Genomic DNA, 230,686 nt, shown 5'->3' with positions numbered 1-230,686 from the left:
GCTTCGCGACGAGGTAACTTCAGCGGCGAACTGCTTAAGCGCACGCCCCTGACCTTTGAGCAGAGCTACTTCCAGGCAACTGTCATGATTGATATGCACGTGCAGGGTCGAAAGCGTGAGTTCATGATGGTCATGGGAATGACGGGTCAAGCGCTTAGATAGCTCGCGAGCGGCATGGTCGTAAACATACACCAGCGCGCCCATGCAGGGCGAATCCGGTGCAGCCTCTTCTCTCACTTGTTTTAAGCCACTGCGGGTTAAATCACGAATCGCTTCTGAGCGGTTTTGGTAGCCGCGCTCGTGCATCAACGCATCTACTTCTGCCACCAGTTCCTCATCAAGCGTTACCGTTACACGCTGCATTCACGCCTCCTCTTATAAGGCCTGCTTTCCATGTGCTGCCGCCACCGTTAGTATGATGTTATTGTAAAAACATCATACCAAATAGCGTAAAGGATAAAGCGATGGCTCCACCAACTCGGCCTATCTTACTGGGTATTGCGCTAAGTTGTTTAGCTGCCATCAGCACCGCCGAGGCAAAAGAGCAGTTAATTCTGGCCATTGGTGGCGAACCCGAACAGGGCTTCGATCCACTTTTGGGCTGGGGGCAGTACGGTACTCCACTGTTTCAGTCGACGCTGCTTTCACGAGGCAGAGACCTTTCACCCCAGCCAGAATTAGCCACCGAGTGGTCGCTCTCTGAAGATCGCCTCACCTGGACGCTAACGCTACGTGAAGACGCCCGCTTTGCCGACGGCACCTCGTTGACCGCCGAAGACGTGGCCTACACCTTTAATACCGCGGCAGAGGCAGGTGGGCGGGCAGACTTAAGCGCGCTCGAAGAGGCCAATGCCGTCGATGATCAGACCGTTACCCTTCGCCTTCACACACCTCGAATTACCTTTATAGACCAACTGATGACGCTGGGCATTGTGCCCCACGCCAAGCGGGATAATGGCTATAGCGAGCAATACGGCCGACATCCCTTGGGCTCTGGCCCCTATCAACTGGTGGAGTGGCAGGAAGGCGAACAGCTGATAGTTGAACGCAATCCCTATTTTTACGGCCCTGCCCCCGCCTTTGATCGCCTGATATTTCTGTTTACCAATGAAGATGCCACGCTCAGTGCGGCCCATGCAGGCCAGGTCGATATCGCATCAATTCCACCGGCATTGGCAGCCAATGTGCCTGGGCATATGCAACGGGTCACCATGGAGAGCGTCGATAATCGCGGCATTCTGTTCCCCATGCAGCCAGCCACCGGCGAGCATGCCGCTTCCGGCGCACCGATTGGCAACGACGTGACCGCGGATCTTGCGATTCGTCAGGCGATTAACCTCGCCGCGGACAGACCGACATTGGTAGAGGTAGCGTTGCATGGCTACGGCCGCCCCGCCTACGGCCCAGCCGATGGGTTGCCTTGGAGCAGTGAAGAAGAGCGAATTGAAGCACCAGATATTACCCGCGCTGAGGAGCTTCTCGACGCAGCAGGCTGGCAGCTAGGCGACGATGGCCTGCGCTATAAAGATGGCCTACCCGCTCGCTTTCGGCTTACCTACTCTGCTGGCGATACCACCCGACAACTGCTTGCAGAAGTGAGTGCCGAGATGGTTCGCCCATTGGGCATCGAGATGCAGCCAACAGGCCGCCACTGGGATGAAATCCAGCGTGAAGCAATTCATCAGGATGCCATCCTATTCGGTTTTGGCAGTCACAGCCCCCAGGAGGTCTACTACCTTTTTCACAGTCAGCATGCCGGTAACGGGTTTTATAACAGCGGCTTCTACGCCAACGCTGAAGTGGATACACACTTAGATGCCGCCCAGGCCTCGGATAGTGTCGAAACAGCTAACCAGTACTGGCGCGCTGCCCAATGGGACGGCACCACTGGCTATGGCGTACGCGGCGATAGCAGCTGGGCGTGGCTGGTTAACCTTGAACACGTGTACTTCGCCAACACCTGTTTAGACGTTGGCGAGCTTGGCGTTGCTCCCCATGGTCACGGCTGGCCCATCACCGCTAATCTGCTTGAGTGGCGCTGGACATGCAATTAATCCCGCGTATCGCAAGGCGTCTTGGCCGCCTGACGCTAGTGCTGCTGTGCGTAGCCCTGGTGTCATTTGGTCTGATGATGGTCTCGCCCGTCGACCCCGTGGATGCCTACCTTGGGCCACAGATGGCCCAAGTCAGCCCGGAACAGCGTGCCCTGATTGCCGAACGCTGGGGATTCGATGCGCCACCCGCCGTTCCATTTGGGCATTGGTTGCGCCAGTTGGTAAGCGGTGATTTAGGCTGGAGTCATGTTTATAACCAGCCAGTCAGCGAGGTTATCGGCCAGCGATTTCAACGCTCAATCATGCTGCTGGGCAGCGCATGGCTACTCGCAGCGCTGCTGGGGTTTAGTCTCGGCGTTGCGGCAGGCGCTAAAGAGGGCTCCACGCTGGATAACCTCATTAGTAGCTACGCCTATATTACCGCCTCCACGCCTGCTTTTTGGCTGGCAATAGTCGCCGTGCTGCTATTTTCGGTGACCCTGGGTTGGACACCCCCCTGCTGCGCAGGCCCCACTGGAGTTTTGAATCAAGATGTCACCCTTGCCTCCCGATTGCATCATCTGCTGCTGCCGGCCATCACGCTGGCACTGCTGGGCATCGCCAATATTACCCTGCATACCCGCACACGCATGCTGGAGTTAATGCGCTCTGAGGTAGCGACCCACGCCTTCGCCCAGGGCGCTAGCCGGTTTGATATCGCTTGGCGGCACGGCGTCCGTCACGCCAGCTTACCGGCGATTACGCTTGCATTTGCTTCGCTGGGGGAGCTCTTTGGAGGCTCGATTCTAATCGAGCAAGTCTTTGCTTACCCCGGTTTAGGGCAAGCCACCGTAGCAGCGGGCTTGCGTAGCGACGTTCCCCTACTGCTGGGTATTGCGCTCTTTACCGCGCTATTTGTTAGTGTCGGTAATATGATCGCCGATAGCCTGTATAGCGCTATCGACCCGCGCATGACGTCAGGTGGCCTATGAACTCAGGCCAACCACCCAGCTATCCACCACCCAATCTCTATTCACAGCCACGACTTCGTGCCGCACTCAGCCTGGTCGTTACCACCCTGCTGGTGTTGGGGTTAATCGCTAGCCAGTGGCTGCTGGGCGATTCGCCGCAGCAGATGCAGTTTGATGCTCGACTAGCGCCGCCCAGCGTTGATCACTGGCTCGGCACTGACGCGTTGGGCCGGGAGCTCTGGGCGCGCACGCTGGCGGGGCTGGCACTTAGCTTTTGGGTGGGCTGCCTGGCCGCTCTACTGAGTACGCTGATTGCGCTGAGCTTGGCCGCCCTAGCCACGCTTTCGTCTCGGCTGGATACACTGGTAAGTTTGCTGATTGATACGCTGCTTAGCGTACCGCATCTCATTTTATTAATACTAATTGCCTTTGCGCTGGGCGGCGGCACCCAGGCGGTGATTATTGCCGTGGCGGTGACCCACTGGCCAAGCCTTGCCCGAGTGCTGCGCGCGGAGCTTTGGCAATTGCGCCAGGCCCCCTATGTGCGAATCTCCCGGGCGCTAGGTAAATCACGCTGGTTTGTGCTCCACGGCCACCTGTTACCCCACCTGATTCCCCACTGTTTGGTCGGCGCCCTGCTGCTGTTCCCTCATGCCATTCTCCACGAAGCGGCATTGACCTTTTTGGGCTTTGGCTTGAGCCCCAGCCAGCCCGCTATTGGCGTACTGCTGGCCGATGCCATGCGCTATTTAAGCGGCGGTTACTGGTGGCTGGGGGTATTTCCGGGCCTGGGGCTGCTGTTGATGGTGCTGGGATTCGAGCGTCTTTCCACTCATCTACGCCACTCCCTTTAGCGCTTTTAAGGAGATTTCTGATGGAGACTTACCGTGTTAACGATTGATCGGCTGTCGCTACAGCTACCGTTATATGTCTCCTGGTGGAAGCGTGAATGGGCCACCTGCCTGAATGAATTTTCGCTAACGTTTTCCCCTGGCGAGGTACATGCCGTGGTGGGCGCCTCCGGCGCCGGAAAAAGTCTGTTGGCCTATGCGATTATGGGCCTACTACCCTCATCTGCGCGCTTGAATGGGCAGCTTGCCTACCAAGGAACACCACTTGATGAAGCTCGCCAACGCCAGCTTCGCGGTCGGGAGCTGGCGCTTATTCCTCAGTCGCTTAATGCACTAGACCCACTGGCGCGCACCAAACGCCAAGTGGCCTGGGCGGCCCAGCGCGCCGGACAATCTTCACGTCATGCCCTGCAATCCGCCCAACGAGCCCTAGACCACTACCAGCTAGATGCTCGCGCCCAGCAGGCCTACGCCCACGAGCTTTCCGGCGGCATGGCCCGCCGCGTGTTGACGGCCATGGCCCATGTCAGCCATGCCCGACTGGTGATTGCCGATGAGCCCACCGTGGGCCTTGACCCTCTTCAGCGCCAGCGTGTTTTGGATGCGCTGCGCGGACTGGCCGACCAAGGAAAAACGGTGATATTAATTACCCACGACCTGCGACACGCCCTGCCGATTGCTGATCGCGTTACCATTATGCGTAACGGCCAGCAGGTCGAAACAGCCTCCGCCTGCGCCTTTCAAGGCAGCGGCGCTTCGCTTGCCAGTGCTTATGCCCGGGCATTGTGGTTAGCACTGCCCGACAATGGCTTTTTGAGCCACGCGGTTAGCCAAGCTCAACCGACGGAACAGGAGATCACCGTTGCTTGAAGCGCGCCAGCTCAGCTTTCATTTCTCACCCGATGCGCCTTTGTTTGATTCCATCTCACTCACGCTGAACGCGGGCCAGTGGGTAGGATTGAGCGGTGACTCGGGGGCAGGCAAATCGACGTTGGGCAAACTACTGGCAGGCTACTTAGCTCCGTTTGAAGGAGAGGTAAGCTTAGATGGTAAGGCTCTGCCGAAAAGCGGTATACAGCCCGTTCAATGGCTGCCGCAATCGCCGGAGCTGGCGGTAAACCCCCGATGGCGAGTCGGCAAGATTTTACGCGAAGCGTGGACGCCTACTGAAACCCAGTGCCAGGCGTTTGGCGTGCAGCCAAGCTGGCTATCTCGCTTTCCACAATCGTTATCAGGGGGAGAGCTACAGCGGGTATGTGTATTGCGCGCCCTTGCACCAGAGGTACGCTTTCTAATCGCCGATGAAATCTCAACGATGCTCGACCCCATCACTCAACTTGAACTGTGGCAGGCGCTAAAACAGGAAGCGGAACAACGCCAGCTTGGCGTGCTGGTGATTAGCCACGACAGCGCACTACTGGAACGGCTTTGCCCACAGCGCTTGCACCTAAGCGGTGGTCAATTGAACCCATGGTAGTTGATGACAGTTAGCTAACCGCTTGGCGACGTTCAAAGCGCCAGAGGCCGAAAGCGATCATTAGCGTAATGCTTAGCAGTAGCCACGAACCAATACTCACCCCAGCCCAGCCGGCCCAGCGCCAGAACGGCTCCAGCCAGAAGCCACCCAAACTGGCCCCCACGTAGTAGAACACCAGATAGAGCGCCGAGGCGCTGCCCCGAGCGCCCTGGGCATAACGCCCTACCCAACTGGAAGCCAATGAGTGCGTTAGGAAAAAGCCGAAGGCATTGACGGTTAAGCCGACAATAATCAACACTAGCGACTCTGATAAGGTGATGGCCGTGCCCAGCATTAAAATCAGCACCCCCATCATCATGCATGCCGCTGGCGACAAACGCCCTGCTAACCGCCCGGAAATCATCGAGCCAAAAGTACCGCCTAGATAGGTTAAGAAAATCAGCCCCAAACCGCTGGCCGCCAGTTGATAGGGGGCCGCCGCTAACCGGAAAGTGATGTAACTGTATTGGTTGATAAAGATCAGGAAATTAATGCCACCCAAGCAGTACGCGGCAAGCAGCACCGGGTTGCGCAGATGACTGACTAAATCGCTTGCCGCTTTACGCAGCTCAAAGCGCTGGGGAGTAAAGGCGCGACTATTGGGCAACAATCGCCAAAAGACGATGCAGCCGATTAGCGTCATGATACCTACCGCTAAAAATGCCGCGGTGGGGCCTCCTATTTCGGCAGCGGCCCCACCGACAATACGCCCACTGATCCCGCCGAGCGAATTCGCGCCAATATAGAGCCCTACTGCACTTAATAGCGCTGGCTTCTCAAACTCATCGCCCATCCAGGCGATCGCCACTGCTGGCAACCCACCCAACACGAAGCCCTGCACCAGTCGAAGCAGTAACAAGCTTTCAAAGGTGGGCGCGAAGGCCAAAGCAATGGAGCAGCCCCCTGCCAGCAGCAAGGTTATACGCATGATACCTTCGCGACCGATGGCATCCGAAAGGGGACCGAATACCAGCAGTGCCAAGGCGAGAGAGAGGGTCGATACGGACATGAGCAGGCTGACGCCCAGGGTCGAGACATCGTACGTCTCCTTTAACCCTGGCAGCAGCGGCTGCGGTGCATACAGATTGATAAAAACAAGAAAAGAGCCGAGGCAAAGCGCCAAGGTGGCGCGCCACCAGGCGCGCGTTTTGGCTTCAATCATGCCGTTCCTAACTAAAAAATGAGAGGCCTGACGGCTAGAAAACACTTCCGCTTAGCTGGGCCAAATGCGTTGGCTCCAGGGCACGACGCGCCTGCCAGTAGTAACGTCGCCAGTAACTATTATCCAAGCTGGAAATAATCACCCCTTTCGAGGTCGAGGCATGCAGAAAATAGCCATTACCTACATAAATGCCGACGTGGTTATATCGACCTGGGGGGCTGAAGAACACCAGATCGCCCGCCTGCAGCTCTTGGCGGTCGATCGGGCGTCCCTCGTGTATTTGCCCCCCAGTGGAGCGTGGTAACTCTAAATTAAAGGTGTCACGGTAAACATTGCGAACCAGGGCCGAGCAGTCAATCCCTCTTTCTGTCGTGCCGCCAATCCGGTAAGGCGTTCCTGCCCAGCGCTGATGCTGGGCCAGCAGCGCCTCGCGCACCACTGTTGGCGGCGGGACTTGCATACTGCGCAATTGCGCATCAATGGGATCAACCGGTGACATTTGCGGGTTAGCGCCCATTCCCGGCAGCGTCATCGAAAAGTAGTTCTCTGGGGCCTGCATATTGCTCTGTCGTGTCGAGCCTGCGCAGCCAGCCACCAATGTCACTATAAAACAAACACTTACAACACGTACTGCGGTCACAGCGGGGCGTGGCAACGCAACCATGCGATTAACCTCGACACATAGAATAAAGGGATGGTATGACAAAACTCATTTTTTCCTCGCACGACTATAAGCTAGTTATCCTATGCTTGGCGAGCCTCAATGTAAGGTGCGCTGATCACCAGGCAATGTATCTATGTGCAGCGGCGCAAAATGGCGCGGTTTATTGCCGGGAAAATCCAGGCTCACCCATGGCCCAGCTAGCACCGGCGCACCGCATACCCAGGCCACCAACGCCTGACGAAAACCGGCTAAAAAGCTCTCTCGCTCTGGGGTTTCGCCCATAAAGAACGAGAAGCCAGCGTACATGCCCATGGCATACTCTTGCCACCCGGCATAGTGATCCGCCGCCAGCTCATAAGCGCGATCCAATACGCTGGCAAACGCAGTGCTATCAAGCCAGCCAAGCTGCCGTGCAGCAATCGCCAGATCGACCAGTTGGGCAATATCCCAGGCCGCCATATCGACTTCATTACAGCCATCTTCGTTATCACGTACCCGACGTAAACGAAGCAGATGGTGGCGCTCATCTTCAGCACAGTCGCCAGATTCAAGAATGGCGATTTCAGCGCTTAAACGTTCGGTATTGAGGGTGTAAGGAGCGTAGTTAATCTGATACTCCTGGCGATCCCCCGCCTCGAGCATATAGGTCAAAAACTCCTGCATATCCCCCGCGCTGCTCAAGTGGTAATGGCTCTCTACCCACTCGCGGATTTCAGCGCACTCGCGGGCGCTTTCGAGCTGCGGTTCACTCCATACGGCACTGTTTAAAGGCCCGACCAGGGACATGGCGGTGAAGTGATTCAAGGTGGGACGGCTGCCCGGCTCACACCAGGCGTCGTGGCGCCAATCGAGCCAGTGGAACAGGCTACCGGGGTCTTCGATATGCCAAATAATTTCGTTAATTAGCGATGCATGCTCGGGCTCAGGCAGGCAACTCTCCCACGCAAACCAGGCGTCTAACAAGCGCTTGGCATTGGGATAAAATCGGCATAGGCAGCTGCGCAGCGCGCTGGCGTACTCCATTAATGGCCCGCGATCCAATAAGCCGCTATCAAGGGACATATGCAGATAGAAGGCGAACTTCTCGGCCATATGGATAGTGGCCGCGTGACGGCTCACACCCTTGACGGCATTACGCTGCTTAAGCTCTTCCGGGGTCGGCTGGCCGAACCAACTTTGCGAGGGTGGAAAAACGCCATGCACCGCGTCGGCTGCCAGTTGATTAAGATGATGCGCCTGAGCGGGTAGCCAGTAGCGCGCCAGTGCGTGAGCACCTTCATCGGCGTGCAGGCCCAACGACTCCTGCAAATAGAGCGCCGCATCGGCACGCTGCTCTTCTGGAAGCGCAGCTGACGGGTCTATTTGACGCAGCATTACATCCGGTTCACGCACGCTGGCCAGCGCCAGCAGCCAGTGGTGGGGTGTATTACGCCATTGACGAATGCGCGCTTGAGAGGCCTTCCGCGTGGGCTCATCCAATAGCTCCCCCGGTGAACGTTTCCAGGGGCTATAAGCGCTGTGCAGCAGTAGCTGATGCCGCTCGCTGGGTGTTTTCCCGCGCCGATCAATGCCATCAAACAGGCTTTGCCCCCGCCCGTAGGCGTTAAGGACAGCGTACCAGTCATGGTAGCGGCGGCTGATCAAATCAGCAGCGTGCCCTGCCAAGTCATCGGCTTCCTCTTGGCTAAGCCAGCCACAGCAGGCTCCTGCCCAGGCGAGCTCGACAAGCCGTAGCCAATCCCAGGCAGCCCACTCCAGCGGCTCACCCTGGCTAACAAATTTATTCAACACAGGCGCATAGGGCGACTCCTCCACCACGCTGCGCTGCCACTCCATACGCTGAGCGCCGTCCATACTCAATAGTTCGCGGGCTTCTATATCCCAGCGCTGGCGCTCGCCTTGGGCGCCTAGCCACAACATTACCCCCAGCAGCGCATCGCGGTCATGGACATCCCACACGTGGGCCAGCCACTCAGCGGCGTCGGGCCAGTCGGTTTGGCTTGCAGGATAGACGATGATCGGCCGAAACAGCGCGCATAGTCGCCAGCTCTGAGCCGCTGGCTGTTGCGGCCATAGAGAAGCAGGGGCAGGCAGTTTCGTCAGGGCATGTTCAAGTGTTTCCCAAGTAACACCTTCGCCATCGGTTTCGAGATTGGCCAGCGCCTGGCAGGCATCGATAAAGCGGTCATCAGCGCCACCTTCCCAACCTCTTACGCCCAGGGCGCGACGCAGATCGGCGAGCCATGCGCGCAGATCGCTGTAATCGCGGGTAATACGCCGCGTTAAATGGTGCGCCCAGGCGCGTGACTGATCTGCTTCTAACCAGCCCGCCGCGCCAGCAAGCGCAGCCCACTCGAGCGCGCCCAATAGCCGATCGGCACGACCTGCAGGGGCACCCAGGCCGTGGAACAGTTGCTCGGCCAGCTCCCCCCGATCGGTAATTCCCAGTTGCAGCAAACGCTGCTCAGCAGCACCTGCATCGACCGCCAGCGGATGAGGAGTAAACGCCCAATCACACAGCACAAGCTGTTGGGCCCACCAGGCATTTAACGCGTCGATCAAGAGGCACCTCGAAAAAGCATAGTATCACCACCAACTAACACAGGGTCGCTACCAGCAAAGCGCCGGAATAAAGCCGCCTAGTGTAACGGAAAGTGGCCCGAACACCGATAGCATCTGTATAAACGACACCGCCCGGCACAAGGCCGGGCGGTCGTCAAACGGGTCACAGCTAAACAGCTACGCTTTTTTGACCTTACTAATCACCCACAAGAGCACCACGGCCCCTACCGTTGCAGTGACCAGCGAACCGATAAAACCACCGGAAGAGAGGCCTAAAAGGCTGAACAAGAAACCACCCACAAGCGCACCAACGATGCCCACACCAATATTACCCAGGATGCCGAAACCGCCACCGCGCATGATGTTGCCAGCAATCCAACCAGCCAGGCCACCAATGATTAACCATGCAATAAAGCCCATATAGTCTCCTTACTATTTCATTTACGGGATTTCATTTACGGGTTTTAGCTACGTACATTAGTTACGTATGTTAGTACGCGTTTTACCTATCAGTCGTGCTTGTTCTACCATAGCACACAGCGTTACTGTTCGGCGTCTATCGGTGTAGATGCTTGGCAACTCTTAAAGGAAAATTCATGATCCCCGACTCGCTCAAACAACTGCTTAAAAGCACAGATGGTCAGCAAACGGCCAACTGGGAAGGCCGCGACGTAGTGCTTTTCAACATGCCTTGGGGAGAGTTAGCGATTAGCCTACAGGGTGCTCAGGTGCTGCATTTCTGCCCACAGGGCGACACCGATTGGCTATGGCTGACACCGACCCCACAAGCGCTGCCAGGGGCTATCCGCGGCGGTATTCCGCTCTGCTGGCCGTGGTTTGCTGACGAGCGCTATGCCGATGAGAGCCCCAATCGCGACGGCCCGTTTCATGGCCTCGCCCGTCACGCGGCCTGGCGTCTGGATGCTGTCGATGAGCATGCCGAAGGCATTGAAGTCCATCTCTCTCCCGAGCAGCGCCTGCATACTCAGCTCACGGCACGTTTGGTGGTGCAAGCCAATGCACAGCGGCTTAACGTTGAGTTGATCAGCGAAAACATCGGCGAGACGCCCGTTAAAACCAGCGGCGCACTGCACACCTACCTCGCCGTTGCCGATATTCATCAGTGCCGCCTGGAAGGTCTTTCCGGCGCCCGCTATCTCGACAAACTGCGCGACTTTGCCGAAAGTGAACAGCAAGGTACGCTGGCCGTTCAAGGTGCCATTGACCGCATTTACCATACCAATGAAGCCGTGCTGCTCAACGATGGCGAGCGCAGCCTGCGCATCGGCAAGCAGTCCAGCGACTCCACCGTGGTGTGGCACCCCAACAACGACCTTCCTGGCGATACACCCGCTGACGCGGCACGCCATTTTATCTGCGTTGAAGCTGCCAATACGCGCCTAGACCCGGTTTGGTTGGTACCCGGTGCGCAACACTTATTAGGTACTACCCTAAGCCGCGGTTAACCTTCGGTTCATCAATATTTTGCTATCATGCGCTCACTTTCATTTGAGCTAGGGAGATCCGATGGATCCGCAGCAATGGCTTGAGGCCGCTACGCTAGCCTTTAATTTAATCGGCATGGTGGTGTGTTTAGTGGGTCTTACCTTGGCGCAAAAAATGACTCGCCGCTGGCCGGGCTACACGCTGGCGGGGGTCGGCTTTTTGATTGCCACCCTACCGATGCTTTCACAGCTACTATTAATGTTTCGCCAGTAATGGTCATGCAGTCCGGCTTGTTTTAAAGAGAGCCGGGATAGCGTTAAGTTGGCAAGAGCCATAAAGGGATCGAAAGGATGCGTCAGCCGTTAAGTCGCGAACTGAGCAATTTGTTAGAGCGAGGCCGGGATCGCCAGTTGCGCTTAGCGGTAACGGGCCTCTCGCAAGCAGGCAAAACCGCTTTTTTGACCTCGCTGGTCAATCAACTGCGCCATGCCGGCGTAGAAGCGCGTCTCGATTTACTGCCCGCTGCCCGTGAAGGCCGCCTGCTGGGTGCCCAGCGGCTCAACCAGCCCGATTTGGGCGTCCCACGCTTTCCTTACGACCCGGGCATGGCTGCCCTACGCGATACACCGCCCCGCTGGCCGGAGCCCACACGCGGGATCAGTGAACTGCGCTTGCAACTGCGTTACCGCCCTGCCCGCAGCGGCTGGCTAACCCCTGAAATTGCCCACCTTACCCTGGATCTATTCGACTACCCCGGCGAGTGGTTGCTCGATTTACCGCTGTTGCAGCATGACTTTTACAGCTGGAGCCAGGCTCAGGCGCTATACGCAGGCGAACAGCGCCGAGGCCTTTTCAGTGAGTGGCTGGCAGCGGTCGAACAGCTCGACCCGGCAAGCGAGGCGGATGAGGCTCAGCTTGCCGCTCTGGCCGAAGAGTACGCCCAGGGCCTGCGCCGTGCCAAAAAGGCCGGTTTCTCCGACCTGCAGCCAGGGCGTTTTTTGCTGCCGGGTGAGCTGCAAGGGGCGCCTGTACTGCAGTTTTTCCCGCTACCGCAGCTTAATTCAACTCAACTCAATACCTCCAGAGAAGCGCTGGAAGCACTGCCCGCCAACAGCCTTTACGCTACCCTGGCGGCGCGCTTTCGCTACTACCAGCAGCAGGTGGTGAAACCCTTTTATCGCGATCACTTCCGCCGCTTTGACCGCCAGATCGTACTGGTGGATGTGCTTGGCGCGCTCAATGCCGGGCCTGAACGGTTTGAAGATCTTTCCCGCGCCCTGCGCCAGTTAATGCACAGCTTCGACTACGGCAAGCGCAGCCTGCTCACGCGCCTGTTCGCGCCTAAAATTGACCGGCTGGCGATTGCGGCCACCAAGGCCGACCATGTCACTCCCGACCAACACGGCCATGTGGTACAGCTGCTAGAGGCCTTGCTGGCGGAACCATTGAAAGACCTGCGCTTTGCCAATGTCCCGGTCAAAGCGTTTTCTCTGGCCTCCATTCGCGCCACCGAGGCCCGCGAAGTCACCCACGAAGGTAAGCGCTCACCAGCTCTACGCGGCACGACCCTGGAGGGGGAGGACGTACTGGTTTACCCCGGCGATGTGCCCGCCCGGCTTCCCACTGCCGATTTTTGGCAGCAGCAGGGCTTCGACTTTCCCGGCTTTCGCCCGATGCAAAACACCTCGGAAGCGCTGGATCATATTCGCATGGACGCCGCCATTGACTGGCTGATTGGAGACAAACTGACATGACCACCCCACAGCCACGGCGTCACTTTACGCTGGATGACATGCCAGAAGAGGCTGCCGAAGCGGCTTCGAGTTTGCGCCAGCGTGAAGCCTTTGCTGGCACCAGCGAGCACCATCCCTTGGCGCCCCTTCCAGAAGATAAAGCCTTACCTGCAGCCAGTTTAGGTGCGCCGCGCAAACGCCGCTGGGGACTGCTATTCGCTCTAGTGGGTGGTGCCGGGCTAGGTACTGCAGAGCTGGTTACCGGTATCCCCGACGCCCTGGCTCAATCCCAGTGGCTCGCCATCGCTTGGCAACTGTTCGGCATCAGCTTGATTGGATTAGGCGCGATGTCTCTGCTCAAAGAGCTGGGCCGTTTACGGCGCCTTAAGCGCCACGACAAACTGCGCGTTGATTTAGCCGAGCTGCCGCTGCGCTCACCCAAACAGGCGCGGGCCATGGCCGAGCAGTTGAGACGTCAGCTTAAACTTGCCGATGACGATCCGCATTGGCTGGCGTTTCAACGCGCCAGTCAGCCGCACCATAGCGGGGAAGAGATCCAAACGCTGCTGCGCTACCACCTGCTGGCACCACGCGACCGTGAAGCCCAGCGCCTGATTACCCGAATGTCCGGGGAAACCGCGATTATGGTGGCCATCAGCCCGCTAACGCTGGTGGATATGGCGCTGGTGGCCTGGCGGAGTTTGGCGATGGTAGACAGGCTCTGCCGCCTGTATGGCCTTGAGCTGGGCTACGCCAGCCGCCTGCGGCTATTTCGTAACGTGCTGCACAACATGGCCTTTGCTGGGGCTAGCGAACTGGCCACCGACGCCAGCATGGATATGCTCTCGCTGGATTTAGCCAGCCGCCTTTCCGCTCGCGCCGGTCAGGGCCTGGCCACCGGGCTTCTAAGCGCAAGGCTGGGATTGCGTGCCCAGCGCCTCTGCCGCCCTGTGCCTTTCACCCCCGATGAGCAACCCAAGATCGCCGACCTTCGCCAAGACCTTTGGCGGCAGATCAAACGGCTGGATAAAGAAACGGTTCCGCAGAGCAGCCAATGAAGTAACCACAACACCCATGTTTTTGGCCACAAAATGGGAATCAACGCTATTTATCCTCATGATGGATGTTTAACATAGCATCCTCCAATGAGGAGACGTAGTTCATGAACAATCCCAACAATCCTGAGTCGCCTTCAGAAGCGAGCGACATGCAAACCGACTATGTCGTCGGGCAGGATAATATAAAGGGGCAGCTTGGCCCCATCGGTTTCGACATCCACAACCGCGTGTTTGTGGTATCCGCGATTGCTTCGGCCATTTTCATCGTCCTCACCCTGCTGTTTCCAGAGCGTGCGGAAAGCGTCTTCCAGTCCATTGTCGCCTTCTCTACGGGAACGCTGGACTGGTATTTCATGATCCTGGTCGATTTCTTCATTCTGTTCTGCTTAGCACTGGTTGTTCTGCCTTATGGCTCCGTCAGGCTGGGCGGGGCCGATGCCCGACCAGATCACAGCTACCTCTCCTGGTTCGCCATGCTGTTCACCGCAGGCATCGGCATCGGCCTGCTGTTCTTCGGCGTACTCGAGCCGGTTTACCACGCCAATGTCTCGCTGCCCTTGGGCGTCGAGTCCCCGTTTGGTGCTGATGGTGAGCTAAACCCAGCGGCGATTGCTGACGCCAGTGCCTTAGGGCTTGCCGGCACCTATCTCCACTGGGGTATCCATGGCTGGGCGGTGTATATCGTCATGGCGCTAGCGCTTGGCCTGTTTACCTATAACAAGGGCCTACCGTTCTCGATTCGCTCGGCGTTCTTTCCTATCCTCGGTGAGCGTGTCTGGGGCTGGTGGGGCCATGTGATCGATATCCTGGCGGTGTTTTCCACCCTCTTCGGGCTGGCAACGTCCCTCGGGCTCGGCGCCCAGCAGGCCAATGCGGGGATGAACTTTGTCTTCGGTCTGGAAGTCAGCACCTTAACCCAGGTCATCGTCATCATTCTGGTAACGGCGGTGGCGCTGGTGTCGGTTTGGCGCGGCCTTGAGGGTGGTTTGAAGAAGCTCTCCGAGATCAACATGATCCTGGCCGTTCTGTTCTTCTTTTTCGTGCTCTTCGCTGGCCCCACGCTTTTGGCACTAAGCGGCTTCTGGTCGGGGCTTACTACCTATGTGACGGACTTTATTCCCCTCTCCGCGCCCTTCGGTCGTGAAGACGATGCCTACCGCCAGTCCTGGACGATTTTCTACTGGGCGTGGTGGATTAGCTGGGCACCTTTCGTGGGGATGTTTATTGCTCGTGTTTCCCGGGGGCGCACGGTGCGTGAGTTTATCCTCTGCGTTTTGCTCGTTCCCAGTATGTTTATCTTTATCTGGATGGGCGTCTTTGGCTCGACCGCCCTTGAACAGCTCTACGCTGACCCGGCGGGCAGCCTGGTGAAAGAGTATGTCATCGACAACTACAGACCCGAGCTTTCGCTGTTCGGCATGCTGAACGAGCTACCGTTGACGGGCCTAATGTCGACCCTGGGTATCGTCCTGGCGCTGATCTTCTTTGTCACCTCCTCGGATTCCGGCTCCCTGGTTATCGATACCATCACCGCCGGTGGTAAAATCGACGCTCCGCGGCCACAGCGTATGTTCTGGGCAGTCATCGAAGGCCTCATCGCGATTGTGCTGCTTATCGGTGGTGGTCTGACCGCGCTTCAGGCAGGGGTCACCGCCACCGCTATTCCGTTCTCGATTGTGATGTTGCTATTGTGCTACTCGATCATCAAGGCGCTCAATGGCGAGTTGCGGCTTATCCGAAAGTGATAACTGCAGCTAAAACCTTTAGGCAACTGTAAAAAAGGCCCTCTGCTGGTTACAGCAGAGGGCCTTACTATTTCACAACAGGTTCGAACCACGTCGTTTACGCAATACGCTGCTCGGTCTCGGCATCAAATAGAATCGCCCGCCCCATATCGACACGCAGCGACAAGCGCTCCCCGGCGGCTACCGCACATTTAGGCCCAACACGAGCCGTCACTTCCTGCTCGCCCAGCGGTAAACGCAGCAGGATATCTGCCCCGGTAGGCTCTACCACCGCCACATTGGCACTCAATAGTGTTCCCTCAGCTTGGGACGTTAACCGCTCGTCCTCTTCGCTGAAGTGCTCCGGCCGCAGGCCCAGGATGACCGGCTCATTAAGCCGTTCAGCCATGTCTGCGCCGATACGCGCTTCCGGCCATGGCAGAACCAACTCCGCCTCCCCCGGTGTGGCAATGCGCAGTTGATAGCCACCGTTGCCATCCTCCAGCGTGGCGCGGATGAAGTTCATCGACGGCGAGCCCATAAAGCCCGCCACGAACATATCCACCGGGTTGTTGTAGACCTCGTCCGGCGTGCCGAGCTGCAGGATATGCCCGTCGCGCATCACCGCAATGCAGTCCGCCAGGGTCATGGCTTCGACCTGGTCATGGGTGACGTAAACAATGGTGGTGCCCAGGCGCTGGTGGAGCTTTTTGATCTCGGTGCGCATATCCACGCGCAGCTTGGCATCCAGATTAGAGAGCGGCTCGTCAAACAGGTAGACCTTGGGCTCCCGGGCCAGGGCTCGCCCCATTGCCACCCGCTGACGCTGCCCGCCAGAGAGCTGTGCAGGCTTGCGATCCAGCAGATGGGTGATCTGCAGTAGATCGGCCACCCGCTCCACGGCGGCTTCCCGCTCAGGTTTGGGCACCTTGCGCATTTCCAGCCCGAAGCTGATGTTCTGGCGTACGGTCATGCTGGGGTAAAGCGCGTAGGACTGAAACACCATGGCGATGTCCCGATCCGCGGGGGTGCGCCAGGTGACGTCTTCGCCATCGATATAGATATTGCCGGACGTCACCGGCTCTAGCCCCGCAATGGCGTTCATCAGCGTGGACTTGCCGCAGCCCGAGGGGCCAACCAGAATCAGGAACTCGCCAGAATCGATCGAAATGCTGACATCTTTGAGCACCCGCTCGCTGCCGAACTCTTTGCGTACATTGTGGATTTCTAACGCTGCCATAATGAAAATCCTATTGTAAAGCGACTGACAAACTCTATTCATCTGGGTTGGTCAGAAGCAGCCCTACGCGGGGGCGCTGTGAACCCATCCCTGGGCGCTACTTTCGCCATCCCTGGCGAAAGACCCCCGCTACGGGCTGCTTCTGACCTTCTAGATATGTTTGCCACTCACCTAGTTGTTATTAGCCTTTAACGGAACCGGCTGTCAGCCCGCGCACGAAGTATTTTCCCGCCAGCACGTACACCACCAGGGTGGGCAATGCGGCAATCATGGCCGCTGCCATATCCACGTTGTACTCGCGCACGCCGGTGGAGGTATTCACCAGATTGTTTAGCGCCACGGTAACGGGCTGGGTGTTGTGGGCTGAAAACGCCACGCCAAACAGGAAGTCATTCCAGATTTGGGTGAACTGCCAGATCACCGACACCACGATAATCGGTGCAGAAACCGGCAGTAGAATGCGCCAGAAGATGCGGAAAAAGCCCGCGCCATCCAACTTCGCCGCCGATACCAGCTCGTTAGGGATACCCACGTAGAAATTGCGGAAAAACAGCGTGGTGAAGGCGATGCCAAATACCACGTGAACCAGAATCAAACCGGCGCGGGAGCTGGAGATACCCAGCCAGCCGAGGGTTTGTGCCATGGGTAACAGCACCACCTGGAAGGGAATAAAACAGCCAAACAGCATTAGCGCGAAGACTAATTCAGAGCCTTTGAAGCGCCACTTAGTTAGCGCGTAGCCGTTGAGAGCGCCAATGGTGGTTGAGATCAGCACCGCTGGAATCACAATCGCAAAGGAGTTCCAGAAGTAGCCGCCGACGCCATCACAGCGCATGCCGGTACAGGCTTCGCCCCAGGCTTTCGTCCATGGCGCCAGGGTCGGATTTTGCGGAAACGAGAGCAGCGACCCGGCGGTGATTTCGCTCAGCGGCTTCACCGAGGTCATCAGCATGACTACCAGTGGCAAGATATAGAACAGCGCGGCGAGTATCAGCACGCCGTAAAGCAGACCACGGGCCAGCCGCGCAGCGGGCGTCTGACGACGAATCACATTAGCCATGCTTGCGACTCCTTAATTCGGAGTAGAGATAAGGAATCAAAATCGCCAACACACCGCCCAACATCAGCATGGCGCTGGCAGAGCCCAAACCTATCTGTGCCCGGGTAAAGGCGTGGGCGTACATAAAGGTGGCGGGTAAGTCGGTTGCGTAGCCAGGCCCGCCGCCGGTCAGCGCGACGACCAGGTCAAAACTCTTGATAGCAATATGGGCCAGTATCATCACTGCGCTGAACACCACGGGGCGCAGGCAAGGCATCACTACGCGCCAATAAATCCTCGGCAGGCTGGCACCGTCCAACTGGGCTGCTTTCACAATACTGTCGTCGATGCCCCGCAGCCCGGCTAAAAAGAGCGCCATCACAAAGCCTGACGCCTGCCATACGGCAGCAATCACCAGGGTATAAATCGCCATATCCGGGTCAGTGATCCAATCAAAGCGAAACGATTCAAAACCCCAACTCTGGACCATGGCCTGGATACCCAACTGCGGGTTGAGTAACCACTTCCACACCACCCCGGTCACGATAAACGACAGCGCCATGGGATAGAGGTAGATCGTGCGCAGCGCACCCTCTTGGCGAATTTTCTGGTCGAGCAGAATGGCCAGCAGCGAACCAATCACCAGGCATATCACCACGAACAGCACGCCAAAAATCATTAGATTGGTCGAGGCGACCCACCAGCGCTCATTGGCCATCAGGCGCGAATACTGGCCAAAGCCGACAAAGTCGTAGCTGGGCAGCATGCGCGAGCTGGTTAGCGAGAGCACGAACGTCCACAGCATGAAGCCGTAAACAAAGAACAGCGAAATCGCCACCGACGGTGCCAGCACCAAGCGCGGCAGCCACGCCTGCAAACCACCGGAGGGCGTCGACCGCTTAGCGCCAGCCCCTAAAGGCGTCGCAGAGGTATTTTTCATGGGGAGGGAATCTCTCATCGGAGAAGTGTCCTTGCCAAGCAGAATAGACGCCGCCGTTGCGGCGGCGTCTGGAGAACGCAAGCGCTAGAAAATCTAGAAAGAGGCCGCTTCGGCGGCGCTCACCATACGTTCTGCTGCTTCTTCAGCGGGCATATCGGCGTCGTTGAAGTAGTTAGTGACCACATCGAAAATGGCGCCCTGTACATCCGCACGCACGGCCATGCCGTGAGCCATGCTGGGCACTAGGCCACCCTCTTCGGCGGTGCGCTGAAAATCAGCCAACGACTGCTGGGCACAGCTATCGAATTCGCTCATGTCCAGGTCAGGCCGCGCCGGAATCGAGCCCTTGGCAAGGTTAAACGCTTCCTGGAAAGTAGGTTCAAGCACCAAGCGGGCAAGCGCCTGTTGTGCTTCCAGCTCTTCGTCGTCGGTGACCCGGAACATGGCCAGGCTGTCGATATTGAAGGTGAACGCATCTTCGGTGCCCGGTGCTGCTGCACACAGGTAATCTTCCCCGGCGGTCAGCCCTGCCGCGGTGAATTCGCCTTTCGCCCAATCGCCCATCAGCTGAAAGCCTGCCACTCCATCGATCACCATGGCCGTGGCAATGTTCCAGTCGCGCCCTGGCATGCCCTCATCCATCAGCTCGCGGGTACGCTTGAAGTCTTCAAGGGCATCGATCATCTGTTCGCCGCCCAAGGCTTCTGGGTCTAGCTCTACCAATGCCTGCTGATAAAACTCGCTGCCCTGGCCACCTAGCAATACGCTTTCGAATACCGTTGCGTCCTGCCAAGCCTGGCCGCCATGAGCCAGCGGTACGAAGCCCGCTTCACGAATCGCTTCGCCTGCCTCGAACAACTCATCCAGCGTGGTGGGCATCTCCACCCCTGCCGCTTCCAGCACTTCTGGGTTGGCCCACAGCCAGTTGACCCGGTGCACGTTGACGGGCACCGCCACGTATTGGCCGTCGTAACGCATGATGTCGGCCACAACTTCCGGCAGCAGTTCATCCCAGCCTTCGGCGTCGGCAACGCCGTTCAAGTCACCCAGCAGGCCCAACTCGCCCCACTCCTGAATCTCGGGGCCTTTAATTTGGGCCGCTGAAGGCGGGTTGCCCGACATGGCGCGGGACTTGAGCACCGTCATGGCGGTTTCACCACCGCCACCGGCCACGGCAAAGTCCTGCCAACCGTAGCCTTCGGCTTCCATTAACTCTTTAAGCACATTGGCGGCGCGAGCTTCACCACCGGAAGTCCACCAGTGCAGCACTTCGACTTCATTCGCTTGAGCGGTGGTGACGAGCGTAGCACCTGCCAGAGCAAGCGCGAGGGTCGTCTTCTGAAACGTCGACATGGAGTCACTCCTTATATTGTTATTGTCCTCTCGGACATGCGACCTCCATGAGATTACGCCAAGGGCTGCGTCAACGGGAGTTACCGAGTACTGCAAAGTATTGGCGGTTTATTACAAACCTGTAATAGTTTTCTGGCGGGGTAGCGTGAGCGTTACCACCAGCCCACCCTCGGCATGGTTAGCAAGGGTGATATCGCCGCCGTGGGCGCGGGCAATGTGCCTAGCGATTCCTAGCCCCAGGCCACTTCCGCCAGTATGTCGGCTGCGCGAGGGTTCCAGGCGCACAAAGGGCGAAAACACCCGCCCCAACTGCTCTTCTGGGATGCCGGGGCCGTGATCGCGAATGTGCAGATTGACAACGTTACCGTGATCAACCAGTTCTACCTCGGCCTGCTTACCATAGAACACGGCATTCTCAAGCAGATTCGCTAGGCAGCGCTTAAGCGCCAACGGCTTGGCAATCAGCGGTGCAATAGGGTGGCCGCTTTTAATCTCGATTGTGACCTTACCGCCCTGCAGGCTAAGCTCTTCGGCTAGCTCTTCGACCATGTGCGTAAGATCAACCGATGCGGGCTCTTCGTGCAGGTCCAAGCCTTTTACCGAGGCCAAAGCGCCTTTAACGAGGCTATCCAGCTCATCCAATGAAGCGCAAAAGCGCTCTCGCTGGTAATCATCCTCGAGCATTTCGGCGCGCAGGCGCATCCGGGTTAACGGCGTTTTTAAATCATGGGAAATCGCCGAGAAGAGCCGCTCACGCTCCTCAATCTGCTCGCGGATGCGCCGCTGCATCCGGTTGAACGCCACGGCGGTGGCAGCGACTTCTTTGGGGCCGCTCTCTTTGAGCGGCGGCATATCCAAATCATCCCCCAACTGATTGGCTGCCCGCGAAAGTCGCGCAAGGGGGCGGGTCACGCTGGTGATGCCCAATAGCGAGAGCGCCAGCACACTCAGTAGTACCAGTAGCCCGACCAGCAAACGCTCTTTAGAGAGCCAGCGATAGCCGCTGAAAATATCTGGCACCCCAAGCAGCGTGGCGACATACAGCCAGGTGTCCGGGGCAAGCTCCAATTGAACGACCAGAATCGGCGGCGAGAGTGGTTCCATCAGCAGGCTGTGCTGCCCCCAGCGCGGCGGCAGATCATAGAGCAGCACTTCATTATTCAGCACCCGCAGGTTTTCCGGGCGGGAGAACTCGACAATCACATCATCGATATTGAGCTGCTGGGTGAGCACCGAGCGCACGTTGTTCACCACTACCTCTTTCTCCGGGCCGGAACCGATATCGTCGATGGTGAGCCTGCGCTCGTTAACGCTAACAAAAAAACGCGTGCCGCCCATATTACGCAGTTGATCGAGCACGATATGGCGGTAGTCCACGGGCAGCGAGCGGAAAAACTTCATGGTGGAGGCGATGCTAAACGCCATGTTGGTGGACAGTTCATCCAACTGTGCCAAATGGCTGGAGCGCACCTGGGAAGTCCAGATCGCGTAGCTGGCCCCTTGGGCGGCCAGCACGCCGGCGATCATGATGATCACAAAGCGCCCGCGCAGCGACGCCGGCAGCCAGCGGGCCACTCGTCTGGATAAACGCCGCCTAGTCTCGGCCCACCCCACTTGTTTCACGTTAATGCGTCTACCTGGGCAGTTAACACATAGCCCGCGCCACGCACCGTGCGAATCAACTGCGAGTGCTGAGCATCTTCACCCAGCCGTTGGCGCAGGCGACAAACGTGAACATCAATAGAGCGGTCTAGCGGCGGCGCATCCCGCCCCCGGGTAAGCGCATAGAGATCATCCCGTGTCAGCACCTTGGCCGGGTGCTCTAAAAACACCTGCAGTAGTTGAAAATCAGCCCCTGAAAGCGCGGCGCGCTCGCCCTGCAGATCAATCAGCTCGCGGGTCATACGGTCGAGCTGCCAACTGCCAAAACTGACCCAGCGCGCCTGCCCTGCTGGCAACGCTGGCGGAACGCTGCGAGTGCGGCGCAGTACCGCTTTGATGCGCGCCAGCAATTCGCGAGGGTTAAATGGCTTGCCCAAATAGTCATCCGCGCCCAGTTCCAGACCAAGAATACGGTCGGTCTCATCGGCACTGGCGGTCAGCATGATAATCGGCACATCGCTGTGCTTTCGAACGTCCCGGCAGATAGTAAAGCCATCATCACCGGGGAGCATTAGATCAACAATCAGCAAGTCAGGGACGTGTTCAGCGCGCAGCGAATGCAGCGCTTGGGCACCGTCCGCCGTAAATACCCGGTAACCGTGCCGCCCCAGGTAGTCCGCGAGCAGTTCACAAATTTCCGGGTCATCGTCGACCACAATCAAAGTAGCAGGGGTTGTCGTCATATCGCAGCGGGTTCAGCCCTACGTTGTTGTCATTATATCGGGGCCTGATGATGGTCGAGGGGGTACGCAGTAGCAATACCGTTACGACCAAGGTTGCATTAGTGTTTACCAGTATCAGTTAAAGCTCAAAGCGCTTTTTTAACCATTCGGCAACAGCCGCTTCACCATGGTGGCCGATACGCTCGGCGCCTTCTATACGGCCAAAGAGATCAAGGTGGGCGTTGGCCATTACCTGGGCTTCCCCGGCTAACACAAGCATTTCGGTGTCGTTGAGGTTGTCACCAAACGCCATACATTCGGCTGGAGTTAATGCTAAGCGTTCAAGCAGTGAGGCTAACGCAACGCCTTTGTTAACGCCGCCCGCCATGATTTCCAGGGAATCAATCGTCGAGTAGGTGATATGAAGTGAATCTCCATGGGCTTCATGAGCCTGCTCTTCCAGCTGTTTCAGCGCCTCCGGGTCGCCTAGATAGAGCACTTTACCCACGCCGTTAATGTCCATCTGATCAGTCGGCACGACCTCATAACCAAACCCGGTAGAGGCGTGAAGAGATAATAGATGTGGGGCTTCGGCATCAATATGCCAGCCGCTTTCACGGTAGAGGTTCAAACGCACCTGAGGCGGACGCGGGAGATTAATCAACGTTTGTGCATGCTCAGGGTCGACATGGGTAGCGGCCAGCAAGGTGCCTTGTGGGTCGTGCACATAGGCGCCGTTGGTACTGATCAAGTGCGCTGGTATATCCAACTGATCGCGAAATACCTTCATATCGTGATAGTGGCGCCCCGAAGCAAGCGCGACATGGTGGCCTTGCTTCACCAGCGCCCGCAGCACTTCAACGGTGCTTTCGTGCAGGGTGTGGTCGCTTCCTAAAAGGGTTCCATCCAGGTCAGAAACAATCAGGCGGGGTGTCATAACGCGCTCCATCGGCATGGGCATTTAGCTTAACCGATTCTTTTGAGCGCATGTAAGCCTTTGACGCGCCGTCACCCAAGCGAACATCCGGGCCGACTTCACTCGGCGGCAATTGGCGTGGCAAGCGGGAATCCGTATAGTGGCACCCTAACTCTCGCCAACTGATTGAGCTCATGCTTCAGAATAACGCCATGCTTGCCCAGCTCAAGCAACAGATTCGTCAAACCACCCCCCGTGCTGAAGGGGTGATCAAAGCCACCGACAAAGGTTTCGGTTTTCTCGAAACCGACGACGGTGAATCCTATTTCGTGCCGCCACCCGCCATGAAGCAAGTGCTGCACGGTGACCGTGTGGAAGCGGTTATCCACGAGAACGGTGACAAAAAATCCGTTGAACCCGAAAAGCTGATTGAAGCTGGGCTGGATCGGTTTGTGGCCCGCGTGCAGAAGCGCGAAGGCCGCCTGGCCGTGGTTCCCGACCATCCGTCGATTAAAAATGTTATCAAGGCGCGGATTAAGAACAACCTTGATGAAGAGAGCATTGCTGACGGCGATTGGGTCGTTGCCCGCTTGGTGCGTCATCCGCTAAAAACCGATGACCGCGCTTTCTTTGCCCAGATTGATGAGCTGGTCGCCAAAAGCGATGATCCGGCAGTGCCGTGGCGCGTCACACTTGCCCGCCATGCGCTGGAGCAAGAGTGCCCCGATGCAGGTACCGATTGGCCGCTGATGGATGAAGGCCTGACGCGCGAAGACTTAACCGCCACGCCCTTCTTCACCATCGATGGTGAGAAGACCCGCGATATGGATGATGCGCTGCACATCGCACCTCGCGCTGAAGGCGGCTGGCAGTTGAGTGTCGCGATTGCCGACCCCACCGCCTATGTGGAAGAGGGCCATGCGGCTGATTTAGAAGCCCGCACCCGCGCTTTCACCGTTTACCTGCCCGGCCAGAACGTCACGATGCTGCCAGAGCAGCTAGCGGATGACCTCTGCTCATTGTGGGAAGATAAAGAGCGCCCCGCGCTGGCCTGCACGCTGGATATCAATGCCGACGGCAGCCTGGGCGAGTACCGCTTTTTTGCGGCGAACGTTAAGTCTCACGCCAAGCTCGTTTACGACAACGTCTCCGACTGGATCGAAGGCCAAGGCGATTGGGCCCCGGCGGATGATATTGCCGAGCAGCTCACCGCGCTGCGTGATTTGACCGAGGCACGTACCGCTTGGCGCAACGAACACGCGCTGGTGTTTAAAGACCGCCCCGACTACGTGTTTGATCTCGATCCTGCTGGCAACGTATTGGCCGTGCGCACCGAAGAGCGCCGCATTGCCAACCGCATGATCGAAGAGTCGATGATTGTGGCTAACGCCTGCTGCGCGGACTTCCTGGCCCAGCATATCGGCCACGGTATCTTTAACGTGCACCGTGCGTTCGAACCCGAGAAAGCCGAGGCCGCTCAGGAATTCCTGGCAGGGCAAGAGATCGTGGTCGAACGCGAAGCGCTGACTGAGCTTGCCCGCTACACTGAGCTGAAGCGTGCACTGGAAAGTCGCGACGACGCTTGGCTGGATGCGCGCCTGCGCCGCTTCCAGGGCTTCACCATGATGTCCGCACAGCCCGGCCCGCACTTTGGCCTCGGCCTGGCCGCCTACGCGACCTGGACCTCGCCGATTCGTAAGTATGGCGATATGGTCAACCACCGCCTGATCAAGCGCGTGCTGAAAGGTGAGCAGGCGCCCGCCGAAGCTACCCAGCAGCTCACCGAGCAGTTGACGGAGCGTCGCCGCCTGAACCGTATGGCCGAGCGCGACGTGAAAGACTGGCTCTACGTGCGCTACCTAACGCCTGCCGCACAGAACCAGATTACGTTTGAGGCCGAAATCATGGCCATCAACCGTGGCGGTATGCGCGTTCGCCTGCTGGAAAATGGCGCGACTGCCTTTGTTCCAGCCCCTTTAATGCACAGTGACCGCAGCAAAGTGGTGATTGATGATAAAGAGGGACGTATCCAGATCGAAGGCGAAGAGCGCTACAAGCTTGGCGACCCGCTTCGCGTCATCTTGACCGAAGCCCGCGAAGAGACCCGCTCGTTGGTAGCTAAACCCGCTGCATAAACCGTATTTGTTTACTCTCAATAACCGACAACGGCGCCCTAGGGCGCCGTTGTTGTTTCGATCGTTCTGGCAGTATTTTGAATAGCTTGTAGATTTACTTCCCACAGGAATACGCAAACGCATTAGCTTATTAAAACGCTGCCTGTGTGGCTCTCGAAGGTAAAGCCATGGCAGGCGTGCGTGCTGATAGTTTGTTCAGCTTCGCATCGTCAATTTGAAACGCCGCTACTAGCTCGCGAAGCCGCCCAGCCTGTTCCTCCAGAGAAAATGCTGCTGTCGTCGACTGTTGGACCAGCGCACTATTTTGCTGAGTCGTTGAGTCCATTTCAGTGATCGCTGTATTAATCTGCTCGATACCACTACTTTGCTCACGCGTAGCAGAGGACACCTCAGCCATCAGCAGGGCAAGACGCTGGATCATCGTTTCCGTTTCTCCTATAGTCGTTGCTCCTCGCTCCGCTTGATCAGAACACAGCTTTATTTTGTTGCGTGTATCATCCAGCATGCCGCGAATTTCGCTGGCTGACGCGGCACTGCGGCTTGCCAGCGAACGAACTTCGGTAGCCACTACCGCAAACCCACGGCCTTTCTCACCAGCACGCGCCGCTTCCACGGAGGCGTTCAGGGCCAGAATATTGGTTTGAAAGGCAATCGCATCGATGGCTTCGACGATCTTGTTCATACTGAGTGAGGCCGCCGTCACTTCACGCATCAACTCCACGCTGCGTGTCACTTCTTCACCGCCATTGTGCATCTGCTGTGACGAAGCATGGGCCAGCGTATCAGCCTCTTTGGTTGAATCGCTGTTCTGGCGAACCGTTGCCGTCATTTCTTCCATGCTAGAAGCCGTTTCCTGCAAGGCTGCGGCTTGCTGCTCAGTACGAGATGCAAGCTCCTGCCCGCCTTGGGCAATCTCATTGGCACCGTGCAAGACATTTTCGCTGGAGTCACGTAGTGAGGCGACAAGCGACGTAAGCTCTTTGCTCATGTGAGCCATCGAGCTCAATAGCTGTGCTGTTTCATCACGTCCGGTAAATACAATATCGTGGCGTAAGTCTCCTTCTGCTACACGCTGGGCAACCTCAACGGCCCGCCGCAAAGGCAGTACGATGCTGCGCGTAATAGCAATGGCCAGCGCCAGCGCCATCAATAACGCCGCCCCCGCGAAGATACAAAGCTGCCAAATAGCTAAACGATACTCGGCATCTATTGCCTCATTAGCAACCTTTACTCCCGCGTCAGCCACTAGGCTAATTTCATCAGCCAATTCCTCAAGCTGGTAGATACTATCTTTATGCTCACCGAAAGCTAGATTGGCTTGAGAGGTTTCGGTAATAGCGCTCTGTTCAATTTGACGATAGACCGTCATAAACCCTTCTTCATACCCCTGGAGGGCGCTTTCTGCCTGCTGGTACAGCACATTGAGGCTATCTTTATCGGCAATTTGGCTTCCCGCTTGGAAGGCAGCCTGAATTTTCTCGATGGTCGCCACCCAACGCTGCTGATAGTTCGCTACCCGCTCGGGACTGTTGATGTTGATAAAGATATCTTTTTCAAAGCGTCGCGCTTGCAGCGAAAGGCGCTGAATTTCCGCTGCATTGCTTGCTAGCGCGACATCCGTGTCCAAGGTTTTTTGGGCAGTATCCTTGGTAAAGGTGATACCCATAACTCCCGCTATTAAAGTGCCCAAAAGAAATAGCGATACCAGGCCAAAAGCCAGTGCGAGCCGTGTACCGATCTTGAACCGTGAAAGCATGGAAACTTCCTAATTAGAAAGAGAAGAATAATTGTCGGCATAAAGACCTTAAACTTTAGTTCTATATATACAAATATCACTAATATATATTTAACTAGCTTGTGCTAATTTCCAGGACGACTCTCATACAGCGTTAGGACTTACGATAGGCCGAGCATAGCTTCTGCTCCTGCTTTCCCTTTCTAAGAGCCAGCCTGCTGATGCTGAAAGAAGAAACGCAGCATTTCCTTGGTAGCATCGGGGCCTTTCGGGTCGGTATAGCTGCCTTGGGTGCTGCCTCCTGACCAGGCGTGGCCAGCTCCATGAATGCGCCATTGTTCCATGTGTGGCTCGCCCTTCGCATTGTGGTGTGTGGTACGCGTATAGGCATGACCATTAGCCACTTTCCCCTGCTCCACCGTCGCCCCCGCTTGGCGCGATGTGTCGTACTGGGCGGCCACGCGATCCGCATTGCTGGGGTGCACGGTAGTGTCACGATCGCCATGGAAGATAATCGCGGGCACTTCCGATGCCCAACCGGCCCCTTTCGCTTTACCACCGCCAAGAGGCCCCGTGCCACCCTGCATTGCGCCCAAGGCATCGGGAAGACTCTGAGCCACACCGTGGGGTAACCCGGAGTGCACGCCCACCGCCGCAAACAGATCCGGGTAGGTCATCGCCAGGGTGGTTGCCATGGCGGCACCTGCTGAAAGGCCTGCGACATAGACGCGGGAACCATCAAGGCCATGGGTCTCAATGATCTGGCGCGTCATGCCCGCAATAATCGCGGGTTCACCGCCCTCGCGCTGCTGGTCTTCGGCTTTAAACCAGTTCCAGCATTTCGAGCTATTGGCGGTCATCGGCTGAGCCGGATAGAGCACGCAACACAGCTGCTCTTCGGCCAGCCGGTTCATCTCGGTTCCGGCAGCGAAGTCATCAGGGTTCTGCGTACAGCCATGCAGCATCACCACCAGCGGCAGTGCCTGACCGGTATAGCCGCTGGGGATATACAGTTTGTAATCACGCGAGCCCACGTGGCTGGTATAACGACCGGCAGTGAACGTCCCAGGCTGTGGCTCCTCGCTCCGTGCATACTCAGGCGAGGCTTGCTCGGGTTGTGCCATGCCAGCACGAAACTTCATCCACTTGTCGCGCCATGCAGCAGGCACCTTAATATCGCCGGGCGTAAATGCGTCGGCTGGCGACTCAGTAGGCTCTGGCTTAGATTCAGTGGCTTCTTCGTCGATGACCTCGCAGGTCCCGTCGAAGGTATTGCCTTCCCGGTAAGAGGTATTCGGCGTTTCAGCGCCTCTCGATTCGGGTGCACTGCCCTGGAGAATAGCCATCGCCTCTTGCAGTTTTCCCGCACGGGTTAGCCGCGTCGCTTCTTCCATTCGCTTCGTCATCGTGGCATCGATCATTTTCAATATCCTTATTCAATGATTGCTTAGTCAGTGTTTATTGAGTGAGCCTGAGCTCTTCAGTGGATGCGATCTGCCAGAGCAGCCTTAACCGCTTTACTGGCGTTCAAGGCGCCCAGGACCACGACGGATTCAATGGTGGCGAGGGCAAGCTCAGGCGTTACGTCGTCGGCAATGCTGGCCATGCCCAGCACCTGGATCTGGAGTTTCTCCCCGGCTCCCTGCAGGGCCTCTAAATCCGCACGGCTGTAATGCTCAAGACCCAATACAAACGCCTTACGGGTCACGGTTTCCTTAACGACCTCGGCATGGGTCAACAACTGGTTACGGATAGCGGTGCGAATCAGATCGGTCCGGTTGGAGTAAAAACCTTCCTGAACCAACAGATCGATCTGCCCCAGGTCGACCACCCCAAGGTTGATAGTGATTTTCTCACTTGAATCACCGCCCTTGCGGCGCATTTCATGCACGCTCATGTGTCGTTCCTCGTTGTGCTTAGTAGCCAGACACCTTTCGCTTGGCTTAAAACATCTATATAACACTCAAACAACATCCAAATGGATTCCATTCACCATCCATATGGATGGTATATTAGTCTAGCCCTGCTAAGAGTCAACAAATAATCCAAATAAAACGATTCCTCATTACCAAGCCATCAGATGGAATAGGTGTGATGGCAAGAGGCGTTGAAAGGGATTAACAGGAAATAAAAGCCTCGGCTCAACTGTCGCTGAACTGACTTATTTCTCCTTTATGGTGAAACGATGACAATCTTTATGGTTGGAGGTTAGCTTGCACATTGCCGATGTGACGATGTTCCATGCACCCGCCAGCGGTGGTGTGCGTACCTATTTACAGGCCAAACACCGTGTTTTTTCGCGCATCCCCCAACTGCGCACCAGCCTGCTGGTGCCGGGCGCGGAGCGCGATAGTTTGGGCGATCACCACACCTTACCAGCGCTACACCTGCCTTTAGGCCAGGGCTATCGTTTTCCATTACGCTCCTCCCCCTGGCGGGATGCCCTGGTTGATCTAAAGCCTGACCTCATCGAGGCTGGCGACCCGTACGTAACGGCATGGGCGGCGTTAGCCGCGGGGCAGCGACTCGGCGTGCCGGTGGTGGGCTTCTATCACTCTGATCTGCCACGTTTGATGGGTGATCGCTTGGGGCGCTACGTTGAGCAGCGCTTAACCCGCTATGTAGCGGACCTTTATAGTCGGTTCGATAGCGTATTGGCGCCCTGTAACGCGATGGCAGATCGGCTGCGCGACTGGGGCGTCGATAATGTTCGCGTTCAGCCGTTGGGGGTCGATTTAGCGCAATTTAATCCCCAGCAGCGTGACCCCACCTTCCGACAGACCATGGGCATACCCAGCGATAAAAAGCTGCTGATCTTTGTGGGACGTAACTCACGCGAGAAAAATATTGATGTACTGCTTTCAACGATGCGTCAGCTAGGCAGCGATTACCATTTGCTGCTGATGGGTCCAGGCATGCCGCATCACGTACCCAGCAACGTCACCATTGTGGATCGCTGTTGTGGTGCCCACGAGGTAGCCAAAGCACTGGCCAGTAGTGATGCTCTGCTGCACGCAGGCACCCGCGAAACTTTCGGCTTAGTTGCTCAGGAAGCCATGGCCTGCGGCATTCCAGTGGTGGCAGCCAGGGCCGGGGCGCTGGCCGAAAACGTGCCGCTGGGTGCGGGTATTTTATGCAAGCCGCTCGACCCCACTGCCATGGCTGAGGCCTGTCTAGCGCTGTTTAGTAATGATGTCGCTGCTAGCGGGCGCTATGCGCGTCGCCATGTCGAGCGTCATTTCAACTGGGATGGCGTTATGCACTCTCTGCTTGAGCACTATCAGCAGCTTTGCCACGGCAGCCAACCCTATGCACTCCACCAACACCACTAGCCGTCGCCAGCTACTGAAGTGGCGGCCTATCCACGGCGTGATGATTGCCTTGGCGCTGATTGCGCCACTGGTGCTCACCGCCTGGCTGGGTGGAGCCGAGGCGCTTCAGCGCGTCAAACACTTTCCGCTTGGGTTGCTGCTACTGATGCTGGTAATGGCCTTTCTGTGCTGGAACCTAAATGCAGCAAGGCTTCGACTGATGCTGGGCGGCCGTGCCGGCAGGCTCGGCCAGCGCGGTGCGCTAGGGATTGAATTGGCGTCTAAGTTTGCGCTGTGCGCCACACCAGGTGGCAGCGGTGGCCCGGCGACCCTGCTGTTGTTGCTTGCACGGCGCGGCTTTCCACCGGCCAAAGGCGCGGCAGTGTTTCTGATTGATCAAGGCTGTGACTTACTGTTCTTCCTGGCCATGTTGAGCGGCCTGGTGCTCTTTTCGGTGTTCAGCGACGCCCAGTGGCCACACCAATCGCTCGTTCAGTGGGCGCTGGTGGGGTTAGCGTTCATGGCGACGCTGGTGAGTGTGGTCATGCGCTATCTACCAAGCCTACTGCGCTCCCCTAGCGTGAATACACCGTGGCCAAGCCAGTATCAGCGACGCTGGCTTGCACGGCGCCTACTGCGCTGTCGACATGCGCTCAAGGTGACGCTAGAGCTGCCGCGTACGACGCTTCTCGCTATGATGCTGTTGACCACCGCCCATTGGCTAATGCGCTATAGCTTGCTTTATCTGGCGGTACTGGGAGTAGGCGGTCATGCAGATTGGATTTGGACCTTCCTGACTCAAATGCTGGCGATGGCCGCGAGTCAACTTAGCTTTCTACCTGGCGGGGCGGGTGCTGCGGAGGTGGGTGTGGGTGGTCTGTTGCTGCCGCTAATGGAACGCGAACAGGCCGCCGCAGCGGTATTGGTGTGGCGGCTGGTCAGCTACCATCTTTACTTGGCGGCAGGCGCACCGCTGTTTGTGCTGTATAGCTATCGCATGCTGCGTCGCTCACCGACACCCTAGCAGTATTATTAAATAGCACGCAGAAATAAATAAGGGCGCCCCTCGGGGCGCCCTTATAGCGTGCAGCTAAACGTTCATGGCTTACCAGCCAGTCACTTCTTTTAGCGCATCACCGATTTCAGCCAAAGAGCGTACGGTTTTAACACCGGCGTCTTCTAGCGCAGCAAACTTCTCGTCAGCGGTGCCTTTACCGCCAGAGATGATTGCGCCCGCGTGGCCCATACGCTTGCCAGGAGGTGCAGTCACACCGGCAATGTAGGAAACCACTGGCTTGGAAACGTTGGCTTTGATGTAAGCCGCGGCTTCTTCTTCCGCCGTGCCGCCGATTTCACCGATCATAACGATGGCTTCGGTTTTCGGGTCTTTCTCGAACATCTCAAGGATGTCGATGAAGTTAGAGCCCGGAATCGGGTCGCCGCCGATACCCACACAGGTAGACTGACCAAAACCGTGATCAGTAGTCTGCTTAACGGCTTCATAGGTCAAGGTACCAGAACGAGATACGATACCGACGCGGCCCGGCTGGTGAATGTGACCCGGCATGATGCCGATTTTGCATTCGCCTGGGGTGATAACACCGGGGCAGTTCGGACCGATCAGGCGTACGCCCAGCTCGTCACACTTCACTTTCGCTTCGAGCATGTCGAGCGTAGCGATGCCTTCAGTGATGCACACAATCAGCTTGATACCGGAGTTGGCCGCTTCAAGGATTGAGTCTTTACAGAACGGCGCCGGTACGTAGATGACGCTGGCTTCCGCGCCGGTTTTCGCTACCGCTTCTTTCACGGTATTGAAAACGGGCAGACCGAGGTGCTCTTGGCCGCCTTTGCCCGGCGTAACACCACCGACCATCTTCGTGCCATAGGCAATCGCCTGCTCGGAGTGGAACGTGCCCTGGCCACCGGTAAAGCCCTGGCAGATGACCTTGGTGTTCTTATCGATCAGGATGCTCATTACTTGCCCTCCGCCGCTTTAACGACCTGCTGAGCCGCGTCGGTCAGACTAGTAGCCGCGATAATGTTCAGACCGCTAGATGCCAGTTTTTCAGCACCCAGTTCGGCGTTGTTACCTTCCAGACGTACGACTACCGGTACATTGACACCCACTTGCTCAACGGCACCGATAATGCCTTCAGCAATCATGTCGCAACGTACGATACCGCCGAAAATGTTAACCAGTACGGCTTTAACATTGTCATCCGACAGGATGATTTTGAACGCTTCTGCCACGCGCTCCTTGGTGGCGCCGCCGCCAACGTCCAAGAAGTTAGCGGGCTTGCCGCCGCTCAGGTTGACGATGTCCATGGTACCCATGGCCAAACCTGCGCCGTTAACCATGCAGCCGATGTTGCCATCAAGCGCGACATAGTTAAGTTCCCACTTCGCCGCATCGGCTTCACGCTGATCTTCTTGCGAAGGATCACGCATGGCCTGCAGGTCAGGGTGACGGTATAGCGCGTTGCTATCCAGACCCAGTTTGGCGTCGAGGCAGTGCAGATTGCCTTCTTCAGTGACGACCAGCGGGTTAATTTCCAGCAGGGCCAGGTCTTTGTCGTGGAACAACTGAGACAGACCTAAGAAAATCTTGGTGAACTGTTTGATCTGGTCGCCTTTCAGGCCCAGCGCAAAGGCTAGCTCACGCGCTTGGTACGGCTGTGCGCCGACCAGCGGATCGATTTCAGCTTTGAGAATCTTTTCCGGCGTCTCTTCTGCAACCGTCTCGATCTCTACACCACCTTCGGTAGAGGCCATGAAGACCACACGACGGGTAGTACGGTCGACAACGGCACCGAGATAGAGCTCATCGGCGATGTCAGTGCAGGTTTCAACCAAAATCTTGGCAACCGGCTGACCTTTTTCGTCAGTCTGGAAGGTCACCAGGTTTTTGCCTAGCCACTTTTCAGCAAATGCTTTGGCTTCAGCAGGATCTTTGATCAGCTTAACGCCACCCGCTTTACCACGGCCACCGGCGTGCACCTGGGCTTTAACCACCCACATGTCACCACCGATTTTTTTGCAAGCCTCTTCCGCTTCTTCGGGAGTGTCGACTGCAAAGCCTTTAGACACTGGTAGACCATAATCGGCAAACAGCTGTTTACCTTGATACTCGTGAAGATTCATCGATTCATGCCATTGGTTGCATGTGACTCGAACGATGACCCGTTTCCTTTTAAGAGCAGCCTTACAAGAACGGTCTTAAAAGAACGGGCCATCCCCGTTCTTTCGATCTTTGCGGATTAAGACAAAGCCGAAAGTTTGCGCCACCCATAATAAGGTGGCGCTTCGTTGTTGCTTACTGAATTACTTACGCTTCTTGCGATTGGCCATATGAATTGCGTGGCCTTCCACCGCAAGCGCTGCTTCGTGAACAGCTTCCGACATGGTCGGGTGCGCGTAGCAGGTCAGAGCCAGATCTTCGGCGCTAGAACCGAATTCCATGGCAATCACGCCCTGGGCGATCATCTCGCCAGCGTGTTGACCCACGATGTGCATACCGAGAATACGGTCAGTTTCCGCATCGGCGATAATTTTGGCGCTGCCTTCGGTGGCATTGTTAGCCATCGCGCGGCCGCTTGCCGCGAACGGGAAGGTACCGGTTTTGACTTCGATACCTTTCGCTTTGGCGTCTTGCTCAGTCATACCTACCCATGCAACTTCTGGGTAGGTGTAGATAACGCTAGGAATGGTGTCGTAGTTCATCTCGGCTTTATGGCCAGCGATGATATCCGCCACCATAATGCCCTCTTCAGAGGCTTTGTGCGCCAGCATTGGGCCGCGTACACAGTCACCAATGGCGTAAACGCCCGGGACGTTGGTACGGCACTGGTCGTCAACAAAGATAAAGCCACGCTCATCCAGCTCAACGCTAACACCGTCGGCAATTACGCCTTTGGTGTACGGACGACGGCCGACACAAACGATGAGTTTATCAAACGTCATCTCTTGTTCGCCGTTGCCATCGCTGTACTTCACAACGACTTCGTCGCCTTTGACCTCAGAACCGGTCACGCGAGCGCCCAGTTTGATATCCAGACCCTGCTTCTTAAGCAGCTTCTGAGTCTCTTTGGCAACGGTGGCATCCACCATCGGCAGGAAAGAGTCCATGGCTTCAAGCACGGTGACTTCTGAGCCCAAACGGTTCCATACACTGCCCAGCTCAAGCCCGATGATACCGGCACCAATCACACCCAAACGCTTGGGTGTTTCAGTGAACTCAAGCGCGCCGGTTGAATCAACAATCAGACCTTCGGTCAGCGGCGTCGGCGGAATTTCTACCGGCACTGAACCCGCTGCGATAACAATATTATCGGCATCGTAAGTGGTGGTCTTGCCATCGGTATCAGTGACTTCAACCTGCTTACCGGAAACCACTTTACCGGTACCTTCGATCGCCGTTACGCCGTTGGCTTTGAACAAGCCAGAGATGCCGCCGGTCAAGTTCTTAACGATCTTGTCCTTGCGCGCCATCATTTTGGTAACGTCCATCGAAACGTCGCCAGCCTGAATACCCATGTCATCGAAATCGTGCTTGGCTTCGACGAACTTGTGCGACGCTTCAAGCAATGCTTTAGACGGGATGCAGCCTACGTTCAAGCAGGTGCCGCCGTGAACAACATTGCCTTCTTTACCAACCCATTTTTCAACACAGGCCGCTTTCAGGCCCATCTGTGCGGCACGAATGGCGGCAACGTAACCGCCAGGGCCGGCACCAATAACGATCACATCAAACTTATCAGCCATGTTGGCTCCTTTAGCTTGCTGGCCTCTCCCCCCGCTTAAATTCGAAGCGGGGAGCAGGCTGTGTACGATTGCAGATAAATCCTGGTTAAGCAGTAGCGTAATTAATGAATATGACGCTTATGCTCTTTTTAGACGTCCAGCAGCAAACGTGCTGGGTCTTCCAGCAATTCTTTTAAAGTAACCAAGAATTGAACGGCGTCTTTGCCGTCGATCATGCGGTGGTCATAGGAGAGCGCCAGATACATCATCGGACGAATCTCGACCTTGCCGTTGACTGCCATCGGACGATCTTGGATCTTGTGCATGCCCAAAATGGCGGTTTGCGGCGGGTTGATGATCGGAGTCGACATCAGCGAGCCAAAGGTACCGCCGTTGGTGATGGTAAAGGTGCCGCCGATCATGTCGTCCATGCCCAGCTTACCGTCACGACCACGCTTGCCGAAATCGACAATTTTGCGCTCGACGTCAGCAATTTTCATGCTGTCAGTGTCACGCAGTACCGGCACAACCAAGCCACGGTCGGTGGAGACCGCAACGCCGATATCCTGATAACCGTGATAAACGATATCGGTACCGTCGATAGAGGCGTTAACGTCCGGGAATCGCTTGAGCGCTTCAGAAGCTGCTTTTACAAAGAAGCCCATAAAGCCCAACTTAATGTCGTGAGCTTTTAAGAACGTCTCTTTGTACTGCGCACGCAGGGCCATGATCTCGGTCATGTCCACTTCGTTATAAGTAGTCAGCATCGCCGCAGTTTGCTGCGCCTGAACCAAGCGCTTGGCGATGGTTTGACGCAGGCGGCTCATCGGCACGCGCTTCTCGATGCGCTCACCTTCAGCAGCCGGTGCAGCAGCAGCCGATTTCGCCGGTGCAGCCGATTTGGCTGCTTTCTTGGCGGAACCGTCTTTGACCGCTTTCTGTACGTCTTCTTTCAGAATGCGGCCACCTTTTCCGGTGCCCTTAAGCTTGGCAACGTCGAGGTCGTGCTCAGCCACCATTTTACGGGCAGCCGGAGCGAGGATCTTGTCACCGACTTTCTCATCGGCGCCATCGTCGTCGCTGCTGGTGTCAGCTTTAGCAGGCGCTGAATCGCCGCCGCTTTCGCTGCCACTGCTGTCGCCACCGGCGCCTTCGGTGAAGGTCGCGAGAATCGCTTCGGATTCGACCTGGCTGCCCTCTTCGGCTTTAATTTCAGCCAGAGCGCCATCGGCCGGAGCAACCACTTCCAGTACGACTTTATCGGTTTCGATGTCGGCCAGCACCTCATCGCGCTTGACCGCTTCGCCGACTTTTTTGTGCCAAGTGGCCACGGTGCCTTCCTGAATAGACTCAGGGAAGCTCGGGGCTTTTACGTCGTGCTGCTTGCCGCCACCGCTACCGCCACTGGCAGGCTTTTCTTGCTTCTCTTCCGACGCCTTAGCGTCGGACTTCTCTTCGGATTTTTCAGCGCTATCATCGCTAGAAGATTTCTCTTCTTTGCTGCCTGACGCACTGCCTTCACCGATTTTGCCCAGCACCTGCTCTGACTGAACGGTATCGCCCTCTTCGGCCATCACGTCGGTCAGGGTACCCGCTTCCGGTGCGACGACTTCCAGCACCACTTTGTCGGTTTCAATCTCAACAATCAGCTCGTCACGCTCAACGCTGTCACCCGGCTTTTTATGCCACGCCGCCACTGTGCCTTCGGCAACGGATTCCGGAAAGGTTGGCGCTTTGATCTCAGTAGCCATGTCGTTTCCCTTATGTGTTCTCTAAATCCGGTGGCCGCTTATAAATTAAAAGCGTCTTCCACCAGCTGGCGCTGCTGTTCAGTATGGACGGACATATAGCCAGCTGCTGGTGCAGCAGAGGCAGGACGTCCTGCAAATTTCAACTCGCGTCCGAAGCCATCTTTCAGCATATCGGCCACTGCACGCATATTGTGCTGACTGGAGTACCAAGCGCCCTGATTAAGCGGCTCTTCCTGGCACCACACAATGTCTTCTACGTTGGTATAGCCTTGCAGCGCTTCCAGAAGTTCTTCTTTCGGGAAGGGATAAAGCTGTTCAAGACGTAAGATTGCCGTGTCATGACGCTCATTCTCGGCGCGCCAAGCGGCTAAGTCGTAGTAGACCTTGCCAGCACAAAGCACAACGCGAGTGACCTTCTCAGGCGCAAGATCGGCTTGATCAGCGAGCACCATATGGAACTTGCCGTGGGCCAGATCTTCAAGGCTCGACGTCGCTTCTTTATGACGCAGTAGTGATTTAGGCGTCATTACGATGAGCGGCTTACGCAGCGGACGAATCACCTGACGACGCAATAGATGATAAATCTGTGCGGGAGTCGTCGGTACGCACACCTGCATATTGTGCTCAGCACACATTTGCAGGAAGCGCTCCAAGCGCGCCGAAGAGTGCTCGGGACCCTGGCCTTCATACCCGTGTGGCAGCAGCATGGTTAAACCACACACGCGGCCCCACTTCGTTTCACCTGAAGAGATGAACTGGTCAACGACCACCTGGGCGCCGTTAAAGAAGTCACCAAACTGGGCTTCCCAGATCACCAAATCATTCGGCGCTGTGGTTGAGTAGCCATACTCAAATGCCAGCACCGCTTCTTCCGAAAGGAAGGAGTCATGAATGGTGAAACGCGGCTGACCATCGGCCATGTTCTGCAGCGGCACATAGGTGGAACCGTCTTTCTGGTTATGCACCACCGCATGACGGTGGGAGAACGTACCGCGCCCGACGTCTTGCCCGGTAATCCGAATCGGATGCCCCTGATCGAGCAGCGTGGCGTAGGCCAGCGTTTCAGCAAAGCCCCAGTTAAGCCCCAGCCCACCGGCCTGCATTTTACGGCGGTCTTCATAAATCTTGGCCACTTGACGCTGCACGTCGACGCCATCCGGCACCTCGCACATACGGGCAGCCAACTGCTGCAGACGCTTCATATCAATCGTTGTGTCTGCATCGCCGGTCCACTCGTGGCCCAGGTAAGGCGCCCAGTCAACGAATAGAGAGGCATTGGGCTCTTGCACCAACGCATTGGCTACGTGGTTGCCCGCCACCAGGTCATCACGATAGGTTTCAACCATCGCTTTGGCAGACTCTTCAGAGAGCACACCCTGATCAACCAGGCGCTTGGCATAAAGCGAGCGCGCAGAGGGGTGATCTTTGATCTTGGCATACATCATCGGCTGCGTGCCTGACGGCTCGTCAGCTTCGTTGTGGCCACGACGACGGTAGCAAACAAGATCAATCACCACGTCTTTCTTGAACTGCTGGCGATAGTCAAGAGCAACTTGGGTAGCGTGCAGCACTGCATCAGGATCATCGCCATTGACATGAAAAATAGGCGCTTGAACCATCTTGGCAATATCAGTGCAGTATTCGGTAGAGCGAGCATCCAGTGGGTGTGATGTGGTGAAGCCCACCTGGTTGTTGATCACAATATGAATCGTGCCACCGGTTTTATAAGCACGGGTCTGGGACATCTGGAATGTCTCCATCACCACGCCTTGACCGGCAAACGCCGCATCGCCGTGGACGTTGATCGGCAGCACTTTGCTACCCTCTTCGTCGTTACGACGGTCCTGACGTGCACGTACCGAACCTTCCACTACGGGTGCGACGATTTCCAGGTGCGATGGGTTAAACGACATCGCCAAATGGACTTCGCCGCCCGGGGACATGACGTTCGAACTGAAGCCCTGGTGGTACTTCACGTCACCTGAGCCACGCTCAATAACCTTCTTGCCATCAAACTCATCGATCAAGTCAGCTGGGTTTTTACCCAAAATATTGACCAACAGATTGAGTCGCCCACGGTGTGCCATGCCGATAACCACTTCCTTGGTGCCATAACCGCCGGCACGCTGGATGAGTTCATCCATCATTGGCACAAACGTTTCACCGCCTTCAAGACCAAAGCGCTTGGTACCTGGATATTTGGATGCCAGGTAATTCTCCAAACCTTCAGCGGCCGTCAAACGCTCCAGTACGTGCTTACGCACATCAGCACTGAAATCAGGCGCACTGCGTACCGACTCGAAACGTCGCTGTAACCAACGTTTCTCTTCCGTATCGACGATATGCATGATCTCGCAGCCGATGGAGCGGCAATACGTGCGCTCCAACGCATCAACGATGTCACGCAATGGCGCTTTGTCGATACCTAAAAAGAAAGAACCGGTTTGGAACTCGGTGTCCAAATCAGCTTTTGAGAGCTGATGAAAGGACAGATCGAGATCGGGGACGGGGGTGGGATTACGCAGTCCTAGCGGGTCGATATTGGCCTTTTGATGACCACGGAAGCGGTAAGCGTTAATCAGCTGCAGGACTTTTACCTGCTTTTTGTTTTCACCGCTATCGGCAGCGGCGACTACACGGCCCGGACGACTTTCGCGCCCCAGCTGGTAGAACTGATCACGGACTGGGCTTAGTGGAACATCGTGGGAGGCACTGCCCTCGGGACGCGGCAACTCATCAAAATAGCTGCGCCATTCGTCAGGGACAGACTCAGGATCGGCGAGGTACTGCTCGTAAAGCGCTTCCACGTAGTGAACATTGCCGCCACTAACGTGAGAGGAACGCCACATCAACTCCATTATGCCTTGTTGCATCTCTCGGTCACCCTGCACTGATGGGGTGGTATCGGTATCGTCGCAAACGTGCGGCGACATCGCTATTGCCCTGCCGGCGGGGCGGGACATTTGCCGGCGGCGCCGGCCAACGGCCGGAAACCCTGTTCATCTAGCTATACATCATCAAGCTATTCATCATCTAACGCGTCATACGGTGTTTCGTCTTCAGTTCATGCTCGAAAGCCGGTACCCAAGGCACCGGCTTTCAAACTTGTCTGACCAGCGGTGCGACGTGACGCCGCACCACGTGACAAACCCTATGATAACAAGCGAAGCGCCATGATTTAAGTGGCATTATTACCCAACTTAAGTGGCACACGCTTTTTTACTCAAATGTCATAGACTTAGGTAGCATCTGCAAGAAGCATTTCGCGGATTTTACCGATCGCCCGAGTGGGATTAAGGCCTTTTGGGCAAACCGCCACACAGTTCATGATGCCACGGCAACGGAACACCGAGAATGGATCTTCCAGATTGCTCAACCGCTCGCTGGTAGCCGTATCACGCGAATCGGCCAGGAAACGGTAAGATTGCAGCAAACCGGCTGGGCCAACGAACTTCTCTGGGTTCCACCAAAATGACGGGCAAGCCGTTGAGCAGCAGGCGCATAGAATACACTCATACAAGCCATCTAGCTTGTCGCGCTCTTCCGGCGACTGCAGGCGCTCAATGGCAGGCGGCGGCGTGTCGTTTTGCAGATACGGCTGAATACGCTCGTACTGCTTATAGAACAAGCCCATATCGACGACCATATCGCGAATAACCGGCAAGCCTGGCAGCGGACGCAGCACCAGCTTGTTGTTCTTCACAACGTCTGACAAAGGCGTAATACACGCCAAGCCATTTTTGCCGTTCATGTTCATGCCGTCAGAACCGCACACACCTTCGCGGCAGCTGCGGCGAAACGCCAAACCGCTGTCTTGTTCTTTCATGATATGAAGAACATCCAGCACCATCACATCGCGGCCTTTGGTATCGACCTGAAACTCCTGCATGTAAGGTGCGGAGTCGGTTTCCGGATTGTAGCGGTATACGGATACCTGAAGATTGGACATAGTGACTCCCTCTCGTCTATGCGGCGTTTAGTAGGTACGAACCTTAGGCTCGAACGTATCAACGGTTTTCGGCTTGAAGTTAACGTCGCGTTTTTTCAGCTCTTTCGTCGCTGGGAAGAAGAGCGAATGCTTCAGCCAGTTGACGTCATCACGGTCTGGATAGTCGTAGCGCGAGTGGGCGCCGCGGCTCTCTTTACGCTCAAGGGCAGCGATCGCCGTCGCTTCTGCCACTTCCATCAAGTTATCAAGCTCTAACGCTTCGACACGCGCGGTGTTAAAAGCGTTGGACTTGTCAGGCAGGTGGGCATTAGCAATACGCCCACGCAGTTGCGCTAGCTTATCGACGCCTTCCAGCATGTTTTTCTCTTCGCGGAATACGCCGAAGGAAGTCTGCATGATGTCCTGAAGCTCAGCTTTCAGCTCAGGAATGCTTTCGCCGCCTTCAGACTCGTTCCAGCGCGTGATCCGCTTCATGGCGAATTCAATATCAGACTCGGAAGCGTCCAGGTACTCAATGCCTGCGTTCAGCGCGCCTTCGATAAACATGCCAGCGGCACGGCCGAAGACCACGAGATCCAGCAGTGAGTTACCGCCCAAGCGGTTAGCACCGTGAACAGATACACACGCCGCTTCACCACAGGCAAACAGACCGTTAACGATATGATCGTTACCGCTCTCATCCTGGGTAATCGCCTGACCATGAATATTGGTCGGAATACCGCCCATCATATAGTGGCAAGTCGGCACGACCGGGATCGGGTCTTTGGCCGGATCGACGTGAGCAAAGGTCTTAGAAAGCTCAACGATACCGGGTAGGCGCTTGCCAAGTACTTCTTCACCCAGATGATCGAGCTTCAAGAAGACGTGATCACCCTTCTCGCCGCAGCCACGACCTTCGAGGATTTCCATAACCATCGAACGAGCCACAACGTCACGACCGGCCAAATCTTTGGCGTTCGGCGCGTAGCGCTCCATGAACCGCTCGCCGTCTTTATTGATCAGGTAGCCACCTTCACCACGGCAACCTTCTGTGACCAGCGTGCCCGCACCGTAAATACCGGTCGGGTGGAACTGCCACATTTCCATGTCCTGCATCGGGAAGCCAGCACGCAGCGCCATGCCGATACCGTCACCGGTATTGATCAAGGCGTTAGTAGTAGAAGCATAAATACGGCCTGCACCACCGGTCGCGAGTACCGTGGCCTTGGATTTAACGTGAACCACTTCACCCGTCTCGATGCACATGGCGATACAGCCAACCACATCACCGCTGGCGTTCTTGACCAGATCCACCGCGTACCACTCGTTGAGGAACACGGTGTCGTTCTTCAAGTTATTCTGATAAAGCGTGTGCAACAGTGCGTGGCCGGTACGGTCGGCGGCTGCACAGGTACGTGCCGCCTGACCGCCTTCACCAAAGTTCTTCGACTGACCACCGAACGGACGCTGATAAATACGACCGTTATCTAAACGCGAGAACGGCAACCCCATGTGCTCGAGCTCAAATACCGCTTTCGGGCCTTCAGAACACATGTACTCGGCCGCGTCCTGGTCAGCGATATAATCGCCGCCTTTAACGGTGTCGTACATGTGCCAGCGCCAGTCATCATTCGGGTCATCGGACGCGATCGCACAGGTAATGCCACCCTGGGCAGATACGGTGTGAGAGCGGGTCGGGAAAACTTTCGATAACACGGCCGTCTTTTTACCAGACTTCGCCAGTTCCAAAGCGGCTCGCAGGCCAGAGCCACCACCACCAATGATAATGGCGTCAAACGTCAGGCTACGCAGATTAGACATGTAATCAAGCTCCCCACAGAATTTGAATGCCCCACACCAAGTACACGAAAATGCCCAGGATGATGACAGCTTGGGCACCCACGCGCAGGCGAGTGGACTTGAGATAGTCGGTGGTGACGGTCCACAGGCCGATCCAGGCGTGTGCAGCTAAGGCGACAAAGGCCAATAGCGAGAAAATCCGCATCCACGTTTGGTTGAACAGGCCGCTCCACGCGTAGTAATCGAGATCGGGATTAAACAGCAGAAAGGCAACGATAAAGACCGTGTAGACGGCCAGAATCACCGCAGAAACGCGCTGCATCAGCCAGTCAGAAAGCCCACTACGGCCAAAACTTGTGATGTTAGTTACCATACCCAAACTCCTGCCAGAATAATCAGAACGGCACTGACCACGACGGTGATCTGCGCTTTTTGTACGCCACCTTCAAGGGTCACACCAATGTCGACATCCATCAGCAGGTGCTTAATGCCTGCGACAAAGTGGAATGCCAGGGCGGACAACAGCCCCCAAGCAATGAACTTAGCCAAGAAATTATTGGCCAGTACATCGCTAACGGCGTCAAAACCCGCCGGAGATGACAAGGATTTACCCAGCGCCCAAAAAGCGAAAATCAGGCCAACGAACAGGATGACACCCGTAATACGGTGTGCGATCGACGTCAGGGCCGGCAGTGGGAAATGGATCGTAGTAAGGTCTAGGTTTACGGGTCGTTTGCTATTCACGGCTTTGTACACACTCTCTTGGCCCGCTCTGCGACAGGTCGGGCATGGCCCGAGCGGGCGGTGGTTGCTGGAAGGGGCTCGGCCGTTGCCAAGTCGGGCACGACCACCTACCTGCCGGTCGCGCGCCGTGGATTATAAGAACCTTCGCCCTCGCTTACAAACCGAACTCAAGCTTAACTCGACTATGGTGCAAGAAAATTGCCATCATTCGGATTCGATTTTGCGCTGCAGCATCGCTATAGTGACAATAGAGTAGCAATTTGATAAGCCTGTTAACATCTCATGTTAAACTATTGTTAAAATATCGTCGGACTTTTAACGCTTTGTCATATTGTAGACTTTTAATTCTTATACAAACCTCATCATAATAACAATTTTCGTACAATACGCAGCTAGCGCTTAGGCTAATTGACAAAATGTCGCACACTTCTATAGTGGGCAGGCCTTTTCGCCGGCGCGGTATGCGCAGCAATGACTTTACGTCCCAACCCGAATTCGAAAGGAGGCCAGCATGGCTGACAGGAAAGCGACATTGACGGTAGACGGTCTTGATAAACCGATCGAGCTACCCATGTATTCCGGCACACTTGGCCCCGACGTCATCGACGTACGCGGTTTAGGCGCTGAAGGCCTGTTCACCTACGATCCCGGCTTCATGGCCACCTCTTCCTGCCAGTCTGCCATCACCTATATTGATGGCGGCAAGGGCGTACTGCTTCACCGCGGCTACCCCATCGACCAGCTGGCCAAAGAGTCTAATTTCGTAGAAGTGTGCTACACCCTGCTGTTTGGTGAGCTACCTAACGATGAGCAGTACGCTGATTTTGAATCGCGCATTCGTAACCACACCATGGTTCACGATCAGATCAACAACTTCTTTAAAGGGTTCCGCCGCGACGCGCACCCGATGTCTATCCTTTGTGGCGTAGTTGGTGGCCTAGCCGCTTTCTATCATGACCATATGGACATCACTCAAGAAGAAGACCGTATCATCAGCGCTATCCGTCTGATTGCTAAAATGCCGACGCTGGCGGCCATGTCGCACAAGTATAATGTGGGTCAGCCGTTCAACTATCCGCGCAACGACCTGAGCTATGCAGAGAACTTCCTCTACATGATGTTCAGCAACCCGTGCGAAGAGTACAAAATCAACCCGGTATACGCGAAAGCCATGGACCGCATCTTTATGCTGCATGCGGACCACGAGCAGAACGCTTCTACTTCTACGGTACGCCTGGCAGGTTCCACGGGCGCTAACCCGTTCGCCTGTATCAGCGCAGGTATTGCGGCACTTTGGGGCCCCGCTCACGGCGGTGCTAACGAAGCCGTACTGGCCATGCTTGACGAAATCGGCGAAGACTCCGAAGAGAACATCCAGCGCTTTGTTGATAAAGCCAAGGATAAAGACGACTCGTTCAAGCTAATGGGCTTCGGCCACCGTGTTTATCGCAACTTTGATCCGCGCGCCAAGGTAATGAAAGAGACCTGCGACGAAGTACTCGCAGAGCTCGGCATGGCCGACGACCCGCAGCTCAAAATTGCCAAGCGTCTTGAGCAGATCGCCCTTGAAGATGAATACTTCATCGAGCGTAAGCTGTATCCGAACGTTGATTTCTATTCAGGCATCATTTTGAAAGCAATGGGCATCCCCACCAATATGTTCACCGTGATTTTTGCAGTATCGCGTACCATTGGCTGGATTTCCCATTGGAACGAAATGCTCAGCGAAAGCTACAAAATCGGCCGTCCGCGTCAGCTCTACATTGGCCACGACCAGCGCGACTACCCGAAAAAATAAATCAGCACCCCGCTTGATCAAAGGCCACCTTCGGGTGGCCTTTTGCGTATGACCCCTTCCACGCTGGCATTACATCAAGCTATCTACCAGCGACGTGAGCCAACAACGTCTTCTACACGGTTTATAGCTTGCGCCGCTACACCAACGAGCATGAGCAAGATCATCGCCTGACGACCTACTATGATGCCCGCGGTAATCACCACCAGTGGACTTCGCTGGATACCATCATAAATTAGTCAATTTTGAATCAGTCATTGCGCTAAATCACCACCATTAAAACGCCTGAGCGCCTCCTAATATCGCTTGACTTTTTTACTTTCCGGCCTTGCTCAGGGTTTTCCACACTATCTGTGGATAACCCTGTTCACAACCACTTCAAAACGTCCCGCAATCGCCATGGGCAGTGGGCCAGCCTTAAATTGGTCATTTTTTGACCTAATATAAGTTGCTGTTTTTAAACGATTTAAGTTCTGTTGAAGTTTTTTTGCGTCAACAACAAAGGGTTGTGCACAACCTTGAAACCAGAATCGCAAAAGTGGACAAGTCAAGCATAAAATCGCCCAAAAAAGTGACGATTTATAGCTTTTTTGTGAACGGCGGGAACGCAAAAATCCAGCAGATGAGAAGACTCATTGCCAGGAAAATAACATTAGAAAGGGAGTAGTAAGTAGTGGCGTCCCATAGGGGGTTCGAACCCCTGTTACCGCCGTGAAAGGGCGGTGTCCTAGACCACTAGACGAATGGGACGTATAACACTAGACATATAACGCTAAAAGCGTATCTTCCCGAGCAACTATTCACATGCTGCCGAATTGGTGGAGCCTAGCGGGATCGAACCGCTGACCTCAACACTGCCAGTGTTGCGCTCTCCCAGCTGAGCTAAGGCCCCACATGTCGCGAAGACGGAGCGTATAATACTGATTCCCCTGGCCTTCGTCAACATGAAAAACGCCAATTCCTTAAAGATAAGAAATTGGCGCTAGCACTATCTCAATTGCGGTTAGCTGATGTTACTAAGCTCTTTCACAGAGCTATTTCACGAAACTCTTTTTCAAAGCGCTTCGCCTGTTTCTTGGAAACGCCACCCAACACCTCTATCGCGCTGCGCAGGCGAGCCCGGGTAACGTCGGAGCCAAGAATCGCCATGGCGTCCATAACCGAGGTGCTGGACGTACTGCCGGTAATCGCAATAAACACCGGCGCCAGGAACGCTTTCATTTTCAAATCAAAATGCTCGGACAGCAGCTTAACTTCGCTCAGTAGCGCCTCTTTATTCCAAGCGGAGACGCCTTCAAACCGCCAAACAAGGAACTGGAGCAGTTTTACCAGCTCCTCTTCCTCAAGCTTTACACTCTCAAACGACTCTTTAGTCAGTGCTGGCAAGCCCGAGAAGAAGTGCCCTGCCAACGGCATGACCTGGGAGAGCGTTTCTACCCGCGGCCGTACCTGCGGCAGAATCTGCTTAATATAGGCTTCATTGAAGGCCCACTCACGCAGCGCGCTTAACAGCGCATCATCGTCCAGGTCTTCACGAATATACACACCGTTCAGCCAGGTCAGCTTCTCCAAGTCGAATACGGGGCCGCCTAACGAGACACGCTGCACATCAAATTCTGCCATCATTTCTGACAGACTGAATTTCTCGCGCTCATCGGGCATTGACCAGCCCATCCGCCCCAAATAGTTGGTCACGGCCTGGGGTAAAAAACCCATTCGACGGTAATAGTTGATCGACGTTGGGTTCTTGCGCTTGGAGAGTTTGGATTTATCCGGGTTGCGCAGCAGCGGCATATGGCAAAGTTGCGGCATTTCCCAACCAAAATACTCATACAGCAACTGGTGCTTTGGTGCGGAGTTAATCCACTCCTCCCCACGCAACACATGAGTGATTGCCATTAAATGGTCGTCGACCACGTTGGCTAAATGGTAGGTAGGCATGCCATCTGATTTGAGCAAAATTTGCGCGTCTACCTGCGCCCACTCCACCTCGATCGTGCCACGCAGCATGTCCTTAACAACGCACACGCCTTCGGCGGGCACATTCATGCGCACTACATAAGGCCAGCCCTCTTGCTCACGGCGCGCTTGCTCTTGTGCATCCAGCGCTAAATCTGCAGGTTTTAAGGCCAGCTGCAATCCTGCGGCTTTGCGTGTCTCACGCAGCTCATCCAGCTCTTCACTGGTGCGGTAACACTTAAACGCATGACCGGCATCCAAAAGTTGTTGAGCGTGTTGAGCATAAATGTCGCCACGCTCGCTTTGCCGATAGGGGCCATAGGGGCCACCCACATCAGGGCCTTCATCCCACTCAAGACCCAGCCAGCTCAATGAATCGAGAATCATCTGCTCTGATTCAGGCGTAGAACGCACCCGATCAGTGTCTTCAATACGAAGGATAAATTGGCCGCCATGCTGACGAGCAAAACATAGATTAAAAAGCGCGATGTAAGCCGTACCAACGTGGGGGTCCCCTGTCGGAGAAGGCGCGATGCGAGTACGTACGGTCATGAAAACGTCCTATTGGCAAAAATGCATGGCGTTATTATACGCACCTTAGGCGCAACCAACAGCGGCACCCAGGGAACAACTCGCGCAAGAAAGCGTCAGAGAAATTAACTCAACGTTATTTGTCCACTAATGCGCGCTAAAGCACAATCGCTTAGTATGGCACTGTAGCAACCCCTTGAGCGCATACCTCAAGACTGAAGCAGAGCAATAACGTATGTTCGTAGCGCCACTATTTATATTTTATATTGAAAAAGACGACTATAGTGGAAGACATTCACGAGCTTTTCAGCTCAACATCAGGAAAACGAAATGGAATCGCTAGGCTCACGTATCAAGCAACTGCGGCTTAGGGCCAAGCTCAATAAAGCTGCCCTTGCACGCAAAGTTGGCGTGTCAGATGTCACCATTTCTTATTGGGAATCCGGGGCGATCAAACAGATCGGTCACGAACGCTTAGTTGCGCTCGCTGACGCCCTCGACTGTTCCCTGGCAACACTATTGGAAGGTGATAGCGCACCCGAGCTATTAACGTTGACCCATACTGGTCCCCTCCCCTGGGAACAGGTACAGGCAACCACCATTAAAGTGCCCAGTCATTTGCCGTTGAACATCGACTGGAAAGCACCATGTGTGATGGCAACTCCTGGCCAAGGTACAGATTTTTCGCCCGTTAACGCTGGCGACTTACTGCTGCTTGGGCCTACGCATGTGTTTCATAAGGCGGGCCACTACGTGGTGCAACGCGACGATCGTTTCGTCATTGAGCACTTCGCCAAAGCCCCCAGCGACACATCGATTCATGCAGTACTATTAGCCCATTGGCATCCTGCCTAAAGCGTCTACCTCCCCGGACTCTCTAGCACCTCCACCTGGTCACGCGTTTGCCTAGGCTCACTCCCCACCAGGAAACGCTGTGAGTAGGTGGCCACTTGGCCCAGCCCGTGGCGGGATTGGCTAACAAGCTCTCCCGCCAGGTGCTGGCCCTCGTGGCCAATACGCGCCTGCACGGCGACTGGCTGCACGCTGCCTTCCGAGACTTCCACACGGACATCGTAGCTTCCATCGGGCAGCCCACTGCCAGAGCCAAACGGACCGGCTGCAAATTGACCATTCTCGATTTGCGTTCTTGCCTGCCAACGCACCCGGCTGATCTCACGTTCGACTACAATGCGTACCTGGGTGCCATCCGGTAAGTTGCTTTTGCCTTCCACCATTAAGCGTCGATCGCTACGTAAGGCGACCTGCGTCGATATTTCGACAACAAGCGGCTCTACTTCTACCTCAGCAATTTCCGACTCAGTCACCGGGGCTTCAGGGGTGGCCTCAGGTTGCGCGGAGGAAACCGTTTCAGTTGATGGCTCCTCCATGTCGCTACAGCCTGCCAATAGCGCAACTACCACTACCAAAATGCCAACATTGCCTATTACCTTGCGCATACGAACTCCGAAACATTACTTGTCCTGCAGCTTACCACTGCATCGCCGCTACCACAGTCGAATACTCGACTTTGGCCCCGCTACAAGCGCCGCTTCCGGTACAATGTGCTTATCGTGCTAACAAGACACTTTTAGGAGCAGCGGATTTGGACATCATCTGGTGGTTGGCATATGTAGCACTCGGCAGCTTTGTTGGCTTGATGGCAGGGTTATTAGGGATTGGCGGCGGTGGCATTATGGTGCCGATTTTAACGTCGCTATTTGTACTTCAAGGTGTGCCCCATGAACATCTCGCCCACTTGGCGTTAGGCACTGCCATGGCGTCTATAATCCCTGCGTCTACCGCCAGTCTGCTTTCCCACCATCGGCACAAGGCGGTACGCTGGGACATCGTACGGTTCATTACCCCCGGTATTTTAGTCGGCACGTTTTTAGCTACCTTTATCGCCGCACTGATCCCCACCCGTAGCCTAGCCATCTTTTTCGCCTGTTTTATGGTGCTAATGTCACTCCAGATGTTGGCAAACATCAAGCCCAAACCGAACCGCGGCCTACCTAGCCCAATGGGAGTAAGCGGTGTGGGCCTGGGCATCGGTGGTATTTCAGCGCTCGTGGCGATTGGTGGCGGCTCACTAACCGTGCCCTTCCTCACCTGGTGCAATGTTAAACTCCCCCGCGCGATTGGCACCTCGGCAGCCGTGGGACTGCCCATCGCCGTTGCCGGGGCGCTGGGTTACATCATTAATGGTTGGAGTACAGCCGGGCTGCCTAGTGCCGCGCTAGGCTATGTTTATCTTCCCGCGTTTCTACTAATGGCGCCGTTCAGCATCCTCACCGCTCCGATTGGTGCCAAGCTCGCCCACAAGCTACCCGTCGCGCTACTCAAGCGCGTGTTCGCGTTTATGTTGATGGGGCTGGCGCTGCAGATGGTGTATGCGGTGTTTACGGCGTGAGGGAGAGCGGATAGCGCTAAACTCAAGCGCGCCCTTTGGGGCTGCGCGGAGTAACCTAAAAAATAATGCCCCGACCGTCTTTTATGGCCAGGGCATTTTGCATCTATCGAGCGCTAACCTGAACGCTGCCTGCGATCAGTCAATTACAGGCGTTGATCAAGCCACTTTTTCACGTCCAGCTGCTCGCGCATATCACTCGGCAACTCATCACGAATCATCTCTTCACCCTTGTGAAGCGCCGTAATGGGGGCGGAAGCGGACAGCACCGTGTTCAGCATATAAAGCACTTCATAACCCTGCTGGCGGTTAAATAGCGTGCTGTCAGGCTCACCCGTTACGCGTGGATCATCGCTAGGTGCTGCGTCCCAATCGTAGTGATCCAGGCTCATGTTCGTTTGTGTAAAATTAGCCATTTAGCACCTCTTTCATCCAATGAAATTGCCCCTAAAACTTGGGGCCGTAGCCGCCTCCTTCATGGCGACACCCCCAGCGTAGCAAAGAATTTCATTTATGCTCGTTCAATCAAGGCTACAAGAAAGCGGGCGTGATGATGATTGGCCTTATTGATGAAAATCGGCAGTAGCGCAGCCAAAAGTTAATGGCCACCATGGACGCACTGAATGAGAAAATGGGCAAGTGTACGTACGCCCTGGCCTTCCGTAAAAGAACGCCCCCTGGCACCTACACTGTGCGAACCGAAGCCCGCGCTATACGACAAATTGGGATGAGTTGTTGGTGGCTTATACGGATGAGGGGGCGGCTAGGAAAGCTAAGAATAATGTCACGCCTGACAACAGCTCTCTACAACCTCAAAATTGCTCCTCGATGCCGGGCAAAAAACCATATAGAATGGCGGCACGCTAGAAGGAGTGTTGGATGATTGAAGCAGTGGATTTGTTCTGTGGTGCGGGAGGCCTCACGGCAGGCTTACGCCAGACGGGTATTGCTGTGCGCGCTGGGTACGATATCGAAGAAAGCTGCCGGTTTGCTTATGAGCATAACAATCATGCCCAATTTATAAGGCAGGACGTTGGTGAGCTTACAGGTGACGACATCAATGGGTGGTACCAAGACTCTGACGCAATACGCCTACTAGCAGGCTGTGCGCCCTGTCAGCCGTTCTCTACTTATAACCAGGGCAAAGACACCACCAAAGACAAAAAGTGGCCCTTACTGGGCGCTTTCACGCGACTAATAAAAGAAGCTCAACCCGAGCTGGTCACCATGGAAAATGTACCCTCGGTTACCAAGCACAAAATCTATCATGACTTTGTGGGATCTCTAAAAGATGAGGGATATCACGTCTGGGCGGATACCGTAAAATGCATTGAGTACGGCCTTCCCCAAAACCGACGTCGACATGTGCTATTAGCCTCTAAACTAGGGCCGATTGAGTTAATAGCTGCTACTCACCCTACTCCCGTTACCGTAAAAGACACGATTGGCGACCTAGAACCTGTAGAAGCAGGTGCTGAAAATCATAACGATCCCTTGCATAAAGCATCAAAGCTATCAAAAATTAATATGGAAAGAATCCGCCATTCGCGACCTGGAGGGACATGGCGAGATTGGCCAGAGCAGCTTAGAGCCGATTGTCACGTGAGAAACAGTGGAAAATCTTACCCTGCAGTTTATGGGCGCATGGAGTGGAATAAGCCAAGCCCCACAATGACAACTTTATGTTTTGGTTTCGGGAATGGCCGATTTGGTCACCCAGAACAAGATAGAGGAATCACATTAAGAGAGGCGGCATTACTACAGTCGTTCCCTCGTGACTATAAATTTGTTCCTGACACACAGCCTGCTCTTTTAAAACCAGTTGGAAAAATGATAGGCAATGCTGTCCCCGTTCGATTAGCAGAAATAATCGGGTATAGTTTTAATGCCCATCTTGAATCGCTTTAAAATAATAAGAGCAGGCACTCTAGTGCTTGCTCTTAAAACTAAGCTTCGATAGAAAATTTCTGATATCGAATAAAATAAGAAACTGAACGCAGCACTGCTCTCAAATAAACTACAGTCTGATCTGCTACTGTAACTAGGTGCTCAGGAGCCGTTTCTCTCCCACACAACTCAAAAGAAATAGAACCGTGCGCCAAATCATTTCTTTTTGTTTTAACCTCTAAAACCATATCTCCAATATTCCGCCCTTTTAAGATTGGACTAGGCACACTAAATCCGTATCGTTTAGCAATTTCTCTTATTTCTCTACAATCTATATTACCTGAAAAAAGGCTATTTTTTTCATAGCCCATTTTAATCATTGCAAACTGAATTGGATGAGTAGTTGAAAAATCAACACCTCTACTAGTTATAGCCTTTTTAAAATGCTTCAAGGTCACTTCTTTCATATTATCGTTAAGTTGATTAAACTCATAGCCATGAACATCTATTGCCTGATGAATGGAATCGATGGCGTTAGATAATGTTGATTCCACAAGGTTATATAACAGCAAATACCCACTTGCTCGTATAGTTTTGACTAGATCTCTATCCAAATCGAAACCGGCGATAGGTACTAACTCTCCATCAGCACTTTTGGATAACCCAGCAGCCTTCTCAGCCGCCATAATTTGTATAAATTGAGTATAGCGCTTAACCTCCTTTGAGCGCTCCCTAAAATCTTTATATAAGTCCCGAATAATAGCATCGATATCCTGTTCCATAATTAAAAATCCAACAACTTATCTTTAACATATTCAATTCTTGCATGAAGCTTAGGACGTGAATTACTAGCATCAGATGTAGTTAGCTCGACGAAATGATCTTCAGGGTCGTATATCCAATCAGATGAGGTTAGCTCTAAATCAGGCTTTTCACGAAGAGCCTCTAAAGCACCTACTGATAATGCTTCAAACCTAATTCTTGGTACAGATTTATTTCGTTCATTCTTTCTGAAGCCATAGTCAAAATTATCTCTAACGAATGTCATAACGCTCATAAATTGCTCTTCATACTCATCAGAATCAAATTTTGACTCATTCATCATATCAAGATATTCATCTAAAAATTCTTCAACATTATGGACAAAGCCTTCTCGATTATTAGCATAAGCAAAAAATCTTAAAACGAGCTCGTCATACTCACGCCGCACAGATTTGCTTTTACTGAGAGGGCAAAGCTCATGAAACAATGGATCACTTGCCAACTTTTTAACCAGTTCAAAAAAACGCCCATCACGGATACCATAACGTTTTTCAGAGTCCGAAAGTTTCAATCCACCTGTATTTAGCCTATTAAATAAATCTCGCCTAGACTCCTCATCCATTGACAAAAGCTCAATTGTGCGTAACGTTTTTCTTAAAAAACGTCGCTGTGAAGGTTTTGAAAAATCGCTAAAAGTAAAACCCTCTAACCTAAAAAGGGTCTTCATATTTGACAACTTTAACTCACTTTTAATAAACCGAATTATTGTCCTAACCCTTTGGCTTCCATCTACAATTTCTATAAGACTTTCTTCTCCAGTGTCACTTACGTAGAGATAGGGTATTGGCAAATTCAAAAGCAAAGATTCAATGAACTGGCTTTGCTGCTTGTCAGGCCAAACGTGCTTCCGCTGGTAACTTGGAACAAACCACTCAGTAATATCTTCTTCAATTAACTCAGTACACTTATTAAAAATCACTTCAATAGGAAACTCTCTTATATCGTAATCATATCTCCTATAGAACTCTTCAATTTGATTTTCTGCGGCTACTAGTTGTTCTTCTGAGATAGGCTCATCAACTGTTTTTCTAGCCATTATTCAGGCTCCAAAATTAAGTTTTAAATCTATATAGAGGCAAAGCAACAAAAAAATAATGGGGAATAAACCTCATAACAATCAATCATTGATGAGAGATATTTTCAGCCATTTTTTTTAAGCAGCCTCAAAACCACCGTTATGTTTTTACAGTCAAACCACCCGCCCAATCCGAAACTCACACCGCCCCAGAATCTCCACATCATGCATATCCTGCGGCTTGATCATTTCCGGCTGGTAGTGATCGTTGTCACTAATCAGGCACAGCGCGCCGCCCGCCAGGCGCTGCACCCGTTTAATCCTTCGTTCGCCACTCACCAGCATCAAGAAAACGCCTTCCTGTTTGGGATAGCTTTTGGTGCGATCTACCAATCTTCCTTGCCTTATAGCGAATTTGTACCAACCGTTTACTAACCTTAAGAAAGCCTAACCCATCGATGTGGCTAGCACCATTCTCCTAAGGCACATTTACAGCGCTATTTCATAGCATTGCTGGGTGATACCCAACCTAATCTGCGGCGTAAACGTTGTGGCAACTACCCTGCTATGTGCTGCGCGCCCTTTCTTACGTACAATGGCGCGCATACAAAACGCTACCTGTGAGAAAGCTCTAAAGGTGTACCCGGATTTTTGAGGCTTCAGTCACTACCGCTGCTGGGCACATCAGGTGCGTTAATTACGGTTTTAAGAGGCAATATGGCTGCCTTCAGTGCAGCCAACAGTGTTATTAAATGACTAATTTACTTAAAGAAAATAGTGCAGATCGTGGGCGGCGTTTTTCTGTAGCCCCCATGATGGATTGGACTACTCGTGACTACAGAGCGCTCGCACGCACCTTAACCAAGCGGACGCTGCTGTATACCGAGATGGTCACGACCGGTGCGATTTTGCACGGGACGCCCCGTGATCGCTTTCTGGGCTACAGCGAAGTGGAGCATCCGCTGGCGCTGCAGTTGGGCGGTAGCGATGCCGGTGAGCTGGCGGAGTGTGCGGCGATTGCTGAGGCATGGGGCTATGACGAGGTGAACCTGAACGTGGGTTGCCCGAGCGACCGCGTGCAGAACAATATGATTGGCGCGTGCTTGATGGGTTACCCCGAAAAAGTGGCCGATGCAGTGCGGGCGATGCAGGCAGCGGTGTCTATTCCAGTCACGGTGAAGTGCCGTATTGGCATCGATGATCAAGATGAAGACGCTGACCTTGAGCGGTTTATCGCTATCGTCGCGGACGCAGGCTGCGAAGTATTTACCGTTCACGCCCGCAAGGCGTGGCTGCAGGGCTTGTCACCCAAGCAGAACCGCGATGTGCCGCCGCTCAATTACCCCCGCGTTCATCGTTTAAAGCAGAGCCGACCTGAATTGCATATCGGCATTAACGGCGGCATTAAAACGCTTGCCGAGTGCCGTGAACAGCTTACCCATGTGGATAGCGTGATGGTGGGGCGCGAGGCGTATCAAAACCCTTGGCTGCTCGCCGGCGTCGATGAACAGCTATTTGGTGAACAAGGCCCGGCGGCGAGCCGCTTGGATGCCGCGAACGCTTTCCGGCCTTATATTCAGCAGCGCTTGGATGAAGGCGCAAAGCTGAATCACATTACCCGTCACCTGCTGGGCTTGTTCCAGGGTTGCCCCGGCGGCAGGCGTTTTCGGCGTCATTTGTCGGAACACGCCCATAAAGAAGGCGCCGGTTTGCGCCTATTTGATGACGCGCTTAGCTTGGTGAATGAACCCGAGTGCGTGGCATAAAAAACCCGCTACGCAAGCGTAGCGGGTTCGTCTTCCTAGTAGCGTAGGCTTATTAACCGTTTTCGCGGCGGTTCGCCATTACGCCCTGCTCGACACGCTCACCGATCGTTTGGTCGACGTTTTTCCAGTACTCAAATACCCGTGATAGCACCGGCTCTTCAACGCCATCGGAAACGTGGCCCACAATGTTGTTGACCAATCGGTCGCGGGCAGCGTCATCCATTACCTTATTGACCAAGTCATTGGCTTGGTTAAAATCGCCATCGCCTGGGCGCAGCGTGTAGGCGGCGCGAACCAGTTCGCCGTCCGTCTCCCATACCGCATCTTCTGGGTACCTTTCTGGGTTGGCGTGCGCGCCCCCTTTGCTATTAGGTGCGTACACTGGGTCGGTGGAGTGGTTAATACGCATCTTGCCACCCTGGCTGTAGCTGTTCACCGGAACCTTGGGCGCGTTAACAGGGATATGTTGGTAGTTCACCCCTAAACGCGCACGGTGCGCATCAGCGTAGGAGATTACCCGCGCCAACAGCATTTTATCCGGTGAGAAACCGGTGCCCGGTACGGCATTGCTGGGCTGAAACGCTGCCTGCTCGATTTGCGAGTGGAAATCGACGGGGTTGCGATCCAACGTCATCTTGCCTACTTCTTGCAGCGGGTAGTCGCCGTGCGGCCACACCTTGGTCAAATCGAAGGGGTTGATGTGGTAGGTCTTGGCATCTTCAAACGGCATAATCTGAACTTGCAGCGTCCAGGTGGGATAATCGCCGCGTTTGATGGCATCAAACAGGTCGCGGCGATGATAGTCGGCATCCGCACCCGCCATCTGATCGGCCTGTTCCTGGGTCATGCACTTAATGCCCTGGTCCGTCTTGAAGTGGTACTTCACCCAAAAGCGCTCGCCTTCAGCGTTCACCCACATATAAGTGTGGCTGGAATAGCCGTTCATGTGGCGCCAGCTAGCGGGAATACCCCGATCACCCATTAGCCAGGTTACCTGGTGGGCAGATTGCGGCGAAAGCGTCCAGAAGTCCCACTGCATATCGTGATCACGCAAGCCATTATCCGCGCGACGCTTTTGTGAGTGGATAAAGTGCTGGAATTTGAGCGGATCGCGAACGAAGAACACAGGGGTATTATTACCCACCATGTCGAAGTTGCCCTCTTCGGTGTAGAACTTTAGCGAGAAGCCACGAGGATCACGCCAAGTGTCCGGGCTACCCGCCTCGCCGGCCACCGTCGAGAAACGCGCCAACATCTCGGTTTTCTTGCCCGGCTGGAGAAAATCCGCCTTGGTGTATTGGCTAACGTCGTGAGTTACTTGGAAGTGACCAAAGGCGCCGCTGCCTTTTGCATGGGGCTGACGATTCGGAATCATTTCCCGGTTGAACGCCGCCATCTGCTCCATCAAGTAGTGATCATGTAGAACGATCGGCCCATCGGGGCCTACTGAAAGGGAGTGCTCATCACTGCTGACCGGTATGCCCGCATCCGTTGTGGTGTGTTTAGGTGTATCGCTCGTCATCGCTTTTCCTCCATGTCACGGTAGACGTGGCGTGTAAACGCCACTCGGTCGAGTACGATGAAAGCTTGGCTATTTATTTATCATAGTTATCATCTTAGTAGCCGCTAACAAAGCCCACTCATAGGTATAGTCAAGCAGCTAACAAGTTGCCATTCATCACGGCTATTGATTACCTATTATTTTGATAGTTTTTATTGATGATGGATCCTTAGTAAAAAGAATCGGGCGGTGGCACCAAGCTTGAGTTGAAGCTCTCAACAGCGGTTTCGGCCTCTTCAATTTCATCAAAACGGGCAATATGGAACAGCGCTTCGCCTTCATTAGCCAACGGTAAACGGCTCATCCCAATCACGATGCCATCCGCAACGGAACGCACTTCGCCCTCGTCATTGCCAAAGGGGTCGGCCACTTTTCCCAGCACTTCGCCTTTGGCAACGCGAGCGCCTAAGCGCACCTTGGGGCGCAAAATGCCGTCGATAGGCGCCCGCGCCCAGCTTGACCCATTGGCCAATTCGGCGGGTGCTGGCGTGCGGCGGCGCTGCTCGCCGGTCAGCATGCCTAGGCGCCGCATTACCCGCAGTACACCGCGCACGCCGGGAGCAATCGCCCACTCGTCAAAACGCAACGCTTCGCCTGCTTCATAGGTCAATACCGGAATGCCGCGAGTCTGGGCGTAATGGCGAAGGCTGCCTTCACGCAGTTCCGCATTGAGTACCACGGGCGCTCCGAAAGCATCGGCCATACGCTCGGTTTCACTGCCTGGGCTCAATTGAGCGCGGATCTGGGGCAGGTTAGTGCGATGAATGGCGCCTGTGTGGAGATCAATAATGTGGGTGGCGTGATCGACGATTTGTTCACGGAACAGCGCGGCAATCCGCCCGCCTAACGAACCCGATTCGCTGCCTGGAAAGCAGCGATTGAGATCGCGCCGATCGGGTAAGTAGCGCGTTTGCTGTAAGAAGCCAAAGACATTGACCACCGGTACGGCGATCAGGGTGCCGCGAATGCTGTTGATCGCTTTCGCGCGCAGCACACGGCGAACAATTTCCACCCCGTTGATCTCATCGCCGTGAATGCCACCACACACCAGCATCACCGGGCCATCTTTACGGCCATGCACCACTTCGACTGGAATATGCAGCGGCGTGTGGGTGTATAAGCGCGCCACGGGCACATCCACTTGTAAGCGTTGGCCGGGCATAATGGTATGTTCGCCCAGTTGAAAGGGAGCTCGCGCCATGGGTTATGTCCTGTATTTTAATCGGTTATTTCCGCGACGTTAGTGCGATCTATGCTTAGTGTCATTGCCTGTTTATACGCTGTCACTCTCCAAATGACGAATTTGTTAATGCACGTTATGGGCTTCGTCTCTTATCCATACAGTTTTGAATGTAAATAATCTTTCGCTTAGGTTAAAATGTGACCATACAGAGTCGATTATGAGGTTGCGTTTCCATGGCAAGAAAGACCAAAGCTGAAGCGGCTGCTACTCGCGAAGCGCTGCTTGAAGCTGCAGAAGAGGTATTTTTTGCCAAGGGCGTGGCACGCACATCGCTTGAGCAAATTGCTCGCCATGCGGGCCTCACCCGCGGTGCCGTCTACTGGCATTTCAAGAACAAAGGCGATCTGTTCATGGCCCTGGTCGAACAGGTGCGCATGCCCTTTCAATCCTTGATGGATGAAGTGGATAAAGTTGACGCCGAGTTATCCCCGCTAGAGTCAATCCGGCTTGCCTGCCATGCAGGCTTGGTGCGCCTTGAACAACCGTCGTACCAGCGCATATTGTCGATCTTGCTGCACCGTTGTGAGTTTTTTAGCGACATTAACCCGCTGGATATGCAGGAAGAAATTGGCAATGAGTGTTTCCAGGAAATGCTGGCAGTATTTGTATTGGCGAAAGAGCAGCAACTGCTGCGCGATGACTTAAGCCCAGAAGTCGCCACTCGGTTAATGCAATCCATGCTAGGAGGGCTTTTCCACGATTGGCTGCGTAATCCTGAAGCTTTTTCCATTCGAGCGTGTGGTGGTGAGTTAATCGATACCTCTATTCGTATGATGCAACGTTAAACCTCCCTCTCCACTCTCGCTGCAATGCAGCAAGTATGCTACTACTGGGCTATAGCTAGCCAAATAGAGCACACTATGGATGTCCTGGAGTTTGTCCGCGTACGCGAATTAGAAGTCGCCGTTCGCATCTGGAACCCTTCCGCCACTCGCACGCTTGTCGCCTGGCACGGGCTTGCTCGTCACGGCGGGGACTTTGATGCGTTGGCCCAGGAACTCGGCAGTGAATGGCGCATTCTTGCCCCGGATACGCCAGGCCGCGGGTTATCGAGCTGGTCGCTATTTCCGGCACACGACTACCTCTATAGCCACTATGTCACGGTTGCCATCGCGCTTCTGGACCACTTTCAACTCGAACGGGTGGATTGGCTGGGCACTTCGATGGGCGGCCTGCTGGGCATGTTGATCGCGGCCGACCCACAGCATAGCGGGCGAATTTCGCGTTTAATCCTGAACGATGTTGGGCCAGAGCTAAACAAGCAGGGGCTGATTGCCCTTTCCAGCTACTTTGGTGTTACCCACCGTTTCTCGACGTTTAGTGAACTCCAGCAAGAACTGACCCAGCACTATGCGAGCTTTGGGATCACGAAGGCGTCAGCTTGGCGTGAATTAGCGCTCAACAGTGCCCGTCGGCTGCCCGACGGGCGTTGGACGTATCACTTCGACCCACGCATCGGCGAGCAATTCGTACATGACACGCCGCGGGACACCTGGGCCGACTGGGCGAGCATACGCTGCCCTATAATGGTCATCCGCGGCGAAACGTCAACACTGTTAGATGCCGAAACATTGCCGCGCATGGCCGAAGCACAGCCAACGCTGGTCACCCTAACCGTGCCTCATTGCGGCCACGCACCAATGCTCGATAAACCTGCCCAGGTGGACCCTATTCGCCATTTTTTAAAGCGTTCTGCACCACCCCCGGACATGGCTGGTGGCACAGCGCAAACCGCCACTGGCGGGCAGCACATGGGGAAAAGCATGTTGCAATGGCTAGCCCAGCTGTGGCGGCGATGGTGGAAGTAGCCCTTAGTGAGAGGTTGAGTAGTGGTTGGAATGGCGTTTTTTCTGGCTTAAGCGTAGTTTATTCAAACGAACTCGCGTCTCAAGGTACTCTTGTTCGCTGACACTGCGATAAGCCCCTTCTTCAGGCAAGTACTTCACCAAGACCCGACGCTCGCCCTGCACCGGCAATGCATCGCGCTTACTGAGCAGTTTTACGCTGCTGTTCGGCTCATTATCGATCATCGCGAAGGCCTGTTCGCCCTGCCCTTGGCGCTCTCTCACTACCACCGTTTGCCCCAGCAAACACCGCCGTGTAAAAGGACGATAACGGTGCAGCCCACGATGTAGTGCATGGCAAAGCGCTGCCGCCACGGGCGAAGCAATGACCAAGCTGCCCCATAGCACCAGCACCCCCACCGGGATGCGTATCAAGCCAAGTGGCAACCAACGCAGCACGAGCATTTCAATGGCCAGTGCCAGTACCGCGGCAATGGCCAAGATCACCGTTAAGGCCAGCGTCGTCGGCACCCCTGCGAAGCCAAGAGAGACCAGCGTGCTTGCCAAATGATCCTCTTTCAAACTGTCGCGCTCGAACAGCTCCAAAGGCGCCAAACGAATGATGACCAATAGCCAGTAGAGCGCTAAAAGACCGAGTAAAAACGTAAACACAATGCTCGGAAATAACGTGGCGGCGTGCAGTAGTTCATTCATGGCGTCCTCCTCACCCGGTACTTAGCCGGCAATGTATTATATTTGTCAGCTTAGTCTAGGTTAGCTTTAGGGCGCCAGTGCTGTATTGCCCCGGTCATGGGGATAAAAAAACGGGTACCTCCCAAAGGAGATACCCGTCTGTTGTCACTCTTTATTATCGCTAACGATTAGTGCTGATCCTGCTCTAGCGCCGGTTGCGAGGAGTGTCGCTTATCCCCTTTCATCTTACGCCCCAGCCAGTCAGAGGCCGTTGCAATCATGGCGTAGAAGCTGGGTATAAACAGGCTCCCCAAGGTCGCTACCGAGAACATCCCCATGGCGACTGTCGTACCGATGTGATGGCTGCTCACATCGCTGGCGCCGGTCGCCAGGGCCAACGGTAACGTACCAAAGATAAAGGCCAGCGAAGTCATGACGATGGGGCGAAAACGCAGTTCAGCAGCAATAATAGCCGCTTCACGTATCGACTTACCCTGCTCTTTACGCTGAAGCTCGGCGAATTCGACAATCAGGATAGCGTTCTTCGCAGCCAGCCCAACCACCACCAACATACCGATTTGCACATACACACTGGTGTCCAGCCCACGCAGCACGATCCCACCAATACCGCCCAGGAAGGCAAAGGGCGTCGCGGTCAGAACCGCCAGCGGTAACGACCAACTTTCATACTGAGCCGCTAGAATCAGGAATACCATCAACATCCCAAAGACGATGGCAAGGGTCGCGGCATTACCCAGGTTTGCTTCTTGGTAAGCCGTACCGGTCCAGCCCATTCCCCAGTTAGTTCCTAGTGTTTCTTGGACCACCTGCTCCATCGCTTCAATAGCCTGAGCGGAACTATAGCCCTCAGCCGGGTTACCCTGGAACTGTGCACCGGCATAAACACCGAAGCGCGATACCACGGCTGGTCCCGTTTGACGCTCAAGCTCGACAAACTCCGAAAGCGGAATACGCTCGCCATTACCGCCGCGAACATAAACGCGGCTCACGTCCTCCGGCGTTTTACGGAATTCATCCTCGTTTTGCAGGTACACCTGGAAGTTACGATTTTGATAGCTAAAGTAGTTCACAAAGCCGTTACCAAACGTATTGGCCAGGGCTGAGTTAATGTTTTCAAGCCCAACGCCGTAACTCAGCGCTTTCTGCTGGTCGATGTTAGCCCGGTAAGAGGGTACATTGACATTGAAGGTGGTGAAAACCCGACTTAACGCAGGGTGCTGGTTAGCCTGCTGCATAATTTGCAGCGACGCTTCGTACAGCTCCCGCGGCGTTGCCCCTTCAAAAGACTGCAAATAACCGGTAAAACCGCCCGTCGTCGAAAGCCCCATAATGGGCGGCACGTTAAAGGCCATTGCGGAGCCACCATCAATACTCGCGCCCAAACCCATAATTTGGCCTACGAGATCGCTAGCCGTCAGATCACGCTCTGCCCAGGGATGCATATTGACGAACATAATCCCGCGCGCAGTATTAACAGCGCCTGAGAGAATATCGTAACCGGCAATAGCCGAGGAGTATTCCACACCGGGAATTGCTTCAACCTCAGCACTGAGTTTTTCCATATAGCGCTGGGTACGGTCAAGTGAGGCCGCATCCGGCAGCGAAACGCTCACTAACACGATGCCCTGATCAGTCTCGGGTACCAGCGTTGAAGGCGTATTGGCATATAACCAGAAAGAGCCCGCCCCTGTAGCTATCGTTAACGCTAACGCTAACACCCAAAAACGCACTAAGCCCTTTACTACCCACATATAGGCCGCAGTAATACCTGCAAACATGCGGTCAAACAGGCGTAGCGGGGTATGCAAGGCACGCTTGAACTTAGACTGTCCGGCGCCGGCAATTTTATGCTTGATAAAAATCGCTGACAGAGCAGGCGTAAAGGTCAACGCCATTACCGCCGAGAGGGCTACCGATATCGCCACGGTAATCGCAAACTGCTGATAAATCTGCCCCGTGAAGCCACCCAAGAAAGCCACTGGAACAAACACCGCCGCCATAATCAGTGAGGTCGCAATAACCGGCCCACCGACTTCTTTCATCGCTCGGATGGTGGCATCCATTACGCTGATGTCATCCTCTTCACTCAGCACGCGTTCGACGTTTTCCACCACTAGTATGGCATCATCGACCACTATCCCTATCGAGAGCACCAAGGCAAACAGCGTTAGCAGGTTGATCGAAAACCCAAACAGGTAAAAGCCGGCAAACGTCCCCACCACCGCAACGGGCACGACCGACATGGCGATCACCGTAAAGCGCCAGTTCTGCAGGAAGATAAACAGAATGACGATAACGATCAGGAAGGCTTCAATAAACGTCTTAATCACCGTCTCTACCGAAGCATCAATAAACAGCGTGGTGTCGTAAGGGGAGACATATTCAAGCCCTGGAGGGAAGCGGCTTTCCAGATCATCCATCGTCGCGCGCACAGCATTAGCCGTTGCTAAGGCATTAGCCCCAGGCTGTTGATTGATAATAATCGGCGTCATGGTGGAACCGTTCAACCGCGCGTCGATACCGTAAAAAGATGCCCCCAGTTCGATACGTGCAACGTCTTCCAAACGTAGTGATGAACCGTCGCTATTGGTACGTAAGTAAATCTCACGGAAGTCATCGACATCATTCAGTCGACCGCCTGCGGTCATGGTATAGGTGTAGGCGCGCGGTTCACTCTGAGGCGTAGAAGCAAGGCTACCCGCCGGAATCTCGGTATTTTGCGCCCTGATCGCACTGGCCACTTCGCTGGGCGTCAGGTCGTACTGTGCCAACTTATCCGGATCCATCCAGATACGCATGGCAAACTCGCCGCCGCCTAGTACTTCGGCGTTACCTACCCCGGGCACTTGGCGCAGTGCGTCAAGCACGTTCAGGGTGGCGTAGTTCTGCATATAGACGTTGTTGTAGTCGCCGTCCGGTGAGGTCAACGCTAATAACATCAAAATAGAGTCAGAACGTAGCGAAACAGTAACACCTTGGGACTGGACGGCTTCAGGCAACTGCGACAGCGCCCCTTGCACCCGGTTGTTGACGTTGATGGTATTGATATCGCCATCGGTACCGATATTGAAAGCAACACTCAGGCTCATACTGCCGTTATCAGCGCTGTTAGAGGTCATGTACAGCATATCCTCAACGCCGTTGATGGCCTCCGCGATTGGGGCCGCCACCGTTTGTGCGACGGTTTCCGCATCCGCTCCAGGGAACGTCGCCTGAACCGACACGGTGGGCGGCACTACGCTGGGATACTGCTCAATAGGCAGAATGCGCATCGACATCACGCCCACTAGCGTCACGATAATCGCCAACACTGTGGCAAATATCGGGCGGCTGATGAAAAAATTAGAGAAGTTCATTATGGTGCACCCTCTTCTCCTTCAGCGGGCTGGCCATCGGCAGCCCCCTCTTCCATTGCTTGAGCCGCCTCGGCCTGTTCTTCCGCCTCTTCTTGCTCGACACCTTCGTTAACAGCCTCCGCGTTGCCATCAAACGACTGTGGATCAATCGTCATGCCTGGCTCTAAACCGGCTGGATCACCGACAATTACCCGGTCACCCGGCTCCAGGCCGTCACGAATGATCTGCCACGGCCCCGCTATCTCACCCAGTGAGATAGTTTTCTCACGAGCCTTATTCTCTTCATCCAGGACAAACACCTGGGGGCCCATTAGGCCTTGCGTCACCGCTATCTCTGGCACCGCCATTACGTCAAAACGCTTCAAGCCGTCAAGACGTACGCGCACAAATTGGCCCGGCAGTACGGTAGCGTCAGGGTTTTCAAACGTCGCAGCGGCTTGCACGGTGCTGGTGTCTCGATCAACGCTAGAGCCCAGAAAGTCTAAGTACCCTTCTAGCTCAGAATCGCCACCTCCGCTGACACCAGGTATGCTCAAACGAGCACGAATATCCGATGGTTCAGTGCCATTGCTCAGTTGGCGACGCAGCTCAAAGGCATCGCGCTGAGGCAGTTGAAAACGCACCTCTAACGGATCTAGTGGTGTAATCGTGGCCAGCTCGGTACCGGAAGTGACCAAATTTTCCACATTAATTTGGCTTAAACCGATCATTCCAGAGACAGGTGCAGTAACTTGTGAATACCCCAAGTCCAGGTTAGCGCTAGTTAATGCCGCCTCTGCCTGCGCTACGCTTGCCTGGGCGACGCGCTGGTCAGCCAGCGCTTGGTCGTACTGCTGGCGGCTCACCGAGTTTTGGCTGAGTAGTTGCTCGAAACGTTGCGCATCACGCTGGGCGCGGGAAAGCTCAGCCCGTGCGCTTTGCAGGTCAGCTTCACGCTGGTTAACGGTTGCTTGGTAAAGATCCGGTTCGATGGTATAGAGGCGATCGCCCTCTTCGACCATTTGGCCGGGCTCGAAGTGGCGCTCTTCCAGAAAGCCATTCACACGCGCCACCAAGGTGACTTCATCATCACTGCGCAGCAAGGAGGGGTACGATTTATCCAGCGGTATATCCTGACGTGCCATTTCAGTCACTTCGACCTTATGGGGCGGGGGTTCTTGCTCGGAGCCCGGCTGAGGCGCTTCGGCCTGTTCTTGACCACACGCCGCGAGTGCCAGCGCGGCTACCAGCGTCACCAGACTCGCTCGGCGTGAGTGAATCATCTTCTTCATACGTTAAGTTCCCATGTATCTTTTTAAGAGTCGACTAGTAGCACTTGCTGCACCTGTGTCATTTCCAATCGGCGTTAATTACATGCCCGGCTGGGGCTGTGGTGGCGCTCCGATGTCAAGCGCGCTCTCATAGCGGTCGTTGCCGCCATTCTCGGGTAAGATAAAGTTCACCTCATCACCGGTTAACCACGCGTTGACTTCCTCGATGGCTTCGACGTCCAAACGCCCGGCCTGCTGGCGCAGCGAAAGCAAATTCACCACATAGTCATAACGCGCTTCGGCGTAGTTGGCGATCGCGTTGTAAAGGTTTTGCTCCGCGTTCAACACGTCCACGATGTTACGGGTGCCCACCTCATACCCTGCACGGGTGGCTTCTAAAGCGCTGCGATTGGAAACGATGGCCTGCTGGCGCGCCTCGACGGTTTCCACGTCATTGCTCACTTGGGTGTACAGCGAGCGAACCTGCTGGATGGAGGAGCGACGCTGGGACTCGAAATCGTACTGGCTACTTTCCAGTTGATAGGTCCCTTGGCGGATGCTTGCGCTGGTGCGGCCACCGGTGTAAATGGGCAGGTTAGCGCTCAAGCCCACCTGGCTCGAGGAGTATTCACCGGCGGTGTTATCGATATCACTGTCACCGTATTGATAATTACCAAACGCTTGAAGTGTCGGCAGGCCGCCTGCACGGGCGATTTCCACACCGGTGCGCGCTACTTCGATACCGGCCTGTTGAGCCAATACCTGCGGGTTGAGCTCAAGAGCCTGTTCCACCCAGTAGTCGCGGCTGCTGGGTTCGGGAAGGCCAACGGGCATGCTGTCGCCAAGTGCTTCAATGCTGGCATAGCGTTGGCCGGTCAGCTGCTCCAATGCCTCGAAAGCCACTTGAAGGTTACTTTCTGCGGCAATGCGATCAGCTCGTGATTGGTCGAAGGTCGCGCGCGCTTCCTCGACTTCTGTAATCGCAATCAAGCCGACCTCAAACTGCTCGCCCGCTTGTTCGAGCTGGCGCCCAATCGCCCGCTCTTGAGCAAGACGGGCCTCTAGGATTTCGTGAGCGCGCAGAATATCGAAATAAGCGCTGGCAGTGTCGATCAGCAGTTGCTGTTCGGTGGCCGCAAGCAGATACACCTGCTGGTCAATTTGGCGTTCGGTTTGAGTGACCTCCCGACGCGTTACTTCATCGTAGAGCGCTTGAGTGGCTTCTAAAGAGAGCGATACGGTGTTGTAGCGGTCATCGCTTGCGCTACTAAAATCTCCGTTAACCCTTCCTGCACCAGTGCCCACTCGCGAGGATGTCTGACTTTCGTACTGCTGGTTGTGGGCAACATTACCGGTGGCGTTGATTTGGGGAAGCAACCCACTGCGTGCCACATCTCGGCTAGCCTCAACGCTTAAATACTCAGCGCGTGCCGACGCTAACGCCGCGTTATTGTCTAATGCGTCACGGGTAATCGTGAGGAGGTCAGCCGCTTGAGCAGGCAACACAAATGAAGCTGTGAATACCGCTATCAGTAAGGGTCGTAAAGGGGCATTGACTGCCCAGTGTGCCAGTCGCATGGGATTGCCTCTAGGTATCAGCGTCAGGATGGCGAACGAACTAAGCTTCTCTGTCGACTAAGTCGATCAACTTACAAAGTCTCTCAGCTTACAAAGACACTTGGTGCATTGAGCCACTCAGAAAGATGAGCATTATAGTTACATTCATGTATGTATGCTAGCCTTGAACAATCTAAAAATGTGTGTACAACCTATTGTCAAGCCGCTTCCAGCTTACCTTAGTCCAATGTAGGGAGGGACGACTATCCACACGGCTTACTTTTACGAAATTCCCGTGGCTCAATCCCCCACTTTGTTAGCCGTGACGCTAACGTCGTTGGTTTGATACCCAGTAGCTCCGCGGCGCCGCCCGCCCCCGACACTTTGCCGCCCGCCTGGGAGAGCGCGGCTAGCGTACTTTCTCGTTGGCGCTGGCTAAGCGCATGCTCGGTCAGCAGCGTGGTTTCATGATGTTGCCCGAGGTCACGACCCGCCGTGGGCTCGTTGCTTGTGCGGCTTAACGAGCGGGGCGGCTCCCCCAACAGGAGATCATCGAATACCAGACGCCGATCCTGGGTGACGATTACCTGACGTTCAATGACGTTTTCAAGCTCACGGATATTGCCGGGCCAGGGGTAACGCTGGAGGATTTCTAATTGCGCGGGAGGGATACGCACTCCGGGCTTATTGAATTTGAGGCAGGCTCGGTGCAAAAAATGCCGCGCCAGCAGTGGCACATCCTCAATCCGTTTGCGCAAGGGCACCGAATCGATGGGGAAAACGTTAAGGCGAAAATAGAGGTCTTCACGAAAATGCCCCACCTCAATCATGTCGCGCAGTTCACGGTTGGTCGCGGCAATGACCCGCACGTCGACTTCCCGTGTGCGGTTGTCGCCCACCCGTTCGAACTGTTGATCCTGCAATACACGCAGCAGCTTACTCTGTAACTCGAGAGGAATTTCACCCACTTCATCCAAAAACAGCGTCCCGCCATGGGCGAGCTCAAAACGCCCTGGGCGGTCCTGTACCGCCCCGGTGAAGGCGCCTTTGACATGGCCGAAAAACTCGCTTTCAAACAGGTCACGCGGAATAGCCGCACAGTTTACCCGGATCAGTGGCCGGTCACTGCGCGAACTGCCCGCGTGGATAGCGCGGGCGATCAGCTCTTTACCGGTGCCCGACTCACCACTTATCAGCACATTGGCACTGGTAGGCGCCACCATCTCGATCTGTTTAATCAGCTTTGCCACGGCCGGGCTATTGCCAACAATATCGCGATGGTTGAGCTCTGCTTTTATCTCTTCTTGAAGGTACTCATTTTCCAGTTCCAGGCGCTGCTTGAGCGTCTCCACTTCGGCGAGCGCATCCCGAAGTTGCTGCTCGGCACGCTTACGCTCACGAATATCGCGAAACAACACCACGGCGCCCACTAAACGACCCATCTCAAAAATCGGCGTACTGGTGTACTCGACCGGAATCGCTTCACCATTTTTGTGCCAAAACACCTCGTTATCGACATGGTGCACCTGACCGTCGCTGAACGAGGCGTGAATCGGGCACTGCTGCACCGGAAAGTGGCTGCCGTCGGCATGGGTGTGGTGAAACATGAGATGCGCGTCGTGGCCAACCATATCGTCGGTACTCCAGCCCAAAATGCGCTCGGCGGCTGGGTTCACAAACGTCGTTTTGCCCTCCGCATCCAAGCCATAGATGCCCTCGCCCGCCGCGCCAAGAATTAGTTGATTCTGCTTTTCGATACGCTCGAATACCTGCTCGACCCGCTGCCAGCCCACTTCCCCCTGGCGGTGCTGGCGCCCCAATTCTGCCTTTGCGCGCCGCTGCTCGGCCTTGTTGCGGTCAATCAGGGTCAATAACAGCTGTTGAGACTCGTCGATGCGCTGGGCATACACCTCGACTCGATACGGCTGGCGCAACATGTCCAGCACGACCAAATCATCCGACCAGGCGGCTTTTTGCTCCAGCGCCTCACCGGTAAAGCTAACCCACAGTGGTAGTGAAGCACTCAAGCGGTGGCTAAACGGCGAGAATAGGGGCAACCCTTGTTCCAAGCTGTTTTGCTCGTCACTTTTATGCTCTTCACTTTCTGGACCGATACGGCTTTGCGGAATACGCAGCAGTTCGCAGGCAGCCCGATTGGCAGCCAGCAATTGATCGCTAAACGGGTCGATAACCATCATGGCGAGCGGTGAATAACCGCCCATCAATGCGGAGGCTTGGCTGTTGATGAGGACTCGCTCGACCATGGGTGGGTATCTCAAGGTGCAGAAGTGGATGGTGTCTTTACCATTCAATTCCCACGCCACTTACGAAGTTTCGTCAATAAAACAACGAAATATCGTTATTTACGATTTTTCGTTGTTGATAAAGGGCATCAAGAGCGTTAATCAAAAAACATTCTAACCATTTAAAAACAGCAACTTAAAAACAATAAACCCAAGTTGGCATATAAATCGCAATAAAAGGGTTAGCGCCGAACGCCTTCCCCTTTTTTGCACCAAAACAGCGCAAGCCACTGTTTTATTGCTCCGTAAGGGAAAACTAAAAACACATAGGCGAGGTGTTAACCAATCGAAACAACACAGGAAACCTGCTTATGTCTTATCTAATGCCTAGTGAATTCGTCACTAAGTTGGTGGATCAGGGTGAAGCAAAAGTCTATATGGGCACCCGGGATACGCTTATCCGCGCCTTTATGGCAGGCGCCACCCTTGCATTGGCGGTTATTTTTGCCATCACTATTGCGACCCAAACTGGCCAGTTTTTGATTGGGGCGCTGCTGTTCCCCGTCGGCTTTGTCATGCTCTATTTGATGGGCTACGACCTACTCACCGGGGTGTTTATGCTGGTGCCGATTGCCTGGCTCGATAAACGGCCCGGCGTCACCCTGCCGCGTATGCTGAAATGCTGGGCCCTGGTAGGGCTGGGTAATTTGGGGGGCGCGCTGTTCATTGCCACCTTCGGCTACCTGAATTTCACCATGGGCGGCACCGAGGAAATCAACGCGGTTGGCCAAACGATGATGGCCGTTGGCGAAAGCCGCACAGTGGGCTACCAGGAAGCGGGGCTTGCTGGTTGGATTGTGCTCTTCCTGCGCGGCATGTTCTGCAACTGGATGGTTTCCATGGGCGTGGTGGGTGCTGCTATTTCCACCACGGTTTCCGGAAAGATTATGGCCATGTGGATGCCGATTATCGTGTTCTTCTATCTCGGTTTTGAGCACTCCGTCGTTAACATGTTCTTGTTCCCGATCGGCCTGATGATGGGCGCCGACTTTACTCTTTACCAATACATTATGTGGAACGAGATCCCTACCGTTCTAGGCAACTTGGTGGGCGGCCTGACCCTGGTGGGCTTGGTTCTCTACACCACCCACGTACGTACCCAAGCTAAAAAAGTTTTATCTTAATCAACACATTACACCACCAAGGGCGCTAGCCGCCCTTCATGTTCAAGGAGAGTCCCCATGGATAAGCTCGAAATGCGTCACACCCTGCTCGCCGCCAAAGCGCGTAAAAAAATGAGCTGGGACGATATTGGTAAAGCGGTTGGCATGTCACCGGTCTGGGTCGCTTCCGCCTGCTACGGCATGAATAGCGCGAGTAGCGAGATTGCGCATCAACTCTGCGAGACACTGGGCGTGGAAAGCGATGTCGCCGACGCGTTAGTGGCGTTCCCCACCAAAGCCTGGGACGAAGCCATCCCTCAGGATCCCTTCATCTACCGCCTCTACGAAGTGGTCGGCGTTTATGGAGAAACCCTGAAGGATGTCGTACAAGAGAAATTCGGCGACGGCATTATGAGCGCCATCGACTTCACCATGGAAGTAGACAAGATCGAAGATCCTAAAGGCGACCGGGTATTACTCACCTTGAATGGCAAGTTCTTGCCTTATAAATCTTGGTAAACGTCCTGGTAAGCATTAACTGAAGGATTCGACCTTCGCCACGCTGCGTTCAACCGCTGAGCGATAACCGGCCCCGAATAGCAGCAGGTGATTCAATAGCGGATAAAGCTGAAACAGCGCTTCACGCCTCGGCCAATCGGCCGGGGCGTTGCCGTTCCAGTAGGCATCGAAAAACGCCTCACCCGGCGAGCCAAACAAAGTCAGCATCGCGACATCCACTTCCGGGTAGTGGCGATACACGGCAGGGTCAATCAGAGCTGGCCCCTTAGTGGTAAAGAGCACATTCCCCGACCAACAGTCGCCATGCACTAAACTCGGTGTCGTATCGGGCAGCCAGCCCTCTAAACCATGGGCTAAGCGTTCGATACGCCCGCGCAGCCCACTCTCCAGGAGCCCTTGCTGATAGCACGCCTCGCTAAGCGGCAACAGGCGCCGCTCCCGCTGAAAAGCCCGCCCATCGTTAAGCGGCGCATTAGGCTGGGGAGTGAGCCCACAGGCATTATCCTGATGCCAGCCGTGGGCGTCGCCAATCACTTCGTGCAAACCGCGCAGTCCTTCGCCAAGCGCTATCGTGCTTTGCGGCCCGGCAGGCACGGTATCCAACGACTTAATGACCAGCCAGCCCTGTGCCAGACCCAGCACCTCTGGCACTGCAAGCGCCTCGCCGGCATTGCGCAGCGTGCGCAAGCCTTCCGCTTCCCCACGTAGTCGAGCCGCATCGTCGTGCTTGATCACCACCTGCCCCTGGCGCGTCTCAAGACGATACACCGCGGCAATATCGCCCCCACTGAGCGGCTGCAAATCGCCCGTCGGGGTTAACTCGATGGATCTCAACAACTGGCTGAGGGTGGCATCCATAAGGCTCTCTCCCTGTGCCTGTAGCATGACGGCGTCGTCATCAGAGCAACCCGAAAACCGACGCACTCAAACCGTGCGCTAACGTAACTCTCAGCCTAACCGCTTATCGACTAGGCTTTCTAACTCAAGCTGGTCGTCGTGGAAGCGACGGATACCTTCAGCTAGCTTGTCGTTGGCCATGGCATCCTGGTTGTGCCCCCAGCGAAAAGCGGCTTCATTAAGCGGCGCGGCGGGTTTACCTGCCCCCTTCCCAGCTTGAATTTGTGCAGTGACGCTGCCCTCTGTCGCTTCCAGTTCTTCAAGTAACGCGGGCGAAATGGTCAGCCGTGGGCAGCCAGCCAACGCCAGCACTTGGCCGGTGGTACGAAAACTCGCGCCCATTACCACCGTCTCATAGCCGCTCTGATTAGCTCGCTCGCAAACACCCTGAACGAACTGCACGCCTGGGTCGTTTTCTGGGGTGTACTCACTGCCGGTCTCTTTTTTATACCAATCGGTCACCCGGCCCACGAACGGGGAAATCAGAAACACGCCCGCGTCAAAACACGCCTGAGCCTGGGCATCGCTAAACAGTAGCGTCAGGTTGCACTGGATGCCCTCGCGCTCGAGCACTTCGGCGGCACGAATGCCTTCCCAAGTGGAGGCCAGCTTGATCAGCACGCGATCGCGTGAGACGCCACGGGCATCGTACAGCTCGATGAGTTCATGGGCCTTGGCAATGCTGGCCTGGGTATCAAACGAGAGCCGAGCCGCCACTTCGGTGGAAACACGGCCCGGTACGACAGCTGAAATTTCACTCCCCATGGCAACCGCGAGGCGATCAACCGCGTGCTTGACTTGCTCTTCACGGCTGCCGCCCGACGCTTTTACACTGCTTAGCTCTTCATCGATCAGCGCTTGATAACCCGACAAACTAAACGCCTTGAGCAGCAGCGAGGGGTTGGTGGTGGCATCCTGAGGCTGATAGCGACGAATGGCTTCAAGATCACCGGTATCGGCGACGACGAGCGAGTGTTGCTTCAACTGTTGCAGCTGACTGGTCATAAAATCTCCTTGATATGCTTTTAAGCGCCGCCATGGCGTTGTTCAAGTGCTGCGCAATAACGTGCATAGATGGGTTGGTACGCGGCCACACGCTCTGGATCGGGCTCAGCCAGTGACTGCGCGTCCAGATGGACTAATTTTTCACACAGCGCTTCCAGCGTAACGCCTTCTTGACGCCGGTCGCACCACGCGGCCTGTATCGCCGCACCCAGGGCAGCTGCGTCGGTAATCTCAGGGCAAATCACCTGGGTACCGGTAATATCAGCCACCATCTGCCGCCACACGGGGCTGTTGGCGCCGCCACCGATTAGTCGAATCTGGCTGGCGCCAGCGGTTAAATCACCCAGCAATTCCAGTCCATAGCGTAGCCCGAAAGTGGCTCCTTCCACCACGGCACGGCACAAATTAGCCTGCGTGGTGTTCAAGCTGGTCAGGCCAAGAAAATCCGCCGAGGCGTCGGGCAGCATGGGTACCCGCTCGCCGTTGAAAAAAGGCAGCACCGTAACGCCCTCTGCCCCTACCGGAGCGCTAGCGACCCGCTCGCTGAACGCCGCGAGGTCCAGGCCGAACAGCTCGCGAACTCGAGTGGTCGCTGAGGTAACGTTCATGGTGCAGATCAGCGGCAGCCAGCCACCGGTACTCGAGCAGAAGTTGGCGACCATGGCATTGTCGCACTCCACGGGGGTGGCCGAGTAGGCGCAAACGGTACCCGATGTGCCCAAACTCAGGGTAATAAGCCCTGGGGTAATATTGCCGGTGCCGATAGCACCTAACATGTTATCGCCGCCGCCCGAAGAGACCACAACCTGATCACTCAAGCCCAGCTCGCGGGCGACGACCGGGCGCACCACGCCAACCGGTTCATGGGCTTCCAATAATCGGGGCAGTACGCGCTCAGGGTCGAGTTCGGGCGCTATTTCCGCAAATACCTGCAACTGCCAGCAACGCTTGCGAGTGTCGAAGTACCCCGTGCCCGAGGCATCGCCGGCTTCGGTAGCCCGCTCCCCGGTGAGCCAGAAGTTAAGGTAATCATGGGGCAGTAACAGGCTTTCGATGCGGTGGTAGGCATTGGGGTGATGCTGCCGCAGCCAAGCCACCTTGGAGGCGGTATAACCGGTTTGCAGCACCAGCCCCAGTTTTTCCAGGCAGCCCGCCTCACCGCCCAGGCGGGCGACCAAATCGGCATTCTGGGCGCTGGTTTCGGTATCGCACCACAGCTTAGCGGGGTAGACCGGCGCACCATCGGCATCGAGCGCCACCATTCCGTGCTGCTGACCGGAAACACCGATGCCGCGGACTTGGCTGGCCAAAACGCCGGCTTTCTCGAGTGCAGCAGAGAACGCCCCTTTCAGGGCCGCCAGCCACTCAGCGGGCGCCTGCTCACGGCGGCCATTTTCAGCTTCATCCAGGCGATGGGCACGGCTTGCTTCCGCGAGAATCATCCCTCGCTCAATGTCGACTACTACTACCTTGGTGCTTTGAGTACCGCAATCTACCCCGATATACATCACAACGTTCCTTTGGATGCCGCCAGACCCTCTAGCGTAGCGCGTGCGCCATGTTCGTGCAGTGATTCGAGCGCGCTCAAGTAGGCCTCAAAAAAGCGGGTGTTGTCGACCAAGTCACCAAACAGCTCGCGATTTTCGATAAAGGCCGTAGGTCGCTTGCGATTCTCAGCCGCAATGGCCATTAACGGGGCTTTCAAACGATCGACAATTTCGATCGGCTCCCCTTGCTCGTCTACGCCCTCAGCATAGCGCGCCCAGCTGGCCACCACGGCGGCACTGCGTTCTATCTCGCCACCCTGGGCCAACTGTTGGCGAATTACCGGTACGAGCCACTTCGGAATGCGATCCGAACTCTCGGCGCAGAGCCGTGCCAGGGTATCCTTGATTTGCGGGTTGGCAAACCGCTCGATCAGCGTTAAGCGGTAAGTTTCGAGATCGACCCCCGGCACCGGCGCCAGGGTGGGGGTGCCCTCTTCACGCATATAGCCCAAGACAAAATCCACGAACAGCGGGTCCTGGCACACCTCGTGGGCGTAGCGATACCCGGCTAAATAACCAAAATAGGTCAGCGCCTGGTGGCTGGCGTTGAGGAGGCGCAGCTTCATCAGTTCGTAGGGTTCGACATCCTCAACGACTTGAACACCGACCTTATCGAACGCCGGACGGCCCAAGGGGAAGTGATCTTCGAGCACCCACTGGGTGAACGGTTCGCATACCACCGGCCAGGCGTCTTCGACCCCAAAGCGCTGATTGAGCTCATCGATATCCGTCGGGGAAGTCACCGGCGTAATGCGATCCACCATAGCATTGGGGAACGCCACCTCGGCTTCCAGCCAGGCGCCTAACTCGGCGTCCCGCGCGTGGGCATAGGCGCCGAACATACGCTTGGCCACGTCACCGTTGCCTTGAATATTATCGCAAGACATCACGGTAAACGGGGCAATGCCGCGTGCCCGGCGGCGGGCCAGCGCTTCCACCACTAGCCCGAAGCTGGTCGTCGGCTGGGTGGGGTTGGCCAAGTCGGCACGTACCTGAGGATTATCCAGGTCGAATTCGCCGCTCACCGGATGAAAATTGTAGCCACCTTCGGTGACGGTCAGCGAAACAATGCGGATCGCCGGATCGGCCATCTGTTCGATGACGGCCTCGGTGTCTTCCGGTGCAAACAGGTAATTCATCATACTACCAATGACCCGCGGCTCGTACTGGCCGTCAGGGTGTTTCACCACCAGGGTATAAAGGTGGTCCTGCGCCGCTAAGGCCTGCTGCATGCGTTTGTCGCCAGGCATCACGCCCACGCCAACGATGCCCCAATCCAGCGCCTCACCCTGGTTCATCAGCGCATCCAGGTACATGGCTTGGTGGGCACGGTGAAAGCCGCCCACCCCAATGTGCACGATGCCTGGCGTTAGCGCGTTACGGTCATAGTGAGGCACGGCAACATCGGCGGTCAGATTGCCCAGGTTGTGATGGTTAAGTCGGGTCATGGGTGCTCTCCAGCCAAGGCCACCTTGGCACGATGGGAATAATAAAAGTGACGTAAAGGGGTCAGCGCCAGCGCTGGTCGGGCGGCAAGCAGCAGCGTTTTACCAATTGCGCGTTGAGCATGTCTTTATGGTGGGTACGCTCGAGCGCCCCGGCGCGATCCTGGCCCATTTCGAGCCATCGCCTGATCAGCCGATCCACCAGAACGACGTTGTCGACCTCTAGAAACAGGGTCCAATCGAATAGCGGGCGCAGTTCACGCCAGGGCGAGCGATCAAGTAGCAGGTAGTTACCTTCGACAATCACAATGCGCTGTTCTAGGCCAATCACCCGCCCGCCCGCGCGGGCCAAATCCAGCGGGCGATCGAACACCGGCACAGCCACTGGCTGATTGGCTTGGTGAATGCGCTCAAGGTCACAGCGCAGCCCTTCTACATCGAAGGTGTGGGGCGCGCCTTTGAGCGGCAATTGCTGTTCACCCAGGACAGCGTTATCGAAATGGTAACCATCCATGGGCACCAGCCCGGCCTGCCCCGGCAGGCGCTGATTGATCGCGTCACAGAGCAGGACGCTCCGGTAAGATTTACCCGCGCCCGGCGGGCCTGCCAACGCCACTAAATAACGGGAAGCGCCTTCGGCGGCGCAAATAAGTTGCTCGGCTAACGTATCAAGATCAGGCGACATGGCGACCTCAGCTCATCCAGTTCCCGCCATCGACATTCAGGGTCTGAGCGACCACGTAGTCGCTGTCCTGGCTCGCCAAGAATACCGCCGCGCCAGTATGGTCTTCCGGCAGCCCCATGCGTCCGAACGGCACCGCCTCACCTACCAAGCGTTTCTTTTCACCGAGCGGACGATTCTCAAAACGGGCAAAAAGTGCATCGACCTCTTCCCACATTGGCGTATCGACCACACCCGGGGCGATGCCGTTGACGTTGATACCGTGTTTAATGAGACCCAACCCGCAGGATTGGGTCAGGCTGATAACTGCGGCCTTACTAGCGCAGTAAACACTAACTAACGCTTCGCCACGGCGCCCCGCTTGAGAAGCCATATTGATGATTTTGCCGCCCCGGCCACGGGCGACCATCGAGCGGGCAACTGTCTGCAGCGTAAAGAACATGCCTTTGGTGTTGACCGCGAACTGTTTATCAAAACTCGCCGCAGTCACCTCGAGCACCGGCGCCATATCGAACACTGCAGCGTTATTGACCAGGATATCGATGCCGCCGAAGCGTTGCGTTACCGCGTCTACCATGGCGTCGATCGAGCCTTGATCGCAGACATCCAGCACCACGCCCATCACCTGCTCGGCGAGCCCTTGCTTCTGCAATGTCGCCTGCAATGTCGCCACGGCCTCATCGATGGCGCCCTGGTCGATATCGGCTACCACGACGCTGGCGCCTTCTGACAAGTAACGCTGGGCAATGGCCAAGCCGATACCCCGAGCGCCACCGGTAATCACTGCGATTTTGTTGGTTAGTTTCATGGTCGAGCTCTCATTAGGGCAACGCGTTATTGGCACTGGACTGCCACTCATTCACCAAGGCTTCCAAGCCATGCATGTGTTCTAGAATCCGCCAGGCGCCCGCCTGGGTAAGGCGCGCCGGCTGTTCAGCATCCACGTGGCTTGCACCGACAAACCCTATGACGCACATCCCCGCGGCGTGGGCGGCCGTCACCCCAGCAACACTGTCTTCCACGACCAGGCAGTCTCGCGGCACTTGGCCTAATTGAGAGGCTGCCAACCGGTAGAGTGCGGGGTCAGGCTTGGGATGGGTCACCTGGTCAGCCGTGAAAATAGGCACCTCACCAAAGGCTTCTGCCAAGCGCGTACTCGCCAGCGACGCCAGCACGCGACTGCGCCGACTGTTCGAGACCACCGCCTTTCCCAAGCTGATCCCGCGAACCGCCATGTCGGCTCCGTCTATGGCTTTAAGCTCCCGCGCCAAGCGCGCCTCTATAGCGGTATCCACCTGTTCAGTGGCGTCCGGAGGCAACGAGTGGGCACTCAACGCTTCCAGATGGCGCAGGATATCCTCAGTAGTCATCCCTAAGGCTTGGCCAAGCGCTTGGTCGATATTCAGATCGGGCAGCCAATGGGAGAGGTACTTCACCAGCGTACCTTCCGCGATCGCTTCGCTATCGACCAGCACACCATCACAGTCAAAAATGAGGGTCCTCATGCAGGCTCCTCAGCAGGCGAACCGGGCGCGCGGTTATCCTGGCGAGTAAGCCCCGCCAGCGGATGCTGCTGCAGGCTTGGCAGGGCTAGGCCGTCCACATCAAATAAATGCGCGCGCTCGGGGGCAAAGCCGAAGTGCACGGTGTCGTTTACACGGTAAGCCACGTCGCCATCGGCCATGATAGTGATCAGCTCATTGTCCATTTGAACGTAGAGCGAAGTTTGTCCACCAAGACGTTCCAGCACTTTGATTTGACCACTCAACGGCCCTTGATCCTCAAGTACCAAGTGCTCAGGGCGAACGCCCAACTCAAGCGCCGCGTTGGTATCCAGGCGATGCCCTTCAACCGGTACGCTACGCTCACCGCCACCCGGCAAGCGAATCGTCACGCCTTCAGGCGATACGCTGGCCAGTGTCACGGGTAGAAAGTTCATCTTGGGGGAACCAATAAACCCTGCCACGAAGCGATTGCGTGGGTGGTGATAGAGCGCCATGGGCGACCCCACCTGTTCGACCACACCGTCATGAAGGACGACAATTTTATCCGCCATGGTCATCGCTTCGATCTGGTCGTGGGTCACGTAGATCATGGTGGCATCCAGCTCATCATGAAGACGCGCCAATTCGATGCGCATCTGCACACGCAGCGCGGCATCCAGATTGGAGAGCGGCTCATCGAATAGGAAGATGCTGGGGTTACGCACAATCGCACGGCCAATCGCCACCCGTTGGCGTTGACCGCCGGAAAGCGCCTTGGGTTTGCGGTCTAACAGTGGCTCTAGCTGCAGAATTTTGGCGGCTTCCAATACCTTGGCGCGGCGCTCCTCTTTCGACACCCCGGCCAGGCGCATACTGAAGCCCATGTTGCCCTCGACCGTCATGTGCGGGTAAAGCGCGTAGCTTTGAAACACCATCGCCAGGCCGCGATCGGCGGGCCCTACGTCGTTAATCCGCTGGCCATCGATCAAGATATCGCCATCCGTCGCGCTTTCCAACCCGGCGATCATGCGCATTAGGGTCGATTTACCGCAACCGGAGGGGCCAACGAAGACCACGAATTCACGGTCATTCACTTCAAGGTCGATGCCCTTGATCACCTCGGTGTCGCCAAAACGCTTGGTAATATTGTGCAGTTGTAGTGTTGCCATGAGGAAGATCCTTTACTTGACGGCGCCAAAGGTCAGGCCACGTACCATTTGTTTTTGCGTCATCCAACCGAGTATCAAAATGGGCGCAATGGCCATGGTGGATGCGGCGGACAGCTTGGCCCAGAACAGCCCCTCAGGGCTCGAGAATGAGGCGATGTAAGCCGTTAACGGCGCGGCATTTGAGGTGGTCAGATTGAGACTCCAGAACGCCTCGTTCCAGCTCAAGATGACCGAAAGCAAGCCTGTCGAGGCGATGCCTGGCAGCGTTAGCGGCAGCAGCAGAAAGAGCACTTCTTGCAGGGTCGAGGCACCGTCCATGCGGCCTGCTTCGAGGATGTCCTTGGGCATATCCTTGAAGAAGGTATAAAGCATCCATACCACTATCGGCAGGTTCATCAGCGTGTAGACGATGATCAACCCCGTGCGGGTATCCAGTAGCCCCACATCACGAAAAATCAGGTAAATCGGCACCAGCACACCGACCGAAGGCAGCATTTTGGTGGAAAGCATCCACAGCAGCGTGCCTTTGGTGCGCTTAGTAGGTAAAAAGGCCATGGCATACGCCGCGGGGATCGCAATCAGTAGCGCTAGCAAGGTTGAGCCAAACGCCACCGCGACACTGTTGAGTGCAAAGCGTGCATAACCCGAGCGATCATGCACCGCCTGATAGCTTTCCAGAGTGGGTGAAAAAATCAGTGAAGGATCGGCAATGGCTGCCGTTTCAGTTTTGAAACCGGTCAGAATCATCCAGAAAATCGGAAAGAAAATGACCACCGCCACCGACCAGCCCAATACCGTTAGCAAGATGCGCTTGCTTCGTGCCGAACGCCACCCCGATACCGAACGTGGCGCCGCCGTTTTGGAACTTAATGTTGTCATCGAATTACTCCCAATTGCCGGTCTAGCAAGTGCCGGTCTAGTCTTCCAGGTTTTTGGCCACCATGCGGACCAGGAAGATCGCCACGATATTCGCCAGGATGATGGCAATCACCCCACCGGCGGACGCCACACCTACGTCAAAATCCAGCAGTGCACGAATGTAAATCAGATAGGCTAAATTGGTGGTCGCCAAACCAGGCCCACCAGAGGTGGTCACAAAAATCTCGGCGAAAATGGTCAGCAAGAAGATCATTTCAATCATGATCACCACGCTGATCGCGCGCTTTAAGTGCGGCAGCGTAATAAAGAAGAAAATCGCCACTGGCCCGGCACCATCCATACGCGCCGCTTCTACTTGATCTTCATCCAGCGACTGCATCGCGGTGAGTAGAATTAGCAGCGCAAAGGGTAGCCATTGCCACGCGACGATGATCACAATCGAGGTGAGCGGAAGCGCTGAAAACCAATCAAGTGCGGGCAGGCCAATGGACTCAGCCAACCACGCCAACACCCCGTTGGAGGGGTGCATCATCATATTCTTCCACACCAGTGCACTCACGGTGGGCATGACAAAGAACGGTGAAATGGCCAGTACGCGGGCGATACCACGCCCTGCAAACTCCTGCTGGAACAGCACTGCCAGCAAGGTACCGCCCACTACGGTAATCACGAGCACCCAGCCTACCAGCAGCAGCGTATTGCCCATGGCTGCCCACAAGGCTGGGTCGGTGAGTAAGTATTGGTAGTTCTCCACCCCAGCGAAGCCGGTCATGCCGGGCATTAGCAGGTTGTAGTATTGAAAAGAAAACCATAGCGTCATGCCTAACGGCACAATCATCCAAAGCAGCAGCAATATCACTGCGGGCGCTTGAAGCGAAAGCGTTCTCAGCCCGCCGACGGTACGGCCGGAAGCACGGGGTTTAGTCATGGGAATACCTGCGGAAAACTGACTTGCTATAAAACATCGATAAAACGCCTACCGTCACTACCACTAGCCGAGTGAACCGGCAGGCGTTCGTTACTTTTTACCTTTCGATGTAGCCAGCCCGTTGCATCGTACGTTCAGTGGCACGCTGCGCGTTGTCTAGGGCCTGCTCGACCGTCGTGTCACCCGTTAAGGCGGCAGCAATGGATTGGCCCACTTGCGTACCAATTGACTGAAACTCGGGGATGTTGACCGTCTGTACGCCAACGTAGGGGTTTGGTTCGAGCGTCGAGTCGTTGGGGTCAGTCTCTTGAATGGCCTTCAGCACGAAATCAGCAAAAGGTGCCGCTTCGGTGTACTGCTCGTTCGCGTAAGTAGACTCACGCGTGCCGGGGGGAACGCTGGTCCAGCCTTCGGTTTCACCCACCAGCTCGATGTACTCTTGTGAGGTCGCCCAGGTAATAAACTCACGTGCGGCTTCCTGTTTTTCGGAAGAGGCTGGAATCGCGAGCGCCCAGGACCATAACCAGTGTGAGCCTTTCGGGGTTTCTGCGATAGGCGCTGGCGCAAAGCCTAAGCGGTCCGCCACATCGGATTCGTTGGGGTCATAAAGCTTGCCCGCCGCTGAAGTGGCGTCTACCCACATGGCGCAGTTGCCACGTGCGAACAGGGCCAGATTTTCGTTAAAGCCGTTGGAGCTAGCTCCTGGTGGGCCATAATCATTGAGCAGGTCGACATAGAACTGGACAGCGTTCGTCCATGGCTCAGAGTTAAGCTCTGGATTCCACTCCTCATCGAACCAGCGCCCCCCGTAGGTGTTCACGAGCGTGGTGATGAAGGCCATGTTCTCGCCCCAGCCCGGCTTGCCGCGCAGGCAGATGCCCGCCAGCCCTTCTTCGCTGCCATGCAGTTCGCCTGCCCACTCGCGCACCTCTTCCCAGGTGGGCTGTTCGGTCATCTCGATACCCGCTTTATCAAACAGATCCTGGCGGTAGTACATCATCGAGCTTTCGGCGTAAAACGGCAGTGCATGAAGGGTGCCATCCAGGCTCAAGCCATCGCGCACGGATGCCAGCAGGTCATCTTCGTTGTAATCCTCGGGCAGGTCGTCCAGCGGAGAAAGCCAGCCACGCTCTGCCCAAATGGGCACTTCGTAAGTCCCGATAGTCATCACGTCAAATTGGCCACCGCCGGTGGCAATATCGGTCGTCATGCGTTGACGCAGCACGTTCTCCTCGAGCACTACCCAATCCAGGGTAATGTCGGGGTGCGCTTCTTCAAAAGCCTCGGTAAGGCTCTGCATGATCACCATGTCGTTATTGTTAACCGTCGCCACGGTGATTTCGGTTTGCGCCTGGGCATGGCTAGATAGGGCAATGGCAGCCGCTAGCGCGGTGACGGGCAAGTGACGTGCGAGTCGCATAAAGCACTCCTATGGGCATGTATTGGCATTGTTGTTGCCTTGATCTTATTGATCATCAACCGAACAAATGATCGTACGTTAGCCAAAAAAAAGCAAAGCCGATCAGCTTAGACTTTACGCTAACGTATCGCCCTTTGCGCATGTTGCAGCGCACACGGCAAACCCCTATAACGCCTCGACAATTTGCCGAGCAGCCACCTCATCGGTCACCAGCCCTTTTAGCCAGCCGCCGCGCAGCGCAGCATGTATTGCCGGGGCTTTCTCTCTGCCGCCCGCGATCGCCACCATGTGGTGCTTGCCAAAGCGCTCCAGGGGCAGACTGGTGACCCGACGGGTAATGGAGCAGTCGATCACTTCACCGTCGCTGTTCAGCGGCCAGCCAAGCAACTCCCCTACCGCGGCCAAGCCCAGCAAATCATTCAGCTCAACTTCGCTGATAAAATGATCCTGGAACAGGGTTGCCTGTCGGTCGATACGCCCAACGCCAATGAAGGCGGCCTCGGACTCACGCGCCACATCGGCAATTTTTTTAAATAAGCGCTGCGTCAGCATCGCCTCTTTTTCGGTCAGTGTCTCCGCCACTACCGGCGCGGGCAGTAAAAAACGCTCACCGCCGGTTTTATCCGCCATCACCATCACCGCATCGTAACGGTTAGCCGAGCCGTCGCGGGCCACATTACCCACCAACGATACAAAGCGGTGCTGGGGCCTTTCGACACGGCTGAGCGCTTCTACCGCCGCGCGCACCGAACGGCCGGTGCCCAACGAAAGCGTCAATGGTTCGCTGCGCTCGACCAACTGTGCCACCCGCTCGGCGGCGGCCACGGCCAAATAGGACGCGGCGCTTTCGGCGGCGTGGTTATCGGCAGGAACCACGTCGCAGTAAGTCAACCCAAAGTGATCACGCAACGCACTGCCCAGCGCCATACAGTGAGAGATCGGATGGTCAATATGCACTTTCACCAACCCCTCTTGGCGAGCCAAGGCTAATAAGCGCTGAACGCCTGGCCGCGACACGCCCAACTGACTGGCAATCTCATCCTGGGTCATTCCACCCACGTAAGACATCCAAGCAGCTCTGGCCGCCTGATCCAGCTTTACTTCAAATTTATCCATAAGATGACTCACTAAACGGGTACCAAAACATCATCATACAAAGCCAAGCCCGCGACCAATAGTCGTCTATCCGCTAACATAGTAGTAGTCCGGCGTTTGATGATGAACCGATGGCAGGGAGACATAGCATGTACAAACTGGCCTTTTTTGTTCCCGTTGAGGATGCCGACAGCGTTAAGCAAGCTGTGTTCGAGGCGGGCGCTGGGCGTATAGGGGTGTATGAGAGTGTCTGTTTTCAAACACGCGGCACGGGGCAATTTCGCCCAATGGAAGGTGCCAACCCTCATATCGGTTCGGTTGGCAGCCTGGAACAGGTGGAAGAGTATAAAGTTGAAATGGTATGCGACGAAGCGCATGTTCACGGTGCCATTGCTGCTTTAAAACTTGCCCACCCCTATGAAGAAGTCGCTTATGATGTGTGGCAATTAGCCGATCTATAGCGCGTTGATCGAACGGCGATACGGCTTAGGCACTGCCAAAATAGCGCTCCCGATCCTCAGGCGTCACCATGCTGATATGCAGCGGAAACGCATTGTGGGGGCGGTCAGCGTAGAAGTGGCGTAGCGTGCGCTCAATCGTAGTGAAGGCGAGTTCGTCCCAGGGGATTTCGTGCTCCTCAAATAGCGCCACTTCCAAGCTTTCCGGGCCGGCGCTGAAGCCACCGACCAGCTCGGCAAGAAAAATCATATACACCTGATTGATATGCGGTAAGTCGATCAAGGTGTAAAGATTGGCCAGTTCTACCTCGGCGCAGGCCTCTTCACGCGTCTCTCTGGCGGCGGCCTGCTGGGTGGATTCAGCGTTTTCCATATAGCCTGCTGGCAGTGTCCAGTACCCTTTGCGTGGTGAGATGGCCCGCTTACAGAGCAATACCTTGCTGCCACTCACCGGCAAGGTGCCGGCCACAATGCGCGGGTTCTGGTAATGAATCGTACCGCAGGCATCGCACAGGTAGCGCGGGCGATCATCGCCTTCAGGTAGAGCAAAACGTACCTTATCACCACAGTGGCTACAAAAGTTCATCGCGTATTCTCAACGGCTAGTGAATAGAAGCCTCGACGCGCTTGACGTCAATGACCGCTGCTGGGTAAAAGAGAACAAAGTAATTGGATGCCCTATGTTAGAGAAACTGCGCAACCAGCTGCAACAGCTGACGCCTCAACGCTTGGATCATGTGGTAATGCCCGAGGCGGCGGTACTGATGCCGATTGTCGAGCGGCCGGCCCCTACCCTTTTGTTTACCCGTCGTGCTAGCCACTTGAGTACCCATAGCGGTCAAGTGGCGTTTCCCGGTGGCAAGCGCGAGCCCTTCGATGCCGACCTGTATGCCACAGCACTGCGTGAAGCAGAGGAAGAGATTGCCCTCGACCCCGCGCTGGTGCAACCGTTAGGGCGGCTCTCGGACGTTATTTCGCTGCACGGCATTCGCGTTACCCCGTGGGTCGGTATCATTCCGCCTGATCTACCGCTGGTGGCCGACCCCGGGGAGCTAGACGCTATTTTTGAAGTCCCGCTCAGCCATTTTTTAGATGACCACCGTACCCATACCGATGTCATTACGGTCGACGGCGTGGCGCACTACGTGCCTAGCTACCATGTCGACGGCCATGTCATCTGGGGGCTTTCAGCGATGATGCTGGTCGAGCTATTGGCCGAAGGCTTTGGTATGCCCATTGATTTGCATCAGCGCCCCCTGGGGCCGCTGCGCCACTATCCCGAACGTACCACGCGCCTTTCTACTTCCGCGACGAGAGATTCTCGCCCAGCCCCCTCGAGACCCAAACAATGACCCCCAGTGTTGCCCCCTTCACGCCAGCGCTTCAGCCAGCGACGCAGGTAGCCCTTGTCGATGCGCTGGTTGAGCAAGGCTGGTACGTTGGCCGTGAGGTGATCGACCTTGAACTGTGTGCCGCACTGAATCAGGAACTGCTGCATCGAGCGGCTTACCAAGGCTTGGACGAGGCGGGCATTGGCCGAGGCCAGCAGCACCTGCTGCGTAAGGATATTCGCGGTGATGCGATCCACTGGCTCGATCGCGAGAGTGCTGCCCAGCGGCGTTATTTAGACGCCATGAGCGAATTACAGCAGGCCCTTAATCATGCGCTGTTTTTAGGCCTGTTCGAGTATGAGGCACACTTCGCCCACTACCCGCCGGGAGCCTTTTACCAGCGCCATGTGGATAGCTTTCGCGGCCGCGCCAATCGGGTTATCTCTACAGTGGGTTATTTAACGCCCGAGTGGCCAGCCGATGGTGGCGGCGAAATGGTTATCTACCACCCTGATGACCCAAGCACAGAGGTCGCCCGCGTCATACCGGAAGCAGGCACCTTCGCCTGTTTCCTGTCGGAAACCATTCCCCATGAGGTGCTGCCGACACGCTGCCCGCGCACGAGTATTGCAGGCTGGTATCGGCGTAACGCTTCACTGGGCGGTGTGCTCGACCCTGCGCGTTAAACTTGGCGGCGTGATCAGGTTAACGGCACGATTTGCCCATTGGCCCGCTCCAACACTTCACGTACCTGCTCGTAGTCTGCGCTATTGGGGCCACCCTCGTGGTGTTCAATAATGCCGACAACATTCAGCAGCGTGTCCATGCCATAAGCGGTTTCATCCGTCGCGATAAACGCCTGAATATGCCCTTGCCCGTCGCCATTCCAGCCTACTTTGATCGGCGAATCGATGATATTGACCTGAGTACCTACCGGTACGCGCCAAAATACCGACTCGATATCTTCCGGATGCATGCGAATACAGCCACGGCTAGCACGCATACCAATGCCATCCGGCTGATTGGTGCCATGTATCAGATAACCGGGGATATCCAGCAAAATGGCGTACTGACCCAACGGGTTATCGGCACCAGGAGGCACCACCGCTGGTGCGGGATCGCCACGTTGAGCGGCTTCACGGCGAATAGACTCAGGCGGGTACCAGGCAGGGTTTTCAAGCCGCATGGTGGTTTCGGTAATGCCCAACGGAGTGTTGTAGGCATCTCGCCCAATCCCAATGGGGTACGTCTCCACCCGCGGCGTTTCGCCTTCTTCTACGTCGGGATAGTAGTATAGGCGCAGCTCCGCCACATTGATGACAATCCCCGTGCGAGCTTCGTCAGGCAAAATAAACTGCCCTGGGATCGTCACCTCGGTACCTTCCCCCGGCACCCAAAGGCTGGTGTCAGGATTGGCCATACGAATTTCTTCGTAGCCGACATTGTGTGCCCGGGCAATATCCATCAGCGTATCTTCTTCGCTGGCGGTAACGGTATACACCTCCCCCACCATATTGCCTTGTTCTGGAAGCGGGAAATGACCTTTGGGTAGTTCACTGCTATCAGCGACGGCCGTCGATGCTAATAGCCATGCTCCCAACGCGACACTGCTTACGCAGAGCTGCTTGATACGCCGCAATGGGTGCAAGGGGTGATACAGGGGAATCATCGTCAGGGTGTCTCCTTTTTTAAATAGGAATATGACGACTGGGGCAGAGCAGGTCAACTCGACAGCGTGTGACACAGCGACGCTGGGCTAGCGGTTAATGAGACACTGCATACGCGTAGTCGGCTAAAAGTTTGAGTTAATTAGTTGTATTTCTGATCACAGCGACTAACCTGTTAATTGTCTTAGCGCAGTGACGCGCAGAACGGCGTTAATTACCCAAATGTAATTAACATCCCCAGGAGTAATAGCACTGGAGTTGTGCTTTTTTTAGTACACAGCCATCTGCTATTGATTTGTTTGGGCCATAACGCGGAGTCGTTAAGCCTGAATGAAATCGCAAGGAGCAAGTAAAATGAAAATGATCAAACCCGCTTTTCTAGGTACGCTCATGGTTCCGGCTGTTATGTTTGCTGCAGGCACAGTCAACGCCGAAGAAAACACCACCACCATGGAAGCAACCTATCTAACGGAAACGCCAGAAGGTACTTTCCACGCTGATGCCCTAACCGGCAATCAAGTTAAAAGCTCTGTCGAAGATGATGAAGATATCGGCACCATTACCGATCTCGTTATCGATGAAGATGGCCAAATCAATGCCGTCGTCGTCGGTGTCGGTGGTTTCCTCGGTATGGGTGAGAAAAACGTCGCCATCGAATGGGACTCACTCGAACTGACCAAAGACGAAGACGGTGAAGATTACGTGATTACCGTTAATGCGTCACAAGACGCACTTGAGTCTGCCGAAGAGTATCACCGTAACGGTGACTTAGAAGACGAATAAGATCACTACAATCTTATAAGTCAGTCATACAAAAAGCCTTGGCAATTGCCAAGGCTTTTTTTATTGCGCTTAACGCATCCGCACTGATTTAATTGATCGAAACGACTAAAAGCTACTTAATTACTTAATAGCCATTACGACCATCAGCATTAACGCCCACACTTTTAATGCGTGTGAACGTTAAGTCGCGAACCTTTAGCCTTTTAATTTCGCCGTCATACTGATATCGGCTTTAAGCACTTTAGACACGGGGCAATTAGCTTTTGCCTTTTCCGCCGCTTCCTGGAATGCAGCTTCATCGGCACCGCTAATGGCTGCCACGACATCCAGATGAATTTTTGAAATATCAAACCCGGCATCGCTTTGCGAAAGGGTCACTTTAGCGCTGGTTTCAATGGAGTCAGCGGTATAGCCCTGCTCACCCAGAATCATTGAGAGCGCCATTGAAAAACAGCTGGCGTGTGCTGCGCCAATGAGTTCTTCAGGGTTGGTGCCTTTTTCATCTTCAAAGCGCTTGCTGAAGGAGTAATTGGCATCCAAAACGCCACTTTCGGTTGAAACGGAGCCTTTACCATCCTTAAGACCACCTTCCCAACGTGCGCTAGCTTTACGATCCATAACAACTCCTTGTGTGTGCCAATCATGCATTAACGTGTTGTCGATCAGGGTTAAGCGGCAGCTGCCGTTTAACCACCTAACCAGCGTAGCTGATTTTTTGTTTCTCTGCTGTACCGATAGTTCCATCTTCCATCGGCCCTCGTTCAGCCGTAAGCTAGTTAGCTACCTAACCGCTTTACTGCTAAGGACTCACCATGTCGTCGGCTGATGCGCTGCGTCTGATACTGCTCTCTTCGCTATGGGGCCTTTCGTTTATCTTTATGCGCGTCGCTGCTCCCGAGTTCGGGGCAGTACCGTTAGTGCTCGTACGGATGGGGGTTGGCGCTCTGCTGTTGATGCCATTACTGCTCAGCCTGCACTATTTGCGCCTTATCTGGCAGCATAAAGGGCCCTTGCTGTTTTTAGGCGTGGTCAATCACGTGCTGCCCTTTTCGCTATTGGCACTGGCAACCACTCGCCTCGAGGCGGGTTTTACCTCGTTAATCAACGCCACGACACCAATTTTTACCGCCCTGATTGGCGCGCTGTTTTTCGCCACCGCGATACAGCGCCAGCAGTATGTAGGCCTCGCTTTGGCGCTGCTCGGGGTTTATGTGCTTTCAGCGGATCGGCTTGATTTCGCCCTGGGCGGCGACGGCTGGTTTATTTTGGCCGTGCTGGGCGCTACGTTTTGCTACGGCATTGCAGGCAACTATTCCAAAACGCGCCTTGGCCACCTACCCACGCGGGTACTGGCTGCTGGCAGTAGCGCCATGTCGGCCTTGGTGCTACTAATTCCCGGCCTTTTGCTCTGGCCAAGCGAGCCCGTCAGCCCGCTGGCGTGGGGCAATGCGCTGGCACTGGCCGCATTGAGTACGACGCTGGCTTTCCTGCTCTACTTTGGCTTACTCGCCAGCGCCGGTGCCACCGCTACATCGACCGTCACCTTTTTAGTCCCGGTGAGCGCGCTGATATGGGGCTATCTACTGCTCGATGAAACGCTCAATCTGCAGATTATTGCTGGGATGGTGATTACCCTGATCGGCACGGCCATCGCGACAAAGCTTCTGCGCGTCAGGCGTCGCGGGGTTCAGCCACCAGCGTATCCCCCACACGAATAATGCGACCAGCACCACTTAGCAGCGTGGCATTTTGGCCAAAGTGGGCGCCTTTCAAGGTGGGCTGAGTATTCAGTTCGATCAAGGTTTTGAGCGGCTCAGCGGGGACAGGCACCGCCGCCGTCTGCTGGTCGATAGCGGTGATTTTGCAGCGTTTGCAAGGTTTACGCAGCGCTAGCTGAAAGCCCCCGGTTTGCTCAGAAACCGTCGCCCAGCGATCTTCAGACCACGCCTCGTCGCTGGCTATCACGATGTTCGGCCGAAAACGGTTCATGGGTATGGGGGCATTTCCCCCTGCCATTAACGCTTGATTCAGTGCATCCAATGATCCCGTCGTGGTGATCAAAAACGGGTAGCCGTCGGAAAAATAGGTGTGCGCTGCACCTCCCTCAAGAAAATCCTCTTCGACTGCGCGGGTAAATTCCGTCGCAAAACGCACCAGGCTAAGCCCTTGTGCCTGTTCGCCCAAGGCAGCGACCAGCCAGTGAGTGACGGACTCGCCTTCCGGCAGCGCTTTACAGTGATCGTCCCACACGCTGACCAGGCGCAAATTTCCTTCAGGCTGAGCCAACGGAATATGCAGTGATTCGACGTCTGGGTGGGAAAGCACCAAATGTTCATCGGTGAGGGCGACCTCGATGGTCGCAAGCGCTGGCAACTGGCGCTGAGTAATGAATCGCTGATGCGTATCGACCAGCATCCAGCGACGGTCCCAGGCCAGCCCATGCTCCTGCAGCTCGCTATGATCAACGTTGATGCCTTTGAGCGACTTGACGGGATAGATAGTGAGTTGTGTGATCTGCACGGCGGCCTCGCAACCAAAGTAAAAGGCTACTTTAGTCATTTACGCCGTTAACGGCTACACGCTAACAAGCGCTATAGCGTCATGCCTGTTTCTATGCGGTAGCCTAAATCGACGATTTTCTGGGTCAGTGTCTCACCCCGAATACGCGCCAGCAGCTCACCGGCAGCGGCCTCGCCGATCGCCTGGCGCGGTGTCACTACGCTGGCAAGGCGTGGCGTCATCACATGGCCCACATCGTGACCATGAAAGCCCGCTAAGGCCATGCGTGCGGGCACCTCGATACCGCGCCGCTGGCATTCGAAATAGGCACCGACGGCAACGTCGTCATTGGTGCAAAATAGGCCATCCGCCGTTGGGTAATCGACTAACACTTGCTTGAGCAGCGCGGCCCCCACGCTATAAGAGGAGCGCTGGGTGCTCTGCAGTGTCACCGGGGGCAAGCCATGCTCTTCCATGGCGCGGCGATAGCCGAGCTCACGCTGCCGGGTACGTTCATCCAACCGCACCGCCAGATAAATCACTTGGCGACGACCGCGGCGGATCATCTCACTCACCATGTCATAGGCGGCTTGTACGTTGTCGTAGCCCACGGTCTGTTGTAGCGGAGGGCGATGGGTGTCCATGATTTCGACAATCGGGATACCGGCGGTTTCCAGCATACGCAGGCTACGCGGCGTGTGATCGCGGTCAGAAAGGATAACGCCATCGACGTTATAGGAGAGCAATGACGCCAGGCTGCGCTCTTCAAGCTCAGGGCTATAGCCATAGTGAGAGAGCATTAAGTGATAGCCCGCGGGTTCCGTTAACGCCTCAATGCCGACAATGATATCGGCGAACACTTGGTTGGTCAGCGACGGCACCAGCACGCCAATCGAATGACTGGTGGCCCTGGAAAGTAAATCGGGCGCACGGTTGGGAATATAGCCAATCTGTTCGGCAATCGAGAAAATGCGCTCACGCAGCCCTTCCGAAACCGTTTCAGGTTCACGCAGGCAGCGGCTGACCGTCATTTTGGTAGCCCCTACGTGGTCGGCAATGTCCTGGAGGGTGGGGCGTTTTTTCTTCAAGGGGGTAACTGCCTTATGCAGTGAGGGAGCATTGAGGTCGCCCCTTCAATCGGCGGCCTCAATACCTATTAACTCTTTTGCCTAGTGAGCGTTAGCCTAGTTGTGCGTTAGCTTAGTGTGCGGCTGGGCAGTGGCAGCGTGGCAGCAAATTGATCGACGATTTGCATGGGCGACAGGGCAATGGAGGCGTTAAACGCCTCCTCTTCATCAGGCGGTTCTAAATCAGCCAATTGACTGGCCAACATGGTATCGCCTTTGAAGAAGTGCCCTGCCCGTGTTTCTAGCCGCTCAAGCAGCAGCTCTTGCGTGCCCTCTAAGTAGAGAATCTGCAGCGCTGAGTCACCTTGGCGCAGTCGGTCACGGTAGCGCCTTTTCAACCCTGAGCAGGCAATCACCAGCGACGCATCTCTGGCCCGATACTCGGCGAATAGCGCCGCCAACGTATCGAGCCACTCGCTCCGGTCATCGTCATTGAGCGGTGTGCCGCTGGCCATTTTGGCTACATTGGCGGGCGAATGGTAATCGTCGCCGTCAATGAACGTCGCCCCTACGGTTTGGGCCAACTGGCGGCCAATGTGCGATTTTCCAGAGCCAGACACACCCATCACTAAAATACGATGCGAGAGGGTCTTCACAGAAGCTCTCCTATTCATTACCAAGAACCTCAGTTGCCGCGCACAGCGGTAAGATCAGGCAACCAGGTAACGATACCCGGGAAGGCGATCAGGATCACCAGCACGACGAGGAGCGCTGCGTAGTAAGGCAGCATCGCTTTGACCAAAGACTCCATGGAGACTTTACCCACACCACAACCGACGTAAAGGCAGGTGCCAACCGGCGGGGTTAGCAGCCCGATGCCCAATACAAAGGCCATTAGTACGCCAAAGTAAGCAGCATCAACACCTACCGAGGTCACAATGGGCGCAAGCATAGGCGCCATGATGACCATGGCCGGGGTTAAGTCCATGACAAAGCCCACCAACAGCAGCAACGTTGCCACGATCAGGAGGAGTAGGAACGGGTCTTGGGTAATCGCCTGCACTTGGCTAACCAGGGTTTGCGGCACCATATTGATGGTCAGGAACCAAGCAATAACCGTCGCAAACGCTAGCAGCATCATCACCATGCCGGTCAAACGAGCAGTACGAATCAGCATACCGCCGAGCTCTTTGATCTTGAACTCACGATAAACCACCAGCGAAATAGCCAGCGCATAAAGCAGTGCCGCTACGGCCGCTTCGGTCGCGGTAAAGACACCGCCAATAATACCGCCAATCACGATGACCGGGAGTACCAGCGCAAGCCAAGCATCTTTGAAAGCTTTCCAGAGGCGATCCCAGCGGAATTTCTGCACACCGCCGCCATCCTTTTTGGCAAGAATATAGGTGGTCACCATCAGCGCAAAGCCAATCAACAGACCCGGAATGATACCGGCAATAAACAGGCGGCTAATCGAGGTTTCAGTGACGATGCCGTACAGAATCAGCGGGATGGAGGGCGGAATAATGATCCCGATCACCGAGGACACGGTGTTGATTGCGGTAGCATTCGCCGCGGTGTAGCCCTGCTCTTTCATGGAGGGAATCATCATCGCGCCGGTAGCGGCCGTATCGGCCACCGCTGAACCACTGATGCCACCAAAGAACATCGAACCGGTAATGGCAACCTGCCCTAGCCCACCGCGCATAAAGCCGACCATAGCGCCAGCCAGTTCCATCAAGCGACGAGCGATGCCACCATTACTCATCACCTCACCGACTAAAATAAAGAACGGAATGGCGAGCAGCGGAAAGCTGTTCACCCCACGAATCGACTGTTCGATCATAATCGACAGCGGAATATCTGAAAGTACCGCCATGACCAGCGCCGCCACGCCTAAACCAAAGGCAATGGGCAGCCCAATAACGATAGAGACCAATAAAATGGCCAGGAAAATCCATAGCATGATTAGCGCTCCCGCTCAGAGTGGCGAATAACGTTAAGGCTGACCCACATCCGCCACACCGCTACCACCGCAATAAAGATGACACACAGCACCAGCGAAAGGCTGATAAAACTCAATGGCACATCCATGATCGCCGAACGCCCGCTTGAACGCGACAGCACTTGGTAGCCACCCCAAATCATTACCACCATTAGGCCGGTAATAATCAGGTGCTGCAGTAAATAGAGCATGTGCGCCAAGCGCAGCGGCAAGCGCCGCACCAAGGCATCAACGGCAATGTGCTCGTAACGGGAAAACGCCGCGGCGGCCCCGATAAACACCAGCCATATAAACAGCATACGCGCCAGCTCATCCGCCCACGGCAGTGAGTAATTAAACAGCGCGCGCCCTACCACGTTGCAAGAAACGGACACAATCAACGCCACTAAAATAGCGCCGATAAGATACTCCATACCTAAGGTAAGCCAGCGGAACAGCGCCGGGCCTTGGCGGGCATCGGTATCGATTTCCAGAAGCTTGCGGTTGGGGTCGTCTAGATACACCGAAGGATCTTCAATCGGCGTAGGAGAGTTAGGGGGTGTAGAGGAGAGTGACATAGGAACTCCAGGGGCACTAACACATCGGGCAGGCACGTTGCCTGCCCGATGGCGCGCTAAACGTAAGGTTTAGTTGCTGCTCTCTTCAACGATCTTTTGGATGTCGGCGATCAGTTCTTCACCAATGCGCGGCGCCCACTCTGCATATACAGGCTGAACGGCATCTTGGAAAGCGGCTAACTGCTCGTCGTCCAGGCGGGTAATTTCCATACCACGCTCTGCCAACTGATCACGTGACCAGTCATCGTACTCAGCTGACAGCTGAATTTCATAGTTGGCTGACTGACGCGCTGCTTCCAGTACCAGTTCCTGATATTCGGGTGCCATGCGCTCCCAAGTACGCTCAGAAAGCATCATGATAAAGGGAGTATAGACGTGGCGTGTTTCGGTGCCATAATCCTGAACTTCATTAAAATTCGAGGTAAGGATGGTGCTCCAAGGATTTTCCTGGCCATCTACCACGCCCTGCTCCATCGCAGAGAAAAGCTCACCAAAAGCCATCGGCGTTGGGTTAGCGCCTAAGGCTTCCCAAATTGCTAGATGCACCGGGTTTTCCATGGTGCGAACGCTTAAACCGCGCACATCAAGACCTGCTACGTCGTCAGGACTTGCCACCGGGCGAGCACTGTTAGAGAGCTGGCGATAGCCATTCTCAGAAAACGCGAGTGCTTTCAGGCCGGTGCCATCAAAGGCGTCCAGCATGCCTTGGGCCACATCGCTCTGCATGACGGCAACCGCGGCTTCACGGCTAGGCAGCAGGAACGGCAGGTCAAAAGCAGAAAGCTGTTCAACGTAGCCAGTAGTGGCGGAGCTAGAGGGGTAAGTCATATCCAGCGTACCGGTTTGCAGCATTTCCAACATCTGAACGTCGTCACCTAACTGGCTGTTAGGGAAAACGTTAACCTTAATGCGACCGTCGGTACGCTGCTCCAAAATCTCACCAAAATATTGGCTAGACAAGAACTGTGGCGAGCTTTCCGCAAGGCCGATGCCCATACGTAGTGTGTGCGAACCATGATCGCCGACTACCTCGCCCTCGATCTCAGGCGGATCAGAGAGTTCTGGGCTCTGAGCATGCGCCATACCAAACGTCAGTGTAGTCGCACCGACCAGGGTTAGCGTGCTGCGCCAAATAGTTGTCATCGCGTGATCTCCAAATATTCGTTGTTGTTAACGGTGAATGGGTAAGAATTGAGTTGTTACTGGCTAATTTAATGAGCGCCAAATTGTTACCGGTAACATTAATGATGCGAAGGCTAGCTAGCTGCCAAGTGCGTGTCAAAACAAAACTGCCAACTTACGACCAACGTCTAGGGATAGCCACTCACCGCTTCGCGCGCTACATTACCCTACATATTTCGGATCGGAACCCATACTTGTGCAACCATCTTGTAGCGACTTAGAACTCGATCATCAGCTCTGCTTTGCGCTCTACTCAACTTCATTGATGATGACCAAGGTATATAAGCCACTGCTCAAAGAGTTAGGACTTACCTACCCGCAGTACCTTGCCATGCTGGTCTTGTGGCAAAACGACGGTATGACAGTAGGTGCGATGAGTAAGCGGCTTCTAACCGATCCTGGTTCGCTTACGCCGCTGCTCAAGCGCCTTGAAGCCGACCAGCTATTGAACCGCAAGCGCAGTCACCAAGACGAACGCGTGGTGGAGCTTTACCTTACCGATAAAGGCAAAGCGCTGCGTGAACAGGCCTACCACATCCCTAGCTGTGTAGTGCATGCCAGCGATCAGTCAATCGAAGCGTTGACCACATTAAAAGAAGATCTGGTGCGATTGCGCGATAGCTTGCAGAAAAATCAGTAGCCCTTCGTTCTCTCACAAAGGATCTCGACTCTTTTTCATTATTTATATTGCGCGCAAAATAAAGCTTCGCTAAATTAAATCCGCAAGTCCATTCCGCAAAACCAATAATTAATAGAACCATGATGAACGTGTTAACAGGAGATTCAGAATGACGACCACTATCGAGAAAGTTGTTTATCGCGCCCATGCTACCGCTACGGGTGGCCGTGAAGGTCATGCCAAATCATCCGACGGCGCATTGGACGTAAAACTCAGCACGCCGAAAGAGTTGGGCGGCGCTGGCGGTGACGGCACCAACCCCGAGCAGCTCTTCGCAGCTGGCTACTCGGCCTGTTTTTTAGGTGCGCTAAAGCACGTGGCGAGCCAGGAAAAAGTAAAGCTGCCCCAAGAAACCAAAATTGATGGGCATGTGGGTATCGGTGCAATCCCAACCGGCTTTGGCATTGAAGTCGAGCTAAAAATCAGCCTCCCAGGCCTGGAGCAGGACGTCGCTCAGCAGTTGGTCGATAAAGCGCATATCGTATGCCCCTACTCAAACGCCACCCGTGGCAATATTAACGTCACTCTGACGGTGGTCTAAGCGGCGTTACTTCGTTTAATTCATCATGTTAGTGCCCACGCCACCGCTCTCTGCACATGCAGGGCGGTGGTGTCATAAAGCGGCACTGCGGTATCTTGCTGGCTGACGAGCATAGCGATTTCAGTACAGCCTAGAATCACCGCCTGAGCGCCTTGCGCATAAAGTGAATCGATAATGGCTAGATAGCGTTGGCGGGAGACATCTTCTATACGGCCTTGGCAGAGCTCATCAAAGATCACCTGATGAATAGTGTCGCGCTCAGATTGCTCCGGCACCACGACCTTGATGCCGAACTGCTCTTCTAATCGGCCAATATAAAAGTCCTGCTCCATGGTAAATCGGGTGCCTAATAGGCCCACCCGATTAATCCCGTCGGCTTGTAGCTGTAAAGCAGTGGCATCGGCAATATGCAGCAGAGGAATGGTAATCGCCTGTTCAATCGCGGGCGCCACTTTATGCATGGTATTCGTGGCAATCAATAAACAGTCAGCACCTGCGCGTTCGACGCCTTGAGCAGCGTTGGCGAGTAGCTCGCCTGCCGCGTCCCAATCGCCCCGCTGCTGCATGGCTTCTATCTCTGCAAAATCGACACTGACCATCACGATCTTGGCCGAATGAAAGCCGCCTAGCGCCGCTTTAACGCCTTCATTTAAGGCCCGGTAGTAGCTTTGACTCGACTCCCAACTCATGCCGCCCAGTACGCCAATGACACGCATCCATAACCTCCCAGAGAACTTGGACTACTTTATTAACAGGCTAATCACCAGCCGACCCTTGTAGCGGCTTTTCATCACCCCCATAACCTTAGAATAGTCGCGCAGAGAAGAGGTTCATCCCTGTACCCAGCAGTTACCGATAACCGGTTAATAGCGAGGAAATAATGAGCGATAACACTTATACCCCACCGAGCGTTTGGAAATGGGAACCTGGCAATGGCGGTAAATTTGCCAATATCAATCGCCCCATTGCGGGCCCCACCCATGACAAAGCACTGCCGGTAGGTAAACACCCTCTGCAACTTTACTCCTTAGCCACCCCCAACGGTGTCAAAGTCACCGTGATGCTTGAAGAGCTGTTAGAAAAAGGTGTGACTGGTGCTGAGTACGACGCTTATCTGATTCAAATTGGCGAAGGCGACCAGTTCAGCAGTGGTTTTGTCGAGGTGAATCCCAACTCTAAAATCCCCGCGCTGATGGATCACTCCACTCAACCGCCCCAGCGGGTGTTTGAGTCTGGTGCCATCCTGCTTTATCTGGCTGAAAAATTTGATGCTTTCCTACCCAGCGATCCGGCGAAGCGCACCGAGTGCCTCTCCTGGCTATTCTGGCAAATGGGCAGTGCTCCAATGCTGGGTGGCGGTTTTGGCCATTTCTATGCCTACGCACCTGAAAAGTATCAGTACCCGATTGACCGCTACACCATGGAAGTGAAACGCCAGTTGGATGTGCTGGATCGCCACTTGGCGGAAAACCGCTTTATGGCAGGCGATGAGTACACCATTGCCGATATGGCGATTCACCCCTGGTACGGCGCGCTGGTAAAAAACCGCGTTTACGAAGCGGCGGAGTTTTTGGAGGCGCACACTTACAAAAACGTTCTACGCTGGACCGAAGAGATCGATGAGCGCCCCGCCGTTAAACGTGGCCGCATGGTCAACCGCACCTGGGGCGAACCTCACGAGCAGTTGCATGAGCGCCACGACGCCAGTGACTTTGAGCTTCGCACACAAGATAAGCTGACTGACGACAAGTAACTAGTTGCTCATAACAGCCAAAAGGGCCTACGCGAATTATTCAACGTAGGCCCTAATCGATTTCAAATGCTAATAACTGATTTGCCCTCTATAACGCTATTCAATCCGCGAGTTATTCAAAGCGTAATTCCAAACCCGATAGAAGTAGAAAATATACCCTAAGCCGAAAGTAACGAGAGAAATCAGCATCCATAGGATGATATGGCCGACATTGCTGAACAGATTGATATCGCAGACCATTTTGCGCTCCACACCAGTATCGCCATCAACTACCGACGTGCGATTAATGACAAACCTAGCAAACGAATAAGGGAAGAAAAATAGCGCTATACCAAACGTGATTATACTCAGCACCACCCAAATAATTAGATGACCGATAATATCGAGAATCGATAGGTCTGCTTTGATTTTCACAGGTTACCCTTATTTGTATGCACGAAAAGCGGCATAGAGTAACACTGTCGACCTCGGACGCGCATGTTTGGAATGTGCGTATGGATCAAAGAACAAATACCAGAGTCTCATCATGTCATATCAAAAACTAGGAAGCGGCTTCAATGGATCCACGAACACCCTTCAAGCTGGATTGGCCGCTCTCTGCATGACGCTTAACAACGCTTAACGAGCCGTCTGTTTCTAACACCACGGCTTCTACGGCGTTTACATCACTAAGACCACTACTCCGTATGGCAGCAAGCACTTCGTCTTGGGTTACCCGTGCTTTTCGCAGTGACGTTAATAGAAACTCACCCTGATAGAGCAGCATTAGTGGCTCGCCGGTCACTAATCGACGTACCCACCGAAACCGCACACTGGTCCAGGTAATGATAAATTGAAGTGAAATCAGCAGCGCTAACGCGACAGCTCCATCCGCCAAGGCCACATCTTTAGACAGCAATACGGTCGCCAGCGTGGAACCCAGCGCGACCGTTACGATTAAGTCGAAGGCATTCATTTTCGAAAGCGTGCGATTGCCCGAAAGGCGCAGGAAGAGCACCAGCGTTGCGTACGCCAATAACCCGATAATCAAAATCCGTAACAGGCTGCCCCAGCCATTAAAAAATACCATTTCCATATGCACTTCCTCCTTAGACACTCAACGATAGGCAACGAGCTGCTCACCATGCTGACTAGGCTAACAGCCATAGGCCTAATGTGTACGCTAGGAAGGTATATACGTTAGGAAGGTTTTAGTGCTGGCTCTCCCACCATTTGGCATAAGAACTGTTGTGGGGCGCAAAGCCGCCTTCATCAGGGGCATTATCATCCCACCATACAGGACCACGCTCACCCAAGGCCTCTTTCGCAGCTTGAACCGCTTTACGCGCTTGGCGAAGTGCATCGTCATCTTCTTGCTTTTGGGCAGTTCTGACGGCCCGGCGGGCTTTCATCAACTCTTTGATATGAATTCGCTTTTGCTCTTCGCCTAAGCGCGGGTCAGTGCAGCGCCAGAGTCGATTTTTAGCAACAAAATAACGCCCGTCGGGCGTATGAGGATATTTATTTGCCATTCTTAAACCCCTAGGTAGACGTATTTAAACGGCGTATCACCTGACAGGGATTACCTGCCGCAAATACATCTGCGGGTATATCCTTGGTTACGACACTACCAGCCCCGATCACACTACGCTCGCCAATGGTGATACCAGGATTAACAATCACGCTACCGCCAATCCAGCAGTCATTGCCAATAGTGATAGGATAACCAGCCTCTAAACCGCTGCGACGCTGTTGCGCATCCAACGGATGCGTGGCGGTATACAGCTGAACGTTAGGGCCGAACAACACATTATCGCCGATCGTTACCCAGGCAACATCGAGTACCACACAGTTAAAATTGAAGAAAACATTGTTACCTAAGGCGATGTGCTCACCATAATCGCAGTAGAAAGGTGGCTCTATCCATAGCGCTTTTCCCGCATTAGGTAACAGCTGCTGTAGGAGTGCAGCACGTTCGGCAGTAGCGTTATCAAGGGTTGTGTTAAGCGCTTGCATGGTCAGCCGCGCCTTTCGGCGCAGCGTTAGTAGCTCTTCGTCCTGGGCGTTGTACCTCTCCCCCGCTAGCATTTTTTCCCGCTCAGTCATGATCGAGCCTTTTTATAACCGTGCTTAAAAACGCCGGGATAGCGTGATGGCACCAAACTTGTCCTGATCTTCCTGGCCATCGAATTCACGTGAGCGCTGCACGGCAGCGTAGGTCACCTGCCAGTCTTCCCAAGCTAGCGCCAGGCCTGCAGAGACATCGCCTACCCACTCTTTTCGGTCAACCGAGTGACTATCTCTGAACGTATTGCCATCCAGCGTCAGATTTTGTGCCATGTAATAGCCATCTACGCTCGCAAACAAGTACCACTGCCAACCATCATTGCCCGTCATATGGTGACGACTGCCGGGGTTTGGCGTCAATGTAGGAATACCCGAGGCTTCATCACCCCAGCGCACGCTATAGCCAGCGCTGGCGTAGGTGTAAAGGTTACCTAAGGCAGCCCCGACGCTAGGCCCATGAGCAAATTGCTTACCAATAAACGGGGAGCTATGCCACCACTGGCGGCGCATAGCGACGTTCACAATGGCTTCATCGCCAAGCTGATTATTCCAGCCGTTAGGACGATCACTATCGGTGATGCGGTGTACTTCTCGTTGGATACTATCGGCAAGCGAGGACGGCCCCACCAAGCCAATATCCAGATGCAGATCGGTTGCTTGGCGCCAATTACCCATTGGCACATCTTCATAAAGCGAAATCCCACCATAAACGAGACCAGCATAGGGGCGATCATCTTCAATCAAACGACGCTCTTCGATGTTATCCGGCGTATAGATCTGATGCACCAATCGATAAGCGGCCATATCAGCGCTGCCGATCAAGCTATCGGGGAGTGCTGTCGCTAAGCGCTGCATCCAACTTTCATCACTAGGCTCAAAGGTCCAGTTAAGCTCAAAGCCGCTGGTAAAATGGCCATCATCACTGCTGGCCATACCATCATTTTCATGCTTAACCGAGAGCACACTACCTTCTGCTTGGGCCAGCGTGGGCAGCAAACTAATGGCTGCGACTAGCGGGAGCAGTTTCCATCGTAAAACGGAATTTAGTTTCATTGCTCGTTCCTTGAGATTGACCTTGAGGCTGCTTTTTTAGACTGCTAGTGAAAGCAGTAACAAACATTGTTGATTGTATGTAATTGTGCAAAAAGATAGCAAGCATACTTTTAAAAAATAAAGGATGACCCATTGGCCATCCCTTTATCTGTCTATCGCTTAAGCCTCTAGCATAAAAGGATAGACGAACGTCTGATGATTTCTAGCGCTCGCGCAACAACCATTGCGGCGTTATCTCGTGTTGACCGTTTTCGTCGGTAATAAACAACGAGCCTTCGCTGATCATAACGGCCCAATTAATCGCCCGTGGTAGATCCTTAGCAATGGTCGCTAGGGCTTCTTGTGGCAATACAGCCACATGCACATTTTTCAGCGATGCAACACCGGGTAGCACTTTACTCTCCCAAATATCTACCCGGCCGTAAGCCAACAGTGACACCCGCTCCGCCCGGCGTGAACACCACGTAATGCGCTCGGCGTCTGGCAACCCCACTTCAATCCAGTGCAGCAAGCGCCCGTCTAAGCTTTTTTCCCACAGCGCTGGCTCATCGACATCAGAGAGCCCTCGCCCAAAGGCCAACGATTCGCTGTACCACAGTACATAGGCAAGTAAGCGCGCGGTCATGCGTTCTTCGGTTTCTGACGGATGACGCGCCACGGTAAAGCGCAGCGTTTCATAAACACCGCGATCCAGATCGGTGAGGTTAATATCAACTTTGTAGGGCGTTGCGCTAAGAGCCATGAACGTGTCCAAACGAAAATTTGCGCCAGTGTACCCGATGCCGGTTATCCCTGGTGAGTTGTCACAAGGTTAAGACGTGCGGTAATCAACTTCCAGCGTGCCATTCTTTAGCGTTTCAGCTTCGTGCATAGGCTCGCGCCACGTTTCTTCCAGCGCGGCTTGATACCAGGCCTGCATGGCAGGCAGCGCTAACAGGCGTTCGACATAGGCCTGGGATTTCTCACTCACCGGCAGCTTGAATGTCTGTACGCGAAACGCCACAGGGGCATAAAACGCGTCTACCGCGGAGAAGTGCTCACCCGCTAAAAACGGCCCGCCAAAGCGCTCAATTCCCTGTTGCCACAACGCATCTAAGCGGTTCACATCGGCCTTGAGATTGGCCGATAAGCCATTCAATGCCACCCGCACACCGCAGTTCATTGAACACTCGTCACGCAGGGCGCCAAAGCCGCTGTGCATTTCAGCCGTGGCAGAGCGCGCCCAGGCGCGGGCGGTTTTATCACTCGGCCAGACGTTAGCGTGTTGCTCGGCTAAATATTCAACAATCGCCAGCGAATCCCACACCGCCAGATCACTCTCCCTATCCACTAAACAAGGCACTAAGCCCGATGGCGAAAAGCGGGTGTAAACGTCATGGCTAGCGCCAAAGCCGCCTTCAAAAGGCATGAGATGTTCGTTGAACGGAATCTCCATTACTTTCATCAACACCCAGGGGCGCAGCGACCAAGAGGAATAGTTCTTGTTAGCGATATAGAGATCAAACATACAGCGCTCCTTGTATGTGAAATTTGAAGTAGCCGATCAATCTTTAACGTGCCGCCTGAGCGAGGGTATTGCCCCCTAATCCCATTAATACGCCACCGCCAATGCGCTGGATGAGCCGAGAGGAGCCGTGGGATTTTTGTAGCCATTGGCGTAGAGGACTCGCAAGTAGCACCACCATGACATCCGCAGATGAAAACAGCACATTGGTGGCGATACCTAGCCAGAGCAGTTGCCATGCTACCGGCATCGCGCTCTCGGGCTGCACAAACTGGGGCAGAAACGCGACAAAGAAAAGCGCGGTTTTAGGGTTGAGCATCTCCACCAGAAAGCTGTCGCGAAGCACACGTTTCGTGGTTGCCAGCGGCATCTCTTCGCCGTGGGTGCGAATGCCCTGCTGCCATAGCCGCAGTCCCATCCAGAGCAGGTAGAGCCCACCGATTATTTTCATGGCGATGTAGGCAGGGGGAATCGCCGCAAACAGCAGCGCTAATCCTAGCGCGGCGGCCACCACATGCACATAACACCCCATATGCACACCGATGACCGCTAACCACCCTGCCCGTCGGCCGCGCCCCAACGTTTGCGCTGCGGTATATAGCATTGCAGGCCCAGGTAAATAAGCGAAACCAAGCGCGGCGAGAATAAATGCGGCCCATTGCATAGTGGCGGCTCTCTTGAAAGGAACAGTTAGCTTTCGAGAATAAAACGGGGGTGGCGCAAGCGCCACCCCCTAAATAAGTAAAACTGTAATTAATCAAACCTTAGAAGTTCGGTTTGCGCTTCTCGACAAATGCCGCCATGCCTTCTTTCTGCTCGTCACCGGCAAAGCAGAAGGCGAACAGGCTGGTTTCCAGCGCTAGTGCGCTATCAAGGTCTTGATCCATGCCGTCGTGAACTGCCTGCTTGGCGCCGCGCACTGACTGTGGGCCGTTGCCTTTGAGTTGCTTGGTGAGTTCTTCAACGTAGCTCTCCAGCTCCGCTTGCGGCATCACACGGTTCACTAAGCCGATACGCAGCGCTTCTTGGGCATCGATTTTGCGCCCGGTAGTGACCAGGTCAATCGCCATGGCAGGGCCAACACGGCGTGGCAGACGCTGGGTGCCGCCAAAGCCGGGGATGACGCCCAGGAGCACTTCCGGCTGGCCGAATACCGCGTTATCGCTGGCTACGGCCCAGTCGCAGGCCAGTGCCAGTTCGCAGCCGCCGCCAAGGCAAAACCCGTTCACCAACGCGACCACCGGCACGGGGAGTGTCTCTAGGCGTTTAATGGTACGCAGCGCTTGGCTGGCAAAGGCCCGCGCTTCTTCAGGTGTTTTTTCACGCATTTCAGTGATATCTGCACCCGCCACAAAGGACTTCTCGCCCGCACCGGTAATTAGCACGGCACGTAGGTTCGGGTGGGCTTCAAGCTCAACCAAATGTGCTTCCAGCGCGGCAAGCACTTCGCTGTTAAGGGCATTCAGCGCTTTAGGACGATTGATGGTCAGTCGCACCATCCCATCGTTATCAACCTTCTCGATCACTGCTTCGCTCATGGCGGACTCCTTATTCGATTTATTATTGAACATGAAAGTGAATACTACTCAACCCTAGCGAACGCTTGGTTGAGTGGCAATGACTTCTTATCGGGTTCTTACAATTGACAATCTATACCTCTAGGCATCAAGGGCAGGTTTCCACGAGGGCGCTGTAAACCCATCCCTGGGCGCTACTTTTGTCATCCATGACAAAAGACCCTCGTTTCAACCTACCCTCGCAGCTAATTAGCGACCACTGACAACTCAATCTGATAAATCATTGTTTCAAATTATTATTAAGTTAGCCGTAGTGATAGAAACCGCGACCACTTTTACGGCCTAGATAGCCCGCGGCGACCATGCGTTTAAGCAGTGGGCAGGGACGGTATTTCGGGTCGCCAAAGCCCTCTTGAAGCACTTCCATGATCGCCAAGCAAACATCCAGCCCAATCAAATCCGCCAGCGCTAGCGGCCCCATGGGGTGAGCCGCGCCTAGCTTCATGGCGTTATCAACCGCTTCCGGCGTTGCGGTGCCCTCCTGCACGATAAACGCTGCCTCATTGATCATGGGCACCAGCAGGCGATTCACAGCAAAGCCCGGCGCATCACCTACCGGCACGGCGGTTTTGCCCAGCGCCTTTGCAAGCGTTTCAATCTCGGTCACGGTAGCGTCCGAGGTTTGCTCGGCGCGAATCACTTCCACCAGTTTGAGCACCGGCACCGGATTGAAGAAGTGCATGCCCACCACGCGCTCAGGGTGCTCGCATACCGCCGCGAGGCGGGTGAGTGACAGCGACGAGGTGTTGGAGGCTAAAATAGCCGTGCTGCTCATTTGGCTAAGATCGCGAAACAGCTTCTCTTTGAGTTCGGGCTGTTCGGGGGCCGCCTCGATAATGATCGCGCAGTCGCTAAGAGCATTGAGTGTGGTAGTGGTCGATAGACGGGCGAGAGCGGCACTTTTATCCGCCTCGCTGATTTTCTCTTTAGTGACCAATTTACCCAAGCCTTTATCGATATTCGCCTTGGCGCGGCCAAGCTGCTCTTCGGCCACATCGTAAAGGCGCACGTTAAAGCCACTGGCAGCCACTACCTGGGCAATCCCCTGCCCCATGGTACCGGCGCCCACTACGCCAATTTGTTGGTCACTCATGCACGCTCTCCTCTATTGATTATCAATACTAGCGGCTATCACTACTGGCGGTTATCACCGCTAGTGCTTATTACTATTAAGGATGGTTAATGATTTTTAGCTTCTTCACGCAAGACGAATTTTTGTATCTTGCCCGTTGATGTTTTCGGTAGCTCGCTGAAAATGACTGTTTTAGGGACTTTGTAGCCCGCCAAATGTTCACGGCAGTGGGCGATAATATCCGCCTCTGTGACTTCGCCGTAGCCCACCTTGAGCTTCACAAACGCACAGGGCGTTTCGCCCCACTTCTCGTCAGGCTTGGCGACCACGGCTGCCTCTTCAACGGCGGGATGGCCGTAAATGGCGTCTTCCACTTCGATGGTCGAGATGTTCTCTCCACCGGAAATAATGATGTCTTTCGAGCGGTCTTTGATTTCGATATAGCCATCCGGATGCCAAACCGCCAAATCGCCGGTGTGGTACCAGCCACCGTCCAGCGCTTGCTCGGTGGCCTCCGGGTTCTTTAAATAGCCCTTCATGACATTGTTGCCACGCATCAGTATTTCACCCATGGTCTGGCCATCCTTGGGTACTGGCTCCATGGTGAGCGGGTCAGCCACGCACAGCGCTTCGAGCATGTGGTAACGCACGCCCTGGCGGGCTTTTATTTTGGCCCGTGCTTCCAGCGGCAGTTCATCCCACGCTTCCCGCCAGGCACAGACGGTCACCGGACCATACACTTCGGTTAGGCCATACACGTGGGTCACTTCAATGCCTAGCTTCTCGACCCCGGAAATCACCGAGGCGGGTGGCGCAGCACCAGCAGTGGTGACTTTGACGGGGTGATCGAACTGGCGCTTATCTTCCGCGGGCAGGTTCACTAAGCCATTAAGAATAATAGGCGCCCCGCTGAAGTGAGTGACCTTCTCTTCGGCAATGAGCTGCATGATCTTTTTCGGGTCGACGCGGCGCAGGCACACGTTGACCCCGGCGTTGGCGGCAATCGTCCACGGGAAGCACCAGCCGTTGCAGTGGAACATCGGCAGCGTCCACAGGTAGATCGGGTGGTGGGGCATTGCCCACTCCATAATATTGCTCACCGCATTGAGGTAAGCGCCGCGGTGGTGATAAACCACGCCCTTGGGCTTACCGGTGGTGCCAGAGGTGTAGTTAAGCGAGATCGCATCCCACTCATCCGCAGGCAGTTGATAGGCAAAATTGGCGTCGCCCTCGTTAAGCAGCGCCTCATACTCGATCTCACCAATGCCTTGCGTGTCGCCGAGAAACTCTACATCGGCAACATCAATGATCAGCGGCTTGTGGATTAGCTGGGCAACGGCTTGCTGGATGACCTCAGCAAACTCGGGATCGACCAGAATGGCTTTGGCTTCGCCGTGCTCCAGCATATAGCTGATCGCCTCTGCATCCAGACGAATATTCAGGGTGTTCAATACGCAACCCGCCAGCGGCACGCCAAAGTGCGCCTCGAACATTGCTGGGATATTAGGCAGCATCGCCGCCACCGTTTGACCTGGCTGGATGCCCCGCTGTTGCAAGGCGGAAGCAAGCTGGCGGCAGCGCGCCCAGGATTGGCCCCACGTACGTCGCGTACTGCCATGAACCACCGCCGGGTAGTCGGGATAGATCGACGCGGAGCGTTCAATAAAGGTCAGCGGTGAAAGCGGTACGTGGTTAGCGGTGGTTTTGGGCAAGCCTTGCTCGAAAATGGTGTTCATGGTCGGCTCCTGATTTTGTTGATGTTATTAAAAGCGTTCGTTTTAAATGTTTGTTTTGATGGACTGAAAACAGCACCGCCGCCTCTAGGGCGGCGGTGCTGGCTAATACATTAGCGTCAATAAACCTCAAACTCGCTTAAACACTGCATACCCGCCTCAATTACCGCACGCTGGGCGCGACCTACTGGTAACCACTGGGTGATGGCAAACTCGGCGCTGCGCATCTTGGCAGTATAGAAGGGATCGTTGTTGCCGCTGTTAATTGCCGCCTGGGCGCTTAATGCCGACTGCCCCATCTGCCACGCGCACAGTACATGCCCTGCCAAGTTAAGGAACGGCGTAGCGTAAGCCTGCACCGCATCTGCGCCTTTTTCAGGGTCAGAGCCTTGTTCCAACACAATGGCCTGGGCGGCTTTTAAGTCTTCCAAACCTGCCGCCAAGCCACGGCCCAATGTTCCAAGTGCAGGGTCGGCGTTGAGTTGCTCCACGGTTGCAGCAGCGTCGTGAAGGAGCGCGGTAAGCGCTTCGCCGTTGTCACGCTGAAGCTTTCGGCCTGCTAAATCGAGCGCCTGAATACCGTTGGTGCCTTCGTAAATGGGAGCAATCCGGGCATCGCGCAGTAGCTGGGCGGCACCGGTCTCTTCCACGTAGCCCATCCCGCCGTGCACCTGAATGCCCATGGAGGCAATATCCACGGCTTGATCAGTTGAGAAGCTTTTGATCACCGGAATTAGGATATCAGCGCGAGCCTGAGCGGCGTGGCGGGCTTCATTACTTTCCGCGTGGCGGGCGGTATCAAGCTCAGCGGCACAGTACAGTGCCAGCGCGCGCAGCGCATCGGTACGCGCACGCATCGAAAGCAGCATACGGCGTACGTCCAAGTGATCACTGATGCTGCACTCGGCGCCGCCACGCGTTTTCGGAGAACGCCCCTGGCGACGCTCGAGGGCATAGGCAAAGGCGTGCTGACAGGCACGTTCGGCCACGCCGATGCCCTGTATACCGACTTTATGGCGCGCCTCGTTCATCATGGTGAACATGTGATTAAGACCACGCCCCTCTTCACCGACCAAGTAGCCAATCGCGCCGCCATTTTCGCCAAAGCTCAGGGTGCAGGTGGGCGAGCCGTGAATGCCCAGTTTGTGCTCAATAGAGGCACAGGTGACATCGTTGCGCTCGCCCAGTGAGCCATCTTCGTTAACCAGGAACTTGGGCACTAAAAAGAGTGAGATGCCTTTATTGCCTTCCGGGGCATCGGGCTTACGGGCCAGCACCAGGTGGATAATATTCTCGGCGGCGTCGTGTTCGCCCCAGGTGATATAGATCTTCTGGCCGCTGATTCGGTAGTGGTCGTTTTCAGGCAGCGCACGGGTGCGCACTTGGGAGAGATCCGACCCGGCTTGGGATTCGGTGAGATTCATGGTGCCCGTCCAGGTGCCTTCCACCAGTTTGGGCAAGTAGGTCGCTTTGAGCGCATCGCTGCCGTGATGCGCCAGTGCTTCGATAGCGCCAGCGGTCAACATCGGGCAGAGCCCCAGCGCCATATTGGCACCGTGAAGCATCTCCTGCACTGCACTGGCAACCACTTCGGGCAGGTTCTGACCGCCTAGCGCTTCTGATACACCGATACCGTTCCAGCCCCCCTCGACATAAGCTTGATACGCCGCTGCGAAGCCTTCCGGGGTCGTTACACTGCCGTCGGCATGGCGTTTGGCCCCCTGCTGATCGCCAATCTTGTTAAGTGGCCCCCAGACATCACCGGCCAGTTTTGCGGCCTCTTCAAGTACCGCCTCGACCAAGTCTGGCGTGGCTTCTTCAAAGCCCGGTAGACTAAGCGAGCGGTGCGCTAGTAGCTCTTCGAGCACAAAGCGAAAATCGCGTACCGGCGCGGCGTAAACATTCATAGCGAACCTCGGGCTGGAGTTAAACAATTGTTTGAAAGTTTGCCTACGATAGTAGTAACACTCTCCCGCCTACACCATTAGCCCAAGGTATCAGCCGCTACCGATAACGTCCCCTCTTGGTTTTATTTTCGCTCACTTACTTGCTCTACATCATCATAGTAGGTGATATGACTCTCATCTTCTGCGGGCGGCCCGACTACCGGCTCGGCGGCATCGACATCCCAAACGGCTTCAGAAAGGTCTTCTAGGTGTTCGTGCTCCAGTGCCCCCTGCATTAGCTCCTCGGTAACCACCAGTTCGGCACCGGCAGCGGTCATTGGCGTAGTCGGTGTAAACGGAGCTACGGGCACCGGTGCTGGGCGTACATGACGACGCCAGGAGAAGAACATCACAAAGAACAGGCTTAGCGAACCGAAGGCCCAGAACAGACCCGCGTCTCCCATTGCCGTCATCACCGGGGAAATCATCAGTGGGCTGATGGTAGCGCCAATCGAGTTGATCAACAGCAAGCCTTGACTCATCCGCACCAGGGCCCCAGCAGGCGCACGGTCGGCAGCGTGGCTTACGGCCACTGGATAAAGGGCAAAGACGCCACCGCCGAGCAGGAACAGCAGCACTGCCAATAGGGGTGTCGAAAGAGGTAACCAGAGCATCGCCGCGGAGATAAGCACACAGAAACCGCTAATGGCGATCAGCACCATTTGTCGGTCATGGCGATCCGACCAGCGGCCAATCGGGTATTGCAGCAACATGGCCCCCATGATGAGTACCGCCATCATCTGGCCCACCTGACTCACGCTCATACCATTACGCTGCAGGTAGAGTGGCAACAGCGTGTAGGCCGCGGCGACGACCATACCCGAGCCTAAACTACCCATCACGCCGGTGGGCGTCAGGGTAATCAAGCGGTGCGGGGGAAGCGGCTCGGCGTGCTCGATAATTGGCGATACGCGGGGAATCATCGCCATGGGCAGTACAGAGAGCGAAGCCAGTAGGCCAATCACCATAAAGGGCGCAGTAACACCCATGGCATTCGTCACGCCTAGCAGCAACTGACCCAGCACCCCCGCGGCGTAAAGCGAAATCATATACAGCGCCAACAGGCGACCGCGGACTCTTTGATCGCCAGCCGTCAGTAGCCAGCTCTCAATGACCAGATACACCCCGACGGTCGCCCAGCCACCGATTAAACGCAGCGCAAACCAGGCCCAGGGGTCGAAGAACAAGCCTTGTAGTAATACCGTCACGGCCACTAACGAGGCAAAACTGCCGTAAGCGCGAATATGGCCAATACGCAGCAACAGGCGATCATTTACCATTGCGCCCAACGCCAAACCGATGAAATAAGCCGACGAGACAATACCGATCACCGTCGCCGATTCACCGGCGGCATCGAGGCGCACGGTAATTAAGGTGGCAAGAAAACCGTTGCCTATCCCGAGAATGAATAGCCCTAATAGGGGCGCCAGCGCCATGGCTAGCAGTTGCCGCGACATGAAAACCTCGTCTTGACTAAAAGTGGTGAAAAACAGGCGTGAAAAACGCGACTGAGCGATTTCACAACGACCGTTATCTCACCTGGCACATCGAGTCAGGCAGGGATAGCGGCGCGCAATTATTGCCCTCAAGGGTGCAAAGTCAATGCTTTTCTAAGGTTACAATTATTCACCTTAGCGTTTTATGTAGAATAACCGTGTCTGGCCCAGGAAATTCCACTACTAAACTATTCTTTTGTGCCCACCAACGAAAGGTCTCTTCACTAAAAAAGCTGATATGGGTGGGGTCGCTAATATAGTGCCAGCGAGCAAAGGCGTCAGGGATAGAAACGCGCTTGGTCATCAGCCCAAGATAACCACCGGGCGCGAGCTGTTCGGCCAGTTGTTCCAGCACTTGGCCAGGCTGCGACAAATGCTCCACCACTTCTGTGGCAGTGATAAAATCGAACGTCTGGGTGAGAACCGCGGTATCAGGGGCATAATAGAGGTCGTAAATCGCCATCTGAAAACCGTGCTCGGCGAACATGACGGATAGCGTCGGCCCCGGCCCGGAGCCAAAATCGAGCCCGCGGGCATTGGGTGCGAGCTTCGCTAACAGCGGGGTAAATAAACGCCCTAGAAAGCGTCGATATCCCGTATCATGCGGCGAGTTTTGATGTTTATCATATTCGGCCTTTTCTGCAGCGGCGCTCAAATGCTGCTCAGGGGGGACAAATACCAGTTTGCACGTGGCACACTGGTAGTAGTCACGACGCCGATCCCGGTGGTAGAGCGCAGTAGTGGATTCCGCACAGAGCGGACAGCGGCGCATCATCGTATTCTCTGGCTTATCGTTATGTATTAAGGAAAGTGGCATGCTATCAGGTCTGGATCATCTTGTAGTTACCGTGACCGACATGGGTCGCGCCGTCGATTTTTACTCACGTGTTTTAGGCTTAGATGTACGCTACCGCGATGCTCAACGGGTGGATTTAATGCTCGGTGATACCGCGTTGCGTCTGCATCAAACCGACACCGACATTGCCCCCATCTCAGCAACCCCAACACCCGGCAGCCTGGATTTATGCTTGCGTTGCCAACTGCCGCTGGATGAGTTTAAGCAACACTTAGACGCCTTGGCTATCGATGTAGAGTTGGGTCCCGTTGCTCGCCAAGGCGCCAATGGCCCCATTGAGTCGATCTACCTGCGCGACCCAGACGGCAATCTACTCGAGATTTGCCGCCCCGCTGCGCGTTAGTGCCCAATGTTCGTTAGTGATAAGGCGAATAGCGCACGCTATCATAGTGCGCCGGGGCAACCTCTGCTGAGGGTGCTTTGTATCCCTACTTCAGCATTGCCTGCTCAGCACTTATAGCGATTTACCGAAAGGAAATGTTATGCAAGATAACGCCAATGAGGCGCCACTAGAAGGCAACGTTGTCAGCGAAGAGCGCCCCCAACAGCCCGACACCACCATGGCAATGGTGAACTATGCGCTCTATCTGGCCAGTTTCTTCCTCGGTTTTACGTCGCTTATCGGTGTGATCATCGCCTACGTCTATAAAGGCAAAGGCCCTGCATGGCTAGACGAACACTACCGCTATCAGATCCGCACGTTCTGGATAGGGCTAGTCTACGGCATTGTCTTTTCGTTCTTGACGCTCATCTTGATCGGCTTCCCGTTGCTGCTGGCCCTCGCCGTCTGGCTGATTATCCGCTGCGTTAAAGGCTTCAAAGGGCTGCAAGAGAAACGCGCCCCTTCCAACGTAGATACCTGGTTGTTTTAGATATGAAGCAACAAACGGGTGATACCCAACGCCGTTTTTCAAAAGCCAGTGCGATTAGCTGGCTATGGCGCCAGCTATCACGCTGGTCGCTTAAGCGGCTATGGCGCATGGCATCAGTACTGGGCCCAGTGGTTTACCGTTTCAATAAGCGTGAGCGAGAGGTAACCGAGCGCAACCTGACGGTCGTTTATCCCAACCTCTCTAACGCTGAACGTCAAACCCTTGCCCGGCAGAGTTTACGGCACTCAACCGCTACCATGTTGGAATTAGGCCACGCCTGGATGGCGGAGCCAAATAGAGTAGAAACCAGCATTTTAGCGATACACGGCCGCGACAAACTTGATAACGCCCGCAACGAAGGCCGCGGTGTTATTGTGCTCGCCCCGCACTTCGGCAACTGGGAAGTGCTTAACTTCTGGCTATCGAGCCATTTCCCGTTTACCGCCATGTACGAGCCCCCAAAAATTAGCGATCTTGATCCGGTGATTCGCCATGGCCGTGAACGCATGGGGGCGAGCTTGGTGCCCACCAACCCCCGCGGTGTTGCAGCACTGCTCAAAGCGCTTAAGCGCAGCGAGGCGATTGGCATACTGCCCGACCAGGAACCCGACTGGGGCAGCGGCGTTTTCGCGCCCTTCTTTGGTCGCGATGCCTATACCGCCACGTTGCTGCCCAAACTAGTAGCCCGCACCCAGGCACGTGTGATCACTGGGGTCGCGCTACGGGTACCCGGCAGCGGGTTTGAGATTTATTTTCTCGATGCCGATGAGCGTGTTTACAGCCCCGATGACCAAACGTCTGCCACCGGTGTGAATGCCAGCGTGGAAGCCGCAATAAGCTTGGAACCTGCGCAGTATCAGTGGGAGTACAAGCGCTACCGTAAAGTGGTCCAAGAGCAGCAAAGGCTAGCTAACTACCGCGACTATCGCCTTTATTAGTGCGTCGACTTTATTAACCAGAGCTTACTGATGACCCAAAACGTTTTATCTCGGGATGAGATACGCCCGCCGCAGATTATTTATGCGCTATTCCTGGCGGGTATTGTCACTGCCAATATCACCCTGCTGATTGGCGTGGTGATCGCCTATGTCTACCGCAAAGACGCCGCACCGTGGCTACAGCCGCACTACCGTTACCTAATCCGCACGTTCTGGATCGGCACCCTGTATGCCTGCATCGCCTTTTTGCTCAGCATTGTCATGATCGGCACTCTGCTCTGGCCGCTGCTCGCGGTATGGTTGGGCGTGCGCTGCGTGCTCGGTTGGATCGATGTACGTAAGGGCCGCCCTCCCGCACGCCCTGCTAGCTGGCTTTGGTAAGCTACCCTCACTCGTTGTTGTCTCGGGCGTAAACATCATCCAAGCGCTCGATATCATCTTCGCCCAGGTAGCTCCCTGACTGCACTTCAATCAGCTCAAGGGGGATTTTGCCGGTGTTTTCCAGCCGATGTAGCGCACCGATGGGAATATAGGTCGACTGATTTTCGCTGACCAGAAAACTGCGCTCTTCAAGCGTTACCTGCGCTGTGCCTCTCACCACAACCCAGTGCTCAGCGCGGTGATGATGGCGCTGCAGCGAGAGCCGCCCGCCGGGCTTCACGGTAATGTGTTTGACCTGATAGCGCTCGCCGCTGTCCATCGCCTGAAAGCTGCCCCAAGGTCGCTGCACCTGGGGCGCCGAACAGGGCTCGCTGCGCCCCGCCTGAGTAAGCGAAGCCACGAGTTGCTTGACCTGCTGCGCCTGGTCGCGGTGGGCCACCAACACGCTATCCGATGTTTCCACGACGATGAGGTTCTGCACGCCGAGCGTTGCCACAAGGCGGTGCTCGGCAAACACCAGTGAACCCTGGGTATCGGTTAGCCAGGCATCACCTTTACTGGCATTGCCCGCTGCGTCAGGCTCAACGGTTGCCCATAGCGCATCAAAACTGCCGATATCACTCCACGCAGCGGCCAAGGGCACCACGGCGGCATGCTCACAGTGCTCCATCACCGCGTAGTCGATGGAGTCAGCCGGGCAACGGCCAAACGCTGCTTCGCCCAGGCGCAGAAAATCCAAGTCGCGGTGTGCGCTGTTAACCGCCTCCTGGCAGGCTTCCAGCATTGCCGGCTGTAACCGTTTTAATTGACCCAGATAGCTTGAGGCGCGCAGCAGAAACATACCGCTGTTCCATAAGTAATCACCGCTTTTGACCAGTTCAGCGGCACGCTGGGCATTGGGTTTTTCAATAAAGGCCGCAAGATGATGGCCGCCTTCCAGCGGCTCGCCGCAGGCAATATAGCCATAGCCGGTTTCAGGCTGTGTCGGGACTACTCCAAAGGTAACGAGATAACCCGCTTCGGCTAACGGCTGGGCAAGTGACACGCTATGCTGGAAAGCTTCTACATCGCCAATCACATGGTCAGCGGGCAGTACCAGCAGCAGTGGGTCATCGCCTGAGTGGCGTGCTAGCAGCGCCGCACAGGCAATCGCTGGCGCAGTATTACGGCCTTCAGGTTCGAGCACCACGGTGGCGGCTTGATTCATTTCGCGCAGCTGTTCGGCCATTAAAAAGCGGTGGCTATGGTGGCCCATCAGCATTGGGGCTGCATCGGTTAACCCGGCTAAGCGGCTTAGGGTTTGCTGCAGTAAGCTTTGAGACGAGGTTAAGCGCAAAAATTGTTTGGGCATCTGCTCTCGGGAAAGCGGCCACAGCCGTGTGCCGCTGCCACCGCTTAAAATTACCGGTTGGATCATTGCTGCGTCCTTGTGGTCGTCCTTGTATCCGGGCGAGTGTTTGCATTATCTGCTAACTCACCAAAATCCTCCTGCAGCCAGTGGCGCAGTTGGCTCATCCTGGGCGCGTTACTTGCCTGCTCCAGCACGGGTAGCGTGCCGGGAATAAAGCCACGCTCTATAAACGGCGCCAATAGCGCCGGGTTCCCGCTAACAATATGCACCGGTACCGCTGCGCTGGCATCGTCGCCGGTAATCAATGGCGCGGCCTGATGATCACCCAGCACTATCATCAAGGTATGGTCATCCACCACTCGTTCGGCCCAGCGTCCGGCCACTTTTACAGCGTAGTCCACCGACCAGGCATAGTGGTCGCGAATACGTTCAATGTCCTGCCACAGTACTTCTGGCGGGTCGCCAGCGTTCTCCCAGGGCGCAAAAATGCTGCCATCCCCAATCAAAGACCACTCTTCAATCACCGGCAGAATAGGCGTCCACGGGGCATGGCTAGAGATTAACGTCAGTTGAGCAAACACCGGCGACTCACCCAGCAAGTGTTGCTGAGTATAGTCGAGGGTGAACTGATCGGGCATGGTCACCCAGTTGAGCGCAGGTCCGGCGTAGTCGATATCCTTTGCCGCGACAATTTGATCGAAGCCGTAAGCCTCCCCTTCCGGCCATGCCATAGAAATAGCCGGCATCACGGCCAGCGTGCGTTGGCCGGTAGCACTGAAATCATCAATCAAGGTGGAGTGGTCGCTGTCTAACATCAACTGGTACCACAGCTGGTTATCAATCCAACGACCGCTTAACGCTGTTGCGTGGGCAAGCCAGGATTGCCCGCCACGAATCGGCGATTCCAACAACCCAGAGACAACATGAAGCTCGCGCTCCTCTAGCCGCTGCTGCATATCGGCAAGGGTCGGCAGCAGAACGTCCGCATAACGGGGATTATCCAGCGCAGAGACGCCATAAGACTCAATAAAGGTGAGCAGCACATTGTGTCCATCGAGCCCAGGTAACCGCTGACTTTCCAGCGGCGCTGCCTCCAGTTGCACGGTAAAGGCCAAGCGCGCGGCGTGAGTATCGGCCATTTGCTGCCATTGAAACCGTGTGCTGTTGACCATCGGCAAACGGGCGCTATCCACCAGCCGCACACCGTTAAGTTCAAGTGCGGTACCGATGGTGGCAATGACTAATAGCGTCAACGCAGCGACACCGGGCAGCCGTTTAATCGAGTAAGTGACGGGAGGAAGTAGTAGTCTCACTAAGCCTAGGGCGATACCAAGCAGCACGGCAGCCCCTGCCAGCATTGCGCAAACCGCCAAAAACTGACCTACATTACCTACTAATAAGTGATAAATGGAGCGCAGCAAAGGTACGTCAAGATAGAGGTTGAGTGGCCGGGCAAACGCCATGTGAGTAGCGGCAGTGCCTAAATTCACAGCCGTCGCCAACATGATCCAACTGACAAACCCAACACCGGCGAAACGACGCGCCTGACCGACGGGGAGCACCAGCATAAGGGGCGCAATGATAAACGCCTCCCAAGCGATCAAATGGGCACCGATCTCTCCAAACCGCCACCATAGCGGCGCAACGAGCAGGACATTCAGCAGTAAGGACGTTAATAATATTCGAATCATCGCATTCTCATTTGTACCTGCTTTAGCTTACAGTGTCTGAAGTACGACCTCTCCATGTTCGGTCTTTAAGAGTGTGTACCCAAGCGCAAGAGAAAAGAGCAAGGAATAGAACGCAATAATCCTGTACGTCCGCATGCAATCGTATAGTTATTGTGTAAAAATTTCACGTACTGCTTGGCTTATTGCCAAACGTTTTGCAGGCCTTCACTCGATAAGGATTTCGCCCATGCGTTTTAGCCGTGTTTGCAGGTGGCAGGTTGGTAATTGGCAAGCTGGTAAGTGGATAGCGAGTAAATGGATAGTTGTACTCGGCTGTGCGGTGGCTTCAACCGCCTATGCCGACGACGACAAACATTTCAGCGCCGTCATTGAGCGCGCCCAACAGCTTGCTGAAGCGCCTTATCAAGCCCCTGAAGAGACGCTGCCTGAGGTATTACGTGAACTCAATTACGATACCTACCGGCAAATTCGCTTTGATCCTGATCACGCCTATTGGCGCAATGAGAGTCCCTTTAGCCTCCAGCTATTTCACAGCGGCTTTCTCTTTCAAACCCCGGTTGCACTCAATGTGATCGAAAACGACACAGCCTCCCCGCTTCCCTTTTCGGCGGAAGACTACTCCTATGATGGCAATGCCGAAAAGCTGAAAGAGCACGATTTATCTGGCAGTGACCACGCCGGGTTTCGTCTGCATTACCCCCTAAATAATGAAGAGTACGCCGACGAGTTTGCCGTTTTTCTCGGTGCTAGCTACTTCCGCATAGTGGGGCGCGACCAAGCATACGGACTATCCACCCGCGGGCTAGCGATCGACACCGCCTCGCCTGAAGGTGAGGAGTTTCCGGCGTTTCGCGAATTTTGGCTTTATAAACCCAGCGCAGACGCCAAACAGATTGAGCTATTAGCGTTAATGGACAGCCCCTCTGTCAGCGGTGCCTATCGATTTATTATTGAACCCGGTGAAAAAACGCAGGTAGAGGTGGAAGCGGAACTGTTTGCCCGCGAAGACATTGCCAAGCTGGGGGTTGCGCCGCTCACCAGTATGTTCACTTACGGTGAGGCAAGCCGTGAGCGTCCCGATGATTTCCGCCCCCAGGTACATGACTCCGACGGCCTGCTGATGCATACCGGTAACGACGAGTGGATCTGGCGCCCGCTCACCAACCCAACACAGCTACGCACCTCGACTTTTGCTGATAGCTCTCCCCAAGGATTTGGCTTGATGCAGCGGGAGCGTGACTTTAACCGCTACCTGGATATCGAAGCCCAATACCACCGCCGCCCCAGTCAGTGGGTGGTACCGTTAGATGCGTGGGGGCCGGGCCTCGTGGAACTGGTCGAAATTCCGACACCCGATGAAACTCACGACAATATCGTTGCTTACTGGGTCGCGGATGATGCGTTAAATGCTGGCGAATCCCGTCGCCTCCACTACCTGACGCACACGCTCAACACGCAGCCGGAAGAGCACCACCTTGGCCGTGTGATCCGCACCCGCCATGGCAGTGCCGGCGTGCCGGGGCAAGAGGACTCGGCGACGCCAGGGGAGCGTCAGTTCATTGTCGACTTCCAGGGCGGAGCGCTTGAGGATATCACCGCCGACCAACCTGTCGAGCTGGATATCAGCACCCACCAGGGCGAGGTACAACTGCCCCAGGTAACCGCACTCCCCAATGGCGGCTGGCGAGCGAGCTTTCGGCTGCCCGCAAGCGACCAACCCAGTGATGTTCGCCTGCGACTCATGCTGAACGACGACCCCGTTAGTGAAACATGGAATTACGTCTGGTATCCCGATGCCGGATGAAGATATTCAGAAAACCCGCCTAATGCGGCGCATGGCGCTGCAACGGCTGCGGAGCGCGGGCGGGCTTGCTCGCTCGCTGTTTATTTATTGGCGCCCGGGGCGTCAGCGAGGGCTCCAGCGCCTCTACCAGCCGTTTATTCAGCCCGGCACTATCGCCTTTGATATTGGCGCTCACTTAGGTGACCGCAGCGCGGCTTTTCATGCGCTAGGCGCAAAAGTGATTGCCCTGGAGCCCCAGCCTGATCTCGCCAAGTGGTTTAAGCGATTGGTTAGGCCGAAAAGCATCACGCTGCTCCCCATGGCGGCTGGTCCAACAGAGGGCTTTGCCGACATCGCTATTAGCACCGGCAACCCGACGCTTTCCACCCTGGCCACCGAATGGCGCGAACAGATTGGCGAGCGCAATGCAGGCTTTAGCCAAGTGCGCTGGGAACAGCGCTTGCGGGTACCGGTCACCACGCTGGATACGTTAATTGAAGAGTATGGTGAGCCCAGCTTTATCAAGATTGACGTTGAAGGCTTTGAAGCAGAGGTGCTGGCAGGACTAAGCAGCCCGGTGGCCGCGCTTTCGGTGGAGTTTGTGGCGGGTGCATTAGCGGTCAACCACGACTGTGTTAACCATTTAAGTCGTCTTGGCGAGTATCGCTATAACGTGGTCGCTGGAGAGCAGCGCCATTTCCGTTGGGCCGAGTGGCAAACGCCGCAAGCGATGACCGAATGGCTAAGCGCTGGCGCTGACGAGCTAGCCTCTGGCGATCTCTACGCCTGCCGCTCGGATCATCAGTTGCTTCAGAACAATGTTCACAACAATGTTTAAACCCTAAAGGCTTTTCATTTCATGATTCACCACTGGCAAACGCTCACCGCACCGCAGTTAGCCGAGTTCGCCCAACGCGACCCGGTAGCGGTGCTGGTACTCGGCGCCATTGAACAACACGGCACCCACCTTCCTCTAGCTACAGACCTGACCATTGGCGAAGGTCTGCAAGCCGCCATGCTGCAGGAGCTTGATCCGAACCTTAATGTGATCTGCCTACCCGCCATTGCCGTCGGCGCAAGCGATGAGCACGCCAGTTTCCCAGGCACGCTGAGCCTGCCAGCGCCATTGGCGATCGCCACGCTAGAAGCGTATGGCGACAGCCTGGCCCGCGCTGGCATTCGTCGTCTGGTACTACTTAATAGCCACGGTGGCAATAAAGCGGTGATGGATTTAGCAGGCTTAACCCTGCGGCGGCGGCATGCAATGCGCGTGGTAAAAGCCACCTACACGCGGCTGCCACCGTTAGAAGGCGCCATTAAGGCTGATGAGCTGCGTTACGGGTTACACGGTGGGCTACTCGAAACTGCCATGATGCGCTATTTGGCACCCATGCTTGTCCAGCTAGATAACTATCAAGCCACACCGCCTGCGGCGCCCGCTGGCAATGCCTTAGTGAGTGCAGAGGGTGCAGCAGCGTTTGCCTGGTTAGCGGAAGATTTAAGCTCCCATGGTGTGGCCGGTGATGCCAGCCACGCCAGCGCCGAATTAGGCGAGCGGCTGGTAATGCATTATGCCCGCCAGTTAGCGGCAGTCGTGACAGAAACTGCCCACCTACCGCCGCTAACCAACTAAAACCACTTCACGATTGGAGCAGCTTGAGCTCGCGACCGTTTGCGGCGGTTAACGCTGCCCGCTTAGTACGTCTTCTAACAGATGCCCGCCGCGGGTGGCCTTGGCGTTTAGATAGCGCTGGTTATGATCGGTAACGCTGCCGTACAGCGCCTGGCGCGAGACGACCTCGATACCGCCCTGGCGCAGCGCTTCCATTTTCAGCGGGTTGTTGGTCAGCAGCTGCACTTGCTCAATATCAAGGGCGTTGAGCATATCTACCGCCACGGCGTACTGGCGCTCATCGTCCCCAAAACCAAGCACTTGGTCGGCATCCACCGTATCCAGGCCACCATCTTGTAAGGTGTAAGCGCGCAGCTTATTGGCTAAACCGATGCCTCGCCCCTCTTGGGCCAAATAAAGCAGCACACCGCCGCCCATGGCCTGAATATCGGCGACTGCATTGCGTAATTGCTCGCCACAGTCACAGCGTAAACTGCCAAACAGGTCACCGGTTAAACACGCCGAGTGCATGCGCAGTGGCACCGCACCTTCCCAACTCTCCGGCTTACCAATAACGACGGCAACATGCTCGCGTAAGCCGTCCGGCTCACGGAAAAGCACAAAGCGGCTTTCAGCGGCATCCTCCAAGGGAATATGTGCTTCGCTAACGCGCTTCAGCATGCCCGGCGCACCGGCCAAGCAGTGCTCAGCGTCTTTAGCGGTAACTTGCAGTAGCCGCCCTTCTGCTAGCTGTTGCTCGATATTCGCAGCGGCCTCTTTGCTGACAAAAGCACATAGCGCTGCTGGAATTAACAGCGCGCGACGCATCAGCGTAACGGCCCCTAGTTCGGCTAACCCCGCTGGCTTTAAGCCGCTTAGCAGCCCACCCGCAGGTTGCGACAGCGCCTCCGCCGTGGCTAAGCCATGCAGCTCATTGGTGCTTATCCTGGTCGCGAGCGGCAAGCTGGCGGCTTCAGCGGCTAACGTTACGCCCATGGCTGCCAAGCGGTGACGGGTAAGCACCAGCGAAGGCCGCGCGCCTGCTAACCGAGCAAGCGCTTCGACTGATTCACTACCTTCCAGTGCCTGTACTAGCAAACGCTGCTCACCGGCATTTACTACTACTGGCAATCCGCGACGGATATCGAAAATAGCTCGTTCAATCTGGTACATGTAGGCCTCCTGGCTTCCTGGCGTGGGGGATGATACGCGCTCGCGCTGAACGAGTTGCTCGGGCTACTGGCTCTGAACTACTTGCCCTAGACCAAGTAGAGCCCGCATGATGAAGCGGATTTATTAGCGCGGAGGCGTCATGCCCGACTCCCATGTCAATACGGGTATTAATAGCAGTGTTATGAATACTAGCGGCACTATTTCGCTGGTCGATGCCTGGCAATGGCTCTCGGCTCTGCGTCATCGGCGCCCTTGCGAGGTGGCGATCACCGTGACGCCAAGCGGCGAGTGGCAAACGGGTCAGCCGGTCAGTGTTGAGGCGCGTGAGCTGCTCGACTGCCTGACCCCATTGGCCAGTCGCCTGGCCTGGGTCGTGGCTCAATTGGGCCAAAGCCTTGATGGTCGCATCGCGACGGAAAGCGGCCACTCCCACTACATCAACGGCCATGAAAGTTTGGTTCACCTGCACCGCCTGCGCGCCCTGGTTGACGCGGTGGTCGTGGGCGCGGGCACCGCCAGCGCCGATAATCCTCAACTGACCGTGCGACACGTTAGCGGTACTAACCCGACGCGGGTGGTGCTGGACCCACGCGGCCGTATCCCTAATGACTTGGCGCTGCTGTGTAACAGTGCCGCGCCGACACTGCTGATTGTGGGGCCTGGGGTAGCGAACACGACGCTGCCTGCCCACGTTCAACGTTGCGTGCTGCCACTGGGTGCCAACGGCCAGTTCAATCCGCTTGATGTCATCACCCTGCTGGCCGATAAAGGCCTGCCCCGTGTGCTGATTGAAGGCGGCGGTATCACGGTATCTCAGTTTATCGAAGCAGGCGCCGTTGACCGGCTGCACCTGCTGGTCGCCCCGCTGCTGATCGGCTCCGGCAGGCCAGGGCTTCAAATGACGCCCATTCAGACGCTTGAGAGTGCGCTGCGCCCGCCCACGCGCACCTTCCGCTGTGGAGACGACACGCTGTTCGACCTGCATCTGCGGGATACCACCGCCTGAGGGCTGCGCTTTCTCGCGACGGCTCAGCGCCACCCAAATACCTGGTAGGCTCGCCAGCAGCACCAGCACACCGTAGGCCAACGACACCGCCACGCCTTGGGCGGGCGGCAGTCCTACCAGCGCCCAGACACCAGCCGCAGCGCCTTCCCGTAAACCCCATCCGGCCACGGAAAATGGAATCAACATCGCCAATAGCAGCACCGGTGCCAGCGCCAGCACCTCCAATACCGCTAGCTCAACACCAATTGCCCGCGCCGCACACACCATCACTAGGCCGTAGCTCAGCACAATGACCAGCGACGAGAATAGTTGCTGAGGCCATACATTACGCCGCCATAAGCCACGTTTAACGTCGCGCGCCAGGGCTTGGCACCAATGCGGCAGCCGTGCCAACCGATGGCTTATATGTTGGCGCAACAGCAGGCCGCTGGCGATAACCACGGCGAGAGCAGCCACGACGCCTAAGCCCACCGTAGTAAGTACTGACACTCCCAGCGCGGCATGCCAGAGCGGTGATAGCAGCAATGCCGCGAGCGTTAGCACGACCACAGCCACTTGGCCCGAGGCGCGCTCAATAATGACCGCTCGCCAAGCGCGACCGCGTGACTGCGCCTGAGCAGCATGACGATGTGCCCGCCCGGCGTCGCCCAGTACTCCACCGGGCAACAGCTGATTAACCAGCAGCGCCAAATAGTACTCTCGCAGGGCATAAGCAAACCGCAGCGGTACATCAATCAGCCCAGCGGTAAACTGCCAACGCCAAGCGCAGAGCATGATCTGCAGCGTACTGATGACTAACGCCAACACTACCCACCCAGCCGAGAAGCGCTGCACTTCCGCCACGATGGCCCGGGGGTCGACCCACAACAACACGGCCCCTAGCAAGGCAATACTGAGCACCACCCGCCGTAGCCATGAGCTTTGCAGGCATGGGCTAATGTACGCGCCTAGCCGGGTACACAACGTCTGAGCAAACCCCATCGGCTTAGGCCTCTTCCTGAGGCTTGGCAAACGGAGGGATGGCAAAGAGATCACGGTACCCCACCCAAATCCCCAGCTCGCCGTTGGCCACCGCCTGCTGGCGCTGCTCCAACCAGCTGGCAATGCGTGCCGCGGCGTCAGGGGCTTGTTCGGTGGCGGCCTCAGCCCAACCTTCCAACAGCGCCATCATTAACGGCTGCTGGTCATGGTTGCCAGCAGTCAGTTGCCATGGGGTATCGTCCTGCTCAATGCGATAATCGGCCTTCTCAAGGGTAGCTACTAACACCTCTTGAGCCTGACCGCCCAGCGCATCGCCCAAGCCTTTATCACGCTGCTGATGTGCAATAAACATGGCCAGCAGCCAGTGGTCTTCATCATCCAGCACCGGCTCGCCCTGGGCATCGATAAAGTGCCACTCTCCGGTCACGCTCAGCGCGATTAGAAGCGCTTGTTGCTGCTCGGCACAGCGCCCCACTAATGCCTCGATCCATTGCTGAGAAACCAGATCAAGCAGCGCCGACGCCGTCACTAGGTGCGCATCGTCCAGCGGCACATCGTCAAGCGGCTCCAGCGATACACAGTGCGTTTCGACGGCCACAGGCTGCCCTTGGCTATCGCTTAACCCGGCGGCACGCTGGCGCGCCTGCGCTAACAAAATGGCATCGTGGTCAATCAACTCCCATCGCTGGTGGGCGCTAAAACGCGGGGCCAGAAATCCCATGTTGCTCCCCCGGCCACAGCCAAGATCCGCGATCATCGGCGTTGAGCTACGTGCCTCCAACCACTCTGAAGCGAACTGAGCAAGGCGCTGGCTGCGTGAGGCGAAATCAGCGGCCTCGCGCAGCGTTAGCCAATCGGATTCAAACTGACTCCCAGCGCGCAAGGTTAGCGAATCATTGGAGGCATGGTTTTGCGCTGTTAACGCCGCGGCGAAGGCCTCGCTCGCCGCCTGCCAATCGCTTAACTGACCACGGGCCTGAGCAGCGCCATGACGCAGTTGCTGACGCAGTTCTGCATCGTTACAAAATCGGCTCAACGCGTCTTGAAGCGCCGCAACATCGCCCGGTTCAACGCTTAAACCTGCACCTTCTGGCAAGGTGTCGCGTAGCGCGCCACCGGTGGTGGTAATCACCGGCAGGCCATGGGCCAAGGCTTCGGTGACCACCATGCCATAGCCCTCGTACCAGGAAGGCAGCACTAATGCGTGCGCGTGTTGGTAAGCCGCTTCCAACGTCTCGCTATCGCACTCGCCGTGGAGGTGCACACTGCTTTGTAAACCGTTCTGATCAATCAGCTGTTGCACGCGTTGTGTAAACGCCGCGTCTCGCGCGCCGCCATAGCAGTCGCACTGCCATTGATCACCGGCCACTCCCGCTAGCGCTTGAACCAGAACATCTTGCCCCTTGCGCGGCGTTAGCGTTGCCACACATAGCAGGCGCAGCGTTTCACCAGCTTCTGCTTCTGGGCTAACCGGTGCCTGGGCCACGCCCGGTTCCACTACGGTGACACCTGCATTGATGGGTATGGCGTAGTGCGCCGCCAGTTCCGGCAAACGCCGAGCGGTAAAATGGCTGGTGACAATAGTGCGTGCCACAGAAGCCAGCGCGGTTAACTCGCTGCGATGAAAGCGCTGCTGATCAGCCTCATCAAGGCCCAGTTCATCGCCTAAGGGATGGTGCAGCAGCGCGGTAATGTCCAGCCGCGTTGCATGCTGGGCAACCACGTCAGGCAGCGCCCCCATGGCCAAGCCATCGATCACCACCGCCGCATGGTCGGGAAGTGTCTCAAGCGCTTGAGCTAGTGCCGCTGCCGCTTCGGCGTCCGCATCAGGAAACACGCCTGCCAGGCCCACGACGTCAATCTCCCAGCCCTGGTCACGTAGGGCCGAGACAATACGCGCATCGTAGATATAGCCACCGGTGCGCTGAGCAGGGTCACCGGCAACGATCAAGGTAAAACGCCGACTCATAGTGCGCCTTCGTAACTAGCCCAGGCCACATGAGACTCGTGCAGTTTGATCTCCATATGGGTAATGCCCTGGGCGGTGGTGCCCATTTTGCCTTCGCCGATCGCTTTGGCTAGCTGGTCGAAAATCACCTTAGCCATAAATTCGGTGGTGGTGTTTTTACCTTTAAATTCACTTACGTCATCCAGGTTTTGAAAGTTGTAGCCTGCCAATACCTCTTTGACTGTTTCGCTGGCAAGGCCAATATCGATCACTAAGCCATCCTCATCCAGCTCAGGGCGCTGGAAAACCACATCCACCACATAGGTGGCGCCATGGGTACGCTGGGCGGGGCCAAATATCTCGCCGTTAAAGCTGTGGGCAATCATAAAATGGTCACGAACGCATAAACGAAACATAAAAACTCCTGATTAATTGTTTAAAAACACAAGTTATGCGGAATATCGCAGCCGATGGCAGAGCTCAACACTACCGCGCCCAAACAGCGTATTAGCAAGCGTAGGCAATTGTTTAAAGTCGCTTTCACCGCTGATCAGTGCATCCAACCGCTCATCCACCAGTAAGCTCAGCGCGAGCCTAAGGCGACGCTGGTAGTCCCAACGTGGGCGAAGTTTTGGTGGCAGTTGGCCTACCTGGCTGGCTTTAAGCGTCAGCCGCTGGGAGTGGAAAGCGCCGCCCAAAGGAATCGCGACGTCGCCCTCGCCAAACCAGCTCATTTCGATAATGCGCCCTTCGCTACCCACTAACTCCAAGGCCTGGCGCAAGCCAGCCGAGTGGCCGCTGGCATGGATCACGCAATCTTGATCATGGGGGGCTTGTTCAGGTGTGGCGAAGGCAACGCCTAGCTGCTCGGCGAGCTGGCGGCGCGCTGGGTTGATATCGACCAAATGCACATCGACGCCGGGTACCTGGGCACACAGGTACGCCACTAGTGCACCGACGACACCAGCACCAATAACGCAAATCCGCTCGCCCAGCATGGGCTCGGCATCCCACACGCCGTTGATGGCCGTTTCCATATTGGCGGCCAATACGGCGCGTTTAGCGGGCACATTGGCAGGCACTTCAAGCACCGCTGAAGCAGGTACGGTGTAGTAGTCTTGGTGGGGGAACAGGCAAAAGACGGTTTTATCTAAGAGCGCGTCCGGCCCTTGTTCAACGCGACCAACGCTGCAGTAACCGTACTTGACCGGGGCGGGAAACTCACCCGACTGAAAAGGGGCGCGCATGCGCGAAAATTCGCTTTCAGGCACTCGACCGTTAAACACCAGCGATTCGGTGCCTCGGCTAATACCGCTGTACAAGGTGCGTACCTGCACTTCATCCTGAGCGGGCGTCGCCAGAGGCTCAGCCCGCAACTCGCCTTGGGCTGGGCTGGTCACCCAGAAGGCGGTGGCGCAGCGGTTTTTGCCAGCGTGAAGGTTTTTGCCAACGTATAGTTTTTTGCCAACATCGTCAGGCGTCGACATGAGCGATCCTTTTCGTTACAAGCTCAACTAAACCGAGCTCTATTTCATTCCATTGAAAGTAGCGTGGGGCCATGGCGCTGCACATTAAGGCGAGGTTGCTCGTTATGTGACTTGGCCCCTTACCATACTGGACGGCCACCTCTTGAATGGCCTCATGCAGAACAGTCATTAATGGCTCACCATCTTTAGCGTAGCGGTTGAAGAGAAATTATTCGATTAACAATGTGCAACACTTGAAGCTAACTAGGCTATTTTCCTTGATCATATAGACAACCCTACCTTCTTCTACAAGAATGGTACATATAAAAATACTTGCATCATTTATTTCAACTGCGGACAGCGATGCCGCTTCGTGAGCCACCATGCCGTTTTTTTCAAATGCCTCATCCATGACACTACCCAAACGGCTTTATAGCGCTGCAGAGCTACTGCTGGGCGGCTTGGTGCTGATGGCTGTGGGTAAAGCATTACCGCAATTAATGGCTACCTCGGCTAACTGGTGGGTTGCCTCGGCCTTCTACACGTTTATATCTATCTTAGTGATGGTGTTCTGGACCCACGGTTCACTGGGTTGGGCAAACCGGGTCACGCTGGCCCGCGCGGTATTAGTCGCGCTGCTGGCAGGTGCGCTCGCCGCCAATGCGTTTGTAGAGGTCATCTGGCAGTGGTTGGCAATTGCGGTGATCGCTCTACTGTTGGATGGCGTTGATGGCTGGATTGCCAGGCGCACCAAAAGCCACTCACTGTTCGGCGCGCGCTTTGATATGGAGCTGGATGCCCTACTGATATTGCTACTTTGCGCAGGATTGCTGCGGTTAGAGTCTCTGGGCCTGTGGGTGCTGATGATTGGGGGGATGCGCTACCTGTTTGTAGCCGCCAGTTGGCCGTTCCCCTGGCTTGCAGAACCGCTGTTCGAAAGCTTTCGCCGTAAAGCCGTATGTGTCTGGCAGGTGGTTGCGCTGCTGTTGGCGTTAACGCCACTTACCTCCCACCTTGTTGCCAGCCTGCTGGCCATTAGTGCGTTGCTTTCATTGCTATATTCATTTGGCATTGACGTTTGGTGGCTGTCACGAAAAACACGCCGCTACTAATGCACTGCGTCTTCTAGGGAGCCATTTCGCAGCTTAGCGATAAATGCTTGGATAAGCTGTTTCTTCCTTACTATAGTTATTTTCAAGCTATTCGTAATTTTCAAATTGTCAGTATTTTTTAAGCTGCTTTTTCGCCTGTTCGTGTGCTGGGAGATTCCTATGGATCACTCGATAACAGCACCCTATTCATCCGCCCAGCAAACAGCCAAGGCCATCGCTGCTGCTTGTGAGCCGCTGCCAAGTTTGCAAGAGGAAGACGCATTCGGCGCCCATTTTGATCGTTTCGGCGATGCCAAGATTGTGTTGCTAGGTGAGGCGTCCCATGGAACCTCTGAATTCTATCGCGCCCGCGCCGCCATTACGCGACGACTTATCGAACAGCACAATTTCAATATTGTAGCGGTTGAAGCGGATTGGCCGGATGCTGCATACATCGACCGCTATGTTCGGCATCGCGCTGCAACAAGTGACGACCGACAAGCTTTCACACGGTTTCCCGCTTGGATGTGGCACAACGAAGAGGTGGCGACTTTCACCGAATGGTTGCGCCAACACAATGCCGAGCTGCCTTTCAGCCAACGTACCAGCTTCCGTGGGTTGGATATCTACTCACTGCGCGCGTCCCTTTTCGCCGTGCTTGATTACCTGGATCGAATCGATCCGGAAGCCGCTCAAGCGGCCCGTCAACGTTATGGCTGTTTAACGCCCTGGCAAAGCGAACCAGCCTTGTACGGTCACGCCCTATTACAAGAAGAACAAGATACGTGCGAAGAGGCAGTGGTTGAGCAACTTCAGGCGCTACTGGAACACCGCATTGAGTATATGGCCAAGGAGGGCGAAGAAGCCTATTTCAATGCCACCCAGAACGCCCGCGTAGTGAGAGCCGCCGAACAGTACTATCGGCTTATGTACCGTGGTTCCACCCAGTCATGGAACCTACGAGACCGCCACATGTTCGATACGCTACAGCAGGTGATAGAAGCCAAAGGAGCAGACGCTAAGGTAGTGGTCTGGGCGCATAATTCCCATATCGGTAATGCGTCGGCCACTGAAATGGGCTGGCAGGGTCAATTCAATATCGGCGAGCTGTGCCGCACCGCCTATGGCGATCAAGCTGTTTTAATCGGTTTCGGCACACACACGGGGATCGTGGCAGCGGCTGACAACTGGGATTCGCCAATGAAGATCAAGCAGATCGTGCCGTCACGGGCAGACTCCTTTGAACGAATTTTTCATGAAACACAGTTGCCACGCGCCTTAATTGAGCTGCGCAACCCTCAACACTCTAAGGTTCGAGAACAGCTAACCCAAACACGCCTGGAGCGTGCTATTGGCGTCATCTATCGTCCGGAAAGCGAGTACTACAGCCATTACTTCAAGGCCTCGCTAGCAGAGCAGTTTGATGCCTATGTGTGGTTCGATGAGACCACCGCAGTGACGCCACTGCCGAGCGAAAGGCCCCAGGGAGTACCCGACACTTATCCTTTTGGGGTTTAGGCCGCTTGGCGCTTAGGAGCCACACATGCACACGCAACAAGCACTTTTTGATAATCGACGAGCAGCAGGACGAAAGCTTGCCCACGCATTATCCGGGGCGCGATATGACCTAGTGCTGGCACTACCTCGAGGGGGTGTGCCCGTTGCCTACGAGATAGCGATAGCCCTTAAACTTCCGTTGGATGTGGTCATCGTGCGTAAGATTGGCGCGCCTGGGCAACCCGAGGTTGGGCTAGGCGCTGTCGTCGATGGCGACCCACCTCAGGTGGTATGGACCGCGGATGTGCTGCAGGTTTTTCAGCCTTCTGAACGTTATCTTGAAGCTGAAGTAGAGCGCCAACTAAGCGAGATAACCCGCCGCCGTCAGGCCTATATTGGTAACCGGGCGCCCATTAACGTGAGCGAACGTCATGTATTACTGGTGGATGATGGTATCGCCACTGGCGGAACCGCAAAAGCAGCCGCCAGGGCACTACGCCAGGCAGGCGCCGCTTCCGTTACTCTGGCAGTGCCTGTCGCTCCGCAATCCACATTGGATGAGTTAGCTACCGAGGTTGACGATTTGGTCTGTTTAGCTACTCCCGAGCCTTTTATCGCCGTTGGCCTTCACTATCAAGATTTCACCCAAACCAGCGATGATGAAGTGATCACCCTTTTGCAGAAGGCCCCCTCTTTTTAACGCACTCTTTTGAACGTTCTCTTTGATATAGATGAAAAGACAAAAAAGCCAGCTTTCACGACGTATGAAAGCTGGCTTTGTTTAATCTAGGTTTAGGCTTTTACGCTGCCTTTTTCGTACAAAACCTAGGCAGCCATCGCAGCACACTCACTGGCGCAATGATGGCACGCCTTAGCGCACTCCTGACAATGCTCGGCATCGTGTTTGGCACACTCATCACCGCACGCTTTGCAAATATCAGCGCATATTCGGCAGATGTCCTTGGCGTATTCACTCCCCTGGGCCATGAAGGAAGCTGCCAAGCGGCAAATTTGCGCGCATTGGCGATCCAAACGGATACACTCAGCCATCATTTTCACATCATCTTCTTGCAAGCAGGCAGTAGCGCAAGAATCACAATAAACGGCGCAGACATTACACGCTTCAATACACGACTTATATTTTTCAAATTCCATCTTTCCACCCTCCTTGTCAAAAAACGAGAACACGGCTGGCCATTCGCAAGGCAGGCCTTGCAAGCCGTACGTTGAACTCCAATGGGTCGCATTTCTATGGAGTGCGTATAAAAGAGTAGAACAGCCTGTTTTCAACACAAGCGAAGCAAGCGGCCTCATTAACGGCCTAGCACTCCAATCCTAGCCGCTGGTGCCACTCGGCAAGACTCTCATCCGGGTACTCATCAAAGCATTTGTCTTGAAACTGCGCATTGACCTCGACCCAATCCGCCCGGCTTCCCAGCATCATGTGTGTTTTCTTGGGAGGGGTCGGCAAGTCGGTATCAATCGCTGAGGCAAAGGGATGCACCAGCTCGGGCCAATCGGGGTCATAAACCCATAGCGACGATGCACAGTGTTTGCAGAAATGCCGCTCCCCTGTGCTCTGCTCCCCCTTGATAAGCGCGCGATAGACGCTGATATGCTCTTCACCCGTCACCTTTAGCGTTTCGTTATCGCCGCTAAGGTTGATGGCGTAGCCGCCACCACCTGCCGTTTTGCGGCAAATGGAGCAGTAACAGCGGTTGAAAGGATAAGGGTGGTGTGACGTCACACTAAACGTCACTGCTTGGCAGTGGCATGAACCTTCGAGCAGCATAGTTGCCTCCGTTTGCAGCGGTTACCCAAGACGAATATCAAGGCGCGACAGCATGAACCGAGTGCGATCTTAAGCTCTCTCTTAAGTTCTCACTCAAGCCCTCTCTTAATATCTTAGCTTAGCGCATAGGATCTAGGCCGCTTTTAACGGGGATAATTGACGCTGTTTGTAAGTCAAGGCATCAGCGTTCAGCCTCTAAGGCTTGAAGCAATTCAGCCACGGCCATCTCCCCTTCAGGCTCGTCAAACGCTTGTGCCAGGGAACCTTGTACATAGCTCAAAAAACGAATGGCGGCGGGGGGTAAGCGGCGTTGTCGCCTGACCACAAAGTGCCAACGACTTTTCAGCGGAAAGCCCTGCAGCGGCAGTTCTTGGACACCGTTGGGCGAATCTGCAACAACGTGGCGAGATAGCACTGCTAGGCCCATGTTTGACGCCACCGCTAGCCGAATAGCCTCATTACTGGCGATCTGCTGGGTAGAGCGTAGCTCAATACCCGCATTATACAGCCAGGCATCAAAGGTATGCCGAGTCGCAGAGCCCGGTTCACGCAGCAGAAATCGCTCCTCTTTGAGTGCGTCCATGTTGAGACCCTCTACGCTTGCCCAACGACAATGCTGGGGCCCCACCACTACCAATGGATTGCTCAGAAAAGGCGCGGCTAACACATCGTCATCAATGGGTGGATGACTAAATACGTAGATGTCATCCTCATGGCGTTCAAAACGATTGAGCATCTGCTGGCGATTACCTATCTCCACCGTGACATCTACCTGGGGGTTAGCCTGACCAAACGGCCCTAACAGCCGTGGCAGTACATATTGCGCGGTGTTCACCAAGCCGATACTGAAATGCCCGCGCCCTCCGCGGTTGTACTCTTCCAGGTACTGATTAAACACATCGGCACGGCTAAGCAAATCTTGGCTAAGTTGATAAAGCGCCTGACCAACCTCAGTGGGCACCAAGCGACCTTCCTCGTGGCTCACAATTGGTTCACCGACAATCTCTCTCAGCCGCTTTAACTGCTGAGACACCGTGGGTTGGGTCAGGTGGAGCCGATTTGCAGTGGCCGTCAGTGAGCCTGTGCGAACCACGTCGGCATAGACCTGTAGCAAACGAAAAGTGAGTTGTCGTACTTTCATAGCCAGCACCATAGAAAATCATCTATGACTGTATAAAGTCTATTTGTTTTCATCAATCTCTTTGGATCGCTAAAGTAACCGCTTTAAAACCCATCAAGGAGATTGGCCGTGCCGGATATTGTGGTGATGTTTTTTGTACTAGGAGTGGTTGCCGGTGTGGTGCGCTCTGATCTCAGTATTCCCAAAGCCGCTTATGACATATTGAGCCTGCTGCTGATGCTGACCATTGGCCTTAAAGGCGGCATGGCGCTGCATGGCAGTTTGAGCATATCGCTGCTGGTCGAGTTAGCTGGTGTCACTCTGCTGGGGATCATCATTCCACTGATTATCTTTCCGGTGGTTCACTATTTGGTGAGGCTATCCATTGCCGACAGCGCCAGCCTTGCCGCCCACTATGGCTCCGTTAGCGCCGGTACGTTCGCCGTGGCCCTGGCGTATACCGAAGCGCATAGCCTAATAACAGGTGGGCAGGTGACGCTCTACCTGGTACTGCTCGAACTACCGGCCATCATGCTGGGCCTGTTGCTCTACCGGCGCTTCAGCCGTAAAAAGGCCACTGACACAACGTCAGAGCCGATCAAAACTTCCGGATTGTGGCACGAAACTCTGACCAATCGCGGCGTGATCCTGTTGGTGGGCGGTGTCCTTATTGGCTGGCTATATGGCCCCGATGCTGGTGAGTCGGTGACTGGCCTATATACCAAAGCCTTCCATGGCATTCTGGCGCTGTTTCTGTTGGAGATGGGCCTGGTCGCGGCAGAAACACTGCGCAGCCTGCGGTGGGGGCACAGCCGTCTGATTATATTCGCGCTGGCGGCACCTATCGTGTTTTCTTGCTTTGGCCTGCTAGTGGCGTACTGGCTAGGGCTACCCACTGGCTCAGCGGTAATTTTGGCGAGTCTTACCGCCAGTGCCTCTTACATTGCCGCCCCCGTTGCCATTCGCGCCGCTATCCCAGACGCCAACATTGGCCTAGCCATGTTGGCGTCATTAGGACTGACCTTCCCTTTTAACGTGCTAATCGGCATTCCGCTCTATCATCAACTTTGGGCATGGCTGGTAGGATGAGGTGAAGTATCCAACGTAGAGCTGTGATGGCTGACCAATGGGCCAGACAATTTACGCAGCGCCACGTAGAACACCGGGGTTAAAAACAGGCCAAACAGGGTGACGCCGATCATACCGGCAAATACCGCCGTACCCAGTGCTGCCCGTACCTCGGCACCCGCGCCGGTGGCAACTACCGAAGGCAACACCGCCGCCGTGAAGGCGATCGACGTCATGATGATCGGCCGCAGCCGCAACCGGCAGGCTTCCAGGGCCGCTTCCACTACGTCCTTGCCCTGCAGTTCCAGCTCGCGGGCGAACTCCACGATCAGGATGGCGTTCTTACACGCCAGGCCAATCAGCACCACCAGCCCCACCTGTACAAAGATGTTGTTGTCACCCCCGCCAAACCAGACGCCGATTAGCGCCGCAAGCATCGACATGGGCACGATCAGAATCACCGCCAGCGGTAGCGTCCAGCTCTCGTAGAGGGCCGCCAGCACCAGAAATACCAGCAGGATCGACAACGGAAAGACCACCAGCGCCGCATTACCCTGGGTGGATTGCTGATAGCTCAGGTCGGTCCACTCTAATTCCATGCCCGGTGGCAGCACCTCTTCCGCCAGGGCGGTAATAACATCCATTGCTTGTGTGGAAGAGAGTACCCGAGGATCGAACTCACCAGCCAGATCCGCTGCTGGATAGCCGTTGTAGCGCAGCACCGGGTCTGGGCCGAAGGTTTGCCGGATATCCACCATCGTACCGATGGGCACCATCTCCCCCTGGTCATTACGGGTACGCAGCCGGGCGATATCTTCTACGCTGGCCCGGAAAGGTGCGTCCGCCTGGGCGATCACCTGCCAGGTACGGCCAAAGCGGTTGAAGTCATTCACATAGGTCGAGCCAAGATAGGTCTGCAGAGTGTCGAACAGTTCGGTCAACGGCACGCCCTGGGCCTTGGCCCTCAACCGATCCACCTCGGCATCCAGTTGCGGCACGTTGGATTGATAGCTGCTGATTGGAAAGCCCATCCCCGGCGTTTGCGCAATCGCACCCTGGAGTTGATTGACCGCCTGCTGCAGCGCGCCATAGCCAAGGTTGCCGCGATCCTCGATAAACAGCTGAAAGCCCGACCCATTGCCCAGGCCCAGGATCGGCGGCGGCATAAAGGAGAATGCAAAGCCTTCTTTCAAGCCGCTAATGCCCTGGTTGATGCGGGCATTTATTTCCGCAGCGCTCAGGCTGCGCTCACCAAAGGCGCTGAGAGTAAGAAAAGCTACCCCGGTGTTGGAAGTATTGGTGAACTGCAGCGCGTTAAGGCCGGGAAAGGCAACGGCGTGCTCCACGCCTTCGGTCTCCATGGCGATGTCCACCACGTCCTGAAGCATCTGATCGGTTCGCTCCAGCGACGCACCTTCCGGCAGAATGACGCCCGCAATCAGATAAAGCTTGTCCTGCACTGGAATAAAGCCGGGTGGCACCGCCTTGAACATCACCCCGGTGCCCAGCAGCAACAGCGCGTAGACCACAAACACCGCGCCACGATGCTTCAGGGAGCGGGCTACACCGCCCTGGTACTTGTGGGAGCTGGCGTTAAAGAAACGGTTGAAGGGCCGGAAGATCCAGCCGAATAGTGTATCGATCACGCGAGTGAGTCGGTCTTTGGGCGCGTTATGCGGCTTAAGCAGCATCGCCGCCAGCGCGGGCGACAGGGTCAGCGAGTTGATGGTGGAGATCACCGTGGAGATGGCAATCGTCACCGCGAACTGGCGGTAGAACTGCCCGGTCACGCCAGAGAGAAAGGCCATGGGGATAAACACTGCACACAGCACCAGCCCCACGGCGATGATCGGCCCGGAAACTTCCTTCATGGCCTGATGCGCGGCGGCCTGGGGCTTGAGGCCCTCCTCGATGTTCCGCTCCACGTTTTCCACCACCACGATGGCGTCGTCCACCACGATACCGATGGCCAGCACCAGCCCAAACAGGGTCAGTGTGTTGATGGAGTAGCCCAGCAGGTAAAGCGCCCCAAAGGTGCCGATCACCGAGACCGGCACCGCCAGCAGCGGAATAATGGAGGCCCGCCAGGTCTGCAGGAACAACGTGACCACCAGCACCACCAGCAGTACGGCTTCCATCAGCGTTTTCACCACGGACTCAATCGAGTCATTGACGAAGATCGTGGTGTCGTAAACCGCTTCATATTCAACGCCTTCCGGGAACTGTTCGGACAGCTCGTCCATGGCGGCGACCACCTGCTCGCGGATAGCCAGTGCATTGGCCCCCGGCGCCTGGAAGATACCGATGGCGACCGCGTTCTGGCCGTCCAACTGCGAGCGCAGCGTATAGTTCCCGGCACCCATTTCCAGCCGGGCCACGTCCGAGAGCCTCAGGATCTCGCCGTTCTCGCCGCGCTTCAGCACGATGTCACCAAACTCCTCCACCGTCTCCAGCCGCCCTCGGGCATTGATCAGGGTGAGAAAGTCACTCTCTTCAATGGGTTCGGCCCCCAACTGACCGGCGGATACCTGCACGTTCTGTTCGCGCATGGCCCCCACCACGTCGCTGGCCGTCAGGCCACGGGCGGCTATGCGATCGGGATCAAGCCACGCCCGCATGGCGTAGTCACCCCCGCCGAATATTTGCGCGTCGCCTACGCCTTCAAGCCGGGCCAAGCGATCACGGACATTCAGCCGCACATAGTTGCGTAAGTAGAGTGTGTCGTATTCACCGCTGGGCGAGGTCAGGTGAACGACCATCAAAAAGGTAGGCGACTGCTTCTGAGTGGTGACACCTTGACGACGCACGGCTTCCGGCAACCGAGCCTCGGCCTGGCTAACGCGGTTCTGTACGCGAACGGCAGCCTGCTCAGCATCGGTGCCGGGACGGAAGGTGATGGTCATTTGCAGCACGCCATCAGAACCCGCAACAGACTTGAGGTACATCATGTCCTCGACGCCATTGATGGCTTCTTCCAACGGCGTCGCCACGGTCTCGGCGATCTCCTTCGGGTTGGCGCCGGGGTAAACCGTCCTCACCACCACGGAGGGCGGCACTACATCTGGGTACTCGCTGATGGGCAGATTGGGAATGGAGATCAGCCCCACCGCAAGAATGATGATCGACAGCACCGCCGCAAAAATTGGTCGGTCCACGAAGAAACGGGAGAAATTCATGGCGGTTTACTCCTCCCTGGCCGCAATGGTGGGCTGATCGTCGGAAATAGGGGCATCAGCCGCTGGGGCGGCCGCTACGCTTTGCGGGCTCACTTCCATTCCGGGGAAGAACACTTTTTGCACGCCATTGACGATCACTCGATCACCCGCTTGAAGCCCTTCGGTGATGACTGTTCGTTCTGCCACCTGCCGCCCTGTGGTTACCTGGCGCTGCTCTGCCTGGTTATTCTCATTGACGACATAGACGTAGCGGCGATCCTGATTAGTCAGCACTGCCTTGCGGTCTACCAGTAATGCTTGCTCTAAACGAGCGACCGGCATTTCGACCCGTGCAAACTCTCCAGGCCGAATGCGGCCCTCCGGGTTGGCCAGCACCGCCCGGAATTGCAGAGTGCCCGTATTGGGGTTTAAGCGATTGTCGATAAAGTCCAGGGTGCCCGTGTACAGCCGCTGGGGGTCGCCGCCCAGCTCGATTGTCAGGCTATTCGTCGCGCCAACGGTCAAGAGTGTCTGGCTGGCAAACGCGGCCTGCTCATCCGCCTCAAAGTAAACGTGTACTGGATCAATGCTTACCAGCGTGGTCAGCAGGCTCTGATCGGCATTGGCCAGATTGCCGCGGGTTACCATTGTCCGACCGGCACGACCACTAACCGGCGCCGTAATGCGAGTGTATTCCAGGTCTAGCTCGGCGGTATCTAACGCTGCCTCGGCGGCATCCACCATGGCGCGAGTATTATTCAGTGCCGCTTGACGCTGGTCATGCACCTCTTGGGAAATGGCCTGACGCCCCAGCAATACCCTGGCACGCTCGGCTTCGCTGCCAGCTTGAGCCAGCTGGCTCTTGGCCTGAGCAAGGTCCGCCTGGGCGGCGCCAACACGGGCCTGGTAAGGCCGCTGATCGATCAGGAACAGCAGGTCCCCCTGCTCGACCAGTTCTCCCTCTTCAAACGCCACTTCCTGAATATAGCCACTCACCCGGGCTCTTAACTCGACCGTTTCAGCCGCTTCCACCCGCCCGGTAAACGACTCGCTCAAGACCACCGGCCGAGCGACGATTTCCGCGACGTCGACTTCCGGCGGCGGCGGTGAAGCAGGCGCTGCTGCCTCCTCACTCTTGGCCTCGCACCCGGTCAACAAGGCCGTTAGTAGCAGGAACAGAATCACCGCCCGGCTGCTTACAAAACGGGTTCTTTGAGACAGACTTCCCATGATCACTTGCTCCAATGGCTACCGAAAACCGATAGCAGCGTTCGTTGTACATTGCGCACCGCGCAGGCGGTTGACGATTAACTAGTCGTTTAAACAACGTCAGAATCGACAGTCATTTATTGTTATCAGGAGGGCTGAATGGGCTGGCATGATTGAGCAGTGCCTTACTGTCAACCGGACGTTACTCACCATAGGCGACACGAACGCATTCGAGGTAGCGGGTTTCTGCGGGAAGATTGCCTAATTCTGCCGTGGCGGTTGAAAGCATTAACAAGGCGGGCGACTCAAGATAAAGCGTTATTTCCGCGCCTGAGCTTGATGAAGGACTGATGACACTCAGTGTGGATTGCCGGTTTCTGCGAGGTGCTTGCCTGAACCTGCAAAAACACATGAAAAAGCATTCGATTGGTGAAGCGAAAGCATATACTTCGAGCTATTAGGGAGGAGAGCCATTGACCGTTATCGTGCCTGAGCAGATCGCCCATTTCAGCGACAGCCTGCCCCAGCAGCTGAGCCAAATCGCCCGCCGTTGGACGCCCTTGGAAGAGCTCCAGGATACGGCGATTGCCGAAGTGCAACTCGTGCGTGCTGACGCCCCCACCAGCTTTCACTGTGCCGTATACGAGCCATGCCTGTGCTTTGTCATTCAGGGCAGCAAGACCGTGCTACTGGGTGACAAGGAGATCGTCTACACCGGCCCCAGCTACATGGCGAGCGCCGTTCATCTACCGGTGGTAGGCAGGATTGACCATGCGACTCCCGAACGCCCCTACTTGGCGGTAAAGGTGTCGGTGAATCCTCAGGAGGTAGCGGGACTGATACTGGAACTGGGCGACACAGCGCCGCCCGCGGGGAATGACACTATCTGCCCCGAGATGGACTGCGGCTTAAAGTCGGCCCCGATGGATTCACGTATGCAGAGCGCGCTTTACCGACTTTTAAGCCTGCTCGACGCTCCTGAAGATATTAAGGTGCTTTCGCCCCTGGCCCGTCGTGAGCTGATCTATCGGGCACTGATGGGTGCAATGGGGCCTCACATGCGTCGGTTTACCGCCTCGGACTCCCAGGCTAACCGCATTGCGCGGGTCATCTACGCCCTTAATGAACACTACGCCCAGCCGCTAAAAATCCGCGAGCTGGCGGCAGTCGCTAATATGAGCGAATCAACCCTGTACCACAGCTTCCGGCAAGTCACCCGTATGTCGCCGCTACAGTTTCAAAAGAAGCTACGCCTGCACGAAGCGCGGCGGCTCATGCTGGCCGAAGGGTTGGAAGCAGCCACCGCAAGCTACCGGGTAGGTTATGAAAGCCCTTCCCACTTCAGCCGCGAATATAGCCGCATGTTTGGAGCCCCACCGCGGGCAGATGTTAGCCAGTTGCGTGCAGCCGGAGCAGCACCGCTGCCCGCTTAGTCGGCAGCGTTATGGGTATCTAACGCAGTTGATGGGGAAGCAAACTCACTATGCAGGCAAACGTTGGCTGCATCGGCACCTGTTTTATCGAACGTGTCGTAAAAACACATCTGATTAGAACCGGCTTTTTTGGCTTGATACATCGCCTGATCCGCGGCTTCCAACAACGCATCGGGAGAGGAGGCGGCGCCAGGATAAAACGCGATCCCAATGCTGACGGAAATCTGAATGCGCTGTTGCCCCATGTGAAATGGCATCGCCAGGGCATCGATGATCGTCTGCGCCACAAGTTCTACATCTTTGCGCTGCTCGGCGCCGGTGAGAATCACGGTAAATTCATCCCCACCTAGACGTGCCACCGTATCGTTGGCTCGCACACAGTCGGCAAGGCGTTCCGCCACATCAGACAGTATGCGGTCACCCGCTTCATGGCCAAGCGAGTCGTTGACGTCTTTAAAGCCATCGAGATCCATAAAGAGCAGCGCAAGAGGCCGACTACGGCGATTGGCATGTTTGATTTCCTGTTCCAACCGGTCCAGAAAAAGGCGCCGGTTCGGCAAGCCGGTCAAAAGGTCATAGTGGGCGTTATGCCATGCTTTCTCTTCCGCAATGGCCTGCTCAGTAATATCGCGGGAAATGCACACCGTCGCTTCAGTGTCTTGTTGCTCATCAAGCACAGGGGCAAGTAGATACTCGAACCGCTCACCCTGGCCAGAAGCAAAGGTATGGGCAAACTTACCGCGAAAAGTAGTCTGTTCAGCAATGACCTTATCCAAATTGCGCTGAAAGTCAGAGGCAAAGGAAAAGCCAAGGTCAAATGTGGATTTACCAATAATCGCCTCAGGCGCCATCGCGAACAAATCGGCAGTGGCCTTATTGGCATAGATAAACCGACCGTCGAGATCCAATACATAAATTGGGTCTGGGGATGCGAGCAGAATGGCACCGAACAGGCGTGTTTCCATCTCTTTTTCGGTAGCGTACTGCTCCAATGACTCTGCGACGGCCTGGTCTATCGCTTCATGGAAACGGGTGAGATCTTCAAGCCGTTGGCCCGCAAGCGTTGGGTGCGCTTTACTCCAGTGCGACACCACGCTCGCGCGCAGCGCCCGAAACTCAGATACCGTTTCAATAACGGTGAAGCCGCTATTCTGCCGGTCCCCACCGTGCACTTCTGCCCAGGTCTCCTCCTCGCCCTTTGGTGTGCCCCCTTTCGATTTAGCAGCCTGTGCGGACTCATCCTGAGGTGAATCGATATCAGCGGCAATCGCCAACAGCATTTCCTTGGCATGATCGCGCAGACTCTCCCTGTCCATATTCTTAGCATGATAGAGGGTCTTAGAAAATCGTTCCCAATCAAGCAGAATCGCCTCAATTTCAGCCCGAATAAACGCCGCTAATCGCATATTAATCTCTACTTATTTAGCTCAAAGTAACAGCAGAAAAGATCAAGAAAATGCCCGCTTCATGGGGACTTTCACTTAATAGCACTGTTTCAACCATACTCAGCATGCTAGCGAATACCGGCGGAAATTCAGTGAGTACATACTGTAACACGAGCACCCAATGGTGAAGCATGATTTTGTCTGCCCGGCGGTGACGACCAAGTGCTTGCACAGCGAGCAGCTAAATAACAGCACTTAACCTTATTAGCTTAAACAACCAAACATGGCCGTCTATCAAAACATTTAAGCCATGATTTAAAACCCACAAAATAATTAACACCATCTTAAACATTAAAAAACCGAGCCTATTAACCAAAGTAGATACAACATTAAAAAAGGCAACAAAATCAGCTAGCACACACATTGTTAGCCAAGGCTATGTTAGTTCGCTATTTCAAACTTTATTTTTATAAAACCACCTTGTTTGTTTATTAAAAGCTGATAGGATTCAGCACTATTAAATACCCGACGATTAAACTCAAGTATGGATTCTGCTTTCATACTGACGGGGTTCTACGCGGTACTTTTTCAGCGAGCGAGTTCATATTTCATGACGCCTTTCACCCTGTTGTTCCTGGCCGTTTCCATGTCGGCAGACGCCTTTGCCGCCTCCCTCAGCAAAGGCGCCGAGCTGAAAAAGCCCCGTTTCCGGCATGCTATCGGTATTGGTTTGGTATTTGGCGTGATTGAAGCAATAACACCGGTACTTGGCTGGGCGGCGGGTAAGGCATCGCAGCAGTATGTGCAGGCCTGGGATCACTGGGTGGCCTTTACGCTGCTCTCGATTATTGGCCTGCATATGATGTATGCCGGACTCAAAAAAGACGACAAGATAGAACAGCGCAAACAAACACTGTGGCTATTAGTGTTAACCGCCACGGCGACCAGTATTGATGCCATGGCCGTGGGCGCCAGCCTTGCATTTATTGATGCCAACATTGTCGCCACCAGCTTAGCGATTGGCCTCGCCACCACCGTCATGGCTTCCATGGGCACCTTCCTGGGCCACAAACTCGGCAAGTTTGTTGGCCACTGGGCGGAGTTGATTGGCGGCGTCGTATTGATTGGTATTGGTTTAGCAGTATTGGCAGAACACACCGCGTTTTTTTGAAGAATTCCCTCCCCTTCAGGCTTCCTACTTCCCCAGCTCGTTAGCGCGTCTACCTGTACTGTTCAAGCCTTAGGGAGTAGGGTAGCCCATCCGGATTGATCCTCTCAGCGCTTTGCTGCTGCTTTATTGCAGCTTTCTGCGCGCGTTTAATCCGGCCCCTCTATTAAGGCGCTTCCAACGCCTGAACTTGCACGACCAGGCTGCCAACCGCAGTCTCATCTCGCTACAGACATACCTAGAAAGATGTTCTGTTTTTTACTTACGTCCTGTCGCGGCCACCCCGTAAAGGGAGCTGTGGTTGCCATTTAGGATGCTAGGGCTGCAAAGCCTACGGGTATTCAATGAACGAAGAAAATTTCTATCAATTCTCGACTCTGACTGTGCTCGCCTTGCTGGCGGCTTTTTATGGCGGCACTTACCTGCTCACTCTGCTGATCAAGAAGAAAAAGGAGAATACCGACGCCTTCATGGTGTCCAATCACCAGATCGGTTTTGGCCTTGGCGCTGCCAGCATGACCGCCACTTGGATCTGGGCGGCCTCATTCTACGGCGCCGCTACCTCGGGTTACACCTACGGCATTTCCGGCCCTTTGCACTACGGGCTGTGGGGCGCGTTGATGATTCTGTTCATCTACCCCTTTGGCCGTCGCTTTCGCAAACTGGCGCCCAACGCGCACACCCTCGGTGAGCTGATCCATGCCCGCCATGGCTCTTCAAGCCAGTTGATTCTCGCCTCCTCCAACATTCTGGGTAGCATCATCAGTCTGATGGTGAACTTCACGGCTTCTGGCGCGCTGGTCTCGGTGCTTTCACCTCTCTCGTTTCAGGCCGGTGTGGTGATTGCCGGGGTCGGCGTGCTCTCCTACACGCTGTGGTCAGGTTTCCGCGCCTCGGTGCTGACGGATTTCGCCCAGCTAATGGCGATGATGGCCGTAGCCATTTTGATTATTCCAGCGGTGATGTTCGCCCTCGGTGGCCCAGAAACGCTGTCAGATGGCATGAGTCTCCTTACGCCAGAACAAGCCAACCTGTTCTCGATGGACGCGATTCTCAATCAAGGTGCGCCCTTCTTTGTGGCGGTGCTGGCTTACGCGATTGGCAACCAGACCATCTCCCAGCGGCTATTTGCCGTTCGTGAAGACCATATCAAACCGACCTTTATCACCGCGACCATTGGTTACGGTGCGATCGTTATCGGTTTGGGCATGATTGGCTTGATGGCGCTGATGACCGGCATGGAGCCCATTGGTGGCGACATGAACAACCTGATCCCGCAGATGGTTTCGATGTACCTCTCGCCAGTGTTTATCGGGCTGTTCTTTATCCTGGTGATCGGTTCGCTCTCCTCTACTGCTGACTCGGACCTCTCTGCCATGTCGGCGATTGTGATGGCCGATGTGTACGGCAAGAACATCGCCAAAAACAAACCTGACCCGACCAAGATGCTGTTTATCGGCAGGCTGACCATGATCGTTGCAACGCTGATTGGGGTGATTCTCGCCAGCTTCTCGATGGACATACTGATCATGCTGGTCTTTGTTGGTGCTCTTTGGGGCGCGATCGTGTTCCCGGTTATCGCCAGCTGCTTCTGGGATCGCGTGACCAACAAGGCCTTCACCTCTGCGGTGATCGCGGGCTTGGTGATGTTCTGCGTCGCACGATTCGAGCTAGTACCGATGATTGGCGTCACTGCGGGGCTGTTTGAACTACTCGCCGCCGTCGGCGGTGGTGTAGTGCTCGGTTTAATGGCCTTCGGGTTCTGCGGACGCCGGGTTGGCTTGGTCTTCGGCACACTCTGCGCCATCGTGCTGGCCTACTTCTGCGTCGGATTCCTGCGGGACTACACGGTGCTACTGGCCTCCTTAATGGCCTACGGCGTCAGCACCATTGTCTGCATCGGCGTCAGCCTGATGAGCTCCAATAAGTTCGACTTCTCCCAGATCGATCAGAAAGTGATCAACTACGATCCGGCCAAGCCTGCTACACAAGGCTAAGCCCGGCGTTACGTTCGAGTCACTTCATGCGCTGGTGCGCCAAGCGCACCAGCCAGACAATAGGAAAGCACATGCAAACCTTTATCTTGGCGTTATACGTACTGATCTGGCCGTTAATATCACTCGCCATATTCGCGATCATCGGCATCGCCACCGTCAAAGACATCCGCATTGCACGACGTTATAAGCGTGAGCTGGTGTGACATAGTTATTCATAGATGAGCAAGTAGTAGGGGAAATAAGTGCGGCAAAGGACTGCCGTGACTTATAGGCCTACATCAAGCTCCAAAAAGCATCGACCAGCGGATTTTTTAAGTTTTTCTTCAACGTAAACAAGCCAATATCGTAGGGTTCCAGCTCCGGCGTCACGTCGAGCACCCGAATACGATCCACCAATGGGCTGTTATCGAGCACAATTTTTGGCACCACACCAATGCCGAAGCCCAAGCTCACCATACTCACAATCGCCTCATTACCCGTGACCTGTGCATAAATGCGCGGGGCAATATCGCGTTGGCGAAACCATTCGTCTACACGCGCTCTTGAGACACCGCTCTCCGATAAGATCATTGGGATACTCGCCCACTCTTCCGATGCGGTTGGCGAAGTCGTGGGAACGTTCGGCACTTGCTGCTCAAGCGGCGCAATAAATAACAAAGGCGACGTCGCAATGGGCTTAAAGGCTAACCCGCGAGGTAGGTTGGCGGGGCGTGCCGCGATGCTGAGGTCTTCTTTACCATCCAGCACATGCGCAATCGCGTGTTCCGGGTCCCCCGTGCGCAGCTTTATTTCAATTGCAGGATAGGCAATACGAAAGCGGCGCAGCAGCTCGTATAGAAAGCTGTAGCTAGCGGTGACGGAACCGTACAAGCTGATTTCACCGCTTAATTGATCAGCGTTGTCGGTTAACTCATGGCGGATCAAGTTCCACTGGCTGCTGGTATCGCGCGCGTATTTAAGAAACTTCTGGCCTTCCTGGGTCAACGCCACGGTCCGGTTGTCGCGATTAAACAGCGGCACACCCAGCTCGTCTTCTAAATGACGAATGTTGCGCGACAGCGCCGAAATGCTGATATGACACTCATCGCTGGCGCGCCCGAAATGCAGTGTTTCTGCCAGGGCGAGGAATTGCTTTAACAGTTTAATATTCATAATAAAGTCGGCGCTCCGCGACTGCGATCATGGCGGTACCCGAATACTAACCGACCGTTTCCATAAATGGGACGTGTTATTGCAAATATATCAATTTAAGAAAGAGTCGTACTTGTATACATTAGCCCTACTCACATGCTCTTAAAGACATGCTCTTACAGACATGGCGCTAGCGCTCACCCCTAGCGACGGTGTCACCCTTTTTAATATCGGTGTACCTTACATCGACACATTGATCATAAAATTAGGACGTTAACGATGGCTAACTATTTCAATACCTTACCGCTACGCGAGCAATTGGCTCAGCTAGCGCAATGCCGCTTCATGCACACCGCTGAGTTTGCTGACGGCGTCGAAGCGCTGAAAGGCAAAAAAATGGTGGTTATCGGCTGTGGCGCACAAGGCCTTAACCAAGGTTTGAACCTACGCGACAGCGGCCTGGACGTTTCTTACGCACTGCGCCCGGAAGCCATTGAGCAAAAGCGCCAGTCCTGGAAAAATGCTTCTGAAAACGGTTTTGTGGTAGGTACTTACGAAGAACTGATCCCCACTGCAGACGTTGTGTTGAACCTCACCCCCGATAAGCAGCACACCTCGGTAGTGAACACGGTGATGCCGCTGATGAAGGAAGGCGCCTGCCTGTCTTACTCTCACGGTTTCAACATCGTAGAAGAAGGCATGAAAGTTCGCGACGACTTAACCGTCATCATGGTGGCACCGAAGTGCCCAGGCTCTGAAGTTCGCGCTGAATACGTGCGTGGTTTCGGCGTTCCCACCTTGATCGCTGTTCACGAAGACAACGACCCCAAAGGCGAAGGCCTTGCGCTGGCAAAAGCCTACGCGGTGGGTACTGGCGGCCACAAAGCGGGCGTGCTGATGTCCTCTTTCATCGCGGAAGTGAAATCCGACCTGATGGGTGAGCAAACGATCCTGTGCGGCATGCTGCAAACGGGCTCACTGCTGTGCTTCGACAAGATGATCGAAGAAGGTATCGACCCGGGCTACGCCTCACGTTTGATTCAATACGGCTGGGAAACCGTCACCGAAGCGCTGAAGTACGGCGGCGTAACGAACATGCTAGATCGTCTTTCTAACCCAGCGAAGATCAAAGCGTTCGATCTTTCTGAAGAGTTAAAAGAGATCATGCGTCCGCTGTACAACAAGCACCAAGACGACATCATGAGCGGCCACTTCTCTAAGACAATGATGGAAGACTGGGCGAACGATGACGCTAACTTACTAAAATGGCGCGCCGAAACCGCTGAAACCAACTTCGAGAAAACACCCGCTGGCGATGTCGAAATCACTGAACAAGAGTTCTTCGACAACGGTATTTTGATGGTCGCTATGGTGAAAGCTGGCGTTGAGCTTGCTTTCGAAACCATGACAGCAGCGGGCATCATCGCTGAGTCTGCTTACTACGAGTCGCTACACGAAACGCCGCTTATCGCGAACACCATCGCGCGTAAGAAGTTGTACGAAATGAACGCTACTATTTCGGATACTGCGGAATACGGTTGCTACCTCTACAACCACGCCTGCGTGCCGCTGTTGGCAGACTTTATGAAAGGCATCAAATCCGACGTGATCGGTAAAGGCCTTTCGCTAGACGACAACGGCGTTGATAACGCACGCCTGATCGAAGTTAACACCGCCCTTCGCTCACACCCCGTAGAAGCGGTTGGCTCGGTTCTTCGTGGCTACATGGCTGACATGAAAAAAATCGTTTAATCGCCTGATTAACCGATAGACGTTCAGGTCTTCAACACCTAGGCCGCCAAAAAAAGCCGAGATATCATCACGATATGCTCGGCTTTTTTGTTCCTCGAACAGCGTAAGGAAGAGAGTAATGGATTCGTTAACCCGCCTAGACGATATTCACCAAAACCGTATCCACCTATCAAAAGCGACGGTCAGCTTTGATGATCGCTTCACGCTAAGCGAGATTGATTGGACCATTACACCAGAACAACACTGGGTTATCACTGGCCCCAATGGCGCGGGTAAATCCGCCCTAGCGGCTGCGCTCGCGGGCATTGGCGACATCCAGAGCGGAAGCATTCAAGGCCTTCCCAACAATGTTGAAATCGTCTCTTTTGAAGTCCAGGCGGAGCTCATCGCCCAAGAGCTGAAAAAAGACGACGCCGACATTATGGACGTCATTTCTCTCGGCACCCCCGTCAGTGAAATGATTTTTGACCACTGCCAAAACACTGAACTTGCCCACTCCCTGGTCGAAAAATTTGGCTTAAGCAAACTGCTCGATCGTGCGTTCCGCAAACTATCCACCGGCGAAACGCGTAAAGTCATGTTGATTCGCGCACTGGCCAACCAGCCTGATTTACTTATTTTAGACGAACCGTTCGATGGCTTGGATGTCGACACCCTCGCCATGCTGCAAGCACATCTAGCCTCTATTATCGACGCAGTTCCCATGGTCATGGTGCTGAACCGCTTTGATGAAATGCCGGACTTCATCACCCATGTGGCCTATTTAGATAAAAAACGGGGGGATAAAGACCGTTCGGTTAAACAGCGTGGAGACAAAGGCCGCCTGAAGCTCACGGTTGACCGTCAGGACGACGCCGCCTTCAATGAGCTCTACCAATTACTGCATTTAAAAACCACCGACCTAAGCGTGCCGGAGGCCGACCCCACCAATAAGCTCCCCCCTCTCGACCCGAGCCAGCCATTAGTCAAACTAACCCAAGCGACTATCAAGTACGGCGACACGGTGATTGTCGATCAGCTCGATTGGACGATAGAACGGGGCCAACATTGGCAACTGAGCGGCCCTAACGGTAGCGGCAAAACCTGCGTTTTATCGCTGATCACCGGCGACCATCCGCAGTGCTATACCAACGATATTTTCGTGTTTGGTTTCCAGCGTGGTAATGGCGAAAGCATCTGGCAGATTAAACAGTTTATCGGCTATGTCTCCACTAACCTGCAGTGGGAATACAGGGTTAGCACCAGCTGCAAAAACGTGATTATCTCCGGCTTCTACGACAGCATCGGCATGTACACCAAGTCCACCGACAGCCAGAAAAAAATTGCCGACCAGTGGCTCGCACTACTGGGTATGAAAGACCGCGCCGACCAGCCGTTCAACAAGCTCTCTTACGGCGACCAGCGCCTACTGCTCATTGCCCGCGCCATGGTCAAACATCCGCCCCTGCTGATTCTAGATGAACCCTGCCTTGGCCTGGACGACATCAACCGCCAACTCGTCCTCGCCCTGATCGAAAAAATCTGCCAAGGCTCAGAAACCACCGTGCTCTACGTCAACCACCACGCGGAAGACAAGATAGAAGGCATAGAGCACTATTTAGCGTTGAAGAAGAATCACTAGTTTTCAAATAATTAACACAGTAACGATAGTAAATGTGGCCAGACAGCTAGTCTTTTTTGTCTATCGTTACTTCAATCGTTTTGCTATCGCCAGCAAACCATTTCTGTACATACAGAGTGCCCACGATAGGTGCGGTTCCTTCATCAGGCACTTCCTTGTAACGAACGCTGTTTTTGGTTTCTTTCTCGTATTCAAACATAACGACTTTCTTAGACATGAAATGCACCCGGTAAATGACGATAAAAACCTGGGCGGCTAACGCCGCTCAGCAGGCTGGTTAGGTTTCCCTGGTCTCTAACTCATCCATAGCATGACCTTGGAGCATAACGCCACAATGCACTGGCAAATTGACAGGTAGAGTCTCTGGATGTCAGGGGATTACTCAGCATGATCGTAACCGCCTTTAGAAAACTCTGCGCGCTATATACCGGTTTCAACAGTACGGTTAAATGGCACTTTGATATCACAATAATGTATCCCTGAACGCCATCGTTCAGGGCGCGCCGGGTAACGCCCCAAGCTGCTGCATCAAGCCCATCGTATCCATGAGGATACGAGTGGACTTCACCTTTGGCCCTTCAAATTGGTCAATGACCATGCCCCACACGCTGACGGCGCGGTGGGTCGGTGGTATTCCCAGAAAAGCACCTCGCTGAGTTCCTTCCCAAACGAAGCGTGTTAAGACGCGGTTATCTTCTGCAATCTGCTCCTCGACGCGCCAGCGCATATCTGGGAAGGCTGTTCGCAGTTCGACTAACGTTTCCATGAGCCCTGCAAGGCCTGGCCCCTGGCCTGGAAACGGAACCTCTTCCACCATATCGTCATGAAAGTAGTCGCCAGTAGCGGAAATCTCACCGGATGTGAGAACGCGGTCGAGAAACGCTGCAATGTGGGCCTTATGTTGTTCTGACACGTGAGCCTCCTGTTGAGGATCAGTGGGCTAGGCGCCCTCTGTCACGCCTCCAACGGGTCGTTATTCGCCAATGTTTAATAGGGGTATTTGGCAGTATAGCGGCCCGTTTCGATAATACCGCTGGAGATCTACGACGCGTAATAGCGCCAGCAAGATCACCGATGTGCTTCTCAAATGGGGCGGCTTTCGATACGGATCGTCTACGCTTGGTCCATGAACGGCGATTGCCTTAGGCAGTCAGAACAGCATCACAGCAGGAAATACACTAGGAGAGTGAAATATGCAGACGATCGAACTAGGCGGAGACAGCGTACCCCGTATAGGCCAGGGCACTTGGCACATGGGCGAGGATGCCGGGCAGCGGCAGGCTGAGGTCAGAGCGCTGCGTGAAGGCCTGGATATGGGCATGACGCTGATCGATACCGCAGAGATGTATGCCGAGGGCGGTTCTGAAGAAGTCGTTGGCCAAGCGATCCGAGGCCGGCGTGATGAGGTGTATCTGGTCAGCAAGGTCTACCCGCACAACGCCAGCACTAAGGGTGTTCAAGCCGCCTGCGAGCGCAGCCTGCGCCGACTGGGCACCGACACTATCGACCTCTACCTGCTGCACTGGCGCGGCCAGTACCCGCTGAGCGAAACAGTGGAAGCGTTTGAGCGGCTGCGTGAGCAGGGCAAGATTCTGCGCTGGGGCGTGTCAAACTTTGACGTTGACGACCTAACCGAGCTAGACGCGCCAACTTGCGCCACCAATCAGGTGCTCTACAACCCCGAAGCACGGGGCATTGAGTACGACCTGCTGCCCTGGCAGGCACAACACCACATGCCGCTGATGGCCTACTGCCCCATCGGGCAAGGCGGCGCGCTGCTGCATAACGCCACCCTGCAACACATCGCCGACAAACACAGCGCCACCCCCGCGCAAGTGGCGCTTGCCTGGGTACTGCGCCACCCTGGTGTGATCGCTATTCCTAAAGCCGTGAACCTAGATCACCTCAAACAGAACGCCAACGCACACAGCATCCGGCTCGACGAAGAGGATCTAGCACAGATCGACGCCGCCTACGCGCCGCCAACACGTAAGCAGGGCTTAATGATGGTGTGAGTAAGTGCCCATCAAAGTCGCGTTCAGGAGCACTCTTATGGATGCCATCAGCTACACCGCCGCTAGAACCCAACTAGCAAAAATCATGGAGCAGGTCTGTGAAGACCACTCCCCTGTGGTCATTACCCGGAATAAATCTCCATCCGTGGTCATGATCTCTCTGGAAGACTACGAGGCACTGCAAGAAACCGCTTACCTTCTGCGCGTACCAAAAAACGCACGGCGCTTGCTGGAATCCGTTGTCGAGCTGGAACAGGGCGGTGGTCGAGAAAAGACACGTCTTGAGTGAAGTTCATACTCTCCGCAAACGCCTGCGTAGATTATCTGCAAGGGCAGAAAACCGACAAAAGGCTCTTCACCGAATCAACAAGCTGAGCAGCCATCACATAAGGTAACAAAATTAATAATATTGTCACTGCCCTCTTCTGAAAAAGGGCCGGATAACCATACCGACTCTACCCATTGACCCTCTTCAAAGCAAAGCCAATTTTGGCCGACTGTCCAAAAGTCGCAGCTTTCCCGGTTGACCATTTCCAACCATCCCCTCTTGCATCTCCCCTACCCGCCTCCTACACTCCACTCACGATGGAACCTCATGATTAACTATTGCGCTTGCCTATACGGCGTTGAAAACGTTAATCAGAGGCTCCTAACTGCTTGACGGGGTGCCGGTGAATCCGGCTGAGATGGCGCAGGGCGTATCTACGTGATACTGCCAAAGCGCTGGTCCCGCTGAACCTGATCCGGCTAATGAGCTGCTCATATAAAGAGCAGCACGGGTACCGGCGTAGGGATCAAGCGATGGCCATGGCTAGCTTTCTCCCACGATCGCACGCCACCTTTCCGCGCCATTCCCTCGATCTCTCGCCTGCCCTCCGGATCATCACTACCGGAGGCATCATGGGCTACTGCTTTACCGATCTCACCAATGCTTGTCACGATGAATGGCGCGCCTATATCGAGCACGATTTTGTGCGTCAATTGGGCAATGCCACGCTGCCTGAGGCGTCGTTTCGCCACTACTTAAAGCAGGACTACCTGTTTTTGATCCACTTCGCCCGCGCCTACGCGCTGGCTGCCTATAAAAGCCCCACCCTCGCCGATCTTCGCCAGGCCCATGACGGCATGAAAGCCATCGTGGACGTGGAGTTGGGCCTGCACGTGGGCTTTTGTAACGAATGGGGGATTTCCGAGCAGGAGCTGGAAGCGCTTCCCGAAGCCAGGGCGACGCTTGCCTACACCCGCTATGTGCTGGATACCGGCAGCCGCGGCGACCTGCTAGACCTGCACGTGGCGCTGGCCCCCTGCCTAGTGGGATATGGCGAAATCGCCAACTGGCTGAACGCCCAGCCTTCTACGCTGCGTGGCGAGCAAAACCCCTATGACGCCTGGATTGCCATGTATGAAGGCGACGAGTTTCAGGCCGCCATGCAGGCGGAGCTTGAATGGCTCAACGCCCGCTTAGCCGATGTCACCCCCGCCCGCTTTGCTGAACTCAGCAAAATTTTCCGCGATGCCACCCGCCTGGAAATCGACTTCTGGCAGATGGGCCTAGAGCTCATAGACCAAGACCTGACAGCTTAATGCAGCACCACAACAACCTATGGAGACCGTAATGAGCAAAACCAGTCACTTTTTAGCCGAAACCGCCCAAGTCGATGCCGCCGCCATTGCGCCACTGCCCGGCTCGCGCAAGGTTTACGTGGAAGGCTCGCGGCCCGATATTCGCGTGCCGTTCCGGGAAATTTCACTGTCGCCGACCAAAACTACCGGCATTGATGAAGAGAACCCGCCGCTGCTGGTGTACGACACTTCTGGCCCCTACACCGATCCAGAGGCTATCAACGATTTACGCAAAGGCTTACCCGCCCTACGCCGGGCCTGGATTGAAGAGCGCGATGACACCGAGTTTCTCACCGGCCCCACGTCGGAATATGGCAACCGCCGCGCCAACGATCCCACCCTTGCCCAGCTGCGCTTTGATTTAACCCGCACGCCACGACGGGCCAAGCCGGGTAAAAACGTCACTCAGCTTTACTACGCCCGCCAAGGCATTATCACCCCAGAAATGGAGTTTATTGCCATCCGCGAAAACCAGCGCCGCCAGGCGTTAGGGTCTGAAGAAGTGGAGCGCATTCTGGGCCACCAGCATAAAGGTCAGAGCTTTGGCGCCAGCCTGCCGGAAGAGATCACGCCCGAGTTTGTGCGCGATGAAGTGGCTCGTGGCCGGGCGATTATTCCCAATAACATCAACCACCCGGAAAGCGAGCCGATGATTATTGGCCGCAACTTCCTGGTTAAGATCAATGGCAACCTGGGCAACTCCGCAGTGACGTCTTCCATCGAAGAAGAGGTGGATAAGATGACCTGGGGCATCCGCTGGGGCGCGGATACCATCATGGATCTCTCCACCGGGCAGAATATCCACGAAACCCGCGAGTGGATTCTGCGTAACTCGCCGGTGCCGATTGGCACGGTGCCTATCTATCAGGCGCTGGAAAAGGTCAAAGGCGTGGCCGAAGACCTCACCTGGGAAGTCTTCCGCGACACCCTGATTGAGCAGGCTGAACAGGGCGTGGACTACTTCACCATTCACGCGGGCGTACTGTTGCGCTATGTGCCGCTCACCGCCAAGCGGGTCACCGGCATTGTTAGCCGTGGCGGCTCGATTATGGCCAAGTGGTGTTTGTATCATCACCAAGAGAGCTTCCTGTACACCCACTTCGAAGACATCTGCGAGATTTGTAAGCAGTACGACGTGGCGTTCTCCCTCGGCGATGGCCTGCGCCCCGGCTCGGTGGCGGATGCCAACGACGAAGCGCAAATGGCGGAGCTCAAGACCCTTGGCGAGCTGACCCATATCGCCTGGAAACACGATGTGCAGGTGATGATCGAAGGTCCCGGCCACGTGCCCATGCACTTGGTGAAAGAGAACATGGATAAGCAGCTGGAATACTGCGACGAAGCGCCCTTCTATACCCTCGGCCCGCTGGTGACGGATATCGCTCCCGGCTACGATCATATTACCTCGGGTATTGGGGCAGCGATGATCGGCTGGTTTGGCTGCGCCATGCTCTGCTACGTCACTCCGAAAGAACATCTGGGCCTGCCCAATAAAGACGATGTCAAAACCGGCATCATCACCTACAAGATTGCCGCCCACGCAGCGGACTTGGCCAAGGGCCATCCGGCGGCACAGCGGCGCGACAACGCGCTTTCCAAGGCGCGCTTCGAATTCCGTTGGGAGGACCAGTTCAACCTGGGCCTAGACCCGGATACCGCCCGTGAATACCACGATGAAACCCTGCCGAAGGATTCCGCCAAGGTGGCGCACTTCTGCTCCATGTGCGGGCCGAAGTTCTGCTCCATGAAGATCAGCCAGGAAGTGCGTGACTATGCCAATGAGCACGGCCTGAACGGTGATCAGGAAGCGGTGATGAAAGGCATGGAGGAGCAGGCGGAGAAGTTCCGCAACAAAGGGAGTGAGCTGTATCAGGAAGTTTAAATCTACCAACGCACGATAATTTACTGCTTGCTGCGGCTTTTCCCTGGGGAGCGCTAAAAAATGGCCGCAACCTCCCATCGCTTGTGTGCTCCTTTGTTTTCTAGCGCTGCCCCAAAAGTATGGCTTAACAGTAGTTTTGCGCAACGTAGCTCATTTAACATTTGAGAGTGACGAAAAAACCTTGGTATAGCTACCCAGCTCATAGCAAATACTATCAATTAAATACCGACTAGTCGGTATTTAATTGACCTAAATCAAAATCACAATTAATAATAATAGGATAATAGAATCCGTTTATTACGTTCTGTGATGCGCCACCGCTGGCACAGAGCGACGAGCTTAAGCCCTTTGGCCCTGGCCCATCCTCTGAGCTGCTCATCAATCGTCTGGCCATCCGCCAACCGAGGATGCAACATTATGAAGTTCAGCAGTAAAAGACAGTGGTTCAAGGGCCTGGCAGCCATAGTTGTTATAGGCATCGCGGCCTGGTTGACCTGGTGGGAACTGCAGCCGGAGGGCCTAGGCGAGGGCATCACCCAAGGCAATGGGCGCATCGAAGCCACCGAGATCGACATCGCCACCCGGGTCGCTGGCCGCCTCGAGGAAGTACTGGTCGAGGAAGGTGAGTTCGTCGATCCAGGCCAAGTGGTCGCCCGTATGGATACCGCCACCCTGGAGGCTGAGCTGGCTCAGGCCAGCGCACAGTCCCGCCGGGCCGAAAACGCCCTGGAGACAGCTCGAGCCATGGTAGCCATGCGCCAGAGCGAGCTGGAAACCGCCAGAGCCATCGTCAACCAGCGCCAGGCAGAACTAAACGCCTCTCGCAAGCGCTACGAGCGTTCAGCCAGCCTAGTGGAGCGCAACGCCATCTCTCGCCAGCAGTTCGACGATAGCTTGGCCGACTACCAGAGCCAGCAGGCCGCCCTGGCCTCAGCCAATGCCCAAGTACTCTCCGCTCAGGCCGCCATCCGCGCTTCCGAATCCCAGGTCATTGAGGCCGAGTCAGAGATAGAAGCCACCCTTGCCGCGATCCAGCGCATTGAGGCCGACCTGGACGACAGCGAGCTCAAAGCCGACCGCTTGGCCCGTGTACAGCTCCGGGTGGCCGAACCGGGCGAGGTGCTCAGTGCCGGTGGCAAGGTACTCAACCTGATCGACCTCACCAAGGTCTACATGACCTTTTTTATGCCCACTCGAGATGCTGGTCGGGTGGGCATTGGTGACGAGGTACGCCTGGTGCTGGATGCTGCCCCTGACTTCGTGATCCCGGCACGGGTGAGTTTCGTGGCCAGCGTCGCCCAGTTCACCCCCAAGAGCGTGGAAACCGAGAGCGAACGCGAGAAACTGATGTTCCGCGTGCGCGCCCAGATCGATCCAAAGCTGCTGCTTGAGCATATCGAGCAGGTCAAAACAGGCCTGCCCGGCATGGCCTACCTGAAGCTCGAGGATGACGCCACCTGGCCCGACCACCTAGAGGTCAACGTCACCCCATGAGCGAGAAGACGCAACCCGTAGCCCAAGTCAGCGCGCTCACCTTACGCTACGGCCGCACCATAGCCCTGGACGCGCTGGATCTGGCACTGCCGTCCGGCTGTATGGTCGGGCTGATTGGCCCGGATGGCGTCGGCAAATCCAGCCTGCTGTCGCTGCTCGCTGGCGCTCGTGCCGTGCAACAGGGTGTGATCAAGGTGCTGGGCGGCGACATGAGCGACAAGCGCCACCGTAACTCAGTTGGCCCGCGCATCGCCTATATGCCACAAGGGCTAGGTAAGAACCTCTACCCTACGCTCTCGGTGGAGGAGAACCTGCAGTTCTTCGCCCGACTATTCGGCCACGGAGCCGGTGAACGCCGGCGGCGTATCGACGACCTGACCCGCAGCACCGGGCTATATACCTTCCTCGAGCGACCCGCTGGCAAACTCTCTGGCGGCATGAAGCAGAAGCTCGGACTCTGCTGCGCGCTGATTCACGACCCCGACCTGCTGATTCTCGACGAGCCCACGACCGGCGTGGACCCGCTGGCCCGCGCCCAATTCTGGGAGTTAATTGCAAGCATTCGTGTTGACCGCCCGCAGATGAGTGTGTTGGTCGCCACCGCGTACATGGACGAAGCCCAGCGTTTCGACTGGTTGGTGGCTATGGACGCCGGCAAAATACTTGCCACCGGCTCCCCGCAGGAACTACTTGCACGCACCCACAGCGACTCCCTGGAAATGGCGTTCATCGAGCTGTTGCCGGAAGAAAAAAAGCGCGGCTATGCGCCGGTGCACATCCCGCCGCTGGCGCAGGATGACAATGAAGTCGCCATCGAGGCCAAGGACCTCACCATGCGTTTTGGCGACTTCATCGCCGTCGACCATGTGAGCTTCCGCATCCGGCGTGGCGAGATCTTTGGCTTTCTCGGCTCCAACGGCTGCGGTAAGTCGACCACCATGAAGATGCTCACGGGGCTGCTACCCGCCAGCGAGGGCCAAGCCTGGCTGTTTGGCCAGGAAGTGGATCCCCGCGACATTAACACGCGTCGCCGGGTTGGCTACATGTCCCAGGCATTCTCGTTGTACGGCGAACTGACCGTACGTCAGAACCTGGTGCTGCATGCGCGCCTGTTCCAGATCGCAGAACATGACATATCGGCAAAGGTCGCCGAGATGGTCGAACGGTTCAGTCTCGAGCAGGCGCTCGACGCCCTGCCGGAGAGCCTGCCACTGGGCATCCGTCAGCGTCTCTCCCTGGCGGTGGCAATGGTCCATAAACCCGAGCTACTGATTCTTGACGAACCCACTTCCGGCGTGGACCCCATCGCCCGCGACGCCTTCTGGCGCCTGCTGATTGAGTTGTCGCGCCGCGACCGCGTGACGATCTTCATCTCCACCCACTTCATGAACGAAGCCGAGCGTTGCGACCGCATGTCGATGATGCACGCAGGGAAGGTGCTCGACAGCGATACCCCCTCAGCACTGGTAGCGAAACGCGGTGCGGCGACCCTGGAAGAAGCCTTCATCGGCTACCTGCTCGAAGCTGGCGCCGATCAGGAGAATTCCGCGCAGGAGACTTCACCACAAAAAGCCAGCGATGCCCCGGATACGCCGCTCGTCACCGCAGAGACTCATCACGACACAACACGCCATCGACGCTTCAGTCTCCAGCGGATGCTCAGCTACATGTGGCGCGAAACTCTCGAACTACGCCGCGATCCGGTGCGTGCGACCCTGGCGCTGGTTGGCTCGCTGATCCTGATGTTCGTTATGGGTTTTGGCATCAGCATGGACGTGGAGGAGCTCAGCTACGCCATCCTTGACCGCGACCAGACGTCGCTAAGTCAGAGCTACGCGCTGAACCTCTCGGGATCGCCCCATTACTTTAGAGAGCGCCCGCCTATCTCAGACTATGCCGCGTTGGATCGACGTATGCGCAGCGGGGAGCTGTCCCTGGCAATCGAAATTCCCCCCGGGTTTGGTCGTGATGTAAAGCGTGGCCACGATGTCGATATCGGCGCATGGATCGACGGCGCCATGCCCCAGCGCGCCGAAACCGTACGGGGCTACGTGCAAGGTATCCACCAGCAGTGGCTGCTGGCGCAGGCAAGGCAATCCGGAGCCGAGATGGGTACCGGGGCCGCCAATATCGAGAACCGCTACCGCTACAATCCTGACATTCAGAGCCTGCCAGCAATGGTTCCTGCCGTGATTCCACTGCTGTTGCTGATGTTGCCAGCAATGCTCACGGCACTCTCGGTGGTGCGTGAAAAAGAGATGGGCTCAATCATCAACCTTTATGTCACCCCTGTCACCCGCGCCGAGTTTCTGATCGGCAAGCAAATTCCCTACATCGGCTTGGCAATGGTCAATTTTTTATTGATGACCGGGCTGGCGATCACATTGTTCGGCGTACCGATCACCGGTAGCTTCCCGACCCTAGCGCTGTCGGCCCTGGTATTTTCCATCATCGCCACCGGCATGGGCCTGCTGGCCTCGACCATCACCCACAGCCAGATCGCCGCTATGTTCTTCGCTATGATCGGTACGCTGATTCCCGCCATCCAATTTTCGGGCCTCACCGATCCGGTCTCGTCGCTGGAAGGCACCGGACGCTTCATCGGCAATATTTATCCAGCCAGCTACATGTTCACCATTAGCCGCGGCGTATTCAGCAAGTCCCTAGGGCTAGGTGACCTTATCGGGTCGTTCCTGCCGATGCTGCTGGCGGTACCGGTGATCATGGGCATGGCGATCGCCCTACTGAAAAAGCAGGAGAGCTGAGATGCGCAGGATTGCAAACATTTATCGCCTGGGCGTCAAAGAGTTCTGGAGTCTATTGCGTGACCCCATAATGCTGGTGCTGATCGTCTATGTGTTCACTGCTTCGGTCTACACTTCCGCGACGGCAATGCCCGAGACGCTGAACAACGCTCCTATCGCTATCGTCGACGAAGACGACTCACCGCTTTCCACGCGTATCGTATCGGCCTTCTACCCACCACAGTTCGTGCACCCGCAAATCATCACCTTCCAGGAAATGGATGCGGGTCTAGATGCCGGAGACTACACGTTCGTACTGGTTATTCCCGCCAACTTTCAGCGCGACGTGCTGGCCGGACGCGGCCCCGACCTCCAGCTCAATATCGACGCCACGCGCATGAGCCAGGCCTTCTCGGGTAATAGTTATGTACAGCAGATCGTCATGGGCGAGATCAATGAGTTCGTAAGCCGCTACCGCGCAAGCACCATCCCACCAGTCAACTTGGCACTACGAGCGCGCTTCAATCCGGGCCTTGACCAAGCATGGTTTGGCTCACTGATGTCGATCATCGACAACGTGACCATGCTCTCAATCATCCTCACTGGCGCGGCACTAATTCGCGAGCGCGAGCACGGCACCATCGAGCACTTGCTGGTGATGCCAGTGACCCCTGCCGAAATCATGCTGGCCAAGGTGTGGTCGATGGGGGTTGTGGTGTTGCTAGCGGTGACGTTATCGCTGACTTTCGTCGTACGCGGCCTGCTTCAAGTGCCGATAGAGGGATCGGTTGCACTGTTTCTGGCTGGCGCGGCCCTGCACCTGTTTGCCACCACCTCAATGGGCATCTTCCTGGCGACGCTGGCCCGTAGCATGCCCCAGTTCGGCATGCTGATGATCCTGTTCCTGCTACCCCTACAGATGCTCTCAGGAAGCACCACGCCCCGCGAGAGCATGCCCGAGCTCGTCCAGAACCTTATGCTGCTGGCACCCACAACCCACTTCGTCGAGCTAAGCCAGGCCATTCTGTTTCGCGGTGCCGGCATCGACGTTGTATGGGGACAGTTTCTGACACTGTTAGTCATTGGCAGCGCTCTGTTCGCCATTTCGCTCTCTCGCTTTCGCAAGACCATCAGCCAGATGGCCTGATGCAACCCGCGCGCACATCGGCGCATCACACCAGAAGGAATATACAATGAACCACAATACCATCTTACCTCTGGCACTTTATCAAGCTAATCAGAACCTTTGCCAACAAACGATAGCGCTAGTGCAGAAAAGTCAGCAGACATGGTACGAACTCGGCACCCAGCCCCTCGCTGTACCCCCAATGCAGCAGATCTTTGATAATCAGAGCGCTCTGCTAATGGGCCTGTATGAAGCTCTATTAAGTTGGCAGGTTCAAACGACAAAAGCCTTGCTTGACACTACCTGTGCTAACTCTCCAGCGCTCTACTGGCTATACACCTGCACACCAGACGCCCAAGACACAGCAAAAAAAGGAGAGTGAACGGATGACAGCTCAACACACAGCACTTGTAACTGGTGGCATGGGCGGCCTCGGTGAAGCTATCGCGCGGACACTCCACGATGCGGGACATCACGTCCTGGTCACTCACTCGCCCAACAATGACCATGTCCAAACGTGGCTGCAGCAGCAGGCCAGTAAGGGCTACCACTTCTCCGCCTACGCCGTCGATGTGGCCAACTTTGACGATTGTCAGCGACTGGCAAGCAATATCGAGGCCGAAGGCACCGTTGTCGACATTCTGATCAATAACGCTGGCATCACCCGCGATGCCACCTTCCGCAAACTGACAAAGGTCGACTGGGATGCGGTGATGCGTACCAATCTGGACTCGATGTTCCATATGACCCAGCCATTTTGCGACGCAATGGTCGAGCGCGGCTGGGGGCGTATCGTCAATATCTCCTCGATCAACGGTTCCAAGGGCCAGTTCGGCCAGACCAACTACGCCGCTGCCAAGGCTGGCATTCATGGCTTCACCAAGTCGCTGGCCATGGAAGTGGCGAAGCGTGGCGTTACCGTCAACACCGTCTCTCCTGGCTACCTAGAGACCAGCATGGTGATGGCGGTACCCAAGGAGGTATTGGAGTCGAAGGTGATCTCCCAGATTCCGGTTGGGCGGCTCGGCAAACCGGACGAGATAGCCACATTGATCGCCTTCATCTGTAGCGAACAAGCTGGTTTCATGACCGGCAGTAATGTGGCGATGAACGGCGGGCAGCATATGTACTAAGCGGCCCGCGTAACGGGAGGGGGACATCGCCCCTCCCACTCGGCACTATTCTCTTACAAAGGAGAAGATCCCATGGTAAAAGCGCTTAATGAACCCACCCAGCGCCCTGCTGGGTGGCCACTACTGGACATGACTCAGGGGTATGCGGCTGCCGCACTGGATTACTCGACCGATGCTTGGCAACGTGCCGTACTCTATGCTGATGTGATGCGTCAGCGTGGTGACCAGTACCGGGAGCATCTGGAAGATGACGCCCCACATGTGCTCGACTTCGCCTATGACGTCGTCGTCTCAGGTCGCGATCTACCGCGCCCAGTGAACTATGGGCTGGCGCGAATTCAAGCACTGGAAGATGTTCCCGTAGAACCTCACAAGCGGCCCTTCGTGGTGGTCGATCCGCGTGCTGGCCATGGCCCTGGGATTGGCGGTTTCAAGGCTGAGAGTGAGGTCGGTGTCGCACTTTCTGCCGGGCATCCCTGCTATTTTATCGGCTTCGGCCCCGACCCCGAGCCGGGTCAAACCGTCGAAGACGTAATGCGCGCAGAAGTCGCCTTCCTTGAGAAGGTCACCGAGCTGCATCCACACAGCGAAGGCAAGCCTGCGGTGGTCGCCAACTGCCAGGCCGGGTGGCAGATACTGATGGCCGCGGCTCTGCGTCCCGAGCTGTTTGGCCCCATCATTGTCGCTGGCACCCCAGTATCGTACTGGGCCGGCGGGCCGGGTAAGAACCCCATGCGCTACGCGGGTGGTCTGCTCGGCGGCAGTTGGGCAACTGCGCTGGCCAGCGATCTGGGCAACGGTCGCTTCGACGGTGCCCACTTGGTGCAAAACTTTGAAAGTCTCAACCCCGCCAACACCCTGTGGGGCAAACAGTACAACCTGTACGCCAATATCGATACCGAGGCGCCGCGCTACCTGGGCTTTGAGAAATACTGGGGTGGCCACGTCTTCCTCAACGCCGTCGAAATGCAGTATATCGTTGACAACCTGTTTATCGGTAACCGTCTGTCGAGCGCCGAGCTGGTCACCTCGGATGGAATCCGCCTGGACTTACGCAATATCCGCTCACCGATCGTGGTGTTCTGTTCCAATGGCGACAATATCTCCCCTCCTCCGCAGGCACTTGGCTGGATCACCGACCTCTACCGCGATGATGATGAAGTGATCAGTCACGACCAGACCATTGTCTACGCAGTACACGACAACATCGGCCACCTGGGGATCTTTGTTTCCGGCAGCGTAGGCCGCAAGGAGCACCAAAAATTCGCCAGTAACATAGACTTAATCGACGTGCTGCCCGCCGGTATCTACCAAGCAGAGATTCAGGATAAGACCGAGGACATGCCACAAGCCGAGCTGGTCGAGGGCGACTTCGTATTGTCGTTCAAGGCTCGCCGTGTCGAAGACGTCCGCGCAATCGTTCAGCCAGACGAGGAAAACGACCGAAAATTTGCAGCTGTCAACCAGGTATCACGAATTAACCTGGGGCTTTATCGTCAGTTCGTTCAGCCCTGGGTACGCTCCCGGTCCACGCCTGCATTAGCCCACTGGCTGCAGAGCGTACATCCACTGCGTATCGCCTACGAACGCTGGTCGAGCCGGCACCCCTTGGCCTCGACGGTGGCCGAGCAGGCACGCCATATTCGTGAAGCGCGTCTCCCCGTCGCCAGTGACAATCCCTTTGTGCAATGGCAGCAAGCTTACTCCGATGCCCTGGTGTCGGCGCTGGATCATTGGCGCATACAGCGTGATAACACTTACGAGCGCACATTCAACCTGATCTACGGGTCCCCCTGGGTACAGGCCGTAGCTGGGCTAGCCGCCGATGACCAGCCCTCACGTCCGCATCCCGGTGTCTCGCCGGAGCATCGTGCCTTCGTCGCGGAGGAGAGCAAACGCCTACGCGCAGAGATCGATCAGGGCGGCCTGCTGGAAGCCGCTATTCGTGCACTGCTCTTTGTCCGACGTTTTCAAGGTGAAGCCGATGAGCGACGGGCTAATCTCGCGGCCCAGATGCAACAGCCGGACTACCTGGCTACTTTCAACATGACCACCTTCCGCGCACTGTTTCGACGCCAAGCCAAGCTGATGCGCCTCGACCTCGATGCGGCGATCGCTGCCATACCCGCATTATTGGCGGGTAGCCGCCCCCACGAGATACGGGATATGGCGAGACTTATCGAGCAAATGCTGACCGCTACCGAACCGTTCCTGCCGGAAGAGCAAGCCAGCTTGGAGCAGATGCTGGCGTTATTCGCCGCAGCGGCCCATGAACAGGATTGAGAGTCGTAGCCGCAAGGTTTCACAGCAACCCGTTCCTCTAAGAAAGAAATTTTCAGGAATCAACTATGTACAAAAAATTGCTTGTACCCATCGACGGCAGCCGCACCTCCCTTTTAGCCTTGGCTCAGGCAAGTTCCCTGGCCAAGTTGACCGGCGCCAGCATCGAGCTACTTCATGTCGTTAATGCACTGGAGTACTCCAATGGCTTCGAAAGCCCACGGGCCTATATAAAAAAAGTCAGACCCTATTTTCTGAAAGTCGGCAATGATCTGCTCGACAACGCTCGGATACAGCTTGAAGCCCAAGAACTCAATGTCACCACAGTACTTGTCGAGGCCGAGGGCAAACGAGTATCAGAACACGTTGCGGATCACGCAGCTAAGTGCCAGTTCGATCTGATAATTCTAGGCACCCATGGCCGACGTGGCATGAAACGACTTCTCCTCGGCAGCGACGCCGAGCAAGTGGCACGTATTGCGCCGGTGCCCGTCATGCTGGTCAGAGACGTAAACACACAAGCAATTTCTCGTACTCTAGACAAAGAAATGATAAAAGGTGCCGCATTAAAGCAACCAACTGATGAGTAACTGCACCTTGCCTTCCTCTCCTACTAAACAAGCTCGCAAACATCGCCGACTCCCCCCCGATGTGCGTATAGAGCAGATCCTCTGTGCGGCTTTGTACGAGTTTTCGCAACACGGGTTCGCCTCTGCCCGCATGGAGGATATTGCTCAGCGGGCGGAACTCTCGAAAGGCGGCCTCTATGCTCACTTCAAGAGCAAGGAATCGATATTTGAAGCACTACTATTAAAACGCCTGACACCAAGGTTCAACAATCAGCAGTGGGTGCTCAGCGGCGGCGACTCCCTGAGCGAAGCTATCGAATCCTTTATTGATCACCTCTATAGCCAACTGAGTGATCCAGATGTCATAGCTATGCTGAAGCTGCTGATGACGGAAAGCCGACGCATCCCTCATCTTGTTGATTTTTGGCGCAGGGAGGTAATTGACAAATACCTCGCAGAACAACAGGCCATTTTGAAAACTGCAGCCGATAAAGGGCATCTTCGTCACAGCGCCTTCCTTGAAGACGCAGCGCTGCTAATGGCACCAGCGCTATATGGTGCCATTTGGCAAATGATTTTTGATGAAGCGACTGCCGCCGCCACCGTTGGCTCGCTGCGCCGAGCCCATTTGCGAATGCTGCATGAATTCTTAGCACCATGATCAACTGATGGTTGACTCCCAAATCACCGTTAACTGTAGGTAAAGTTCATTCACTAAAAATCGCCCCGAAAGCGCCACATGACCGATTAATAAGGTGTCGTTGTGAAACCAGCTAAGCTTATCACTTTACTCAACACGCTACTTATTATCCTAATAGTGAATGGTTGTGCCATGGTTGGCGTCTCTTCGCTTAGCCCTGGTGAGTATATCGCGCTTAAACGCGGAGACCTGCTTACCAGTGGCGAGCTAAGCGCAGCTACCCAGGAAACCATCAAAGTTATCGGGCTGGATGAAGGGAGATGCCGTGAGCACTCCCAAAACTGCGTAGATATATTATCCAGCACCGCTGGCATAGCTGAAGAACGCAGACTTTCCGCACTGGCAGAGCTGTGGCTTCAAGAAGCGATGTCAAAAGCAGGATCATCAAGTGATATCCCGAGTACCGAGGCTGACATTTACGCTTGGATTGAGGTTGCCAGACATGCTTATGCTTACTTGTTTTTCTCCGAACGATCTCCTGGGGAACGCGCCTTCGAAGATCGTCAGATACAAGTACGCGACTATTATAACTATTCAGTTCAACAGATTGTTTCAGGGCTTTTTCAACAGAATCTCTCAGCCATTGAAGATAAAAGCCGCTCCTATTCTTTGGATACGCCTAGGCTTTCTGGCTGGAAGGTTACAACCGATCTCACCGGCGTACGCTTCGCCGGCGACATCGACTTACCCGAGAACCTAGTTCCAGCATCTTCACTGGTCTTTTCCGGCTTGCGTAGCACTTATCGCCGTGACGGCTTTGGTGCCGAACTGGTCGCGGTATTAGACGATAGCCTCGCGCTTCATCGCGCTCGACCTTATAGCGAAATGCCTTTTCCGGCACTCACCGCACTAATCCATTTTTCCGGTGAGGATTTGGCTCAGGTGCTATCGACTCAATCACTAGAGGTGATCGTAAGAGACCCCTACCAAGACGACAGCATACAGTTGCATGGGCAACAGATTCCCCTAGCCGCAAATTTCACTGCGGGCTATGGACTATGGCTGGCGCATTCAGGCTTTTCGCGTCAGGCCATACGCTCTCTGCTAGGCCACAGCCAAGGTATCAACCGACCACACCTTTATATGATGCAGCCCTTCGATCCTGAGCGACGCATCATCCTCATGCTGCATGGCCTTGGCAGTAGTCCCGAAGCCTGGGTAAATGTAGCTAATGAAGTGCTGGGCGATGAGAGCCTGCGGCAACATTTTCAGGTATGGCAAATCTACTACCCTACCAATATGCCACTGTCGATTAATCATACGGCGATACGACGCACTGTGAATGAAACACTACTGGAACTTGATCCCACCACAGAAACGCTGGCTTCACAAGGTATCGTTCTAATTGGCCATAGCATGGGGGGTGTATTGGCACGCCTGATGGTCTCTTCTAGCCAAGGTAGGTTGTGGAGCGAATTCGTGGAACAACGCCAATTGCCAAAGGCACATAGGCAACTCGCCCAACAACGCCTAGCTCCCCTACTACGTTTCGAATCGCTACCAGAGATAAAACGAGCAATTTTCATCGCAGCACCACATCGCGGCACACCGGTGGCCGGTAATCGTCTAGGGAGAGCAGTCGCTCGTTTCGTTCGTCTACCACTCACCTTGCTGGAAGAGTTCGACGATGTCATCAGGGCTCTGGCTAATACTGACGCCGAATCAGATGGGGCATACCTGCGCCTTCCCAACAGTATCGATAATTTGAGTGAGGCAGATCCGTTCATTAGAGCAACGGCCAATCTGCCTATCTCCCCTCAAGTTCACTACCATTCTATCATTGCCCAGCGTGACACCAGTGTACCGTTAGAGGTTTCAGATGATGGGATAGTGCCGTACGCCAGCGCACATTTGCCGGGAGCCATATCAGAAAAAGTGTTTATCGCTGGGCACAGCGTCCAGGAAACGGCCCAAGCGATTCTGGAAATCAGGCGTATCTTGCATCAAGACCTAACCGAATATAGTAATTGAAATTCAACCCAGCTGCGTCTTACCACCACTGCCTAGTGCTCTGCGCAGATAAGCAATGATGACAGGTATAAAAGAACGGGCGGAGAAATTTCGCCACAAAAGCAGAGTACTGTACCAGGAGGCGTGAGCTGAGCACACCTCCTACTGAAGAACAGCCTTGCTGCTGAACATCAATCTTAGCTTTGAACCTCAGGAGACCTCAAGCGCCACTTTCAATACGCCGTCTCGCTGGTGGGCGAAGAGATCGTAGGCTTCGACGATATTCTCCAGCGCATAGCGGTGGGTGACCATGGGCCCAAGATCCAACCGACCGGCGTCGATGATGCTCATCAGCCTGCGCATGCGCTCTTTACCACCGGGGCATAGCGAAGTGATAATCTTATGGTCGCCGAGGCCAGCACAGAAAGCGCTCAGCGGAATCGTTAGGTCTTGGGAGTAAACGCCCAGGCTGGAGAGCGTTCCGCCGGGTTTTAACACCCGCAGGGCGGATTCAAAGGTCTGTTGCAGGCCAAGCGCTTCAATCGCGGAGTCGACGCCGCGCCCGCCGGTGAGCTTGAGAATTTCCTCGACCACATCCACCTTGCGGAAATCCAGCGTTACGTCCGCGCCCATCTGCTTGGCCATGGCCAAACGCTCATCAACCCCGTCTACCGCAATGATCATCCCGGCCCCACGCAGCCGCGCCCCCGCCGTGGCGCATAGGCCAATCGGCCCTTGGGCGAAGACCACCACCGTGTCGCCGATTTTGATACCGGCGGCTTCGGCACCGGCAAAACCGGTGGACATAATGTCCGGGCACATCAGCACCTGTTCGTCGGTTAGGCCATCCGGCACTGGCGATAGGTTAGCCTGGGCATCCGGTACCAGCAGGTACTCGGCCTGGGCACCATCGATGGTGTTACCAAAGCGCCAGCCGCCCATCGGTTTATACCCGTGGCCGTGGTGGCCGCCATCTTGTGAGCAGCAATCATCCTGGCAGGCGTAAGAAGTAAAGCTGGGGCAAATGGCGCCAGCAATTACCCGCTGGCCTTCCTGGTAGCCTTTTACGTTGGCCCCCAGTTTTTCGATCACGCCCACGGGTTCATGGCCAATGGTCAGGCCACGCTCCACCGGGTACTCACCTTTCAGGATATGGATATCGGTGCCGCAGATCGTGGTGGTGGTCACGCGCATCAGGGCATCGTTGGGGCCAATCTCGGGGATGGGTTTATCGTCAATTTCGATACGGCCGGGTTCAACGAAGATGGCCGCTTTCATCATGGTAGGCATGGGTCGCTTCCTCAGTGAGGGGAGTCAATGGCACCTCACCATTAAGGCATAGTTGGAAGCGGAAATGATTGCGCTAGATCAAGCTTCGAATTGACGTGAGGCAAGTTGCCAAGCGCCCATCCGCTCTAGACTTAAGTAGCCACTCAAGCACTGCTTTATTGCCTGTGAGCGTACCGCAGCCACCTACTTACTATAGGGTTCCACGATGCCGACGCTACCTTTCAAGCCCTTGCCAACCGCTATTGCGGTGGCGATCACTCTACTGATATGGCTGGCTATTCCACTGCCGGAGGGTCTCACTTCGGACGCTTGGCTGATGCTGGCAATTTTCGTGGGGACGATTGCCGCGATTATTGGTAAGGCAATGCCCATAGGGGCCATCTCAATTATTGCCATTGCGATTGTGGCGGCGAGCGGGGTGACCAGCGACAACCCAGGTACCGCCATTAACGATGCTTTAAGCAGCTACTCCAACTCGCTGATCTGGTTAATTGCCATCTCGATTATGATCTCTCGGGGGCTAATCAAGACAGGGCTAGGAGCCCGCATCGGTTACTATTTTATCTCCATCTTCGGCAAGAAGACGCTGGGGATCGGCTACAGTTTGGCCTTTTCAGAACTCTCGATTGCCCCCGTCACCCCCAGCAATACTGCTCGCGGTGGTGGCATCATGCACCCCATTATGCGCTCTATTGCTAAGGGGTTTGATTCGCGCCCGGAAGACGGCACGTCGAGCAAAATCGGCAAATATTTGGCGCTGGTGAACTATCACAGCAACCCGATTACCTCAGCGATGTTTGTCACTGCCACTGCTCCCAACCCACTGACCGTGGAGCTAATTTCCATCGCTACAGGGGCGGAAATCCAACTGAGCTGGATGACCTGGGCGCTCGCCATGCTACTGCCTGGTTTGGTCGCCATTCTGGCAATGCCCTATATTCTTTACCTGCTTTATCCGCCGGATATTAAACAGACTCCACACGCCACGCAGATGGCGCGGGACAAACTTGCCGAAATGGGCAAGATTAGCCGGGACGAAGGCATTATGCTGTTTGTCTTCTTGGTGCTACTGCTGCTGTGGGCGGATATCCCGGCGCTATTTTTGGGCGATTCGGTCACCCTCAACACCACCACGTCAGCGTTTATTGGGCTATCGATACTGCTGCTGACCGGCGTATTAACCTGGGATGATGTACTGGCAGAAAAGAACGCTTGGGATACCCTGCTCTGGTTCGGCGCCCTAATTATGATGGCGACCCAGCTCAACCAGACGGGCTTGATCGATTGGTTTTCCACCAATATGCAAGACTGGATCACCATGATGGGCATCGGCTGGATGGGAGCATCGGCCTTGCTAGTGCTGACTTTCCTCTACACTCACTACTTCTTTGCCAGCACCACCGCACATATTACTGCCATGATGGCGGCTTTTCTTACCGTTGGGTTAACACTCGGCGCACCGCCCATGCCGTTTGTGCTTATCATGGCCGCCACCTCCTCCATCATGATGACCTTAACTCACTACGCCACTGGCACGTCGCCCGTCATTTTTGGGTCGGGCTACCTAACGCTGGGCGAGTGGTGGAAAGCGGGCTTTATTATGAGCGTGGTCAATCTTGTGATCTGGGTAGTTGTCGGCGGTTTGTGGTGGAAATTACTGGGTCACTACTAAGGAAGGCTTTCAAAGCTATTGCCCAATGCTTCAGTACTGAAGGTGAGATACAGTAATTTCCGAGCTCATAAACACCAACAGGGGGCCGAAGCCCCCTGTTGGTATCAGTATTCCATAACTAGCACTAGCGCTGTTTTTTCTGGCTCTCCTTGGCTTCGCCTTTGCCTTTTTGCAGTTCGCCTTTCGCCTGCTGGGCCTTACCTTTGGCTTCTGTTTTATGACTACCCGTCGCCTTGCCCGCGGCTTCTTTCACTTTACCTGCTGCTTTGTTGGCCGTTCCTTTAGCTTTATCATCTTTACCCGTTGTCATGACGAACACCTCTAATCCGTTAGTAGGGAAATGCCGCTTGTGAGGGTGCGAATAGCACTGACATCACACACCGGCACTTCATCAGAGTAGCCTTTATTACAAAAGTTGCGCTAATTAATTTATGGCAAGTTGCTCGCGGGTAAACGCGTAGGCGTCCAGCGGTTAAACGCAAAATGCAAGCAAGCTAAGGTCAGCAGTGTAAGGACCAGAGCAATGCTCATCGAAGAGAAGCGATAGAGGGCGCTATACACCAGGTCCTGCTGCGGGCCCAGCGACTGGCCAAACAGAATCCCCAGGGTGGTCATCCCGCCAAAGCCGATTCCCGAGCCACCGCCTTCATGAATATGCTCCCGAGCGAAGAGCATGAGCCCCAGCCAGTAGAGCAACACCACCAGCAAAAAATGGTGACTTTGGGTATAAAGAAGTAGCTGCATGAGTAGCGCCAAGTTACACCCTAACAACGTTCCTACCGCTCGCTTGGCGGCTGATACTTTCGCTCCAGAGTAGCCCAGCGTAAACAGCACCAGAATGGTGGCCATTTGCGCAGACAGTGAGCCCTGCAAATCGAATACCTGAAACACCACAAATGAGAGCGTGGCAGTTAACCCACCCATTAAGGTTTCATGGCGAATTTGCGAGGATGTTTTGGTAACCCGTGGCGGCGGCTTGCGTGCTTCCACGTCGGGAAACAGCGTATGCATCAGCATGGCAATAAATACCGCCAGACCACTGGCGACGAGATTACAGGCGAGTAAATCGCTCAAGTCCACATTGGTGTAGCTGGCAAAGTGCAGCAAAATACTGAGCGTCAGTACGCCATTGGCGCCAAATAGAAACAGTGGCCCCTTCGCCATCAGGTTAAAGCGAAATAGAAAAATGCCCATTACGGCCAAAGTCATCACTACCGGCATATGCTTGAGCAAGCCCACCACCAGACTAACTTCGAGCACGTTGATCGATATATTAGCTAAAAACTGGCGAATGATATGGCCGTTAAGAATCGGCACCATACCCAGTAAAAACATCGGAAAAACGGTAAAAAACACCCCGTAGTTCCACCCCATCAATTGGCTGACCACAAATCCTAGCAAGCCACCCCCGGCGACTCTAAAGCACTGACGCAGGCCATTCTTTGAGAGTTCGGGCTTGCGCTTAGTTGTCGCTACGCTCGAAGACCGCAATCTGGGAAGCCTATTTTTTATAGACCTAGAACTGATTTTAATAAACATAGTGCAGCCAACTGATCAGATGCGCCTGTAACCACACAAATGGCTTCGCCAAGGCAGTATCACCGGGCTGAAGCTGCACCGTGGCGCGTGCACCGCTGGGTAATAAATTCACGATTGGCTGGGTAAGCGCTAGGTGTACGCGCATACGCTGGGCATCGCGTACCCAGCGGTCGGTGGTGGAAATATCGGCGAGCTGACCATTGGCGGCCAACTGCCCTTCGAGAACACCGGCCTCCATGGCAAGCACTTGCGCATCAAATACCTGACCCGGCCAGGCATCAAACACCACTTGCGCGGCATCGCTGGGAGCCACATGGCGCAGGCTTTTTTCACGAAAATCAGCAATGATATCTATCCCATCCGCCACTACCGCTACCGCTGGCTGCCCCGCCTGAACGAAGTCACCTACACCTAGCTGCAGATTGGCAACCCGCCCGGCTTGCGCGGCGCGCACCTGGGTATGGGCAAGATCCAACTGTGCCTGCGAGAGCGCATTATCTGCTTGACGCAAACGCAGGTTTGTCTCACCAGTATCGCCCAACTGCACTTCCAGGCTGACAATTTTAGCTCTGGCTGCCGCTACGCCCGCCTGTGCGGTGCGCTCAGCAGCCACCTGCTGTTCGTACTGTTGGCGGGATACACTCTGCTGCGCCACTAGGGTTTCGGCGCGATGAAGTTCACCCTGCCGCTCGGCGGCCGTGGCCTCAGCGGAGGCCAGCTCCGCTTGGGCAGAGGTTAGCTCTGCTTCCAACTGGGCATTCTCCCGTTCGGCCTGCTCGCGATTAAGCTGAGCCTGTTCAACGGCTAAGCGAAACGGCGCCGGGTCGATCCGAAACAGCACATCACCTTTGGCTACATGCTGGTGATCACTCACCAACACCTCGCTTACTGGGCCACTGAGCTCTGGCGCTATACGTGTTACCGGCCGCATCACCCTCGCCTCCGGCGTCATGGGCATAAAGCTATCGGCTACCAAAAAATAGATAAAAAGCAGTACAAAGGCACCAAGGGCTACCTTCACCCAGCGGGCAAATGTTTGATCAGGGGTCATGCAGAGCTCACTTGTTAGCCACCAGGCAACCACCTGGCCAGCGCCTCTCAACGGGCACGTATCGTATAGGGAATAGCACGGAAGACTTTAGTCTAACCATTAATTAGCACGCTAACAATATGCTTATTAAATGACGACAATAAAAAACCCCATAACCAATTGGTCACAGGGCTTTATATTGAATAAATCACACGAAGATGATTACCGCCCCTTGGATAAACTCAGCACGACAATACCGCTTACGACGACTGCCCCACCCACCAACTGGCCAGGGCTAAGCATTTGCCCCAATACAAAGTAACCGAGCACCAGGGAGGCAACCGGCTCGATATTCATCACCGGCGCATTGCGCGCCATATCCAGCCGCGGCACAAAAATAAACAGTGTTGAAAACGCCGAACCATACAGTAGACCGAGAAGCGTCAGACCCAGCCAGCCGGTACTGTTATCAGGCAGGCTCATTCCCCCAGGCACCACACCGGCGATGCCACCAATAATCATCACTATAAACACCGTTTGCATGGTCAGCAGGCTGCGCAGAGTACTGCCAACCCCGGCAAGGCGGTGCTCAGTGACCCACAGCGCGCAGGCAAATACGAAGGCCGCCAATAGCCCAAACCCAATGCCTGCTATCCAACCCGGCCCCATTCCATCGGCGCTGGCAATCCATGAGGGAATATCCAGCACCACCAGTAAGCCGATTAAAATCGTGCCCATAATCAGGCAGCTACGCAGCGTTGGGCGCGGACCACCCAGCGCCCAACTGAGCAGGGCCAATTGAATCGGGAAGGTATTCACCAGCAGTAGCGCAATCACCACCGGCAGCCTTGCCACTGCCGAGTATAAACTGACGCTTTGAACCGCAATCAGCAGCCCCACCGAGAGCTGCCACGGCCATGAGCCAGCGGGCAGCCATAGGCGCTTTCGCTGCACGATGACCAGCGCTAGCAGGATTAGGCAAGCCACTCCTGAACGGGTTAAAACGGCTAGCAGCAGCCCCGTGCCATTATCAAACGCTAAGCGCGCCGACACGTGGTTAGCGGCGAACATAGTGGCGACGGTCATCATTAGCAAAATCGCTAAATGACGCGGCAATAGTTTGGGCAATGGGGATGCTGACATAGGAACGGTATGGCTCGTTAGAAGGTCTAGAGTGGGTGTAAGTAGATAGGTAAAGAATCCAGCATGCCAAGCTTTTGCATAGAAGGCTAACGAAATACTGGCGCTGCTTTTCCGCAGCGCAGCATGTTAAACTAAAGTCTACCCATTTGCTCACTAACCTCCTAGTGGAAAGGTTTTTATGAACGCACCGGTGCTGGTCATTAACTGCGGCTCTTCTTCTATCAAATACGCGCTGATTGATGCTGATCCTCAGGCACCGCGACTTGAGGGCATAGCAGAGCGCCTAGGTAGCGAGGAGGCGCGTTTAAAAGGCAAAAACAGCGCAGGGGAACGTTTTAATCAGCCACTTCCAGGCGCTGACCATACCCAAGCACTGAATGCCATACTTGAGCGCATGGAGGGTCGCCTGCCAGCGGCGGTGGGCCATCGCATCGTGCATGGTGGTGAGCACTTCACCCAAGCCGCCCTTATTGACGACAATGTTATCGCGGCTATCCAAACCACCGCAGCGCTTGCCCCACTGCACAACCCAGCGAATTTAGCGGGTATTGCGGCGACCCGAAATGTCTTTCCTGAGTTGCCCCAGGTGGCAGTGTTTGATACCGCTTTCCACCAAACCATGCCGCCGCGAGCGTACCGTTACGCCCTACCTGAAAGCCTCTATGCTGAGCATGGCATTCGCCGCTATGGCTTTCATGGCACCAGCCACGCTTACGTTAGCCAGCGCGCAGGCGAGTTGAGCGGCCGCGATGCAGGCGGCTGGCTGACCGCCCACCTTGGCAATGGCTGCTCCACCAGCGCGGTTTGGAACAATCAAAGCCAGGATACCAGCATGGGCCTGACGCCACTGGAAGGCTTGGTGATGGGCACCCGCAGTGGCGACGTTGACCCCGGCCTGCACGCCCATCTGCACCGCCAACTGGGCTGGTCGTTAGACAAAATTGACAACGTGCTCAATAAAGAGAGCGGCCTACTGGGACTGTCAGGCTTGACCAACGATATGCGCGAAGTTGAAGAGGCTGCTGAACAGGGGCACACCGCTGCGCAGTTGGCGGTGGAAGTATTCTGCTACCGGATTGCTAAATCGCTGGCGGCGCTCTCCTGCGCACTGCCCCAGCTTGATGGGATTATTTTCACCGGTGGCATCGGTGAGAACTCGCCTATTGTGCGTCGCCGTGTGCTGTCGCTTATGCCCCACTTTGGCTTTGCCTTGGATAACGACGCGAACGAAGCGACTATCCGTGGCAAAGAGGGCAAGTTGGATAGCGCTGGTCACCAAGGCCCCCAGGTGTGGGTGATTCCTACCGATGAAGAGGGGCGTATTGCCATGGAAACTCGTCACTGCTTGGAGTCAAATGCATGACGCTTCCCCCCGAACAGCCACAAGCTATTCTACTAGTGCCCACCAGCCAGGGCGTCGGGCTTACTTCGGCCTGCCTGGGGTTGATTCAAGCGCTGGATACCATCGGCCTCAAAGCCGGTTTTTTAAAGCCGTTTATGCAGAACGAGCTGAACGGCCCAGGTTTGGATCGCTCAACCGCGTTGGTTTCCCGGGCACTTAACCAGCGCCCGCCGTCGCCGATTTCCCAGGCACGCCTGGAGCGTTTGCTGCGCGACGACCAAACCGATGAGCTAATGGAGAACGCCGTCGAACTCTATGAGCAAGTCGTTCAGCAGGCCCACCGCGATGGCAGCACCCTAGACTTAGTCGTGGTAGAGGGCGTAGTACCCACCCAGCACACTACCTACGCCACCCAAACTAACGCACAGCTCGCCAACGCGCTTAATGCGCGAATTATTCTCGTCGGCACCGGTGATTTAAACGAGCCCCAGGCGCTGGCCGAACAGCTTGATATGTACGCCCGCAGCTTTGGTGGGGTTAGCTCCAGCCGCACCCTGGGCGGCATTTTGATGCGCATGAAGAACCTGCCCTACGCCCAGGAAGACGATCTTTCTGCCGCGCCGGGCACCTTCAAACCGCAGTTGGAAGAGTCGGTGCTGGCTGAGCTACGTCAATACTCCCCTGCCCTGGCAACCGATAAATTCCACCTGATTGGCGTGGTGCCTTACAGCAAAACGCTTAGCGCCCCGCGCACCCTGGATGTGGCCCGCGCGCTTAACGCCAAGCTGCTCAACGAAGGCGAGGCGGCCAGCCGCCGGGTACTCTCCACCAGCCTCTGCGCCCGCAGTGCGGCCAACGCGCTGCATATTTTTACCCCTGGTAGCCTGGTAGTGGCCTCCGGCGACCGTGACGATGTGGTTCTGGCCTCGGCGCTCGCGACCATGAACGGCATTCAGCTAGCGGGCGTACTGTTGACCAACGGCTTTATGCCTAACGACAACATGATCGAGATGTGCCGCCCAGCGCTCAAAACGGGTCTGCCGGTATTGGCGGTAGAGACTGACAGCCTGACCACGGCCCAGAACTTGAGCCAGTTAAGCAGCGAAATCCCCATGGACGATTTCGAGCGCGCTGAACAGGTGGCCCGTTATGTGGCGGCTCATATCGATCTTGAGTGGCTGAAATCCCGCCTAAGCCGCGGTTATACCCGTCGCCTGTCGCCGTCGGCGTTTCGCCACCAGTTGGTTAAACTTGCCCAGGCGGCTAAAAAGCGCGTAGTACTGCCGGAAGGGGATGAGCCACGCACCGTCGAAGCGGCCATCATCTGCCAGCGCCGCGGCATTGCCGACTGCGTACTGCTGGGCAAGCGTGACGATATTGAAAGCGTTGCTCGCAACCGCGGACTTACTCTGCCCGAAGAGTTAACGATTATTGACCCCGAAAGCAGCCGCGCACGCTATATTGCCCCGATGGTCGAGCGCCGTCGTGGCAAGCTCAACGAGCTAACCGCCGAAGCGCAGTTACAAGACAACGTGGTGCTCGGCACCATGATGCTGCAGCTGGATGAAGTCGATGGGCTGGTTTCTGGCGCCCTCCATACCACCGCCAATACCGTGCGGCCAGCGTTTCAGCTGATTAAAACCGCGCCAGAGTATAACCAAGTCTCGTCGATCTTCTTTATGCTGCTGCCCGAACAGGTGGTGGTCTACGGCGACTGCGCAGTGAACCCCGACCCCGATGCTGAAACCCTGGCCGAAATCGCCCTGCAAAGCGCCCGCTCCGCTGAAGCCTTCGGTATCGAGCCACGCGTCGCCATGATCAGCTACTCCACCGGCGACTCCGGCACCGGTGCGGATGTGGATAAAGTCCGCGAAGCCACTCGCATTGCTAAAGAGCGCGCGCCGCACCTGGCCATCGACGGCCCGCTTCAGTACGACGCCGCTGCAATCGAGAGCGTGGGCAAACAGAAAGCCCCCGACTCGCCGGTCGCGGGTAAAGCAACCGTGTTTGTATTCCCCGACCTCAACACCGGCAATACTACTTACAAAGCAGTGCAGCGTAGCGCCCGCGTCATCAGCGTTGGCCCCATGCTGCAAGGCTTAAACAAGCCGGTGAATGATCTTTCCCGCGGCGCACTGGTCGACGATATCGTTTACACCATTGCGCTAACCGCAATTCAGGCCAGCCAGCGGGAAAGCTGAGTAACAGAAACGCTTCCGCCCATAAAAACGCCCCGAGCAGATAACTGCTCGGGGCCTTTTATTAACGACTTAACACTGTGTGAGGCCTAGACCCACATCGGCACCATCGCCTCCAGCACCATGACCAAACTCATCGCGGTGATGGTAAGGATAGAGACGCCAAACACTTTCTTGGCCCAGCGGACATCGTCGTCTAAACGATAGCCGCGCAGTGCCAAGTAGAGCCAGTAGCCGCCCATGGTCAGCGCCACGCAGAGATATCCGGCTCCTGCTTGGCTGGCCAATCCCAGCGCCAGCGAGGCAGGAATAAACGCCACGATATAGCCCAGAATATGGTGCTTGGCCATTTTCACCCCGCGCACCACCGGCAACACCGGGATCGAGGCGCGGCGATAATCGGCGTAGCGGAAGATCGCGATGGCATAAGAGTGCGGCATCTGCCACAGGCAAAAAATCACCAGTAGCATGATAGCGCCACTGTCGAACTGCCCCGTCACGGCGCAGTACCCCACCACCGGCGGCATGGCACCCGAAAGGCTGCCGACCAAGGTGCCGTATTCGGAGCGGCGCTTCATGTAAAGGCTATAAAGACCCACATACACGCCCCAGCCAATCACTGCCAACGCCACGGTTAATCCGTTGGTTCCCAGCGCCAGGCACACCACCCCCGACACACCCAGCAGCGCCGAAACGCCCAGCGCTTGGGTGATGGAAATGCTGCCTCTGACCAGGGGGCGATGGCGCGTACGCGCCATCAATGCATCAATATCCCGGTCAATGACGTTGTTACACGCACAGCCCGACGCAATGATTAATGCAATCCCCACCATGACCGCGATAAAGCTGAGCCACTCGAACTGCCCCTGGGCGGCCAGGAAATAGCCGCCTAGCGTAGCAATCAGGTTGCCCCCGATAATGCCCGGCTTGGTCAGCTCAAGCAGATCCCGCCAGCGGCTAGGTGCTGAAATCAGCCGATCATCATGTTGAGATGCAGATGCTGCATGATCCACAGCGAGCCTCCTACCACTAAGACGAGAATCGTCAGTGTGAAGACGAAGGACATCAGATTCCAGCCCTCGTCGGCTTTGGTATTCATATGCATGAACATAACCAGCTGTACCAATATCTGCAATACCGCAGTCACGGCCACCACGATGACAGTCGTGAGAACACTAAGCGTGCCACTCATCACCACCCCAAAGGGGATAATGGTCAGTATCAGCGACAATACCAGTCCTGTCACATACGACTTTACGCTGCCATGGTTATTAGTGGGGTTAGTCGGAGAATGACTCATCTCACAGCACTCCCATCAGGTAGACGAAGGAGAAGACACAGATCCAGACGATATCCAGGAAGTGCCAGAACAGACTGAGGCACAGAATCCTTGGCCGGGTCATGTCGTTCAAGCCTTTGGTTGAGAGCTGGATCAGCATGACCAAAATCCAGATCAAACCAAAGGTAACGTGCAAGCCGTGGGTGCCCACCAGGGTAAAGAACGATGAAAGAAACGCGCTCTTATCTGGGCCGTAGCCTTCATGAATCAGGTGCTGGAATTCGTAAATTTCCATGCCCACGAACGCCGCGCCCAGCACGAACGTAATACCCAGCCATGCTTTCACCTGACCCAGGCGTTCGGCATTCATCGCCAGCACGCCCATGCCAAAGGTAAAACTACTGAACAACAGCAGGAATGTCTCGACCAGTACAAACGGCAGTTCAAAGATCTCCGCCGCGGTGGGCCCACCGGCTGTGCCTTTCATCAGCACGGCGTAGGTAGCGAAGAGTGACCCGAAGATCACCAAATCGCTCATTAAGTAGACCCAAAAACCAAACAGCTTGGTTTCTGTGGCATCGTGATGCTCATGATGCACGACCGATCCTTCGTGATGTAACGTATCCGTTGCCATTACGCATTCACCTCCACGTAGCGTTGCTTACCGTCGCGTCCTTCCACCTCGGCAGACGACTTGTAAGGGTCGGAGTTTTTAACGCGTTGCTGGTGCGCGCGCTCGATGCGCTCTACTTCTTCAGCGGAGACGTAGTAGTCGATATCGTCGTTAAACACCCGTGCCATAAAGCTGACAAAGACACCGATAGCGCCTACCCCGGCCAGCCACCAGATGTGCCATACCAAGGCAAAACCGATGATCAGCGCAAAGAAGCTGATGACAGGGCCAGCAACGGTGTTACGCGGCATATGAATATCAGTGTAAGGCGCTTCTTCCAGCTCTTCGTTACTGCGCTCTTTCTGCGACCAGAAGCTGTCGATGTCGCCCACTTCCGGCAATCGCGCGAAGTTGTAAAACGGCGCGGGTGAAGAGGTTGACCACTCCAAGGTACGGCCATCCCACGGGTCACCGGTCACATCAGCGTTCAGCTTGCGGTCGCGGATGCTCACCCAGAACTGAATCACGGTGCAGGCGATACCCATCATGATGATCACCGCGCCTACCCAGGCCAGAATCATCCACGGCTGCCATTCAGGGTTCGCGTAAGACTGCATGCGGCGTACGGCACCAAAGAAGGCCAGCACGTAAAGCGGCATAAAGGCGACATAGAAGCCAATGAACCAGCACCAGAATGAACGCTTGCCCCATTTCTCGCTCAGCGTGAAGCCAAACGCTTTGGGGAACCAGAAGGTCAGGCCCGCCATCATGCCGAACACCACGCCGCCGATAATGACGTTGTGGAAGTGAGCGATAACAAACAGGCTGTTATGCAGCACGAAGTTGGCAGCTGGCACGGCCAGCATCACACCGGTCATACCGCCCAGCGTAAAGGTGATAATAAAGCCCAGTGTCCAGAGTACCGGCGACGTCAGTTCCAAACTGCCGCGGAACATCGTGAACAGCCAGTTGAAGACTTTCACCCCGGTGGGAATGGCGATGATCATCGTCATAATGCCAAAGAAGGCATTAACGTTGGCGCCCGCCCCCATGGTAAAGAAGTGGTGCAACCAAACAATAAATGACAGCAGGGTAATCGCGATGGTCGCCCATACCATGGTCATGTAACCAAATAGACGCTTACGGGCAAAGGTCGAGATGACTTCCGAGAACACGCCGAAGGCGGGCAGAATCAGGATATAAACTTCCGGATGACCCCACGCCCAAATGAGATTGACGTACATCATCATGTTGCCGCCAAAATCATTGGTGAAGAAGTGCATACCGAAATAGCGGTCCAGCGTCAGCAGCGCGATGGTCGCGGTCAAAATCGGGAACGAGGCAATGATCAACACGTTGGCGCACAGCGATGTCCAGGTGAAGATAGGCATGCGGAACATGGTCATGCCTTTGGTGCGCATCTTCAGAATTGTCACGAAGAAGTTGATACCGGTGAGCGTCGTACCTATCCCGGATATTTGTAAGGCCCATATCCAGTAATCGACCCCCACCCCGGGACTGAACTCGATCCCCGATAAGGGCGCGTAAGCTAGCCAGCCGGTTTTGGCGAACTCCCCCACCACCAGCGAGATATTGACCAAGATCGCGGCTACGGCAAACAGCCAAAAACTTAAGTTATTCAGGAAAGGGAAGGCGACGTCGCGGGCGCCAATTTGCAGCGGCACCACCAGGTTCATCAGGCCGATGACCATGGGCATGGCGACAAAGAAGATCATAATAACGCCGTGGGCGGTAAAGATCTGGTCGTAGTGTTCAGGGGGCAAATAGCCCGCTGCATCCCCGGCGGCCATAGCCAACTGGGTACGCATCATTATCGCATCCGAGAAGCCACGCAGCAGCATGACCAGGGCAACGATGAAATACATAATGCCGAGCTTTTTATGGTCAACGGAGGTAAACCACTCGTTCCACAGCCAGCCCCATTTACGGTAGTAAGTTATCAAACCAAACAGTGCGATCCCGCCAATGGCCATAAAGGCTGCGACGACCATGATGATCGGCTCATGATAGGGAATTGACTCTAAACTGAGTTTTCCAAACACGGCTTAACCTCCCGCTTCTACGCTAGAGGAGTGACTGCGCATGGCATGATCCTGACTAGCATGGTTGTTGGTGACATGACCTGATTCGGCCGCGTGATCGGTAGCGTGAGCGCTTTCACCATCGTGCGAGTCAGCATGATCGCCGCTCAGCTGGTGGTCGCCGCCCATAGAGTGTTCACCGCCGGTGTGGAAGCTTTTCAAAATGCTTTCATACAGCGACGGCGAAACGGCCGAGAAGTACTCCACCGGATTCGATTCGCTGGGTTCAGCCAACGCTTCATAACCTTCGGGGTAGGTCAGCGTTTGTGGGGCGCCGCGCACCGTTTCCACCCAGGCATCAAAATCGGCGGGCGTGGTCACCTTGGCGTCAAAGGTCATGCCAGAGAAGCCTGCGCCACTGTAGTTGGTGGAACGACCAGGGTAGGTACCCGTTTCATTGGCGATAAGATGAACATCGTTATCCATGCCCGCCATGGCATAAATCTGGCTGCCAAGATGGGGGATAAAGAAGGCATTCATCACCGAACCGGAGCTCACCCGAAAACGCACTGGGGTATCCACCGGGAAGGCGACTTCATTAACGCTGGCCACGCCCTGCTCGGGGTAGATAAACAGCCACTTCCAATCCAGCGCTACGGCCTGTATTTCGATCGGCGCCACATCGCTTTCCAACGGCTTGTGAGGGTCAAGGCTATGGGAGGTTTTCCAGGTCAACAGGGCGAGCACGGCGATAATCGCGCAGGGTACGATCCACACCACTGCCTCGATCACATTGGAGTGCGCCCAGTCGGGCATGTAATTAGCCACGCTATTACTGCGCCGGTAGCGCCAGCCAAACAGCAGCGTCATGACAATAACAGGAATAACCACAATCAACATGAGGCCAAAGGCGGTCAGAATCAGCGTGCGCTGCTCAGCGCCAACCTGGCCTTTTGGGTCTAGCAGCGCTGAACTACAGCCTGCTAGAAACAGACACAGCGCAAGGAGCACCAAGGTGCCTCGCCTGCGCCAAAGAGAGCGTCGTTGCATGGTGTGATCTCGTCCAGGTTTTAAAAGTAAGGTTTTAAAAACAACAGGTTGATTAGAAACTAGCCAGCCACGCCATTTATATAAATAGCAGGCTAACTACCACCCCATACTCTTCCCAAAACATGCTCGTAAGCACACAGCTAAAAACGTTGCTAAAAACAATGCGTATCGCAGTGAGCGTCATTGCTCCGGGAAAAATATGCGTCGCCGGATGGGAATTGGCGACGAGCCAAGCTGGCCCAATCACGAAAGATTAGATCAACTAAGACTAAAGTATTTTCTATTGATCGAGATCATGAAAGAAGTGGCGCATTGCCGCACCCAAGGTATTGACTACCATCAACAACGCCCCACTCTCTTAGGCTACCGTCACTTTTGGCACATCACTTCCATGGCCATCTAATAGTTGCGGTGCGCCCTCTTCGTCGGTGACCACCACATCAAAATCGTCCAGTGCGGCGAAATAGGCAGGCCGAACCACACCGAACTTGCTGGCATCTACCACCAACAGCCGCTGTATGGCGGTGGCAATGGCAGCCTGTTTAGGGGCCACTTCGTGAAAGTGAAAGCAACTTACTCCGCGCTCTAAATCCACCCCTGCAGCGGAGATCAGCGCTTTATTAATGCCTAGCCGTTCGACAGCGGCGGCCATATTATCGCTGCCAAAGGATTGAGAGGCGGCATAAAACAGCCCGCCTAATAGTACCAAGCGAACATTGGGGAGCGCGGCGACAGCGTTGGCAACGTTAAGCGCATAGGTGACTACCGTTAGCTCATGAAAATGGCTTAACTGGCTCAGCAACGGCATCAGCGTTGAGCCGCAATCAATAAACAGCGTATCGCCCTCTTCTATATAGGCTAACGCACGCTGGCAGAGCCGATGCTTGGCTTGATAGTGGCTGGCCTGCTGTTCATTCAAGTCATAAATAGGGGTTACGCCTGGGTAATTTGCCATCACTAACCGCCCCCCCAGCAGGCTAATAGTGGTCTTCTGGGTACTCAGATCGCGGCGGATAGTCATTTCTGAAACATCGCACAACTCTGCGGCATCGCGCAGGTGCAGAGTGCCGCCACTGGCAAGCGCTTCCTGAAGTTTGGCAAGGCGCAGCGCGCTTCGGCCATTGGTAGTGGGCATCTCCTTGCAAACCCCTCTTGTTGTGTGAAGCTAAACGTAAATATCGTGTCGATGTCTTGGCGATGCTGCCTTCATAAATAGTCAGCGTTCATTTCTATGCTGCGTGAGCAACGGCGGAATTTCCACTGCTATATCATCATGCAATGTCTCTATGGCCATGTCTCCACGGCTATCACAACCCTTGAACCATCCAGTCTCTGCCTGATTCCCGTGAGAGCTATATGACATTTAAATAGCGTTGATGTGACAATACTTGCAAATCAACGTTAGAAAAATAACACTGAATGTTATAATTTTAACATTAACGCCAGCCCGCACGACTATAACCTCGGATAGCCACACCCAAATGGCTCCGCGACAACCCTTGTTGAGGCTCTCATGACTGCTCGTACACACTCTCGCACCCCTTCGTCTAAGACCGCGCTTGGCGCTGGCGTATTAGGGGCAATGCTGACTACGCCGCTAATGGCAGACGAGGCTGCTCAGCCGCATCCCCTTGATCGGCTATGGTCATTCGCCAACGTTTCAGTTAACTACCTGGATTGGTCAAACGGCACCGAGGCGCGCACCGCGTCCAACGCGGCGAAGAGCGACTTTATGTTTCTCGAAATTGAAGGCGGCGCTGGCTTTAGCTGGGGCGAGTTTTACGGTTTCTTTGATTTCGAGAACCCCACCAACGATCAATTCGATGCGTCGAGCGGCGGTCAAGATAACTTCCGTACCGCGGGCAAAATAACCTCGCACATCTATCTGGGCGATAGCCCGTTGTCGATCTATGCCCACCTTTACGACTTCCGTGATTACGGTTTTGAAAGCCGCGAGCAGGATCAGATTCTAGGCTTGGGCTACCGTACTACCTTCGATAACGGCCTATGGTTCAAACCGTTTATCGGTGCTGCGCGGGTGCAAAGCAACAGCTACAGCGGGATGAACGGCTTTATGGCTGGTTGGGTCGCGGGTTATGATTTTGCCGCGCTCGACCAGAACTTCAGCGTGACTAACTGGCACGAGCAGACCTTTGGCCGTGACGATGAGTACCTGGAACAGAACTATGTGGGCGAAAAAGCAGGCAGTGTGGGCACCAACGGAGCACTGAGCCTGTGGTGACATCCAAGCGACTTGATCACCACCGGTATTCAGTACCGCTACTCTGACAATAAATTGGGCACGCCCAATAATTATCAGAATGCGATGATCTACTCCGTCAAGCTCAACTTACTATAAGCGCGGCACGTTCGCGCAGACTCGAAGGATCCCCTTATGACACTCCTTATGAGCTTGGTGGGTATGGTCACCCTGGTGGCCATTGCCCTGATTTTCTCTTACGACCGTAAGTCTATTCGGCTACGTACAGTGCTGGGCGCCTTTGCGATTCAAGCGGGCATTGGGGCATTTGTCCTTTATGTGCCTTTCGGTCAGGCGGTGCTGCAAGCCATCTCTTCTGGCGTTAGCCAAATTTTGGTGTACGCCAACGATGGTATCGGCTTTCTGTTTGGTGGTTTAGCGGACGTAGAAAACGTCGGCTTTGTGTTTGCCATCAAGGTTCTGCCGGTCATTATCTTCTTCTCTTCTCTCATCGCCGTGCTGTACTACATCGGCATTATGCAGTGGGTAATCCGCATCCTGGGTGGCGCTCTGCAAAAAGCCCTGGGCACTTCACGTACCGAATCGCTCTCCGCGACCGCGAATATCTTCGTTGGCCAAACTGAAGCACCGCTAGTGGTGCGTCCGTTTATCGCCCGCATGACGCCTTCACAGCTGTTTGCCGTTATGTGTGGCGGCTTGGCGTCAGTGGCGGGTTCGGTGTTGGCGGGTTATGCAGCGCTGGGTATTCCCATGGAGTACCTGGTAGCGGCTTCCTTTATGGCGGCGCCGGGCGGGCTGTTGTTTGCCAAGCTGATCATGCCGGAAACTCAAGATGTGTCCGATAGCGACAGCGTTTCCAAGGTAGAAGAAGAGATTGAAGCCCAGGAAGATAAGCCCGCCAACGTGTTGGATGCGGCGGCCTCCGGCGCTACATCGGGTTTGATGCTGGCTGCCAATGTGGGCGCGATGCTGCTCGCGTTCATTGGTTTGATCGCGTTGATCAATGGCATGCTCGGCGGCGTTGGTGGCTGGGTGGGCTTTGAATCGCTGAGCCTGGAGCTAATCTTGGGCTGGCTGTTCGCCCCGCTGGCGTTCCTTTTAGGTGTACCCTGGGAAGAAGCTACCCTGGCCGGCTCGTTCATCGGTCAAAAACTGGTGGTCAACGAATTTGTCGCCTATATCAATCTAGCGCCCTACATTGATGGGGAACAGGTGGTGGCGGCGACGGGTCAGATGATGACACCGCACACCATGGCGATTCTCTCTTTCGCACTGTGTGGCTTTGCTAACCTCTCCTCCATTGCGATTTTGCTGGGTGGCCTGGGCAGCATTGCACCGACGCGCCGTAAAGAGATTGCTCGCTTTGGTGTTAAAGCCGTCTTGGCCGGTACACTATCCAACTTAATGTCGGCCTCTATTGCTGGCTTCTTCATCGCGCTGAGTGGCGCGTCTGCATAGCGCTTGCCACTGCTTGCATGATGAGCGCAATGACGGCTACTTAACGCATCGGGCGCTGCGGTTTTATCCGCAGTGCCCGTTTTTATCTTTTACTGATTTGTGAGAACTCCATGACTGCGACAGCCTCCCCCCATATTGTCCAAGCCGCCCGCCAAGCACTTACCCTCATGGATCTGACGAGCCTGAACGATAGCGACACTGACAGCACCATTGAAGCACTTTGTCAGCAAGTAAAAACGCCCTTTGGCACGCCTGCGGCAGTGTGTGTCTTTCCCCAGTTTATTGTCACGGCCCAGCGTGCATTGACCGCTCACACCCTTAACGACCAAGTGAAGATCGCCACGGTCACCAATTTCCCCGACGGCGGCGACGACATCATGGGTGCTGCCCGTGAAACGCGCGATGCGGTTGCCTCTGGTGCCCATGAAGTCGATGTCGTCTTCCCCTACCGCACCCTGATGGCGGGCGATGAAGAGACTGGCCTCGAGCTCGTTGAGATGTGCAAAGCCGCCTGCGCCGGCCAAGCACTGCTCAAAGTGATCATTGAGTCCGGCGAACTCAAAGACCCTGCGCTGATCAAACGCGCCAGCGAACTCGCCATTGAAGGCGGCGCGGATTTCATTAAAACGTCGACCGGTAAAGTGCCCGTCAACGCAACGCTGGAAGCCGCCGAGATCATGCTCAAAGCCATCAAGGCCAGTGGCAAAGACGTTGGCTTTAAAGCAGCCGGTGGCGTTAAAACCGCCGAAGACGCAGCGGAATACTTGGCCCTTGCTAACGAGATCATGGGCCCGGGCTGGGTGACGCCTGCACACTTCCGTTTTGGTGCATCCAGCCTGCTGGGCAATCTGCTTGATACGTTGACCGGCAGCACCAGCGCGGCACCCCAAGGCCAAGGAGGTTACTAATGTCTGCCAATGCAACCCAACACGCCTTGCTGCCCCAGGAGCTGATTCGCCTTAAGCGAGATAACCAGCCGCTGCCTGCGGAAGAGATCAAAGCGTTTGTACAGGGCATTGCCGATGATCGCATTAGCGACGCACAAATTGGCGCTTTCACCATGGCGGTGTTTCTTAACGGCATGAGCCGTGAAGAAGTCGTGGCGCTGACTACCGCCACCCGCGACTCCGGTCACGTGATGCAGTGGAGCGACCTAAACCTGCCCGGCCCGATTGTCGATAAACACTCCACCGGCGGCGTGGGTGACTTGGTCTCGCTGGTGCTCGGCCCCTGGGTCGCCGCCTGCGGCGCTTTTGTCCCAATGATTTCTGGTCGTGGCCTGGGCCACACCGGTGGCACCCTGGATAAGCTCGAATCGATCCCCGGCTATGACCCCTACCCCGCACCAGAGCGCTTCCGCGAGGTGGTGAAATCCACTGGCGTAGCGATTATCGGCCAAACGGGTGATTTGGCACCTGCCGACAAGCGCATCTACGGTGTGCGTGACGTGACCGCCACCGTAGAATCGATTCCGCTGATTACCGCTTCTATCTTGGGCAAAAAGCTAGCCTCTGGCCTGGATGCGCTGGTGATGGACGTTAAAGTCGGCAGCGGCGCCTTTATGCCCACGCCGGAAAAATCCCGCGAGTTGGGCAAAAGCATCGCCAACGTGGCCACCCAAGCGGGCACGCCCACGACTGCCCTGCTTACCGATATGAGCCAGCCGCTAGCGCCCTGCGCCGGTAACGCCGTTGAAATCGTCGAGACGCTGGCCTTGCTGCGCGGTGACCGCCCCAATAGCCGCGTGATGCAAGTTACCCGTGAATTGGCAGTCGAGATGCTGATCGCCGGTAAGCTCGCGGGTTCCCGTGAAGACGCACTGGCTCAGCTCGAGAAGGCACTGACTTCCGGCGCCGCTGCTGAAGTGTTCGCCCGCATGGTGCGCGAACTCGGCGGCCCCAGCGACTTTATGGAGCGCTCAGATCACTACCTGGCCAAAGCCGACGTTATTAAACCCGTGTATGCCGAAAAACCAGGTGTCGTCCAGCGTATCGATACCCGTGCGGTGGGCATGAGCGTGGTGGAACTGGGCGGTGGCCGCTTGCGTAACGACGCCAGCGTCGATCACAGCGTCGGCTTTACGGCTATCGTCGAAATCGGTGAGAGCGTGGATAGCCAGCGCCCCATTGCCATGGTACACGCCCGCAGTGAAGCCGCCGCCGAACGCGCCGCCGAGCAGCTCCGTGCGGCGTTTACGATTGGCGAAGGTACCGCCAGTGCCGACACCCTGCTGCAAGACACCTTCCGTGGAGAAGCCTTATGAGCCGCGCGATTGTATTAGTACTTGATTCGTTTGGGATTGGCGCTGCCCCGGATGCCGCGACCTTCGGCGATGAAGGTTCCGACACCTTGGGTCATATCGCCGCCGCCTGCGCCCGTGGCGAGGCGGATAACGCCAACCGCTCAGGCCCGCTCAAGCTGCCCAACATGGCCAAGCTGGGGCTATTTCACGCCCACCGCGATGCCACGGGAAGCATTGCCGAAGGCATCACACTGCCGGAAAACCTGGAAGGCGCGTACGCCCATGCCAAAGAAATTTCCAGCGGCAAAGATACCCCTTCCGGCCACTGGGAAATTGCCGGCGTTCCGGTACGCTTCGAGTGGGGCTACTTTCTGGATAAAACCGACAGTTTCCCCCTTGAGCTGCTCGACGCCATCGTGCAAGAAGCCGACCTCACCGGGGTGATTGGCAACTGCCACGCTTCGGGCACCGAGATCATCGCCCGTCTGGGTGAAGAGCACATCGCTACTGGCAAACCCATCGTTTATACCTCGGCGGATTCGGTGTTCCAGATTGCTGCCCACGAAGAGCATTTCGGCCTTGAACGGCTTTATAAGCTGTGCGAAACCGTCCGTGAGCTGCTGGAGCCTTATAACATTGGCCGCGTCATTGCGCGTCCGTTTATTGGCGACGACAGCAACACCTTCGCCCGCACCGGCAACCGTCGCGACTACAGCGTTGAGCCGCCCTCTCCCACCGTGCTGCAAAAGCTTGATGATGCCGGCGGCGAAGTGGTCTCGATTGGTAAAATCGCCGATATCTACGCCCACTGCGGCATTACCCACAAGGTAAAAGCCAGTGGTCACGATGCACTGATGGACGCCACGCTTAAAGAGATTGAGCGCACCAGCCAGCGCGGCTTTGACAAGAAAAATCAGGGCGAGCGTGTGATGATCATGACCAACTTTGTCGATTTTGACTCGGTCTATGGTCACCGCCGCGACGTGCCGGGCTATGCCGCCGCGCTGGAAGATTTCGACGCCAAGCTGCCTAAGCTGCTGGCTGCGCTAAGCGAAGATGACCTGCTGATTCTCACCGCCGACCACGGCTGCGACCCCAGCTGGCACGGCACCGAGCACACCCGCGAGTACATCCCTATTCTGGTACACGGCCCCGGCTTTACCCCCGGTCCGCTGGGCGAGCGCGGCACCTTTGCCGATATTGGCCAAACCCTGGCCGACTTTTTCCTGCTACCGGCCATGGCCGATGGCAAAAGCTTTCTACCCGACGCCGCTTAAAGGCTAGCGCTGTTTAAAGGAGAACTTTGATGGCTACCCCGCATATTAACGCTGCCCCCGGTGATTTCGCCGATACCGTCCTGATGCCCGGCGACCCGCTGCGCGCCAAATACATCGCCGACACTTACCTTGAGAATGTTCGCCAGGTGAACGATGTACGCAATATGTTCGGCTACACCGGCACCTATAAAGGCCGCGAAATTTCCGTGATGGGACACGGCATGGGCATTCCGTCGGTCTCCATCTACGCCAAAGAGCTGATCACCGACTACGGCGTTAAATCGCTGATTCGCGTAGGCTCCTGCGGCGCGGTGCGCGACGACGTTAACGTCCGCGATGTGGTCATCGGCATGGGCGCCAGCACCGACTCCAAAGTCAATCGCATGCGCTTTAACGACCATGACTTCGCCGCGATTGCTGACTTTGAGCTCACCCAGCACGCTGTGGCTGCCGCCAAGGCCAAGGGCGTGCCGGTCAAAGTGGGCAACATCTTCTCAGCGGACTTGTTCTACAACCCGCAAACCGAAATGGCTGAAATGCTCAAGCGCTACGGCATTGTCGGCGTTGAGATGGAAGCCGCTGGCCTTTATGGCGTTGCCGCTGAGTTTGGCGCCCGCGCCATGACCATCTGCACCGTGTCGGATCACATCCTGAAAGGTGACTCGCTCTCAAGCAAAGACCGTCAAACCACCTTTGACGACATGATGCTGATTGCTTTGGACACCGTGTTACGCGACGATGCAGCCCGCGCTTAAGAGGAAGTTGTGATGAGTCAGCAAACGGATGAAGTATCAGAAGAGATCGTTCAAACGTTGTTAAGCGCCCGGGCTAACGCCTATGTGCCCTACTCCGCGCACCCTGTGGCCTCTGTGATGGTAACCCCTGACGGTCATCAGTTTGCGGGCACCAACGTGGAAGTGGCTCACTACAAAGGCCTGTGCGCTGAAGCCTCGGCCATTTCCGCCATGGTAACTGCCGGGCAGCGCCAATTGGCCACTGTCTACGTGATGGGCCCTGGCGATCACCTCTGCACGCCCTGCGGCGACTGCCGTCAGCGGATTCGTGAGTTCGCGACCCCAGAGACACAAATCAAGGTTCTTTCCGGCAGTGGCGAATTGATGAAAACCTACACCATGGAAACGCTGCTGCCCGACGCCTTTGGGCCAGAGCAGTTGCCGCCACGCTAAGTCAGCCCGCTTGGCTTTCAAAACCAGCCCCACTCGGGCTGGTTTTGTGCATATATTGCTCGTACTCTTAGCAGCCACTGTATATTTTTGATGAAGTGTGCCGATGAGAGCACTGTATTTATTTGGAGAACGCCATGGCTGGTTTACTGCCCAACGTCGACCCTGACGGCTTGCTTGAGTACTCAGTGGTCTACACGGACCGCTCGCTGAACCATATGTCGCAGCAATTTCAAGGTGTGATGCGCGATATATCGGCCACGCTGAAAGAGGTCTACAACGCTCACTCGGCCATCATCGTTCCCGGCAGCGGCACCTTTGGTATGGAAGCCGTCGCGCGGCAGTTTGCCGTTGATCAGAAAACATTGGTCATCCGCAACGGTTGGTTTAGCTACCGCTGGACGCAAATTATCGAGATGGGCCGTTTAACCGACCAGCACACGGTGCTTAAGGCGCTACGCCTGAATGCCGATGACTCGCATTCGCCTTTCCAGCCGGTTCCCATTGATGAGGCCGTGGCGCAAATTCGTAGCGAAAAACCTGCCGTGGTGTTCGCCCCGCAAGTCGAAACCTCCGCTGGTTTGCTGCTTCCAGATAACTATATTCAAGCGCTCGCCAAGGCCACTCGCGAGGTAGGCGGCCTGTTTGTGTTAGACGCCATTGCCGCTGGCACCCTGTGGGTGGATATGCAGGCACTGGGCATTGATGTGGTGGTAAGTGCGCCGCAAAAAGGCTGGAGCGGTTCGCCCTGCTGCGCCATGGTCATGCTCTCAGAGCGCGCCACGCAGCGCTTGAGTGACACCCAGAGCAACAGCTTTGCCTGCGACCTGGGCAAGTGGCACAGCATCATGCAAGCCTATGAGAACGGCGGGCACGCCTACCACGCCACGATGCCTACCGATGCGCTGCGGCAGTTGCGGGATATCATGCAGGAGACCCGCTCTTACGGCTTTGCCAAGGTGAAAGAGGAGCAGCAAGCGATTGGCCGTGAAGTCCGTGCCATGCTTAAGCGCCACGGTTTTGTGAGCGTGGCTGCGGAAGGCTTTGAAGCACCGGGTGTGGTGGTGTGCTATAGCGACGATAGCGGCTTAGTGGGCAAACTTGCCCAAGCGGGCGTGCAAGTAGCGGGCGGTGTGCCGTTAATGTGCGATGAAGGCGATAACTTCCAAACCTTCCGCATAGGCCTGTTTGGCCTAGATAAGCTGCACCACACAGAGCGCAGCGTGAACAGCTTAGAGCAGGCGATTAAAGCAGTGGTTTAAGAGCGTGTTTAAGAGAGTAAGGAAGGAAAAGCCCGCTATTAAAATAGCGGGCTGAAGGTCACATATACCCCACGCCCCGCGGCATCATCCCTAGATGGTTTTCGACGCGAGTTACCCCAGCCACATTTTCTGCTGCGACCGTCACCGCCTGCTTCTGCTCAAGCGACTCGACTAGCCCCCAGACCTCTACAGCACCGCCATCCACAATCACGCTAATGCCTTCGACTTGTACGCCGGTATTATTCTCAACCTCTTTGAGAATAGCCTCACGAATTTGTCGATCGTCCGAGGGTGACTGAGTCGGCGCTACCGCCGCATTGGCAATTCCTTGCAGCAGATTAGCGCGGCTGACGATCCCCACCAACTTACCTTCACGCACGACGGGTACACGTTTGATGTGGTGCTTTTCCAGCATTCGCGCAATGGTATGCAGTGGCGTGTTCTCTTCCACGGTCAGTGGATCTGGCGTCATCACTTCGTGGGCTTTACGACCATGCGTCTTGACATAGTCGCCAGCATCCTTGCCGCCCGTAAATAGCGATAACCACCATGAGTGACCGTGGTCACTGTCATCTTTTACCCGGCGCATCAAATCGCCTTCACTGACAATGCCGATCACCCGGTGATCGCCATCGACGACAGGCACAGCGCTGATACGGTGTTTAAGCAGCAGTTGCGCAATGTCACGCACTTCCGTATCGGGTCCCACACTCACCACTTTGGGTGTCATGATATCAATAGCTTGCATGGCTCTTCTCCTGGCGCCTAGTCCCCTTTAAATCAGCCTTACGCAACTCGCCCTTGGACTTAAATCTGACACGTTGAGGCTGGTTCGTTCAGACTGATTCGTTAAGGCTAAGCCGCAGTGGCAGTTCGCCCTGCCTTCTCTTTGAGCCTAGTTCGCTACTGGAAATTTGCCTATGCCGGCTGGCTATCTAAAAGAACGCATTGAGACTAATTTGATCTAGCGCAGCTTTATGCCTGCTTACCGGTTGGTTTGTTCGCCGCTGTGGCACTACTCTCTTCCACTTTCTCCACATCAACAATGCCTGAGCGACTTACCACGACTTTCCAGCGGGCAAGGTAGGGCGTGTCTTCACTGCCCGTTTCACGAATCACCAGATTAAACAGGTGGCGGCGTTCGACGCTTTCACGCACTGCTTGGCCATCTTTAAGCCGATAGATGTGGTGCTTCCCTTTACTCATTAGCCGCGTGAGCATGGAAATATCCAAATTCAGTGTTTCGCGCGTATGCTCATAGCCGCTTAAAAAGCGCGTGGGTGACATACGTGAACTTGAGCGGTAGTGCAGCACTACCTCTTCCCGCTGGGCCACCTTGCGACGGCGCAATTGTTGGATGTCATCACTCAGCGAAGCGAAGCGCTTGTAGTCAAACCACTCCAGCTGGCGACCCACCACGGCATTTCGCGTGGGGTCTAGATACTGGCGACGCCACTTAGGGCGGCCTTTGCGCAGCAAGCGCCAAAGGGTATTGCGCAAATCATCCTTAAAAACTTCACGCATGGCGTAGAGCAGCGCCATGGCTAACACGAATAGCGCAGAAAGATCCCCTAACGCGCTACGTAACTGCAGCACACCTAACGTCACAAACCCCATTACCACCGCCGTGGCCAGGGCTTTGACCGCTTTCTGCTCGCCGCCGCCAAGCTCCAATGCCTCTTGTTTCAGCGTAATCGGATGTTCAATCAAACGCCGCAGTAAGCGCATTTTGTTCGACATGCGCGTCGGGTCCGCCATTACTCGTTCGGCGTTGTATTGCTGTTCGCGGCGATGTTCGCCCTCCCGGTGGCACACGCTGATAAAGCGTCGACGAATCTCAGTAAACTCACCACCACGGGGCATATGCGCCACTAACGCCAGTAACTGCTGTTCGGTAAACCAGGAGAGGTAATTATCAATATTGGCGAAGTATTTTTTGAAGCTTTCATCATCCGGCTGATTGCGCCGCAGGCGCTTGAGGATTCCGTCACTCAAGTCGATCATTTCATGCAGTTGGTCACGTAAGGCAACCGCACTTTCTTGCTCCTCGCTGGTCTCTTCCCGCTGTTGTTGGCGGGTATGACGTAACTTATTGGCGCTGACTAACATCGCTTGCGTGGTGCGCTCCATCGCTTCCACGTATTGGTAGGCGTAGAGGCTCAAACTCAGCCGGTACGAGTCACTCCCCAGGCGGTTACGACTGGCCAACCGGCTGTGCACCAGCGGCAGCAGGTATTCGTCACTGTAGTAAGTGCGCGATACATGAATGGCGGCATGATAAAAAGCCTCCTCTGAGATAAGCTGAGTACTTAACCCCAGCTCGCCAGGCACAAAAAGATAGACGTCGAGGTTATGCGACGTCTCTTCCTTGAGCCGACGAGTAAGACGCAGCTGAAAGCTGTTTTTACGCTCAACGTTGATCAACCCACCAATCTCCTACTCCTTTGCCTAACGTGATGATATACCATGGCTAAAATAATCATGGCGCTGCACAAGACCACTGCCGCCTTTTCATCTGTGGAGCTAGGAAATGTCCATTGCCCGTTTTTCACCCTTTGAGCTGCTGTTATTAAAGAGCCGCAGCCAAGTGGATACGGCAACCCTGCTGTTGTTGGCTTGGGTGCTGGTGCACCGCCAACACGTTTCTGAAGGCCAGCGCCGTCGTCGCCTGGCCCAGGTAACCGCACAGTTTCGCCACGGGCATGAGCTGGGCCCGGTCATGAGTATTGCGCATAGCCAAGACTTGCAAGCGATCCAGTTAGCCGCCGAGGTTGTGCGCAAAGAGTGCGGTAAAGAGCGCAGCCTAAGCGTTATTCACCAAGCGATTACGGTTGCCACCGATGATGGCGAGCTGTCGCTTGCCAACCACTATATTTTACGCTTTTTTGCGGACTTACTAAGCGTTGCCCCCAACACCTTAAACACCCTGTTTAAGGAACTGACGGGCACACCGCTGGCCAGCCCTGAAGACCCTAGTCGTGATACTTATTGGCAAACCCACGACCCAGATTACCATGCCCGCAAAGCACGCGATGCCGCAGCGGCCGAGCAGCAGCAACAACAGGCCAATGCACGAGCAGAACAGCAGCAGAGAGAGAAAGAACAACGTCATCATCAGAAGCAGCAAAAACAGCAAGAAAAGCAACAAGAGAAGCAGCGGCGCCAAGAGGAAGCCCGCCAGGCGCGGGAACAAGCACAGCAGCGTCAGCAGGAACAGGAGCGCCAACGCCAGCGCGAGCAAGCTGAACGGGAACAACAACGCTCACGACAGCAAGACTCTCAACAGCAACGCAGCTCTTACCAGGAGGAGCGACGCAATAACCACTCACGCCAGCAGCGCGCTTCACCACCGCCTCCCGATCGCACCACACGGGCGCTTTCCATTCTGGGACTTAACCCCGGCGCTACCCGCATAGAGGTTCGGCATGCTTATCGGCGTATGGCACAATTACACCACCCAGACCGCTACTATTCAGAAAGCGAACAACAGGTAGCATTGGCCTCGGCACGCTTTCAACGTATCAAAAACGCCTATGATTATTTGATGCAAACTTACTGAGACCATGCAACGCCAGCCTAAGAGAAACCATAGCCACCTATGCGCGATTTGTACCAGCGCCTCGCGATCCCCCCCGAGGCTAATGAACAAGCGATCCAACATGCCGTGGCGAGTTGCCAGCATAGCGCGCTGCGCCAAGATGCCGAGGCGGTATTTAGCGTTGCGGAGCGCCGCGAGGCCTACGATACGCTGCACGACACCGTGAGCGATATTGGCAAGTTACGCGCACGCCTGGGGCTCAGCCACGGCGCCCACTGGCAAGGCGATGTGGCTAATGACTTTTCGCTGCCTCCCGATCATGCGATCTCGCGTCACGACGAACTGGTGGACCGCGTTAGCCACGCGGTCTCTTTGTATAACCGTTGGCGCCGCTTACGCGGGCCGTGGTTACTCATCGCCGTGTTCGCCGCCGGTGCTGGCATAGGTATCGGCCTGGGGCTTGCCTTGTGCTGGGGACTTTTGCCGGTGTGAGGCGGCGCGATTAGGCGTTTCATCGTACTTGCGCGCCTGCTCATCGCGCCGTATTTCTGCCTTGGTCGGGCGGGGTGCCGGCTTCGGTGGTGCGGGTTTCTTATGATCGTCTGTGTCTGTTTCGCTTTCTTGCTCAGTATCTGACTCACCCTGGTCACTTTCTGGTGCGTCATTGTCCAGCGAAAACGACGTGCCCGCGGTCGCCTCCATACGGTCTTCTGAGCGCGATTCCATGCTGATGCTGAGACGCGGCACACCCAGGTCGATCTCTTGAGCTTCCATGCGCTGTTTGAGCAGCAGATTAAAGGCCCGCGAAACATCCCACTGCATTTCTGGCGCGGTGCGAAAACGCATACGCAGGATGGGGCAGCCATCTTCAAACCCCTGAACCCCCTGCATCTCCAGTGGTGACCAGATGTAGTGACGCATCATCGGGTCACGGCGCAGCTCCTGCGCGGTTTCCTGCATCAGCGTAATGGCATCGTCGATTTTCATATCAAACGGAATACGGATACGCATCAGCGCAATGCCGAACTGCCGAGACATATTATGAATCGACTCAATGCGGCTAAAGGTGATGATATGCACGATCCCGTCCAGGTCACGAAGGCGAACCGTGCGCAGCGTCAGCCCCTCGACCGTGCCCATGTGGTTATTGATCTGCACAAAGTCATCTACCGCCAGGGAATCTTCGATCAAAATAAAGATGCCGGTGATTAGATCCTGCACTAATGTTTGGGCACCAAAACCAATCGCCAGACCAATCACACCAGCACCGGCTAACAGCGGTGTCACGTTGACACCCAGGTTCGCCAACCCGGCGATGACGGCAATAATCAAGATAGTCACGAAGATGACGTTGCGAATCATCGGCGTGATGGTTTGCGCCCGGGCTTGATTGACTCGCCGCCCGCGTGAACGCGCTGACGAGGTAAGCGCCCGCTGAATGGCGGTATCGGCAAAAATCCACACCAGCCACGCCAACAGCACCGTGGCGCCAAGACTGACCAGCGCTTGCCCAATGCGGGCGCTAGCGACTGCTTGCTGGCCCAGGCCAAAGAATGAACTGCCCCATACTTGCATTGAGAGCTCGGCAAACACCATCCATGCAAAGATATGGGCGAGAACAAAGCCGAAACGCTCTAAGCGTTTGCGGTATTGGCTCTGACGATGACGGTGACGGCGCCTGCCCATCCGCTCCGCTTGGCGGCGCAGCAGCCCGGTCACGACCAGCGTAAGCACCAGCAGGCTGGCAGAGATAATTGAGCGCGCCAGCGCAGTGCCGACATCGCCAACGGTAATAAAAATCGCCAGCAGCGAACCACTCACCAGGAGTAACGCGGGAATGTGCCATAGCCCGCCCAGCGAGCGGATCATCTCAACCGCAGTGCTGGCGTCACGGCGTTGTTTGAACGGTCGGTTGCAAATCAAATGACGCACTGGGCGTTTGAATTTAAGAATAAACCGCGCTGAAAGCAGCGCCGCCAGCATATTGGAAAGCACCGAGAGCAGGCTCGATAGTTCGCTGCCCAACAGCTCGACCAAGCGGGTGGAATTAGCCGCATCGCCAAGCGCAATCAAAGCGCCAATCACAAACATACCGCGCAGGGCATGCTGCTGAAGCAGTTGAACCGCCGTAAACCGGTGGCCGCGGCTAAAGAAAGCGATGACCGTTTCAAACACCACCGACAGCGCCCGCCCGCATAGGCAGATATACGCCACCACGAGCACCAGCGTCCGCCCAGGGCTATCAGGTAATACTTGGCCAATGCCGAGCGTAATCGCAAACGCCAACGCCCAGGGCAGCATACGGCGCAAGAAGTGCACCGCCATTAGCCAGGCTTTGGGGTCCCGTGGAAGATCCAGCGGCCACTCTCGGCGGGTAGCGACCATGCGCCCAAAAGCAATCATTACCACCAGTAGTCCGATCCAAACCAGGGCCAGGACAGCTCCTTCAGCAACCGCACGAATGGCTTCGCCTTGGTCGGCATCATCGTTTAGAGCGCGTAAATCGTCCGCCCCCTGAACCAGCTGGCGCGCCCATTGGTCAACCGGCGAGTCGCCTGCCTGCGCCTGGTCGCCAAGGTCGCTTAGCGTATCGGCCAGGGCCCCCAGCAGCCCTTGGCGCACCACGCCCTCGTCTTCGGTGGCAGCATCTGCGGTTACCTGCAGCTCGCGCAGCGACGTGAGCAGCTCAGTGCGCTGCTCCTCGTTTTCAAGCATGGTGATGACGTCAGTTAACGAGGCCTGGAACTCTTCGCCGCTGACCTCAACTTCCTGCTCCTCAGAGCCACCGCCCAAACCGGGTATTGACACCACTTGCGCCTGGGCCTGCGTGATTGCCATGCTCGTCAGTAGTAGGCTTGCCAATACAAACAAGACAACGCCTATTACCGCGCTAATTAACCAGTGCTGTCGCACGCCTTACTCCTGAATATTAATCTGAATGGCGTCCTGCTTACCGTTTTACCGCCGCTTTAGTTTATAGCCCTTAGGAATGCACTCAGCCTCAACGCGTGACTATGATAGGCTGGATGCTTAAACGTTCACCTCAAGGATGCCGAGATGACGCTACAAGCTCCACCTAACCGCTTAAACAGTCATGGGAATATCCGGCAGGTTGGCGTCGAAATTGAATTTGCTGGCCTGCCACCCCGAGACACGGCGATGATCGTACGTGAACTGTTTGGCGGGGAGCTTAACGTGGTAAGCCCTCATCGGCTACTAGTAGAGGATACCCGCTGGGGCGAATTTGGCATTGAACTCGACACTCAGTACGCTCACCCTGACAAAGCCCTACTGGAAGACCCTCACGCTCAAGACAGCGAGTGGGCGCGCCACCAGCACCAACGACGAATCCAGTTCCATCAAAAAACCCGCGAACTGATTGGTGATATGGTCACTGGCCTAGTGCCTACCGAAATTGTTTGCCCACCGGTGCCCTGGAATGAACTTGAAGATTTAGACGCACTGTTTGAAGCACTGCGAGAGCATGGCGCCAAGGGCACCGATGCTAGCTTGATGTATGGGTTCGGGTTGCATCTAAACCCTGAAGCAGAGCGCTTTGACGCCGACTATTTGCTTGCCATGCTGCGCGCGTATTTATTACTTGCCGGATGGCTGCGCGATGAAATTAAAGTCGATATTACCCGCGAGGTACTGCCCCATGCCAACCCCTTTCACAAAGCATACGCACTAAAGGTTCTGGATAGCCGCTACTCACCTGATCTGGACACCTTGATTGACGACTACCTGCATCATAATCCAACGCGCAACCGTGAGCTGGATATGTTGCCGCTGTTTGCTTATCTGCGCCCTGACCATGGCCATGAGTTGCTACATGCTCAGCTTACGAAACCACGTCCCACTTTTCACTATCGTTTACCCAATGCCCAGCTTTCCCAACCGGGTTGGGGCTCGGCAATGGAGTGGAACCGCTGGGTGGAAGTTGAGAAACTTGCCGCTAACTCGGACGCGCTGCTCGCTCGCTGCGCTGAGTATATTGCCGAACATAACCGACCGATGCTGACCCGCGTAAAAGAGAAACTGAGCCGCTGGCTGCATCGCGAACGCTAATTTTTTAATGTTCCATTTTCAACTTCACATTTTTCAACTTTATTTCTTGTCACAGTGAGTAACCACCTGCATGTCTCGGCCGCTTATCGGAATTACCACCTCTGACCGCAAAAGCCACTTAGCATGGTGGTTTGATTGGTTCGCCGTCTGGCGCCATGGCGGCAAACCGCTGCGGTTATCGCCTTCACGCCCCCAGCCTGACCATTTAGATGGTTTAATCATTGGTGGCGGTGATGATATTCAGGCCCACCTTTACGGTGGCGAAGTGCAGCTGGATGTGCGCCTCGACCCGGCACGGGATGAGTTGGAGCTTGCGCTGCTTGAACGGTTTATTCCGCTGCATACGCCCGTGTTGGGCATTTGCCGGGGGGCGCAATTAATCAACGTCCACCTAGGTGGCACCTTAGACCCGGATATTTACACCACGCATGAAGGGCTAAAACGACGCCGTACGGTACTGCCGCGCAAAACCGTCGATATTGTCGGCGCGAGTAAGCTACATCGGTTTCTCGGCGTGACGTGGTGCCGGGTTAACAGTCTGCATCACCAAGCTGTTTATGGCGCAGGCAAAGGGATAGAGATTGTCGCCCGCGACCGGGATGGCTTGGTACAGGGCATCGAGTCACGTGAACATGAATTTTTGATTGGCGTGCAGTGGCACCCCGAGTGGCTAATTTTCAACCGCCCCCAGCAGCGCTTGATTCGCGCGCTGGTGACGGCTTCACGACGTCATGCTAGAAAACGCCTGCTGTCAGCTCAAGACGGCTAACGCTGCGTCGTAATCTGGTTCGTTTTTCAGCTCGCTTACCAACTCACTGTGTAGCACGCGATTATCGGCATCCAGCACTACTACCGCACGGGCACACAGCCCCTCCATCGAGTTATTACACAACGCGACGCCCCAGGCTTCACGAAACTCTGGGTGGCGGAACGTAGACAGCGTTTCAACGTTATCCAGCCCTTCTGCACCGCAGAAGCGCTTGGCAGCGAAGGGTAAATCAGCCGAAACTACCAATACCACGGTGTCAGCAAGGTTAGAGGCCAGTTCGTTAAAGCGACGCGTCGACATCGCGCAGGTAGGCGTATCCACACTGGGAATAATATTAAGCACCTTACGCTTGCCCGCATAGGTCGCAAGCGTAACGTCTTGCAGCTCAGTGTTGGTCAGCGTCATTTTAGGTGCTGCCTGATCTTTAGCAGGCAGTGTGCCAGCCACATCCAGCGGCTCGCCCGCACGGGTAATTTGTTGCATTATCGTTTCCTTATGTCGTTAATAACGAATGAATTCTTACCATCCAAGAGGCCATGGTAGGCTATCATCATGCCTTTGTGCTCTTCCTGAAAGACCTTTGTTTAACATTTGCGTTTCATCGTACCGAGGGAGTGATATGGCCTGTGTATTAATCGTTAAAACCGGCGATGCTTATCCAGAAGTCGTCGACCAGCACGGCGACTTTGAAACGCTATTTGAAAAGCAGCTTAGTACTGCCCTACCTGCGCATTTAGAGGTACAGGTGTGGGACGCGCGACGCAACCCTACTCCACCCGCTCTAGACACCTTGGCAGGCATACTGATCACTGGCTCGCATAGCATGGTTAGCGATGCAGAGCCCTGGAGCGAAGCACTTAAACCATGGCTGCAAGACGCGTTGGCAAATGATACGCCCATGCTGGGCGTTTGCTATGGTCATCAACTCATGGCCGCCGCTTTTGGCGGTGTCAGCGATTACCACCCAGCGGGCCGCGAGTCGGGCACGCATACAGTACGGCTGACGCTGGCCGGCCAACAAGACCCTCTATTTAGCCAATTACCGGAAAGTTTTGCGGCGCACCTTTCCCATGCGCAGTCGGTCATGCAGGCGCCCCACGGCTGCACTGTGCTGGCCCACAACAGCCACGACGCCCATCAAGCACTGCGCTATGGCCCGCGCCAATGGAGCGTACAGTTCCACCCCGAATTCAACGTACCTGTCATGCGCGCCTATATAGAGCGCCAACGCGCTGCGTTACGCGACCAGGGTGAGAACCCTGCAAGCCTGTCAGCGGAGGTGACTGATGCATCAGACGCAGCCAGCCTGCTCACGCGCTTCCTCGCGTTTGTATAGCCCTGACTAACGCTGATCTCGCCGCGACGCTAAGCGATCGGCAAGCCTTGTAGGTTCAGGCAGTTTGGTACGCCCTAAACAGCGCATTACCCAATTAAGCGACGTTTCCAGGGTGATGCGATGCCCAGGCGAGACATAGACAGGTTTAACCTTGGCACGAGAGCGCAGCACGGCCCCAATAGTTTCTTGCCCCGCGTAAAGCGGCACCCAGTCGCCGCGCTGCTCGCCCACTTCAGCGTGTTTGCCATATAGGCGTGATTTGGCAATCCCAATAGTGGGTAAATCAAGCCACAGCCCTAAATGCGCCGCCACACCTAAGCGCCGTGGGTGGGCAATTCCCTGCCCGTCGACCATGACCAGTTCAGGTGACACGCTGAGCTTTTCAAACGCCCCCAGCGCCGCCGGAATTTCACGAAACGAGAGCAGGCCAGGAATATACGGCATGCGGGTGGGCTCACGATGAACCACTTGTTCCACCACGTTTAAGCTGGGTGCGCTAGCAGGGGCCCACTCCAGCAACACTACGGCTGCCCGGGTTGTTTCGCCGCCATCTTCAAAACCGATATCCACTCCCGCAATATGCTTCACAGGGGCCAAGCGGTCGGATAATTCCAACCCCTTCGCCAACTGTGTCTGTAATGTCCTCGCTTCCCTAGGTGCTAAATTCCATTCGTGTAGCGGTGCGGACATGTCATCCTCCCTGACAATAATCAATCCAATGAATGAAGAGTAAGGTAGCAAAAAAACGCCCCCGCACCAGTAAAGGAGCGAGGGCGTTTGAGATTTTCTCAGCTGCCGCTTGGCGGCAGCTGATTAATCCTTACGGCGAAGACTTAGGCGCGTTCGCGACGACGAACCGGCGCATCGCCTTCGTCACGACGGCGGCGCGGAGCGCGCTCTGCCGGGGCGCTGTCTTCGCTGATTTCCAACGGACGACCAGCCACACGGGCACGTGCCATCTTGGTCAGAATCGTCGAGGGCAAGCCGCTCGGCAGTTCGACGACAGAGAACGCATTGCGGATATCGATACGACCGATACGCGCGCCTTCAATGCCGCCTTCGTTGGCAAGAGCACCGACTAACTGACCCGGCTTCACGCCATCTTTATGACCTACGGAGACGCGGTAGCGCGTCATACCTTCGGTCGGGCCGCTAGTGCGTTCACGACGGGCACCCGGCTTACCAGCAGGAGCGCCATCACGCGAGGGCTTCTCTTTACGTGGTGCCTGTAGGCGACCAATCGGCGGCTCATCAGCACGCGCCATCGCGGCAAACGCACACGTTAGCTCGATCGGGTCATGGCCTTCTTCGATCAGACGCTCAATCAGAGCACGCTGCTCTTCGGCGCCTTTCGTCAAGGAGGCAATCACGCGCTCATGGAAGACTTCATCGCGATGAGCGCGAATAGCGGCTTCGTCAGGCAGCGGCATTTCGGTCATTTTCTGGCCGGTTGCCTGCTCCATCCAACCTACTTTGCGGCCTTCACGGAAACCAGCAAAGGTAATCGCAATACCGCTACGACCCGCACGGCCCGTACGACCAATACGGTGCGTGTAGGCTTCTGCATCTTGCGGCAGGTCGTAGTTAATAACGTGTGTAATACGCGACACGTCAAGACCACGGGCGGCTACGTCGGTGGCAATCAGTACATCGACTTTGCCACGCTTCAAGCGCGTAATGGTACGCTCACGTAGGCTCTGGTCCAGATCACCGGACAGGCCAGCGGCGTTAACGCCACGGGCAGTCAACTGCTCAACTAGCGTGGTACAAGCGGCACGGGTACGCACAAAGACGATAGCGCCATCGACCGGTTCGACTTCGAGAATACGCGACAGAGCTTCAAGCTTAGCGCCACCGTCAACGCGTACAATGCGCTGTTCGATGTTTTCGCCAGTCGTGGTTCCCGACTCAATCGCTACTTTCACAGGGTTAACCAAATAACGGTTAACAATGCGCTCGATTTCAGTCGGCAGTGTTGCCGAGAAGAACACACGCTGAGCATCTTTCGGGGTATCGGCAACCACGCGTTTTACGTCGTCGATAAAGCCCATGCGCAGCATTTCATCAGCTTCGTCCAGCACTAAAGCGGACAGGCCGTCAAGCTTGAGGCTACCGCGATCCAGGTGGTCGATAATACGGCCGGGGGTACCCACAACCACTTGTGCGCCACGCTTAAGGGCGCCTAGCTGTTCACGGTATTCTTGACCGCCACAAAGGGTCGCTACTTCGAGACCTTTGAGGTTTTGGCCATACTTACTAAACGAGGCAGCTACTTGCTGAGCTAGTTCGCGAGTCGGTGCCATTACTAGCACTTGCGGTTCGCGGCGAGTCAGCTCTAAACGTGACAGTAACGGTAATGCAAACGCTGCAGTTTTGCCGGTGCCGGTTTGTGCTTGGCCCAGCATATCGCGGCCTTCAAGCAGCGCAGGGATGGTTTGCGCTTGAATCGGCGAAGGAGTTACGTAGCCCTGAGATTCAACAGCAGACAGAACGGCAGGCAAAAGAGCAAGATCGCCGAAGCTCGGCGAAGCGACAGAAGTCGAGGTCATTAATCACACCTTGGTAGGCCGGTAAGTACCGGCAAAAAACATCATAAGCGTCCCTGACTCTGTTATCGCAAAAACGCCAATCAAATGGTCGTTATCGAAAACAGGCACCGCCGTAGCGGTCATAGCCATCAATGGAGTCGGAGACGCCGGTCGCACCTAGCATCCGGTTGGCAAACACCGCATTCGCGGGCCAGCCGTTGTGGCGACCTTCTGCGCCGATTTCACCCGTGTGGTGAAATACTGGAGGCGCGCCATCTACACAGCAATGAACATCTAGCAATTGGCAAGATGTTCCCGCAAGCGATACTGCTAATAACTATTAATGAAGACTCATCAATAACTATGCAAGTAAACGCTCACCGTCGTGATGGAGGGGTCAGCACATGCGAGGAGCGCGCATCCTAACATCGCATTTTGCTTCTGACCAGCACTTTTAACTTACACCATACTGAATCAGGGACTTGCGCTCATACAGATATGGTCTAACCTAGGAAGTGCCTAATCAAGTTCACTACCCTCAAGGAGCGATGCAATGAACTGGGATCAGATTGAAGGCAAATGGACAGAAATGAAGGGCAAGGCTCGATCTAGCTGGGGTGAGTTTACCGATGATGAACTGGATCAGATTGGCGGTAAGAAAGATCAGCTAGTTGGCAAGCTTCAGCAGAAGTATGGCCTTGAGCGTGAAGAAGCAGAGCGTCAAGCAGACGACTGGGCTGATAAGCAGTAAACCTGTATTAGCAGTAACTGTATTTGCAATACTTGTTTTTGCAGTACTTATATTTACAGAAGAGTTTTCAGTAAACACTTTTATTGATCATTTATCGTAGCCACATGGAGAGATGCTATGCGTAAGACAATCCTCACAACAGCGATTGGCACTGCCCTACTAGGAAGCTTTGCTATGAGTGCTCACGCGCAAAATGAGCCTCAAGGCATGTATTCTGCCGATGACATTCTCGATGCAGAGGTCTACTTCGCCGGCGGTTCCGGTGAGGAAATCGGTGACGTTGACGACATCTTGTTCGATGAAGAGATGCGCATCAGTGCCATTGTTATCGAAAGTGGTTCCGTGCTTGGACTAGGCGGTCGTGAAATCGTGGTAGATACCGATTACTTCACGTTGGAAACCGATACAGAAGAAGACGGTGATACCGAGCATCGCATCATGGTCGAAGCTAGCCAGGAAGAAGTAGAAGCCTTCCCTGCCTATGACAACGACTGGTGGGAGCAGACTAAAGCCAACGCACGTGACGCTTGGCAGACAACCCAAGAAGGTGCTGAAAGTGCTTGGCAGCGTACCCGTGAAGCAGTAGATGCTGACGAGTAATGGTTAGACGCTATCGTTAGATTGACTGAATAGCGAAGTTTAAAGGGCCGCCTAATTAGGCGGCCCTTTTTTGTTGCGAATTGTTTGTGGCGGGCTATTTACGTCGTACGCCCTGCCCCGGCAAACGCTTCCGGTCATGAGCACGCTCAAAATCGAGCACCGGGCCCGCTGGCACAATCCGCGTCGGGTTAATCGTGTCGTGGCTATAATAGTAGTGGCGTTTGATGTGATCCATATTGACGGTCTCCGCCACACCGGGCCACTGATAAATCTCCCTCACATAATTGGAAAGATTGGGATAGTCTTCAATACGCTTCAAATTGCATTTGAAATGGCCGTAATAAACCGCATCGAAACGTATCAACGTGGTAAACAGACGAATATCTGCTTCGGTCAACCATTCACCTGCCAAGTATCGCTGCTCTGCTAAACGCGCCTCCATACGTTCCAAGGCGTCAAAAAGCGCTTTCACGTGTTTTTCGTATACCGCCTGCTCGGTAGCAAAGCCCGATTTATAAACCCCATTATTAATGTGGTCATAAACATCAGCGTTAACGTCATCGATCACGCTGCGTAGGTCTTCCGGGTAAAAATCCAAGTCGTTGCCGGTCAGTTCATCAAACGCACCATTAAACATACGCAGCAGATCGGCAGACTCATTATTCACAATGGCACTGCGCTGCTTGTCCCATAGCACGGGCACCGTGACGCGGCCGGTATAGTGCGGATCGGTTTTGGTGTAAAGCTGATGATGGAAGTCCACATCGTTAATCGGGTCACCACTGGCGCCTTCATCCTGGCGGTAGGTCCAGCCTTGGTCGAGCATTAGTGGGCTGACATGAGAGGTGCCTATCAGCGGCTCTAGCCCTTTCAGTTTGCGCATGATCAGTGTTCGATGCGCCCAAGGGCACGCAAGCGATACATATAAATGGTAGCGATCTTTTTCTGCAGGATAGCGGTCGCCATCTGTTTCTGGCTCGGCGCCCACCCAGTCACGTAGTTGAGCGGATTCACGCACAAACTCGCCACCGTGTTTTTTGGTGTCATACCACTGGTCTTGCCATTTACCATTAACGAGCAGTCCCATTGGGCGTCTCCTGAAAAGTCATTCGGGTGCTTGGCTTAATGCCTTACGCTATTTTCAGCATACCCCCGCCTCAAGGATGCTCAAGCGGATGTTTTACGCCTTTTCGTTCGAGTGAATCGAATCATGCTGGCTACACTCGCTAATTACTGCCTGTTTTAATGCTGCGGCCATCGCATGAGCCGCAGGCCCTGCCCGGTCTCGGTCGCGGAAAATCAACTGAATCGGCACTTCACGAATACCGCCGGCAGGTAACGGCAATACCTTTAATTGGCCGTTTTTTAACTCCTCACCAATACGTGTTTCTGGCATCCAAGCAAATCCCAATCCACGCCGCAGCATATCAAGCGATGTATTGAGATGAGTAACGGTCCATCGCTGCTCCGCTTTCAACCAGCCCGCGTTGGTTGATTGACGCAGCGCTGAGTCGCGCACGACCAACTGGCGATGTTGAGCAAGGTCTCGCAGATCCAGCGAGCGGCCTAACTGATGCAGAGCGTGTTGAGGATGCGCAACGGCCACAAAGCGAACCGTTACCAACGGCTCGCCCAAAAAACCTTGCGCCTCAATGCCGGAGACCACCAAGTCTGCGCGGCCATCGTAGAGCATTTCAATGCCCCCATTGAGCACACTTTCGTGCAACTGAACACGCACCTGAGGATACGTTTCAGAAAAGCGCTCTAGCGCCTTGGCTTGAGCACCCGTTGGAAATACCTGGTCAATGGCCACCACTATTTCTGCTTCTAAGCCGGCGGCTAGCCTGGTAGCCACATCTTCAAGCGAGGCTGCGCTTTCGATTAACTGGCGCGCACGACGAAGCAACAACTCACCCGCTTCAGTTAAGCGTACTTGGCGGCCAATGGGCTCCAGCACCTGAACCCCTAACTGCTCTTCTAATTTATGCACGGCATGGTTGAGCGTAGAAGGGCTTTTGTGTACGGCTTCTGCCGCTCGCGCGAAGCCACCATGGTCAACCACGGCAGCCAACATTTGCCATTGTGAAAGTGTTACCCGGGACATTTCGATTTCCTCAACGCAATACAGCGAAACGATGCGCTTATTATTCGAAAAAAACATGACTAGGATGCCAGGAAACAGTCATCAGTGCCGCCTATGTGTATAAAAAGCCTGTTACTCCTCTTAAGCAATGGGTATTGAGACGCTTGAACATTCGGAAGCTATATAAATCTTAGACATTTGCTATATTTATGCTTTAGAAAAATCAGTTTTCGTCTATGATTGATACAAGGTATTTAGTTAGCCTGCTTTTTCAGTTACATTTGTTTGCAAACGGTGTTTATAAATAGTAATCTTTGCCTATTGTTACCATAATTCTTTTTAATTAAATTTTATGTATAGACATACAGTCTATTCACCCTTGCCCTCATGGGGTATGGTTCCTGGGTTTATGCGCTTTACTGTTGCTTTTAATCACGAACTCGGCGGTCCATTTACCCATGTTGCGAATCCTTTATTCGCTGCCCCGCACGCACAAATTATTACTGTTACCTGTGGCCACTATGGTCACTGTGCTGGGCACACAGAAGTTACTGACGACATACCAAGATCTAAATCAATCACACACACCGCTTGAAAGCGTGCTGGTCCCGCTTCCTAGCGATTCTGCTCCGGGGGTTCCTTCCCTGCGTCAAGAACGCACGCCGGTAGCAGAAGCGATCGATCGCGCTTCACGCGCCCTCGACGCCACCCGCGACAATATTCCTCTCAGCGAATTAACCGCCACCGAGATCGTAGATCTCGATATGAATGTCATCTCCAGTGCACAAGCAGATATGGCCGGACAAGCTGCCTTGGGCGACGAAGTAACGGTACTTAATGCCGCAGCCCTGGATGCACCAGCACTTGATGTCGCAACGCTAAGTGGCACAGGGCTTAATGACGGCGCTTTGCATATGGCGATTGTGCTGGGCACCCTCTCTAGCGGCATGCTGGATGCAGACGACGCTTCATCAGTTGAAATTGCCGATGCCACTTCTTATGAGGATTACGGTGTTGAGCTATTTGGTGACATCTCATTTCTGGATTTAGAGCTCGCCGCTGAAGAGCCGTTTGTTCCTGAGTGGGAAACGCATATCGTCGAATCTGGCGAAACATTCGCTTTGCTGGCACAAAATGAATTAGGCCTTGGGTACAGCGAAGTGCTGGCCCTGCTTGAGGATCTGCCCGATCAACGCATGCTAACCAACTGGCGCGCCGGACACAGCTTTGATTACCAGCTAGATGAAGATGGGCGTCTGCTTTCCTTACGCATGATGAAAAATACCCGTGACGGTATTTTATTGGAGCGTGATGCAGACCAGTTCGCCATCACCACTATTGAGCGGCAAGGTGAGCCTGTCCAACGCCTTTATGCCGGTAGTGTCAGCGGTAGTTTCGCGCGCTCGGCCCAGGCAACTGGCTTAAACAGTGGCGCGGTGACAGAACTGACGAAGCTACTTGAAAAGAAGCTCGATTTTCGGCGTGATAGCCGCCGTGGCGACCGCTTTCAGGTGCTGGTTGAATCAGACATGATCGACGGTGAAACGCTTGATTCGCGGGTACTGGCGGTTCAATACAATGGCGAGCGCATGGACCTTACCGTTGTACGTAACGCCACCGACGATAACTTCTATACGCCTGAGGGCAGCAGCCTAGACCCTGCGTTTGCACGTCATCCCTTTGAAGGCAGCTACCGCTTAAGCTCGAACTACAATCCACGGCGTAAGCACCCGGTAACAGGCCGTATTAGCCCGCATAATGGTACAGACTTCGCTATGCCAATTGGCACGCCTGTAACAGCTCCTGCCAATGGCGTCGTTGAGCGCGTGAGCAACCACCATGCGGCAGGACGTTATATCGTCGTTCGTCATGACAACGGTTATCGTACCCGCTACCTACACCTTTCCCGCCCACTGGTTAGCCAAGGTGAACGTGTAACCATGGGCGAGCGTATAGCGCTATCAGGCAACACTGGCCGCAGCACTGGCCCTCATCTGCATTATGAAGTCATCGTCAACAACTCGCCGGTCAATGCGATGACCGTCGCCCTGCCCGAAAATACCAGTTTAAGCGGCGATACGCTGATTGCATTCCAGAGCCAAGCAGCACCAATACTGGCCACCCTGGAAAGTGGAGAAACAGGCCCGGTTAGCGTAGCTGCCGCTCAGCAGGAAACTGACGACTAGCTTCCTTATTTGCTGATGCTTAATTGAAATGCTTAAACGCAAAACACCGCCCTTCGGCGGTGTTTTGCATTGTGTTACTAGCATTGGAACACTTAAACAGGACGCAGCACTTAAACAGGACGCTGCAGCGCTGCTAGTAGTGTTGCATCACGACGATAGATATCGGGCCTAAACTCCACTTCCCCTTGTGCATTTGGCCAGGCGGTCAAATAGTGCAGGGCAATCGGGATGCGTTGAGTCAGGTTCACATTGCGATCACTCCCACCACTTAACAGGGTACTAAATTGGTAACGGCTGCCGGTATCTTGAAGCAGCATCTGCGCCAGTTCAGCCACACCCTCTACCCGCACACAGCCTGAGCTGAGTGCGCGCTGGTTACGCTGAAATAGCCCGCGTGCGGGGGTGTCGTGCAAATAGATCATGTCATTATTAGGGAACCGTACCACGACACGACCAAGCGGGTTACCCGAGCCTGCCACTTGGCGCAACATCACGCCGCCAGGGCGCTGCCAATCAATCTCTTCTGCCACCAGCGGCTCGCCGGAAGGACTAATCACCCGAATATTTTGACGCGCCAAGTAATCGATATCCGCGCGCACGCGAGGCAGTACATCCTCACGCATAATCGTCGGCGGGATGGTCCAGGATGGATTAATCGTTAAGTGGCTGATAGTGGAATGGATGATCGGCGTTTCACGACGCGGCGAGCCGACGACCACTCGCGCATCCCAGTGCTGGCCGTTAGGACGCACATAGTGCATTCGGTAACCGGCAATATCGACCCACACTCGTGGCTCGGCAGACTGCATAGGGCGAATCCACCGCGCGCGTTCTAAATTGACCCGCAGTTGGTCGATTCGCGCCGACACCGGCGTATTTAACGCAAGCCGGGTCTGTTCACCCACCACACCATCTTCCTGTAGTAAATGGCGGCGCTGAAAACGCTTCACAGCGGATTCAAGTGGCGCATCAAACACGCGCTGATTAGACGCTGCTTGCACATCAATTAGCGGATAAGCGCTGCTGTCAGCCACCATCAAGTCCGTTTCACCCCAGAGTGCCAAACGCTGGCGCAGCACAATAACATCGTCGGCTTCATCCCCCGGCCGAAGAGACTCCTCCCTGGAGGCTAGGTAGGGCGCGCTACCCAGGTTTGCCAACTGGTAATGCTGCTTTAAGGCGTCACGCAATTGCTGATATTCACCTGAGGAAGGCCTAGCCAACGCGGTGGCATTATCCAGCGCACGATCTTCAACGGCATGTACAACACGTAGCAGCGAGTAGTCGCTTTCTGGTCGCGGCGCGTCCCACTGTGGCTCTACGTCTCGTGGATTCACCTTGCCGCGCTCTAAATGATCCAGTGCCAGCAACAGCGAGCGAGTGGCTTTGATATCGAACGAGGCCTGTGCGACATCATCACCCGACTGACTACGCTGAAACTCACCAAGCAACGTATCAGCGTGATAATCGGCCGGCACCAAGCCATCGTTTTCCAAGCTGTTTAGCGCCTCGACCAGTGACTCAACCGCATCCGCTGCCTGCCACGCGGGCTGACCATCACTGAGTTGGTAAAACTCAGTAATCGGAAGTTGTTGCGCGTCTGCCGAGCTTAATTGTTGAGCTATCGCCTGCTGCAATGGATCTGAGGCTGAATCCGCATACACAGGGCTGATGCCTAAAGGGCCGTAGGTAAGCGTTAGACACAGAGCGCTCCCTATCGCCCATCGTCTTAGTGGCTGTCTCTCGTTCATCACCCTCTCCTTGCGTTACTATAGTCTTCCACATCGCCGACCCCGTTTTTTATATTAGTCGGCTAATTTTCATAATGACTGATATTGCTGGTAGGATCGACTTATATGGCTCTTCGTTTAAATGTTGCCACGTTATTATTTTCTCTACCTTTTACACTATTTACATTACCGCTACACGCCGCTAGCTTCTTTGCCCAGGTTGAATCTACCCCACCACGCGGCGTACTGCCTTTACATCACCAGTTATTGCAACTCGCCCCCCAGGCAACGCCCGAGGCACTGCGTTTGGCCGCTCAGGCACTCAATTGTGCCGATCCCACTGCCGATCGCCTTGCAGTCATTGACTACTCACTGCCGTCTACCGAACCACGCCTATGGGTATTTGATTTACGTCAGCATGAACTGCTCTTTGAAGAGCTGGTTTCTCATGGTCAAGGGTCTGGCGATGCCCAGGCCGAGACATTTTCCAACACGCCTGATAGCCACCAATCCAGCATTGGCCTCTTTCGCACCATGAATAGCTATTACGGCCGCAACGGCTATTCGCTGCGTCTAGAAGGCCTTGAACCTAACGTCAACGACCTAGCTTTCGAGCGCGCCATTGTGATCCACGGAGCTGACTATGTAAGCGATGCGTTCATTACCCAAACGGGGAGATTAGGACGTAGCCATGGTTGCCCCGCAGTACGTGAAGACGTTACTTACCCACTGATTGATAGCCTGAAAGAAGACCAATACGTGTTTGCTTATTATCCTGATGCCGAGTGGCTTGCCACCTCAGCATTTCTAGGTTGCACGGCCGCCGCCGCTCAACTGGCCCGTCGCTGACGCTATCCAAACGCTTAGCTATTCTGACATTGAGCTATTCCGACGTTGAGCTATTCTATCTTTTAGCTATTCTGGCTTTTAGCTACCCCGTCTTTTAACTATCTAACCTCTTCGCTCTTCAGACTCTTAATAAAGAGGGCGTTAATAATCTCATTCTCGCAGACCATTGGCAGCTGAATTTCATCATTGAAAGCAGCTAAACCAAGCGTACAGGGGAACCCTCTGCAATAATTTGTGACAAATTAACACAAAATATTGCTATCTGCCGTAGGTGTCTCTGCCATGTTCACCTTTATGCATCCTTTTCAAAAAATTCGCCGCCTGGAACAGGAGGTCGCTGACTTACGCACTCAGCTCGACGCCGCTACCCCCTCGCCCAGCAGCCGACTGTTAAGCCTAATGAAACCGTCGCAATCCATCGGCATGCTGCAAGCGAGAGGGGCGGATATGCTGGCCTCGCTCAATAACGGCCTTCAAGAGTATGCCGACCAGCTTGCCGGGGAACGCGCCACCCTAACGGAGACATTTAACCTGATTGCTGCTGCCGAGCATGCCATCGACACCCTTGATCAGCGTTGTCACGATCCTGAATATACCGAAGCGCTCCCCGCCTCGCCGTTAGTATTAGCTAAGACCCTACACGCTCTGAGCCAACTGCAAGTAGCGTTTGCTCGCAATGCGGGTCACGCGCAAGCATTAGCGGTTAGCACAGCACTCGAAACGGCCCATCGCCAAGGCCTGGGGAGTGCTGATTCCGCTAGCCAGCAGTCACCAGGAATAGCCGCCATTGCAGATGATGTTCATCGCTTAGCGCTTAATATGCAGCAGCTAAGCCATCAGCTCAGCCTGCTAATGGAGCAAATGAATAGCCAGGTAAGAACGCATTCGCAAGCAGTGGTGAAAAAACGCCAAGCCGACGAAGATACTGCCCAAAAGGCACAGTCAGCTAAGCACGCATTACATCGGTTAACGGATCAAACGCAGCATATGCACAAGGTGATACATCACAGTGCTACCGCTGCATTTTTACACTCCGCCAAACTTGACCATGCGGTGTGGAAATGTCGCCTCTATAAGCAGTTATTATCTGCCAACACCGACACACCACTAGAAGATCACCACCAATGCCGCTTAGGGCGCTGGCACCAGCAAGGTGAGGGCTACCAGCGCTATGCCCGCACGGAGGCTTATCGAGCATTAACGGCGCCGCACAGGCGCATGCATGAAAGCGGTGCTGAAGCGCTTAAGTTTGCCCGCTTAGGCGACCGCAATGGTCAATTAGCTGCTTTAGGCGTCATGGAAGAAGCCAGCCAGCAGCTAGCCCTACAGCTGGACAACCTTATGGAACACGCCATATTTGAGGCGCCCTACTCGACCAGCCATCACTCACCGTTAGCAGGTGCGCCTTAACGCACAGACGATGCCTTCACAGATGCTAAAAAGCATCGGCTGCTAAGGATGAGCAGCCGATATTGGCATTGTTCTTGGCTTAGATTGCTCTTGGCCTAGAAGGCCTCCCACTCAGCTGGGTGCCGCTGATCGCTATTTCGCGGCGCGGGCATCAATCGTGACTGAGCGGCTGGCAGCGCTGACGTAGTTGATTCCATATCCCCCAGCACAAACGACTCAAGTAAGCGTGAAAGGTGCTCTGCGCCCGCTCGCAGCCGCTGGGCGGAGGTGGCACTCTCTTGCACCATGGAGGAATTCTGCTGGGTCATTGAATCCATCTCGGCCACCGCCGTATTCACTTCACTGATACCCGCACTTTGCTCCCGCGCACCCGCGCTAATTTCAGCAATCACATCGGTCACCCGGGTAATGCTATCGACGATCTCCTGCATGGTGGTACCCGCTTCGCGCACCAAGGCAGTGCCACCTTGGGTACGCTCCATTGAGCTGTCGATCAACTGACGAATCTCTCCAGCAGCGTCACTCGAACGGCTGGCAAGATTGCGCACTTCTTCAGCGACCACGGCAAAGCCTCGCCCATGCTCACCAGCACGCGCCGCTTCAACAGAGGCATTGAGCGCCAGGATGTTAGTTTGAAACGCAATAGCGTCTATTAAGGTAATAATGTCGCCAATTTGCGTGGCCGACTGATTGATTTCACCCATCGTATGCTCAACACGCTGCATAACGGAGTTACCTTTACGGGCAACATCCACAGCCCCTTGAGACAGCTGCGATGCCTGATCAGCGGCTTCTGTGGTGTGATGAACGGTCGACGTGATTTCTTCCATGGAAGAAGACGTTTGTTGTAGGTTAGCCGCCGACTGTTCTGTGCGCGTGGCTAACTCGTTGGTGCCTTGATCAATATTCTGTGACGCAAGCAGCACACTCTGGGTCGTGCGATGTACGTCTTGAAGGGTGATCTGCATCCGCTCGACAAAGGCGTTAAATTGCTGGGCCAAATCGCCAATTTCGTCATTGCGCTCCACCCGGAGGCGCTGGGTTAAATCCGCCTCGCCCGTGGCAACGTCATGCATCGCAGCGGCGGCACGCTTCACCGGGCTCAGCGCCCGCTTGACCAGCCAGGTTGCCAACACCCCCACGCCTAGCAATAACACCAGCGCTACAACGCCCTTGGCGATCAAGTCATGACGAAACTCCTGCCACGCCAGCGCCTCTACCTGCGCCAATCCCACATCAATATCGCTTAGGTAGATCCCGGTGCCGATCATCCAATCCCACTCAGGGATAGCAATCGCCATGGAGTGCTTTGGCTCAATGTCACCGGTGGCGGGGTTAATCCACTGATAGTCGTAAAAGCTTGCGTCCCCCGAACGGGCACGTTCAATTAGGTCTTCCACAAAGGCGTTGCCTTCACTATCGACCAGCCCCACCATATTGGTGCCCACCCGCTCTGGCGCAGCGGCCATCGCCCGCGCCGTGCCGTCAAAATCAAAGGCAAAAACATAGTTGGCATTACCGTAGCGAAAATTCTGCAGTATCTCTTGTGCCTGCTCTTGTGCCTCTGACTGGCTGAGCTCAGCATGGCCAACGAGGTGTGAGACCGCATTACGGGCGGACTCAACTAAGTAGCGCACCGTCGTTTCACGCTCACTGACCAACACATCACGCTGCTTATCGAGCGTTTCTTGCATACTCGTTATCGAGCTGCGCACTTCCAACGCGGACAGCACCAAGGCCAAAATCAGCATGGGAAGTAACACTAAAGCGACCATTTTCGCCTGCAGACTCATGCTAAAGCGTGCTTTATTTTTTTGCGCCATGCTCGACAACCCCCTTGTAATGTTTTTTATAATTCATATATTTATAGAAACAGTTTACGTTAACGTAACTGTTGTTTATTAAACTTATCGCATGCAGTCGACCACACTCTATCGTTTAGGCCAATCATAATTTGGTATTACCTTTTGTATTCCCCGTTAAATAGCCTTGCATTTTCTCTAACTGCCTATGCCATGCTGGTCTTACTGCAACCACACATCACACCAGTCGCAATGGGAAAAAGCATATGGCACAGGTCAAAAAGCTAGACCTCGCATTACAAGGTGGTGGCGCTCACGGGGCGTATACCTGGGGCGTGATTGATCGCCTATTAGCGGATGAACGCATTGAAATTGAAGGGATCAGCGGCACCAGCGCCGGGGCCATGAACGGTGTCGTCATGGCCGATGCATTAACACGCGGTGATAAAGAGACGGCTCGCCAGGCACTGTACGACTTTTGGAAAGCCGTCAGTCGAGCGGGTATGACAAGCCCAATCCGTCGTACGCCCCTGGATATATTGACTGGCAATTGGAGCCTGGATCACTCACCCGGCTTTATTGCTATGGATCTGTTAAGCCGCGTGGCCTCGCCCTATCAGCTCAATCCGCTCAACATTAACCCGTTACGCGATATCGTGGCTGAGCATATTGATTTTGAACGGGTCCGAAAATGCGAACAGCTAAAGCTGTTTGTGGCGGCTACCAACGTGCGCACAGGAAAGCAGCGCGTGTTTCGCCGAGAAGAGATGAGTGTGGACGCCGTGATGGCCTCCGCCTGCTTGCCGTTTATCTTCCAAGCCGTAGAGATTGACGGCGAAGCGTATTGGGATGGCGGCTATATGGGCAATCCGGCACTGTTCCCACTCATGGAAGAGTGCAGCGCACGGGATATTCTGCTGATTCAAATCAACCCCATTAGCCGCAATGATGTACCCACCTCTGCGTCAGCTATTATGAACCGTCTCAACGAGATCACGTTTAATTCAGCACTGATTAAAGAGATTCGCATGATCGCGCTGCTTAAACATGCGCTTGATGAGCAGGGAATTGAAAATTGCTACCAGCAGGCGCTTTTTCATCGTATCAGCGGTGAGCTGGCGCTTGAAGGACTCTCTGTGTCGAGTAAATCCAATTCCGAGTGGCCTTTTCTCTGCCACCTTTTTGAACAGGGCCAGGACGCCGCCGAACGCTGGCTAGGTGAACATTTCGATGCCATTGGCGAATACTCCACGCTCGATGTAGATGCTGTCTATTTACATGAATAGCGGCCTACATGAATAACGGGCTACATATATAACGGGCTAAGCGAAGAGCGCCGATATTTACCCGCTCGACCGAGGCCCTTTTAAGCACCAAGATGCCGCAAAAAAAGAACTGCATGCCCACTCATGCAGCATATTCAATTTACTCATGTGCTAAAAAAACAACCAAAACAAATTAAGATTATGATTTTTAACAACAAATATTCAACTGGCAAACTACCTGCATATTTTCAGTAGTGGTGGTAGGCGTGGACCAGGCCCAACTGGGTACGAGTGCGTCGAGCCTGACCTTCAATGGAGAAGGCATGTTCTCGTCAATTGCTGACGCAAAGCGCTAATTTTCGCGTTTAGCGTAGTGATCAACTCGTTTTATGCCCCGTGAGGCCATCCCATGGACATACGCAACAAAGCCAACCGCATTCGGCTGCTTAACTTTTCGACCCCTCAAATGCGCGCTTTCCACTTTTCATGGTTTGCGTTTCATATCTGCTTCTTCGGCTGGTTTGGCATCGCCCCTCTTATGGCGATTGTTCGTGAAGATCTTTCACTGACCCAAACACAAATCGGCAATACTATTATTGCGTCGGTGGCGATCACCGTCATTGTGCGTCTAGCCATTGGCGTACTGTGTGACCGTATTGGGCCGCGTAAAACCTATACCGGCTTACTGATGTTAGGTGCTATTCCGGTGATGGGTATTGGCTTAGCCGATAGTTTTGAAACCTTTCTATTAGCGCGCTTAGCCATTGGGGCCATTGGCGCCTCCTTCGTTATTACCCAATACCACACCTCAATGATGTTTGCCCCCAATGTGGTTGGCACCGCCAACGCTACCAGCGCTGGCTGGGGTAATTTAGGCGGCGGTACTACACAAATTCTGATGCCGCTGATCTTCTCAGGCATGCTGATGCTGGGCGTCAACGAAGCCTTTGGCTGGCGCTTAGCGATGATGGTACCCGGCGTTGTGATGTTCTTTACCGGGATCGGTTATTGGTTCTTTACTCAAGATGCACCCAACGGTAACTTCAGTGACCTGCGCGCAACTGGCGAGCTGCCTGAGGCGACCGGTGAAAACGGCGCAAAACATAGCTTTTTAGCCGCCGCCAAAGATATTCGGGTATGGGCGTTGTTTGTTGTGTATGGCCTATGCTTTGGCGTAGAGCTTACGATTAATAATATTGCCGCTATCTACTTTTTTGATAAATTTGACCTCACTTTAGCCACGGCGGGCCTGATCGCTGGCTTATTCGGCCTGATGAATATTTTTGCCCGTACTCTGGGCGGTGTCTTTTCTGATTTATTCGCCAAGCAAGGCGGCCTAAAGGGGCGTGTACGCTGGCTGTTCATTGCCTTGATTTGCGAAGGGATTGCGCTGGTAGCGTTCTCGCAAATGCATGTACTCAGCCTAGCGATTGGTATCATGCTGGTGTTTAGCCTGTTTGTGCAGATGGCCGAAGGCGCCACTTATGGGGTTGTCCCGTTCATCAATAAAAAGGCCCTGGGGGCTGTAGCGGGCATAGTCGGTGCTGGCGGCAACGTGGGCGCGGTCGGCGCTGCCTTCCTGTTCCGCAGCGAAAGCCTGAGCTATCAGCAAGGCCTGTTCTACCTAGGAATAACAGTGCTGGCACTGGCATCCTGTGTTTTGCTGGTACGCTTTAGCGACGCCACCGAAGCTGAAGAGGCCAAAGCCTACCGCGATGCGGTTGGTGACGACGTTGGAGCAGGTGCTCTCTCGCTACGTTAAGCGCTTTCCAATACACTCAAGTACACTCCCATATGCCCTTATCCAGTTAGGTAGCGATATGGGAGTGTTTACATTTAGGCGGCGAGCCGTTAAGGAAAATTCTATGTCTTCAGCGCAGCAACTGCTCTTAACCGCCCTCCGTTGCGATATTGACAACCTTACTCACCTTGCCACCACCGCCGATATTGTCGGTGACATTAGCCGCTTTATTCATATGCTCCAACGTGAACGAGGAGCATCAACGATCTATTTAGCCTCTCAAGGCCAGCGTTTCAAAACCCGCCGCGATACTTACCGCCAACACAGCCAGCAGGCGGAAACCTTAATGCGCCAGCGGCTGGAAGCGCTCAGCCAAGAGGCTCGCCCTCAGGCAGCCGCCCGCTTACTACGCCGTATTGCCGCCGTTTGGTATGCCCTTGATGAGCTTGATGAGCTTCGTCTGGCTATCGACACCTTTGCCATCTCGCCTGATGCAGCCACTCAGGCTTTTAATCAACTGACCAGTGGGCTGCTAGCGATTGTATTTGAAGCCGCTGACTCCTCTATCGACCCTGATATCACTCGCCACCTGGTTGCCATTTTTCACTTAATGCAGGGCAAAGAATTAGCTGGCCAAGAACGAGCCTGTGGCGCATTCGGCTTTACCCATGGCCACTTCGACGAAGCGCACCGCGCTTTATTAAATCAGCTAGTGGCTGATCAGCAGCGCTGCTTTGATACGTTTGTAGAGTTTGCTACGCCTGAGGCGCAGCAGTCATGGCAAAAGGAGCTTTCACCTCGCACCCTGGCCGGTATTTGCTATTTACGCGACATCGCCTGCCAGCGTCATCCGACATCACAAACACCACCCAAAGACACATCTGATTCACTGGGTGAAACCTGGTACGAACTGACCACGTTACGTATCGACTCGATGAAAACAGTTGAGGATGCATTGATCACTCAGCTGAGTGTGCTTTGTCACCGCAAAATCGCTCAGGCCGAAGATGGATTAGAAAAAGCCAAAGCAGCGCCCTGTCGCCCTACGCCTGCCCCCTGCGAACACTTACTAACGCTGGCGGGTGCGCAACCACTAGGTGACCTGACAGCCAACGCGCTAACCTCACCGCTAGGGCGCTCGCTGATTGAACTCACCCAGGCACAGGCCAGCCGCTTACAAGGGCTTAGCGATGAGCTTGAAAATACCCGTAAAGCGCTGCGTGAACGCAAACTGATTGAACGTGCGAAGGGGCTAATCATGGCCCACCAAGAGATGAGCGAAGAAGAGGCCTACCGGTTTCTGCGTAAAACCTCCATGGATCAAAGCAAAAGCATGGCGGATATGGCCCAAGCTATTCTGGATCTCTCTGCAATGCTAAAATGCAAAGAAGATGGGCACGCCCGCTAACGTTAAGTAGTAGAGCCGTACCGCAATGGTTAGGTAGGTACATTTGCAGGATGCCACTCCCTTAGCCATGCTAAAGGCTTACTTAGTTAAACGAGCAAGGAGTGCAACCCATGCATAAAGGCGTGTTATTGATTACCGGCGCATCCAGCGGTATTGGCGCGGCTACCGCCCGAGCAGCCTCTCGCGAAGGCTACAAACTGGTGTTGGCCGCCCGTTCTAGCGAAAAACTCACCGCACTTGCTCAAGAACTTGGGCCAGAAAACGTACTGACCTGTGAGTTGGACGTGACTAATTTTGAGCAGCAACAGGCAATGGTTGAGCATGCACTTGAAACCTTTGGCCGCCTGGATGCGATCTTTGCCAACGCCGGCCGTGGCGGCTCACCCGGTGGGTTTAGTGGTGCGGATCACGACGCATGGCGTGAAATGATTCTTACCAATATCTATGGTGTTGGGCTCACCATTCAAGCCTGCTTACCCGCCTTAAAGCGCAGCAAAGGCCATGTGTTATTAACCGGTTCAGCGGCAGGCCGCACTACCATCCCAGGCTCGATGTATAGCGCTACGAAATGGGCGGTCACGGGGATTGGCTATAATCTGCGTGAAGAGCTGCGTGGCACCGGTATGCGCGTAACGTTGATTGAGCCAGGCATGGTCGACACGCCATTCTTTAATGAACCACCAGAGCATGCACTAGAAGATCGTGATATCGCCAATGCCGTGGTTTATGCGCTTGCACAGCCTGCCCATGTCGACGTTAATGAAATTCTTATTCGCCCCACCCCGCCGCTTGAGTAAGCGTGATCGTACTGTCACTCCGCTCTCATCCAGTCCATACCGGCACACGTCATATCTACATGGCTCAGACCTTGCAATTTATGTTCACTGACCTCATAACGTGTAATTACCAAGCGCGCTAAGTAATTTTTTCACTCAATGCGCCCACGAATTAACTTGCAGGTGACCCATGAGCCAACTCGCTTCCACGGCGCTTTCCGTACTTGATCTGGCCCCTATTCGCCAGGGCGGCAGCGCCGCTGAGACTTTTCAAGACAGCGTCTCGCTGGCACAGTTAACCGAGCGGCTAGGCTATACCCGTTACTGGCTAGCGGAGCACCACAATATTGCCGGTATCGCCAGCGCTGCCACCGCGGTGCTGATCGGTCATATTGCTGGGCAAACCTCCACCATCCGCGTGGGTAGCGGTGGCATTATGCTGCCGAACCACCCGCCGCTGGTGATTGCTGAGCAGTTCGGTACGCTGGAAACGCTCTATCCTGATCGTATTGATTTGGGGCTAGGCCGCGCACCCGGCTCAGACGGTGCGACGATGCAAGCCATGCGGCGCAACGCCCACGCCGGCGTAGACGACTTTCCGCAATTGCTGAACGAGTTGCGCAGTTATCTAGACGATGCAGAGCCCCAGCAACGGGTGAAAGCCGTCCCTGGTCAAGGCACTCATGTGCCTATCTGGTTATTGGGTTCTAGCGGCTATAGCGCACAGTTGGCAGCTAAACTGGGCTTGCCTTTTGCGTTTGCTGCTCAGTTTGCGCCAGGCTATTTATTTGAGGCACTGCGCTTATATCGCGATAATTTCCGCCCTTCCGAGCACTTGGATAAGCCCCATGCGATGGTCGGCCTGCCCGTGATGGCGGCGGAAAGCGATGCGATGGCCCACTACTTGGCCACCACCGCGCAGCAGAAATTTCTGAATCTTATCCGCGGCAAGCCAACCCAGTCGCAGCCGCCCGTGGAGCAACTAGACTGGTCGCCGGTTGAGCAAGCCCAAGTCAGCCAGTTTTTAGGTGCAGCGATTATTGGTGGGCCAGAGACGGTCAAAGCAGAGCTTGAAGAGTTCCAAGCTCGTACCGGTGCTGATGAATTAATGATTAACAGCGATTTTTATAACCATGCCGACCGGCTGCGCAGCTACGAGATTGTGGCTGAGGTCGCCCGCTGAACGGCGGCTCTACTATGTCTACATGTATGTCTACATTGCATTTCGCTCCCATGTCGGACGAAGACTTCACCAGCTTTTGGCCTACTTTCAAGGCGATTGTTGAGGCGCAAGAGACCTATGCCATTGATCCCGACATCAGCTTTGAAGCTGCCCGAGAGCTATGGTGCCGCACACCTAAAACCAGCATGGTCGTTAAAGATGAACACGGTCACGTACTGGGTGCTTACTACCTAAAAGCCAACGCCGCAGGCCCCGGCGACCATATCTGTAACTGTGGTTATATGGTGACACCCGCCGCACGCGGAAAAGGGGTAGCACGCGCCATGTGTGAGCATTCACAGGCGCAGGCTAAGGAGTTAGGGTTTCAGGCCATGCAATACAACGCCGTTGTAGCAACGAATGAGGTTGCCGTCGCGTTATGGCAAAAACTGGGATTTCAGATTGTAGGCACCGTTCCTAATGCCTACCGACACGCGCGCCTTGGTTTTGTCGATACCCACGTGATGTATAAAGCGCTATAGCGATAGCGTCAGGCGGCTCTCAGTCAGTTTAGACATTGACTCTTTTTGTGACGCTTTGCTGCACATGACACTTTTTCTGACCGTTTCATTGCAGTAAACGTCGCGCATATTGAAAGCTTTTCCGGTAAAGTCATTCTCACAACATAAATTAAACGTTTGGTTGATAAGCATCTATTGATCGCCCTAACCATCCGAGCATGACTCAAACCACGGTAAAGCTTTTTGTAATGTTCTATAGCTCCTCGTTTTTCTCGCACTTCTCGCTGCGCTCGCGTTTTATCACCTTGATTGCCGCCTTGGTATTTGCCACGACGCTACTGCTTGGCTGGGTGGCTTCTCGTGAATCGGCTGAGCAAATGGAAGCCAATATTGGCAATGCGGCCTCTGAAGCGGCTTACCAAATGGTTGATAAGCTGGATCGCAGCATGGATGCCCGTATTAAAGAAGTGAAGCTGCTATTGGGTATCCAAGCGCTCACTAACGGCACGGATACTAGCCTGCTACGTGAGCAGCTAGAGCGTTTGCAAGATAATCATAACGTTGTGTCGTGGATCGGCTTCACCGACCCTGATGGTGTTGTTCAAGCCGCTACCGAGGGGATTTTAGAAGGCGTTTCAGTCGCTCAACGCCCCGTCTTTATGGAAGGACGCAAGGCTCTCTGGGTAGGTGACGTGCATGAAGCTGTCATGTTGGCTCAATTGCTGACCAACCCCAGCGGTGAAGAGCTTCAGTTTGTCGATATCGCGACCCCAGTGTATGACCGCAACGAAGAGTTGCAAGGGGTCCTGGCCGTGCATTTAAGCTGGCAATGGGCTGAGTACATCCAACAATCCATGCTTACGCCTTCTGGATACCTGAAAGACACTGAGACACTGCTGCTCTCCGCTAACGGCACAGTGCTATTAGGGCCAGAGACGCTGATTGGCCAATCGTTAGACAGCCTGAAACATATACCTAGTTCCACCACGACATCACCACAATGGGCGATTGAAACATGGCCCAACGGCGAACGCTTTGTGACGGGCTATGCACGCAGCAGCGGCTTTGAAGATTTTCCTGGTTTAGGTTGGATAGCGGTTAGCCGTCAACCCGTGGCTACCGCCTTTGCACCTGTTGAAAAACTGCAAGATGCCATTACGGGAACAGGTCTATTACTTGCATTACTGTTTGCTATAGTTGGCTGGATAATCGCGTCAAGACTCGCGGCTCCTCTCACTCGCTTAGCCAATGCTGCCGACAGAATGCAGGATGGCGAACACGCCGATAGCATTCCGCTTGAAGGTGGCTCTCCAGAGCTTAAGCACCTATCGACCTCTATGCGCAACATGGCCACCCGCTTACTGGATCAGCGCAGCACTATTAACCGCTTAGAAGACTTAGCCAATACCGACCCGTTAACAGGCCTGCCGAATCGTGCGTTTTTAAATCAGTACATACAGCTTGCGATACCGGAGGCGGAAAGAAACCAACAGAGTATGGCTGTCATCTTTATCGACCTGGATAGTTTTAAACAGGTCAATGATGAGCTAGGCCATCATGCGGGCGACCTCCTGTTGATTGAGATTACCCAGCGATTGAAAAGCGCACTACGCAGCGGTGATGTGGTAGCCCGAATGGGCGGTGATGAGTTCGTGATGGTGCTTAAAACGAAGGAAGAGCATCTTGAAATGCTCACCCATGAGATTAGCAAACGCTTGCTGAGCTCCATCGACCAACCCGTTTTATTACCTGATAACGAGCAGGCACGCGTTGGAAGTAGTTTAGGCGCCGCTTGGTGGCCCCACCACGGGCTTCATATCAATACCGTTCTGCAACTTGCGGATGACGCGCTGTATGCGGCTAAAGCTAAAGGCAAACATCAGCTTGTTATTCACTCCACCTGATTAACGGATTCGAAACAGCGTTGCAGCTGCTGCTCTGCAGTGTCGCTGCCCATCGCCGTTAACTTGGCAATATTGCGTTCGGGAATAGCGTCGGTATCGCCATAAAACTCGATAGCCTTTTCAACGCTCTCTTCGCGTAGCAGATGCACCATGGCGTAGGGAGAGCGGTTGGTATAATTAGAGGCATCATCAGGTTCGGCACCGTCAAAGCAATAATCTGGGTGAAACGTGGCTAACTGATAAACACCTTCATAGCCCTGATCGACCAGGACGCTTTCAGCAAGCTCCACAAAATCCAAGTAGTGATCAAAGCTTTTAAACAGCGTCGGGAACACCAACAGCGTGGTTTCTGTTTCGGGGTGCTCATCCAACCACTGCACTTCCACCATCAATTCCTCAAGCGCCACTTCAATTTTTTTAGAGCGCACCACTTCCACACGAATCGTTTCACGCTCCAACTCCCGCTGCGCAAACGGGCAAATGTCATGCGCCACAATAAAGGTGCGCACCCAGGTCAGCGTTTGCGCGACTATTTGGTTATCTGTGTGCATAGCACTCTCTTTACTCATCTGGACGGCGACGGAGGACATTATAGGGGCAGCAGTTTACACACTGCAGACACGCTGTGTCGTCGCTACTGAGGCAGTTTCTCCTGCTAGGCGTGCTCTTGATAACGTTTTAGGGCAACTTCGTAAGATTTATGAATATGATCATCCATTAATTCACGCGCTGCTTTGGCATCACGCTGTAATGCCAGCTCCACGAGTTGATGATGCTGCTCGTCCAGCTCTTGACGAATCGTCGGCATTTTCGGCCCCAGGCGGCGATAGCGGTCAAACTGATCATGCAGCTGCTCAATAAAACGCAATAACCAAACAGAGCCACAGGGGGCGACTAACGTACGATGAAATTGAGTATGCAGCCGCTCCCACTCCTCGCCTTTATCCAGAGTGATGTCGGCCCGCTTGAGGCGGTGCGCCGCGGCTAATAAGTCAGCCTCCCAGAGCGAATCACCGTTAGCAATGGCCCGCACTAATGCCATGCCCTCCATTTCCAGACGCATCTGGGCGATATCATCGAGCTCATCCCGTGAAAGCTTCGGCACACGAAAACCGCGTTGATTTTCCTGAATTAATAACCCATAAGCCGCCAATTTATTAAGCGCTTCGCGCAGCGGGCTTAAACCGACTTGGTAGCGTTCTTTGAGCGCATTGATGGCGAGTTTTTCTCCCGCCGCAAAGTGTCCACCGACGAGATCCTTACGTAAATTATCAAATACGCGACTTGATGCAGTACCTGCTGGACCTACTGGCGTTGCTACCTTGGGTAAAGAATTATTCATGACGATATCCTTTATTCATCTCAGCTCCCGCTGTCCATTCAGTTTTTCACGGTTGACGTCGGATCGGGCACTACCTATATTCTATTTTAGACAAGATAATCGATTTTTTAACCAACAAACGATAAATAAGGTCTGGGTATGCTTCTGATCACCCCATTAGCTTTGCGGGAAACGCGTCCATGAAAACACGCGGCGCCTGCTGGCAACTGTTCTGGGCTTTTTTCCGCGTCGGCATTTTTGGCTTCGGTGGTGGGCCCGCCATGATTCCCCTGGTGCGTGCCGAAGTTGTCACCCGCCATCACTGGCTCACCGATGAAGAGTTTGCCGACGTACTGGCGATCGGCAATACCTTACCCGGCCCCATAGCCACCAAAATGCCAGGCTATATTGGCTACCGTGTAGGCGGTGTGATCGGCTGTATCGCTGCCGTTATTGCCATTATCTTGCCCATGATTGTGGCAATGATTGTCATGTTAGGCATTTTTAGCCGATACCGCGATGTCGCGTGGATTCGCGGCATGGGGCAAGCGGTGGTCCCCGTCGTGATGGTGATGATGGCACAACTCACCTGGGATTTTTTTGATAAATCCAAAGCCGCACTTGGTTGGTGGGTCAGTATTGTCATGGCCATTGTTGCCGCTGGCTTGATCTACTGGCTTGGCATCCACCCCGGCTGGGTGATTGGCGCCATTCTCGCTGCCGCCCTACTGCGCCCTGCCGGTAAGAAAAAAGCGGAGGGGTCAGCATGATCTATTGGGAGCTCTTTTTAGCTTTTTTCATCCCGAACATTATTGGCTACGGCGGCGGCCCGGCGATTATCCCTCTGATCGAGGCTGAGGTGGTTGGCCGTTATGACTGGATGACGGCGCAAACGTTTGCTGAAACATTAGCCCTAGGCAACGCCCTGCCAAGCCCTATCGCCACCAAAATGGCGGGCTACGTAGGTTATGAAGTTGCAGGTATTGGCGGGGCCTTCATCGCGGTGGCCGCCACGGTCATCCCGACGCTGCTCTTGATGCTCGGCGCACTGGGGCTGCTGTACCGTCATCGCGATTCCCCCCGGGTTAAGCGCATGAGCCAGTGGGTTCGCCCGGTCATTGCCATGATGATGGCCTGGCTAACGCTGGGATTTATGCTCGAAAGCCTCAACACCAGCGGCGCACTTCATACAGCGATTATTGGGATAGTCGCGGCTATCGCACTGATTCGCTTCAATACGCACCCCGCGTTTGTGGTCATAGGCGCCTTGATTTATGGAGGGCTTATTATTCCTTAAAGATAACCCAAACCTTTACAAAAACACTTGCACGTATAGCTAATACTCACATCAACACTCACAACAATTTAAGTATCATCAATGGGGTAACTAATGACTTTTAAATCGCTATTCACCGCTACCGCTCTAGCAACAGCACTCGCCATTCCAGCATTCGCTACAGCTGCTGAGAATTATCCTGAAAAGCCTATCGAGTTTATTGTGCCTTGGGGACCAGGTGGTGGCAGTGATTTGCTAATGCGCCTAGTGAGCAAACACTTAGAAACCGAGCTGGGCCAAGCGGTACCTGTTATTAATATGCCTGGTGCAAGTGGCACGGTAGGTTTACGCGAAGCCTCTCGCCGAGACAACGATGGATACACTATTTCTCAGATACATGAAGGCTTACTGATTGCTCATCATTCAGGTGTTACTGACCTCAATTGGGACGATTTTGACGTTGTTTCCATGATGACCAGCGATAACTCGGTCATCGTAGTAAATGCCGATACGGGATGGGAAACCCTTGACGATATGTTTGAGGATGTTACTTCAAGCCCAGGTGAATATCGTATGGGCGTTACGTTAGGTGGGATCCCGCATTTATGGGCAGTGCAATTTGAAGAATCCACTGGCACTGAGTTTGGATATGTCGGCTATGAAGGGACTGGAGAGAGGTTGCGTGCGCTTGCAGGTGGGCATATCACAGTGGCTATAGAGGACTATTACTCAGCACGCGCATTCGTAGAAAATGGCGATCTGAACGTGTTAGCAGCGGCTACTTCTGAACGCATTGAAGAGCTGCCTGATACACCTACACTTAAAGAATTAGGGCATGATCTTGAGTTTTTAGTTACTCGTGGAGTTGTTGTGCCCAAAGGAACACCCGAGTCGGTCATTTCAACATTGGAAAGTGCACTTAAAAATGTCGCTAACAGTGAAGGATTTAAAACCGATATTGAGAATGTAGGTGGCACAGTGCGTTACCTTAACAGAGAAGACTATACCGCTTATTTAGAGCGTAATAACGAGTTCATTGAAAACAACGCCCACCTCCTTAATTAAGGTAACGTTGTTCTTTAGGAGGCCTTTATGGAGCGCAGAAATACAGAGGCAGCATTAATCCCTACGTTACAGCTGCTGTCTTATCTCATCATCGCCCTGGGTGCTTTATTCATGGCCTTCAAGGCCGGCTCATTGCCGGCCTCTCGTTGGGAGCCAATGAATGCAGGTACTTTCCCACAAATTATTTTTTTTAGTATTGCAATTTTATGCGGCATGGCAATTATCTTTGAATTCTCCAAACACGGCTTACCTCGTACAACCTTTTGTATTGCCTGGAGAAGTTTAATCTCACTTAAAACGGTCATCATCAACCTGGTGCTCTTTACTGTGTATATGGTAGCAATGCCTATTGCTGGATTTATTATCAGCACTTTTGCATATCTGCTTACTACACAGCTTTATCTTGCACCCAGGAAGCCCACTACTGTAGCAATTGCCATCTTCGTCGCCATTCTCTTTTCTGCTGGGCCTTATTATTTATTTTCTGAGGCCTTCAACATCTACCTTCCTCGTGCTCAATGGTAATCTGATCTATGACTGATGCTTTCCTCGTAGCGCTAGGGGGTGTGACCGAACCCTATACGCTATTACTCATGGCAGTAGCGACTTTTGCAGGTATTGTTGCCGCCGCAATACCCGGCTTTACGATTACAATGGCCATTGTCCTTACATTGCCTCTTACGTTTGCCATGCCCCCCATGCAGGGCATTGCGGTCATGCTATCTGTATACGTAGGTGGACTAAGCGGCGGTTTATTTAGTGCCGCTCTGCTGGGCATCCCAGGCACACCTTCATCAGTTGCAACCACCTTTGATGCCTTCCCCATGGCTCGACAAGGTAATCCTGGGAAAGCGTTATCCTTGGGATTATTTGCTTCGTTCGTGGGCTCTATTATCTCGATTGCCGTACTGATCGTTGCCGCGCCTCCACTCGCACTTCTGGCGGTTAAGTTAGGGCCCTGGGAATATTTTGCACTTATTATTTTTGCTTTGACTGTCATAGCAAGCCTAGTGGGTGACTCTCTTATTAGGGGACTGATCGCAGGTCTAATCGGTATAGGCATAGCCACTATTGGGCCTGATCCACTCATGGGCCGTGAGCGCTTTACCTTTGGCTATGAAATCCTGACCGCGGGCATACCGTTTCTGGTTGTGTTAATAGGTATGTACGCCATGAGCCAACTACTTTCCGAATTAGAGCCTGCCACCGGAGACAGACAGCCCTCTTCAGGTGCGTTAATCAGTGGAGATATGCGCCCCCACCTCTGGCAGACCATAAAAAACATCCTATTGAAGCCCGTCAATGTTATACGCTCATCCTTGCTCGGTGTGTTTATTGGCGCAGTACCTGGTGCGGGTAGCTCAATTTCTAACCTGTTAGCTTATGACCAAGCTAAACGAGCATCTAAACATCCAGAAACTTTTGGTAAGGGTGAACCTCAGGGCGTTGTTGCTTCCGAGTCAGGCAACTCTTCAACGGTAGGTGGTAGCCTTATACCCTTGATAGCGTTAGGTATTCCAGGATCGCCCGCTGATGCAGTTCTCATGGCAGCCATCATGGTACACGGCATAAGCATTGGCCCGCGCTTAATACTTGATCATCCCGACTTGGTTTACAGCATGTTTATTGCCATGGCGATCGCTTCTGTCTTCATGCTGGTAATAGGCGTTATCTTGATGAGGGCTTTTTTACGTCTATTAAATGTACCTAAATATATTGTTGTGCCCGTTGTACTAGCCTGCTGTGCAATTGGTACTTACACTCTCAACAACCGCTTATCTGACCTTTATCTGCTTGCCTGCATTGGTGCGGTGGGCTACCTTCTTAAAAAATTAGATTACCCGTTAGCGCCTCTTGTACTTGGCGTTGTACTGGGCCCTATAGCAGAAACCAACTTAAGACGAGCCTTCCAAACTAGCACTGACTGGACGCTTTTCTTCACTCGGCCAATATCAGCGCTGCTGCTTACTCTGGCGGTCGTTTCTGTGATTTACAGTATTTATAGCTATATGAAACAGCGCCGTCTGATGGCTCAACGTCTAGAAGCTACATCTAAATAGGAATATCAATGCTTACTGACCCACACTATTACCCTTCCGCCTCACGCCGTATGGTCACGTTTGGAAAACGAGGAATGGTTGCTACGTCTCAGTCGCTTGCCGCACAAGTAGGCATAGATATGTTACGTAAAGGTGGCAATGCCATTGATGCTGCCATTGCGACAGCTGCTGCTTTAACCGTCGTTGAGCCAACCTCTAATGGTATTGGCAGTGATGCTTTTGCCCTTGTATGGGTAAAAGGTGAGCTTCATGGCCTCAATGCTAGCGGCCCTGCTCCAAAGAGTATTTCATGTGATGCCGTCAAGGCCCTAGGTCATGATGAAATGCCAGCTCACGGCTTAGTACCAGTCACAGTACCAGGCGCTCCTGGCGCCTGGGCTGCGCTTTCAGAACGCTTTGGCAAACTACCTTTTGAACAGTTGTTAGCGCCAGCAATAGAATTAGCTGAAAAAGGTTTCGCTGTATCACCCGTAGCTAGCCAGCTCTGGAGAAGTGCAGAAAAACGCTATGGTCAATATGAGACAGCTGAGTTCAAGCCCTGGTTTTCTCATTTTACTCCCAACGGCCAAGCACCTAAAGCAGGTGATGTATGGCGTTCTCCTGATATGGCGAAAACGCTGAGTGAAATTGCCAGCAGCAAGGCTGATGCGTTTTATCAGGGAAATCTAGCAGATGCTATGGATGTCTTTTCCCGTGAACATGGCGGTTTCTTACGCAAAGAAGATTTGGCCGCTTATCAGCCAGAGTGGGTTGATCCGATTAGCGTGCGCTACAAAGGTCATGACATTTGGGAAATCCCACCCAATGGCAGTGGATTAATTGTTCTTCAAGCTCTAGGTATTCTTGAATCATTAGGTGATGAATCAAAAGATCAGGAGGAAACACTGCACCGTCGTATTGAGGCAACCAAGTTAGGCTATATAGACGGATTACATTATATTACTGAACGTTCAGCTATGAAACCGAGCGTTAAGCAAATGCTTTCAAGCAATTACCTCTCGCAACGCGCAAACCTGATTGGCCAAGAAGCTATTGACCCCATTCATGGCAACCCAGTAAAAGGCGGCACCGTTTATCTGGCAACAGCTGATGATGAAGGCAATATGGTGTCATTTATTCAAAGCAATTTTGAAGGCTTTGGGTCTGGTATCGTAGTTCCCGGCACGGGTATCAGCCTGCAAAACCGTGGCTGGTCGTTCTCACTCGACCCGCAGCATCCTAATGCTCTGGCGCCCGGCAAACGCACCTATCACACCATCATCCCCGGCTTTATCACCAAAGATAATCAAGCCGTTGGGCCGTTTGGCGTGATGGGCGGCTATATGCAGCCGCAAGGTCATGTGCAGGTAGTAACGGCGATGCTAGAAGATCAGCTTAACCCCCAAGCGGCCCTCGATATGCCCCGCTGGAAGTGGACCAAAGGCAAAACCATCGAAGTGGAAGCGGACTTCCCTAATCATTTAGCGCTTGCGCTGGCCCGCCGGGGCCACGACATCGTCAAAGTGGCCGATTCCATCAGCTTTGGCCGAGGTCAAATCATTCTGCGCGACCCTGAAACGGGCGTACTGCAAGGCGGCACCGAACCGCGCACCGACGGGGCAGTGCTTCCCTGGTAAATCGCTGCCCTTAAGCATCTATACAGGTAATTCCCTCTCCGCCGCGTTGCCGTTGAAGGCAACCGGCGGTTGAGCTGGCTATCCACGCTTAACCACCGCATCATGGCACTCCTTTTTCACTCGGTGTTTTGCCAGTCTTACTATGTCACCACCACCCTCTGAATCTACTTCCTCCTCACCGTTAAGCGGTTTTTTTGGCGTGTTTCGATATAGCTGCGTATTCCGGCGAACGTGACCGGTCATTCCGGTGATCGTGACCGATTTGCACACGGCCTTCACGCTGGAGAGAGTTTTGTACGCTGAGCGGTCACGATGGGTCAACCGATTCCGTTTTT

General features: G+C 55.0%; 207 protein-coding genes, 2 tRNA genes, 3 pseudogenes and 1 riboswitch (1 of these 213 cut by a window edge). Of the genes and pseudogenes, 96 read left to right on the top strand and 116 right to left on the bottom strand.

What is annotated here, in order from left to right:
* Positions 1-363 carry the 5' portion of a nickel-responsive transcriptional regulator NikR gene (gene nikR / locus V8L70_RS02590; protein ID WP_101146092.1) on the bottom strand. 39 nt of this gene lie to the left of the window's left edge, so 363 of the gene's 402 nt are visible here — the first part of the coding sequence; it begins with the start codon at positions 361-363; the stop codon falls past the left edge of the window.
* A 101-nt stretch (positions 364-464) separates the two neighbouring features.
* Here nikR and V8L70_RS02585 point away from each other — a divergent pair, with 101 nt between their 5' ends.
* Genes V8L70_RS02585 through V8L70_RS02565 form a run of 5 tightly spaced genes read left to right on the top strand, consistent with a single transcriptional unit; the run spans position 465 to position 5,332 of the window.
* On the top strand, positions 465-2,054 hold the full coding sequence (locus tag V8L70_RS02585) for an ABC transporter substrate-binding protein (protein WP_101146091.1): 1,590 nt from the start codon (positions 465-467) through the stop codon (positions 2,052-2,054).
* Positions 2,045-3,025, top strand: a complete 981-nt coding sequence (locus tag V8L70_RS02580; protein ID WP_101146090.1) for an ABC transporter permease — start codon at positions 2,045-2,047, stop codon at positions 3,023-3,025. Before V8L70_RS02585 ends, V8L70_RS02580 begins: the two co-directional genes overlap by 10 nt.
* Positions 3,022-3,858 (top strand): ABC transporter permease, encoded by an 837-nt coding sequence (locus V8L70_RS02575; RefSeq protein ID WP_101146089.1) that lies wholly within the window; start codon positions 3,022-3,024, stop codon positions 3,856-3,858. The genes V8L70_RS02580 and V8L70_RS02575 overlap by 4 nt, the downstream gene beginning before the upstream one ends.
* Positions 3,859-3,891: 33 nt before the next feature.
* Positions 3,892-4,725, top strand: coding sequence for an ATP-binding cassette domain-containing protein (locus tag V8L70_RS02570; protein ID WP_101146088.1), 834 nt, complete (start codon positions 3,892-3,894; stop codon positions 4,723-4,725).
* Positions 4,718-5,332 carry an ABC transporter ATP-binding protein gene (locus V8L70_RS02565; protein WP_101146087.1) on the top strand — a complete coding sequence of 205 codons (615 nt, stop codon included), beginning with the start codon at positions 4,718-4,720 and terminating at the stop codon, positions 5,330-5,332. The genes V8L70_RS02570 and V8L70_RS02565 overlap by 8 nt, the downstream gene beginning before the upstream one ends.
* Positions 5,333-5,342: 10 nt before the next feature.
* On the opposite strand, the gene V8L70_RS02560 is transcribed toward V8L70_RS02565, so the two are convergent.
* From V8L70_RS02560 to V8L70_RS02545, 4 genes are all read right to left on the bottom strand, one after another.
* Positions 5,343-6,533: an MFS transporter gene (locus V8L70_RS02560; protein WP_008958533.1), complete on the bottom strand. Its 1,191-nt coding sequence runs from the start codon at positions 6,531-6,533 to the stop codon at positions 5,343-5,345.
* Positions 6,534-6,567: 34 nt separating this feature from the next.
* On the bottom strand, positions 6,568-7,197 hold the full coding sequence (locus tag V8L70_RS02555) for a C40 family peptidase (protein ID WP_232774735.1): 630 nt from the start codon (positions 7,195-7,197) through the stop codon (positions 6,568-6,570).
* A 96-nt stretch (positions 7,198-7,293) separates the two neighbouring features.
* Complete coding sequence (locus V8L70_RS02550) at positions 7,294-9,759, bottom strand: DUF1266 domain-containing protein (protein ID WP_101146085.1); 2,466 nt, start codon at positions 9,757-9,759, stop codon at positions 7,294-7,296.
* Positions 9,760-9,936: 177 nt separating this feature from the next.
* On the bottom strand, positions 9,937-10,179 hold the full coding sequence (locus V8L70_RS02545; protein ID WP_101146084.1) for a GlsB/YeaQ/YmgE family stress response membrane protein: 243 nt from the start codon (positions 10,177-10,179) through the stop codon (positions 9,937-9,939).
* A 176-nt stretch (positions 10,180-10,355) separates the two neighbouring features.
* Between V8L70_RS02545 and V8L70_RS02540 the strand changes: the two genes are divergently transcribed.
* The 5 genes from V8L70_RS02540 to V8L70_RS02520 all read left to right on the top strand — a co-directional run bounded on the left by V8L70_RS02540 (position 10,356) and on the right by V8L70_RS02520 (position 15,741).
* The gene (locus V8L70_RS02540) at positions 10,356-11,225 is read left to right on the top strand and encodes a D-hexose-6-phosphate mutarotase (RefSeq protein ID WP_101146083.1); all 870 of its coding nucleotides are present in this window, start codon (positions 10,356-10,358) and stop codon (positions 11,223-11,225) included.
* 61 nt (positions 11,226-11,286) lie between these two features.
* Positions 11,287-11,478 carry a hypothetical protein gene (locus V8L70_RS02535; RefSeq protein WP_008958538.1) on the top strand — a complete coding sequence of 64 codons (192 nt, stop codon included), beginning with the start codon at positions 11,287-11,289 and terminating at the stop codon, positions 11,476-11,478.
* Positions 11,479-11,555: 77 nt separating this feature from the next.
* Complete coding sequence (locus tag V8L70_RS02530) at positions 11,556-12,959, top strand: YcjX family GTP-binding protein (RefSeq protein WP_101146082.1); 1,404 nt, start codon at positions 11,556-11,558, stop codon at positions 12,957-12,959.
* The gene (locus V8L70_RS02525; protein ID WP_101146081.1) at positions 12,956-13,996 is read left to right on the top strand and encodes a YcjF family protein; all 1,041 of its coding nucleotides are present in this window, start codon (positions 12,956-12,958) and stop codon (positions 13,994-13,996) included. Before V8L70_RS02530 ends, V8L70_RS02525 begins: the two co-directional genes overlap by 4 nt.
* Positions 13,997-14,100: 104 nt before the next feature.
* Positions 14,101-15,741 carry a BCCT family transporter gene (locus tag V8L70_RS02520; protein WP_101146080.1) on the top strand — a complete coding sequence of 547 codons (1,641 nt, stop codon included), beginning with the start codon at positions 14,101-14,103 and terminating at the stop codon, positions 15,739-15,741.
* Positions 15,742-15,838: 97 nt separating this feature from the next.
* Here V8L70_RS02520 and V8L70_RS02515 read toward each other — a convergent pair whose 3' ends face one another.
* From V8L70_RS02515 to V8L70_RS02485, 7 genes are all read right to left on the bottom strand, one after another.
* Complete coding sequence (locus V8L70_RS02515; RefSeq protein WP_101146079.1) at positions 15,839-16,960, bottom strand: ABC transporter ATP-binding protein; 1,122 nt, start codon at positions 16,958-16,960, stop codon at positions 15,839-15,841.
* A 181-nt stretch (positions 16,961-17,141) separates the two neighbouring features.
* A complete protein-coding gene (locus tag V8L70_RS02510) occupies positions 17,142-18,020 on the bottom strand; it encodes a carbohydrate ABC transporter permease (RefSeq protein ID WP_101146078.1) in 879 nt (292 codons plus the stop codon).
* Positions 18,013-18,939, bottom strand: coding sequence for a carbohydrate ABC transporter permease (locus tag V8L70_RS02505; RefSeq protein ID WP_101146077.1), 927 nt, complete (start codon positions 18,937-18,939; stop codon positions 18,013-18,015). Before V8L70_RS02505 ends, V8L70_RS02510 begins: the two co-directional genes overlap by 8 nt.
* A gap of 93 nt (positions 18,940-19,032) precedes the next feature.
* Complete coding sequence (locus V8L70_RS02500; RefSeq protein WP_101146076.1) at positions 19,033-20,292, bottom strand: ABC transporter substrate-binding protein; 1,260 nt, start codon at positions 20,290-20,292, stop codon at positions 19,033-19,035.
* Between the two features lie 111 nt (positions 20,293-20,403).
* Entirely contained in the window at positions 20,404-21,915 is a 1,512-nt protein-coding gene (locus V8L70_RS02495; protein ID WP_101146075.1) for an ATP-binding protein, read from the bottom strand.
* Entirely contained in the window at positions 21,912-22,637 is a 726-nt protein-coding gene (locus tag V8L70_RS02490) for a response regulator (protein ID WP_101146074.1), read from the bottom strand. The genes V8L70_RS02495 and V8L70_RS02490 overlap by 4 nt, the downstream gene beginning before the upstream one ends.
* A 118-nt stretch (positions 22,638-22,755) precedes the next feature.
* Positions 22,756-23,553, bottom strand: a complete 798-nt coding sequence (locus V8L70_RS02485; RefSeq protein ID WP_101146073.1) for an HAD family hydrolase — start codon at positions 23,551-23,553, stop codon at positions 22,756-22,758.
* Positions 23,554-23,726: 173 nt separating this feature from the next.
* Between V8L70_RS02485 and V8L70_RS02480 the strand changes: the two genes are divergently transcribed.
* Entirely contained in the window at positions 23,727-25,667 is a 1,941-nt protein-coding gene (locus V8L70_RS02480; RefSeq protein WP_101146072.1) for an exoribonuclease II, read from the top strand.
* Between the two features lie 130 nt (positions 25,668-25,797).
* Here V8L70_RS02480 and V8L70_RS02475 read toward each other — a convergent pair whose 3' ends face one another.
* The 3 genes from V8L70_RS02475 to V8L70_RS02465 all read right to left on the bottom strand — a co-directional run bounded on the left by V8L70_RS02475 (position 25,798) and on the right by V8L70_RS02465 (position 29,299).
* Positions 25,798-27,423 (bottom strand): methyl-accepting chemotaxis protein, encoded by a 1,626-nt coding sequence (locus V8L70_RS02475; protein WP_101146071.1) that lies wholly within the window; start codon positions 27,421-27,423, stop codon positions 25,798-25,800.
* 182 nt (positions 27,424-27,605) lie between these two features.
* The gene (locus V8L70_RS02470) at positions 27,606-28,823 is read right to left on the bottom strand and encodes an extracellular catalytic domain type 1 short-chain-length polyhydroxyalkanoate depolymerase (protein WP_101146070.1); all 1,218 of its coding nucleotides are present in this window, start codon (positions 28,821-28,823) and stop codon (positions 27,606-27,608) included.
* Between the two features lie 59 nt (positions 28,824-28,882).
* A complete protein-coding gene (locus V8L70_RS02465; RefSeq protein WP_101146069.1) occupies positions 28,883-29,299 on the bottom strand; it encodes a CopG family transcriptional regulator in 417 nt (138 codons plus the stop codon).
* Between the two features lie 316 nt (positions 29,300-29,615).
* Between V8L70_RS02465 and gpgS the strand changes: the two genes are divergently transcribed.
* Positions 29,616-30,734, top strand: a complete 1,119-nt coding sequence (gpgS, locus tag V8L70_RS02460; protein ID WP_101146068.1) for an N-acetylglucosaminyl phosphatidylglycerol synthase — start codon at positions 29,616-29,618, stop codon at positions 30,732-30,734.
* Positions 30,712-31,737 carry a glucosaminyl phosphatidylglycerol flippase gene (gene gpgF, locus V8L70_RS02455; protein WP_101146067.1) on the top strand — a complete coding sequence of 342 codons (1,026 nt, stop codon included), beginning with the start codon at positions 30,712-30,714 and terminating at the stop codon, positions 31,735-31,737. Before gpgS ends, gpgF begins: the two co-directional genes overlap by 23 nt.
* An 81-nt stretch (positions 31,738-31,818) precedes the next feature.
* Here gpgF and sucD read toward each other — a convergent pair whose 3' ends face one another.
* The 9 genes from sucD to sdhC all read right to left on the bottom strand — a co-directional run bounded on the left by sucD (position 31,819) and on the right by sdhC (position 43,679).
* Entirely contained in the window at positions 31,819-32,691 is an 873-nt protein-coding gene (sucD, locus tag V8L70_RS02450; RefSeq protein ID WP_008958559.1) for a succinate--CoA ligase subunit alpha, read from the bottom strand.
* Positions 32,691-33,857, bottom strand: coding sequence for an ADP-forming succinate--CoA ligase subunit beta (gene sucC, locus V8L70_RS02445; protein ID WP_008958560.1), 1,167 nt, complete (start codon positions 33,855-33,857; stop codon positions 32,691-32,693). The genes sucD and sucC overlap by 1 nt, the downstream gene beginning before the upstream one ends.
* Before the next feature lie 180 nt (positions 33,858-34,037).
* Entirely contained in the window at positions 34,038-35,477 is a 1,440-nt protein-coding gene (gene lpdA, locus V8L70_RS02440) for a dihydrolipoyl dehydrogenase (RefSeq protein WP_008958561.1), read from the bottom strand.
* 128 nt (positions 35,478-35,605) lie between these two features.
* Complete coding sequence (odhB, locus tag V8L70_RS02435; protein WP_336268742.1) at positions 35,606-37,207, bottom strand: 2-oxoglutarate dehydrogenase complex dihydrolipoyllysine-residue succinyltransferase; 1,602 nt, start codon at positions 37,205-37,207, stop codon at positions 35,606-35,608.
* Between the two features lie 38 nt (positions 37,208-37,245).
* Positions 37,246-40,080, bottom strand: coding sequence for a 2-oxoglutarate dehydrogenase E1 component (locus V8L70_RS02430; protein WP_101146128.1), 2,835 nt, complete (start codon positions 40,078-40,080; stop codon positions 37,246-37,248).
* A 365-nt stretch (positions 40,081-40,445) separates the two neighbouring features.
* A complete protein-coding gene (locus V8L70_RS02425) occupies positions 40,446-41,156 on the bottom strand; it encodes a succinate dehydrogenase iron-sulfur subunit (protein ID WP_101146064.1) in 711 nt (236 codons plus the stop codon).
* 27 nt (positions 41,157-41,183) lie between these two features.
* Entirely contained in the window at positions 41,184-42,956 is a 1,773-nt protein-coding gene (gene sdhA / locus V8L70_RS02420) for a succinate dehydrogenase flavoprotein subunit (protein WP_101146063.1), read from the bottom strand.
* Positions 42,957-42,960: 4 nt separating this feature from the next.
* A complete protein-coding gene (gene sdhD, locus V8L70_RS02415; RefSeq protein ID WP_336268741.1) occupies positions 42,961-43,308 on the bottom strand; it encodes a succinate dehydrogenase, hydrophobic membrane anchor protein in 348 nt (115 codons plus the stop codon).
* Complete coding sequence (sdhC, locus tag V8L70_RS02410; RefSeq protein ID WP_176303741.1) at positions 43,302-43,679, bottom strand: succinate dehydrogenase, cytochrome b556 subunit; 378 nt, start codon at positions 43,677-43,679, stop codon at positions 43,302-43,304. The genes sdhD and sdhC overlap by 7 nt, the downstream gene beginning before the upstream one ends.
* A 511-nt stretch (positions 43,680-44,190) precedes the next feature.
* On the opposite strand from sdhC, the gene gltA reads away from it, so the two are divergent.
* Positions 44,191-45,477, top strand: a complete 1,287-nt coding sequence (gltA, locus tag V8L70_RS02405; protein WP_101146061.1) for a citrate synthase — start codon at positions 44,191-44,193, stop codon at positions 45,475-45,477.
* A 671-nt stretch (positions 45,478-46,148) separates the two neighbouring features.
* Here gltA and V8L70_RS02400 read toward each other — a convergent pair.
* The 3 genes from V8L70_RS02400 to gltX all read right to left on the bottom strand — a co-directional run bounded on the left by V8L70_RS02400 (position 46,149) and on the right by gltX (position 47,985).
* Positions 46,149-46,224: transfer RNA gene (locus tag V8L70_RS02400), tRNA-Glu, on the bottom strand.
* 66 nt (positions 46,225-46,290) lie between these two features.
* Positions 46,291-46,366: transfer RNA gene (locus V8L70_RS02395), tRNA-Ala, on the bottom strand.
* 134 nt (positions 46,367-46,500) lie between these two features.
* Complete coding sequence (gene gltX, locus V8L70_RS02390) at positions 46,501-47,985, bottom strand: glutamate--tRNA ligase (RefSeq protein WP_336268737.1); 1,485 nt, start codon at positions 47,983-47,985, stop codon at positions 46,501-46,503.
* Positions 47,986-48,294: 309 nt separating this feature from the next.
* On the opposite strand from gltX, the gene V8L70_RS02385 reads away from it, so the two are divergent.
* Complete coding sequence (locus V8L70_RS02385; protein WP_035563045.1) at positions 48,295-48,819, top strand: helix-turn-helix domain-containing protein; 525 nt, start codon at positions 48,295-48,297, stop codon at positions 48,817-48,819.
* Between the two features lie 5 nt (positions 48,820-48,824).
* Here the strand turns inward: V8L70_RS02385 and V8L70_RS02380 are convergent, their stop codons facing one another.
* Positions 48,825-49,421 carry a hypothetical protein gene (locus V8L70_RS02380; RefSeq protein ID WP_336268736.1) on the bottom strand — a complete coding sequence of 199 codons (597 nt, stop codon included), beginning with the start codon at positions 49,419-49,421 and terminating at the stop codon, positions 48,825-48,827.
* Positions 49,422-49,567: 146 nt separating this feature from the next.
* Here V8L70_RS02380 and V8L70_RS02375 point away from each other — a divergent pair, with 146 nt between their 5' ends.
* A complete protein-coding gene (locus V8L70_RS02375; RefSeq protein WP_336268735.1) occupies positions 49,568-50,374 on the top strand; it encodes a sulfite exporter TauE/SafE family protein in 807 nt (268 codons plus the stop codon).
* A 143-nt stretch (positions 50,375-50,517) separates the two neighbouring features.
* Here the strand turns inward: V8L70_RS02375 and V8L70_RS02370 are convergent, their stop codons facing one another.
* Positions 50,518-50,787, bottom strand: a complete 270-nt coding sequence (locus V8L70_RS02370) for a hypothetical protein (RefSeq protein WP_179915248.1) — start codon at positions 50,785-50,787, stop codon at positions 50,518-50,520.
* A gap of 262 nt (positions 50,788-51,049) precedes the next feature.
* On the opposite strand from V8L70_RS02370, the pseudogene V8L70_RS22870 reads away from it, so the two are divergent.
* Together V8L70_RS22870 and V8L70_RS02365 are read left to right on the top strand one after the other, a co-directional pair.
* Positions 51,050-51,238, top strand: a pseudogene (locus tag V8L70_RS22870) (DUF4113 domain-containing protein); the annotation flags it as partial.
* Between the two features lie 12 nt (positions 51,239-51,250).
* Complete coding sequence (locus tag V8L70_RS02365; RefSeq protein ID WP_179915247.1) at positions 51,251-52,279, top strand: DNA cytosine methyltransferase; 1,029 nt, start codon at positions 51,251-51,253, stop codon at positions 52,277-52,279.
* Between the two features lie 38 nt (positions 52,280-52,317).
* On the opposite strand, the gene V8L70_RS02360 is transcribed toward V8L70_RS02365, so the two are convergent.
* The 3 genes from V8L70_RS02360 to V8L70_RS02350 all read right to left on the bottom strand — a co-directional run bounded on the left by V8L70_RS02360 (position 52,318) and on the right by V8L70_RS02350 (position 54,488).
* A complete protein-coding gene (locus tag V8L70_RS02360) occupies positions 52,318-53,040 on the bottom strand; it encodes an MAE_28990/MAE_18760 family HEPN-like nuclease (protein WP_179915246.1) in 723 nt (240 codons plus the stop codon).
* Positions 53,041-53,042: 2 nt separating this feature from the next.
* Positions 53,043-54,116: a DUF262 domain-containing protein gene (locus V8L70_RS02355; RefSeq protein WP_179915245.1), complete on the bottom strand. Its 1,074-nt coding sequence runs from the start codon at positions 54,114-54,116 to the stop codon at positions 53,043-53,045.
* 153 nt (positions 54,117-54,269) lie between these two features.
* Positions 54,270-54,488: a S24 family peptidase gene (locus tag V8L70_RS02350; protein ID WP_336268734.1), complete on the bottom strand. Its 219-nt coding sequence runs from the start codon at positions 54,486-54,488 to the stop codon at positions 54,270-54,272.
* 359 nt (positions 54,489-54,847) lie between these two features.
* Between V8L70_RS02350 and dusA the strand changes: the two genes are divergently transcribed.
* Positions 54,848-55,861: a tRNA dihydrouridine(20/20a) synthase DusA gene (gene dusA / locus V8L70_RS02345; protein WP_336268733.1), complete on the top strand. Its 1,014-nt coding sequence runs from the start codon at positions 54,848-54,850 to the stop codon at positions 55,859-55,861.
* A gap of 52 nt (positions 55,862-55,913) precedes the next feature.
* Here the strand turns inward: dusA and V8L70_RS02340 are convergent, their stop codons facing one another.
* Both V8L70_RS02340 and V8L70_RS02335 read right to left on the bottom strand, forming a co-directional pair.
* Positions 55,914-57,383: a catalase gene (locus V8L70_RS02340; RefSeq protein ID WP_336268732.1), complete on the bottom strand. Its 1,470-nt coding sequence runs from the start codon at positions 57,381-57,383 to the stop codon at positions 55,914-55,916.
* A 208-nt stretch (positions 57,384-57,591) separates the two neighbouring features.
* Positions 57,592-58,623, bottom strand: coding sequence for a succinylglutamate desuccinylase/aspartoacylase family protein (locus tag V8L70_RS02335; protein ID WP_336268731.1), 1,032 nt, complete (start codon positions 58,621-58,623; stop codon positions 57,592-57,594).
* Between the two features lie 215 nt (positions 58,624-58,838).
* Between V8L70_RS02335 and V8L70_RS02330 the strand changes: the two genes are divergently transcribed.
* Together V8L70_RS02330 and V8L70_RS02325 are read left to right on the top strand one after the other, a co-directional pair.
* Entirely contained in the window at positions 58,839-59,450 is a 612-nt protein-coding gene (locus V8L70_RS02330; protein ID WP_295708658.1) for a TetR family transcriptional regulator, read from the top strand.
* 75 nt (positions 59,451-59,525) lie between these two features.
* Positions 59,526-60,473, top strand: coding sequence for an alpha/beta fold hydrolase (locus tag V8L70_RS02325; protein WP_336268730.1), 948 nt, complete (start codon positions 59,526-59,528; stop codon positions 60,471-60,473).
* Between the two features lie 3 nt (positions 60,474-60,476).
* Here the strand turns inward: V8L70_RS02325 and V8L70_RS02320 are convergent, their stop codons facing one another.
* The 5 genes from V8L70_RS02320 to V8L70_RS02300 all read right to left on the bottom strand — a co-directional run bounded on the left by V8L70_RS02320 (position 60,477) and on the right by V8L70_RS02300 (position 69,590).
* Positions 60,477-61,163 (bottom strand): hypothetical protein, encoded by a 687-nt coding sequence (locus tag V8L70_RS02320; protein ID WP_295708663.1) that lies wholly within the window; start codon positions 61,161-61,163, stop codon positions 60,477-60,479.
* Positions 61,164-61,330: 167 nt separating this feature from the next.
* Positions 61,331-64,519 (bottom strand): efflux RND transporter permease subunit, encoded by a 3,189-nt coding sequence (locus tag V8L70_RS02315; RefSeq protein WP_101146050.1) that lies wholly within the window; start codon positions 64,517-64,519, stop codon positions 61,331-61,333.
* Positions 64,519-65,790, bottom strand: coding sequence for an efflux RND transporter periplasmic adaptor subunit (locus tag V8L70_RS02310; protein ID WP_101146049.1), 1,272 nt, complete (start codon positions 65,788-65,790; stop codon positions 64,519-64,521). The genes V8L70_RS02315 and V8L70_RS02310 overlap by 1 nt, the downstream gene beginning before the upstream one ends.
* Positions 65,791-65,868: 78 nt before the next feature.
* A complete protein-coding gene (locus V8L70_RS02305; RefSeq protein ID WP_336268726.1) occupies positions 65,869-67,347 on the bottom strand; it encodes a TolC family outer membrane protein in 1,479 nt (492 codons plus the stop codon).
* A 242-nt stretch (positions 67,348-67,589) separates the two neighbouring features.
* Positions 67,590-69,590: a sigma-54 interaction domain-containing protein gene (locus tag V8L70_RS02300; protein WP_431313210.1), complete on the bottom strand. Its 2,001-nt coding sequence runs from the start codon at positions 69,588-69,590 to the stop codon at positions 67,590-67,592.
* A 350-nt stretch (positions 69,591-69,940) separates the two neighbouring features.
* Between V8L70_RS02300 and V8L70_RS02295 the strand changes: the two genes are divergently transcribed.
* Positions 69,941-70,753, top strand: a complete 813-nt coding sequence (locus V8L70_RS02295) for a formate/nitrite transporter family protein (RefSeq protein WP_101146046.1) — start codon at positions 69,941-69,943, stop codon at positions 70,751-70,753.
* Between the two features lie 57 nt (positions 70,754-70,810).
* Positions 70,811-71,251: a cyanase gene (cynS, locus tag V8L70_RS02290; RefSeq protein ID WP_290693815.1), complete on the top strand. Its 441-nt coding sequence runs from the start codon at positions 70,811-70,813 to the stop codon at positions 71,249-71,251.
* A 15-nt stretch (positions 71,252-71,266) separates the two neighbouring features.
* Here the strand turns inward: cynS and V8L70_RS02285 are convergent, their stop codons facing one another.
* The 12 genes from V8L70_RS02285 to V8L70_RS02230 form a co-directional block, all read right to left on the bottom strand.
* A complete protein-coding gene (locus V8L70_RS02285) occupies positions 71,267-72,109 on the bottom strand; it encodes a fructosamine kinase family protein (protein ID WP_101146044.1) in 843 nt (280 codons plus the stop codon).
* A 90-nt stretch (positions 72,110-72,199) separates the two neighbouring features.
* On the bottom strand, positions 72,200-73,153 hold the full coding sequence (gene tal, locus V8L70_RS02280; protein ID WP_101146043.1) for a transaldolase: 954 nt from the start codon (positions 73,151-73,153) through the stop codon (positions 72,200-72,202).
* Between the two features lie 20 nt (positions 73,154-73,173).
* Positions 73,174-74,661: a xylulokinase gene (gene xylB, locus V8L70_RS02275; protein WP_298964624.1), complete on the bottom strand. Its 1,488-nt coding sequence runs from the start codon at positions 74,659-74,661 to the stop codon at positions 73,174-73,176.
* Entirely contained in the window at positions 74,661-76,148 is a 1,488-nt protein-coding gene (locus V8L70_RS02270; protein WP_298964374.1) for a mannitol dehydrogenase family protein, read from the bottom strand. The genes xylB and V8L70_RS02270 overlap by 1 nt, the downstream gene beginning before the upstream one ends.
* A gap of 61 nt (positions 76,149-76,209) precedes the next feature.
* Positions 76,210-76,830, bottom strand: coding sequence for a nucleoside/nucleotide kinase family protein (locus V8L70_RS02265; RefSeq protein ID WP_101146038.1), 621 nt, complete (start codon positions 76,828-76,830; stop codon positions 76,210-76,212).
* Between the two features lie 7 nt (positions 76,831-76,837).
* Positions 76,838-77,635 carry an L-iditol 2-dehydrogenase gene (locus V8L70_RS02260; RefSeq protein ID WP_101146035.1) on the bottom strand — a complete coding sequence of 266 codons (798 nt, stop codon included), beginning with the start codon at positions 77,633-77,635 and terminating at the stop codon, positions 76,838-76,840.
* Positions 77,636-77,648: 13 nt separating this feature from the next.
* Positions 77,649-78,332: an HAD family hydrolase gene (locus tag V8L70_RS02255; RefSeq protein WP_101146033.1), complete on the bottom strand. Its 684-nt coding sequence runs from the start codon at positions 78,330-78,332 to the stop codon at positions 77,649-77,651.
* On the bottom strand, positions 78,329-79,480 hold the full coding sequence (locus tag V8L70_RS02250; protein ID WP_336268719.1) for an ABC transporter ATP-binding protein: 1,152 nt from the start codon (positions 79,478-79,480) through the stop codon (positions 78,329-78,331). Before V8L70_RS02250 ends, V8L70_RS02255 begins: the two co-directional genes overlap by 4 nt.
* 12 nt (positions 79,481-79,492) lie before the next feature.
* Positions 79,493-80,359 carry a carbohydrate ABC transporter permease gene (locus V8L70_RS02245; RefSeq protein ID WP_101146028.1) on the bottom strand — a complete coding sequence of 289 codons (867 nt, stop codon included), beginning with the start codon at positions 80,357-80,359 and terminating at the stop codon, positions 79,493-79,495.
* A 37-nt stretch (positions 80,360-80,396) separates the two neighbouring features.
* Positions 80,397-81,287 carry a carbohydrate ABC transporter permease gene (locus V8L70_RS02240; RefSeq protein ID WP_101146026.1) on the bottom strand — a complete coding sequence of 297 codons (891 nt, stop codon included), beginning with the start codon at positions 81,285-81,287 and terminating at the stop codon, positions 80,397-80,399.
* A gap of 97 nt (positions 81,288-81,384) precedes the next feature.
* Positions 81,385-82,707, bottom strand: coding sequence for an ABC transporter substrate-binding protein (locus V8L70_RS02235; RefSeq protein WP_336268716.1), 1,323 nt, complete (start codon positions 82,705-82,707; stop codon positions 81,385-81,387).
* 165 nt (positions 82,708-82,872) lie between these two features.
* Positions 82,873-83,823 carry a sugar-binding transcriptional regulator gene (locus V8L70_RS02230; protein ID WP_101146022.1) on the bottom strand — a complete coding sequence of 317 codons (951 nt, stop codon included), beginning with the start codon at positions 83,821-83,823 and terminating at the stop codon, positions 82,873-82,875.
* A gap of 128 nt (positions 83,824-83,951) precedes the next feature.
* Here V8L70_RS02230 and V8L70_RS02225 point away from each other — a divergent pair, with 128 nt between their 5' ends.
* Entirely contained in the window at positions 83,952-84,263 is a 312-nt protein-coding gene (locus V8L70_RS02225) for a YqfO family protein (protein ID WP_101146020.1), read from the top strand.
* Positions 84,264-84,288: 25 nt separating this feature from the next.
* Here V8L70_RS02225 and V8L70_RS02220 read toward each other — a convergent pair whose 3' ends face one another.
* Complete coding sequence (locus V8L70_RS02220) at positions 84,289-84,846, bottom strand: NUDIX hydrolase (RefSeq protein WP_336268710.1); 558 nt, start codon at positions 84,844-84,846, stop codon at positions 84,289-84,291.
* 94 nt (positions 84,847-84,940) lie between these two features.
* Between V8L70_RS02220 and V8L70_RS02215 the strand changes: the two genes are divergently transcribed.
* Together V8L70_RS02215 and V8L70_RS02210 are read left to right on the top strand one after the other, a co-directional pair.
* Complete coding sequence (locus V8L70_RS02215; protein ID WP_290693848.1) at positions 84,941-85,612, top strand: CoA pyrophosphatase; 672 nt, start codon at positions 84,941-84,943, stop codon at positions 85,610-85,612.
* Complete coding sequence (locus V8L70_RS02210) at positions 85,609-86,277, top strand: 2OG-Fe(II) oxygenase (RefSeq protein ID WP_336268709.1); 669 nt, start codon at positions 85,609-85,611, stop codon at positions 86,275-86,277. Before V8L70_RS02215 ends, V8L70_RS02210 begins: the two co-directional genes overlap by 4 nt.
* A 14-nt stretch (positions 86,278-86,291) precedes the next feature.
* Here V8L70_RS02210 and V8L70_RS02205 read toward each other — a convergent pair whose 3' ends face one another.
* Entirely contained in the window at positions 86,292-87,260 is a 969-nt protein-coding gene (locus V8L70_RS02205) for a L,D-transpeptidase family protein (RefSeq protein ID WP_336268708.1), read from the bottom strand.
* A 352-nt stretch (positions 87,261-87,612) separates the two neighbouring features.
* On the opposite strand from V8L70_RS02205, the gene V8L70_RS02200 reads away from it, so the two are divergent.
* The gene (locus tag V8L70_RS02200; RefSeq protein WP_290693853.1) at positions 87,613-88,041 is read left to right on the top strand and encodes a PRC-barrel domain-containing protein; all 429 of its coding nucleotides are present in this window, start codon (positions 87,613-87,615) and stop codon (positions 88,039-88,041) included.
* A 195-nt stretch (positions 88,042-88,236) separates the two neighbouring features.
* On the opposite strand, the gene V8L70_RS02195 is transcribed toward V8L70_RS02200, so the two are convergent.
* Positions 88,237-88,659, bottom strand: coding sequence for an OsmC family protein (locus V8L70_RS02195; protein ID WP_101146010.1), 423 nt, complete (start codon positions 88,657-88,659; stop codon positions 88,237-88,239).
* A gap of 194 nt (positions 88,660-88,853) precedes the next feature.
* Between V8L70_RS02195 and V8L70_RS02190 the strand changes: the two genes are divergently transcribed.
* Positions 88,854-89,759 (top strand): DMT family transporter, encoded by a 906-nt coding sequence (locus V8L70_RS02190; protein ID WP_336268705.1) that lies wholly within the window; start codon positions 88,854-88,856, stop codon positions 89,757-89,759.
* On the opposite strand, the gene V8L70_RS02185 is transcribed toward V8L70_RS02190, so the two are convergent.
* The 6 genes from V8L70_RS02185 to V8L70_RS02160 all read right to left on the bottom strand — a co-directional run bounded on the left by V8L70_RS02185 (position 89,713) and on the right by V8L70_RS02160 (position 95,312).
* Positions 89,713-90,561, bottom strand: coding sequence for an MOSC domain-containing protein (locus V8L70_RS02185; RefSeq protein ID WP_336268703.1), 849 nt, complete (start codon positions 90,559-90,561; stop codon positions 89,713-89,715). The genes V8L70_RS02190 and V8L70_RS02185 overlap by 47 nt on opposite strands.
* Before the next feature lie 71 nt (positions 90,562-90,632).
* Positions 90,633-91,628: a gluconate operon transcriptional repressor GntR gene (gntR, locus tag V8L70_RS02180; RefSeq protein WP_336268702.1), complete on the bottom strand. Its 996-nt coding sequence runs from the start codon at positions 91,626-91,628 to the stop codon at positions 90,633-90,635.
* 107 nt (positions 91,629-91,735) lie between these two features.
* Positions 91,736-92,263, bottom strand: coding sequence for a gluconokinase (locus V8L70_RS02175; RefSeq protein ID WP_035559529.1), 528 nt, complete (start codon positions 92,261-92,263; stop codon positions 91,736-91,738).
* A 29-nt stretch (positions 92,264-92,292) separates the two neighbouring features.
* Entirely contained in the window at positions 92,293-93,573 is a 1,281-nt protein-coding gene (locus tag V8L70_RS02170) for a TRAP transporter large permease (RefSeq protein ID WP_008958212.1), read from the bottom strand.
* A 2-nt stretch (positions 93,574-93,575) separates the two neighbouring features.
* Positions 93,576-94,169: a TRAP transporter small permease gene (locus V8L70_RS02165; RefSeq protein WP_176303774.1), complete on the bottom strand. Its 594-nt coding sequence runs from the start codon at positions 94,167-94,169 to the stop codon at positions 93,576-93,578.
* Positions 94,170-94,238: 69 nt separating this feature from the next.
* Positions 94,239-95,312, bottom strand: coding sequence for a TRAP transporter substrate-binding protein (locus tag V8L70_RS02160; RefSeq protein WP_336268699.1), 1,074 nt, complete (start codon positions 95,310-95,312; stop codon positions 94,239-94,241).
* Positions 95,313-95,547: 235 nt separating this feature from the next.
* Between V8L70_RS02160 and V8L70_RS02155 the strand changes: the two genes are divergently transcribed.
* Positions 95,548-95,991, top strand: coding sequence for a MarR family winged helix-turn-helix transcriptional regulator (locus tag V8L70_RS02155; protein ID WP_008958215.1), 444 nt, complete (start codon positions 95,548-95,550; stop codon positions 95,989-95,991).
* A 148-nt stretch (positions 95,992-96,139) separates the two neighbouring features.
* Positions 96,140-96,571, top strand: a complete 432-nt coding sequence (locus V8L70_RS02150) for an organic hydroperoxide resistance protein (protein ID WP_101145998.1) — start codon at positions 96,140-96,142, stop codon at positions 96,569-96,571.
* A 23-nt stretch (positions 96,572-96,594) separates the two neighbouring features.
* Here the strand turns inward: V8L70_RS02150 and V8L70_RS02145 are convergent, their stop codons facing one another.
* Positions 96,595-97,287, bottom strand: coding sequence for an aspartate/glutamate racemase family protein (locus V8L70_RS02145; protein ID WP_101145996.1), 693 nt, complete (start codon positions 97,285-97,287; stop codon positions 96,595-96,597).
* Between the two features lie 164 nt (positions 97,288-97,451).
* Between V8L70_RS02145 and yghU the strand changes: the two genes are divergently transcribed.
* Positions 97,452-98,324, top strand: a complete 873-nt coding sequence (gene yghU / locus V8L70_RS02140; RefSeq protein ID WP_336268696.1) for a glutathione-dependent disulfide-bond oxidoreductase — start codon at positions 97,452-97,454, stop codon at positions 98,322-98,324.
* Positions 98,325-98,420: 96 nt separating this feature from the next.
* Here the strand turns inward: yghU and V8L70_RS02135 are convergent, their stop codons facing one another.
* From V8L70_RS02135 to V8L70_RS02070, 14 genes are all read right to left on the bottom strand, one after another.
* Positions 98,421-98,738, bottom strand: a complete 318-nt coding sequence (locus tag V8L70_RS02135; protein ID WP_101145992.1) for a DUF6693 family protein — start codon at positions 98,736-98,738, stop codon at positions 98,421-98,423.
* 127 nt (positions 98,739-98,865) lie between these two features.
* Positions 98,866-99,399, bottom strand: coding sequence for a DUF421 domain-containing protein (locus V8L70_RS02130; protein WP_101145990.1), 534 nt, complete (start codon positions 99,397-99,399; stop codon positions 98,866-98,868).
* 115 nt (positions 99,400-99,514) lie between these two features.
* Positions 99,515-99,835: a hypothetical protein gene (locus tag V8L70_RS02125; RefSeq protein WP_101145988.1), complete on the bottom strand. Its 321-nt coding sequence runs from the start codon at positions 99,833-99,835 to the stop codon at positions 99,515-99,517.
* 10 nt (positions 99,836-99,845) lie between these two features.
* A complete protein-coding gene (locus V8L70_RS02120) occupies positions 99,846-100,409 on the bottom strand; it encodes a sugar O-acetyltransferase (RefSeq protein WP_101145987.1) in 564 nt (187 codons plus the stop codon).
* 24 nt (positions 100,410-100,433) lie between these two features.
* The gene (locus V8L70_RS02115; RefSeq protein WP_101145985.1) at positions 100,434-101,423 is read right to left on the bottom strand and encodes a lipid A deacylase LpxR family protein; all 990 of its coding nucleotides are present in this window, start codon (positions 101,421-101,423) and stop codon (positions 100,434-100,436) included.
* 202 nt (positions 101,424-101,625) lie between these two features.
* Positions 101,626-102,165: a YaeQ family protein gene (locus tag V8L70_RS02110; protein WP_101145983.1), complete on the bottom strand. Its 540-nt coding sequence runs from the start codon at positions 102,163-102,165 to the stop codon at positions 101,626-101,628.
* Positions 102,166-102,234: 69 nt separating this feature from the next.
* Entirely contained in the window at positions 102,235-102,930 is a 696-nt protein-coding gene (locus V8L70_RS02105; RefSeq protein ID WP_101145981.1) for a glutathione S-transferase family protein, read from the bottom strand.
* A gap of 43 nt (positions 102,931-102,973) precedes the next feature.
* On the bottom strand, positions 102,974-103,591 hold the full coding sequence (locus V8L70_RS02100; protein ID WP_101145979.1) for a LysE family translocator: 618 nt from the start codon (positions 103,589-103,591) through the stop codon (positions 102,974-102,976).
* 100 nt (positions 103,592-103,691) lie between these two features.
* On the bottom strand, positions 103,692-104,465 hold the full coding sequence (locus V8L70_RS02095) for an enoyl-CoA hydratase-related protein (RefSeq protein WP_035559484.1): 774 nt from the start codon (positions 104,463-104,465) through the stop codon (positions 103,692-103,694).
* 283 nt (positions 104,466-104,748) lie between these two features.
* Positions 104,749-105,597 (bottom strand): 3-hydroxybutyryl-CoA dehydrogenase, encoded by an 849-nt coding sequence (locus V8L70_RS02090; protein WP_101145977.1) that lies wholly within the window; start codon positions 105,595-105,597, stop codon positions 104,749-104,751.
* 86 nt (positions 105,598-105,683) lie between these two features.
* On the bottom strand, positions 105,684-107,312 hold the full coding sequence (locus tag V8L70_RS02085) for an acyl-CoA synthetase (protein ID WP_101145975.1): 1,629 nt from the start codon (positions 107,310-107,312) through the stop codon (positions 105,684-105,686).
* Positions 107,313-107,428: 116 nt separating this feature from the next.
* On the bottom strand, positions 107,429-109,216 hold the full coding sequence (locus V8L70_RS02080) for an acyl-CoA dehydrogenase (protein ID WP_101145973.1): 1,788 nt from the start codon (positions 109,214-109,216) through the stop codon (positions 107,429-107,431).
* 122 nt (positions 109,217-109,338) lie between these two features.
* Complete coding sequence (locus tag V8L70_RS02075) at positions 109,339-110,712, bottom strand: MFS transporter (RefSeq protein ID WP_101145971.1); 1,374 nt, start codon at positions 110,710-110,712, stop codon at positions 109,339-109,341.
* 169 nt (positions 110,713-110,881) lie between these two features.
* Positions 110,882-111,526, bottom strand: a complete 645-nt coding sequence (locus V8L70_RS02070; RefSeq protein ID WP_198556019.1) for a class I SAM-dependent methyltransferase — start codon at positions 111,524-111,526, stop codon at positions 110,882-110,884.
* A 40-nt stretch (positions 111,527-111,566) separates the two neighbouring features.
* Between V8L70_RS02070 and V8L70_RS02065 the strand changes: the two genes are divergently transcribed.
* From V8L70_RS02065 to V8L70_RS02050, 4 genes are all read left to right on the top strand, one after another.
* Positions 111,567-111,950 (top strand): VOC family protein, encoded by a 384-nt coding sequence (locus V8L70_RS02065; RefSeq protein ID WP_008958233.1) that lies wholly within the window; start codon positions 111,567-111,569, stop codon positions 111,948-111,950.
* A gap of 139 nt (positions 111,951-112,089) precedes the next feature.
* Complete coding sequence (locus V8L70_RS02060; RefSeq protein ID WP_101145968.1) at positions 112,090-112,479, top strand: DUF4870 family protein; 390 nt, start codon at positions 112,090-112,092, stop codon at positions 112,477-112,479.
* A gap of 2 nt (positions 112,480-112,481) precedes the next feature.
* Positions 112,482-113,417, top strand: coding sequence for a lysophospholipid acyltransferase family protein (locus V8L70_RS02055; RefSeq protein WP_101145966.1), 936 nt, complete (start codon positions 112,482-112,484; stop codon positions 113,415-113,417).
* 30 nt (positions 113,418-113,447) lie between these two features.
* Positions 113,448-113,798, top strand: coding sequence for a DUF4870 family protein (locus V8L70_RS02050; protein WP_101145964.1), 351 nt, complete (start codon positions 113,448-113,450; stop codon positions 113,796-113,798).
* A 7-nt stretch (positions 113,799-113,805) separates the two neighbouring features.
* On the opposite strand, the gene V8L70_RS02045 is transcribed toward V8L70_RS02050, so the two are convergent.
* Both V8L70_RS02045 and V8L70_RS02040 read right to left on the bottom strand, forming a co-directional pair.
* On the bottom strand, positions 113,806-115,215 hold the full coding sequence (locus V8L70_RS02045; protein WP_101145963.1) for a mannose-1-phosphate guanylyltransferase/mannose-6-phosphate isomerase: 1,410 nt from the start codon (positions 115,213-115,215) through the stop codon (positions 113,806-113,808).
* Complete coding sequence (locus V8L70_RS02040; RefSeq protein ID WP_101145961.1) at positions 115,212-116,840, bottom strand: alkaline phosphatase family protein; 1,629 nt, start codon at positions 116,838-116,840, stop codon at positions 115,212-115,214. The genes V8L70_RS02045 and V8L70_RS02040 overlap by 4 nt, the downstream gene beginning before the upstream one ends.
* A gap of 226 nt (positions 116,841-117,066) precedes the next feature.
* On the opposite strand from V8L70_RS02040, the gene V8L70_RS02035 reads away from it, so the two are divergent.
* Genes V8L70_RS02035 through V8L70_RS02025 form a run of 3 tightly spaced genes read left to right on the top strand, consistent with a single transcriptional unit; the run spans position 117,067 to position 120,256 of the window.
* Positions 117,067-118,644 (top strand): OpgD/OpgG family glucan biosynthesis protein, encoded by a 1,578-nt coding sequence (locus tag V8L70_RS02035; RefSeq protein ID WP_101145959.1) that lies wholly within the window; start codon positions 117,067-117,069, stop codon positions 118,642-118,644.
* A complete protein-coding gene (locus V8L70_RS02030; RefSeq protein WP_101145957.1) occupies positions 118,634-119,461 on the top strand; it encodes an FkbM family methyltransferase in 828 nt (275 codons plus the stop codon). The genes V8L70_RS02035 and V8L70_RS02030 overlap by 11 nt, the downstream gene beginning before the upstream one ends.
* Positions 119,462-119,482: 21 nt before the next feature.
* Positions 119,483-120,256, top strand: a complete 774-nt coding sequence (locus tag V8L70_RS02025; RefSeq protein WP_101145956.1) for a creatininase family protein — start codon at positions 119,483-119,485, stop codon at positions 120,254-120,256.
* Between the two features lie 48 nt (positions 120,257-120,304).
* Here the strand turns inward: V8L70_RS02025 and ribA are convergent, their stop codons facing one another.
* Positions 120,305-121,408: a GTP cyclohydrolase II RibA gene (gene ribA, locus V8L70_RS02020; protein WP_101145955.1), complete on the bottom strand. Its 1,104-nt coding sequence runs from the start codon at positions 121,406-121,408 to the stop codon at positions 120,305-120,307.
* A gap of 139 nt (positions 121,409-121,547) precedes the next feature.
* Between ribA and V8L70_RS02015 the strand changes: the two genes are divergently transcribed.
* Complete coding sequence (locus V8L70_RS02015) at positions 121,548-122,414, top strand: RibD family protein (RefSeq protein ID WP_332870626.1); 867 nt, start codon at positions 121,548-121,550, stop codon at positions 122,412-122,414.
* A gap of 60 nt (positions 122,415-122,474) precedes the next feature.
* On the opposite strand, the pseudogene V8L70_RS02010 reads toward V8L70_RS02015, so the two are convergent.
* The 4 genes and pseudogenes from V8L70_RS02010 to V8L70_RS01995 form a co-directional block, all read right to left on the bottom strand.
* Positions 122,475-123,395, bottom strand: a pseudogene (locus tag V8L70_RS02010) (lysylphosphatidylglycerol synthase transmembrane domain-containing protein); the annotation flags it as partial.
* Positions 123,396-123,399: 4 nt separating this feature from the next.
* Positions 123,400-125,364 (bottom strand): glycosyltransferase, encoded by a 1,965-nt coding sequence (locus tag V8L70_RS02005; protein ID WP_101145951.1) that lies wholly within the window; start codon positions 125,362-125,364, stop codon positions 123,400-123,402.
* Positions 125,361-125,759 carry a 6-pyruvoyl trahydropterin synthase family protein gene (locus V8L70_RS02000; RefSeq protein WP_008958245.1) on the bottom strand — a complete coding sequence of 133 codons (399 nt, stop codon included), beginning with the start codon at positions 125,757-125,759 and terminating at the stop codon, positions 125,361-125,363. Before V8L70_RS02000 ends, V8L70_RS02005 begins: the two co-directional genes overlap by 4 nt.
* 33 nt (positions 125,760-125,792) lie before the next feature.
* Positions 125,793-126,830 carry a zinc-dependent alcohol dehydrogenase gene (locus V8L70_RS01995; protein WP_101145950.1) on the bottom strand — a complete coding sequence of 346 codons (1,038 nt, stop codon included), beginning with the start codon at positions 126,828-126,830 and terminating at the stop codon, positions 125,793-125,795.
* A 362-nt stretch (positions 126,831-127,192) separates the two neighbouring features.
* Between V8L70_RS01995 and V8L70_RS01990 the strand changes: the two genes are divergently transcribed.
* From V8L70_RS01990 to V8L70_RS01980, 3 genes are all read left to right on the top strand, one after another.
* Positions 127,193-127,921, top strand: coding sequence for a CDP-alcohol phosphatidyltransferase family protein (locus V8L70_RS01990; protein ID WP_101145948.1), 729 nt, complete (start codon positions 127,193-127,195; stop codon positions 127,919-127,921).
* A 159-nt stretch (positions 127,922-128,080) separates the two neighbouring features.
* Positions 128,081-129,418, top strand: a complete 1,338-nt coding sequence (locus tag V8L70_RS01985) for an erythromycin esterase family protein (RefSeq protein ID WP_101145947.1) — start codon at positions 128,081-128,083, stop codon at positions 129,416-129,418.
* A 25-nt stretch (positions 129,419-129,443) separates the two neighbouring features.
* On the top strand, positions 129,444-130,097 hold the full coding sequence (locus V8L70_RS01980; protein ID WP_101145946.1) for a phosphoribosyltransferase: 654 nt from the start codon (positions 129,444-129,446) through the stop codon (positions 130,095-130,097).
* Between the two features lie 125 nt (positions 130,098-130,222).
* Here the strand turns inward: V8L70_RS01980 and V8L70_RS01975 are convergent, their stop codons facing one another.
* The 3 genes from V8L70_RS01975 to V8L70_RS01965 all read right to left on the bottom strand — a co-directional run bounded on the left by V8L70_RS01975 (position 130,223) and on the right by V8L70_RS01965 (position 132,330).
* Complete coding sequence (locus V8L70_RS01975) at positions 130,223-130,552, bottom strand: four-helix bundle copper-binding protein (RefSeq protein ID WP_101145945.1); 330 nt, start codon at positions 130,550-130,552, stop codon at positions 130,223-130,225.
* Between the two features lie 166 nt (positions 130,553-130,718).
* On the bottom strand, positions 130,719-131,189 hold the full coding sequence (locus tag V8L70_RS01970; protein ID WP_101145944.1) for a GFA family protein: 471 nt from the start codon (positions 131,187-131,189) through the stop codon (positions 130,719-130,721).
* 181 nt (positions 131,190-131,370) lie between these two features.
* The gene (locus V8L70_RS01965) at positions 131,371-132,330 is read right to left on the bottom strand and encodes a LysR family transcriptional regulator (protein ID WP_232774720.1); all 960 of its coding nucleotides are present in this window, start codon (positions 132,328-132,330) and stop codon (positions 131,371-131,373) included.
* 108 nt (positions 132,331-132,438) lie between these two features.
* Between V8L70_RS01965 and V8L70_RS01960 the strand changes: the two genes are divergently transcribed.
* A complete protein-coding gene (locus tag V8L70_RS01960; protein WP_101145942.1) occupies positions 132,439-133,398 on the top strand; it encodes a sodium-dependent bicarbonate transport family permease in 960 nt (319 codons plus the stop codon).
* Here V8L70_RS01960 and V8L70_RS01955 read toward each other — a convergent pair.
* Both V8L70_RS01955 and V8L70_RS01950 read right to left on the bottom strand, forming a co-directional pair.
* Positions 133,371-136,553: an efflux RND transporter permease subunit gene (locus V8L70_RS01955; protein WP_101145941.1), complete on the bottom strand. Its 3,183-nt coding sequence runs from the start codon at positions 136,551-136,553 to the stop codon at positions 133,371-133,373. The two genes, V8L70_RS01960 and V8L70_RS01955, sit on opposite strands and share 28 nt — an antisense overlap.
* Positions 136,554-136,559: 6 nt before the next feature.
* A complete protein-coding gene (locus V8L70_RS01950; protein WP_101145940.1) occupies positions 136,560-137,762 on the bottom strand; it encodes an efflux RND transporter periplasmic adaptor subunit in 1,203 nt (400 codons plus the stop codon).
* 452 nt (positions 137,763-138,214) lie between these two features.
* On the opposite strand from V8L70_RS01950, the gene V8L70_RS01945 reads away from it, so the two are divergent.
* On the top strand, positions 138,215-139,174 hold the full coding sequence (locus V8L70_RS01945; protein ID WP_101145939.1) for an AraC family transcriptional regulator: 960 nt from the start codon (positions 138,215-138,217) through the stop codon (positions 139,172-139,174).
* Here V8L70_RS01945 and V8L70_RS01940 read toward each other — a convergent pair.
* Positions 139,171-140,580 (bottom strand): GGDEF domain-containing protein, encoded by a 1,410-nt coding sequence (locus tag V8L70_RS01940; protein ID WP_101145938.1) that lies wholly within the window; start codon positions 140,578-140,580, stop codon positions 139,171-139,173. The genes V8L70_RS01945 and V8L70_RS01940 overlap by 4 nt on opposite strands.
* Positions 140,581-141,169: 589 nt before the next feature.
* Here V8L70_RS01940 and V8L70_RS01935 point away from each other — a divergent pair.
* The 3 genes from V8L70_RS01935 (at position 141,170) to V8L70_RS01925 (ending at position 143,927) form a co-directional block, all read left to right on the top strand.
* Positions 141,170-141,730: a manganese efflux pump MntP gene (locus V8L70_RS01935; protein WP_101145937.1), complete on the top strand. Its 561-nt coding sequence runs from the start codon at positions 141,170-141,172 to the stop codon at positions 141,728-141,730.
* A 341-nt stretch (positions 141,731-142,071) separates the two neighbouring features.
* A complete protein-coding gene (locus V8L70_RS01930; RefSeq protein ID WP_101145936.1) occupies positions 142,072-143,724 on the top strand; it encodes a sodium:solute symporter family protein in 1,653 nt (550 codons plus the stop codon).
* A gap of 71 nt (positions 143,725-143,795) precedes the next feature.
* Positions 143,796-143,927, top strand: coding sequence for a putative transporter small subunit (locus tag V8L70_RS01925; protein WP_232774718.1), 132 nt, complete (start codon positions 143,796-143,798; stop codon positions 143,925-143,927).
* Between the two features lie 70 nt (positions 143,928-143,997).
* Here the strand turns inward: V8L70_RS01925 and ilvY are convergent, their stop codons facing one another.
* Positions 143,998-144,876, bottom strand: coding sequence for an HTH-type transcriptional activator IlvY (gene ilvY, locus V8L70_RS01920; RefSeq protein ID WP_035559413.1), 879 nt, complete (start codon positions 144,874-144,876; stop codon positions 143,998-144,000).
* Between the two features lie 258 nt (positions 144,877-145,134).
* On the opposite strand from ilvY, the gene ilvC reads away from it, so the two are divergent.
* Positions 145,135-146,607: a ketol-acid reductoisomerase gene (gene ilvC, locus V8L70_RS01915; RefSeq protein WP_336268671.1), complete on the top strand. Its 1,473-nt coding sequence runs from the start codon at positions 145,135-145,137 to the stop codon at positions 146,605-146,607.
* A 118-nt stretch (positions 146,608-146,725) separates the two neighbouring features.
* Entirely contained in the window at positions 146,726-148,228 is a 1,503-nt protein-coding gene (gene modF / locus V8L70_RS01910) for a molybdate ABC transporter ATP-binding protein ModF (protein WP_336268670.1), read from the top strand.
* 46 nt (positions 148,229-148,274) lie between these two features.
* Here modF and V8L70_RS01905 read toward each other — a convergent pair whose 3' ends face one another.
* The gene (locus tag V8L70_RS01905) at positions 148,275-148,445 is read right to left on the bottom strand and encodes a hypothetical protein (RefSeq protein ID WP_336268669.1); all 171 of its coding nucleotides are present in this window, start codon (positions 148,443-148,445) and stop codon (positions 148,275-148,277) included.
* A 276-nt stretch (positions 148,446-148,721) separates the two neighbouring features.
* Positions 148,722-149,141: an ester cyclase gene (locus tag V8L70_RS01900; RefSeq protein ID WP_336268668.1), complete on the bottom strand. Its 420-nt coding sequence runs from the start codon at positions 149,139-149,141 to the stop codon at positions 148,722-148,724.
* A 280-nt stretch (positions 149,142-149,421) separates the two neighbouring features.
* Between V8L70_RS01900 and V8L70_RS01895 the strand changes: the two genes are divergently transcribed.
* The 13 genes from V8L70_RS01895 (at position 149,422) to V8L70_RS01835 (ending at position 165,765) form a co-directional block, all read left to right on the top strand.
* Entirely contained in the window at positions 149,422-150,243 is an 822-nt protein-coding gene (locus V8L70_RS01895) for an aldo/keto reductase (protein WP_336268667.1), read from the top strand.
* A gap of 37 nt (positions 150,244-150,280) precedes the next feature.
* Positions 150,281-150,532 (top strand): type II toxin-antitoxin system Phd/YefM family antitoxin, encoded by a 252-nt coding sequence (locus V8L70_RS01890; protein ID WP_290674125.1) that lies wholly within the window; start codon positions 150,281-150,283, stop codon positions 150,530-150,532.
* Between the two features lie 362 nt (positions 150,533-150,894).
* Positions 150,895-151,054: riboswitch (TPP riboswitch) on the top strand.
* A gap of 89 nt (positions 151,055-151,143) precedes the next feature.
* Positions 151,144-151,827, top strand: a complete 684-nt coding sequence (gene tenA / locus V8L70_RS01885; protein ID WP_336268824.1) for a thiaminase II — start codon at positions 151,144-151,146, stop codon at positions 151,825-151,827.
* A 31-nt stretch (positions 151,828-151,858) separates the two neighbouring features.
* Positions 151,859-153,748, top strand: a complete 1,890-nt coding sequence (thiC, locus tag V8L70_RS01880) for a phosphomethylpyrimidine synthase ThiC (RefSeq protein ID WP_336268666.1) — start codon at positions 151,859-151,861, stop codon at positions 153,746-153,748.
* 417 nt (positions 153,749-154,165) lie between these two features.
* Positions 154,166-155,242, top strand: coding sequence for an HlyD family secretion protein (locus V8L70_RS01875; RefSeq protein ID WP_041157797.1), 1,077 nt, complete (start codon positions 154,166-154,168; stop codon positions 155,240-155,242).
* Positions 155,239-158,007: a ribosome-associated ATPase/putative transporter RbbA gene (gene rbbA, locus V8L70_RS01870; RefSeq protein ID WP_336268665.1), complete on the top strand. Its 2,769-nt coding sequence runs from the start codon at positions 155,239-155,241 to the stop codon at positions 158,005-158,007. Before V8L70_RS01875 ends, rbbA begins: the two co-directional genes overlap by 4 nt.
* Position 158,008: 1 nt before the next feature.
* Positions 158,009-159,133 carry an ABC transporter permease gene (locus V8L70_RS01865; protein WP_336268664.1) on the top strand — a complete coding sequence of 375 codons (1,125 nt, stop codon included), beginning with the start codon at positions 158,009-158,011 and terminating at the stop codon, positions 159,131-159,133.
* A gap of 46 nt (positions 159,134-159,179) precedes the next feature.
* Positions 159,180-159,494, top strand: a complete 315-nt coding sequence (locus V8L70_RS01860; RefSeq protein ID WP_336268663.1) for a hypothetical protein — start codon at positions 159,180-159,182, stop codon at positions 159,492-159,494.
* Positions 159,495-159,498: 4 nt separating this feature from the next.
* On the top strand, positions 159,499-160,245 hold the full coding sequence (gene phbB / locus V8L70_RS01855) for an acetoacetyl-CoA reductase (protein ID WP_022521710.1): 747 nt from the start codon (positions 159,499-159,501) through the stop codon (positions 160,243-160,245).
* A 72-nt stretch (positions 160,246-160,317) separates the two neighbouring features.
* The gene (locus V8L70_RS01850) at positions 160,318-162,528 is read left to right on the top strand and encodes a DUF3141 domain-containing protein (protein ID WP_336268661.1); all 2,211 of its coding nucleotides are present in this window, start codon (positions 160,318-160,320) and stop codon (positions 162,526-162,528) included.
* 65 nt (positions 162,529-162,593) lie between these two features.
* Positions 162,594-163,115: a universal stress protein gene (locus V8L70_RS01845; protein WP_336268660.1), complete on the top strand. Its 522-nt coding sequence runs from the start codon at positions 162,594-162,596 to the stop codon at positions 163,113-163,115.
* Complete coding sequence (locus tag V8L70_RS01840) at positions 163,108-163,755, top strand: TetR/AcrR family transcriptional regulator (RefSeq protein WP_045812156.1); 648 nt, start codon at positions 163,108-163,110, stop codon at positions 163,753-163,755. Before V8L70_RS01845 ends, V8L70_RS01840 begins: the two co-directional genes overlap by 8 nt.
* 171 nt (positions 163,756-163,926) lie before the next feature.
* Positions 163,927-165,765: an esterase/lipase family protein gene (locus tag V8L70_RS01835; protein WP_336268658.1), complete on the top strand. Its 1,839-nt coding sequence runs from the start codon at positions 163,927-163,929 to the stop codon at positions 165,763-165,765.
* A 189-nt stretch (positions 165,766-165,954) separates the two neighbouring features.
* Here the strand turns inward: V8L70_RS01835 and V8L70_RS01830 are convergent, their stop codons facing one another.
* Entirely contained in the window at positions 165,955-167,034 is a 1,080-nt protein-coding gene (locus V8L70_RS01830) for an NAD(P)-dependent alcohol dehydrogenase (protein ID WP_035559355.1), read from the bottom strand.
* A gap of 205 nt (positions 167,035-167,239) precedes the next feature.
* Here V8L70_RS01830 and V8L70_RS01825 point away from each other — a divergent pair, with 205 nt between their 5' ends.
* Positions 167,240-168,706 (top strand): DASS family sodium-coupled anion symporter, encoded by a 1,467-nt coding sequence (locus V8L70_RS01825; protein WP_336268657.1) that lies wholly within the window; start codon positions 167,240-167,242, stop codon positions 168,704-168,706.
* A 124-nt stretch (positions 168,707-168,830) separates the two neighbouring features.
* Here V8L70_RS01825 and V8L70_RS01820 read toward each other — a convergent pair whose 3' ends face one another.
* The 4 genes from V8L70_RS01820 to V8L70_RS01805 all read right to left on the bottom strand — a co-directional run bounded on the left by V8L70_RS01820 (position 168,831) and on the right by V8L70_RS01805 (position 172,418).
* Entirely contained in the window at positions 168,831-169,016 is a 186-nt protein-coding gene (locus tag V8L70_RS01820) for a CsbD family protein (protein WP_336268822.1), read from the bottom strand.
* 119 nt (positions 169,017-169,135) lie between these two features.
* Positions 169,136-170,245 (bottom strand): DUF2955 domain-containing protein, encoded by a 1,110-nt coding sequence (locus V8L70_RS01815; RefSeq protein WP_232774705.1) that lies wholly within the window; start codon positions 170,243-170,245, stop codon positions 169,136-169,138.
* Positions 170,235-171,296 carry an HlyD family secretion protein gene (locus V8L70_RS01810; protein WP_336268654.1) on the bottom strand — a complete coding sequence of 354 codons (1,062 nt, stop codon included), beginning with the start codon at positions 171,294-171,296 and terminating at the stop codon, positions 170,235-170,237. The genes V8L70_RS01815 and V8L70_RS01810 overlap by 11 nt, the downstream gene beginning before the upstream one ends.
* A 201-nt stretch (positions 171,297-171,497) precedes the next feature.
* A complete protein-coding gene (locus V8L70_RS01805; RefSeq protein ID WP_336268652.1) occupies positions 171,498-172,418 on the bottom strand; it encodes an EamA family transporter in 921 nt (306 codons plus the stop codon).
* A gap of 178 nt (positions 172,419-172,596) precedes the next feature.
* Here V8L70_RS01805 and V8L70_RS01800 point away from each other — a divergent pair, with 178 nt between their 5' ends.
* Both V8L70_RS01800 and pta read left to right on the top strand, forming a co-directional pair.
* Entirely contained in the window at positions 172,597-173,781 is a 1,185-nt protein-coding gene (locus V8L70_RS01800) for an acetate/propionate family kinase (RefSeq protein WP_101145908.1), read from the top strand.
* Positions 173,778-175,961, top strand: a complete 2,184-nt coding sequence (pta, locus tag V8L70_RS01795; protein ID WP_295712527.1) for a phosphate acetyltransferase — start codon at positions 173,778-173,780, stop codon at positions 175,959-175,961. The genes V8L70_RS01800 and pta overlap by 4 nt, the downstream gene beginning before the upstream one ends.
* 86 nt (positions 175,962-176,047) lie before the next feature.
* Here pta and cyoE read toward each other — a convergent pair whose 3' ends face one another.
* From cyoE to V8L70_RS01765, 6 genes are all read right to left on the bottom strand, one after another.
* Complete coding sequence (gene cyoE / locus V8L70_RS01790) at positions 176,048-176,971, bottom strand: heme o synthase (RefSeq protein WP_336268651.1); 924 nt, start codon at positions 176,969-176,971, stop codon at positions 176,048-176,050.
* Complete coding sequence (gene cyoD / locus V8L70_RS01785) at positions 176,929-177,258, bottom strand: cytochrome o ubiquinol oxidase subunit IV (protein WP_336268650.1); 330 nt, start codon at positions 177,256-177,258, stop codon at positions 176,929-176,931. The genes cyoE and cyoD overlap by 43 nt, the downstream gene beginning before the upstream one ends.
* 1 nt (position 177,259) lies before the next feature.
* Positions 177,260-177,871 (bottom strand): cytochrome o ubiquinol oxidase subunit III, encoded by a 612-nt coding sequence (gene cyoC / locus V8L70_RS01780; protein ID WP_295712520.1) that lies wholly within the window; start codon positions 177,869-177,871, stop codon positions 177,260-177,262.
* On the bottom strand, positions 177,871-179,913 hold the full coding sequence (gene cyoB / locus V8L70_RS01775; protein WP_336268648.1) for a cytochrome o ubiquinol oxidase subunit I: 2,043 nt from the start codon (positions 179,911-179,913) through the stop codon (positions 177,871-177,873). Before cyoB ends, cyoC begins: the two co-directional genes overlap by 1 nt.
* Before the next feature lie 3 nt (positions 179,914-179,916).
* Entirely contained in the window at positions 179,917-180,942 is a 1,026-nt protein-coding gene (gene cyoA, locus V8L70_RS01770; protein ID WP_336268644.1) for a ubiquinol oxidase subunit II, read from the bottom strand.
* 358 nt (positions 180,943-181,300) lie between these two features.
* Positions 181,301-182,077, bottom strand: coding sequence for a DeoR/GlpR family DNA-binding transcription regulator (locus V8L70_RS01765; RefSeq protein ID WP_336268642.1), 777 nt, complete (start codon positions 182,075-182,077; stop codon positions 181,301-181,303).
* Between the two features lie 378 nt (positions 182,078-182,455).
* Here V8L70_RS01765 and V8L70_RS01760 point away from each other — a divergent pair.
* From V8L70_RS01760 to V8L70_RS01725, 8 genes and pseudogenes are all read left to right on the top strand, one after another.
* Positions 182,456-183,301, top strand: a pseudogene (locus V8L70_RS01760) (outer membrane protein OmpK).
* Between the two features lie 36 nt (positions 183,302-183,337).
* Positions 183,338-184,621, top strand: a complete 1,284-nt coding sequence (locus V8L70_RS01755) for a NupC/NupG family nucleoside CNT transporter (protein ID WP_336268640.1) — start codon at positions 183,338-183,340, stop codon at positions 184,619-184,621.
* A gap of 110 nt (positions 184,622-184,731) precedes the next feature.
* Positions 184,732-185,529 (top strand): deoxyribose-phosphate aldolase, encoded by a 798-nt coding sequence (gene deoC, locus V8L70_RS01750; protein WP_336268638.1) that lies wholly within the window; start codon positions 184,732-184,734, stop codon positions 185,527-185,529.
* Positions 185,529-186,884: a thymidine phosphorylase gene (gene deoA, locus V8L70_RS01745; RefSeq protein WP_336268636.1), complete on the top strand. Its 1,356-nt coding sequence runs from the start codon at positions 185,529-185,531 to the stop codon at positions 186,882-186,884. The genes deoC and deoA overlap by 1 nt, the downstream gene beginning before the upstream one ends.
* Entirely contained in the window at positions 186,881-188,140 is a 1,260-nt protein-coding gene (locus V8L70_RS01740; RefSeq protein WP_336268635.1) for a phosphopentomutase, read from the top strand. The genes deoA and V8L70_RS01740 overlap by 4 nt, the downstream gene beginning before the upstream one ends.
* Positions 188,141-188,169: 29 nt before the next feature.
* Positions 188,170-188,895, top strand: coding sequence for a purine-nucleoside phosphorylase (gene deoD / locus V8L70_RS01735; protein WP_336268634.1), 726 nt, complete (start codon positions 188,170-188,172; stop codon positions 188,893-188,895).
* 12 nt (positions 188,896-188,907) lie between these two features.
* Entirely contained in the window at positions 188,908-189,327 is a 420-nt protein-coding gene (cdd, locus tag V8L70_RS01730; RefSeq protein WP_336268633.1) for a cytidine deaminase, read from the top strand.
* 134 nt (positions 189,328-189,461) lie between these two features.
* Entirely contained in the window at positions 189,462-190,586 is a 1,125-nt protein-coding gene (locus V8L70_RS01725; RefSeq protein WP_179915735.1) for an aminotransferase class V-fold PLP-dependent enzyme, read from the top strand.
* 58 nt (positions 190,587-190,644) lie between these two features.
* On the opposite strand, the gene V8L70_RS01720 is transcribed toward V8L70_RS01725, so the two are convergent.
* Positions 190,645-191,334 carry a CBS domain-containing protein gene (locus tag V8L70_RS01720; protein WP_035559297.1) on the bottom strand — a complete coding sequence of 230 codons (690 nt, stop codon included), beginning with the start codon at positions 191,332-191,334 and terminating at the stop codon, positions 190,645-190,647.
* Between the two features lie 227 nt (positions 191,335-191,561).
* Positions 191,562-193,010, bottom strand: a complete 1,449-nt coding sequence (locus tag V8L70_RS01715) for a hypothetical protein (RefSeq protein ID WP_336268632.1) — start codon at positions 193,008-193,010, stop codon at positions 191,562-191,564.
* 106 nt (positions 193,011-193,116) lie between these two features.
* On the opposite strand from V8L70_RS01715, the gene V8L70_RS01710 reads away from it, so the two are divergent.
* Both V8L70_RS01710 and V8L70_RS01705 read left to right on the top strand, forming a co-directional pair.
* Complete coding sequence (locus V8L70_RS01710; RefSeq protein WP_336268631.1) at positions 193,117-194,145, top strand: J domain-containing protein; 1,029 nt, start codon at positions 193,117-193,119, stop codon at positions 194,143-194,145.
* 39 nt (positions 194,146-194,184) lie between these two features.
* A complete protein-coding gene (locus V8L70_RS01705) occupies positions 194,185-194,616 on the top strand; it encodes a hypothetical protein (RefSeq protein WP_336268630.1) in 432 nt (143 codons plus the stop codon).
* On the opposite strand, the gene V8L70_RS01700 is transcribed toward V8L70_RS01705, so the two are convergent.
* The gene (locus V8L70_RS01700) at positions 194,533-197,037 is read right to left on the bottom strand and encodes a mechanosensitive ion channel family protein (protein WP_336268629.1); all 2,505 of its coding nucleotides are present in this window, start codon (positions 197,035-197,037) and stop codon (positions 194,533-194,535) included. The two genes, V8L70_RS01705 and V8L70_RS01700, sit on opposite strands and share 84 nt — an antisense overlap.
* A 144-nt stretch (positions 197,038-197,181) precedes the next feature.
* Here V8L70_RS01700 and V8L70_RS01695 point away from each other — a divergent pair, with 144 nt between their 5' ends.
* On the top strand, positions 197,182-198,192 hold the full coding sequence (locus V8L70_RS01695; RefSeq protein WP_336268628.1) for an amidoligase family protein: 1,011 nt from the start codon (positions 197,182-197,184) through the stop codon (positions 198,190-198,192).
* A gap of 70 nt (positions 198,193-198,262) precedes the next feature.
* Positions 198,263-198,961 carry a gamma-glutamyl-gamma-aminobutyrate hydrolase family protein gene (locus V8L70_RS01690; RefSeq protein ID WP_336268627.1) on the top strand — a complete coding sequence of 233 codons (699 nt, stop codon included), beginning with the start codon at positions 198,263-198,265 and terminating at the stop codon, positions 198,959-198,961.
* Here V8L70_RS01690 and tpx read toward each other — a convergent pair.
* Positions 198,944-199,444 carry a thiol peroxidase gene (gene tpx / locus V8L70_RS01685; RefSeq protein ID WP_336268626.1) on the bottom strand — a complete coding sequence of 167 codons (501 nt, stop codon included), beginning with the start codon at positions 199,442-199,444 and terminating at the stop codon, positions 198,944-198,946. The two genes, V8L70_RS01690 and tpx, sit on opposite strands and share 18 nt — an antisense overlap.
* Positions 199,445-199,580: 136 nt before the next feature.
* Here tpx and V8L70_RS01680 point away from each other — a divergent pair, with 136 nt between their 5' ends.
* On the top strand, positions 199,581-200,297 hold the full coding sequence (locus V8L70_RS01680; protein ID WP_336268624.1) for a glutamine amidotransferase: 717 nt from the start codon (positions 199,581-199,583) through the stop codon (positions 200,295-200,297).
* A 6-nt stretch (positions 200,298-200,303) separates the two neighbouring features.
* Here the strand turns inward: V8L70_RS01680 and nfi are convergent, their stop codons facing one another.
* The 3 genes from nfi to V8L70_RS01665 all read right to left on the bottom strand — a co-directional run bounded on the left by nfi (position 200,304) and on the right by V8L70_RS01665 (position 203,126).
* Positions 200,304-200,987 carry a deoxyribonuclease V gene (nfi, locus tag V8L70_RS01675; RefSeq protein ID WP_336268623.1) on the bottom strand — a complete coding sequence of 228 codons (684 nt, stop codon included), beginning with the start codon at positions 200,985-200,987 and terminating at the stop codon, positions 200,304-200,306.
* Positions 200,988-201,130: 143 nt separating this feature from the next.
* Complete coding sequence (locus V8L70_RS01670) at positions 201,131-202,846, bottom strand: DEAD/DEAH box helicase (RefSeq protein ID WP_101145883.1); 1,716 nt, start codon at positions 202,844-202,846, stop codon at positions 201,131-201,133.
* A gap of 91 nt (positions 202,847-202,937) precedes the next feature.
* On the bottom strand, positions 202,938-203,126 hold the full coding sequence (locus V8L70_RS01665; RefSeq protein WP_035559269.1) for a hypothetical protein: 189 nt from the start codon (positions 203,124-203,126) through the stop codon (positions 202,938-202,940).
* A gap of 252 nt (positions 203,127-203,378) precedes the next feature.
* Between V8L70_RS01665 and V8L70_RS01660 the strand changes: the two genes are divergently transcribed.
* The gene (locus V8L70_RS01660; RefSeq protein ID WP_008957698.1) at positions 203,379-203,576 is read left to right on the top strand and encodes a CsbD family protein; all 198 of its coding nucleotides are present in this window, start codon (positions 203,379-203,381) and stop codon (positions 203,574-203,576) included.
* Between the two features lie 117 nt (positions 203,577-203,693).
* Complete coding sequence (locus tag V8L70_RS01655; protein WP_035586732.1) at positions 203,694-204,176, top strand: PRC-barrel domain-containing protein; 483 nt, start codon at positions 203,694-203,696, stop codon at positions 204,174-204,176.
* Between the two features lie 94 nt (positions 204,177-204,270).
* On the opposite strand, the gene V8L70_RS01650 is transcribed toward V8L70_RS01655, so the two are convergent.
* The gene (locus V8L70_RS01650) at positions 204,271-205,263 is read right to left on the bottom strand and encodes a glutathione S-transferase family protein (RefSeq protein ID WP_336268621.1); all 993 of its coding nucleotides are present in this window, start codon (positions 205,261-205,263) and stop codon (positions 204,271-204,273) included.
* 93 nt (positions 205,264-205,356) lie between these two features.
* Positions 205,357-206,280 (bottom strand): LysR family transcriptional regulator, encoded by a 924-nt coding sequence (locus tag V8L70_RS01645; RefSeq protein ID WP_336268620.1) that lies wholly within the window; start codon positions 206,278-206,280, stop codon positions 205,357-205,359.
* Between the two features lie 437 nt (positions 206,281-206,717).
* On the opposite strand from V8L70_RS01645, the gene V8L70_RS01640 reads away from it, so the two are divergent.
* Positions 206,718-208,445, top strand: coding sequence for a peptidoglycan DD-metalloendopeptidase family protein (locus V8L70_RS01640; RefSeq protein ID WP_336268619.1), 1,728 nt, complete (start codon positions 206,718-206,720; stop codon positions 208,443-208,445).
* Between the two features lie 110 nt (positions 208,446-208,555).
* Here the strand turns inward: V8L70_RS01640 and V8L70_RS01635 are convergent, their stop codons facing one another.
* Positions 208,556-210,196, bottom strand: coding sequence for a L,D-transpeptidase family protein (locus V8L70_RS01635; protein WP_336268618.1), 1,641 nt, complete (start codon positions 210,194-210,196; stop codon positions 208,556-208,558).
* A 105-nt stretch (positions 210,197-210,301) separates the two neighbouring features.
* Here V8L70_RS01635 and V8L70_RS01630 point away from each other — a divergent pair, with 105 nt between their 5' ends.
* Positions 210,302-211,024 (top strand): murein L,D-transpeptidase catalytic domain family protein, encoded by a 723-nt coding sequence (locus V8L70_RS01630; RefSeq protein ID WP_336268617.1) that lies wholly within the window; start codon positions 210,302-210,304, stop codon positions 211,022-211,024.
* Positions 211,025-211,306: 282 nt separating this feature from the next.
* Positions 211,307-212,434 (top strand): CZB domain-containing protein, encoded by a 1,128-nt coding sequence (locus V8L70_RS01625; protein WP_336268616.1) that lies wholly within the window; start codon positions 211,307-211,309, stop codon positions 212,432-212,434.
* A 95-nt stretch (positions 212,435-212,529) separates the two neighbouring features.
* On the opposite strand, the gene V8L70_RS01620 is transcribed toward V8L70_RS01625, so the two are convergent.
* Positions 212,530-214,257 carry a methyl-accepting chemotaxis protein gene (locus V8L70_RS01620; RefSeq protein WP_336268614.1) on the bottom strand — a complete coding sequence of 576 codons (1,728 nt, stop codon included), beginning with the start codon at positions 214,255-214,257 and terminating at the stop codon, positions 212,530-212,532.
* Positions 214,258-214,502: 245 nt separating this feature from the next.
* Here V8L70_RS01620 and V8L70_RS01615 point away from each other — a divergent pair, with 245 nt between their 5' ends.
* From V8L70_RS01615 to V8L70_RS01585, 7 genes are all read left to right on the top strand, one after another.
* On the top strand, positions 214,503-215,522 hold the full coding sequence (locus V8L70_RS01615) for a patatin-like phospholipase family protein (protein WP_008957707.1): 1,020 nt from the start codon (positions 214,503-214,505) through the stop codon (positions 215,520-215,522).
* A gap of 388 nt (positions 215,523-215,910) precedes the next feature.
* The gene (locus tag V8L70_RS01610) at positions 215,911-217,263 is read left to right on the top strand and encodes an MFS transporter (protein WP_035559246.1); all 1,353 of its coding nucleotides are present in this window, start codon (positions 215,911-215,913) and stop codon (positions 217,261-217,263) included.
* A 103-nt stretch (positions 217,264-217,366) separates the two neighbouring features.
* Positions 217,367-218,650 (top strand): nitrate- and nitrite sensing domain-containing protein, encoded by a 1,284-nt coding sequence (locus V8L70_RS01605; RefSeq protein ID WP_336268611.1) that lies wholly within the window; start codon positions 217,367-217,369, stop codon positions 218,648-218,650.
* 110 nt (positions 218,651-218,760) lie between these two features.
* Positions 218,761-219,447 carry an SDR family oxidoreductase gene (locus V8L70_RS01600; protein ID WP_008957710.1) on the top strand — a complete coding sequence of 229 codons (687 nt, stop codon included), beginning with the start codon at positions 218,761-218,763 and terminating at the stop codon, positions 219,445-219,447.
* A 169-nt stretch (positions 219,448-219,616) separates the two neighbouring features.
* On the top strand, positions 219,617-220,609 hold the full coding sequence (locus V8L70_RS01595; RefSeq protein WP_336268608.1) for an LLM class flavin-dependent oxidoreductase: 993 nt from the start codon (positions 219,617-219,619) through the stop codon (positions 220,607-220,609).
* Between the two features lie 26 nt (positions 220,610-220,635).
* On the top strand, positions 220,636-221,130 hold the full coding sequence (locus V8L70_RS01590; RefSeq protein WP_336268607.1) for a GNAT family N-acetyltransferase: 495 nt from the start codon (positions 220,636-220,638) through the stop codon (positions 221,128-221,130).
* A gap of 197 nt (positions 221,131-221,327) precedes the next feature.
* Complete coding sequence (locus tag V8L70_RS01585; protein WP_336268605.1) at positions 221,328-223,013, top strand: sensor domain-containing diguanylate cyclase; 1,686 nt, start codon at positions 221,328-221,330, stop codon at positions 223,011-223,013.
* Here the strand turns inward: V8L70_RS01585 and V8L70_RS01580 are convergent.
* On the bottom strand, positions 223,001-223,564 hold the full coding sequence (locus V8L70_RS01580; protein WP_101145871.1) for a DUF1415 domain-containing protein: 564 nt from the start codon (positions 223,562-223,564) through the stop codon (positions 223,001-223,003). The genes V8L70_RS01585 and V8L70_RS01580 overlap by 13 nt on opposite strands.
* A 104-nt stretch (positions 223,565-223,668) precedes the next feature.
* Positions 223,669-224,355, bottom strand: coding sequence for a GntR family transcriptional regulator (locus tag V8L70_RS01575; protein WP_101145870.1), 687 nt, complete (start codon positions 224,353-224,355; stop codon positions 223,669-223,671).
* A gap of 179 nt (positions 224,356-224,534) precedes the next feature.
* Between V8L70_RS01575 and V8L70_RS01570 the strand changes: the two genes are divergently transcribed.
* The 6 genes from V8L70_RS01570 to V8L70_RS01545 all read left to right on the top strand — a co-directional run bounded on the left by V8L70_RS01570 (position 224,535) and on the right by V8L70_RS01545 (position 230,351).
* The gene (locus V8L70_RS01570) at positions 224,535-225,104 is read left to right on the top strand and encodes a chromate transporter (RefSeq protein WP_101145869.1); all 570 of its coding nucleotides are present in this window, start codon (positions 224,535-224,537) and stop codon (positions 225,102-225,104) included.
* A complete protein-coding gene (locus tag V8L70_RS01565) occupies positions 225,101-225,631 on the top strand; it encodes a chromate transporter (RefSeq protein WP_101145868.1) in 531 nt (176 codons plus the stop codon). The genes V8L70_RS01570 and V8L70_RS01565 overlap by 4 nt, the downstream gene beginning before the upstream one ends.
* Positions 225,632-225,724: 93 nt before the next feature.
* On the top strand, positions 225,725-226,675 hold the full coding sequence (locus V8L70_RS01560; protein ID WP_101145867.1) for a tripartite tricarboxylate transporter substrate binding protein: 951 nt from the start codon (positions 225,725-225,727) through the stop codon (positions 226,673-226,675).
* A 27-nt stretch (positions 226,676-226,702) separates the two neighbouring features.
* Positions 226,703-227,200, top strand: coding sequence for a tripartite tricarboxylate transporter TctB family protein (locus V8L70_RS01555; RefSeq protein ID WP_101145866.1), 498 nt, complete (start codon positions 226,703-226,705; stop codon positions 227,198-227,200).
* Positions 227,201-227,241: 41 nt separating this feature from the next.
* Positions 227,242-228,735 carry a tripartite tricarboxylate transporter permease gene (locus V8L70_RS01550; protein WP_232774701.1) on the top strand — a complete coding sequence of 498 codons (1,494 nt, stop codon included), beginning with the start codon at positions 227,242-227,244 and terminating at the stop codon, positions 228,733-228,735.
* Between the two features lie 8 nt (positions 228,736-228,743).
* On the top strand, positions 228,744-230,351 hold the full coding sequence (locus tag V8L70_RS01545; RefSeq protein ID WP_101145864.1) for a gamma-glutamyltransferase family protein: 1,608 nt from the start codon (positions 228,744-228,746) through the stop codon (positions 230,349-230,351).
* A 78-nt stretch (positions 230,352-230,429) separates the two neighbouring features.
* On the opposite strand, the gene V8L70_RS01540 is transcribed toward V8L70_RS01545, so the two are convergent.
* Positions 230,430-230,686 (bottom strand): hypothetical protein (locus V8L70_RS01540; RefSeq protein WP_336268598.1); only part of this gene is annotated, 257 nt, incomplete at its 5' end.

It is taken from the genome of Vreelandella arctica (assembly GCF_037070215.1).
Taxonomy (GTDB): domain Bacteria; phylum Pseudomonadota; class Gammaproteobacteria; order Pseudomonadales; family Halomonadaceae; genus Vreelandella; species Vreelandella arctica.
This window is presented reverse-complemented; position numbering and strand designations above follow the sequence as displayed.

What these genes read in the sequence shown, in the direction of transcription:
- V8L70_RS02380 (WP_336268736.1), bottom strand. Translation starts at nt 49,421, where the DNA reads ATGCGCAAGGTAATAGGCAATGTTGGCATTTTGGTAGTGGTAGTTGCG.
- tal (WP_101146043.1), bottom strand. Translation starts at nt 73,153, where the DNA reads ATGACCAGTCAGCTGCAACAGTTGAAGCAACACTCGCTCGTCGTCGCC.
- V8L70_RS02515 (WP_101146079.1), bottom strand. Translation starts at nt 16,960, where the DNA reads ATGGCAGCGTTAGAAATCCACAATGTACGCAAAGAGTTCGGCAGCGAG.
- V8L70_RS02125 (WP_101145988.1), bottom strand. Translation starts at nt 99,835, where the DNA reads ATGGCAAATAAATATCCTCATACGCCCGACGGGCGTTATTTTGTTGCT.
- V8L70_RS02535 (WP_008958538.1), top strand. Translation starts at nt 11,287, where the DNA reads ATGGATCCGCAGCAATGGCTTGAGGCCGCTACGCTAGCCTTTAATTTA.
- V8L70_RS02220 (WP_336268710.1), bottom strand. Translation starts at nt 84,846, where the DNA reads ATGAACTTTTGTAGCCACTGTGGTGATAAGGTACGTTTTGCTCTACCT.
- V8L70_RS02370 (WP_179915248.1), bottom strand. Translation starts at nt 50,787, where the DNA reads ATGGCTAATTTTACACAAACGAACATGAGCCTGGATCACTACGATTGG.
- V8L70_RS01650 (WP_336268621.1), bottom strand. Translation starts at nt 205,263, where the DNA reads ATGGGACTGCTCGTTAATGGTAAATGGCAAGACCAGTGGTATGACACC.
- V8L70_RS01845 (WP_336268660.1), top strand. Translation starts at nt 162,594, where the DNA reads ATGTACAAAAAATTGCTTGTACCCATCGACGGCAGCCGCACCTCCCTT.
- V8L70_RS01985 (WP_101145947.1), top strand. Translation starts at nt 128,081, where the DNA reads ATGGATCACTCGATAACAGCACCCTATTCATCCGCCCAGCAAACAGCC.
- V8L70_RS02330 (WP_295708658.1), top strand. Translation starts at nt 58,839, where the DNA reads ATGGCAAGAAAGACCAAAGCTGAAGCGGCTGCTACTCGCGAAGCGCTG.
- V8L70_RS01595 (WP_336268608.1), top strand. Translation starts at nt 219,617, where the DNA reads ATGAGCCAACTCGCTTCCACGGCGCTTTCCGTACTTGATCTGGCCCCT.
- V8L70_RS02540 (WP_101146083.1), top strand. Translation starts at nt 10,356, where the DNA reads ATGATCCCCGACTCGCTCAAACAACTGCTTAAAAGCACAGATGGTCAG.
- V8L70_RS02070 (WP_198556019.1), bottom strand. Translation starts at nt 111,526, where the DNA reads ATGATGCGCCGCTGTCCGCTCTGTGCGGAATCCACTACTGCGCTCTAC.
- V8L70_RS01615 (WP_008957707.1), top strand. Translation starts at nt 214,503, where the DNA reads ATGGCACAGGTCAAAAAGCTAGACCTCGCATTACAAGGTGGTGGCGCT.
- V8L70_RS02530 (WP_101146082.1), top strand. Translation starts at nt 11,556, where the DNA reads ATGCGTCAGCCGTTAAGTCGCGAACTGAGCAATTTGTTAGAGCGAGGC.
- V8L70_RS01965 (WP_232774720.1), bottom strand. Translation starts at nt 132,330, where the DNA reads ATGAAAGTACGACAACTCACTTTTCGTTTGCTACAGGTCTATGCCGAC.
- V8L70_RS01610 (WP_035559246.1), top strand. Translation starts at nt 215,911, where the DNA reads ATGGACATACGCAACAAAGCCAACCGCATTCGGCTGCTTAACTTTTCG.
- V8L70_RS01975 (WP_101145945.1), bottom strand. Translation starts at nt 130,552, where the DNA reads ATGGAATTTGAAAAATATAAGTCGTGTATTGAAGCGTGTAATGTCTGC.
- V8L70_RS01935 (WP_101145937.1), top strand. Translation starts at nt 141,170, where the DNA reads ATGACGCCTTTCACCCTGTTGTTCCTGGCCGTTTCCATGTCGGCAGAC.
- V8L70_RS01865 (WP_336268664.1), top strand. Translation starts at nt 158,009, where the DNA reads ATGCGCAGGATTGCAAACATTTATCGCCTGGGCGTCAAAGAGTTCTGG.
- V8L70_RS01755 (WP_336268640.1), top strand. Translation starts at nt 183,338, where the DNA reads ATGACACTCCTTATGAGCTTGGTGGGTATGGTCACCCTGGTGGCCATT.
- cyoC (WP_295712520.1), bottom strand. Translation starts at nt 177,871, where the DNA reads ATGGCAACGGATACGTTACATCACGAAGGATCGGTCGTGCATCATGAG.
- pta (WP_295712527.1), top strand. Translation starts at nt 173,778, where the DNA reads ATGACGCTTCCCCCCGAACAGCCACAAGCTATTCTACTAGTGCCCACC.
- V8L70_RS01640 (WP_336268619.1), top strand. Translation starts at nt 206,718, where the DNA reads ATGTTGCGAATCCTTTATTCGCTGCCCCGCACGCACAAATTATTACTG.
- V8L70_RS02560 (WP_008958533.1), bottom strand. Translation starts at nt 6,533, where the DNA reads ATGATTGAAGCCAAAACGCGCGCCTGGTGGCGCGCCACCTTGGCGCTT.
- V8L70_RS02210 (WP_336268709.1), top strand. Translation starts at nt 85,609, where the DNA reads ATGACCCCCAGTGTTGCCCCCTTCACGCCAGCGCTTCAGCCAGCGACG.
- V8L70_RS02490 (WP_101146074.1), bottom strand. Translation starts at nt 22,637, where the DNA reads ATGACGACAACCCCTGCTACTTTGATTGTGGTCGACGATGACCCGGAA.
- V8L70_RS02555 (WP_232774735.1), bottom strand. Translation starts at nt 7,197, where the DNA reads ATGGTTGCGTTGCCACGCCCCGCTGTGACCGCAGTACGTGTTGTAAGT.
- sdhA (WP_101146063.1), bottom strand. Translation starts at nt 42,956, where the DNA reads ATGTCTAATCTGCGTAGCCTGACGTTTGACGCCATTATCATTGGTGGT.
- V8L70_RS02430 (WP_101146128.1), bottom strand. Translation starts at nt 40,080, where the DNA reads ATGCAACAAGGCATAATGGAGTTGATGTGGCGTTCCTCTCACGTTAGT.
- V8L70_RS02355 (WP_179915245.1), bottom strand. Translation starts at nt 54,116, where the DNA reads ATGGCTAGAAAAACAGTTGATGAGCCTATCTCAGAAGAACAACTAGTA.
- V8L70_RS01575 (WP_101145870.1), bottom strand. Translation starts at nt 224,355, where the DNA reads ATGAATAATTCTTTACCCAAGGTAGCAACGCCAGTAGGTCCAGCAGGT.
- cynS (WP_290693815.1), top strand. Translation starts at nt 70,811, where the DNA reads ATGGATAAGCTCGAAATGCGTCACACCCTGCTCGCCGCCAAAGCGCGT.
- V8L70_RS02200 (WP_290693853.1), top strand. Translation starts at nt 87,613, where the DNA reads ATGAAAATGATCAAACCCGCTTTTCTAGGTACGCTCATGGTTCCGGCT.
- V8L70_RS01800 (WP_101145908.1), top strand. Translation starts at nt 172,597, where the DNA reads ATGAACGCACCGGTGCTGGTCATTAACTGCGGCTCTTCTTCTATCAAA.
- V8L70_RS01890 (WP_290674125.1), top strand. Translation starts at nt 150,281, where the DNA reads ATGGATGCCATCAGCTACACCGCCGCTAGAACCCAACTAGCAAAAATC.
- V8L70_RS01585 (WP_336268605.1), top strand. Translation starts at nt 221,328, where the DNA reads ATGACTCAAACCACGGTAAAGCTTTTTGTAATGTTCTATAGCTCCTCG.
- V8L70_RS01605 (WP_336268611.1), top strand. Translation starts at nt 217,367, where the DNA reads ATGTCTTCAGCGCAGCAACTGCTCTTAACCGCCCTCCGTTGCGATATT.
- V8L70_RS02255 (WP_101146033.1), bottom strand. Translation starts at nt 78,332, where the DNA reads ATGAGGACCCTCATTTTTGACTGTGATGGTGTGCTGGTCGATAGCGAA.
- V8L70_RS01875 (WP_041157797.1), top strand. Translation starts at nt 154,166, where the DNA reads ATGAAGTTCAGCAGTAAAAGACAGTGGTTCAAGGGCCTGGCAGCCATA.
- sucD (WP_008958559.1), bottom strand. Translation starts at nt 32,691, where the DNA reads ATGAGCATCCTGATCGATAAGAACACCAAGGTCATCTGCCAGGGCTTT.
- V8L70_RS01590 (WP_336268607.1), top strand. Translation starts at nt 220,636, where the DNA reads ATGTCTACATTGCATTTCGCTCCCATGTCGGACGAAGACTTCACCAGC.
- V8L70_RS02025 (WP_101145956.1), top strand. Translation starts at nt 119,483, where the DNA reads ATGATTCACCACTGGCAAACGCTCACCGCACCGCAGTTAGCCGAGTTC.
- V8L70_RS02320 (WP_295708663.1), bottom strand. Translation starts at nt 61,163, where the DNA reads ATGAATGAACTACTGCACGCCGCCACGTTATTTCCGAGCATTGTGTTT.
- V8L70_RS02240 (WP_101146026.1), bottom strand. Translation starts at nt 81,287, where the DNA reads ATGACTAAACCCCGTGCTTCCGGCCGTACCGTCGGCGGGCTGAGAACG.
- gpgF (WP_101146067.1), top strand. Translation starts at nt 30,712, where the DNA reads ATGCACTCCACCAACACCACTAGCCGTCGCCAGCTACTGAAGTGGCGG.
- V8L70_RS02335 (WP_336268731.1), bottom strand. Translation starts at nt 58,623, where the DNA reads ATGGCGCGAGCTCCCTTTCAACTGGGCGAACATACCATTATGCCCGGC.
- V8L70_RS01645 (WP_336268620.1), bottom strand. Translation starts at nt 206,280, where the DNA reads ATGTCCCGGGTAACACTTTCACAATGGCAAATGTTGGCTGCCGTGGTT.
- V8L70_RS02165 (WP_176303774.1), bottom strand. Translation starts at nt 94,169, where the DNA reads ATGTCACTCTCCTCTACACCCCCTAACTCTCCTACGCCGATTGAAGAT.
- V8L70_RS02065 (WP_008958233.1), top strand. Translation starts at nt 111,567, where the DNA reads ATGCTATCAGGTCTGGATCATCTTGTAGTTACCGTGACCGACATGGGT.
- V8L70_RS02325 (WP_336268730.1), top strand. Translation starts at nt 59,526, where the DNA reads ATGGATGTCCTGGAGTTTGTCCGCGTACGCGAATTAGAAGTCGCCGTT.
- V8L70_RS01695 (WP_336268628.1), top strand. Translation starts at nt 197,182, where the DNA reads ATGACGCTACAAGCTCCACCTAACCGCTTAAACAGTCATGGGAATATC.
- V8L70_RS01635 (WP_336268618.1), bottom strand. Translation starts at nt 210,196, where the DNA reads ATGAACGAGAGACAGCCACTAAGACGATGGGCGATAGGGAGCGCTCTG.
- V8L70_RS02005 (WP_101145951.1), bottom strand. Translation starts at nt 125,364, where the DNA reads ATGAGTCGGCGTTTTACCTTGATCGTTGCCGGTGACCCTGCTCAGCGC.
- V8L70_RS02510 (WP_101146078.1), bottom strand. Translation starts at nt 18,020, where the DNA reads ATGGCTAATGTGATTCGTCGTCAGACGCCCGCTGCGCGGCTGGCCCGT.
- V8L70_RS02465 (WP_101146069.1), bottom strand. Translation starts at nt 29,299, where the DNA reads ATGAGCGTGCATGAAATGCGCCGCAAGGGCGGTGATTCAAGTGAGAAA.
- deoD (WP_336268634.1), top strand. Translation starts at nt 188,170, where the DNA reads ATGGCTACCCCGCATATTAACGCTGCCCCCGGTGATTTCGCCGATACC.
- phbB (WP_022521710.1), top strand. Translation starts at nt 159,499, where the DNA reads ATGACAGCTCAACACACAGCACTTGTAACTGGTGGCATGGGCGGCCTC.
- V8L70_RS01620 (WP_336268614.1), bottom strand. Translation starts at nt 214,257, where the DNA reads ATGGCGCAAAAAAATAAAGCACGCTTTAGCATGAGTCTGCAGGCGAAA.
- V8L70_RS02145 (WP_101145996.1), bottom strand. Translation starts at nt 97,287, where the DNA reads ATGCGTGTCATTGGCGTACTGGGCGGCATGAGTTGGGAGTCGAGTCAA.
- nfi (WP_336268623.1), bottom strand. Translation starts at nt 200,987, where the DNA reads ATGTCCGCACCGCTACACGAATGGAATTTAGCACCTAGGGAAGCGAGG.
- V8L70_RS02115 (WP_101145985.1), bottom strand. Translation starts at nt 101,423, where the DNA reads ATGAAACTAAATTCCGTTTTACGATGGAAACTGCTCCCGCTAGTCGCA.
- deoA (WP_336268636.1), top strand. Translation starts at nt 185,529, where the DNA reads ATGTCTGCCAATGCAACCCAACACGCCTTGCTGCCCCAGGAGCTGATT.
- V8L70_RS01545 (WP_101145864.1), top strand. Translation starts at nt 228,744, where the DNA reads ATGCTTACTGACCCACACTATTACCCTTCCGCCTCACGCCGTATGGTC.
- V8L70_RS01815 (WP_232774705.1), bottom strand. Translation starts at nt 170,245, where the DNA reads ATGTTTATTAAAATCAGTTCTAGGTCTATAAAAAATAGGCTTCCCAGA.
- V8L70_RS02545 (WP_101146084.1), bottom strand. Translation starts at nt 10,179, where the DNA reads ATGGGCTTTATTGCATGGTTAATCATTGGTGGCCTGGCTGGTTGGATT.
- V8L70_RS02130 (WP_101145990.1), bottom strand. Translation starts at nt 99,399, where the DNA reads ATGGAAATGGTATTTTTTAATGGCTGGGGCAGCCTGTTACGGATTTTG.
- V8L70_RS01720 (WP_035559297.1), bottom strand. Translation starts at nt 191,334, where the DNA reads ATGCAAGCTATTGATATCATGACACCCAAAGTGGTGAGTGTGGGACCC.
- V8L70_RS02360 (WP_179915246.1), bottom strand. Translation starts at nt 53,040, where the DNA reads ATGGAACAGGATATCGATGCTATTATTCGGGACTTATATAAAGATTTT.
- V8L70_RS02315 (WP_101146050.1), bottom strand. Translation starts at nt 64,519, where the DNA reads ATGAACTTCTCTAATTTTTTCATCAGCCGCCCGATATTTGCCACAGTG.
- V8L70_RS01630 (WP_336268617.1), top strand. Translation starts at nt 210,302, where the DNA reads ATGGCTCTTCGTTTAAATGTTGCCACGTTATTATTTTCTCTACCTTTT.
- lpdA (WP_008958561.1), bottom strand. Translation starts at nt 35,477, where the DNA reads ATGGCTGATAAGTTTGATGTGATCGTTATTGGTGCCGGCCCTGGCGGT.
- V8L70_RS01660 (WP_008957698.1), top strand. Translation starts at nt 203,379, where the DNA reads ATGAACTGGGATCAGATTGAAGGCAAATGGACAGAAATGAAGGGCAAG.
- V8L70_RS02015 (WP_332870626.1), top strand. Translation starts at nt 121,548, where the DNA reads ATGCCCGACTCCCATGTCAATACGGGTATTAATAGCAGTGTTATGAAT.
- V8L70_RS02120 (WP_101145987.1), bottom strand. Translation starts at nt 100,409, where the DNA reads ATGACTGAGCGGGAAAAAATGCTAGCGGGGGAGAGGTACAACGCCCAG.
- V8L70_RS02100 (WP_101145979.1), bottom strand. Translation starts at nt 103,591, where the DNA reads ATGCAATGGGCCGCATTTATTCTCGCCGCGCTTGGTTTCGCTTATTTA.
- V8L70_RS02470 (WP_101146070.1), bottom strand. Translation starts at nt 28,823, where the DNA reads ATGATCGATGCCACGATGACGAAGCGAATGGAAGAAGCGACGCGGCTA.
- yghU (WP_336268696.1), top strand. Translation starts at nt 97,452, where the DNA reads ATGAGCGATAACACTTATACCCCACCGAGCGTTTGGAAATGGGAACCT.
- V8L70_RS02270 (WP_298964374.1), bottom strand. Translation starts at nt 76,148, where the DNA reads ATGACCCGACTTAACCATCACAACCTGGGCAATCTGACCGCCGATGTT.
- V8L70_RS01905 (WP_336268669.1), bottom strand. Translation starts at nt 148,445, where the DNA reads ATGTCTAAGAAAGTCGTTATGTTTGAATACGAGAAAGAAACCAAAAAC.
- V8L70_RS01860 (WP_336268663.1), top strand. Translation starts at nt 159,180, where the DNA reads ATGAACCACAATACCATCTTACCTCTGGCACTTTATCAAGCTAATCAG.
- V8L70_RS01625 (WP_336268616.1), top strand. Translation starts at nt 211,307, where the DNA reads ATGTTCACCTTTATGCATCCTTTTCAAAAAATTCGCCGCCTGGAACAG.
- deoC (WP_336268638.1), top strand. Translation starts at nt 184,732, where the DNA reads ATGACTGCGACAGCCTCCCCCCATATTGTCCAAGCCGCCCGCCAAGCA.
- V8L70_RS02055 (WP_101145966.1), top strand. Translation starts at nt 112,482, where the DNA reads ATGAAGCAACAAACGGGTGATACCCAACGCCGTTTTTCAAAAGCCAGT.
- tpx (WP_336268626.1), bottom strand. Translation starts at nt 199,444, where the DNA reads ATGCAACAAATTACCCGTGCGGGCGAGCCGCTGGATGTGGCTGGCACA.
- V8L70_RS02300 (WP_431313210.1), bottom strand. Translation starts at nt 69,590, where the DNA reads ATGGTCGAGCGAGTCCTCATCAACAGCCAAGCCTCCGCATTGATGGGC.
- V8L70_RS02485 (WP_101146073.1), bottom strand. Translation starts at nt 23,553, where the DNA reads ATGACACCCCGCCTGATTGTTTCTGACCTGGATGGAACCCTTTTAGGA.
- V8L70_RS02250 (WP_336268719.1), bottom strand. Translation starts at nt 79,480, where the DNA reads ATGGCAACACTACAACTGCACAATATTACCAAGCGTTTTGGCGACACC.
- cdd (WP_336268633.1), top strand. Translation starts at nt 188,908, where the DNA reads ATGAGTCAGCAAACGGATGAAGTATCAGAAGAGATCGTTCAAACGTTG.
- V8L70_RS02310 (WP_101146049.1), bottom strand. Translation starts at nt 65,790, where the DNA reads ATGAAGAAGATGATTCACTCACGCCGAGCGAGTCTGGTGACGCTGGTA.
- V8L70_RS02050 (WP_101145964.1), top strand. Translation starts at nt 113,448, where the DNA reads ATGACCCAAAACGTTTTATCTCGGGATGAGATACGCCCGCCGCAGATT.
- tenA (WP_336268824.1), top strand. Translation starts at nt 151,144, where the DNA reads ATGGGCTACTGCTTTACCGATCTCACCAATGCTTGTCACGATGAATGG.
- V8L70_RS01825 (WP_336268657.1), top strand. Translation starts at nt 167,240, where the DNA reads ATGCCGACGCTACCTTTCAAGCCCTTGCCAACCGCTATTGCGGTGGCG.
- V8L70_RS02245 (WP_101146028.1), bottom strand. Translation starts at nt 80,359, where the DNA reads ATGACAACATTAAGTTCCAAAACGGCGGCGCCACGTTCGGTATCGGGG.
- V8L70_RS02265 (WP_101146038.1), bottom strand. Translation starts at nt 76,830, where the DNA reads ATGTCGCCTGATCTTGATACGTTAGCCGAGCAACTTATTTGCGCCGCC.
- V8L70_RS02235 (WP_336268716.1), bottom strand. Translation starts at nt 82,707, where the DNA reads ATGCGACTCGCACGTCACTTGCCCGTCACCGCGCTAGCGGCTGCCATT.
- ilvY (WP_035559413.1), bottom strand. Translation starts at nt 144,876, where the DNA reads ATGAATATTAAACTGTTAAAGCAATTCCTCGCCCTGGCAGAAACACTG.
- V8L70_RS02520 (WP_101146080.1), top strand. Translation starts at nt 14,101, where the DNA reads ATGAACAATCCCAACAATCCTGAGTCGCCTTCAGAAGCGAGCGACATG.
- V8L70_RS01980 (WP_101145946.1), top strand. Translation starts at nt 129,444, where the DNA reads ATGCACACGCAACAAGCACTTTTTGATAATCGACGAGCAGCAGGACGA.
- V8L70_RS02340 (WP_336268732.1), bottom strand. Translation starts at nt 57,383, where the DNA reads ATGACGAGCGATACACCTAAACACACCACAACGGATGCGGGCATACCG.
- modF (WP_336268670.1), top strand. Translation starts at nt 146,726, where the DNA reads ATGGATTCGTTAACCCGCCTAGACGATATTCACCAAAACCGTATCCAC.
- V8L70_RS02525 (WP_101146081.1), top strand. Translation starts at nt 12,956, where the DNA reads ATGACCACCCCACAGCCACGGCGTCACTTTACGCTGGATGACATGCCA.
- V8L70_RS02285 (WP_101146044.1), bottom strand. Translation starts at nt 72,109, where the DNA reads ATGGATGCCACCCTCAGCCAGTTGTTGAGATCCATCGAGTTAACCCCG.
- V8L70_RS02030 (WP_101145957.1), top strand. Translation starts at nt 118,634, where the DNA reads ATGCCGGATGAAGATATTCAGAAAACCCGCCTAATGCGGCGCATGGCG.
- V8L70_RS01725 (WP_179915735.1), top strand. Translation starts at nt 189,462, where the DNA reads ATGGCTGGTTTACTGCCCAACGTCGACCCTGACGGCTTGCTTGAGTAC.
- V8L70_RS01835 (WP_336268658.1), top strand. Translation starts at nt 163,927, where the DNA reads ATGGTTGGCGTCTCTTCGCTTAGCCCTGGTGAGTATATCGCGCTTAAA.
- V8L70_RS01970 (WP_101145944.1), bottom strand. Translation starts at nt 131,189, where the DNA reads ATGCTGCTCGAAGGTTCATGCCACTGCCAAGCAGTGACGTTTAGTGTG.
- V8L70_RS01580 (WP_101145871.1), bottom strand. Translation starts at nt 223,564, where the DNA reads ATGCACACAGATAACCAAATAGTCGCGCAAACGCTGACCTGGGTGCGC.
- V8L70_RS02500 (WP_101146076.1), bottom strand. Translation starts at nt 20,292, where the DNA reads ATGTCGACGTTTCAGAAGACGACCCTCGCGCTTGCTCTGGCAGGTGCT.
- V8L70_RS02305 (WP_336268726.1), bottom strand. Translation starts at nt 67,347, where the DNA reads ATGCGACTGGCACACTGGGCAGTCAATGCCCCTTTACGACCCTTACTG.
- V8L70_RS02365 (WP_179915247.1), top strand. Translation starts at nt 51,251, where the DNA reads ATGATTGAAGCAGTGGATTTGTTCTGTGGTGCGGGAGGCCTCACGGCA.
- V8L70_RS02190 (WP_336268705.1), top strand. Translation starts at nt 88,854, where the DNA reads ATGTCGTCGGCTGATGCGCTGCGTCTGATACTGCTCTCTTCGCTATGG.
- V8L70_RS02170 (WP_008958212.1), bottom strand. Translation starts at nt 93,573, where the DNA reads ATGCTATGGATTTTCCTGGCCATTTTATTGGTCTCTATCGTTATTGGG.
- V8L70_RS02385 (WP_035563045.1), top strand. Translation starts at nt 48,295, where the DNA reads ATGGAATCGCTAGGCTCACGTATCAAGCAACTGCGGCTTAGGGCCAAG.
- V8L70_RS02260 (WP_101146035.1), bottom strand. Translation starts at nt 77,635, where the DNA reads ATGAAACTAACCAACAAAATCGCAGTGATTACCGGTGGCGCTCGGGGT.
- V8L70_RS01830 (WP_035559355.1), bottom strand. Translation starts at nt 167,034, where the DNA reads ATGCCTACCATGATGAAAGCGGCCATCTTCGTTGAACCCGGCCGTATC.
- V8L70_RS01740 (WP_336268635.1), top strand. Translation starts at nt 186,881, where the DNA reads ATGAGCCGCGCGATTGTATTAGTACTTGATTCGTTTGGGATTGGCGCT.
- V8L70_RS01655 (WP_035586732.1), top strand. Translation starts at nt 203,694, where the DNA reads ATGCGTAAGACAATCCTCACAACAGCGATTGGCACTGCCCTACTAGGA.
- V8L70_RS02060 (WP_101145968.1), top strand. Translation starts at nt 112,090, where the DNA reads ATGCAAGATAACGCCAATGAGGCGCCACTAGAAGGCAACGTTGTCAGC.
- cyoD (WP_336268650.1), bottom strand. Translation starts at nt 177,258, where the DNA reads ATGAGTCATTCTCCGACTAACCCCACTAATAACCATGGCAGCGTAAAG.
- sucC (WP_008958560.1), bottom strand. Translation starts at nt 33,857, where the DNA reads ATGAATCTTCACGAGTATCAAGGTAAACAGCTGTTTGCCGATTATGGT.
- V8L70_RS01765 (WP_336268642.1), bottom strand. Translation starts at nt 182,077, where the DNA reads ATGCCCACTACCAATGGCCGAAGCGCGCTGCGCCTTGCCAAACTTCAG.
- V8L70_RS02205 (WP_336268708.1), bottom strand. Translation starts at nt 87,260, where the DNA reads ATGATTCCCCTGTATCACCCCTTGCACCCATTGCGGCGTATCAAGCAG.
- V8L70_RS01930 (WP_101145936.1), top strand. Translation starts at nt 142,072, where the DNA reads ATGAACGAAGAAAATTTCTATCAATTCTCGACTCTGACTGTGCTCGCC.
- V8L70_RS02090 (WP_101145977.1), bottom strand. Translation starts at nt 105,597, where the DNA reads ATGAGTGACCAACAAATTGGCGTAGTGGGCGCCGGTACCATGGGGCAG.
- V8L70_RS02195 (WP_101146010.1), bottom strand. Translation starts at nt 88,659, where the DNA reads ATGGATCGTAAAGCTAGCGCACGTTGGGAAGGTGGTCTTAAGGATGGT.
- V8L70_RS02080 (WP_101145973.1), bottom strand. Translation starts at nt 109,216, where the DNA reads ATGAATGTTTACGCCGCGCCGGTACGCGATTTTCGCTTTGTGCTCGAA.
- thiC (WP_336268666.1), top strand. Translation starts at nt 151,859, where the DNA reads ATGAGCAAAACCAGTCACTTTTTAGCCGAAACCGCCCAAGTCGATGCC.
- V8L70_RS02425 (WP_101146064.1), bottom strand. Translation starts at nt 41,156, where the DNA reads ATGTCCAATCTTCAGGTATCCGTATACCGCTACAATCCGGAAACCGAC.
- V8L70_RS02085 (WP_101145975.1), bottom strand. Translation starts at nt 107,312, where the DNA reads ATGAACACCATTTTCGAGCAAGGCTTGCCCAAAACCACCGCTAACCAC.
- V8L70_RS02105 (WP_101145981.1), bottom strand. Translation starts at nt 102,930, where the DNA reads ATGTTTGATCTCTATATCGCTAACAAGAACTATTCCTCTTGGTCGCTG.
- odhB (WP_336268742.1), bottom strand. Translation starts at nt 37,207, where the DNA reads ATGGCTACTGAGATCAAAGCGCCAACCTTTCCGGAATCCGTTGCCGAA.
- sdhD (WP_336268741.1), bottom strand. Translation starts at nt 43,308, where the DNA reads ATGGTAACTAACATCACAAGTTTTGGCCGTAGTGGGCTTTCTGACTGG.
- V8L70_RS02580 (WP_101146090.1), top strand. Translation starts at nt 2,045, where the DNA reads ATGCAATTAATCCCGCGTATCGCAAGGCGTCTTGGCCGCCTGACGCTA.
- V8L70_RS02585 (WP_101146091.1), top strand. Translation starts at nt 465, where the DNA reads ATGGCTCCACCAACTCGGCCTATCTTACTGGGTATTGCGCTAAGTTGT.
- V8L70_RS01810 (WP_336268654.1), bottom strand. Translation starts at nt 171,296, where the DNA reads ATGACCCCTGATCAAACATTTGCCCGCTGGGTGAAGGTAGCCCTTGGT.
- V8L70_RS01995 (WP_101145950.1), bottom strand. Translation starts at nt 126,830, where the DNA reads ATGTCGACGCCTGACGATGTTGGCAAAAAACTATACGTTGGCAAAAAC.
- V8L70_RS02040 (WP_101145961.1), bottom strand. Translation starts at nt 116,840, where the DNA reads ATGATTCGAATATTATTAACGTCCTTACTGCTGAATGTCCTGCTCGTT.
- V8L70_RS01680 (WP_336268624.1), top strand. Translation starts at nt 199,581, where the DNA reads ATGGCCTGTGTATTAATCGTTAAAACCGGCGATGCTTATCCAGAAGTC.
- V8L70_RS02075 (WP_101145971.1), bottom strand. Translation starts at nt 110,712, where the DNA reads ATGTCGCGGCAACTGCTAGCCATGGCGCTGGCGCCCCTATTAGGGCTA.
- V8L70_RS01940 (WP_101145938.1), bottom strand. Translation starts at nt 140,580, where the DNA reads ATGCGATTAGCGGCGTTTATTCGGGCTGAAATTGAGGCGATTCTGCTT.
- V8L70_RS01820 (WP_336268822.1), bottom strand. Translation starts at nt 169,016, where the DNA reads ATGACAACGGGTAAAGATGATAAAGCTAAAGGAACGGCCAACAAAGCA.
- V8L70_RS02045 (WP_101145963.1), bottom strand. Translation starts at nt 115,215, where the DNA reads ATGATCCAACCGGTAATTTTAAGCGGTGGCAGCGGCACACGGCTGTGG.
- gltA (WP_101146061.1), top strand. Translation starts at nt 44,191, where the DNA reads ATGGCTGACAGGAAAGCGACATTGACGGTAGACGGTCTTGATAAACCG.
- xylB (WP_298964624.1), bottom strand. Translation starts at nt 74,661, where the DNA reads ATGTATATCGGGGTAGATTGCGGTACTCAAAGCACCAAGGTAGTAGTA.
- cyoA (WP_336268644.1), bottom strand. Translation starts at nt 180,942, where the DNA reads ATGCAACGACGCTCTCTTTGGCGCAGGCGAGGCACCTTGGTGCTCCTT.
- V8L70_RS01955 (WP_101145941.1), bottom strand. Translation starts at nt 136,553, where the DNA reads ATGAATTTCTCCCGTTTCTTCGTGGACCGACCAATTTTTGCGGCGGTG.
- V8L70_RS01570 (WP_101145869.1), top strand. Translation starts at nt 224,535, where the DNA reads ATGAAAACACGCGGCGCCTGCTGGCAACTGTTCTGGGCTTTTTTCCGC.
- V8L70_RS02150 (WP_101145998.1), top strand. Translation starts at nt 96,140, where the DNA reads ATGACGACCACTATCGAGAAAGTTGTTTATCGCGCCCATGCTACCGCT.
- V8L70_RS02000 (WP_008958245.1), bottom strand. Translation starts at nt 125,759, where the DNA reads ATGTTTCGTTTATGCGTTCGTGACCATTTTATGATTGCCCACAGCTTT.
- V8L70_RS02475 (WP_101146071.1), bottom strand. Translation starts at nt 27,423, where the DNA reads ATGCTTTCACGGTTCAAGATCGGTACACGGCTCGCACTGGCTTTTGGC.
- rbbA (WP_336268665.1), top strand. Translation starts at nt 155,239, where the DNA reads ATGAGCGAGAAGACGCAACCCGTAGCCCAAGTCAGCGCGCTCACCTTA.
- V8L70_RS02225 (WP_101146020.1), top strand. Translation starts at nt 83,952, where the DNA reads ATGTACAAACTGGCCTTTTTTGTTCCCGTTGAGGATGCCGACAGCGTT.
- ilvC (WP_336268671.1), top strand. Translation starts at nt 145,135, where the DNA reads ATGGCTAACTATTTCAATACCTTACCGCTACGCGAGCAATTGGCTCAG.
- V8L70_RS02230 (WP_101146022.1), bottom strand. Translation starts at nt 83,823, where the DNA reads ATGGATAAATTTGAAGTAAAGCTGGATCAGGCGGCCAGAGCTGCTTGG.
- V8L70_RS01710 (WP_336268631.1), top strand. Translation starts at nt 193,117, where the DNA reads ATGTCCATTGCCCGTTTTTCACCCTTTGAGCTGCTGTTATTAAAGAGC.
- V8L70_RS02095 (WP_035559484.1), bottom strand. Translation starts at nt 104,465, where the DNA reads ATGAGCGAAGCAGTGATCGAGAAGGTTGATAACGATGGGATGGTGCGA.
- V8L70_RS02110 (WP_101145983.1), bottom strand. Translation starts at nt 102,165, where the DNA reads ATGGCTCTTAGCGCAACGCCCTACAAAGTTGATATTAACCTCACCGAT.
- V8L70_RS01850 (WP_336268661.1), top strand. Translation starts at nt 160,318, where the DNA reads ATGGTAAAAGCGCTTAATGAACCCACCCAGCGCCCTGCTGGGTGGCCA.
- V8L70_RS01705 (WP_336268630.1), top strand. Translation starts at nt 194,185, where the DNA reads ATGCGCGATTTGTACCAGCGCCTCGCGATCCCCCCCGAGGCTAATGAA.
- V8L70_RS01600 (WP_008957710.1), top strand. Translation starts at nt 218,761, where the DNA reads ATGCATAAAGGCGTGTTATTGATTACCGGCGCATCCAGCGGTATTGGC.
- V8L70_RS01990 (WP_101145948.1), top strand. Translation starts at nt 127,193, where the DNA reads ATGCCGTTTTTTTCAAATGCCTCATCCATGACACTACCCAAACGGCTT.
- V8L70_RS02215 (WP_290693848.1), top strand. Translation starts at nt 84,941, where the DNA reads ATGTTAGAGAAACTGCGCAACCAGCTGCAACAGCTGACGCCTCAACGC.
- V8L70_RS02480 (WP_101146072.1), top strand. Translation starts at nt 23,727, where the DNA reads ATGCTTCAGAATAACGCCATGCTTGCCCAGCTCAAGCAACAGATTCGT.
- V8L70_RS01565 (WP_101145868.1), top strand. Translation starts at nt 225,101, where the DNA reads ATGATCTATTGGGAGCTCTTTTTAGCTTTTTTCATCCCGAACATTATT.
- V8L70_RS01840 (WP_045812156.1), top strand. Translation starts at nt 163,108, where the DNA reads ATGAGTAACTGCACCTTGCCTTCCTCTCCTACTAAACAAGCTCGCAAA.
- V8L70_RS02035 (WP_101145959.1), top strand. Translation starts at nt 117,067, where the DNA reads ATGCGTTTTAGCCGTGTTTGCAGGTGGCAGGTTGGTAATTGGCAAGCT.
- V8L70_RS02505 (WP_101146077.1), bottom strand. Translation starts at nt 18,939, where the DNA reads ATGAAAAATACCTCTGCGACGCCTTTAGGGGCTGGCGCTAAGCGGTCG.
- V8L70_RS02575 (WP_101146089.1), top strand. Translation starts at nt 3,022, where the DNA reads ATGAACTCAGGCCAACCACCCAGCTATCCACCACCCAATCTCTATTCA.
- V8L70_RS01895 (WP_336268667.1), top strand. Translation starts at nt 149,422, where the DNA reads ATGCAGACGATCGAACTAGGCGGAGACAGCGTACCCCGTATAGGCCAG.
- V8L70_RS01670 (WP_101145883.1), bottom strand. Translation starts at nt 202,846, where the DNA reads ATGACCTCGACTTCTGTCGCTTCGCCGAGCTTCGGCGATCTTGCTCTT.
- gltX (WP_336268737.1), bottom strand. Translation starts at nt 47,985, where the DNA reads ATGACCGTACGTACTCGCATCGCGCCTTCTCCGACAGGGGACCCCCAC.
- V8L70_RS01950 (WP_101145940.1), bottom strand. Translation starts at nt 137,762, where the DNA reads ATGGGAAGTCTGTCTCAAAGAACCCGTTTTGTAAGCAGCCGGGCGGTG.
- V8L70_RS02295 (WP_101146046.1), top strand. Translation starts at nt 69,941, where the DNA reads ATGTCTTATCTAATGCCTAGTGAATTCGTCACTAAGTTGGTGGATCAG.
- V8L70_RS01560 (WP_101145867.1), top strand. Translation starts at nt 225,725, where the DNA reads ATGACTTTTAAATCGCTATTCACCGCTACCGCTCTAGCAACAGCACTC.
- V8L70_RS01925 (WP_232774718.1), top strand. Translation starts at nt 143,796, where the DNA reads ATGCAAACCTTTATCTTGGCGTTATACGTACTGATCTGGCCGTTAATA.
- V8L70_RS01805 (WP_336268652.1), bottom strand. Translation starts at nt 172,418, where the DNA reads ATGTCAGCATCCCCATTGCCCAAACTATTGCCGCGTCATTTAGCGATT.
- dusA (WP_336268733.1), top strand. Translation starts at nt 54,848, where the DNA reads ATGACTAATTTACTTAAAGAAAATAGTGCAGATCGTGGGCGGCGTTTT.
- V8L70_RS01555 (WP_101145866.1), top strand. Translation starts at nt 226,703, where the DNA reads ATGGAGCGCAGAAATACAGAGGCAGCATTAATCCCTACGTTACAGCTG.
- V8L70_RS02160 (WP_336268699.1), bottom strand. Translation starts at nt 95,312, where the DNA reads ATGACAACTATTTGGCGCAGCACGCTAACCCTGGTCGGTGCGACTACA.
- V8L70_RS01690 (WP_336268627.1), top strand. Translation starts at nt 198,263, where the DNA reads ATGTCTCGGCCGCTTATCGGAATTACCACCTCTGACCGCAAAAGCCAC.
- ribA (WP_101145955.1), bottom strand. Translation starts at nt 121,408, where the DNA reads ATGTACCAGATTGAACGAGCTATTTTCGATATCCGTCGCGGATTGCCA.